We start from the raw sequence: 230,686 nt of genomic DNA, 5'->3' as shown, positions 1-230,686 counted from the left end.
AACGGCAGACGGAAGTGTTCGTGTGTATTCCGGTTTAATGGATATTATGGATGATAATGAATTGCTTGCAGTAATCGGTCATGAAATTGGTCACGTTGCCAATAATGATTCAAGAGACGCGATGAGAGCAGCGTATCAAAAAGAAGCGTTGATTGATGGAGCTGCATCGCAATCAGCGACTATTACGTCAGTTACAGACAGTCAGCTGGGTAAAATCGGAAGCGCTATGATTGATAGTAAACATAGTAGAAAACAAGAAGCAGAAGCAGATTTGTTTTCGTACAATTTCATGAAGAAAAATGGCTATAACGTGAATGCCGAAGAATCTGCATTCCGAATTCTGGCCAAAATGAGCGAAGGAGCTGAAGCTTCTTTTATCGATCAGATGATGAGTTCACATCCGGATTCTAAAAAGAGAGCGGATGATGCGAAAGCCAGAGCAGAAAAAGATGGTTTGTATAAAGCGTATGTACAACAGAAAATTGTAAACACAGCACCGTCTAAAAAAGCAACAACGACCAAAAAAACAACTAAAAAGAAGAAATAATTTCTGGCTGTTGTAAAAATAAACAACCCGACAGGTTTCAAAAACCTGTCGGGTTTTATTTTTTTATTAGATTAACCTAAAACGTGGTGTGCTAATACTTTTTGCACTTCGTATACGTTTACCGATTTGTTAAATTGTTTTACGATACTTGGTTGTAATTCGCTGGCCACCCAGATTTTTAATTCAGCGTCAAGGTCAAAAGTACCTGCTGTCTCGATACTGAATCTTGAAATGCTTTTGTAAGCAATTGATCTGTATTCGGTTTTGCTTCCTGTTATTCCTTGTTTGTCTACCAGAATTAATCTTTTGTTTGTAAAAATAAAAGTGTCTCTGATTAGTTTAAAACCCATTTCGATTTCCTCACGATCTGTTAGAAGCTGACCGTAATTTTTAACTAAATCCTCTTGACTAACGGTGCCTGCGTTACCAAGTAAAGCCGAAAATATTCCCATTTTTATTGTTTTTAATTTTTATACAATTCTTTTTATAAGCTGTAAATGTAGTGGATTTTGCTGATTTTATGAATTGGATTTTGACTTTGTGGAAATAGTTGTTATTGTGGAAGGAGGGGGGAGGTTTTTTTTGTTTCAAGTTTCAAGTTTCATGTTTCATGTTTCAACTGAGACTGAGACTGGGGCTGAGACTCTGCATGAGAGTTTAACCGCGAAGTTCGCAAGGTTTTACGCAAGGGGCGCTTTTTTGTTTGTTAAATGGTGGGGCTGTTAAGTTTTTGAGCTGTAAGTAGGATGAAAAATGTAAACTGTAGAATGTGAACTGAGACTGAGACTGAAAACTGAAACTAAAAACTGAGACAGCACTTTAGGAGAAGGAACAAAAAAAACGGCTGCCTTTTTAAGACAGCCGTTTTTCTCGTTTGGTTATTCAGCTTCCGTTTTGATTGTTATTGGAAGGTTATATGCGGTGCGGACTGCTTTTCCGTTTAGGATTCCGGGAGTCCATTTTGTTTTTAGTGATTTTAGAACGCGAACAGCTTCTCTTCCCATTCCGTAACCAGGATCATTTTTTACCATGATATCTGTTAAAGAACCGTCTTTTTCAACTACAAAAGATACATAAACTCTCAACGTTCTTTCGGCGTCTAATTCCGGTCTTTGGAAATTATTTCCAACGAACGTATAGAACTTGGCCATTCCTCCTGGGAATTCCGGCATTTTGTCTAATGCAGTTGCAAGCACTGGTTCATTAGTGTTGGGAACAGATGGAGTAACTCCTGTACCATTACCGGTTGACGGTAAAACGTTTGTAGTCGCAATTCCATTTCCTGTTGTATTTGTTACCACGGGAGCATTAACTGTATTTGGAGCTATTTCTTCAACAGCAGCCTGTGATGCCGCAACTACGACCGGATTTGTCAATTGAACTGCCTCTGTTACCTGTGTCGCGGCAGTTTGTTGTGTCGGAGGAGGTGGTGGCGGTGTTACTTCATGAGTCAGATCTACCTGTGTAACAATGAGCGGGTCGCTTATTGGAATGTCAGTTGGTATCGGAGTTACGTCTACTTTTTTGAATTTACTAATCAGCATAGAGGCAGTTCCTAACGAGGCTATAACCAATAATCCTCCGAATAAGGCTGTTATGGAGTTTTTAGCACTTTCTTGGCGCAATTGATACGCTCCGTATTCTTTGTTTTTGTTTTCGAAAACAAGATCGGTCCACTTGGTTTCATAGATGCTTAGTTTTGACATGTTTAATTGGATTTTAAGGTTAAGTAAAAATTACATCATAAGCAACGAAAATTTAATTTGGTTGTCATTAAAAACAAAAGAACTTTAGAGGGTTGATAATTCACTTTTTTAAGAAAAAATACATGGATATTTCATTCTTTACCGAAAGATAGTAAATTATCTTTTGCGTTCAATGATTTCGGCTAATAATTTTTTAGCGCGTAGTAATTTTACTTTTACGTTGCTTAAAGGCTCATCAATTTTGAGTGCAATCTCCTGATAACTCATTTCCTGAAAATAACGAAGCTGAATTACTTCCTGATAGTGGGGTTTTAATTCTTTGATGCATTGTAGTAAGCGGGACAGGTTTTGCTCTTTAATTAAAGCATCTTCGGCAGACGGAGTGGTGTCAGCGATATTGTAAGCCTGTTGGTCCTCAGCATCAGTGATTTCTATAAAAAGATTGGTTTTCTTTTTACGTAACAGATCAATATAAACATTTTTTGCAATTGCAATTAACCAGGTGTTGAATTGAAATTCCGGGTTGTAGGAAGCAATCTTGTCAAAAGCTTTTGAGAAGGTCTCAATGGTAATATCTTCGGCAGTGGTTTCGTTTTCTGTACGTTTTAACATAAATCCGTACACTTCATTCCAATAAAAATCTAACAAAAAAGTAAAGGCGATCTGATCGCCTTTTTTTGCTTTTTCTATTTTAGAATTTATTTCCAATGTACGGGTTTTGAAAAGATATTAGTTATAAAGATATTAATTTGCGTGAATATAAGCATGATTTCTACAACAGGAAACCAAGCTCTAAGATCTTTTTCTTTCAATTTTGATGCCGAAAATCCAATTACAATCCACGCAATAGTGTAACGTGTCGCCAGCAAAGCCAATACAGCAATCCATTGAAATTGGAAAGCCAATAAAAGGATAACTAATATAAAGAAAAATAATTGTGAGGTATAAAAAAGACCTAACTGAATTTTATCAAAAACTTTGTAATAATTTGCTGTAGCAACATGCCTTCTTTTTTGAGCAAACCATTCTCTGTAAGTTTCTTTTGGTTTTGAGTAAGTGAAACTGTCAGGTGTGTAAGCGATGACTGTGTTGTTTTTGTTTGCTGCCTGATTGACAAACAAATCATCATCACCGGAGCGAATCTGAATGTGTTCAATAAAACCATTTACATTAAAAAACTCTTCTTTTTTATAGGCAAGATTTCGCCCGACTCCCATATACGGAGCCCCGACTTTTGCCCACGATAAATATTGCATGGCAGTAAGAACAGTTTCGAAACGAATGACTTTATTTAACAGAGAACGCTCTATTTTATCATAACCTCCATATCCCAAAACAATAGTTCTGTTCATGGTAAATTGCGAGGTCATTGCTGTAATCCAGTCTTTAGATGCCGGATAACAATCCGCATCGGTAAAGAGTAAGTATTCTTTTTTTGATGCTTTGATTCCTAAGGTCAATGCATATTTTTTATTGCCCCAAAAGGCTTCATTGTTTTCTACTTTTACCAAACGAACGTTTGCGTATTGTTTCTCAAATTCTTCAAAAGCTTCGAGTGTTTCATCACTTGAGGCATCATCAATTAAAACAATTTCAAAATCCGGATAGTTTTGTTCCGCTAATAACGGAATGTATTTTTTTACGTTTTCTTCTTCGTTTTTAGCACAAACAATTACGGAAACCGGAATATTCTTTGGCGTGATACTTTGTGGTTTACCAAAAGCGAATTTTCCAAAAATACCCAGATAATAAGAAAGTTGGATGACAACAACAGCAATAAAAAAGTAAAAAATGAATGTAAGCATCTGATTTTAATGTCTTTTGATTTTTGAATCTTGCGAGTGCAAATGTACTTATGAATTCCTAATTTTCAATGGTTAAAACCAATTTACTTTCGGCATTTTGACATTTCGTTTGCAACAGCAATAGCCTGAGGGTTTTCGGTTTTTTTTAATTCCGAAATTATGTTTTTGTAATTGTGATCATCCCTGTTTTGAGATAGTTTTTTTGTCGCCTGAATTTCATCAATTTCTATTTCAAAACCAAAGATTCCTCTGGCTTCACGCATTGTTTTCGCAGATAAATCTTCCAGACGAATCGGATTCTCTGAGTTGGCTTCGTATTTATCTACTAATTTTTTAAGTCCTTCGAGTGTTACAGTTTCATCCGTGATTTTAATACGGCCATAAACATGTACGGCTATATAATTCCATGTTGGTACATTTTCGTGATCGTACCAGGAAGGCGAAATATAACTGTGAGGTCCTGAAAATACAGCCAAAACCTGGTCGTTTTCTGCAAAACCTTCTGCCTGTGGATTTAATTTTGAGATATGCCCCTGTAAAACCTCTTTTCCGTCAGCGTTAATTTCGAGTTCTATCGGAATATGCGTGGCACATAATTTTCCGTTGGTCTGATTGATCAGAATGCCAAAACTATTCTCTTTCAAAAAAGTTTTGATTGCTTCCGGATCTTCGTTTTTATAGAGCTGAGGTGTGTACATTTTAGTTGGTGTTATCGAGTTAAAAAAACGACCGAAGTAAATAGTTTCAGGTCAGTTTATGTATTTCGTGTAATTTACGATAATTCATTTAATACAGTTTTAGAAAAACAAGCCCTTTTTTTGTTCTTGACGACCGTTCTTAAGTTTCCGTTATGCCGTCACCTTCTTTGACTTTGTTCTCTAATATAAACGGTAAAACGTCGGTCTGACTTCCTTCTGTCATTAAAACAAATATAAGTGTTTTCTTATTGTTTATTCGCCGGTATTACTGTTTTTTATTATTTTGGACTTAAGAACGTAATGAGCGAATCTCTATCGTTGTTTTTAATTTTGAATTAGAGTTTCCTCAGAATTAAATAAACTTGGACTGATGCTTATATATAAAATAAGGACTCCAATTAAAGTAAAAGCTGCTCCTTCAATTAAACATTGTATGGCAAAGTCATTAGAAAACAAGGTTCTAAAGGGATTGAAAAAATGAGAGATTACCTCTCTTCTGAAAAATTTCAATCTCAAAAGAACGTACATTACGATTGCAACCAAAATGGTGTTTAGTGCCGAAAGTTTGTTTTTCCAGTTTAGATAAGAAATGATTAAGATTCCAAATGACAAACCATAAAAGATCCATATGTAAACGTTGGGCCAGAAATTAAAACTCTCTTCTTTTGTTGGGAAAAATCGAGTCCAGTGTTCTAGTTTTTGATAGTGAAAATGATTCTTTGCGAAGAAAATCTCATCGGCTACCGTATAAAATCGGAGTTGCATAATACCATTAACGAAGAAAATCATTCCTAATAATTGAATTAAAACAATTCGTATGTTAAGTTTTTTCATGTAGAAATTAAATTCTTAGACTATTTTTTAAATTACATTTACTTCAGCTTCGATATGAATACCGAATGTTTTGAAAACAGTATCCTGTACCGCTTTGGAAACTGCTAAAATTTCCTGTCCTGTTGCATTTCCGTAATTCACCAAAACCAAGGCCTGATTTTTATGTACTCCGGCATCTCCAAAACGTTTTCCTTTAAAACCCGCTTGCTCAATCAACCAGCCTGCCGGAACTTTTACCTCTGTTTCCGAAACTTCATAAAATTTCATTTCAGGGAATTTTTGATGGATCTTTTCGAAGTCCGATTTTAACAGAATCGGATTTTTAAAGAAACTTCCGCTGTTGCCCAATTCTTTAGGGTCCGGCAATTTGCTTTGTCGGATCGCAATTACAGCATTGCTCACATCCTTCAGGGTAGGTGTAGTAATGTTGTTTTTAGCTAATTCGGCCTGAATATCTCCGTACGAAGTATTAATTTTATGATTGCGTTTGGTTAGTTTATAAATCACAGCTGTGATGATATACTGATCTTTAATTTCATTTTTGAAAACACTTTCTCTGTAACCAAAATTACAATCAGCATTAGTGAAAGTTTTGATTTCCTGAGACTCAATGTTTATCGCTTCACAAGAAACAAAAGTATCTTTGATTTCCGTTCCGTAAGCGCCAATATTCTGAACTGGAGTTGTGCCAACATTTCCCGGAATCAGGGACATGTTTTCTAACCCGCCAAAATTATTTTCAATCGTCCAAAGAACAAAGTCATGCCATGTTTCGCCTGCCTGACTTTCAACCCAGACAAAATCATCATTTTCTTCAATGATTTTTTTTCCTTTTAAATCAATATGAATTACCAAAGCATCAATATCTTGAGTCAGAAGCATATTACTGCCGCCACCCAAAATGAATTTTTTCTGGTTTTTATTTTCTTGTAAAACGGTTTTCAGTTCGGCAATAGAGTGAACGGCAACAAATTGTTTTGCTTTAGCTTCAATACCAAATGTATTGTGTTTTTTTAAAGAAAAATTGGATTGAATTTCCATAAATAAAAAAGGCTTTTTTAGAGAATTAATTCTGAGGCCAAAAGTAAGGATTATAATTTATTTGAACTGCCTTTTTATTTGTTATCGAATTCTGATTTTTTCTTTACTATTGGAGATAAAACAAGGCCAATTATAAAACCGCTCAAAAGACCTCCAATATGGGCTGCATTGTCAATACCGCCGGTTAATCCCATTAATAGATTATAAGCGATAAATATTAAAGTACTGGTCATAAAAACAGTACTAAATTCTTTTGGAAATACCTCTTTTAATAGTAAAGCAAGAAATACCCCATAAAGCCCGAAAATAGCACCGGAAGCACCCACACTAACAGTTGCATCGAACCACCATATACTTGCTAAACTTGCAAGAAGACCAGTTAACAAATAGAGAAGTGAAAATTTGGTTTTCCCTAAAACAGGTTCTAATAAAGCCCCAATAAATAAAAGTCCAAACATGTTTGACGCTAGATGGATTATTCCACCATGAAGAAATGTAGCAGTTAGGAGTCTCCACCATTGCCCATTGATTGTAGAGGGTTTAAAGTTGGCTCCCCATTGCAGTAAATCTTTTCCTTCGAACTGCATAAAACCAAGACCTGAAATAACCATTATAAGAAAAACTATAATGTTAATGTTTACTAAGATTGGTGTTATATAATAGTCTTCTTTTGGAAGGAGAATATCAAAGGCTTCTTTTAGGCTTTTGTTTCTGGCTTTTCCTCTGTTTTTAAAATCGTAAATCGCTCCCGTTTTTAGTTTTGCAAATAGAAGGAAAATTAACGAGATGAAAAGTCCGCCGCTTAATAGGATAAAAAACCACTCTAATTTGTCGCCATTTCTTTTCTCAAAACGTTCCTTATGGGCTTTAAAAATAATTGGTTTTTTAAAATCGTATTGCGTGTTTTTGGTAACAGCATCGTCAAAATTGTCATGATCCTTAGTTTCGCCGATCGCCTCCAGATAAGTGAAATTACTAAAATCGGTATATTTAAATTCTTGGCTTACCGTTTGTGCAAATTCGTTGTGATAATATTTTTTATCATCAGATGAAAGACTGTTGCTTATACTGTGTGTATATTTCTGTCCCAGCCAATATTCACATTCCGTTTTTGAGGTGTCTTTGGCTGTTCTGAAAATGGGTATTGTAACATAAATCTCGATATTGAAAGTTGTATTGCCTTTTCCGCTAAGAGAGGTCATGTTTAGAACGCCAATATTCCTTTTGTCTATGTAACATCTTTTTAAAGTATAATATTTCGTTTTTTCTAATTTCTGTATTTGGTAAATATCTTTAAGGTCGGTTACTTTTCCTGTGGCGGTTGTTAAATACTCTTGGGCTGTAATGGTAGGTATGACAATTATAAGTGCTGCTAAAAAACAAATAAAAGAAGGTGTGTCGTCTTTTTTAAAACGGAGTAATTTTACTCTCGGGTATAAAAAAAAGTAAATCGAAAGGCAGGCTAATCCGATCGGAAGCCAGAATTTTAAAATATCTTCCTTAATAGAAAATAATTCTAGTTGGATAAAAAGGAGCCAGTGTAAAAAAGTATAACCTAGTATAGAACTTATTGTAATTAGTAAAAATGGAAGGTAGATTAATTTAAATTTTTTTGTAAAATCTGTCATTTGGTGTTTCTGAATGGGCAATTTTTGTAATGGTTTTGGGGTAACAGTAAGTTTTTTTAACTGCAGTATTTGTAAAGGCGGTGAGGCTTAGTTTTAAACCTTGCGGCCTTTGCGAAAAAATCCTTGCGAGCCTTGCGGTTAAGTAACGCTACATATCTCGTAAGCCAAGTAATTCATGGTATTTATCTGCAATCATTTTCATGTTGCTATTGTAATTCGCATTTTCCTCAACAAATTTTCTGTTCTGTAGTACAGCCTGATTTCGGGATTCCGGATTTTCAAAAGACCAAATAAGTTCTTCTGCCAGTTTTTCGATATCGTCAATTGTTATTAACTGTCCATTTTTTCGATGTGTGATCCAACTCTGATTTCCGGGAATATCAGAAACTACAGGATAACAATGGCAAGCCATGGCTTCAAATAAAGAAGCAGAAACCCCTTCGGTTATTGGCATGCTGATGTAGATATTCGATTGTTGTAGTAATTTAGGAAGTTCCGTATTCGGGATCCTTCCTGTAAAAACCACCTTGTTTTCTATCTGTAAGGTTGAAGCCAAATCTTTCAAATAAGTCAAACGGGTACCGTCACCAACGATAGTAATTGTAAAATCAATTCCTTTTTGTTGAACAATCGAAAAAGCTTTTAGGATGGAATCGTGTCGGTATTCCGGCTGCAAAGAACGGGTTACGATGGCTTCAATTTTGGTGGAATTTGAAGTTGAAGGAGTAAAAAGAGACAAATCAATACCTTTTGGCAGCACCAAAACTTTGCTCATGTCAACACCAATTTCCTTCATTGAAATGGTCATGACCGGTCCCCAGGCATGAATTAGATGTGCTTTTTTGAAAGCATATTTCTGAATAATTTTTTTTAAAGGCAATAAAACAGAACCCTCAGGCCATAAATCGGTTCTTCCTTGTTGTGCAATGGCGATGGTTTTGGCGCCTGATAAAGCGGCTAAAAAACCGTAACTGGTCGTTCTTTCAGCAATAACCATATCCGGTTTTTCCTGACGAATGATTTTGCGAATGGAAAGAGGAGCAAACAGGTATTCTGCAATACGTTTGAAACGGTTCAGTTTCGTATTGTTTGGAGTTTTAAGCTCCCAGGTGCAAATCTCAAAATCACCAAATTCCTTCAGGCCTTTCATCCAGGTGATAGCGTCGGCACGATAAGATTCGCCAAGAAAAAGTATTTTTCTTTTCATTCAATGCGTTTTAGCCGCGAATTTCACGAATTTTCACGAATTAATTGGTGTTAATTCCTGGAATTCGTGGTAAAAAAATATATGGGTTTAAAATTCATTGGTATTTTTTGCCACAGATTCACACAGATTAGAAAGATTAAAAGGATTTAATTCCTGTTTATGATCTAATCTGTGTGAATCTGTGGCGAAAAATTTATATAGATCTAAATCCGTTTCAAAAAATAATCTGTGTGAATCTGTGAAATTTGTGGCAAGTAAAACTTAAAATTCATCCGTATCTAAAGCACGGTTGATGAATTCGTTTAAAGGTTTTAACGCAATTAGTTTTTGACTCATTTTAGCAACGAAATCTTTTTGAGCCACTTCCTTTATGTCGTATTTTTGAGAAGCTGTAAAACTTTTCAATTTTAAGAATTCAATTGCAGGGTGGTCTTTCTCATAACCACGAGGTGGGTTTTTAAGCGAATTGCTTTCGTTGACATCAAAACTGCCAAACTCTTTTTTGAAGTTTTTGTCGGATAGAATTCCTTCTAAATCATCGTAAAAAAAGGCAATCTCTTTTCTGACTTTTTTTAAATCATCCGATTCAGGGGAATAAAATCCTCCGGCAATAAAACTGGCACCTTTTTCAATGTGCACATAATACCCGGCACGGTTTAAGCCTTTGGTTCCTCCCGATATCCAAACACCCAAATGGGCTTTGTATGGAGATTTGTCTTTAGAAAACCGAATGTCACGATTGATCCTGAAAGTACAATTTTTGACTTCAAGTAACTCTAATGAAGGGTCAAGTGGTTTCATTACATCCAGAAAATCACTTACCAATTGGTGGTAATCTTTTTTGAAAACTTCGTATCTCTTTTTGTTGTCCTGAAACCAATCTCTATTGTTGTTGGCTTTTAGATCGTCTAAAAATTGCAATGATTCTTTCGTTAGCATAGTCGGGAGTTTATTGCAGTTGTTTTTTTAAGTCCTGTTCGCTGATGAAACCTACGTTTCTCCATTTGACTTCTTTTTTCTCGTATAAAAACATAGTCGGAAGTTGGTCTATTTTCATCTCTGTAGTCAATGTTTTGTTTTTGTCCACATCGATTCGAATAATGGTTACCTGATCTCCCATTTCTTTTTGCATTTTCAATAAGTACGGTTCCATTTGTTTGCAAGGACCACACCATTCAGCGTAAAAGTCTACTAAAACTTTTTTATCTGTATTCAGTAATTTATTAAAATCATCCTGAGTCATTCCGATTTGGGCGGTTGATGGTTTAGATAATCCTTCTGCGTTCCAGCTCATGATTCCGCCTTCTAATTCGTAGACTGTTGTAAAACCTAATTCGTTTAGTTTTGCAGCCGCTTTTTTACTTCTTCCACCACTTAAACAATAGACAAAAACAGGTTTTGATTTGTCGTAAGTTGCCGCTTTTGTAGCGAAATCTTCGTCATTCCAGTTAACATTTATAGCATTGTCAATGTGTTCAGATGCAAATTCATCAGGGGTTCTAACGTCTAAGATTTGAGGGTTTTCGGTAGTTTTTATTTTTTCTGTAAATACTTTCGGGCTGATTTCCTCAAAAGAGTTTGTCTGTTTTTGGTTGCAAGATGTAATGGTAAATACAGTTAGTAGCAGTAATGTTGAAAAGAATTTCATGGGACTTGATTTTTAAAATAGTACCGCTAAAGTAATGATTTTTCATTTTTGTATTCTGAATGAAATCATAAATTAAAGATCTTGTAACTCTGATGTGTTGATTTTACAATCGCTTCAGTGCGTTCCGGATGCGTATCAGAAATGAAAAGTTGACCAAATGTTTCGCTGTTGACCATCTCGATGATTTTTGCAACACGACTTTCATCTAGTTTGTCAAAAATATCATCAAAAAGTAAAAGCGGTTTTACACCACTCTGTTTTTTCAGAAATTCAAACTGAGCCAATTTTAAAGCAATCAAAAAGGACTTTTGCTGCCCCTGTGAGCCAAATTTTTTGATCGGATAGGAGTCAATTTCAAATGACAAATCATCTTTATGCACACCGGCACTTGTATAATGTAAAGCACGATCCTTATTGATGGTTTCCTGTAGAAGAGTCAATAAGTCTTTTTCAAACAAATGACTTTCATAAACCAGCTGTACCGTTTCTTCAGAGCCGGTTATCGATTGATGGTGTTTGTTGAAGATAGGGATGAATTGTTCCAGGAAGTCTTTTCGTTTTTCAAAAATAGATTTTCCAAAAACATTTAATTGCTCATTATATATAGATAAGGTATCGTTGTCAAAAACGTGATTGAGTGCAAAATACTTTAATAGCGCATTTCGCTGTACAATTATTTTCTGATATTGTATAAGTTGCTGCAGGTAAGTGCTGTCTAATTGCGAGATCACACTGTCCATAAATTTACGACGTGTTTCGCTACCTTCCACAATTAAATCGCGATCGGCAGGCGAAATGATTACCAAAGGAATAAATCCGATGTGGTCCGAGAATTTATCGTAAGCCTTGCCGTTTCTTTTTAAGATTTTTTTCTGCCCTTTTTTTAAGCTGCAAACAATTTGTTCCGTTCTGTCGTTTTTCTCTAATTCCGCATCAATTACAAAAAACTCTTCCCCATGTTTGATGTTTTGCACGGCCAAGGGATTGAAATAACTTTTTCCGTACGCCAAATGATAAATAGCGTCGAGTACATTCGTTTTTCCAATTCCGTTTTTTCCAACAAAACAATTAATCTTAGTGTCGAAGTCAAAACTGACTTCGGAGAAATTTTTATAATTGAATAAAGAGATTTTGTTTAAATGCATTTTTAAGCTCTAAGGATAAAATTGGTTGTTCTGTAGCAGTACTTTTTCTTTCAGATTCGTTTTTTCTGCCTCCGATTTGAAAGAACTGGTTTGTTAAAACTTCTTTTTGGTCTTTTTAAATCAGTGATAATTGGTGAAATCTGTAGCAAAAACAATAGTTTGAGCAGAGATAAGCCAGGTTTGGAAACCATAAAATTTGAGGGTGCAAATTATCGAAAAATATCGATATAAAAGACTTTTAGTGCTTTTGAGGATGAATTATTTTGTTGCTGAAGTGGAAGGACTTAGGAGATTTGAAATTATTTTTTCTAAAATAGTGATAAAATTGATTTTTTTTACGTCGGTTTCAATAAAAATTTTATTTTTGCCGTTCACTAAATTAATTTTAAATGGCTACTTACAATAAAAGAGGATATAAAGCACCAAAAGAAAAGGAAGTTAAAGAAGTAAATGAGGAACAACAAGTAATCATTGACGAGAAAGACAGCACAACAGCTGGTGTTTTTTCTAAGTTAGATGAAACTGCTTCTAAAACTGAGGATTGGGTTGCTAAAAATCAAAAAATCATTATTGGTTTAGTTGCCGGTATTGCGGTTGCGACAATTGGATATTTGGCTTACCAAAAATTTATTGAAGCGCCTAAACAAGATGAGGCTGCAAACGAAATGTTTGTTGCTCAACAAAATTTTCAAAAAGCAACAGACGGTGTAGCTAGTGATTCTTTATACAAATTGGCATTAAACGGTTCTGAAGGGAAATTCGGATTTGTTAAAATTGCTGACGAATATTCTGGAACTGATGCCGGAAACTTAGCAAACTACTATGCAGGTATGGCTTATTTGAATACAGGTAAATTTGACGATGCTATTAAATATTTAGGGGACTTTAAATCAGAAGATTTGATTTTAAGTGCTTTGGCTAAAGGAGCAATCGGAGATGCTTACTCTCAAAAAAATCAACAAAAAGAAGCTTTAAGCTATTATGTAAAAGCGGCTGAATCTAATAAAAACGATTTTACAACACCTCGTTTCTTGCTAAAAGCCGGTAAAACTGCTTTGGCTTTAGGTCAAAAAGAAGATGCTTTAAAGTATTTTACAGACATCAAAGAAAACTTCGATGCAACTCCGGAAGCTGCTTCTGTTGATGTATTGATTGGATTAGCACAATAAAAATATTAGAATGTAGATTTTAGATTGTAGATTTGTATTTCAGAATCTGAAATCTAAAGTAAAATCTAAAATCTTAAATATAAAGATGGCTACCGAAAATAAAAATTTATCAGAATACGATAAAAACACAATCCCAAATGCGAAAGACTTTCGATTTGGGATTGTTGTTTCTGAGTGGAATGAAACGATAACAGAAGGACTTTACAATGGTGCATTTGATGCCCTGGTTGATTGTGATGTTCCGGCTCGACAAATTATCCGTTGGAATGTTCCGGGAAGTTTTGAGCTGATTTATGGCGCAAAAAAAATGCTTCAGACCCAAAATGTTGACGCCGTTATCGTAATTGGATGTGTAATCCAAGGAGAGACGAAACATTTTGATTTTGTGTGTGAAGGCGTAACACAAGGAATTAAAGATCTGAATGTTCAAACAGATATTCCGGTTATTTTTTGTGTTTTGACTGATAATACCATGCAACAATCTATTGACAGAAGTGGCGGAATTCACGGAAACAAAGGAACAGAAGCGGCAATTGCAGCTATAAAAATGGCCTATATCCGTCAACAAGCCTCTATGTCACATCCGTTCAATCAACCTTTGTTATCTTCAGGTGCACTTCAAATTGAAGAAACACAAAAAAAGATAGAGAAAAAATAAAACACAATCGTTTTAAAAATACTAAAACCTATACTGTGTAAAAATAGTATAGGTTTTTTGTTTTTTTTATGAGTTTAGATGCTCTGAATCACCATCAAAATTCATTAAATTTGTACACCTTGGTTTTTAAAACCAGATAAAATTAACAATATCAATCTGAGATTTTGCAGTTGGCTGAAATCGAGGACAGAACCTTAAACCCAAATTTCTTAATGTCGAGTATTATTCAATTACTTCCTGATCACGTTGCTAATCAAATTGCTGCTGGAGAGGTGGTTCAAAGACCCGCTTCTGTTGTAAAAGAGCTATTAGAAAATGCTGTTGATGCAAAAGCAACCGACATTAAGCTAATTATTAAAGAGGCCGGAAAGGCGCTGGTTCAGGTTATTGATAATGGTATGGGAATGAGTGTGACCGATGCACGTTTGTGTTTTGAACGTCATGCAACTTCTAAAATCCGTCAGGCCGAAGATTTATTTTCGCTGCATACCAAAGGTTTTCGTGGAGAAGCATTGGCTTCTATTGCCGCAATTGCGCACATGGAAATGAAAACCAAACAAGATCAGGAAGAACTGGGAACGCATATTGTTATTGAAGGCAGTAAGTTTGTTTCTCAGGAAGTGGCTGTTCTGCCAAAAGGAACTTCATTTGCTGTTAAAAATTTATTTTTTAATATTCCTGCCCGACGTAATTTCTTGAAATCAGATACGGTTGAATTTCGCCATGTTATGGATGAGTTTCAGCGTGTAGCCTTGGCGCATCCAAATATTCATTTTACTTTTTATCATAACGGCAGCGAATTGTATAATTTGCCGGCTGCGGGATACCGTCAGCGAATTGTAGGGATGATGTCCGGCAAAACCAATGAAAAATTAGTTCCGGTAAACGAAGATACAGAGATTATAAATGTTCAGGGATTTGTTTGTAAACCTGAATTTGCTAAGAAAAACAGGGGAGAGCAGTTCTTTTTTGTAAACGATCGTTTTATAAAAAGTGGTTATTTGCATCACGCTGTAATGGCGGCTTATGACGGACTTTTGAAAGACGGTTCGCAACCCAGTTATTTCTTGTACCTGCAAGTTCCGCCAAATACAATCGATATCAACATTCATCCGACCAAAACAGAAATCAAGTTTGACGATGAACAAGCTTTGTATGCTATTTTAAGAGCGTCAATCAAACATAGTTTAGGGCAATTTAATGTGGCTCCTGTGCTTGATTTTGATCGGGATTCTAATTTAGATACGCCTTATCATTATAAAGATTTAGAAGGCGAAACGCCAACCATTCAGGTAGATGGTACTTTTAATCCGTTTACAGACGACAAAACCAATCAGCATTACTCTAAATTCAGTTCAGGATCCGGTTCTTCCGGTAGTTCAGGTTCAGGATCGGGTTCGTATTCCTCCGGTTCAGGTTCTTATTCCGGATATTCTAAAAGAGTAGAGCCTACCGCAAGTTGGGAAAGTTTGTACGTTGGTTTAGAGACGGAAAGTATAGAAAGCTCTCCTTTTACTTTCGAAAATGAGGAAGTTACTTCGTCTTTGTTTAATGACGAAGATGTAGAGCAAGCCATTCAGAAGACTTATCAAATTCATAAAAAGTATATCGTTTCTCCTATAAAATCGGGAATGGTTATTGTCGATCAGCAACGCGCACATCAGCGTATTTTGTACGAGCAATTTTTGTTGAATATGACCGTAAATCAAGCTTCCAGTCAGCAATTGTTGTTTCCGTTGGATTTGTTTTATTCATCAGCAGAAATGGAATTGATCGAAGAATTGAAACCTTCCTTAGAAACAACCGGTTTTGTTTTTGACGCAGCAAAGGCGGATCATATTGTGATTTCCGGTATTCCCGTGAATATTACAGAAAGTGAAGTTTCTCTTGTAATCGAACAATTGTTAAGTGATTTGCAAGACGGAATTCCGGCAAGTAGTTACAGTCAGAATGATACCATTGCCAAATCAATGGCTAAAAGTTTAGCGGTTAAAACCGGGTCTTATTTAACCGAAAAAGAACAGGATAATCTGGTTAACGGATTGTTTGCCTGTAAAGATCCCAATATTTCACCTTTTCAGAAACCTACCTTCATCACGATGCGTGTTGAGGATATAGATAAAAAGTTTGCCTTATGATGAACATGACTCCCGTAGTAAAACAGTTATTGATAATAAATATTATCTTTTTTATAGGATCGCAAATTGTCCCGATTTCTTATGACTATCTGGCACTTTTTTATCCGGAGAGTACCAGTTTTAGGGTTTGGCAGCCGATTACACATATGTTTATGCATGCTAAGTATCCGAATTTGATGCATATTTTGTTTAATATGTTTGCATTATATAGCTTCGGTTCTGCATTAGAGCATTTTTGGGGTGGAAAGAAATTTCTATTTTTCTATATTTCATGTGGTTTAGGTGCGGCGCTGTTGCATACTGCTGTGAATTATGTACAATTGCATTCTCTTTTAGATTCAGTTGCTAATTTAAATTTATCAAAATCTGAGCTCCAATTGATTTTAAATACAGATTTTAAATTTTTATTTAATGCTGACGGACAAATGAATCCCGGTGCTGTTTCTACTATTTTGAATAAGGTACATTGTACACAAGAACAGTTTAATATTCTGGCTCAGGCTAATGGAATTACAGGATCAACTGTTTTAGGAGCGTCAGGAGCTATTTATGGTTTATTAACGGCTTTTGCTTTTATGTTTCCTAATGCAGAACTGGCATTGATGTTTATTCCAATTCCGATTAAAGCAAAGTATTTTGTTCCGGGAATTTTGGCTGTCGACTTGTTTTTAGGATTTAAAGGAAGTTCTATATTTGGCAGCGGAGGAACAGGAATTGCGCACTTTGCTCATATTGGTGGGGCAATAACCGGTTTTTTAATGATGTTGTATTGGAAAAAGAATCAATTTAATAAGAATCGTTGGAATTAATTTTTAATTTTAATATCGAAAAATAGAAACTTAAAAAGGCTTTTATGAATATTCTGGATGATTTAAAATTACAGTATAAATTAGGAGGCATCGCCATGCGTGTTATTTATTGGAACATTGCTTGTTTTATGATCTCCTTGGTGTTCTTTTATCAATTTTCAGTCGGACAATTTGCCTTTCCGGGTTGGTTGGCTTTGTCATCAGACCCACAGTTTTTTTTATTTAAGCCGTGGACCTTTTTAACGTATGCCTTTTTTCATGATGGATTTTTCCATTTGCTGTTTAACATGATGGTGCTTAATTTTGCCAGTAATTTGTTTTTGACCTTTTTTACGCAAAAGCAATACTTGGGATTATACCTTTTAAGTGCTGTTTTTGCCGGAGTTGTTTTTGCCTTAAGTTATTATTTCTTAAATAGTGCCGCATCTATTGTCGGGGCTTCGGCAGCAATTATGGCGATTTTAGTGGCTACAACAACCTATCAGCCTTTAATGAATATCCGTTTGTTATTGATTGGAAATGTGAAACTTTGGCACATTACGGCAGTCATTTTAATTTTGGATTTAATGCAATTCCGCCTTGGGAATATGGGTGGACATATTTCGCACTTAGCAGGTGCTGTTTTTGGTTTTATTTTTATTAAATTGCTTCAAAATGGTACTGACTTGAGTATCGTGGTTTCCAAAACAATAGATTTTTTCTCTAATTTGTTCCGAAAATCGCCTACAACCCCTTTCAAGACGGTGCATAAGAATTATAAGAAACCTACAGAAAAACCGATTTCGAAAATTGTTACGAAAGACAAAACGCAACAACAAATTGACGAAATTTTGGATAAAATCAGCCAATCCGGCTATGATTGTCTGACCAAAGAAGAAAAAGAATTTTTATTTAAAGCAGGAAAATAATCCTTGTAATAAAGAAAGCATGCAAAACCTGTCGTGGTTTAATAAATTGATGTTCTTTTTGAATATAGTACTTACTGTAGTGACATTCAGCATCTATATTTTACCTTTTTTGGCGCCCAAGAGTTTTCCGCTTTTATCGGTTTTAACGCTCTTTATGCCGGCCTTTTTTGTGTTGAATGGGTTCTTCTTTGTCTACTGGGCCATTCAGTTTAAGAAACGTCTTATTTTATCGGGTTTGGTATTGCTGACGGGAATTACCTTTATCAGTAAATTCTATAAATTCTCTGCGAAAGACTATGTGAAAACAGAAAAGGATTTCTCTGTAATGAGTTACAATGTTCGTCTGTTTAATGTTTTTAAGTGGCTGGATCGTGATGATGTTCCTTCGAATATTAAGGCTTTTATTGATGAGAAAGATCCTGATATTCTCTGCATTCAGGAGTATTCTAATTCGGCTCATATTGACTTAAAGGTTTATCCGCATCGTTATATTTTTATTGACGGCAATCAGATCAAAACAGGACAGGCTATATTTTCTAAATTTCCAATTCTGTATCAGGGGAATATCATATTTCCTAAATCGGACAATAATGTAATCTATGCCGATATAAAACGTGGTAAAGATGTGATTCGTGTCTACAATATGCACTTGCAGTCGATTAAGATTTCACCCGATGTTAGTGATATTTCAAATAATATCGATAATGTAAACCAGGAGAAATCTCAGTTGATTTATACCCGAATCAGCAAAGGATTCAGACAGCAACAAGAGCAGGCGGAGATTTTTAAGGAAAATATTAAACAATGTAAAAACCCGATTATTATTTGTGGCGACATGAATAACAGTCCTTTTTCGTATGTGTACAGAAGTATAAGAGGAAAATTGAAAGATACTTTTGAGGAAGCAGGCGAGGGATTTGGTGCTACCTATAAATTCCGCTATTATCCGGCGCGAATCGATTATATTTTTACAGACAGTAAAATAAAAGTAAAACAATTCGAAAGCTTCTCTGATTTCGAAAACTCCGATCACTATCCTATTATGACGAGACTTTCAATGGAGTAAGATTCTTCCTTGCTTTATCGGATGTTATTTAAAAGCCTTTTTTGGAAATTGTTATCATATTTTGAGTTTTATTCAAAAATATTTATAATGTATTGTATTTAAGTTGGTTATATTTATTTTGTACCTACTTATAATGAGTATAATTCAAAAAAATAAGTTATTTTTTACTTTTTTGTTTGGTTGCTATTATTATATGTGTATTTTCGCTAAAAAATGACATATTAATAATATTTATTCTACAATTAATGCCTCAAAAACCGCTTAAATTTCAGGAGATCACAGCTGAAATCATCTATTACTTTTTGATTTTTTTTCTTTGTTATACTGCATCGAATAAATTAATAAAATTAGATTCGTTTAAGACAAACTTAATTAAGACCACATTGTTTAGTCCTGATCAGGCTGATTTATTTTCTGTACTGATTATTCTTTTGGAAGTAGTTTTGATAGTTGTTTTGATTTTTATAAAAAATATCGGTTTGCTGTTTTGTTGTTTAACAATGTTAATTTTCACATTATACATTTCTTTTCTTCGATATAAAGGACTTTATGAAGTATGTGGATGCGGTGGGATTTTAAATGGATTAGAATATGTTTATCACTTTATAATAAATATAAGTTTGATTGCTGGCTCATTATTTTCATTTTTAACATTTTATTCGATTAATGATGAAAAATAAGCTATTTGTCGGTGTAATCACTTTTTTTGTTTCATTGGTGTTGTGTATTGGTTTGTTGAATTTTACAAATTCTGATTCTAAAAAAGATTATTATTTTGACAGAACTTTTGTTAGGAATAATATATTTAAGTTAGAGAAGACTGTTGATAAAATGATTTATGAAAGTGAGTATCTAATGGGGGTTCAGTCCGATGGATTGATAGTAGAGAAAGAGATTGTTAAAAATGAAATCGATAAAAAAGAACATAAATTTTACATATCGGATTATGACTTAAAAAAAATTAGTTATAAAACTATATGTTTTCCTCAAGTTTTAGATATAAGACTTTTTACTAAAAGGGATTTGTTTTATGTTAAAAATTTTGAACTTTTTGATTATCATTTTGATTCTAAGATAAATAGAAAAATTAAGCTGAAAGACTTTAAAGTTGTTTCATTAAAAACTTTAAAAAACTCTAATTCTAAGATGTTATGTTTGGGAGAATTATTTGATGGCAGTTTATACAAATCTGGTTTTTTTAGCATTGATATTTACTCGGGTGAAATTATTCTTTTGAAAGTATTGAAAGAAAGTGAAAAAAGTAACATAATATCTACTTCTTTGCAATATTCGGGCTCTTTTACTAGTAATTCAGATAATGATATGATTACTTATTGCTGTAATAAGTATTCCAGAATTTATTTCTTCGATAGTGTTGGTCAAAAACTGGTTAATGAAATGATAACAAATGAAGATGTTCCGTTGCCAAAGATTTTGAGTAATAAAAAAGGTGATAGTTTCTATGCTAGAGGAACAACCAGAAATACAAATATGGGAATGTTTATCAAAAAGAATAAGATTTTTGTTTTTTCAGCAAGATCTGCTTCTGAAACAGCTTTAATAGTTGATGAATATTCTTTGTATTCATTTAAATATGAAAAAAGCTACAGATTGAATTACGCGAATTTTGGTTCAAAAAATATAGATGTAGTTTTTTATAATGACAATAAAGTAATAATTGGTTTTAACACAGGTTATGCTTTTTTTAGTTTTGCGAAATCCATCGATAGAGTTTAGTGGGGGATTGTTTTTTTAATGAGATTGTTTTTGGGTTACTCCGTGAAGAAAAAAAACGGATTAATTTATTGTCAAAACTTAATATTATGATGACAATATTAAACGGTCTTTGTGCTTAATGTATTCTATTATTAATTATATAAATCTAACAAAATGAAAAATTATTTAAAATTTATTATTGCAGTTTTTGGCGTTACAATGGCTTTGTGCACTTCACTTAGCATGAGTGCCAATAGAAATGATAAAGATCAAGATGGTCCAGGTCCATCTGGAACATGTACTCTAAGCATGAATGTTTGTGGTACTACAGGAGATGGTAATGTTATTAGTGGGACTTATAATAACTAGATATTACCTTTGTAATCTCGAGATTATTTTAGTTAAAGATTATCGAAAAATATTTATGATTTGGCATTGTAGTTTTCGAAAAAGGTTTGCATTTTTTTTATAGCCGATCTGATTTAAAGACGTCATTGTCTACAGTGGTATTATAAATTAACCATATTATAGTTAAATGTTTGATAGGTTGGTTTTGATGACAGTTGTCGATGATAAGTATTATAATTATTATTTAAAACAAACAAAAAAATGAAGAAGTATATTAAGTTTATTATTGTTGTATGTGCTGTAACAGTTGCGGTTTTCGGTTCAATGGATGTTAAAGCAAATCGTAATGACAAAGATCAAGAGTATGGAGGTTGTTCTGGAGCTACAGGGGAATGTGGTAAGACAGATCAAGGTAAAATAATTGTAGGTGTTTATAATACCTAATAATTTTTAAAAATCAAAGACTTTCCTAGTGATTTTTTATCTAGGAAAGTTTTTGTTGTGGTATTGGTGATTAATATTTTATTTAAAATAAAAAATAAAAAGATGAAAAAGTATATTAAAATTATTGCTGTTGTATGTGGTGTAACATTTGCTACATTGGGGTCAATTAATGCTAATGCGGTTAATAGGGATAAAGATGAAGTATCTGGGGAGGGTGGTTGTGTTGGTTGTGTGGGGGTTTGTGGACTAACCAGTAATGGCCACACTATTTATGGGGAATTTATCCTTAATTAAATTTTGAAATATTAACCTCTCTTGTGATTTTTTGATTTAGATTTTTTTTTTTTTGGTTATTATAATATTTTCTGTTATTACTTTTTATGAAAACTCAAATTTTAGTTTTATTTTTTTTATTTTTTACTGTAGTTATTTATTCGCAAGAAAAACAAATTATTGAAGGGAGGATTTCGTCAGGGAAGTCTGTTTTATCTGATGTTATAGTGGAATTAAAAATAGGTCCACTTTCTAAATTTGCGGTAAGCAATAAAAGTGGTGATTATAAATTTGAGTATGTTTCAAAAGATTCAGTTTTGGTAAAAGTGAATAGTTCAGGGTACAAAGAATATTCTTTTCGTATGGAAGACACAAAGAAAATCATCCGTGTAGATATTAATCTTGTTGCTGTGGACCCGGAAATGTTAAATGAGGTAATTATTGAATCTGAAAGTAAAACTGTAAACAAGGCAAAAAAAACGGTTTATCAAATCGATCAAAAAGATTTTGTGAAGAACGCAAAGGCAGGTGAGGTTTTGCGTACTGTTCCAAATATTTATTATAATGAGTTTGAGGGAGGGATAATTGTCGATGGGAATCTAAAAGGTATGATTTTTATCGATGGATTAGAGGCTATGACGGGTGAGGTGAATAGTATTAAAGCTGAAGATATTAAAAGTATTGAGGTGATTAATAATCCTTCTGCAGCTTATTTTAAGTCTGATTTTTTAGGAGCTATAGTTAATGTCATCACTAAAAAAAGTGTGGAAGAGTTTATTAAAGGAAGTCTTGGGGGAACTTTAGGACTTAAGAATAATTTTTGGGCTTTAAGTCCAAGATTATCTTATAAGAAAGGCATATTTATTATTAAATCTAATTTTGATTATCTTAGTAATGATCAGCGGATAGATTTTGTTTCGAATAGGGTTGATGCAGATGGAAGTTTTTTTCAGAGTAATACCAATTATTCTAGAAACAAACAGTTGAATTCTAATACCAGAATTGGTTTGAATTTTAATGAAAAAACAAGTTTGGCAGTTACCGGTAGTTTATATCAATACAATTTTGACGGAAATGGGGATGGGTTTACAATTTTAGATGATAATGCTCCTGAGTATTTCTTTAAAAATGGAACTCAAGGTATGAAGACATGGGGTGTTTCGTCGGTTTTTAATTATAAAATTCGCGAGAATAATGCGTTTTATATTAAAAGTGCCTATTTTGTTTATGGAAACAAAGATATTAGTGAATTTACTTATGATGATGGGAATTCGGCATTTTATAATATTAGATCAAAGAATAAGGAATTGACTTTACAGGCAAATTACGAAGTAGAAAAAATCTCTTTTCTTGATAAGAAGATGGATTTTTATTCTGATTTAAAGTATATAAACAGGAGATTTGATTTTTCAAATCAAAGTTTTTTTATTAATCAAAATATTATAGATGCTTCGGCTGAGTTAGATACAGACTGGTCTGATAGGTTTTCTACTGAATTGTCACTAACATTTGAAAATACAAATAATTTTAATAATACTACAAATCAGAACTATAGTTTACTGTTGCCAACTTTTAATTCTGTGTATCATTTTAAAAATAAAATAGATTTAAAGTTTGGTTATTCCAGAAAGGTGTTGAGGCCAAGTGCCAGTGATTTAAATGATCAGATTTTAATTATTTACCCCGGTGTGGCCACACAAGGTAACGCTGAGCTTAATCCTCAATTAAGAAATTACTATTTTTTGACTTTTAATAAAATTTTTAAATCAGACAATTTTTCTTTTAAAGTTTACAATGAATCGATTAATAATGCAATTACCTCCGTTTATAGAAAAGAGGAAAATTTGTTGATTCAGACACTTGATAATGCTGCTAAATACAATTCGACGGGAGTTAATGTTGGATTCAGAACTAAATTATTGAAAAAGGTAATGGCAAATCTGAATTCGGGATTTGATTATAATGTTTACGAGGATAATAGTGAGAATGCTGTGATTGAAAAGAATGCTGGCTTCACATTTAGAGGTAGTGTAAATCTGAGCAGCAAGTTTTTTAAGGATAAAATGTCTGTGTCGTTTTCCGGGAGACAGGATGGTCCTACTTATTCTTTGTTAGCAAAAAGAACAACCAGGCCATATTTAGATCTTACTGTTGCAACCAATGTTTTAAAAGATAAATTAAATATTAGTTTGTACGTTCGTAATTTGTTGGGAGAGCCAGCAACTGCTTCTACGAGTGTAAGTAGTTATGATAATTTTTATCAAAGAATAGAGACCAGGAACAATACGACAAATTTATCGTTGACATTGACTTATAATTTTGGTAAAAAATTTAATGATAAGATAGATTCTCAAGACATCAATAACGATGATGTGCGTCGATAGTGATTACAATATCTTTTGAGTCTTCAAATAATCCACAGCAAATTTCCCTTCATTAAAAAGCAAGTCCAATACACTTAGGTTGTTGATGAAACCATGTTTGTCGTCAAACACCTGAGGGTATTTTTCGAAGGTATTAGCGTCTTTTTTTCCGTTTGCCAAGTATCTGAAGTCGGTTATGTTTTCTGCTTCGTGAAAGTACTCTGTTGTTTTGCCGAATTCAATTTTCATTCGAAGACATTTGGTAACAATCTCGAATACTTCAAGGTTTAAATCCATCAAAAAAGTATGTTTTTTTTCAAAAACAGGAAGGATATCATCTTCAAAAAACTCAAAAAAGGGAGAGCTTCTGTACGCTGCTTCCAGAGATTTAAAATGTTGTTTTTGCCAGTCAAATTCATTCTCAATCAAAACCTCTTTTGTTTTTTGATGTGCTGCTTTTGAATGTTTAACAGGGATGTTTAATAACTGTATCCCGTTTGGACTGTAGATATAAGTACGGTTACGGTTGGTTTGTTTCTGGAAATTATCTTCCATCTCAAAAGTAATATTTTCAGATTGAGCCATAACTGCAAAGTGGCTGATGGACGGAAAATAGGTAGGAAGTAATAAGGAATTCATTGTTTTGTGTTTTTGTTTAAAAGTTTCAGGTTTCAAGTTTCAGGTTTCATGTTCTTAAACAAAACCTGAAACTTGAAACCTGAAACTAAAAAAACTTCTATTTATGCTTTGTTTTCTTTTCTTTTTCTCCAGAAAAAATCTCCAACAAAATAAGCTGCCAGTAGAATTAAGAAGTATTTAAAGTAAGATTGTGGTTGTCCTTCGCCATCTACGGTTGTGAAAACGCGGTCCCAACGGACTTTATTAATCCCTTTTCCGTTGGTATCCCAGCTCATCCAGATGAAAACGGGTTTACCTACAATGTGATTTTCGGGAACGTAACCCCAATAACGGCTATCTTCAGAGTTGTGACGGTTGTCTCCCATCATCCAGTAATAGTTTTGTTTGAAGGTATAAGTTGTAGCCGGTTTTCCATTAATTAAGAACTGGGAACCTTTTATTTCTAAGGTGTTTCCTTCGTAATTAGTGATGATTTCTTTGTAAAAAGGCAACGATACATTGTTTAAAGCAACCGTTTTCCCTGCTTCCGGAATATAGATTGGACCAAAATTGTCCTGACTCCATTTGTCGATATGGGGAAAAATAGCATTGTCGTTTCCTCTGTCGATTTCTCTTTTTACTGCAGTTACTCCAGGTGTATTTTTTATTCTTTCAGCGCTGGCTTCGGTCAAAGCGGCAAAATAAAGCGTATCTCTTTTCTCGCTTTTAAAACCGGCACGGTCTGTAATATCTAATTCTCTTAGTAGTGATTCAAAGTCTATTGACGTTTTTCCATCCAACGCAACAGCGTAAGAATATTGAGGTTTAGCTCTTTCCGGTAAAACTAATTTTTTTCCGTTGATGAAAACCAAACCGTCTTTTATTGACAGACTGTCTCCGGGAATACCAACACATCTTTTTACGTAATTCGATTTTTTGTCGATTGGTTTGATGACTCCTGGTCTTCCTTTTGGTTCGTAGAAATAATGTACGGTATCAGCAGGCCAGTTAAAAACAACAATGTCACATCGTTTGATTTTTTCTAAGGCTGGTAGTCTGAAATAAGGTAATTGTGGCCATTTCAGATATGATTTTTGCTTAGTTAAAGGGATAGAATCATGAACCATTGGTAAAGCTACCGTTGTCATTGGAACTCTTGGGCCATAATTTACTTTACTTACAAATAGAAAGTCACCAATTAATAATGATTTTTCTAACGAAGAAGTTGGAATCGTGTAAGGTTGTACAATGTAAGTATGTACTAATGTCGCTACTATGATCGCAAAAAGCAAAGAGCTTACTGTGTCAGCTGCTTTATTTTCGGGAGTTAATTTTCTGTCTTTTGTGTATACTAACTTCTGAGTGTGGCTTACATAATAGATATAGAATCCTAAAGTAAATATCCCCAAAACCGTATCTAAAGTGGTTTTTTTACCAAATGTTCTTAAGGTTTCTACCCAAACAACCGGAAACATAATCAGGTTGATAATAGGAATAAAAAGCAATAAAGTCCACCAGGTTGGTCGGCCAATTATTTTCATTAAAACAATAGCATTGTATACCGGAATTGCAGCTTCCCAACTTTTTCTTCCGGCTGCCTGATACATTTTCCATGTTCCTAAAAAATGAATAACTTGTACGGCCAGGAAAAAAATAAACCAAAGATATAGTGTCATAATATTTTGTTTTAAGTTTAAGGTTTAAGAAAAATTAGGCCTTAAACGGTAAGTAGTTTATTTTAAATTTAATACGTCTTTCATACTGTAAATACCTTTTTTACCGGCTAGCCATTCCGCAGCTATAACGGCTCCAAGGGCAAAACCTTCACGGTTGTGGGCAGTATGTTTTAATTCGATGCTGTCAATAACTGAGTCATAAGTTACGGTGTGTGTGCCCGGAACCTCTCCAATTCTTTTTGCTTCAATAAAAATTTCATTTGCTTTTGCTTCCTCCATAGTCCAATTGGTATAGGTGCTGTTTTCAATAACCCCTTTGGCTAATGAAATGGCAGTTCCGCTTGGAGCATCCAGTTTATGAGTATGGTGAATTTCTTCCATCGTAACTTTATAAGAATCAAATTGAGCCATTATTTTGGCTAAGTATTCGTTCAGTTCGAAAAAGACATTTACACCTAAACTAAAGTTAGAGCTGGAGATAAAACCCCCTTGTTTTTCGTTGCAAAGGGCTTCCATTTTATCGTAATGTTCTAACCATCCTGTTGTTCCTGATACTACCGGAACATTAGAGTGAAAACAATTTGTAATATTGTCAACGGCGGCAGCGGGAACGCTAAAATCGATCGCAACATCTGCTGTTGAAAGTCCGTCGTAGGTATTGTTTTCATCTTTCTTTAAAACAATCTCATGACCTCTTTCTAAAGCAATTCGTTCGATTACTTTACCCATTTTTCCGTATCCTAAAAGAGCAATTTTCATTTGTGTATTTTTTGAATTTTAAATAGAGGTGAAGTCTATTAAAAGGTGTAATTAAAAGTTAGTCCTACATTTGGTCTGAACGTTACATCGTTGGGATAAATTTCGGGACGCATCGATAGTCTTTCATTCACATTAAATTGAATCAGAGCCGCATCGACATTAGCATCGATGATGTTCAAAACATAAAAGCCTACAATAAATAAGGCAGATAAGTCTCTGTTACGCTGATAGAATTTCTGTCCGGCGATAAGCCTGCTGTCATCCAGGTATCTATAGTCGTCATCGGTTTTACCTTCCAGACGACTTTTGTAAGCATCGCGGTAATCGTGGTATTTTTTATTGTTGTCGATATAGAAATATAAACTGGTACCAATTGCTCCGTAAACCAATGGTATTTTCCAGTATTTTTTATTGTAAGCCTGACCCAGACCCGGTACGATTGCAGAATAGAATGCTGCTTTTGCAGGGGTTAGCGGATCAATTTCTTGTAACTTGGTTGTGTCTTTAACGACCAAAACCGTGTCTTCTTTTGCCTGAGCAAAAAGAGATACGGTTCCTGTGAGAAAGAACAATAATCCTATGGGGACAATTTTATTCACTATCCGTTTATTAATTTTATAATTCTGTTAAAGTCGGCCTCGGAACTAAAAGGAATTGTGATTTTTCCTTTTCCGTTATTGGCAACTTTTATGTCAACTTTCGCGCCAAAATAATCGTTGAAAGTGCTTTTTTTAGTTTCTTCGACTTCAAAAGAAGATTCCGGTTTCGGTTTTCCTTCTGCCTGTGGCTTTAAACTTTCGTGGTAGTTTTTTACCAAACTCTCTGTTTCGCGAACAGATAAATTTTGACTTACTATTTTTTGATAGATATCGGTCTGAATGTCTAAATCTTCAATGTTAATGATTGCTCTACCGTGTCCCATACTGATAAAACCATCACGAATACCGGTCTGGATAATCGGATCTAATTTTAAAAGACGTAAATAGTTGGCAATTGTAGAACGTTTTTTTCCCACACGTTCGCTCATTTGTTCCTGAGTCAATTGAATTTCGTCAATTAAACGCTGGTAAGAAAGAGCGATCTCAATAGGATCTAAGTCATGACGTTGAATGTTTTCAACCAAAGCCATAACCAATGATTCGTTGTCATTCGCAATACGAATATAAGCAGGAACCGTATTTAAACCCACTAAAGTCGAAGCGCGCAAACGACGCTCTCCCGAAATTAACTGGTATTTGTTGAAATCTAATTTTCGAACAGTAATAGGTTGAATTACGCCTAGTTCTTTAATAGAAGTGGCTAATTCGCGTAATGATTCTTCGTTAAAATTACTTCTTGGTTGAAATGGATTTATTTCGATAGCACTTATTTCAAGCTCTATTATATTTCCAACAACTTTGTCAGCATTTTTGTCTTCTACTGAGGTAATGTCGTTTTCCGGATCTTTTAATAAGGCTGATAATCCTCTTCCTAAGGCTTGTTTTTTAATTGCTTTTGTCATAAAAACTATTTACTGTTTTTCTTTATAATTTCTTGAGCCAGATTGATGTAATTAACTGCTCCTTTACTGGTAGCGTCATAATTAATGATGCTTTCTCCAAAACTTGGTGCCTCACTTAATTTTACATTACGCTGAATAACGGTATCAAAAACCATATCGTTAAAGTGTTTTTGCACCTCTTCTACAACCTGATTGGATAAACGCAATCTCGAGTCATACATGGTTAATAATAATCCTTCAATGTCAAGATCCGGGTTGTGTATTTTTTGAATACTTTTTATAGTGTTCAGTAATTTTCCTAATCCTTCAAGTGCGAAATACTCACATTGAATCGGAATAACTACAGAATCAGCCGCTGTTAATGCATTTAAGGTTAGTAAACCTAATGAAGGTGCACAGTCGATAATGATATAATCGTATTCGTCTTTAACACTTTCTAATGCTTTTTTAAGCATATATTCTCTGTTTTCTTTATCAACCAATTCGATTTCGATGGCAACAAGGTCAATATGAGCAGGTATCACATCAACATTTGGAGCGGTACATTGAACTATAGTTTCTTTTGGGGTGTGACTATGTTCAAGTATTTGATAAGTACCAATTTCTACAGATTCTACATCAATCCCAAGGCCAGATGTAGCATTTGCCTGAGGATCAGCATCTATCAGTAATACTTTTTTTTCTAAAACACCTAATGAGGCTGCAAGATTTACAGATGTAGTAGTCTTTCCAACGCCTCCTTTTTGATTAGCAATCGCAATGATTTTGCCCATTTATTTTCTGAATTTTGAACCGTAAAAATACAATTATTTATGGTTTTTGAAAATCTATTTTGTTAACATTTAAGAAACTTCGATTAAGCGTTGTTTTGTGCGTGTTTGATTTAGGATTTTTTTTATTTTTAAGGGAAAAAAGCTGTAAAATTTAATTTTTTCAAATTCTTTAAAAAAAAGTTGAACAGGGTGTAAATGGGATTTGATTTTCATTCCCAGTAGTTTATAAGATCGTTTTTAGTTTTTGCAGACGGGACTGTAAAATAAATTGCTCTTATTTTTAAAATTCTTTTGGATAAGCCGAAAATAGTTCTATCTTTGCAGCCGCTTACGGGGTGTAGCGTAGCCCGGTTATCGCGCCTGCTTTGGGAGCAGGAGGCCGCAGGTTCGAATCCTGCCACCCCGACAAAAAAGCCGAACAGAAATGTTCGGCTTTTTTTTGTTCTATGCAAATTATAGTATTTTCTATTTATCCTTTTTTGTTTTGATCCTGATCTCCATCCTGAGGTACTGTGTTTTCTGAATTACTGGTGAACACATTAATACCAATAGAGATACCATAAAACAATTTTTTATTGTAAACCCATGCTGCGGCTTCCGGTGTTCCATCGCGATTGATCCAGTCAAAACCAGCGCCCAATCCAAAGGAGAAGTTTTTGTATGAAATCATAGCATTAATATTAGGTGTAATGGCAGGTTTTTCTATTGGAGTAGTGATTTCAAGATTTCGAACAGAATTTTTATCAATCGATATGCGGGTTATGGCTACACCGCCAAGACCTGTGATCGCCCAGTTTTCTGTAAGGTCATACCGCAGTCCTGCAGCAAGTCCAAGGCTAAGGTCAGTGGACCATTTACTCGGGATGTCGTGTGTGCGAGGTCGAATTCTTGCCAGATAGCTTATAGTCCCATATGCAAAATGATATTTTGATTGTGGAACATATACCGCTGCAAATTTTTCAAGATCTGAAACGGGTACTTTAAAATAGGCATCCGGAAGATCATCTAATTTTTCTTTGTTTAAGGTTTTGGCTGCTTTTTCGGTAAGTTTGTACTCTTTTGCAGTGGTAGCTTTTGCAGGTTTAAGTTGCTCTTCTTTTATGCTTTTTCGGGATTCTTTTTCATTTGTAGTTTCTGTAACATTATAGGTCAGATAAGAATTTGCTCTATTTGTGTTATTATAGTATAAAAACTTTATTATAAAATGGGTGATAACATTTCTGGAGTTTTTAATTTCATTGTAAACTTGAAATCTTGCCCCTATAGGTGCTCGAAGTGGGATATTTTCATCGTCAGTAATTTCGGTTCCGGCACCATCTACTTTTACTATTTTGGGAGCATCAGTAAAAATATAAGTTGTTTTCATATAACCAGGACTATCAGAGGTAAATCGCTTTACCTGAGTGTAGCCATTTAAAAAGAATAATAAAAAAATAGAAAGAAAAAGTAGTTTTGTTTTCATAGTACTTATTTTAAGTTGTTATCGATAAAAATACACAAAAGCGAAATGTACTCCTGCGAGCGATTCTAAAAACAGGTATAAATACTTGGTTATAAAGTATAGAAAAGTTAAAATGTTTAACACCCTTACAGCTTGATATGTATGGGTTTGATTAGTATTTGATACTTTTATTCTTAAAGTAATAAAGAAAAGACTACAGCAGTGTTGTCAGAATGTTTTTCTGTAGCCGTAGAACAGACTTTTTATTTTGGTTCTATTTGTAATGCTCTATTTCAGAATAACAAAAACTGATTATGTGGATTCCCATATCCCACAATAAAAACTTACTTTTGCACCATCAATTATTAATACAATCATAATTATGTCAAATCTTATTGAAAAAATTAAATGCCTTATTATAGGTTCTGGTCCTGCAGGTTATACCGCTGCTATTTACGCTGCCAGAGCTAACATGAATCCAGTTTTATATCAGGGAATGCAGCCGGGAGGCCAGTTGACTACAACAAATGAAGTAGAGAATTTTCCGGGTTATGTTGACGGTGTTACCGGTCCAGAAATGATGATTCAATTACAAGAACAAGCAAAACGTTTTGGTGCTGATATTCGCGATGGTTGGGCAACTAAAGTTGATTTTTCAGGAGACATTCATAAAGTTTGGATAAACGATACTATCGAATTACATTGTGAAACGGTAATTATTTCTACTGGTGCTTCGGCTAAATATTTAGGTTTACCATCAGAGCAGCATTACTTGCAAATGGGTGGTGGTGTTTCTGCTTGTGCGGTTTGTGACGGATTTTTCTACCGTAATCAGGAAGTAGTTATTGTTGGTGCTGGAGATTCTGCTTGTGAAGAAGCACACTATTTGTCTAAACTTTGTAAAAAAGTAACCATGTTGGTGAGAAGCGAAAAATTCAGAGCTTCAAAAATCATGGAAGATCGTGTTCGTAAAACAGAGAATATTGAGATTTTAATGAATCACGATACGGTTGAAGTTATTGGAGACGAACAGGTAGTTTCTGCTATTAGAGCTAAAAACAAAACAACAGGAGAGATTTTTGATATTCCTGCAACAGGATTTTTCGTTGCAATTGGTCATAAACCAAACACCGATATTTTTAAAGACTATCTTACTTTAGACGAAACCGGATATATTATTAATACTCCGGGTACTTCTAATACCAATATAGCCGGTGTTTTTGTAGCCGGTGACGCTGCAGATCACGTGTACCGTCAAGCAATTACGGCTGCAGGTACCGGATGTATGGCTGCTTTAGATGCTGAAAGATATTTGGCTGGGAAAGAATAATCTTAGTTTACAGTCTCAGTTTGCAGTCTCAGTTTGCAGTCTGAGTTTACAGTCACAGAGGTCTGTTTGCAATAAAGTAAAAAACCGTTTCATTTTTTTGAAACGGTTTTTTGTTTTTACTTAAATAATTCAAGTTGTGAGTTAACTATTTTTTTTAATCTGTTACTATTTGAATAGCCCCCTGCTTTAGCTGGGGGTAAATAATTAAGACGCGCACAGTTGGCTTTAGCCGAAAGAAGCACGATATATTTTGGCTGTAGCAATATTCCTCCAGCTTTAGGTCAATGTCATTAAGTTAAGGATTATCAAAATAAAGTCTCACGCAGATTTTAGCGGATTAAAATAAAAAAAATCCGCAGAATCTGCGTAAAAAAAGCTCCTAACTTAATGACATTGAGCTAAAGCAGGAGGCTATTCAAAATGATCCTTTTATAAATCTTTTAATTTACAGTATAACAATTCAGAAAATGAGATACAACTTGTTTCGTTTCAGCGATAAGATAACTAGCAATTTGAATTAAATAGTAGCAGTCCCGAAAAGAGTAAACCGTAACTGAGACCGAAAACCGAAAACTGAGACTGAAAACTAAACACCCCCTACTTAATCTTCTTAATAAGCTTAGCTTCTTCAGAAAAACGGGTTAGTTGTATCGTTGGGTTTCCAAGAAGAGAAAGTTCTGCATGGTCACCAACGGCTATTGCAATGGTGGTTTCTGCCAGAATACTTGCTGTAGCATAGTTCTCAACCGTAACATTAGAATCTTTTAAAGTGAATTTTGTTCCCGTGAAAATAGAATTATTGTCTAAACGAATGGTTGCTTTTTCGGCAATACCTTCAATAGCAGCAACGGCTTTCTGATATAAATCACATTTGAATTTTATGGCAGATACCAGTGTTTTAATTGAAGCGCTTTTGCTTAATTGTAAACTGGCGTCTTCTGATTTTAAGTTGAGTTCTGTTTTTGATTTGTCGTCGGCAATCAAAGTGAATTTTTTTGAATTCACATTCAGGAATAGTTTAGAATAATCGAGGCTGTTAAAGGTAATGTCGTCTAATTGAACTTCCTGAAGGGCATAAATAGCAGCTTCATTTTTTGCAATTACATTTTTAAAAGAGTTTGTATAGGTAACGCGAACAATCAGTTTTTTAAAAATGGTAGTTTCTTTAGAAGTATACAAACGAAGTGTTCGGTCTCTAAGGTCCATTCCAATGATGTCGTGAAGATTGTCATCGGCTTCGATTTTGATTTCGTTTTTCTCTCCTTTTTCCAGGTAAACCTCCAAATTATCATCGGCTTCAATACCATCAAATTCTCCTACTTCTTTTACCGAGGTGGTTACGATTTTAGATCCTTTTATTTTCTCTCTCTTTTGTGCGAAAGTTACCGTTGTAAGTAATAATAATAATAGGAGTAAGGCGGTGTTCTTTTTCATTAATTCTATAATTTGATTTTAGACAAATATAAAAAAATCATCCACTTTTGGTGAATGATTTCTTCTATATTTAACACATTAGTAAGGTTTAACTCTTGCTAATGTTGCCTCCCGAACTCGCTGTTTTTTCAATAATTTTAGGAGTAGTGTCATAATTTATGTTTCCTCCGCTGGAAGCTTCCGCTTTTAGACTTACTATAGGATGTACATTTATGGTTCCTCCGCTCGAAACATCAGCATGAACTTCGTTTGCTAATAATTTCTGTGCATCAATAGTGGCTCCGCTGGATGCTGAAGTGGTGATTTTTAATGCTTTTCCTTTGATATTGATATTACTTCCGCTTCCTGAATTGCAACTAATATTGTCAGATTCTACATCAACCATCATGTTAGCAGCACTAGAGCTTTCCAGACTTATATCTACTGCTCGAATGGTGTTTTTGCTTTGTACATTAGAAGCGCTTGAAGCTTCCAATTTATCAATAACCGGCATTTTTACCGTCACTGTTTTCATTGTAACATTTCGGAAAGAACTAAATTTACAGCTAATTCTCAATGTTCCGTTTTCTACTTTAGTAATGATGTTGTCCTGTAAATTGTCATCGGCTTCAACAACAACTTCCGTAGAGTCAGATTGTACGATAACCAGATCAATGGCATTGCTTACGGATACGTTTTTGAAATCTCCGTTAACGATTCTTTTTTCCTTAGTAACTTTTCCGCTTCCTTCAACACTGTTGATATTGCCACAAGAGGCAAACAACAATGCAGTGATAGTAGCAACTACAAATTTCGTAATATGAATGATTATTTTTATCATGGCTTAGTTAATTTTGATTATTACTCCGTTTTTGTCTGTGGTTAATTTTCCGGTAGTTTTTTTACCGTTTAAAACTTCTTTTCCATTAATTTTAATCGATACTTCTTTTACAGTGTCTGTAACAATATTGTTTTCTTCGTCTGCATCCTCATCAAAGTCATTTTCATCCGCTGGACAATTAAGACATTTAACTTTTGAACCTTCTACTTTATAGCTATAGTCGCCGCTAAAGTGTAAGTTGAAGAAATCATTTTCAGAATCATCGTAATCTTGTACAGAAGTGTCCGGTTTAAACAACTGTCCTTCCGGCAAGTACAAATATACATCAACTTCTTGTCCTCTGAATTTATTTTTAACCCCTGTTAAGAAATAATTGTCTAAAACTAATTGATTTCCATTTAGTTGAATTTTATAGTCAATTTTTTCGGCTCTTTGTTTAGCAGCTGTAAAAGAATTTCCTCTGGCGGTTTTTTCTATTTGTAAATAAGCCGTTGCATTATCGGTACGCAAAACATGTAAACGTACATCATTTGAGTAGATTAAGGCATTGTTTGCAGAATCCTGTACAAATTCGAAATCTCTGTGATGATTCAGGCCTTTAGCATAATAATCATTGTATCTGAATTTTACAAAAAGAGTATCCTGAGGGTTAATGTTGATTGTTTTTTTCTCCACTACTTTATTGTCGTATGAAAGTTCAGTAGCTTGTTTTATTCCAACACTTATTGCAATAGCAACCGCAATAATCCAAACGGCCAACAACGTATATTTAGTAATGTTTCCAATTGATTTCAGGTTTGGTGATAATAGTTTGAAACCTAAAAGTGTCAAAAAGAAAAACGGAATTCCAACAGCAAAGAACATTAGTAAACCAAACACCCAGATCGGATAGTCGGTAAAATTTCCTGCGTCAACAAAATTCTGCCATGGGAACTCAATAAAAATGTTTGATCCCAAAGTAAAAACGCCAATCAACAATAAAATTAAAGTTGATATTCCTGACATGATCAAAATAATTCCTAAAAACTTAGCAAAGATTTTAAAAACCGTCATGATAAAGTCTCCAAATGAACTACTTATTCTCTCAGCTCCCGACTTTACCTGGTTTCCCATTTGATCATAATCTGCATTTTTAAATTTGTCAGATAAAGATTCAATTTCTTCACGAACCTTTTTTTCAATGTTGCTAATGGTTACCGGTTCTCCTGTCATTTCCAGTTTCTCAGATGTTGTAACAGCTTCCGGAGTTACAACCCAAAGAACGAAATAAGCTAAAATTCCTGTTCCAAAACCTGCGAAGACAAATATTAAGAATAGAATTTTTATCCAAACTGCTTCAATTCCAAAATAATGACCTAAACCTGTTGCTACACCACCAAGCATACCTTTCTCTTTGTCACGGTACAATTTTTTGTGTTTTCTGGTACCGGAACCATTAAAGGACTGGTTTGATTTTTCTTCGTCTTCAATGATATAATCTTCCGGTTGCCCCATAACTGCAATCACCTCATCAACGTCTTTCAATGCCACAACATGTTTCTCGCTTTTTTGTTTTTCTGTTAGTAATTCAGAAACACGCATTTCGATGTCTTTAATAATTTCATCTTGTCCGGAAGAATTATTCAGGGATCGTTTTATAGCGTCAAAATAGCGCGTTAGTTTTACATATGCATCTTCATCGATGTGAAAAAACATACCTCCTAAGTTAATATTTACTGTTTTGTTCATGACTATTGTTTTTGATTGGTGATTAGTTTTACGGCGTCAGACAATTCTGTCCAGGTACCGCTAAGTTCGTTTAAAAATGTTTGTCCTATTTCAGTTAATCCATAATATTTTCGTGGTGGTCCTGAAGTTGATTCTTCCCAACGATAATTAAGTAAGCCGTCGTTTTTCAATCTAGTTAAAAGTGGATAAACAGTTCCTTCAACAACTAGTAATTTGGCGTTTTTTAAAGTGTCTAATATTTCTGATGTATATGCGTCTTTTTCTTTTAATACCGATAAGATGCAAAACTCAAGAACACCTTTGCGCATCTGTGCTTTTGTGTTTTCAATGTTCATAATTTCATTTTGTTTTTTTTAGATTGAACAATTCGTTTTTTGATTGATGATGGTTGATTGATGATTGATCTCGAATTTATTCTGTTAGAACTAGCTCGTATTGTCGTATAACTTTTAATCTTTTACAATTACTTTATAAAAGGAATTGTGAGTGGGTATTTGTAATATTCTCCGTTTGATGTTTTTATAGAAGCATAAATGATTAAAAAGAACTCTACTACTTTTAACATTCCAAAAAGTAAAACCGCCGTTGCTCCAACGCTTAATAATCCGATATGCCCGTCAAAGTTGAAATTTCTGATTACATAGTTGTCATTGTAAAGAAAAGCTTCGATCGGAATATTTTGCAATACGACACTGATGAAAATCGGAATTGCAATTAAAGCCAGAATCAAAGTGTAAAGCAATAAACTCAATTGAAAATTCAATACCTGTTTTCCGTGGTGGTTTACAAATTCTGATTTGTCTTTGTAACCCGTCCAGATCAGGATTGGAAAAATATAATTCCCAAATGGAATAATATATTGACTTAATGCACTAAGATGTGTGAACGTTGCAGTGTTCTTTTCTGATGTTGTTTCCATGATGAGTGGTGTTGATGTTTCCATGATTAAAAGTATATAGTAATTTCTTATGCAAATATATATCCAAAAGACAGTATCTTGTTTTGCATAGTACCAAATGTTAACAAAATTTTAACATGTATAAGGTTTTGAATGCACATTAGAAAGCTTGAAAATCAGTGCTAATCCCAGTGTTTACGGCTATTGTAGGAAAGTAAGAAGAATTTATTGTGCGTGCATAGTTTTTTTGTATTTTTACATAAAAAAATAAATAATATGGCAGTTTCAGTTTCCAAACTCAACAAATTTGTATTATTCAAGTTACCCTCAGCGTTCATTTGTGGCGTTCGGGTAAAAGCAATCGACAAAGACAGTTGTATCGTAAGTGTAAAGCACCGTTGGATTAATCAGAATCCGTTTAGTTCGATGTATTTTGCAGTTCAGGCAATGGCGGCTGAGCTAACAACAGGCGCTTTGGTGATTTCTCAAATTCAGGAAAGCGGAAGAAAGATTTCTATGTTAGTAGCCAACAACAAAGGGAACTTCACTAAAAAGGCAACAGGCCGAATTACATTTGCCTGTAACGACGGGCATTTAATAGCCGAAGCGATTCAGCAAACTATTGCAACCGGAGAAGGACAAACTTTCTGGATGAAATCTATAGGTACCAACGAAGAAGGCGTTCAGGTCTCAGAAATGGATTTTGAGTGGAGTGTTAGGTTAAAGTAGGTTTTTTTTTGAGTGGAGGTTCAAAGGTACAGAGGCACAAAGGTGAGGAGGTTTTTGAATAGCTTTGCCTGGAAGTAAAATATATAAAAAACGAAGCCGTTTCATGAATTATGAAACGGCTTTTCTTTTTGAAATTAACAAAGATTACTTCTTTTTAGAGCAACATTTTTTACTGTCTTTTTTAGACATGTCACAAGTTTTTGCGTCAGATTTAGATTTTTCTTTGCTTGTTGTTTTTGCTGCTGTTTCTTTTTTAGCTGCCGGTTTAGTTTCCTGAGCTGATATACCAACTGAAAATAAAGCAACGGTCAATACTGTAATTACTTTTGTCATTTTTTGTGTTTTTGAAAGTTGATGATTCTGTTTTTGAACGAATCAAATATAAAAGGATTTTCGGTTCGTAAGAATAAGTGTATTGTTAATGTTTTTGTAAATGTGAATTGTCAGATGTTAAAATGTAAAATGTGAACAGTCTTGAATCTGTTTTTTTATTCTTGTTCCTCAGAGTCATACGACCTTTTTATGAAAAATTGAATTAACATTGTTATGAATAAAACGATTATAAAAAAGAAGTTTAAAACTAATAATCCAACAAAAGGCATCCCACAATGAGATCGTCCCTCTAAATTAGAACTAAGGATTTCAGAGGCTAAGAAAAAAAATACAATTTGTGAAATAAAACTAATCAAACACACTTGAGATAAATTTAATTTTATGCTTTCTGCGATAGCTTTTCTTCCAAATAGTATTTGAAAAATTAGTGGTGAAGTGACTAATAAAAAGAGGATAATTCCGGACATGTAATTTGATTTGGGTTAATTGTTTATGTGCTTTGTCAAAATTAATGCCAATTCAAACCGAATGAATAAATAAAATTGTTGTTTTCTTTTTTTTGATTTAGAAGCCTTAACCCTTAATGTTCTAAGCAAACTTATTAACTTACATGGTTAAAAAAACTACTATTAATAATTCAAATTAACACCAAATCCAACACCCATATCACTGTCATAATGCGTCGTGATTCCTAAGTTTCGCGTTGCAATGTATTTCAATCCGGCCATATATTCCTTATCTGTATTCCACATTAAATTCATTCGCAAACGTCTGGATAACGGAATATCTTTTCGTTCCAATTGGAAACGAACATTTCCATCCGTATACACTTCAACTTGCGCTTTTACCAACATGGGTAGGGTGTATTCTAAACCGGCACTAAAAACAGAACGATTGTCTTTTGTGTTTTTTTGTCCGAAAAGGTTTTGTTCTTGTTCGTCCATTCCCATTTTTCTGTAGCGCCAGTCAAAACCAATGAAAGGCATCAACATTTGATTTTTTCCGATGTAGCGTCCAATATGGGTTTCGGTTTCGTAACCGTGACGATCGTTGTAACCCAATCTCCATTCGGTTCCAATGCTCCAGCGGGTGTTGCTGAACATGGCTTCCCCATCATTTCCGTTGCTAGCAAAGTCATTTTCTGCCATAAAATGAAACATTCTATCGTCCATTTTTAGCATTTTGTAGGCCATTTTCGGGTCTTTAATCAACGGGTTCGGTGCTGAATTTTCATAACTGAAAATACGTCCCATTCCAGCCATCATATGGTATAAAATATGACAGTGAAAAAACCAATCGCCATCTGCATTCGCTTGAAATTCGATTGTATCGGTTTCCATTGGCATGATGTCAATTACGTTTTTTAGGGGCGAATAGTCACCATGTTCGTTCAGGATTCTAAAATCATGCCCGTGTAAATGCATCGGATGGCGCATCATTGATCCGTTGTACAATACAATTCGAACGGTTTCGCCTTTTTTAATTAAGATTTTGTCGGTTTCAGAAATTACTTTATTGTCCAGACTCCATACATAACGGTTCATGTTTCCGGACAATTCAAAACGTAATTCTTTTACGGGTGCGTCTTTTGGAAGCGTTGTTTTAGTCGGTGATTTTAGCATTCCGTAATTCAACGTAACAATTTCGGCAGTTTCGGTGCTGTCAGTTGCCATTTGCATTCCTTCCCTATTATGTTGCGAATGGTCCATTGGCTTTGCTGTTTCCTCTTCGCCTGTAATTTCAGGATACATGACGGCATTCATATCCATTTTGTTCAATGTCATATTCATACCCATATCATTCATGTCACCATTCATTTTCATCATGTCGTTCATCATTTTCATACCTTCAAAATATTTCAATTTCGGAAGAGGAGCGATCGGTTGTTTAATTCCATTACCTAAATATAAAGAAGCTGCGCCTGTTCTATCTTCGGCTGTAGCCAAAAAAGCAAAGGATTTATTGTCTTCGGGAATGGTAACTACAATGTCATAGGTTTCAGAAACGGCAATAATCAGACGATCGACTTCTACGGGTTCAACATCGTTACCATCGCTGGCCACGACTGTTATTTTTCCACCTCCGTAAGTCAGCCAAAAATAGCTGGAGGCTCCTCCGTTTGCAATTCGAAGTCTTACTTTTTCTCCAGGTTTGAATTGTGAAAGCTGGTCTTCATTTTTTCCATTGATTAAAAACTTCTCATAATAGACATCACTTACATCCATCGCATTCATTCGTTTCCATTCGTTCGTGACTTTGGTCGAAAAGTGTCCTTGTTTGATGGCTTCGGCATAACTCTGTGTGGTTCCTTTTTTTATAGCAAACCAATCGTTGGCGTTGTGTAGCATTCGTTGTACATTCTCGGGTTTCAAATCGGTCCATTCACTCAAAATAACCGGAACCGTTGGTAAATCGTCAATACCTTTTCTGAAAGTTGGATCGTCTTTCTTTTTATTGATGATAAAAAGTCCGTACAACCCCACTTGTTCCTGAAGTCCGGAATGACTGTGGTACCAATACGTCCCGTTTTGTATAATAGGGAAACTGTACTTGTGCGTTGTTTTTGGTGCAATCGGCATTTGAGTTAAATACGGAACACCGTCTTCTTTATTGGGCAAAAATAAACCGTGCCAATGCAATGAAGTGTTTTCTTTTAATTCGTTATGCACATAAATTTCGGCAGTATCTCCTTCTGTAAAAGTTAGCGTTGGCATTGGAATCTGACCGTTTACGGCAAAAGCGTGTTTTTCCTTTCCGGAAAAGTTGACGATTGTATCGCGTACGTACAGATCATAGCGCACCACTTTTTGGGCTTTTACAGTTACAATAACAAAAAAGGCTAAAATAATATAGTAAGCTTTCATAAGAGTTTAAAGTTTTAAATTTCGCAATCGCAACGCATTTACGATTACAGATACGGAGCTCAGACTCATTGCTAAGGCCGCCAACATAGGCGAAAGCAGAATTCCAAAAAACGGATATAAAATTCCTGCTGCAATTGGCACCCCTAAGACATTGTATATAAAGGCAAAAAACAAGTTTTGTTTGATGTTTGACATTACACCGTGGCTGAGGTTTTTGGCCTTAACAATTCCGTTAAGATCTCCTTTCACCAAGGTTATTTTGGCACTTTCTATAGCAACATCGGTTCCGGTTCCCATGGCAATTCCGATATTGGATTGTGCTAAAGCCGGAGCATCGTTGATTCCGTCTCCCGCCATGGCCACAATTTTTCCTTCGGCTTGCAAACGTTGAATTTCTTTTAGTTTGTCTTCCGGTAAACAATCGGCTTTAAAGGAAGTCAAATGCAAATGATCTGCTACTGCTTTTGCGGTATTATGATTGTCACCGGTTAACATAATCACTTCAACACCTTGATCAATTAAGGCTTTGATTGCTTTGGCACTGTTTTCTTTGATGGCATCTGTAATGGTTACATAACCCAAAACAGTTTGGTCAATTGCGATATAAGAGACCGTTTTGCCTAAGTTTTGTTCTGCGATGATCTTGTTCTCAATAGCTTCAGAAATGGAAGCTTTAACCTGAAGCATCAGTTTTTTATTTCCCAGCGCTACTTTTTTAGCATTAACTGTTCCCAAAACTCCTTTTCCGGCAATAGTTTCAAAATCCGGAACTTCTACTGTGGTACTATTTTTAGCTTTTGCGAAATTTACAACGGCTTGTGCCAAAGGATGCTCACTGTATTGATTTAGCGAAGCGATACTTTGTAATAATAAATCAACATCGTTATCTACAGCATAAATTTTTTCAACTGACGGTTTTCCTTCTGTAATGGTTCCGGTTTTATCCGTAATCAGAACATCGATTTTGTTCATGTTCTCTAACGCTTCCGCATTTTTAATTAGAATACCCAATTGAGCTCCTTTACCCACACCCACCATAACCGACATTGGAGTGGCTAGTCCTAAAGCACATGGACAGGCAATAATTAAAACGGCAATTGCATTGATTAATCCGTACACATAAGCGGGTTCCGGACCAAATTTCGCCCAAGCGATAAAAGTTAGAATCGAAATTAATACGACAGTAGGTACAAAATATTTAGCGACTTTATCGGCTAATTTCTGAATTGGTGCTCTCGAACGGCTGGCATCATTTACCATTTGAATGATCTGTGAAAGCATGGTTTCTGAACCTACTTTTTCGGCAATCATAACAAATGATTTGGTTCCGTTTATCGTTCCATAAATGACAGCATCACCGATTTTTTTATCCACCGGAATTGGCTCTCCGGTGATCATCGATTCGTCGATATTGCTTTCACCTGAAGTGATTTTTCCGTCTACCGGAATTTTTTCTCCCGGTTTTACACGTAATAGATCTCCTTTTTTGATGTTGTGAATAGAGATTACTTTGTCTACTCCATTTTCTACCAGAGTGGCCTCGGTTGGTGCCAATTTTAATAATTCTTTGATCGCGCCGTTGGTTTGTCCGTGTGCTTTTGCTTCCAACAATTGTCCGAGTAGAACTAAAGTTATAATAACGGTTGCGGCTTCAAAATACAAATGAATCGTTCCGTGGTGTGATTTGAATTCTGCGGGAAAAATATCCGGAAAAAACATTCCGGCAATACTGAACAAAAAAGCAACGCTGGTTCCGATTCCGATCAGAGTAAACATGTTCAGATTCCAAGTAAGAATTGATTTCCAGGCACGAACGAAGAACATCCAGCCGGCATAAAAAAGCACCGGAATCGAAAAAAAGAATTGAACCCAATTCCAATTTTCAATAGACATTAATTTGTAAAGCGGATTGTTCGGAATCATTTCCGACATCGAAATAATAAAGAGGGGTAGCGTAAATAATACGGCAATCTTCATTTTTTTTAGTAAATCTAAATAGCTTTTGTTTTCATCATTTTCTGAAGCTTGCATCGGAACCAAATCCATTCCACAAATAGGACAGTCACCGGGTTCATCCGAAATAATTTCCGGATGCATCGGGCAGGTAAACTGCGTATGGGTGATGGCAATCTGTGGTACTAAGTCCATACCACAGACCGGACAATCTCCTGCTTTGTTGTAAGTTTTGTCTCCTTCGCAATGCATTGGACAATAAAAGACTCCTGTAGCGTTATGCGGGATAACAGTCGTTTTTTTTTGTTCGTGATTTTTATGCTCCTGTCCATTTTTAGAAGAACAGCAAGATTTAACGGTTGGTTCTTCAGTGTCTTTCGACGATTTCATTTCAATGGTATATTTTCCGGCTGCAGTTAAAACTTCTTGAAATTTTTCTGTCGCAACATGTTTGTCCATTGTGATCGTTGCCGTTTGTGGATTTAAAGTCACGACGGCCTGAACGCCTTCAATCGTGTTTAAAGTGTTTTCAACCTTGGTGCGGCAACCATTACAGGACATTCCTGAAATTATATATTGATGTGTCATTGCTTTGTTCTTTTAATATTACAATGCAAATTTCCGAAGTAACGGTTACTTCTTGTTGTATAATTTTGAGTATGATTTGTAAGATTTACAAAATTTTATTTAACCGCAAAGGGCGCAAGGTTTTTTTTTGATATGCTGGGCTTTGTAAAAACGCAAAGTCCGCAAAGCTTGGTCTGGAAAACTTTGTGCGTTCAAAATAAATAAACATGATATTTTTAAACCATATAAGTAATATAAGAAAATGTAAGTTTTAATTTGAATGAACTTATATTACTTATATGGTTTAGAATTTTTGCGTAAACCTTTGTGAACCTTGTGGTTGTATTAATGCTTACAAATTCTCAATCTGAATACGTTTCTTGTCTTTCAACTGCTTAAAATAGGTAGGCGTAAAACCTGTAATTTTTTTAAACTGATTGCTTAAATGTGCCACATTACTATAATTGAGTAAATCGGCGATTTCGCTTAACGAAAGTTCATTGTAAATCAGTAGTTCTTTTACTTTTTCTATTTTTTGGCTGATGAAATACTTTTCGATAGTGGTGTTTTCTATTTCCGAGAATAAATTACTGAGCGTACTGTAATCCTGGTTGAGGTTTTCGACCAGATAATCGGATAGGTTGATTTTGAGTTCATTGTTTTTATGATGGACCAGATCGATAATAAGGGTTTTGATCTTTTCGATCGTTTTGCTTTTTTTGTCATCAATCAAATCAAAACCTAAGGCGTTTAGCTTATGGAGTAAAGCTTCTTTTTGATTTTCTGTGATCGCGTCTTTTAATTCAACTTCACCTAATTCTACAGAAATAGTTGGAAGCCCGAGTTTTTCAAACTCAGACTTCACAACCATTTTACATCTGCTGCATACCATGTTTTTGATATAGAGCTTCATCTTTATTTGATCGTTTCTACCACATTTCCGCAAGTCAGCATCGATGAACCATAGTATGGATTCTTAACGGCTTTTTCTTTACTCAACCAATTGGCATCTGCCATAGGGCAATATTGGTAATAAACAGGCTGAGATGCACCGGATGCTTTGATTAGTTCGTAAGTGTTTTTAGACAACGATTTGAAAGTCTCACGTTGTTTTTTAAGATCCTGATTAGATGAAATTGCTTTAGCATCAGAGGTCATTTTTTTCATGACTTTCATCCAGACATTGTGCTCGTTGTTTTTTAGTTTGTCCATTTTTACAGCGCCAATTGAAGCTAATAAAGTGGTTGCTTTCGCTGAAGATGTTTTTGCATCACTTTTGATAAGGGCATCTTTCAAAGCAAAATAATTGTCAAAAACAGCTTGAAGCGAATTGGAGTCCTGCACGTCTGCTATCAATATTTGAGTTTTTACTTCGGTTGCTGTTGTGGTGTTTACAGACAAAGCTATTGTGATTGCTGCTAAAACAGCGTTTATTGTGTTTTTCATTTTGATATATTTTTAATAAGGATTTTAATTCCTTTAAATTAGTTTTTTTCTTTGAGAATTTGTGGGGTTGTGTGAAAGTTTAACTGCAAAGTTCGCGGGGGTTTGCGTGTAGGGGTGTGTTTCTTGCTCGCAAAGTCGCAAAGACGCTAAGTTTTTTGTTTCAAGTTTCAGGTTTCAGGTTGAGACTGTGACTGTGACTGTGACCGAGACTATAAACCGAGACTGTAAACTGAGACTGCTTTTCACCGACAAAACCCACTTATGGCTGTCACGAATGCAATCACTTTATTTTAGGAGGTAACCAAATAGAGGTGAAACCATCAGAAATGTTGGCTTCGTTGTAATAGGAGATCGTTTTTTTTGTTGAAAAATTGAAGCTACTGGTTTGAAGTTCAAAATCATTCGAAGCAGGGACGCTGAATTGTAAAGAAGAGGTTGTGCAATTGGTGTGACTGCATTTACCGTCACAATCGTGTTGCTCTTTTTCTGTCGGATTGGTGTTTTTGCAGCAGTCTTTTGTGCAGTTGCCTTTTTCTTTTTTATCTGAAGAAATTTCTTTTTTTGGAGTATTTTTTTCTGTTTTATTTCCACATGCAAAACCATGACTTGGAATCAGGAAGAAACCAATGGCCAGGAAAAGGAATAATATGCAGGTTTTTTTACTCAAGAAAATCTTATTTGCAATACAAATTTAGGCAAAAATAGTTATCGGAGGATTCTTTTAAGATTTCAATAACTAAAGTCTTTTATAATTTGTAGGGTTCATGTTTTTTCTTTTTCTGAAATAATGTGACAAATGACTTTCATCAGTAAATCCAAATTCATGAGCGACTTGTTTGATTGACAGTTGATTGTTTTGAAAACGTTTTTCGATCAAAGTGGTTCGTAAATTGTGAATATAATCCCGATAGCTAATGGAAAAAGTTCTTTTGAAATAAGAACTAAAATAGGTTTGCGCGATATTAAAATGAGTGGCAATTACTTTGATCTGAACCAATTTTGGCTGATAAATATTTTGATGAATATAAGAAGTGATTTGTTCGTTGTCGATGGCATTTCCTTTAACAACCAGATTCATTCCGCGTAGGGTTTCTTTTATCAAACCAAAGATGGAAAGGATTTGATAGAATACAATTGGTGAATTGGACACATCGGTTTCGCAGTTGTAAGCGGCAATGTTTTCGATTGTATTTCGCAGTATTGTTTTACACGGATCGTCTAATTTCAGAACTATTTCTTTTAGTGTTTTATCACGCATGAAACTTTCCGGAGTGTGGATTAAGAATTCATCGCAGGTTAGGTTTTGTTTCGAATTGAAATAATGATCTGTAAACTTGATATAAAAAAAACGAGTGCTTTTTTTAATATCAAAATAATGTTCGTCATCAGGCGAAATAACAAATAAGTCACCTGATTTATACGGTAATAAATTGTTGTTTAAATGATGAATACCACTTCCTTTTTTGATAAAAATGATTTCATAATAACTATGAGAGTGGGGCGGCAGATGAAATTTTTCATCTTCAAATTCATCTATTACAAGTGTTTTGAATTGATTTAATCTTGGCATAGCGTATATATACAAGTTTATGTCGTAAATATACAATTATTTTTATCAGTAACGGCTTTAAATTTGCAGTATAGAAAATCTATTCCTTTCTTGTAAAAATAAAATGAAAAAAAGTCTTATTGCGCTGTCATTAGGTGGTTTAACGATCGGTATTACAGAGTTTGTAATGATGGGGTTGTTGCCTGATATTGCTTCAGATATGAATGTTTCCATTCCTGTAGCCGGATATTTGATTTCGGCTTACGCACTTGGAGTTGTTATCGGAGCACCTTTATTAGTAATCCTTGGAAGAAATTATGCTCCCAAGAAAATGCTTTTAATTTTAGCTGTGATGCTGACCGTTTTTAACGCTCTTTCGATCATTGCACCGGATTACGAATTTTTATTCGCCTCCAGATTCTTATCGGGATTGCCCCATGGTGCTTTCTTTGGAGTAGGAGCGGTAGTAGCAAGTCGTTTGGCAGATAAAGGCAAAGAAGCTCAGGCGATTGCCATTATGTTTTCAGGTTTGACATTGGCTAATCTGATCGGAGTGCCAATTGGAACCTATATTGGACACCATTTTATCTGGCGTCATACTTTTATACTTATTGCAATTGTCGGTTTGCTTACTTTTTTGTTTCTCTATTTATGGATGCCAAATCTGGAGAAAAATCAAAATGTAAATATGAGAACGCAATTAAAATTTTTCCAACAGATCGATGCCTGGTTAATAATCGGAATTACGGCAGTTGGTTTTGGCGGATTGTTTGCCTGGATTAGTTATATCGCACCTTTATTGACCAACGTATCTAAATTTGCAGCAGAAGATGTTTCGTATATTTTGATTCTGGCAGGTTTGGGAATGGTTGTTGGGAATTTCTTAGGCGGTAAACTGGCCGATAAATTTTCACCGGCACCGACTACCTTAGCGTTATTGTTTGTAATGTCGGTCGATTTGATTTTGGTTTACTTTTTCTCTTTCAATCAGTATGCTTCTTTATTCTTTACTTTCTTAACGGGAGCAATTTCTTTCTCTGTTATTGCACCTATACAGATGTTGATGATTCGTACTGCGAAAGATGCAGAAATGATTGCTTCGGCTTCTTTGCAGGGAAGTTTTAATATAGGGAATGCATTGGGCGCTTTCCTTGGCGGATTACCTCTGGCTGCGGGTTACAGTTATGCTTCACCCAATCTTATCGGGGTTGGAATGTCTGTTGTTGGAATGTTTATCACTTTTGTTCTTATTCAAAGAAGAAGTACCGCGGTGGAAGTACAGGAAGTTAAAGTAGCGTAATTTTTTAAAGAAAAAATAACTTGAGGAGCGTATAAAAGTGTTTGGCTTTGTTCCGGGAAAATGGCACAGATTTCAAGAAAGTGCGTTTTGAACTTTGGCAAAGAGTTAATAATCTGGTTTACGAAAAAAAAGGCCACAGATTAAAAGATTAAAATGATTAAAGAATCTGTGCGAATCTTTTTAATCTGTGGCAAAAATAATTCGTGGCACTATTTTAAAGAGCAAATTAGTTGCTTTGATGTAGAATTTTATTCATAAAAAAAAGGCTGACAATATACGCGTCAGCCTTTTTTGTATTCGAAAAAAAATGATTTTTACCAGCCTTTTACAGCTCCGCCTTTAAATTCTTTTTCGGCCGCTTTTTCAACCTCAACCGATTGGAATGCTTTTAAGAATTTAAGAACTTTTGGATCATTTTTATTGTCTTCTCTTGAAACTACCAGATTTACATACGGTGAATCTTTATCTTCCACAAACAAAGCATCTCTTGATGGAACAAGTCCGGCTTGTGAGGAGAATGTGTTATTGATAATAGCAATTGTTACATTTTGATCGTCTAAGGTTCTTGGAATTTGTGGTGCTTCTAATTCTAAGATTTTTAAGTTCTTTGGATTTTCAGCAATGTCAATTACTTTTGGCAAAAGACCAACATTATCTTTCAATTTTATAAGACCATTTTTTTGAAGTAATAATAACGAACGCCCACCATTTGTCGGGTCATTTGGAATTACGATTGTACTTCCCGGTTTTAATTCAGCAAGTGTTTTTATTTTTCTGGAATAAGCGGCGATTGGATAAATAAAAGTTTTACCGATTATAGCCAATTTGTATCCTCTTTGTTTGGCTTGTGCATCAAGATAAGGTTTGTGCTGAAAAGCATTGGCGTCAATGTCGCCTTGATTTAAAGCTTCGTTTGGTACCACATAATCATTAAAAGAAATGAGTTCAACTTCTAAACCGTATTTGTCTTTTGCTACTTTTTGAGCGGCTTGAGCAACAGCAAATTCCGGCCCTGTAGCAACACCGATTTTTATGTGATTAGGGTCGTTTTTCTTTTCTTTTCCGCAGTTAGAAAGCGTTAAAGCTAAGAGTAGAATCCCTGTAAGTATTGAAAATTTATTTCTGGTATTCATATTTTTATTTTTTAAATTAAAAAGGAGTTTATCTGTGATCGAAATATTTTGAAAGTCTGTCTCCGGTAAATTGTATGATAAATACAAGGGCCACTAGCAAAACTAAAACGGTATTCATAATGGTTGCATCATAACCGATATAACCATATTGGTAACCAATTTGTCCCAGTCCGCCTGCACCAACGGCTCCGCCCATTGCAGAATAGCCAACAAGGGTGATCAGGGTAATGGAGGCCGCATTTATAAGAGATGGAAGTGCTTCCGGTAGTAACACTTTATATACAATTTGTAGTGGTGTGGCGCCTAAAGCTCTTGCTGCTTCGATTAATCCTGAAGGCAGACTCAGTAAACTGTTTTCGACCAATCTTGCAATAAAGGGAGCAGCTCCAATACTTAAAGGAACTAAGGCTGCACTAACTCCAATTGAAGTTCCAACCAAAGCTCTTGTAAAAGGAATCATCCAGACAATTAAAATAATAAACGGAATCGATCGGAAGATGTTTACGAGTATCGAAAGAATTCGGTTGAATACAACGTGTTCTAAAATCTGACCTTTTCGGGTTAGAAAGAGTAATATTCCCGAAGGAAGTCCCAATAAAAAACCGAAGAATCCGGCTAAAAATGTCATTACAATAGTTTCTAATGTACCTTGTAATAGTAGTGTTATAATAGATTCAGACATAGCCTAATAGTTCTGTTTTTACGTGTTTGTCATTAAAAAATTGAATGGCTTCTTTTTGCTGAGTTTCATTACCAGATAATTCAACGATAAGAATTCCGAAATTGGTTTCGCCGGCATAAGCGGTTTGTGCGGTAATAATATTGGCATTCACACCAAACTGAATGGCAGCCTGAGTTAGTATGGGTTCGTTTACCGATTTTCCATTGAGCTCCAATCGCAATAAAGGAAATAAGCCTTCTTTGTAAACCGATTGTAAGCGGTCCTGATACAGTTCGGGAATTTCAATATGTAAAGAGGAAGCTATAAACTCGCGTGTCAATTCGTTTTTTGGATTGGCAAATATCTCGCCCACAGTACCTTGTTCAATTAATTTTCCATTACTGATTACGGCAACCTCATCACAAATTGCTTTCACAACTTCCATTTGGTGTGTGATTAGTAAAATGGTAATGTTCAGACGTTTGTTGATGTCTTTTAATAAATTTAAAATCGATCTGGTCGTTCCGGGGTCTAATGCGCTTGTCGCCTCATCACATAAAAGGACTTTAGGATTATTGGCTAAAGTTCTTGCAATGGCTACACGTTGTTTTTGTCCGCCTGAAAGACTCGCTGGATAATCATTGATTTTTTCGGACAGTCCAACAAGGTCTAATAATTCCAGTACACGTTCTTTGATAGTGCTTTTGGAAGCTCCGGCTAATTCTAATGGAAAAGCCACATTCTCAAAAACGGTACGGGAGGATAAAAGATTAAAATGCTGAAAAATCATTCCGATTTGTCTTCTTTCCTGCGCCAACTGAGAATTACTTAATTGTAATAATGATTTTCCGTCTACAATTACGTCTCCCGAAGTTGGTTTTTCCAGTAAGTTGATACAACGGATCAGGGTGCTTTTTCCTGCTCCGGAGGTACCGATAACTCCAAAAACTTTACCCGCAGGTACGTGAAGTGATACATCCTGAAGAGCGATAATTTCTCTTCCTGTTTTATAAAACTTTTTAGTAATATTCTTTAATTCTATCATATTCTGGTATTTCTAGTCGATTTGAAGAGTAGAAAGAAAAACACAATCTCTCTAAATTTCGCTGCAAATGTAAGTCACATTTTTTTTATAACAAAATCTATCGGCTAAGTAGAATATTAATTAGATGTTAATTATTGCATTTAAAAGCTGCTTATTGTTTAATAATGCGTTGAATTAGAGGGGTGATTTTAGGAATGTTTTATTTTTTTAGGTCTTGCTCTCAGTTTCAGTCTCAGTCTCAGTCTCGGTCTCAGTCTCGGTCTCAGTCTCGGTCTCAGTTTGCAGTTTGTATTTTGCATTTCACAACTTCATAGTAATAAACTAATAATACAATCTAAAATCAAGTAGTTTACAAAGATTGTAATGTTTCTGATACAACTCTTCAACTACTTCGGTAAGATCGTCATTGTCTTGATACAAACTAAAAAAGGCCTTGTCAATAGTGCTGTAACTGGCAATTTTGTTGTAAGTAGATCCATAACCCGAAATAGCACGTGCTCCGGTTATATCCAGAAAGTATTGGGCTTCCTCTGCGGTTAAGTCTAAGATTTTTCTGTTGGCGAAGTGAATTACTTTTCCTTTCATTTTTCCTTCAAAGAGTTCGGCTATTTCTTCCAGACTATAGTAATAATCGTGTAGGCAAATATTGTTGGGCTCTCCGGGCATCACTAAATATATGATTTCATAATCTTTAAAATTATGATCTTCATAAAGTAAAATGTTCAGGCTTTCTTCTAATCCTTCAATAGTGTCGCAGGCTCTGTAGATACTGGCTATACCTTGGTCAATTGCGATTTCTTCTAAATTTTTGACAACCTCAGTTGCGCCAATGGTTTCTACATCGGGAACGCCTTCCAGACAGAAAATAAATTTTTCATAATCCATACCATTATATTTTCCGGGTTTCTATAAGCAACATAGGGGTTGCCTTTGTTCTTCCTGACAAATATATTTTTTATTGTATAAAAAGTAGTAAGCGAAGGGGATTTTTAACGATTTTTTTTAGTGTTTAGCTCTCGGTCTCAGTCTCGGTCTCGGTCTCAGTCTCAGTCTCAGTCTCAGTTTGCGAGTTCGGATTTGAGATGAGACTGTGACTGAAAACTGCAACTGCAAACTAAAAAAAAGACACCAGGTTTTTTGGAATAAAATTTGTGTTAGTCGAGGAGCGATTTAGATGACTATCAAAAAACTATACCAAACTAATCAAATAAAAAACCACTTATGAGAATTTTTAAATGGACGAAGGAACAAACTGTAATTGTATTGTGTCTTGTATTTCAAATTGGACTTTCGCAAAATAGGACACTGGTTGTTGTCGACAAAACAACAGGTTTTCCTATAGATAATGCCGCTATTTTTTCTATAGAGGAAAACGAAGGAACATTTACAAATTCAGAAGGTAAAGCGGCCATTGTATTGAAAAATGGTGCTTTTAAGATCTCAAAATTAGGTTTTGATGATGTTATTTTAGAAAAAGGATGGGAGACTCAATCAGATACAATTTTTATGATTGCCCAAGCAGTTCAACTTGACGAGATCGTTATAAAATCTTTTAATTTAAATAAAGCAATACAATATGTTTTAGATAATTATGCTCGTTTTTACGTTCATACTCCATTTGAAAAAGAGTGCAGTTTTAAAGAAACAGTATCGGTAGATAACCAACTAAAAAGATTAATTCTGAGCAAGATCAACTGGTGGGACAAAACGTATGAATTTCAAAAGAGGAGTAAAATAAAACTGCGATTGGGCGCGATTGATTATAATAAAAATATTCCGCTGGATATTTTTACAGATGTTCCGCGTGTCAATGAGAATAACAGTGGTTATATAAATCCCGGTTCTTTAATTAGTGCAATTTATTTGAATTCGTGTCTTTCGAATTTCGTTAAGTTCAATAAAGATGTAATTGGAGTAGTCGAAGAATCTCCTTCAGATCAGATTATAGTATCTTTTGAGTCGGATTGGGAAACGACTAAAGAAGTTTCTAAAAGAGTAAGAGGTAAAGTTATTTTTGATAAAAAATCTAAGGCCGTTTTAGAATTTAGAAACACGGTCGAATACCAAAACAATTTAACTAAGGGAATTGTAAAAGAGAGTAAAAAGGAATCTATAACAGAAAACAAAACAGCATCCTGGAGATTAACTTTTCATAAAATAGAAAATGATGTACTGGCATTAAAATCTTTTGAAGCCAGCGCGGAAGCATTAATCACCTATGACAATAAAATGCATCCGGTAGTTTTTGAAAATTCCATCTATGTTTTTAAAGAAACGGCAGTTGATAAAGTAAATAATGATGGTTTAATTAATCTTTCGAAACCCATTTATCAAAGTTTGCCTGTTGCAACGATTGCGAGCACAAACACGATACTTTTGAATAAGATTGAAAGTGATTTTATTAATGGTAAATAGTAAAATGTGGTTTGTAAATTGTAAACCTAGACCGTAGACTGAGACTGCACAGCGAGACTAAAGACTAAAGACTAACCACTAACTTCTGCACAGGCTTTTTATGTCCGCAGGCGGCACAGAAGGCAGCTTTTGAAGTTCGATAGGGTTTGTTGCAATTCTCGCAGGGAGAACCGTATAATACAATTCTGTGATGCATGATGACATTGGGGTCCTTTTCTTCATAACCGGAGAGTTCTTTATAATAATCGAGTAGTCCTTTAAAGCGTTCCTGTCTTGTCATAGTACACTTGCCGGTTTGAAAACCGTGACGATACAGTTTTGTTGCTATAAGATGTTCTTCTTCATTCAACATTGGGACTTCTTTTTTGCAACGCCAACACCAAAGATTTTTCATTGTATTATTTTTTATTAATCTAACTTTTGCAATGTTTTGTTGTGATATTCTGCTTTTTGTTTTTTTATCGGCAGCAGTTTTTTACATCTGATTACAAAAATCGTTTTTATTGTAAATAAAAAAACACGTATAAATACCTGTTTTTAGAGAAAAAGAATACTTTAACGAAAAGAAGTTTGTATAGGTTATAGGTGAAGATAATCAGTGGTTTACAGTTGTTGCTTTGTTTTTAGAATTTTTACTTCTATGTAAATCAATCCAAAGATTATTAAAATTTCACCAATAAAGTAGCTTATTCCTAAAGTAGTAAGTCGGTCCAGAAAAAAGAATACCAGTCCAAGTGTTGTAAGACAGTAGATGGAATTGGCCAGAATAATTGGTTTTAATAATTTTCGAATATTGGGTTTGGATATTGTAAAGCAAAAGAAGGAATAGAAGGCAAAAAGAAATGCTGTTAACGACAGCGCAGTGAGAATCGCTCTTGGCATACCAAAATAAATGTCAAAGGGACTGAGAACAAACAATAATAGAACAGCTGTCAAAAGAGCTCCCAAACCATCTAGGAGAAAAATAGTTTTGGGTTTAGATTGTATTTTTTCGATTTGCTTCGAGAACAGATTCATTTTTTATTGGATTAAAAAGAGTTATTTGATTTTGCCTATCGCCTTAAAATGATTGAAATTTATTGGTTTCAGATTTTGCAAATTACCGTTAACAGCAGCTTTTTTCTGTTCGGCATAAGATTATTTGGTTGTTATTTCTTGGATGATAAGGGTATCCAAACAGTTTCCAAAAAGCTATTATTTTATTCTGAATGATGTTATTTTCGCTTTCAAAAAGAAAATGCTCGGAAAGATTCAAATTTCGATCCATAGTTATTCCTTTTTTAAACTCAGAATGCTCTTTTTTAATAGAGTCTAAAAAAATGTGATAATCATCTCTATTTACATATTGGCGTTCTTTAATTCGGGTAATGATTTGATCAAGACTTTTAATCTCTATTTCTTCTTCTTCTTCAGTCTCATTTTGTAAATAATCTAAATAATCGCCAGTTATGTAATCGCCTGACCCCAGCAATTTGTATTCGCTTTTTTCTTTATCATAAATTACATCTCCAACCCCTACTAATGTTGCTCTATCATCATCTCTATCATAATAGCGGTGTTTGTAACCAATAAAAATATATTTTTCAGTATCAATAATATTGTTTATTACATAATTTGGGCTGATTTCTTCGTTGATTATTTTTTGAACTAAATCTTTATCGATTTCAAATTCCATAAATTTTGTCTAATTAGTTTAACTTCTTAAAATCTTCTCCATCGCTTTTCCCTTTGCCAGTTCATCGACCATTTTATCCAGATAACGAATCTTTTGCATGAGTTTATTTTCAATTTCTTCTACACGATAACCACAGATTACCCCCGTGATTTTTGAAACGTTTGCATTCAGTTGCGGCGCTTGTGCAAAAAAGGTTTCAAAATCAGTTTTGTTGTCTATTAATTGTTGTAATTCTTCAGGGCTATATCCGGTTAGCCAGTAAATTATAGTATCTACTTGCTCCTTAGTGCGGCCTTTTTTCTCCGCTTTATTGATGTAATGTGGATAGACACTTGCAAAGAAGGTGGTGAATATTCTATGTTTTTCCATGGGTTTTAATTTCCGGTTTTTCTATACTAACTAATCGTATGGCTCCCAAAGCTGAATTTTGTTGCCTTCCATATCAATAATATGAACAAATTTTCCGTACTCATACGTTTCTATGGTGTCTACGATAGTCACGCCTTCTTTTTTTAATTCTTCGACTAATGCCTCCAAATCGGCGACTCTGTAATTGATCATAAAGTCTTTTGCGGAAGGCTCAAAATATTTTGTGGTTTCGGGAAACGGACTCCATTGGGTAGAGCCATTTTTGGTTGAGTCGGAAGCTTCTTTCCATTCAAAAGTGGCTCCATATTCGTTTGTGTCCAAACCAAGGTGTGTTTTATACCATTCTTTCATTTTGTCAGGATCATTGCATTTAAAAAATATGCCTCCAATACCGGTTACTTTTTTCATTTTTGTTGTTTTTATGGCTAAGTTAAAATAGTTTTTTTTATGCTTTTATGTTTAGAATTAATCGGATGATCTTCCACTGTCACAGGTGATTTTACTTTTTTATTATTTCTTGAATAGCGATTCTGTTTCCTTCGCTGTCCTGGAATTCGGCAACGATAAATCCGTAATTTTCATTTATCGTTTTAGGATACAAAATGGTTCCGTTTTGCGCCAGTACTTTTTGCAAGGTTAGATCAATATTAGCTGTTCTGAAGTAAATTATAACACCCTCTTTTGAAGGTTTGTAAACATCTCCTTTTGCTAATGCTCCCGAAATTCCGCTACGAGTATCTTCAAATGGGAATAAGGTCATTTCGTAATGATCGATTATTTCTCTTTCAAAACTAAAACCAAATACAGTTTTATAGAAATTTTCGGCCCGATTCAGATCGTTCACGGGAATTTCAAAATAGATTACTGGATTTGTTTTGGCCATAGTGGTTTTGTTTAAATGGTTTTACGAAGATTTAGTAAGTCAAACTCCTTAATATTAAAGAAAGAATCCGCTAAATCTGCGTGAAAATTGCTTATCGCTTTGATGCCGAATAAGTAAAACTAAAGATAATACTATTTAGGTAAATTTTGATTTTGAATTACTGCCGTTTTTTTATTTAAGAAATCGCGGGGATTATTTTACGACTTGATAAGAAAGACAAGAGGTCAGTCAAACCTGTTCTTTCTCATTACTCCTGAAGCTAAGCGGACTCATTCCGGTTTGTTTTCTGAAGAATTTTCCAAAATTAGAAGTGTCAGAAAAGTTAAGTTGGAACGCAATTTCCGCGATGTTGAGGTCGGTGTGTTTGATCATCAGTTTGGCCTCTTTAGTAATTCGGTCATTAATTAAGGTAAGCACAGTTAAACCGGTTACGGTTTTAACAGATTTAGACAGGTGGCTGACGCTCACCGTGAGAAGATCGGCATATTCTTCGACTGTTCTTTTAGTGAGATAATGCAAGTTTATCAATTGTATAAACTTTTTGGTGAGTACTTGTTGTGCGTTGGACAGTTTTACTACCTTTTGTTGTTCAATAATCTCAAATTCTTTTAACTGATAAAGCAATGCGAAGAACTTATGAACGGCTATGTTGTAAATAGATTGAGAAGCTTCATAGGCCAGAAATACCTCTTCGAAACAGGGTGCTATGTCTGCGTAATGACTTTGAGTGAGTTGAAATAAATTAGTATTTAAGGTATCAAAGAAAGGAAATTCCTGTACGAAATCGGGTTTAAAAAAATGAAAACTATCCTCTTTAAAGTAGATTAAATAGCCCTCGGTATTTTTGTCTCTGAAAAAACTATAAACCTGCCTTGGAGACTGAAAAACCAAAAAGGATTCCTTTATATTCTCTTCAATATTATTGTAACCCACTTGCGTGTTTCCATTAGAAATTAAAAGTGCTACAAAATAGAAACCTCTGCGAAATGGTGATCGGTAAATATCTCCTTTGTGTTCTGCCAATCTCATACAATAAAACAGAGGATTCGAGGTACGGTGTTCAACACCGGTTGATTCTAAAAAAGAATTGATACTATCGTAAAAGGGAATGTTTTCTTTTTCTTCAGGCATACTGGTTTAAGGTGTTAGTCTAACAGAATAAAGGATTATAACTAATTTACTAAATGTATTTGGACGTATTGCAGGCTAACGATTTAGGGCGCGCTAACATAAAGTCTAATATCGAAAATCAAATCGAATTGTGCAATATTCAAAAGCTCCTTTGTAAGAATAAATTGAAAATGCCGGAATTGACCATTATTGTCCTTTTTTGAACCATTTAAAGCTTTAAAGATCAGGTATCTTTGATTCTTATCAGGAAATGATTATTAATCATGCTATCAAAAAACTTAAAACAAATGAAAATGTTTCTATTAAAAATTCTGGTAGTACTAGTTATTCTAATAGCTGTACTATGTATAATTGCCGCTTTTGCCCCAAAAAAGTATGTCATTACAAGAGAGATTACGATTAATAAACCTGCTGAAAATGTATACGAGTATCTTAGGTTTCTTAATCATCATAGAGAGTTTAATCAATGGTTAAAGTATGATCCGAATACTAAAATTGAATTAAAAGGAAATGCAGATGGACAGGAGGGAGCGATTCTCTCTTTTGAAAGTAAGCATGAAAAATGTGGAAAGGGCGAGTTTGAAAATGTCCGACTTATTAAAAACAAGCAAATAGATTTTAAAATCAGATTTATGGCACCTTATGTTTTTACTGCCGACGGAACTTTGTTCGTTAATGCGGCCAACGAGAATCAAACAAATCTGGTGTGGAAGTACCAAGGAGGGAAGGACTGGCCAATGAATATTATTTTGTTATTTGTAAACATGGATAAAATTATTGGTGCCGATATCGAGAGTACCATGAGAAATATAAAAACGAACACTGAAAAACTATAAACTATGTCATTTGCAACCTATCTAAAAAACATCGAAGAGAAAACAGGTAAAACGCCTCAGGATTTTCAACTTCTTGCCGAACAAAAAGGCTATACGGTAAATGGAGCGATGGGGCCAACTATTAAAGCCACCAATATCATCAACTGGTTAAAAGCCGATTATGATCTCGGACACGGACATGCCACTGCCATGTATGCTTATATTAACGGGAAACGAGAATGATCGTAATGATACTATGGTTCTCAGTACTTATTGTTAATGCCGTTTCGGGCTATTAGTCCCGATTGGTTTAATACTTTTAAAACAAAGCTGACAGGTTTTTAAAACCTGTCAGCTTTGACTTTTTAGTATTTAATTCTCTTTATAAAATTAGATTTGATACAAGGTTTTTTTTGCTTTACGGGTATATCTCATTTAAAATGATAAGATTGCAAAAAAACACATCGATAATTGAATTATTTTTCCTGTTCTAAATTATCAACATCAGAAATCTGATCCAGTATATTGGTTTGGTTGGGTGAGACGTAATTTTTCGTTTCATTAGCATTTTCTTTCTTAAAAAGAATATCTAATGCGTTGTACAATTTTAATAAAACATCTTTGTCTTCTTTTGCAATATCTAGAGCAGTATTAAAATTAAAAACATAATTGTTCGAATTGCGTACTTCTACTTTTATCGTTTTTGATGTGATTTTAAATTTTACTATATCCATTGTTTGTAAATTACTTAGTTTGCAAAACGTTGTTTTCAAGGGAGTTATTGTCCCTTTTTTTTGAAATAAAACACCAATAAAAAACCCCTAATCAATGGATGATTAGGGGGTTGTTTTTGTAGCGAGGACGGGAGTTGAACCCGTGACCTCAGGGTTATGAATCCTGCGCTCTAACCAACTGAGCTACCTCGCCAAGACTGCTATCAGGAATGATTCCTTCATTGCGGGTGCAAAGATAGAAATAATATTAAATGGTACAAGCAAAAAATGAAGAAAAAAAAATATTTTTAAAAATGCATTGTTTTCGGACATATATTCTTATATTTCCAAAAAAAATAAAAGTAGCTCATGGATACAAAAATACGTTACGAAATCGAGTTTCCTATAAATTCTTCGCCGCAATTATTATATCAATATATATCCACTCCGTCAGGTTTGTCTGAATGGTTTGCTGATAATGTAAATTCACGGGGAGAATTTTTTACTTTCATCTGGAATGATTCACAGGAAAAAGCACGCCTGGCTTCTAAAAAAACAGGTGAAAAAGTAAAGTTTAAATGGGTTGATGAAAGTAGTAAGGATACAGAGTACTTTTTTGAATTGCATATTTTAGTTGATGAATTGACTAAAGATGTATCATTAATGGTAGTCGATTTTGCTGAAAAAGAAGAAGTTAGCGAGGCTAAACAATTGTGGGAAAATCAAATCTCAGATTTGAAACATCTTATCGGATCTGTTTAGTAAAAGTCTATTTTAAGCGTTATATTTGCCCTGAACAAAATTCAGGGTTTTTTTATGATCAATTTTAACGGAAACATGGTAGCGCAGGACGAGAATATACTAACTCAAAATCGTGCTTTTTTGTATGGAGATGGTGTTTTTGAAACACTAAAAATAGTCAATAACAAGATATTGTTTCTTGAAGATCATTATTTCAGACTGATGGCTTCCATGCGAGTGGTGAGAATGGAAATCCCGATGAATTTTACCATGGAGTATTTTGAAGAGGAAGTTTTGAAAGTAATCCGTGAAAACCAATTTTCGGCAGCCGCAAGAGCTCGAATTACCGTTTTTAGAAACGATGGAGGTTTGTATTTACCAAAAACAAACGATGTTTCATTTTTAATTCACGCAACTACTCTCGAAAGCGCTTTGTATAGCCTAAATAAGGCTTATTATGAAGTTGATTTGTATAAAGATTTCTTTGTAACCAAACAATTGTTATCGTCCATTAAAACGACTAATAAGTTGATTAATGTCACGGGAAGTATATTTGCTCACGAAAATGGCTTAGACAATTGTATTTTGTTAAACGATACTAAAAATGTGGTTGAGGCATTACAAGGGAATCTGTTTATGGTTGTCGGTAAAAAACTGAGTACACCACCCGTTTCTGAGGGTTGTCTGAACGGTGTAATGCGCAAGCAAATTTTAGCATTGGCTAAAAAAGTGGAAGGAATAGAAGTGGTTGAAGAAATAATTTCGCCTTTTGATCTTCAAAAAGCAGACGAGTTATTTTTAACAAATGTAATCACAGGAATACAGCCGATAAGTAAATATCGAAAAAAAGAGTTTACAAGTAATCTGGCGCATTTATTGGTGCAAAAACTAAATGAATCCATATCTGAAAATTAATTCAGATATGGGTTTTCGGGTGCATTTGACCAAATAAGGTAATCTCCGCCCAGCTCTATTATTTGCTCTTTCCAAAAATGAGTGGTGGATTTTCCGATAATTTTGTTTTTGTAATTATTATCAGCAATTATCCAGGAGTTTCCTTGCATTTCACTTTCGAGTTGATTTTCATCCCAACCGGTGTAACCTAAGAAAAAACGAATATTATTTTTGTTAATAGATCCGTCGTTAATTAAGTCTTTCGTTGATTCAAAATCACCTCCCCAATAAATCCCATTAGAAATTTCAACACTATTCGGGATTAATTCTGGAATATTGTGAATGAAATAGAGGTTATCCTGCTCTACAGGTCCTCCATTATATATCTTGAAAGAAGCTTCAATCTCAGGTATCAGGTCATTAATAGTGTACTTTAAAGGTTTATTAATGATAAATCCTATTGATCCTTCTTTGTTATGGTCTGCTAATAAAATTACCGATCTGTTAAAAGATAAATCTCCAATTATTGAAGGCTCGGCAATAAGCAGGTGTCCTTTTTTTAATTTTTCTGAAATCATACGGTTACAATTTTTATTAAATTTAGTTATAAAATTTTAAAAATCCCAAATAAAATCGTTAAACCGCATAAAAAAACCCTCCACATGGAAGGGTTTTGATTATATTATAAGTTTAGAGAACTTTCTTACTTAGTTCACTGCACCTTCTAATTCAGCACCAGCTTTAAATTTTACTACATTTTTAGCAGCAATTTTGATAGTTTTTCCAGTTTGTGGATTTCTACCGTCTCTTGCAGCTCTAGCAGATACTGACCATGATCCGAACCCTACTAATGAAATTCTTCCTCCTTTTTTCAAAGTAGTCCCTACATTACCTAAAAAAGACTCTAAAGCTAATTTAGCCGCAGCTTTAGTAATTCCTGCATCAGCAGCGATAGCATCGATTAATTCTGATTTGTTCATAATAATTAGTTATTAATTGTTGGTTAAAAAATAAATTGTTAATACACAAATTTAGTAGGAAATCCGTTCCTTGCAAGTGTTTTCGGTAAATTTAGCAAAAATTGTTGATAACTTGTTTTTTTTGTTCATAAAGCATGTTATTTGTCGAGTAAAACAGGTAGAAACCCCTGTTTTATTGGTGCTGGTTGGGTCTTGATATATTTATAATGTCCTGTTTGTAAACTTAAATAGGGCTTTTCAAATAGTTTGATTTTTAGAACTATTAAAATTACAATGAGAGTTTTTTTGCCTTATATAATTACTAGTCTTTACTTAAAATTAGTTAAAGGCTAACGGATTAATTGTATGTTAGATAGTAGTGCAATCTGGATTTGTTAAATAATTTGGTTGTAGGTGTTTTATCAAGTTTTGACACGGATAAAGTTTATAAAATTTCTTGGGGGAATAATTAATAGGCTCTATGTTAAGTATGAAATCTACCAAACTTTCTTAGCGTAAAAGAAAAAAGGCAAATCATCTATAATTACCCGACTGCAAATAGTAAAAAAAAACGCCAGTGTTGTTACCTGGATGCTTAATGATGGTTTATTATAAATATGCTAAGTGAAAATATTTTTGTCCAGATATAGCTGCAATATTAATTTATAAACATAATAGATATTTCTGTAGTATATATGAGAAAAATATGACTATTAAAATTAATATTTGCAGCTAATTCGGGTTAATTATTTGTATTTTGATGCTTGCTATCGGCATGATAGGAAAATAGGAATGAAATTAAATTCTATATTTGTAGGAAATTATTTATGTTTGTAAAGAATATTTTATAAGTCTTTTCATGAATTCAGAAAAAAATGGTGGTAAACCACAGTTGCTATTTGAGCATTTCGAGATTATATTTAGATTGAAATAGTCTTAGTATAATCTCAACAAATTAAATAAACTAATAAATCTAAAAATTAAATAATTATAATGTATACAAATAGAAAACGAGATTTAAATTTACTAAAAAAAAGTTTTTTTTTTGATTTTGATTTTAACAGCGAGTTGTCAAAATGATATAGAAAATGAGAATAAAGAGGAGGCTTTAAGTCTTCATAACAATTATGAGATAGTAGATGGTATTATCAAAATTGAAAGCGTACAAAAGTTAAAAAACATTTTAAAAACCTATCAAAATGATGTCCAAGCTCAGAATGATTTTAATGATGAGATTAGGCAAATTCAAACTAAAGGATTTAAATCATTGACTCCAATGTTTGACGAAGATGATGTTAAAAAAATGGAAGACTTTATTGTTGCGAAAAAAGCAAAAAAACAAAAAATGAATTCTGAATATGGGATTAGTAATGATGTGTCTGGAGATGAGAATTTTGATGTTGAAGATGATCTAATACAAGATCCAAGTTTTGCAGCAATACTAAATGAGAATAGAGAATTAATTGTTGGGGATAGTTTATATAAATATACCGAGCAAGGATTATACTTTTGTCTGGAAAAAAACAGACAAAAATTGTATAATTACTTAAATGGTTTAAAATCTTCTTCCAAAAAGAATAATTTGACCAGAAAGATGGCAATGGTTGCTCCGGTTGATGAGGAAATTTCTTTTTTTATACCTGAAGATAGACCATTTTTAGAGGTTCCTCTTCCGGACATTCCAGTACAAGATCCTTTTCCTGTAAAGCCTACGCCAAGGTTGATGAAATCTTCTTTGCCAATTTCAAGAGTAGATAATGATGGTTTTTTTGAGAAAATATTTGGAGAAAGTGAAGTAGATACAGAAGAGTATGGTGATGGACGTAGAATTAAAATTAAGTTTTGGAATCAAAATTATTTTATTTTTTCATCATTGGGTTGTAGTGCAAGGTTTCAGAAAAGAGTTAAGATTTTAGGTGTTTCAGGCTGGCAAAAATCTTACGCAACTCAAATTGAATTAGGAGTTAATGATATTTCTTATGAATATAATTATAATGTTCCGGTTTATAATGTAGCTAAATATAATTATGAAAACTTTTTTATAGAAATTAACGGAGTTAAATATGCCGGTTCGGGTAAGCAGATTATTGAATTTCCGAGTGGAGCAACAAATTTTCCTTACTCGGGCTCATCACCTCAAGAAGTTACCGTTAGTATATTTAGGCAAGATTTATTCGAGATAAAATGCGATGCAAATAAAGTGTATAATCAAGTTGTTGATGTAGCAGTAAAACAAGCTTTTAAGGCTATTGTGGCTCAGAATCCTGCTCTAACTGAAGTTGGAAAGAAAGTAGAGAATGGAGATCTTACTTATAAAGTAGTAGCGGTAAATCCACTTTTAAATAAAGCGACTATATCTACACAAGGAATGAAGTGGACCAATAATAACGATAATGCAATTACTCATTATTTTGATTTTAATTTTGTTCTAACCTATAGCTCTGATTATAATAATCCTGAAGATTATCTGAAAGGATTGCAGGGATCTACAAAATATGCAAGAGTTAGAGCAGATATTTATGGAGCTGCTCTTCATGATAATGTATGGAAAGGTAGAAGGTTAATTTTAGGTCAATAAATAAAATAAAAACCAAGCCAATATTTTGGCTTGGTTTAAAAAATACTGACATGACAAAATACATAACAACGTTAATCTTACTGGCTTTTATTAATTTAAATGCTCAGGATAAAAGCAGTAGTTTAGAAAATAATCAGTTTAAAATTAATGTTCTTTCCCCGGGAATAACATATGAAAAAAGGTTAAGTAAAAATACAGCGCTAGCAACGGACTTAAATCTTAGCGCAGGTTTCGCTTATAATAGTAATTCTGGCGCCAAGTTGCTACTGTCTCCTTGTATAAGCGAACAGTACAGGTATTATTATAATTTAGAAAAAAGATACTCAAGAGACAGAAACACTAAAAACAATTCCGGAAACTTCATAGCGCTTAGCGGAAGTTACTATTTCAGACCAATTGGCAATTCGGAATATGTAAGTGTTTACGACGGATTAACAATTGCACCGGCATGGGGATTGCACCGGACTTACGGAAGTGGAATTAATATAAGTTTAATTGCAGGTGCAGGTTATAATTTTGGAACGGATGAACGAAAAGCTAACTTTGTTCCGGTAGTAAATTTCACATTAGGTTGGGTAATTGGTAAAAAATAAAGAATGAAACATATTGTAGGGTTGTTTTTTTTAATTTCATTTGGAGCTTTCGCTCAAAGGATTAGGCCTTTTGTTGGGGCTTCAGCTTATATTCATACAGATTTTAATAAATCAATTTTTGGAGATATTAAAATGGGAGCTGAGTATAAAGTTTTCTATTATTTTATGCCTGAAATGGAAATTAATTTTACTTATGGAGCTCTTGAAGAAGTTGTAAATCGGAATGAAACCGGGCTTGTAATGTCTGAATATTCAAAAAGAGCAGCTGCGGTAAATTACAGCTTTTGTCCTAAAGTTATTCTTGGGAATAAAAATGGAGATGGTTCCGGATACATTCAAATTCTTCCCAAACTTACCTATTCGAATATTCAGGCTACTGGTCATGCCTTTACCAGAAACCCAAATAATCTGTCACAACCCATTGAAAAAAAGCAAAAAACTTATGAAAATCAGTATTCTTTCGGATTTGGAGTAGGGTATGTTGTAGATTTATCAGATGACAGCGCACAATCATTGGCATTAAATATTTATTTAAATAATGTTGATTTGGGGAGAGCGTTAAATAAGTTGGATCAAGATAACCGATTTAATACACAGGGTGTAATAGGTCTGGGGGTAAATTATTATTTTTGTTTTAAAAAGAAAACGATCTAAATAGAAAATATGGAAAGCCTTGACGAGCAAGGCTTTTTAATTTAATGCATTTTTGCCGAGTCAGAAAATGTGATCCCATTTAATAATTCTGCCACCTGCATTCTCTTTTTTCCTGGTAATTGCAGACTTAAAAGCTGAATAAAGCCTTCTTTAATCGCAATTTTGATCTCTTTTTTGCTGCTAATCAAGCTTCCAGCTTCATAAGAGTGTGGCTCAGAAACTAGTTTTGCTTCATATATTTTGATGCTTAATTCTTCGTTTTTATCGTTCAGAAAACACCATGCTGCCGGATAAGGACTCAAGCCGCGAATCAGATTATTGATTTCTTCTCCCGATTTTGTCCAGTCGATTTTGCAATTTTCTTTGTTTAATTTGTAAGCTGTTTTTATTTCAGCGTTGTCTTCCTGAATTGTAGTAATGACATTTCCTTTTTCGATAACCTGTAAAGTGTCAACAACAGTTTGACTCCCTAAAAGCATTAATCGATCGTGTAAGTGACCTGCGTTTTCTGCTGGATCAATTGCGATTTCTGAATTCAGGATCATGGCTCCGGTATCTATTTTGTCATCGATAAAAAAGGTAGTAACACCTGTTTTAGTTTCTCCGTTGATAATAGCCCAGTTGATCGGTGCCGCACCACGATAATTAGGTAATAAAGAAGCATGTAGATTAAAAGTGCCCAAACTTGGCATCTCCCAAACTACTTTTGGTAGCATTCTAAAGGCAACAACAATTTGTAAATTGGCGTTTAGCGCTTTTAGTTCCGCTAAAAAACCTTCGTCTTTTAGATTTGTAGGTTGCAATAAAGTCAGGTTGTTTTCTAATGCATATTCTTTTACAGCAGAATATTTTATTTTTTGTCCACGTCCTGCCGGTTTATCAGCTGCGGTGATAACACCCACGACATCGTAGTTGTTTTTGATAATGGTGTCCAGGATGCCAACTGCAAACTCCGGAGTTCCCATAAATATGATTCTTAATTTTTCCATTAGGTTTTTAAAGTATAGGTGTTATCGGATTGTATGATAATGTGATTGTTTTCTAATAATTCCTGAAGTACCAAAATAACATCATTGGTATCCAGTTTTATTTGGGATTGGATTTCTCTGGAGGTCAAAGAAGCTGTTTTTAATAAAGACAGAATTTTATCCGCTATAGAATCGGCTTCGGTTATTTTACCTTTTTTGGTAATGCAATACGAACAAACGCCACAATTTGATTCTGCTTTTTCTCCAAAATAATCCAGAATTAATCTGTTCTTGCAAGTTTTGTCTTCTTTTATATAATGAAGAACAGACAAAAGCTGGTCTTTTTTAAGCTGATTTTGTTTTTCCAGATATTTCGATACGCGGTTTATCGTGCGATCGTCTTCGCGAACTTCATTGAATAATATAGTAGCGTCGTTGTTTTTAGATTTGTATTCAATGATTTCTTTGTCTCTTAATTTTTCTAAAACAATCGTAACCTGTTCTTCGGTATGATTTGATTTTTTTGCAATTAGGGAAAGATTAAACGGAACTTTCATTTCGTGTATTCCCGGATAGGTTCTTAAAATTGCCAAAATGATTTCTTCGTCATTTCGATTCAGACTCATGTAGCGTAACACTTCTTTCGATTCTATTAAAAATTGAAGGGTTATTTTTTCTGAAAATTCCTGAGACATTGTAATAATGCTTTGCTGATTTAGAAATTGCAAGGCATTGTATGTTTTTAAAGTAGGGAAGTCGTATTTCTGACAGAAATGATTCAGCTTGAAAGAGTAAGAGTCATCTAAACCTTCACCATAAGCAATCTGAAAATAATTGCAAAGCTTGACGTAAACGGTATTCAGGAATTTTTTATCAGGCAAAATACTCAAGAACTGCTGCTCTGTTTGATTGGTGTCTGATGGACTGGTGAGTAAAACAGCAAAAGATTTAGCTCCGTTTCTTCCTGCTCTTCCCGATTCCTGATAATAATTTTCTATGTTTTCAGGGAGCTGGGTGTGAATAACTGTTTTTACATTGTCTTTGTCGATTCCCATTCCAAATGCATTTGTTGCCACAATGACCTGTGCTTGTTCGGACATCCACAATTGCATGTTTTTATCTTTTTCTTTAGAGGAAAGACCACCGTGATAATAAGTTGCTCTAAAGCCCAACGATTGTAACTGTGTTGAAATGTTCAGGCATGATTTTCTATTACGGACATATATAATAGAAGGTTGTGGGTTTTTCTTTAAGATTTGTTCGACGCGGTAGAGTTTATCTTCTACCTCAAAAACCATGTAAGCAATATTCTCTCTTGCAAATGACTGCTGGAAAAATCGGGTATCTTTTAAACTCAGTTCTGTCTTAATATCTTCTATAACTCTGGGTGTTGCCGTAGCAGTCAAAGCTAAAAAAGGAATTTTTGGAAAGAATTTTTTAAGTTCAGAAATCTTCAAATAGGCTGGGCGAAAATCATGTCCCCATTGCGAAACACAGTGTGCTTCATCTATAGCAATTAGATTTATGGGAAGATTTTTAATGCGTTCGAGAATCCAATCTGATTGTAGTCTTTCGGGCGAAAGGTATAAAAACTTGTAATTTCCGTATTGACAATTGTCCAGAAGATCAATGATTTCTTCGGTGTGAATTCCACCGGTAAGCGCAATCGCTTTGATTTCTCTTTTCTGCAAATTAGCAACCTGATCTTTCATTAGCGCGACCAAAGGCGAAATCACCAGACAAATTCCCTCCTGCATCATAGCCGGAACCTGAAAACAAATCGATTTCCCTCCACCTGTTGGCAACAGGGCAAAGGTATCCTGACCGTCTAAAACCGAATCAATAATTTCTTTTTGCAGCGGTCTGAAACTGTCATGTTTCCAGTATTTTAATAGAATTTCCTGCGCTTCGGGCATTGGTCTTGTTTTAAAGTTAAAAAATTTAGAAATCAGTTTCTAGTTTTGCAACTTTAAAACAGGCCTAAATTTTATCTAAGATATAAAGAATTCTGTTCTCAACCGTGTCTTTAGGGACTTCGATTAAGTCGTAGCCATATTTCTTATAGGTGTCAACCAAATGATTTTGAATTTTTACAGCCTGATCAAAATTCTCGTAACGCTCAGTATCGCTTTCGTAAATTTCCTCCCAAGGTGGTAAAATAAAAATTTTAGAATATTTGATGTCCTCACACGCTTTTACAAAATGCTCCGGATATTCATCACCAATATAATCCATATAAGCGAGAACATCAGGAATTCCGCGATCTATAAAAACAACCTTGTCAGATTCTTGAACCGCATCTTCATATTGTTTTATACGTCCTTGAAGTAACATTTCGCTAAACAATAAAGGCTGATCTAAAAACAATTGATCGATACCTCGTTGTTGCGCTTCGAGTGTAACTTGTCTTGAAATTTCAGGATAACAGGAGTAGCCACGAGCTACCAATTCGTTAATAAGAGTAGATTTTCCCGTTCCCGGGCCACCAATGAGAACTATGATTTGTTTTTGCACTTTCTAAAAATAAAGCGCAAATTTACCTAAACTTATTCGTAATTAAAAAGATTATTTCTCAGAAACGAACGATTTCGCAATTTTAGGGAGAAAGGCTTCTGTTTTTGGCTTTGTTTTAGATGGCTAGTAATAATAATCAGAGGCTATGAAGCTAAGGTGTTTCAATTAATGTCAAGAGAGAAGAATGTCCTTTTCTTTAGGAATTTTTCTTCTGAAAGTACACCTGCAAGGTTTTTTTTAACCTTGTCGGTGTTCTTAGGATAATAGATATCTGGTAAATACCTACAAGGTTGAAGAAAATCTTGCAAGAGAGGTGAATTGTAGCTTGTTTTTTAAGGCCGTCCGGCGGCACTTAAGTTTGAGTAATTATGTTTAGTTAGGTTGATTCTTATGTTAGTACTGCAGTTTCCTCTGTCGTTCATTTGAATTAAAGAATATTTTTATTTTTATTTTTTCAAAGAGAAATTTAATTGTATCCGCCAATAAAGAGCGTAAATAAGCCGGATATCACAAAAAGAAAAATGTAAAGTAGCAGCAAAAAAATATTTACATTTTTTAATAACGTTTGTTTTTTGTTGGTAAATCGAGAAGTTTCTTTCGCTAAGAAAATAAGAAGTAGCAAAAGAAAAACTGTAGTAGTCCAAGCTAAGAATATTGCTTTTTCATCACGGGCATCAGTCATGCTTACGGCAATTAGAAAAATAATAAAAAAAGGAATGCCAAGTCGGATTGCTAAATGTGAAATTAAACTTGTTTTCTCTTCCTGCACAGGTTTTGGGTCAGTATTTTTAATTTCGGAAGAGTTGGTTGGTTTATCATTCATGTTTTTTATTTTTTAATTGCATAAATCTGTAAGATATTTCAAATGTAAAAGGTTGCCACGAATTACCCTAATTTCCACTAATTTTAGTTTTATGGAAGCGTTAACACAATTTTGATTTGGTGAAATTTGATTTCGCGCCAAAATAATTAGTGCCAATTTGTGAAATTCGTGTTGAACAAAGGAAGCAGCTTTGCGGTATTTTAAGTTCTGGAAAGCAAAAAGATTGAAAAGTCAACCAGATATCGAGATAGACACGAATTTCACGAATTTTCACGAATTTTAATTTTATGGAAGCGTTAAGGCAAATTTTGGATTGGTGAAATTTGATTTCGCGCCAAAATAATTAGTGCCAATTCGTGAAATTCGCGTTGAACAAAGGAAGCAGCTTTACGGTATTTTAAGTTCTGGAAAGCAAAAAGATTGAAAAGTCTATCAGATAGCGAGATAGACACGAATTACACTAATTTCAACTAATTTTAATTTTATGGAAGCGTTAACACAATTTTGGATTGGTGAAATTCGATTTTGCTCAAAAATAATTAGTGAAAATTCGTGAAATTCGTGTTGAACAAAGTAAACTTATTCGAGATATTTCCGGTTCAGAAAAATCTAAAACCTAAAATCTGAAATCTGAAATCAAAACCGTATATTTGCGTTTATTTTAATATAAGCATGGAGAACGATAAAGAAAAAAGCACCGCTGAATTTTACGAAAGATTAAAGACTGAGTTAGACAACAGTAACACTTGGCCGGCAGAATATTTGTATAAATTTATAATGCCTTCAGTTGCTGATAATGTTGAGAGAGTCGAAAGAGCTTTTGACAGTATGGGTGCGGTTATTAAAACAACAAAATCTAAAACAGGTAAATTTACCAGTGTTTCTGTAGATGTAACGATGAATAGTGCTGATGAAGTGATCGTTAAGTACAAAGAAGTTTCTACAATAGAAGGTATAGTTTCATTATAACTTATGGTCGAAAAATATAAAAAAGAAGTCGCAAATGACGTTGTTTTTAATTTAGAATACAATTCTGAAAGACAGCGTTTACTTATTCCGGAATATGGTCGTCATTTACAAAAATTGATTGATCAGGCAACCGTTATTGAAGATGCTGAAACGCGTAATAAAGCGGCAAAGTACATCATTCAGGTAATGGGAAGTTTGAATCCGCATTTACGTGATGTACCGGATTTTCAGCATAAATTATGGGATCAGCTTTTTATCATGTCTGATTTTAAATTAAATGTAGAATCTCCATACCCAATTCCGTCTCGTGATGTATTGCAACTGAAACCGGATGTTTTGCAATATCCGCAGAACTTTCCGAAATACAGATTTTATGGGAACAATATCAAATATATGATTGATGTTGCCAATAAATGGGACGATGGCGAAATGAAAAATGCATTGGTTCTGGTGATTGCCAACCACATGAAAAAATCATACTTAAGTTGGAATAAAGACACCGTAAAAGACGATGTTATTTTTGAACACTTATTTGAATTGTCAGGCGGAAAAATCAACTTACTGCAAAGTACAGAAGAACTTTTGAATACCACCGATTTATTGCGTACGAACAAACGTATCTCTAATAAAATCACACCGGCGGGACAACCAAAAATTCAAAGCAACAAAAACAATAATAAAGGCGGGAAGCCAAAACCTTTTCAGAAAAACAACAATCAAAAGAATGTTTAGGGAAAGTTGCTAAGAAGCTAAGCTACTAAGTTGCTGAGATTTTGTTTGGATGTAAACTCAGGACCTCAGAGCCTTATAATCTTAGAACCTTTAAAAGAAAACAATAAAAAAAGTGGCTAAGAAGCTAAGTTGCTGAGATTTTGTTTGAATGCAAACTCAGAACCTCAGAGCCTTAGAATCTTAGAACCTTTAAAAGAAAACAATAATAAAAAAAACGGCTAAGTTGCTAAGTGACTAAGATCCTGAATTTTTTCAGAAGCTTAGTGCCTCAGAACCTTAGAACCTCAGAACCTAAAAAAAGAATATGGGAATTTTTAAAATCGAAGGAGGAATACCTTTAAAAGGAGAAATCACTCCGCAAGGAGCAAAAAATGAGGCATTACAAATTTTATGTGCAGTGCTTCTAACAGGAGAAAAGGTAAGAATTAATAACATTCCGGATATTATCGATATCAATAAATTAATCACTTTGTTGGGGAATTTAGGGGTGAAAATTCAAAGAAACGAACCAGGTTCTATTACATTCCAGGCAGATGAGGTAAATGTTGGGTATTTAGAAACAGAAGCTTTTAAGAAAGAGGGTGGAGCACTTCGTGGTTCTATCATGATTGTTGGGCCGTTATTGGCTCGTTTCGGAAGAGGGTATATTCCAAAACCGGGAGGAGATAAAATTGGTCGTCGCAGATTAGATACACACTTTGAAGGTTTTATTAACCTTGGAGCAAAATTCAGATACAACAGAGAAGATCACTTTTATGGTGTAGAATCTCCGGAAGGAGGTCTTACAGGAACAGACATGTTACTTGATGAGGCTTCCGTAACAGGAACTGCAAACATTGTAATGGCAGCAGTTTTAGCAAAAGGAGTAACAACCGTTTATAATGCTGCTTGCGAGCCTTACTTGCAACAGTTATGTAAAATGTTGAATTCGATGGGAGCTAAAATCACCGGAGTTGGTTCTAATTTACTGACTATCGAAGGTGTTGAAAGCCTTGGTGGTTGTGAGCACAGAATTCTTCCGGATATGATTGAAATCGGTTCTTGGATTGGTCTTGCAGCTATGACAAAAAGCGAAATTACAATCAAAAATGTAAGCTGGGAAAATTTAGGTTTGATCCCGAACACATTCAGAAAATTAGGAATTACAATCGAAAAACGTGGCGATGATATTTACATTCCTGCTCATACAAATGGGTACGAAGTAAAAACTGACATTGACGGTTCTATCTTAACTATTGCTGATGCACCATGGCCAGGATTTACGCCTGACTTATTGAGTATCGTTTTAGTGGTGGCAACACAAGCTAAAGGCGATGTTTTGATTCACCAAAAAATGTTTGAAAGCCGTTTGTTTTTCGTTGATAAATTGATTGATATGGGAGCAAAAATTATGTTATGTGATCCGCACAGAGCGGTGGTGATGGGACATAATTTCGAATCTCAACTTAAAGCTACAACAATGTCATCTCCGGACATTCGTGCGGGAATCTCATTGTTAATTGCTGCTTTATCTGCAAAAGGGACAAGCACAATTCAAAATATAGAACAAATCGACCGTGGATACGAGCGTATCGACGAGCGTTTAAGAGCTATTGGAGCAAAAATCGTGAGAGCATAGTTAAAAAATCTCAAATGACGAATGAACAAAAAGCTATAAAAGCTACTTATTTTAGTATAGCTGGAAACACCTGCCTTGCCCTTGTAAAAGGATTGGCAGGTTTTTTTGGCAATTCTTATGCCTTGATTGCCGATGCGATCGAATCAACAACGGATATATTTTCGTCTTGTTTGGTGTTATTCGGAATCAAATATTCAAGTAAACCGGCTGATGAAAATCATCCTTACGGACATGGTCGTGCCGAACCTCTGATTACCTTTTTGGTAGTTGGATTTTTAATTACTTCCGCAACGATTATTGGGTACGAAAGCATTGCTAATATTCAAACCCCGCACGATTTACCAAAATCATGGACCTTGTATATTTTAGGCCTGATTATTATCTGGAAGGAATATTCATTCCGATTGGTAATGAAACGCAGTAAACAAACCAATAGTTCCTCTCTGGCGGCAGATGCCTGGCATCATCGCAGTGATGCTATAACTTCTATTGCGGCATTTGTCGGAATTTCAATTGCCTTGATTATGGGGAAAGGTTATGAATCTGCCGATGACTGGGCCGCACTTTTTGCTGCTTTCTTCATCTTGTACAATAGCTATAAAATTTTCAGACCTGCTCTTGGTGAAATCATGGACGAAAATCTAAACGCCGATTTGGTAGAAGAAATTCGCATCACTTCTTTGACAGTTGACGGCATTTTAGGAACAGAAAAATGTTTTATCAGAAAAGCAGGAATGCAATACCATGTTGATCTTCACGCTATAGTGTCGGCAAAAATTTCGGTAAAAGAAGGACACGAGTTATCACATAAATTACAGGATACCCTCAAAGAAGTAATCCCTCAATTAGGAAATGTTTTAATCCATATTGAGCCGGATGATTATCATTAGGGAGTTGCTAAGTGACTAAGATGCTGAGGTTCTGAGTATAAAAAAAATCCGCATATTCTTTAAAAGATTAAGCGGATTTTTTTATGTTATTACTTGTGGGATATCATTATTTTTTTGCGCTTTTAATGAAAGAAAATTTCTATTTCTAAAGTAATGAAAGGTAAAACCTTTCGATTGCTCAGTTCCCAATCCATTTTGTCAGTTCGAGCGAAGTCGAGAACCGTTAAGCAATTCAAAAACTTAGTTACTCAGAACCTCAGAGCCTTAGCCACTTCCTCCTAATCCAAGACATTTAGAATTTTCAGTCCAAAAACAACTCCGTTTTGTTGGATGCCGCCTTGATAAGAATGTACATAATCTACTCTGAATAGTTTGAATTTCCCAAATCCCAGATTATCTAAACCAACGGTAAATTCGGTATAAGGCTTTCTATCCGGAATCGCTAGGGAGTGAAAGCCTAAATTCAAGGTTGATTTTAATAGATTCAATAATGGAATTTTATTCATGATAAATCCGGTGTCATTGTATTCTAAATGACTTTCAAAATAACTGTCGTTAGTGCTGTTTGCGTAATAGGGCATTAAATTGAAAACATTTAGATAGCGATCAGCTGTTCCAATATGCGTCTGATTTCCGTTAAAATGTTTGTAATCTATAAAAGAAATATTTTCTGCATTAAAGAATTTCCCTGCTCTGAAACTCGTTCCCAGTAAACCTTTATTGGCTAATGCTAAATCGTATTGTACCAAAGCTGCGATTCGGTCAAATTCATACTTTTTCTCGCTTGCCGCAAAGGCTTTTTCATAAGTTAAATACAGTGTTGGGTATTTGTCGTTTTTAACATTGAATCTTGCGTTGGGTCTTGAAATGTATTTGTTTCCAAAATTAATTTGCGTGGTTAGGCTGGTTTTGAGTACATGATGCTGATTGAAAGCAGGAGTATCATAATCATTTGGTGCCAAAGGATTATTAGAAGAGTACATATCATCTCTTTTAAAGAAAGAATAGTCAGTAGTGTTAAAAAGTGGTTTTCGCTGTTCATAGGCCATTTTAGCATTCAAAGTGATACCGTTTGCAACATTTTGCGAATAGTTAATTTGGGCAAATTCTAGATTGTAGAGCTTCATATAATTGTCTTTGAAAAACAAGGAACTGACAGAATTTACAATTTTAGAGATAGGTTCCGCGCCATTAAATTGTACTGCTTTTGTTCCTCCCGAAGCACTGATTGTAGCAAAATTTGTGTTGTTGAATTTATGGTGAAATTGAGCTGTAGCGCGGAAACGTTCGTCTGAAAAACCATAATTAAAAGTAGTTTTTATCAGAGTGCTTTTTCCTTTTTCTTCATCCCATTTTTTAAAAGAAAAACCGGTATCGAAATTAAAACCCTGAACGGTATTAAAACTTAAGGAAGAAATGTCTAATAAACCATCGTAGGTAAAAGAATGTTGCTTGAAGGTATTCTTGTAATTGTAACCCGTTAATACATCTAAGACTTTAAATTTATTGTTTTTTGCATCAACAGAATCAGTGTATTTCTGTGATTTTCTGATGGTTTGAATGCTGTCTTTCTTGGTGTAATCGTTGCTTTCTTCAATTGTTAACGGAATAGGACGAATCTCATTCCAAAAAGCGTTGTCTTTTTTGTTGGCGTTGGCCTCAAAAGCTACAATTTCGTTCCCAAATGTTTTCTTTGCAAAAGAATCCGGAAAATCATAATTGGAGTAAATATAGTTGAAATGGGCAGAAAATTTGATGCCAAAGATACCGGCCTTAAACGATAAAGTTTGGGCATTTTTGGACCATATTTTATTTTTGGAATGATAACTAAAGCTTTGTTTTAAAGTCATAATTTCGGTAAGTTCATTTTTCATTCGATACCCTTTTATATCAAAATCTACTGCATACAAGGCAAAACTATCATCAACAATATAAATGTAGCCTTCAAAAACAGGTTCTTTATCCCGTTTTGGAATTACTTTTATTTTGTTTATTTCCTGGTTATTGGAATCAAAAAAAGTTCCTTCCAATTTGTATTTGTAATAATTGAAAGCATTATCGGCCAATGGAGAAATTAATTTTACATCAAAATCTAAAGTATTATCGTAAAAATCATAAGTAGATAAAGCAGCTGTATTGTAACTATAACCTCTGTTGTTTCCGGAGATTTTAGAAGCTATGATTTTCTCCTTCAATTTGTCCGGCTTTTCAAAAGTGATTTTGGAAACGGTTTCGGATAAGTACAAAATTCCGGTTCCGGTAGAGTCCAGATTGGAGGCCATATCTGCGCCAAGATCTATTTTTTGACCTAATATTTTTTTAGGTAAATCTTTGATTTTAAACATTCCCTTTGAGTAAAAATCGGCTGTATACCGTGCTGTTTTTTGGGAGTTTTCTTTTTTGTTTGCAATGGCACTTCGGATTATGGCATTGGCAGGATTGTTTTTAGGGTCGATGACAACCTCATTTAAAACAAAATTTTCTTCCTGCATTTTTACATCCAGAACAATCGTTTTGGTGTCAGGTGAAACAGTGATTTTTTGGGTTTTAAAACCTAAGTACTGAAAAGTAATTTTGTTTTTGCCAATGTCTTTTACAGTAAGTTGGTATTTTCCCTGCTCGTTTGAGGTGGTGCCGGTATACGTGTTTTCCTCAAAAACAGAAACAAAGGGTAGTGGGTTTCCTTTTTCATCGGTAATAGTTCCTTTGATTTGAGCAAAGTTGGAAAGAGAAAAAAGTAAAAAAGCTAATAAAGTATAGTTTCTCATAAAAAGTTGGTTATCCTGCAAAAATAGGAGAACTTAAAAGAGAGTCTATTAAAGATTTGTTAAATAGAGTATTACAAAAACGACTGAATTGCCAGCTCATAACTTTTTAAACCAAAGCCTAAAATTACACCCTTGGCGTTTCCGGATAAATACGATTGATGTCTGAAACTTTCACGAGCATAGGTGTTTGAGATGTGAACTTCAATAACAGGTGTGGTAACCGCTTTCATAGCATCACCTAAACCGATGGAGGTGTGGGTATAAGCTCCGGCATTTAAAATAATCCCGTCAAATGTGAAACCACATTCCTGGATTTTGCCAATCAGTTCCCCTTCAATGTTACTTTGATAATAGGAAAGTTCAATATTTGGATATTTTTCCTGCAGTGTTTCAAAATAAGCTTCAAAAGTTTGACTTCCGTAAACTTCCGGTTCTCTTTTTCCTAAAAGATTCAAATTGGGGCCGTTAACAATGCAGATTTTCATAAGCTGGTTTTAAATTAATTAAGGTGTTTTAGGGAAGTCATTTCACATTTCACAAAAAACATTTTACAAGAGTGGTAAAAATAAAAAAACCGCTCCAATTAATAGAGCGGTTTTGGTAAAAGTATGTGATATTATTTTTAGAACATAAATCCTGCTGATAATTGTACAGTTGAGTTTTTAATATCTGCATTTTTTGAAGCTTCAGTCAAACCAAGGCTGTAACGTCCTTGAACAAAAAGACTTTTAGTAATTTTAAATCCAAGTCCTGCATTAAGTGCGAAATCAAATGTTTCTGCATTTTTTACATCAAAATCATTTTTTTCGCTTAATAAAAATGATGCTTGCGGACCAGCTTCAATACTAAAAGATTTACCTACATAGAATTTAGCCATAACCGGTATAGATAAATAACCTAATTCGTTTTTAAACTCTGAAACAGCATTTTTGTAAGTTGCACCTTGCGTAGAATACAAAAGTTCGGGTTGAATAGAAAAGCTATCAAGGATTTTTAGCTCTGCAACAACACCTGCATGGTAGCTTGTAATTCCTTCTTTGTCAAATCCTCCTGCGTCAATAGAGGTACCTCCTGTTTGGTTTGCGAAATTAACCCCCGCTTTAACCCCAAGTTGTAAAAATTGTGCCTGAATTGTTGCTGTTGTAGCTAGGAACAATACCGCTGCTAAAAGTATCTTTTTCATAAAATTGTTTTTTAGAATTAAAGTTGTTTTATAGGTCAAAACTACAGAATTAGTATTTTATTGTATTATATTTTAGATTAAATAATTACTATAATTCGCATGTTTTTTTAAATTTTCATCTTTTTTTTGATTGAAATAATGATTCAATTGTCTAAAGGTTAAACATTTACTTTCGCTAAAAAAAACATTTTTTTTAAGGCCTGTTATTTGCTTGCTATCGCTTTTTTGTAATATAATTTTTAAGTTTTATTTATAGGGGACAGGATAGAATAGAGGTAAAAACTTACTAATTTATGATATAAGCTTGTAAGTGTCAAAATTACGGATGTGTCAAATATTGGCTTTTTTTAACAGGTTTTTTAGCCTTATTAAGCCTTTATTTGTTAAAAAACAAATCTTTGGAAATGTTTGATAATGATTATGAGGTTTTATATCAAATGATAAAAGATGAAAGATTGGAGGGTAATATTACAGTAAGAGAAATGATACTCAAAAATTTAGGAAATGAAGCTTTATTGAACTCGATTGAAATAAACAATCCTACTCTAACAATTTTAGTTCCTGAATTACCTGAGAATTCTTTTTCTGCTCAATTATGGAATACTGAAAATCAAATACCAAAAGTAGCAATTAGACTGTCTACCACTAATAACATTCCTGTAATTAATTTAGATGGATCAGAAGAGATTATCAAACAGGAGTATATTCCGGCTTATCCAATTATAGTAATTAAGGATAACGAAAGAATTGTAGTTAGCAACAATTCTGTAAATAAAGGTATTAAGACCAGATCTGTTGGTGTATTTAATGGTGTTAACTATAAATTTTTGGATAATTCTTTTGATGGTGTCAATAAATCTAAAGCGGAATTGGCAAGAACTGTCGAAGTTTCGGCAATAGATCCTAAAATTATCACGGCATATAACACCTATAATGCGGTAAATGTTGATGGTTGGCAAAGAGATTATATTTATTATGGTATAACACCTGATTCTCAAAAGGGGCCTTTTAAATATAATTTTCAAGAAGGTATTAAGTCTTTTATGTTGCAAGGTGATCTTAATAGCGCTTATGATAAAATTGCTGAACAAACAGGTGATCCATATATGCCAGGGCGTATTAGCGCCAATGATCTTTCCAATATTGGAGGATGGGCTGATGGTAGTTTTGAATTTAAAGTTCGGATTTTAGTAAATGCAAAGAATGGAGTCGGATCAGAAATAATAAAGTATTTTAGCGCGAGAGTTCGTGATTTGTTTTCTTTTAAATATCTTGGAGGGCCTTTTTATTTTTACAGAAGGTTTGAGGGCTTTAAAAAAATGGATTTAAATATTCCAATTTTTAATTGGGATTTAGATCAATATGCTTCTACAATTAAAATAGATGTTGAGGAAGTGGATTTGACAGTAACTACAGTTTTAACGGAATCTAGAAATGCTGAATTTGCTTCTAATTTTAGTGTTGATGTAAGTGGAGGGTATAAAGATTATGTTAAAGTTGGACTTAAATACGGGACTAGTCAAAAAATTACGAAAACTAGTACGGTTCAAAAAACATTTACTGAAGGAAACGATTTGTTGGGAGATGTAATTGTTAATTTTGCGGATAATGTGATTATTGGCGCCGATGGTGCAAATTATACTACAAGGGAGTATAGTTCGGGGTTATACTCTATCGGGATTGAGCCAATTCGAGTTCAGTAAAGTTTCTATTAATATTTGAATGCCTTCCCCTAACCGGGAAGGTTTTTTTATACCCAAAAATGTTTTACTTTGCACGTATGAATTGGAATACCTACATAAAAGATTATCAATCGTATTTGCGAATCGAAAGAGGATTGTCTAAAAATACAATTGAAAATTATGGTTTCGATATCGGACGATTGTGTCTTTTTTTAGAGACGAACGGTATTGAAGTTTCGCCATTGAAAATCACAGACGAAACCGTACAGCAGTTTATTTATGACGTTTCAAAAGAAGTGAATCCAAGGTCCCAGGCCAGAATTATTTCCGGATTGAAAAGTTTTTTCAATTATTTAGTATTTGAAGATTACAGAAAAGACAGCCCGTTAGAATTAATTGAGGCCCCAAAAACGGGACGGAAATTACCGGATACCTTGTCTGTTACGGAAATAGATGCCTTAATTGCGGCTATAGATCTGAGTTCAAATGAAGGAGAAAGAAACCGCGCTATTTTAGAGACTTTATACGGCTGTGGACTCCGGGTTTCGGAATTGGTGTCGCTTAAGATCTCTGATTTGTATTTTGAGGAGGGTTTTGTTAAAATCACCGGAAAAGGAAATAAAGAGCGTTTTGTTCCGATTGGTAAGTTTACTGAAAAGTACATCCGCATGTATCAAAGCAGCATTAGAAATACATTAAATATAAAAAAAGGTTATGAAGATACTTTGTTTTTAAACCGCAGAGGAAGTCAGCTTACACGCTCCATGATTTTTGCTATTATAAAAGATCTGGCCGTAAAAGTAAATCTGAATAAAAATATTAGTCCACATACTTTGCGTCATTCATTTGCAACCCATTTGCTCGAAAATGGAGCTGACTTAAGATCCATTCAGTTAATGCTTGGACATGAGTCAATTACAACTACTGAGATTTACGTTCATTTAGATAGAAGTTTTCTGAAAGAAGTCATACACTCTTTTCATCCCCGAAAATAATTTCGAATAATAATTGTGATCAACTGTCGTTTTTCTTTTTAAATTTTAATATATTGGGTATATATTTTACATATAGGAAAATATAGGGTTATTTTTCTTACTTTTTTATCTTGAATAGGGTGTAGGGAGTTCAAATTAAATAAAATAAGTAATATATGGTTTTTGATTTGTATGGAAGTGAGGATTGCTTAGAGGTAAATAATTTTTACAGAAAGCTGTTTGCAGAGATGCCGGATTTACTTTTTCAATTTATTATTGATCGCGATAATAAATATTCTTTTCCACTTGTCAGTAAGTCTGCGGATGCTATTTTTGAACTTACCGCTAGTGATTTTACTAATGATATTAAGTTAATTATTTACGATAGGATATTTGCTCAGGACAAAGAATTGTTTTTTACGTCTTTGGTAAAAGCAAGAAAAGAGATAAAGCCCTGGGAGATCGAATTTAGAGCGGTCTTGCCTAAAAAAGGATTGCGCTGGTTTAAGGTTTCTTCTAAAACCGAACTAGCTGCAGATGGTGGTGTTGCTTTCTTTGGTCATATTTCTGACATTACAGATCTAAAAGAGAAAGAAGAGAATCTTCGTATTTCTGAGGAGCGTTTTCAGTTTGCTTTGGAGGCTTCAACTGCAGGTATTTGGGATTGGGACATGGTGACCAACCGTGTTTTTTATTCTTCCTTGTCATTGAAAATTTTAGAGCTGGAGTCAACCGATATTTTTGATGATCCGGAACGTTGGGATAAAATCGTGCATCCCGATGATCTTCCTAAGTATTATTCAGATATTAAGGATCATTTTGAGAATAAAATTCCCTATTACGAAAATTACCATCGTGTCATGACGTCCAGCGGTAATTATAAATGGATACTTGACAGAGGAAAGGTAATCAAGCGCGATGAGAATGGAAAACCTTTGCGTGTGATCGGAACGCACACGGATGTCTCTTCACAAAAAGAAAAAGAGCTGGATCTTATAAAAACAATGAAATTATACAGTGATCAGAATAGCCGATTGCTGAATTTTTCTCATATTGTTTCGCATAATCTAAATACGCAGGCCGGGAATATAAAATCGATATTAGACTTTATCGATGCGGATGTTAATAAACAAACTGTTGACGAAATGTTAGAGCATTTAAGAACCGTTTCCAATGATCTGAATGAAACTATTTCTAATCTGACCCAGATTGTAAAAACACAAAGCAATATCAATATCATCGTGGTTCCTTTGAGGTTAAGTGAGTATATCGAAAAAACGATTTTTACCATTAGAGGGCATGACAGACAAAAAAATGTTTCGATTGTAAATAATGTTCCCAAATACGTAAGCATCAATTTTAATCCGGCTTATCTGGAAAGTGTGTTATTGAATTTCACAACAAACGCTATAAAGTACGCGCACCCTGATCGGGATCCTGTTATTATTTTTGATTTTGCAATTGAACCGGACGGTTTTAAATCACTTAAGATTACTGATAACGGTTTAGGGATTGATTTGAACGTTTATGGTGATCTCTTGTTCGGAATGTATAAAACCTTTCACAAACATCGCGAAGCACGCGGAATTGGATTGTATATTACCCGAAATCAAATTGAAGCGATGAAAGGCTCTATCTCTGTTGAAAGTGAAGTAGGAGTAGGGACAAGCTTTAAAATTGTATTTAATGATATATGAGGTTTAGGTGATTTGGGATAGCCGAGACCAAGTTGGGGTTTAAATTCCAATATTCCAAATTCCAATTTTAAACGGGAACTATGCGGGGGCTTGTGGGTGATAAATTGTTTAAATTAATAAAGAATTTAGAGATACTTTTTTTGTCATACTAAGGCACCGGTAATCACATAAGAAACTCCGCACAGTTTGTCATCCTGAGGAACGAAGGATCTCCGTTTGCTGAAACGATACAGTTGAGCTTCAATCCACGGATTATGTCGTGAAGATACTTTGTTCCTTAGTATGACAAGATTGCGGAAAGTCGAAACGGAGCAACTTGTGTTAATTCCATAGGAGAAATCACATACGTACTCACATCGAGCCGAATGCAATTTCTAGCCAAATGACAAGAGTATAGGAAATTGAGGTAAAATCAATACTAAAAACAGTTAAACTCATTTTATACAAGGTTTTAGGTATTACCTAAAAACAACAAAGGCTGTCTTTCTCAAGACAGCCTTTGTTGTTATATAAATCGGAGATTACTTAGCAATATTAACAGCTCTTGTTTCTCTAATTACAGTTACTTTTACCTGACCTGGATAAGTCATTTCTGTTTGAATTTTTTGAGAAATCTCAAAAGATAAGTTGGCAGCGTTATCGTCAGAAACTTTTTCGCTTTCTACGATTACACGAAGTTCTCTACCGGCTTGAATAGCGTAAGCATTTTTAACACCGCTGAATCCGTAAGCTACTTCTTCAAGATCTTTCAAACGTTGAATATAAGAATCCAATACCTGACGTCTTGCGCCTGGTCTTGCACCTGAAATAGCATCACAAACCTGAACGATTGGCGATAACAATGATTTCATTTCGATCTCGTCGTGGTGTGCTCCAATGGCGTTACAAACTTCTTCTTTCTCACCATATTTTTCTGCCCATTGCATTCCTAATAAGGCGTGAGGTAAATCGCTTTCTGTATCCGGTACTTTACCAATATCGTGAAGTAAACCGGCTCTTTTTGCCAGTTTTACGTTCAGACCCAATTCAGCTGCCATAATACCACAAAGTTTAGAAACCTCTCTCGAGTGTTGCAATAAGTTTTGTCCGTAAGAAGAACGGTATTTCATTCTACCAACTACTTTTATCAATTCAGGGTGTAAGCCGTGAATTCCTAAGTCAATAACAGTACGTTTACCTACTTCGATAATTTCGTCGTCAATTTGTTTGGCTGTTTTAGCTACAACTTCTTCAATTCTTGCTGGGTGAATACGTCCGTCAGTCACCAATTTGTGTAAAGCCAAACGGGCAATTTCTCTACGTACAGGATCAAAACAAGAAAGAATAATCGCCTCAGGTGTATCATCAACAATGATTTCAACTCCAGTAGCTGCTTCTAAAGCTCTAATGTTACGACCTTCACGACCGATGATTCTACCTTTTACATCGTCAGATTCAATGTTAAAAACAGAAACGCAATTTTCAACTGCTTCCTCTGTTCCAACTCTTTGAATGGTATTGATAATGATTTTTTTAGCTTCTTGCTGTGCAGTAAGTTTTGCCTCTTCAATAGTGTCCTGAATGTGAGACATTGCTTTACTCTTAGCTTCGGCTTTTAAACCTTCTACTAATTGTTCTTTAGCTTCTTCTGCAGAAAGTCCTGAAATTACTTCAAGCTGTTGTAATTGGCTTTTGTGTAATTTGTCAACTTCTGTTTGTTTCTTGTCTAAAACTTCAATTTTGTTGTTGTATTCTTGTGTTTTAGCTTCGAAATCGTCGTTTACTTTTTTGGCTTTAGAAAGCTCATTTGATATTTGTGATTCTTTGTCTCTAACTCTTTTTTCAACTTCAGCTACCTTTTTATCTCGGGCTAAGATTACTTGTTCGTGTTCCGATTTTAATTCGATAAAACGTTCTTTTGCCTGAAGAATTTTGTCTTTTTTAGTGTTTTCGGCTTCTAAATTGGCGTCTTTTAAAATTGAGGCTGCTTCTTTTTTAGCGTTTTTGATTAAATTAGAAATATTGCTTTTTTCGATAATTTTAGCGATTGCAAACCCTGCCGCAATTCCTATAATACCTGAAATAATGATCGTTATTATGTCCATGTTGTTAAAATTTATATATAAAAAAGCCTACATTAATTGCTTGAATAAACTCGTAAAGACAAGTTTTGAGCTAACTCACTGTTCAAGTTTCCTCGCAAAAAAGCGTGGCATGCTCTAGTAGTGATGATTCGCTCATTCTAAATTGTTAGTGTTGAGTTTACCAAAAATGAACTAATGTAGGCAGTATCTTAGTTTTTGTAAAGAACGTTTAATTTTCGAGATATTGATCTAAAAGTAAATTTAATCTTTTAATTCTTTCGATGGTTTCGTGACCATCAACATTATAATCAATTTGTTTTTGTTCTACTTGTGAAGCAAATTGTAAAGCACACATGGCTAATACATCCTGCTTATCGCGAACCGCATAACTTTCTTCGAATTGCTTGATCATAGCATCAATTTTTTTAGAAGCACTTCTTAGTCCCTCTTCCTGATTTGGTTCTACCGTTAATGGATAAACCCGATCTGCAATTGATATTTTAATTCTAAGCTTTTCGTCCATGTTTCCTAGTCTGATAGTTGTGCTATACAGTAATCAATTTCGCGAATTAATGAATTTATTTTAAGCTTTGTCTCTCTCTTATTATTGTCACTGCCCAGCAATGAATTGGCTATCTTAAGTGTTTCGTATTGCTTTCTCAAAGCGTCCATTTCTTCAGATTTTTTCTGAATGATTTGCGAAGCTTTGGCTAGTTCTAATCTTAATTCCTGATTGTTTTTCTCCAGTGCCTTTGATTTCTCAAAAAGCTTTTCGACTTTATATTCAAGAGTATCAATTATTTCGGCAATTACACTCATTATAAATCCTAATTCATTACTTAATCATACAAAGTTAGTATTCCTTTTTATTAATGCAATTTTTTATCGATTTTTTTACATTAAAAATAGGCAATTGAATGAAATTCAATTCATTGTATTATTGTAGCTTTTTACTCGGTTTTGGCCTCATATTTTTTTATCTTAGCAAAAATGTTGGTTATGAGATTTTCAATACTTGTTCTGTTTTTATCTAATTTTATTTGTGCTCAGACGCAATATCCTAAAGATTATTTTCGTCCGCCGCTGGATATTCCGATGCAACTTTCAGGTAATTTTGGGGAGTTGCGACCGAATCATTTTCATGCCGGTTTCGATTTGAAAACCAATCAAAGAGAGGGGCTAAATGTATACGCCGTTGCGGATGGTTATGTGTCCAGAATCAAAATTTCTACTTTTGGTAACGGTAAATGTATTTATATCACACACCCCAATGGATACACTTCTGTTTACGGACATTTGCAGACTACATTGGGTCCGATTCAGGATTATGTTCAAAAAACACATTATGCGGAACGTTCTTTTGAAATAGAAATGTTTCCAAAACCAAACGAGTTGCCGGTTACAAAAGGACAATTGATTGCGCTTTCAGGAAATACGGGGTCTTCAGAAGGTCCACATTTGCATTTTGAATTTCGCGATTCTAAAACGGAATTTGTTATTAATCCAATGTTTTTTGGCTTTGATCAAAATATTAAAGACACAAAGAAACCAACGATTTCAAGTTTGTTGGTTTATCCGATAAACGAAAATACCGTTGTAAATCTATCCAAACAGCCTTTATTATTAAGTCTGTCACTTCAGAAAGACGGAACCTATCTCGCAGGAAAAGTAAAAGCAAATGGTGCGATTGGTTTTGGGATTAATGCTGTTGATACCGATGATGTTTCTTTTAATAAAAATGGTGTTTTTAATGTCTCTACTTTTTTAAATGGAAATCAAAATTACAACTATCAGTTTAACACGTACTCCTTTGATGAGATGCGTTTTATCAACGCGTTTATCGATTACCCGAGATATAAAAAATCAGGACAGCGTATTCAGAAGCTTTTTATGAAAACGCCTTTTGCATTAAGTATTATAAAAACAGATTCGCTGCGCGGAATTATTCCGGTTGCTCCCAATTTGACATCGACTTACAAGATTGAGGTTTCGGATTATTATGGGAATTTAAATTCGGTGACGGTTCCAGTTGAATATGATGCCGCTACGCCAATAGTAACTGCAGAACCAATAGCGTCAAAGTATGTCGTTCGTTATAATAAAGATTCTAATTTCGAAAAAGACAATATGTCCGTGTTTTTTCCTGCGGGAACTTTCTATGAGGATTTTAATTTGAATTTTGATGTAAAGAACAACCGAATTTATATTCATGAAGATGTAGTTCCGGTGCATTCTAATTTTACCGTTACTATAAAAGACGCTACCTATCCGGAAGAGCTCAGAGATAAATTGTTTATAGCCAGATTTAGCGGAAACAGCAAGAGTTACAATGGAACGATTCGCAAAAATGATGTTTTTACGACTAAATCAAAAATTCTGGGACAATTCGGATTGGTGCTCGATACGATAGCACCGGTCATCAAAATTGCAAAACCAATTCAGGACAAATGGATCAGTGATATGAAAACAATTCAGTTTACGATCGGGGACAGTTTGTCTGGAGTTAAATCGTATAACGGTTATTTAAATGGAAATTGGATTTTATTTGAATATGATTATAAAACCAGAAAAATTACACACCGCTTTGAAGATGGGATTGTCGCAGAAGGCGCTAATGATTTAAAAATTGAAGTAGTTGATAATGTAGGAAATTCTACTACCTTTGAAACTCACTTTTTTAGAAGTCAACAAAAATAAAATCAGACATTTGAATCGTAGTAAGTTAATATTCGTCTTCTTTTTTTTGTGCATAGGTTATGTTTCGTTTGCGCAAAAAGCCCGTGTTAAAGGAATCATTTTAGATAGTGAAAAACGACCTGTATCCAGTGTGAATATTTCTTTTTTGGGAAATGCTTCACAAACAGATTCAAATGGTTTTTTTGAGGTTGAAGTTCCTTCCAATAGAAAAGTGGCTTTGATCTTTACTCATGTTTCATTAAAAATGATGAGTCTTACGGTAAATTTAAAAACCAATGAAGTTTTTGTCTTTAATCCTGTAATGAGTAATTCCGAAGAACAAATGGGAGAAGTTTTCGTGTCTTCCAGGAATAAAAAGAGGGTGCAGGGAATTACAGTTATTGATGCTGCAACAATTAAAAAGGTTCCCGGAGCAAATGCCGGGATCGAGAATATTCTAAAAACCTTACCCGGTGTAAATTCAAACAATGAACTGAGTACACAATATGCGGTGCGTGGTGGGAATTATGACGAAAATCTGGTTTATGTAAACGAAATAGAAGTATACCGTCCTTTTTTGATTCGTTCGGGACAACAGGAAGGTTTGAGTTTTACCAACACTGACTTAGTTCAGAATGTTGATTTTTCTGCAGGAGGATTTCAAGCTAAATTTGGTGATAAACTTTCTTCTGTTTTGGATATTACGTACAGAAAACCTACTGAGTTTGGTGCTTCCTTAGAAGCAAGTTTGTTAGGAGGGAGTGTATCGGTTGATGCGGTTTCCAAAAATAAAAAATGGTCCGCCGTTACCGGAGTCCGATATCGAAATAATAGCCTGCTTGTAAACAGTCAGGATACGCAAACGAATTACACCCCCACTTTTGTTGATGTTCAGACCAACATAAATTATGATATTTCCGAAAAATGGCAAATGAGTTTTTTGGGGAATATTTCTCAGAACAAATATTTATATCAGCCTTTAACACGCGAGACTAAATTTGGAACAATTGATCAGCCAATGGCGCTCGCCGTTTATTATGAGGGTCAGGAAAAAGACCAATATGATACTTATTTTGGCGCTTTGAAAACAACTTATAAAGTGTCGCCAGGTTTTACTTTAAAATTTATAGGTTCTTTATTTCATACCATAGAAAAAGAACATTTCGATATTTTGGCGCAATACCGATTAGGAAACGTTAATGCAGATGGGACAACTTCTATTGATGATGTTGATTTCACACGCGGAATAGGTTCTCAACTTAATCATGCCCGAAACGATCTCGATGCTCTGATTGCAAATGCAGAAATAAAGGGTTTTAAGGAATGGATAGATGGTCAGTTGGAATTTGGGATGAAGTATACCCGCGAGTCCATTCGGGATCGGATAGCAGAGTGGGAAATGATCGATTCGGCTGGGTTTTCTATACGACCGCCAATTATTGGTCTTCCGGAAAACAACCAGCCTTATGTGCCCTATGTGGGACTGTTGTTGCCGTACCAGGATGTTCGTGCGACGAACTTTAATACGATAAACAGATTTTCCGGATATGCACAATGGAATCAGAAAAAGACAATTGGTTCCAATCAGATTTGGTATAATATCGGAGCGCGTTTTCAGAGCTGGTCCGTGCAAGGAGCTACTGAGGAAGGGAAAAATCAGATTGTTTTCAGTCCGAGGGCTCAGTTTGCTATAAAACCGGATTGGGATATGGATATGGTTTTCAGACTTTCAGGTGGATTGTATTATCAGCCTCCTTTTTATAGAGAGCTGAGAGATTTAAATGGAGTAGTGAATCCAAATGTAAAAGCACAGCAGTCTATAAATATTGTTTTGAGTAACGATTACAGTTTTAAAATGTGGGATCGTCCTTTTAAATGGGTGACGGAGGTGTACTATAAATCACTTTCAGATGTAAATACGTACTCGGTAGATAATGTTCGTATTCGTTACGTGGCTAATAACAATGCAAAAGCATACGCGCAGGGTCTTGATTTCAGGTTGAACGGAGAGTTTGTTCCGGGAACAGAATCCTGGATAAGTTTTGGGTATTTGAGAACAGAAGAGAACTATGAGAACAAAGGATATATCGCACGACCGACAGATCAACGATTAAAATTTGCCATGTTGTTTCAGGATTATATGCCTAATATTCCTAGTATTAAAATGTATTTGAATTTAGTGTATAATACAGGCGTGCCGGGAGGTTCTCCCGCTTATTCTGACCCGTATTTGTATCAGAGCAGACTTAATGATTACCGCAGGGCAGATATTGGTTTTGCTAAAGTTTTTGTAGACAGCAGTACCAGAACAGCTAAAACAAGCTGGTTGAAAAACTTCAAAGAATTGTCTGTTGGTTTTGAAATCTTTAATCTTTTCAACAATCAAAATGCGATAACCAATACCTGGGTGCGTGATGTGTACTCTAAAACACAATACGCCATTCCGAATTATATGACTTCGAGAGTTTTTAATATTAAGTTGAATGCGAGGTTGTAATTGTGGAATTGTTAAGAAGGAAAGCAGTTCTGTCTGATTTCTTGATATGAAAAATCTTTGATTCTTTCTTTAGGCTTTTTTTGGGATTGTATTTCTAAATATCCTTACTTTAGTAAAATTCAATAAAAATAAATAATACAATCAAAAATACTATATTTGATAACCGAATATAATTAATGCAGATGAAAAATTATTTAAAATATATAGTATTAGTAATTATCGGAACTCTAGCGAGTTGCCGTGATGAAGTTCAGAAACCTAAAGTTATTTACGATAGAACGAATAAGACCAGTAGTGCCGTAAAAACAGATTCAACTCAGATTGAAGTAGCAGATTTGCCAATTCAGATGGAGGGGACAAACTATTTGATTCATCCGGTAGGTGATTTGAGAGTGTATGAAAAAGGAACAAAAGCACGATACGGCTCTTCAAGTGTCAATGATGTAAGTTTTACGATTTCTAATTTGGGCGAATTTGAAATCACAGGTTATTTGCAAAACCTGAAATTTCAAAAAACAGATTCAGATTCAATTCGTCCTTTGACCGATAAACCGGCTTTGATTCTAACCGCTACGTATTTAAAAACAATTGCCGATAAAACACAGAATCAGGTTATGGTTTATACATTGGCCGATTCGGATACCAATAAAGACGGTAAAATTGATACAAGTGATATTAAAACATTGTATTTAAGTCATATTAGCGGAGAAAATTTTACCAAAGTTTCAGAAGATTTTCAGGAATTGGTAGATTGGAATTTAATAGAATCTAAAAACCGCTTGTATTTCAGAACAATCGAAGACACCAATCAAAACGGTCAGTTTGATAAAAACGACGTTTTGCACTATAGCTATATTGATTTGGCGTCTAAAAAATGGGAAGTTAAAAGTTATAAGCCTATTTGATTTTTTTTTGCCACAGATTACACAGATTAGAATGATTTTTTTGATCATCTAGATTCTTTTGCCACGAATTACACCAATTGGCACGAATTAATTAGTGTAATTGGTGCAATTCGTGTCTAATTTTTTTACATCACAGATTAATAATCATTTTAATCCTTTTAATCTGTGGCCAAAAAAAAACTTAAATCAAAATATCGCTCTCTAAATCTGATTTTTCGATTTCAATCCCGAACCCTAAACGTTCTACCAATTCGATTACCAATTTTTTATACCAGTTTTCTGATTTTGGATGAATGTATATTTTTTCAATTAACTGATTGATATCAACATTAATTTTTATTCCGTCATTTAGCTTTATAGTGCTCTCAGAAGTATCTGTAATGATGCGTACTTCACGTTCGTATTGAAAGCTCTTTCTCTTAAATAAAAACGGAAAGAACGAATCGTCAAAAGGAATGTATTCTTTTTTATAATCGATGTAATTTACTTTGCCGATATATTGATCAAAATTGTTTTCGGGTTTTAACGCTTTTTGCAATCTCCCAATAGTGGATTGAATAGCTAACCCTTCACTGTTTTGAGTAAAAATCTGCCACATAGCAAACGATTCGTATTCATTGATATGCCAACTGCTTATCGCTACTTTTTCGCGATGTGTTTTGTAGTAATTTAAAAATTCAGGATTGTCAATCGCCAGTTTTTTAATCTCTTCGAAAGTAGGTTCGCTAAAAGTGCCTTCATATTGATCCTCAAATTTATCCGAACGGGACATAAATAACTTCTTAGAAAGCAGTATGTCAAGAAATTTAGACAAGTCCAAGTATTTCCAAACAACGGTGTCTGGATCTGCAGGCAGTTTTATGTTCGGATTGTTGATATACATTTATCTAATTTAATGATTTTTTTTGGGAAATCAAAAGGTAAGAATCAAATGTTAAATGTAAAATATCAAAAAAATAGTCTACAATCAATAATCTAAAGTCTGCAATCTAAACTCTGCAATCTAAAGTCTACAATCTAAAATCAGCAATTAAGATTCAAACGACTGCATCGTAACCAGTTTGTTATAAGTTCCGTTATGCGCGATTAATTCTTCGTGAGTTCCTTGTTCAACAATTTTTCCTTTTTGCATTACTACGATAAGATCCGCTTTTTGAATAGTTGAAAGACGGTGTGCAATTACAATCGAAGTTCTGTTTTGCATCATGTTTTCAAGGGCAATCTGAACAAATTTTTCGCTTTCCGTATCCAATGCAGAAGTAGCCTCATCAAGAATCATAATCGGAGGGTTTTTGAGTACTGCACGGGCAATAGATAAACGTTGTTTTTGTCCTCCGGAAAGTTTGTTTCCGCTATCTCCAATATTAGTGTAGATTCCTAATGGCAGGTCTTTTACAAATTCATAGGCATTAGCGATTTTTAGTGCTTCGATAATTTCTTCATCGGTTGCGTCTAATTTTCCTAATGAAATATTTGCTTTTATGGTGTCGTTGAATAAAATACTGTCCTGAGTAACCAATCCCATTAAACTACGAAGCGATTGCAGGTTCATGTCTTTGATGTTGATGCCGTCAATAGAAATTGTTCCGTCATTAACATCATAAAAACGGGTCAGTAAATTGGCGATGGTACTTTTTCCACTTCCCGACTGACCAACAAGTGCGACAGTTTGTCCTTTTTTAACCGTAAGAGAAAAGTTTTTCAGAACTGTTTCCTCTTCATATTTAAAGTTGATGTTTTGAACATCAATCGCATAATCAAAAGTTGTTTTTTTGATGGCATCCGGTTTTGAGGTAATGGTGTTGTCCTGATCTAAAATCTCTAAAACACGCTCTGCTGCCGCATTTCCTCTTTTTACTCCATAAGAAGCTTTAGAAATAGCTTTTGCGGGTGTCAGGATGTTGTAGGCTAGTCCCATGTAAGCGATAAAAGAAGCGCCGTCTAGTGTTTTGTCAATTAAAACCATCTGTCCACCGTACCAAAGTAATATCGCAATTACGGTAATTCCCATAAACTCACTGGCAGGAGAAGCTAAGTTTTGACGATTTCCAATAGTATTTGATAAATTGAAAAAACGGTCTGTTGAACTCTGAAAAACAGAATTAAAGTAATTTTCTGAATTGTAACCTTTTACGACCTTCAGGCCTCCAATGGTTTCCTCAATGGTTGAAAGAAATGTTCCTTGTTCCTGTTGAGCTTTTGTAGATTGTTTTTTAAGTTGTTTTCCAATCAATGAAATGATATATCCTGAAACCGGAATGAAAACAAAAACAAATAAAGTTAGCTTAGCGCTAATCACTAACATGGCACCTATAGTAAAAACGATTGTTAGGGGTTCTTTTACGATAAGTTCCAGAATGGCCAGAAAGGAGTTTTGAACCTCGTTAACGTCGGCAGAAATTCGGGAAATAACATCTCCTTTTCTTTTTTCAGAATAAAAAGCCAAAGGCAGTTCGAGCGTTTTTTTATACATGGCGTTTCGCATGTCTCTTAAAACACCATTTCTTAAAAAGGTGATAAAAAACATCGCTAAATAATCGACCAGGTTTTTTAGTAAAAATATCGAAATAATTACGGCTACCATGATAGATAAGGTATAACCAATATCATGTTTCTCAGTAGTTGTCGTGATATAATAACTCAGGTATTGCTCTCCATATTCTTTTATATGTACAAGTCCTTCGTATTTAGGCAGAACGGTGTTTCTTTTTGTTTGGTCAAATAATACCTGAATCATAGGGATTAATGCCATAAAGGAAAGGGTGCTGAAAAGTGCGTACAAAACATTGAAAAAGATGTTTAGAATCGCATATTTTTTATATGGGTATATAAAAGGAACTATTTTTTTGAAATTACTCATTTATTTTTGATGTTATTTTCTGCTATGGCAATGGCTCTTTCAAGCTTCTCCAGCAATAATTTTTTTTCAGGTAATTGGGTTAAGTAAGCTGAGACTTTGATTTGTTCGTCATTGTCGAGCATTAAATAATTAATTTGTTCAGGTGATTTTTCACTGCACAAAATTAATCCAATTGGTTTGTTTTCGCCTTCTTTTTGTTCATTTTTCTCTAACCATCGAAGATATAACTCCATCTGACCTTTGTAGGCGGCTTTAAATTTTCCTAATTTTAGATCTATGACAACCAGGCGACGCAGGCCTCGGTGGTAAAAAAGCAGGTCAATGTAAAAATCCTCGTCGTCAATTGTTATTCTTTTTTGTCGCGCGAGAAAGGCAAATTCGCTACCCATTTCAGTAATGAAATTTTGCAATTGCGCCAGGATCGAACTTTCTAAATCTTTTTCAGAATAACTGTCGTGTAAACCTAAGAAATCCAGAAAATAAGGATCCCGAAAAGTTAAATCAGGACTGATCTGCTTGTCATTTTTTAATAATGCCAAGTCATTAATAATGGTTTCTTCGGGCTTTTTACTAATGGCCGTTCTTTCAAAAAGCATGCTGTCTATTCGTTCCTGAAGCGTTCTCACACTCCATCTTTCATGTATGCTCATCTGTATGTAGAACTCACGTTTTATATCACTTTCAATATAAATCAGCGTTCTAATATGAGACCAACTCAATTGTGCACACACTGTGTGCACAATTGTAAAGTCTTCAAAAACAGTGTTTAGTTTGATGAAACTATGTAGATTTCTTTTGTTAAATCCTGTCCCAAATCGGTTTAATAATTCTTTGCTTAATTCTAAAATAAGTTTTTTCCCATAATCGGCGCGATCATTTTTCAGAATCTCATCATTAATCGATTTCCCGATTTTCCAATAGAGCAAAGTGAGTTCCTGATTGACCGTTTTGGCAACATAATGACGAGTCTGGTCTATTAATCCAATAATAGAATCTAATAGTTTTGGATTGTCATTTATGTCAGGTTTGTCACTCATTCTACTATTTCAATTGCATTCCTGCAATGATATTTTGTATTTTTTGGTCTAAGAAACTTTCTGCAGCATCAAATTCTTCCACAGATTCTAATTCGGCATTTACACTGATGTAGAACTTGATTTTTGGTTCAGTACCACTTGGTCTGGCGCAAATTTTAGATCCGTCTTCTGTATAATAAATCAAAACATTAGATTTTGGCAGGTCGATTATAGACTCTTCACCTGTAAAAAGATTCAGGGCTGTAGATGCTTGGTAATCTTCCACCATAATCACACGTTGTCCACTGATTTCTTTCAAAGGATTTTGACGTAAATTAATCATCATCTGATTAATTTCTTCTAAACCTTCCATACCTTTTTTGGTCAATGAAACCAAATGTTCTTTATAAAAACCATTTTCAACATAAAGTTGTAAAAGTTCTTTGTAAACAGAGCTTCCGGCTGCTTTTGCCTGTGCGGCTACTTCACATATTAATAAGGTAGCGGCAACAGCATCTTTATCTCTTACAGCATCACCAACCATAAAACCAAAGCTTTCTTCACCGCCTCCAATAAATTGAAGTTCAGGGAAATCTTTGATCATTTTGGCGATCCATTTAAAACCGGTAAGACCCACTTTACATTCTACGCCATAGCTTGTCGCCAGTTCCATCATCATCGGAGTAGAAACTATGGTAGAACCTACGAATTGTTTGCCATTAATTTTTCCGGCTTTTTTCCATTGTTTCAATAAGAAAGCAGTCATCAGAACCATGGTCTGATTTCCGTTAAGAAGAATCATTTTGCCTTCGTTATTTCTAACAGCAACGCCTAAACGATCGCAGTCCGGATCTGTTCCTACTACAATGTCAGAATTGGTTTTTTCTGCCAAAGCCAAAGCCATTGTCAATGCTTCAGGCTCTTCCGGGTTTGGAGATTTTACCGTTGGAAAATTTCCATCAGGAATTGCTTGTTCGGGAACAATATGCACATTGGTGTATCCGGCCTGAGACAAAGTCTCCGGGATAGATTTTATCGAAGTTCCGTGCAAAGAGGTAAAAACGATTTGCAGGTTTTCTTTTGCTTCAGCCGGTGTATTAAAACTGGCATTGTCAATAGAAGATTTTATAAAAGCTTTGTCGATTTCAGTGTCAATGTACTGAATCAGTTTTTCGTTAGCCTGATATTTGATTTTATCGTAGCTTAAATTTTCAATAATAGTAATGATTTCAGTATCCTGAGGAGGTACTATTTGTCCTCCGTCTTCCCAATATACTTTATAACCATTGTATTCGGGCGGATTATGTGAAGCCGTAAGTACAATTCCGCATTGGCATCCTAAATATTTAAGAGCAAAAGACAGTTCAGGAGTCGGTCGCAAATCTGAAAATAAATAAACCTGAATTCCATTGGCAGAGAAAACATCGGCTACAAGTTTGGCCAAGGTATTGCTGTTATGACGACAGTCGTAGGCAATAACCACTTTTAAAGGCTGATTTGGAAATACCTGATGCATATAATCCGAAAGGCCTTGTGTGTTTTTACCCAGCGTGTATTTGTTGATTCTGTTGCTTCCAACACCCATGACACCACGCATTCCACCAGTTCCAAACTCCAGGTTTTTATAAAAACTTTCCTCAAGCTCTTTTGGCGATGTGGTCATTAATTCTTTAACAGCTGCTTGTGTTTCGCTGTCAAATGTTGGTGTCAGCCATTCGTTTACAGCATTTAAAATGTTAGGTGCTATATTCATCTTTCGTATTCTTTTATTTTAGATCAAAATAATTGTTGTTTTCAGGAGCGGTTGTTTATTTCATCAATTCGCTCTACTCTCAGTCCGCTTGTTTTTTAATGAACAAGGGACTACGTTAAAAATTAACTTCTCGTGCTACTTTATAACGTCCTTCGTTGCTTTTGGTTCTCAAAATAATTTCACCAAGGAAACCTGCTAAAAATAACTGAGTTCCTAAAATCATTGTAGTTAAGGCAATAAAAAACCAAGGGTTGTTTGTAACCAGGCTGTATCTCATGCCATTGTACATATGGTATAGTTTTGAAATACCAATATAACCGGCCAGAAAAAATCCGATAATAAACATTACCGAACCCAGTGCGCCAAACAAGTGCATCGGTCTTTTTCCGAATCTTGACAGGAACCAAATCGTAATCAAATCAAGAAAACCGTTTATAAAACGTTCCATTCCAAATTTGGTTTCGCCATATTTACGGGCCTGATGCTGTACTACTTTTTCACCAATTTTATTAAAACCGGCATTCTTTGCCAAAACCGGAATGTAACGGTGCATTTCGCCCGAAACTTCTATGTTTTTTACAACCGTATTTTTGTATGCTTTTAATCCGCAGTTAAAATCGTTTAATTCTACTCCGGATGTTTTTCTTGCCGCCCAGTTGAATAATTTCGAAGGAAGATTTTTGGCTACAACAGAGTCATAACGTTTCTTTTTCCATCCCGAAACCAAATCAAATTTCTCGGCTGTAATCATTTCGTATAATCCGGGAATTTCATCCGGACTATCCTGCAAATCGGCATCCATTGTAACGATTACATCTCCTTTTGCTTTTGCAAAACCGGCATGTAAAGCCTGTGATTTTCCAAAATTCTTCATGAAACGAATTCCTTTTACATTCGGATTTTCGGTAGAAAAATTTTCAATAATTGCCCAGGAATCATCTGTACTACCATCATCTACAAAAATGATTTCATAAGAGTAATTGTTAGATTGCATCACTTTAATAATCCACGTATAGAGTTCTTGTAGTGATTCCTCCTCGTTTAGAAGCGGTATAAGTATAGATAAATTCATTTATTTTTTTATTCTTGTATTGTAGTTTTGCTTTTGAAAATTGCGGCGAAAATTAATCCTAAAATAGAACTGACCACGATAGTGAAAACAGATCCTTTTAATAACTCTAAAGTAGAATACGGATTGCTTAGTTTCATTTTGGCAACAGCTTCGTTAATAGCAGCTGCAGGTGTTCCGAATTTTTGCAGCATCGATACTGTATATTTAATCATTAATTCACTCACAGTATCTTTCGCCTCAGGATCAATTACATTAAAAAGGATAACATTAAAAAAAGTAGAGATCAATATTCCAATTACAGCCGCAATAAAATAAGTGGTAAAAGCTTCCTTAAAAGGAAAAACGCCTTTTAGCTCTCTTTTCGTTTTAGTTAGTAGAATAATCGACAGTGTAAAACTTATAAGGAGACCTGTAGCTCCAATCCACCAAGAGGTGAACAAGTTTAAATCAACGGCATATATTGTAGCAGTAACTAATGCAGATGCAATTCCAATCATTACACCGTAGGTAATCCCATTTTTCTTTATAACTTCATTGATCATATTTTCTATATGTTTTAAAATTAATCCACAAATATAGCAATTACCCTATATACAAAAGTGAGATATATATTAAAAATATTGACACAGATAAAGAGGAGGTTAAAAATATTGGTTAAAAGATTTGTTTATTGAAAAATAAATGTAAATTTGCACACTCAAAAATAATTAAATTTTTAAACAAAAAAGAGTATCGTTTGTTTACACCTTTTTCTAACCATGGAAAAGCTTCAAAATGAAAATGCTCTAAACAATAAATAAAAGAAAAGATGAAAAAAGGAATTCACCCAGAAAATTACAGATTAGTTGCATTTAAAGACATGTCAAATGACGAAGTTTTTATCACTAAATCTACTGCAGATACAAAAGAAACAATTGAAGTTGACGGAGTTGAGTATCCAGTTGTAAAAATGGAGATTTCTAGAACATCTCACCCTTTTTATACTGGTAAATCTAAACTTATCGATACTGCAGGACGTATTGATAAATTCAAAACTAAATATGCAAAACACGCTAAAAAATAATAGCTGTTTTTTATTTTCATATAAAAGCCTTCCAATTTGGGAGGCTTTTTTTATGCGGTAATGTTTTTTTTTGAACCATATAAGTGATGTAAGTTCATTTTAAGCTTTGTGTTTATTTTAATCTTTGCGTGCTTTGCATTTCAAATAGATTCCATAAAACACCCATTCCCTATTTAATACTATTTGTCACCCTGAGCGGAGTCGAAGGCTGTTTAAGTAAAAAAGGGCTTCGACTTCGCTCAGCCTGACACATGGGTAAAAGAAACTTCTTGAAAAATTCTTCTTAGCGACCTTTGCGTAAAACCTTGCGCACTTGCGACTTTGCGAGATTTTTTAAACCATATAAGTGATGTAAGTTCATTTTTAGCTTTGCGTTTATTGCGTAAACCTTTGTGCACTTTGCATTTCAAATAGATTCCACAAAATACCCATTGCTTATTTAATACTATTTGTCACCCTGAGCGGAGTCGAAGGCTGTTTAAGTAAAAAAGGGCTTCGACTTCGCTCAGCCTGACACATGGGTAGAAAAAAATTTCTTGAAAAATTCTTCTTAGCGGCCTTTGCGTAAACCCTTGCGTACTTACGATTTTGCGAGATTTTTTAAACCATATAAGTGATGTAAGTTCATTTTAAGCTTTGTGTTTATTTTAATCTTTGTGTGCTTTGAAGTGAAAAAGTTGCGGAGAAACAATTATCTCGCGAAGTCGCAAAGTCACGAAGTTTAAAAAAAACAAAACAAAAACTTGGCGACTTTGCGACTTCGCGAGATTTTTACGCGCGGTTAAAGAAAATAATTAGACGAGTATTCTGTGTATAAGAACCGTTGCAAACTTTGGATTCCCTCCACATGTACTAAATCCATTTTTTTAAATGAACTTATATGACTTATATGGTTTAACCCCGCGTACAAAAAGGCATAGTTTCTATAAAACCCCAAAATAATTCCCGAATTCAAGTCGATATAACTTTGGCTGTATTTCCTTTCTTTAAAATATTTGTAACTTTGAACCTGATAACCAAATCAAGATTTTAACAAATATTAAATTTATCTATGAACTACATTCTTTTTGACGGTCCCGTCCGGAATGCTTTATTGCCTTTTACTTTTACCAGACCGGTGGCTGATATTCTAATCGGAATTATGACGATTCGCCAAAAATGGGAAATGCGCTTAGGTTCAACTATAACAACCATTACAGAGGAATATTTGTCGGAGAAATTTCCGATGGTGGAATTAGAAGAAAATGTAATGATTAATGCTGCGTTTTTACCAAATGAAACGTTAGTCGAAATGGTTTCTAATTTAACCGTAAATCAGGCGATTTTTAGAGGTGATGATGTAATTGCTTTTTTTACGACGGAGAACCAGGAAGAAGTTGACTTTGATTCGTATGAAATCATTTCGTATGATGACGATTGTTTGACTGTTGAACATACCTGGGATATTTTTTCTAAAAATGATGCCGCAATTCGCGAAGATTTTAAATATCTGACGGAAGACAGGAAATCCATGCCGATTCCGAAAAGCGTAAATGCCATTGCACCCGAAAATATATTTATAGAAGAAGGCGCTAAATTGGAGTTTGTTACTTTAAACGCTTCAACAGGTCCGATATATATAGGTAAGAACAGCGAAATTATGGAAGGCTCTGCCATTCGTGGACCTTTTGCTTTGTGCGAAAATGCGCAGGTAAAATTAAACGCTAAAGTTTATGGCGCAACTACCGTTGGCGTTGGCTCGAGAATAGGTGGAGAGGTTAAAAATTCGGTTCTTTTTGCCAATTCAAATAAAGGACACGACGGATTTTTAGGAGATTCTGTTTTAGGAGAATGGTGTAATATTGGTGCCGATTCTAATAATTCAAATCTAAAAAACAATTACGAAGAAGTAAAATTATGGAGCTACGAGACAGAAGGTTTTGCAAAAACCGGACTTCAGTTTTGTGGTTTGATGATGGGAGATCACAGTAAATGCGGAATCAATACCATGTTTAATACCGGAACTGTAATCGGTGTCAGTGCTAATATTTTCGGTAGCGGATTTCCACGCAACTTTGTTCCGAGTTTTTCTTGGGGCGGTGCGGCAGGTTTTACAACCTATGTGACTAAAAAAGCTTTCGAAACCGCTAAACTGGTTATGGGACGCAGAAATATTGACTTTGATGCAACCGAATCAGCAATCTTAGAACATATTTTTGAAGAAACCAAAAAGTGGAGAAAGGACTAAATGTCAAAGAAGCCGAATTCAGAACCCGAATAAGTCCGAATGGACTGCACCCAAAAGTTTAGACAGATTTAGAAATAAAAAAAAAGTGAGTATGATAACAATCGGACTCACTTTTTTTATACTTTTTGTGGTCTTGCAAAAAAGGACTGTAATTAATACGCTGAGTCGTTCAGTTTAACTTCTTTAATGATTTTGTTTCCATCTCGATACAGTTCTAATTTTACAACTTTCCCTTTGTTTATTCTAAGTAATTCACCAATCTGACTTGTGGTAATGATGGTATTTTTATTAATACTGATCAAGATGTCTCCACGATAAATGGCAGCAAAAAGTGCCGGCGAATTTTTCATTACTGCGGTAACAAGTACTCCGCCGTTAAGGTTTAATTTTTTCTTTATTTCATCAGAAAGATCAATTACATCAATGCCCAGCGCAGGTGGTCGGGTCGTTTTACCCCAAAAAGTAGCATCATAGGTATAAATGTCTACTTCTCTGTTTTCAGTAGGAAGTGTCGTGGCGTAGGCAGGAGAAAGTACCGGTTCAACAATAGTAGAAGATGCATTAGGATTGTGTGCGGTCCATATTTGCTGATTTATGGCTTGCTTCGTTTGTTTATCCGATGATTTCCCATTTGTAATTATGCTTTGATTATAGACAGTCGCATTTGGAGCAATTGTGGTTATAGTTTCTTTTTTTGTTTTGCTTTTGCTGTCGAAACTATAATTATAACTGACACTTGGTAATCCCATAGCATAAACAGGATTGTTTGTCACAATATTATTTTGTTGTTCTGGTACCGGATAATAGGGATAGATCGGATCTGTTATTTTCTTGGTACGCTCATATGTTGCCCCTAATAAAACAATGCTTGCGCCAATTTCTTTGGCAAATTTTAAAGCTTCATTTCTCGAATTAATTTCCATACTTGTAAATTGAGATTTACCAAGATAAATATATCCATCTTCAAGCAATCCAATTCGGTCTGTTTGTGGATTGTTGGTGGTATAAATGGAAGGAGTTTCGGTTTTCTCAATTAAGTTAGGATCATAATTCTTGAAATAGTTTTCTTCACTTTTGTAATTTTCTTTAAACTGATTTGAACCACAACCTTGTAAAAACAATAGGTAGGGTACTAGGGTAAGGTAGTTTACGAAGTTATTTTTCTTTTTCATTTTTTCTGGTTATTTGAACTTTTCAGTGGTTGTATATACAAACAGGCGATTTGTATGTTTATAAATTTGTTTTTTGAAAACACAGCTGTATCTTATTGCCAACCCGGTGGATGTAATTGAGGTATTTGTTGTTTATTATGCCACAGAGATCTGGAATGGATAGTGTAGAAAACTTCAGGAAAGTCATGATTTTCCTACTTAAAAATAGATTTAATAGTCTATTCTCGTAAAATTTCCCTGTAAGTCAAAGGTTAATGCCAGATCATTAGAAAGTTCTGTTATGACATGTGTTTTTTCCTTATCAATGTAAGTAATGAATGCGTTTGGATAATTTTCAGCCATATAAGAGTTGATTTTTTCCGGAATTAGTTCAACGGGTATGGTTTGGTGATTTCCGTCAATATCCATCCAGTTCCCATTGCTGTCAAAATTCAGTTTAAAATTAATGGCTAGTTTAACTTCGTATACAAAATCGTCAGAATCAGTAGTTTTTCGTTTTTTTATTTGTTGATAAGTGGTATCAGGAAAATAAGTCGAAATAAAAGTAGTGGCAGCAACGGGTAATTCAGCAGAATTAATTATCAACACTTGGTTATGGTCTTTGCGACATGCTGTTGTACATAACAAAAGAGCTAAAATGATAATGGGTAATAAGAGTGTTGTTTTCATACTTGCATTCTTAAAAAGGATTCTGATTGGTTATTTAATCTTTGGCTCTAGTATGTTTGAATAGTTGTTTTTTGTATCTCTCAAAGTTGCTTTAATTGGGGTAAATAAACGTTTAGAAGTCAATTGAAGAATTCCGTTTTTTAAAATACAGAATTGAAATTAACTATAATTTAAAAGAGCGATTGTGAATTGTTTATCGCTGTCATAATTAAGTTTATAAGTGCTGCTTAAGCCAATTGGTTTTACTACAGCCGTTACGCTACTGCTGTTTTTTGCAAAATTGTTATATTTTCTAATTAACACATTCCCAAATTGACAAATTCTCTAATTAACACATTCTCTAATTGGCACATTCCCAAATTGACACATTATCTAATTGGCACATTTTTCAATTGCCACATTTCCTCATTTTCTAATTGCCTAATTATCTAATTAATCTATCTTTGCGCTTTCAAAATCAGATAATTTAATTATCTAAAAATCTTAGAATCTAAAAATGATTACAGTTAACGATATTTCAGTTCAGTTTGGTGGAACTACTCTTTTTAGTGATGTTTCTTTTGCTATAAACGAAAATGATAAAATTGCCCTTATGGGTAAGAATGGTGCGGGGAAATCGACACTTTTGAAAATAATCGCAGGGCAGAGCAAACCTTCTACCGGAAATATTTCGGCTCCAAAAGAGGCTGTTATTGCGTATCTGCCGCAACATCTGTTAACTTCAGATGGCGCAACTGTAATGGAAGAGGCATCAAAAGCTTTTGGCGAAATTTTTAGCATGAAAGCCGATATCGATGAAATCAACGAACAATTAACCGTTCGTACCGATTACGAAAGTGATGCCTACATGAAACTTATTGAAAGAGTTTCAGACTTAAGCGAGAAATTTTACGCCATCGAAGAGGTGAATTACGAGGCCGAAGTAGAGAAAATTCTGGTTGGATTAGGTTTCGAGCGTGAAGATTTTACACGTCAGACTTCTGAATTTTCAGGAGGTTGGAGAATGCGTATTGAATTGGCTAAAATCCTTTTGAAAAAACCGGATTTAATTTTACTCGATGAGCCAACCAACCACATGGATATTGAAAGTATTCAGTGGTTAGAAGAGTTTTTGCTGAATCAGGCAAAAGCAGTAGTGGTGATTTCGCACGATAGAGCCTTCGTAGATAATATTACCAATCGTACTATTGAAGTTACGATGGGAAGAATTTACGATTACAAAGCTAAATATTCGCATTATTTAGAATTGAGAAAAGACCGTCGTATTCACCAGCAGAAAGCATATGACGAACAACAAAGAATGATTGCTGATAACAGAGCTTTTATTGATCGTTTTAAAGGCACGTTCTCTAAAACCGATGCCGTACAGTCTCGTGTTAAGATGTTGGAGAAATTGGTGATTGTTCAGGTGGATGAAGTAGATACTTCGGCATTAAAATTAAAATTTCCGCCTGCGGCACGTTCCGGACAATATCCGGTTGTGGTCAAAGAATTGTCCAAATCATACGGTGATCATGTTGTTTTTAAGGATGCTAACATCGTAATCGAAAGAGGACAGAAAGTAGCTTTCGTAGGTAAAAACGGAGAAGGAAAATCGACTATGATCAAAGCCATTATGAAAGAAATTGGCATTGATGAAGGAAGTGTTGATATTGGACATAATTCACAAATTGGTTATTTCGCACAGAATCAGGCTGCATTGTTAGATGAGAATGCGACTATTTTTGAAACTATAGATGGTATTGCAGTTGGTGATGTAAGAACACAAATTAAAAATATATTAGGTGCCTTTATGTTTCATGGTGATGATATTACCAAAAAAGTAAAAGTGCTTTCGGGTGGAGAGAAAACACGTCTGGCGATGATTAAATTGTTGTTAGAGCCAGTTAACTTGTTGATTCTCGATGAGCCTTCGAATCACCTGGATATGAAAACCAAAGATATTATCAAGGATGCATTACGTGATTTTGATGGTACTTTGATCTTGGTTTCTCACGACCGTGATTTCCTTGATGGTTTAGCTACAAAAGTTTTTGAATTTGGAAATAAACGCGTGAAAGAACATTTTGAAGATGTTGCCGGTTTCCTGGCACATAAAAAAATGGATTCTATGAGAGAAATCGAAAAGTAGTTTTTTGATTCCTAATAATAGAAAATTCTTGGTCTCACGACTTAAAAAGAAAAAAAAGCGTTATTTATAACGATATTCTGTTAAATAAAAAAAAGAAGGAGGCAATCTCAATGTTATGAGACTGCTTCCTTCTTTTTTTTAGGTTCTGTATATATATTGTGCTTCAAATAATTAGGACGGGGTAATCTATACTTGTGTTAGGAAAACTTTTTCTTAAATCTGTATTTAGACAAAATTAGAGATATGATTTTGGTGCAATAAAGTAGTTACTGCCATAAAAGAAAAGTTTAGAATCTTCGTTAACTGAGCCAATAAACAGTACAAAACGTGCTTAGTTTTATTTGCTCTGCTTTGCAAGCATCACATACAATATGTTCATTGATTGTTTTTGTAAAATAGAACGGCCTAGGGTAAGATTAGTCATTGAAAAGCCATACTCCAGTGAAGAGTGAATTAGGATTAAATTTTTTAAAGTCAACATAGGTAACTTTAACAAATTGGTTAATGTTTAGGACAAAATCATCAGTGACTAAATCTTTACCTCTCAACGACATAAAAAGCACATAATCCTCAGTAGGATGTTTAAAAACAACCGTACCTGTACCTTTATTAAGCATGGTATGTTCTAATCCATCAGTAGCATCACGCGGTAATACTACTGTTTCTCTGCAATTAGCAGAAGGGCAAGATGGAAAATGAAAAATTTGAGACTGTGTTCCGGAAGCCGTTATAGTTCCGTTGATCGGGACCACGACGACTTCTCTTCGCGGATTACAATCTAACCAAGCGGTCCCGTTGTATATTTGCAGTGTATTTGTTGTGATGTTGTACACCGTTAGACCAGCGGGAGGGGGAGTAATAGCATCCCTTTGCACAGTGGTCATTCTGGGAGGTAAAAAACCTTTGGTGGTAGACTCTACTTCTAAAACAGCAGAGGGGTTTAGGGTCGTGGGATTATTCCCTATTTTTTGAATAATTTGAGAATGACCGGCAAAACCGATCAAAAAAATCAATGCGATTGTAGGTAAACTTTGTTTCATTAGTAATTATATTTTATAATTTTGACTACAAACAAAAATAAATTTGGAGTATTTGAGCGGTATTAATTTATTATAGGTTACTTATAATTTGTAAATGACAAGAAAAATACTACAAAGAGGAGTGTGTTTGGAAAACCAATCAATAAAAAGGATTCAAAATTGCAGTAAATCGTGAAATTGAAATTCACCACTGACAATTTAGCTATAGGACACTTATGGCAAGTGAGGAGGTTTTTTTATTCCAAATAACAGGAAGCATTGCTAAAATTAGTCTTCTCTATTGCCGGTAATTTATCCGGATTTGAATAGATGTTGATTTTAACCAACGGTAAGGTAGTTTTGCGTTAAGAGACTTAGCCTAATGTCATTAAGTTCAGATACTTTTTTACGCAGATTTTGCGGATTATGCAGGTTTTTTTATTCCAATCCGCTAAAATCTGCGTGAGACTTTTTTAACAAAAGAAAACAGTCTCAGAACTCTGAAAACAAAAAAATCGCCAATAACGATGCAATTAATTGAAGTCAAAACATTTTTCTATCACTTTTAAAAATCGTTATTTCTGATGTTATCCTGTTAAAAATAAAAGAAAGAAGGAGAGAATCTCAACATTATGAGACTGCTTCCTTCTTTTTATTAAGTACGGGCTATATTTTTTGTGCTTCAAACAATTAGGACGGGGTAATCTATACTTGTGTTAGGAAAACTTTTTCTTAAATCTGTATTTAGACAAAATTAGAGATATGATTTTGGTGCAATAAAGCAGTTACTGCCATAAAAGAAAAGTTTAGAATCTTCGTTAGCTGAACCAATTAATAGTACAAAACGGGTTTAATTTTATTTGCTTTCCTTTGTAAGCATGAGATTGACTCTCTACATGAAGTGCTGACGTAAAATGCAATTGTGTGGGGTAGGATTAATCATATATAAGCCACACTCCTTTTAAGTATTTAGCACTATTAATGCCAAAGTTTGCAAATTCAACTTTAACAAAACGGTTGGGTTGTATAGTGAACTGAGGAGTAGTAATTAAATCTTTACCACTACGTGCACTCAAACCAACGTTAGGATCGCCAGTTTTCTGAGTAGGCATTTTAATAGTAATTGTACCATCACCATAATTATATATGGTATGTTCTAACCCGTTAGCAGCATTATATGGTAATAGTACAGTTGCATTGCAATTATTGCAATAGACATTAGAAAAAGTTTGAGATTTTGTTCCCGAAGCCGTTATGGTTCCGTTTGTCGGTATTTCGAGGTATTCTTTTGGGAGATTACAATCTAACCAAGCGGCCCCGTTGTATATTTGCAGTGTATTTGTTGTGGTGTTGTACACCGTTAGACCAGCGGGAGGGGGAGTAATAGCATCCCTTTGCAAAGTGGTCATTCTGGGAGGTAAAAAACCTTTAGTGGTAGACTCTACTTCTAAAACAGCATAGGGGTTTAGGGTTGTGGGATTATTTCCTATTTTTTGAGTAATTTGAGAATGACCGGCAAAACCGATCAAAAAAATCAATGCGATTGTAGGTAAACTTTGTTTCATTGTAATTGTCAAGTTTTATAATTTTGACTGCAAACAAAAATAAATTTGGAGTATTTGAACGGTATTAATTTATTATAGGTTACTTATAATTTATAAATGATAAAAAAAAAAATACGACAACGCGCAGTGTATTTGGAAAACCAATCAATAAAAAGGATTCAAAATTGCAGTAAATCGTGAAATTGAAATTCACTACTGACAATTTAGCTATAAGACACTTATGGCAAATGAGGAGCGTTTTTTATTCCAAATAACAGGAAGCATTGCTAAAATTAGTCTTCTCTATTGCCGGTAATCCATCCGAATTTGAATAGATGTTGATTTTAACCAACGATAAGGTAGTTTTGCTTTAAGAGGCTTTAGCCTAATGTCATTAAGTTCGGATACTTTTTTACACAGATTTTGCGGATTATGCAGGTTTTTTTATTCCAATCCGCTAAAATCTGCGTGAGACTTTTTTAACAAAAGAAGACAGTCCCAGAACTCTGAAAACAAAAAAATTGCCAATAACGATGCAATTAATTGAGGTCAAAATATTTTTCTATCACTTTTAAAAATCGTTATTTCTGATGCTTTCTGTTAAAAATAAAAGAAAGAAGGAGAGAATCTCAACATTATGAGACTGCTTCCTTCTTTTTATTAAGTACGGGCTATATTTTTTGTGCTTCAAACAATTAGGACGGATTAGTCAAAGAAATACCAGGTTCCACTGAAGGAGTCATTCGCATCATAATCAAAAAATACAATTGTTATAGTTTTGTAAGCTGCCAAAATGAAGCTAGTAGCTTCTACTGCACTGTTGCTATTGGCAATAAAACTAACAGGTTTATTACCAGACACGCTGGGTGGTTTCATAAAAGTAATAGTACTAGTGGTTCTGTTGCGTATGATGTGTTCTAAGCCATTAGTAGCTTCAGTTGGTAATAGTATAGTTGGATTACAAGTATCGCAATTGCTCATAATGAAAATTTGTGATTGTGTATTGGAAGCATTTATAGTTCCGCTTGGCGGTATGGCGACATATTCTTTTGGTATATTGTGACCTCCTGACCAAATTGTTCCATTATATATCTCCAATAGGTTTGTAGTTGTGTTGTATACGACTAAACCAGCAGGGGGAGAAGCAATGGCGTTTCTTTGTATTGTGGTCATTCGGGGAGGTAACAGACCTTTAGTTACAGACTCTGTTTCAAAAATAGCAGAGGGGTTTAGAGTCATGGGATTGTCTCCTATTTTTTGAGCCATTTGGGCATGGGTTGCAAAAACAACCCCAAAAACAAATGCGATTATGATTAAATTTTGTTTCATTTTTTTAATATTTATAATGTTTAGTTTAAAGGGAAATAAATTTTTAATATTTGGATTGTTTTAATTTATTAGTGGTTATTTATAGTTTATAAATGAGAGTAAAAAGAATTCAATAGAGAGAGTGAAAAGTAGTTTTTCGATTTCAGATAAAGCTTGAGAAAAAGTTTGTTTTACGGTATTATGAAACGAATTTGAAGTGAGGTTAAATCATATAAATGATGTAAGTTCTTTAATTCAATACTTACATTTTCTTGAATCAGGCAATCGGCTTTGAAATCTTCATCGGTTTAAAATAGAGCGGTGCGGGTTATTTATAGAAACACCAGACTCCATTGTAGATATCATTTGGATCGTACTCAAAAAACACAATTTTTGTGGCTTTTTGAGCTGTCAGACTCATGCTAGGGGTTGTTAATAATGCAGCGGTAGCTATATTATCAACAAAAGGAGTAGGTTTATTCCCAGATGCTACTGACGGTTGTGTAACAGTAATAGTACCACCAGAGTTTCTGTTGTATATGATATGTTCTAATCCATTGGAAGCTTTCAATGGTAATACAACAGTTGCATTACAATTATTGCAATTGTTCAAAACAAAAATTTGTGATTCTGTATTGGAAGCCGTTACAGTTCCGTTTGGTGGTATGCTGACCATTCCTTTTGGCAGATTGTAGATTCCTGACCAAATTGTTCCATTATAGACTTCCAGTAGGTTTGTTGTGGTATTGTATACCAATAAACCAGATGCGGGAGTAGCAATAGCATTCCTTTGCGCAGTGGTCATTCTGGGAGGTAAAAGACCTTTAGTAGTAGACTCTGTTTCAAAAGCAGCAGTACTATTTAGAGTCATGGGATTGTTTCCTATTTTTTGAGCAATTTGAGAATAACCGGCAAAACCGGTCAAAAAAACCAGTGCTATTGTAAGAGAACTTTGTTTCATTAGTTTCATCTTTTTGTTTAATTATGACAACAAAAAGAGTAATTAATTTATTAATTGGCCTGATGTATTTTATAAATGTATTTGTGTGTTTTATATGCGTTTGAAAATAGATTCTTTTTTGTGCATCAGATTATTGAAAATGAAAGAGAGAAGAGTCCGATTATCTCTGTCTTTTCAGATTCTTTCCGAAATAGTGCTTTCTGTGTTTCTTCCTGAATCACCTTGGTTCTCTTGGAAATTTGCGAGAAAATGAATAGTATGGTTTTGTAGCGTGCATTTCTGTTTCAAATAGTGTTGTAATTTTGGTTTGAACGCATGATAAATCGCAAACAAATTTTATAAGATATTATAAATTCAGTCTGGGCTTTGCGTTGGACAACTGTTTAGAAAGTTTAACCTGTTAGTCTTATATGCTGTGTCTCCTGGCAGCTGATTTTTTTAAATGGCAAGAATTATTTTTGCAGTTTTTTCTGCAAAACAGAAAGTTACCGAGCAATGTTATACATGGAATGTTTTTTTATATCTTAGTGGGGCATTTCGAATTTAACGATTTATTAATACGAAAAAAGCGATGGTGTTTGTGCTTATTATGTAGGTTTAGTTGCGTAGAACTTCAGTGTTTTTGCAATCCGTTACGGTATGGATGGCTTTGGTTTTGTCGGGTGTTATTTTAATTAAGCTGCGGTTTCAACTTTTTTTTAAAGTCAAAAACAAGGGTGTTTTGGAGAAGCATAAATAATCGAAAGTTTTAAAGAGTACATTTTTTTAGTTGAAAGTCTAATTTTTAGTATGTTACTTTATGAGGAAATTTTTAAGAATCAGAATTGCTTTTATTTTTTTACTACTCCCTTTTTTTACAAATGCCCAGACCGATGTAAATCAGGCAACGACCAATTCTGATGCCGTTGTTAAATATCCACAGTTTCAATTTAAAGGACTTTTTCAGGCCCGGTTTCTCGGAGCACTTTCGGATAATGTGGATGTGCTTGGGCTTCATCATTCTACAGGAGAGGTTACACAATCGTCTTTTGATATTAAAAGAATGCGTGTTGGACTTAATACCAAACTAAGCGAAAATACAGAAGTGGCAATTTTAGTAAATCTTGCTGATTTTAAATCAGACCCCAAAACTAAAGTACTCGAAAATGCCTACGCAAAATATACTTTCAATAAATATTTTGCGATAACGGGAGGACAGTTTCGTCCCGCTTTTGGAATTGAAGAATTGGTTCCTGTAGACATCATCAAGTCTTTTGATTTTTCTAATCAATATTATGAATTTGGAAAAAACGGCTGGACGAGTTTTCAAATCGGAGCTTCGGCAACGGGTTCTTTTGATCTTGGGAAAGTTCCTGTAAGTTATGCGGTTTCTGTTTTAAACGGAAACGGAAAGAATCAGGAAAAAGACAAAGACAACGGAAAACTCTATTCGACACGATTGGTTTTTGGATTGTCTAAGCTCCATAAAATTAACTTAGGCTTAAACGGCGGAAGCGGAAAAGTATTCGATCAGGATGTTTTTGCTCTGGGAGCCGATATTACCAGTGATTTTGTACTTAATGATGCGTTTACTTTTGATCTTCAAATAGAGTACAAACAGGGAACCAATCATAATTTGTATTTCTCCTTACCCGCTGAGGCCAGAACCAAAAATGCGAATGATTATCAGATGCGTGGCTATTATATAATGCCGAATTTGAGGTATCGCATTAATTATAAAAAATTGAGTTCCTTAGAATTATCCTGCCGTTATGAGTCTTTCGATACCAGTTTTAAATTGAATTCTAATGTTCGTCAAACCTATACACCAATGATCAGTCTGGAGTTTGGAAAAGCCTATACGGGCAGAATTGAAATGGGGTTTGAAATAGACCGCTTTGATAAAAATATTCCGGATACGACGATGTATAATGATAACTTGTTTATTATACAGTTTCAATGCAGACTTTAATACAATCTAATTTTCACCTTATGAAAGAAGTAAAAATCCCTCAGATCTTAATTACGCTGGCAGTTGGAATAGCAATTTGGTTGATTCCGGCTCCGGAAGGTGTTGTGATAGAAGCCTGGCATTTGTTTGCCATTTTTGTGGCAACGATTCTCGGTATTATTTTAAAAGCAGCGCCAATGGGAACGATGTGTATGATCGCCATTGCATTGACGGCTTTCTCACAGGTTTTAGCACCCGGAGATGCCGGTAAGTCAATCACATTGGCCTTGAAGGGTTTTGGTGATAAAGTAATCTGGCTGATTGGAATTTCGTTTTTTATCGCCAGAGGATTTATTAAAACCGGTCTGGGAAACAGAATTGCCTTTTTGTTTATCAAAATATTCGGTAAAAGTTCGCTTGGGTTGGCGTATGGTTTAGGTCTGGCAGATTTGGTTCTTGCGCCGGCAGTACCAAGCAATACGGCAAGAGGAGGTGGAATCATTTATCCGATTATGAAATCAATGTCAATGAGTTTTGGTTCAATGCCTGATCAACCGGATACACACCGAAAATTAGGCGCATTTTTGACATTAAACAGTTATAATATGAATCTGATTGCTTCGTCTATGTTTTTGACAGGAACAGCGAGTAATCCGATGTGTCAAAAATTTGCACTCAATTTAGGCATAAAAATCACTTGGATTTCGTGGGCCGTAGCCGCTATTGTTCCGGGTTTGGTGGCCTTTTTTGTAATTCCTTTTGTATTGTATAAAATTTATCCGCCCGAACTCAAAAAGACAGGCGATGCACCGCAAATTGCAAGTCAAAAACTGAAAGAAATGGGTCCAATTTCACGCAATGAATGGATGATGTTGCTGACCTTTTTTATTCTTTTATTTCTTTGGATGACCGGCGATTTGTTTTCTATCGATGCCACAACAACTGCGTTTATCGGTTTGGTGATTTTACTTTTAACCTCCGTTCTAAGCTGGGATGATGTAAAAGCCGAAAAAGGAGCTTGGGATACTATCGTTTGGTTTTCGGTGCTGGTGATGATGGCCAGTTCGCTTAACGAATTAGGCTTTATTGGCTGGTTTAGTAATCTGGTAAAAGCAGAAATTGGCGGATTAAGCTGGCAGATGGCTTTTCCGATTATTGTATTGGTGTATTTCTTTAGTCATTATCTTTTCGCGAGTGCCACAGCGCATGTGGCAGCAATGTATGCGGCACTGCTGGGCGTAGGTGTTTCGCTCGGAATTCCCGGGTTACTCTTGGCCTTTATGCTTGGTTTTATAGGATCGCTATACGGAACACTAACCCATTATGGTCACGGACCTGCACCGGTTTTCTTTGGGAGCGGTTATGTCGATCTGAAAGATTGGTGGGTAAAAGGTTTGGTGACCGGACTGGTTATGCTTTTTATTTATATGACGATCGGTGGGGCATGGCTTCGGGTGATCGGTTATTTCTAAAAAGATTAAATCCTGATTCCCGGAGGAAGCAGTTCTTTGTATTTTGGATTTTTTTTAATGAATTGAGCAATTTTTGGAGAAATAGGCATTAATCTGAATTTCTTTTCAATGATAATTTCCATGATACTTTTCAGTAAGCCATCAATTACAGCTTGATTTTCGTAGCCGTCGGGTGTATTGATTTTAGTTAAGAAGATTTTTTTTTCCTGAAAAGAATATTCAACTGTAAGCATTCCTTCTGGGACTATGGTTTCAAATTGTCTTGCAAAAGTGTTGTCTTTGATTTCCATAGTTTCAATAGGTAGTTCCATAGTAGTAATGTGTTTTAGTCATGTTTAAAAGCAAATAATCGTGGGGCGAAATAGTTGTGAAAGAAAAATCTGTATAAGATCTTTAATTGTGAATTATTTTATATGTAAAGGTAATCAATTGATTTTCAATAATGAATTATTTTTTAAAGGAGCAGTTCTAAAGCCTGGTGCTTTGCTGTAGCAGATTTTATTTCAGTCGTAAGATTGCGGTCTGAAATTTGCTTGAAGTTTATAAAAAAAAGTAACTTTAACTTTTATAAGTGAAGAGTCGTAATTGTAATTTCTGTTTATCTAATGAGTAAAATTCCGGTTTATTTTATGCCAGGTCTGGCGGCAAGTTCATCTATTTTTGAAAGAATTCAATTGGATGATTCTGTTTTTGAAGTGTGTTTGTTGGAGTGGGAGATCCCGCTTCCAAAAGAATCTTTATCGGAGTATGCTCTTCGCATCACTAAAAAGATAACACATCCGAACCCTGTTTTAATTGGTGTTTCGTTTGGAGGTATTTTAGTTCAGGAAATGGCCAGACATATTAATGCCCGTAAAATAATTATCATTTCAAGTGTTAGAAGCAATCTCGAATTTCCGAAAAGAATGAAGATAGGCAAAACGACAAAAGCCTATAAATTAATTCCAATGCAGTTGTTGCTGAATGTTGAAAAGTTGGCTAAATTTTCTTTCGGAGAAAAAATAAACAAACGGATTAAACTGTACGAGAAGTTTTTATCGGTACGTGATCTCCATTATCTGCAATGGGCCGTAGAGTCCGTAATCCTTTGGGACAGAAATCAAATCGATGAAAAGGTAATCCATATTCACGGCGATCAGGATGATGTTTTTCCTATAAAATACATCAAAAGCTGCATCATAGTAAAAGGAGGAACCCATGTTATGATTCTGAATAAGTACAAATGGCTTAATGAGAATTTGCCATTGATTATACAGGAACCTCTGAAGGGGTAAATTCCAATTTTTTTAAATTCCAAATTCCAAAATGGCTTCGACTTCGCTCAGCCTGACACTTTGGGGCTTAGTGTTTCATGTTTCACGTTTTTAAAAATTCCAAATTCCAATCTCAAGAGGTGTAAGATCCAGTCTGTCACGCTGAGCGAAGTCGAAGCGCGCTCGTTAGGTAAAAATGGCTTCGACTTCGCTCAGCCTGACACTTTGGGGCTTAGTGTTTTGGGTTTCATGTTTCATGTTTCATGTTTCACGTTTTTTATCTGAGATCACACATTTCAGATTAGCCAAAAAAAAAATCCCAAACTCATTGGAATTTGGGATTTTAAAAATTTGGAATTTAAGAAAATCGTTAGATTTTCTTCATTTGATCTTTCATCATAGAGATTTGCTCTTTTAGCATCCCTTGTTTGTCTAATTTCTTAGCTTCGTTTAATAAGTTGGTTGCTTCCAGTTTTCTTCTGCGTGACATGGCAACTCCGGCAAGGTTTAATTTAGCTACAGCCAAATCCATATCCATAGATAATCCTAGTTCGATTGCTTTTTTGAAATGTTTCTCTGCTTGGTTGATATTGGTTTGAGACAACATGATTCCGTGTAAGTAGTTAAAATACCCTTGTTGTTTTCTTACCAGTGCAGCTTCAGGGTTTTTAATATAGGATAGCCATTTTTTAGCGCCTTCAAAATCTTGTTTTCTTAATTTTAGGAAAGCTAAAAGGATAAATTCGTTTTTAAAGTAAAGAAAGATTGGGATTGCAGTCAGTAAAATAAGAAAAATACCATTTCCGATATTGTTCTCTGTAAATTGCCAAACGCCTGCGACTACTAGAAGTCCGGCCAAAATAAGTTTAATATTTCTGTGAAACATAATAGATGTATATTTGTGATTGCAAAGATAGTAAAAGGAATTAAAAATATTTTTATAAAACTACTTGCCAGAAAAAAAAGTCTTTGTATATTTGCACTCGGTTTTGGGATAACGAAATTCTAAAACAGAAAACAGATATTAGATACCATTTTAAAGATACAAAGCAATGAGCAAAAGAACATTTCAACCATCGAAAAGAAAAAGAAGAAATAAGCACGGATTTATGGACAGAATGGCTTCTGCGAATGGAAGAAAAGTTCTGGCGCGTAGAAGAGCTAAAGGAAGACATAAATTGACTGTTTCTAGCGAACCTAGACACAAGAAATAATGTTTCTATAAACATAAATAAGGCGTTACTTTTTTAGTATCGCCTTTTTTTATACCTTGTCGGTAAAAAACATTGCAACATTCTAGTTTCTAAAGCACTACGGATGTTTTTGAATACAATATAATAACTACACAATACAAATAAAATGCCTAAAGACACATCAATAAAATCAGTTTTAATAATAGGTTCAGGCCCTATTGTTATTGGTCAAGCTTGCGAATTTGATTATGCAGGATCTCAATCTGCACGTTCTATTCGTGAAGAAGGGATTGAAGTTATCTTGATAAATTCAAATCCAGCGACTATTATGACCGACCCAACAATGGCCGATCATATTTATTTGAAACCATTAACTACAAAATCGATTATTGAAATTCTAAAGGAGCATCCACAAATCGATGCTGTTTTGCCTACTATGGGTGGACAAACGGCTTTGAATTTATGTTTGGAAGCCGACGAAAAAGGAATCTGGCAGGATTTCGGAGTAAAATTAATCGGAGTTGATGTAAATGCAATTAACATTACGGAAGACAGAGAGCAGTTTAAACAGCTTTTAGAAAAAATTAATGTGCCTACTGCACCTGCAAAAACAGCTACTTCTTACTTAGAAGGTAAAGAAATTGCACAGGAATTTGGTTTCCCGTTAGTAATTCGCCCTTCTTTTACACTAGGAGGAACAGGAGCAGCGATTGTTTACAAAAAAGAAGATTTTGATGAGCTTTTGACTCGCGGTTTAGAAGCTTCTCCTATACATGAGGTTTTAATTGATAAAGCTTTAATGGGATGGAAAGAATACGAATTGGAACTTTTGAGAGATAAAAATGATAACGTAGTAATCATTTGTTCGATCGAAAACATGGATCCAATGGGAATTCACACCGGAGATTCGATTACAGTAGCACCGGCAATGACTTTATCCGATACCACATTCCAGAAATTACGTGACTATGCGATCTTGATGATGCGTAGTATCGGAAACTTCGCAGGAGGTTGTAACGTACAATTCGCAGTTTCACCGGACGAAAAAGAAGATATCGTGGCGATCGAAATCAACCCTCGTGTATCGCGTTCTTCTGCATTAGCTTCAAAAGCAACCGGTTATCCGATTGCGAAAATTGCTTCTAAATTAGCTTTAGGATATAATTTAGATGAATTAGAAAACCAGATTACAAAATCGACTTCGGCTCTTTTTGAACCGACTTTGGATTATGTAATCGTAAAAATTCCACGTTGGAACTTTGATAAATTCGAAGGTGCTGACAGAACTCTTGGACTTCAGATGAAATCTGTTGGTGAGGTGATGGGAATCGGACGCTCTTTCCAGGAAGCGTTACACAAAGCAACTCAATCTTTAGAAATAAAACGTAACGGTTTAGGTGCCGACGGAAAAGGATATAAAAACTACGAACAGATTATCGAGAAACTGACTTTTGCAAGTTGGGATCGTGTTTTTGTAATTTATGATGCGATTGCAATGGGAATTCCGTTGAGCCGTATTCATGAGATTACTAAAATCGACATGTGGTTCTTGAAACAATACGAGGAGCTTTATACTTTAGAAAAAGAAATTTCTAACTATAAGGTTTCTAATTTACCAAAAGAGTTATTACTGGAAGCCAAACAAAAAGGTTTTGCCGACAGACAAATCGCGCACATGGTAAATTGTCTGGAAAGTGAAGTGCATACGTTGCGTATGAATATGAAGGTGAACCGTGTGTTTAAATTGGTAGACACTTGTGCTGCCGAATTTAAAGCAAAAACACCTTATTACTATTCTACTTTTGAGGCTGAAATCGAAAAAACAAACGGAGAGCGTTATGTAGATAACGAAAGTGTAGTAACAGAGAAAAAGAAAATCATCGTTTTAGGTTCGGGACCAAACAGAATCGGACAAGGAATTGAGTTTGATTATTCTTGTGTACACGGAGTTTTGGCAGCAAAAGAATGTGGTTACGAAACGATCATGATCAACTGTAATCCGGAAACTGTTTCGACTGATTTTGATACAGCAGATAAATTATACTTCGAGCCTGTTTTCTGGGAACATATCTACGATATTATTCAACACGAAAAACCGGAAGGTGTAATTGTGCAATTAGGAGGTCAGACTGCTTTAAAATTAGCGGAAAAATTATCTAAATACGGAGTAAAAATCATCGGAACGAGTTTTGATGCCCTTGATTTAGCCGAAGACAGAGGACGTTTCTCTGACTTATTGAGAGATTTACACATTCCTTTCCCACAATTCGGAATTGCGGAAACAGCAGACGAAGCTTCAGCTTTGGCAGATACTTTGGACTTCCCGTTATTGATTCGTCCTTCTTATGTATTAGGAGGTCAGGGAATGAAAATTGTAATCAACAAAAAAGAACTGGAAGAGCATGTCATCAATTTATTGAAAACGATTCCGGGGAACAAATTGCTTTTAGATCATTACTTAGCCGGAGCAATCGAAGCAGAAGCAGATGCGATTTGTGATGCTGACGGAAATGTATACATCATCGGAATTATGGAGCATATCGAGCCTTGTGGAGTTCACTCGGGAGATAGTAATGCGACATTGCCTCCTTTTAACTTAGGAGAATTCGTGATGCAACAGATCAAAGACCATACAATTAAAATTGCGAGAGCTTTAAAAACGGTAGGTTTAATCAATATTCAGTTTGCGATAAAAGACGATACGGTTTATATCATCGAAGCCAATCCAAGAGCTTCCAGAACAGTACCGTTTATTGCAAAAGCATACGGAGAGCCTTATGTAAATTATGCTACCAAAGTAATGTTAGGACATAATAAAGTAACGGATTTTGATTTCAATCCACAGTTAAAAGGATATGCGATCAAACAACCGGTTTTCTCTTTCAGCAAGTTCCATAATGTAAACAAAGCATTAGGACCGGAAATGAAATCAACAGGAGAAAGCATCTTGTTTATTGACGATCTTAAAGACGATCAGTTCTACGAATTGTACTCCAGAAGAAAAATGTATTTGAGTAAATAAACTCAAATCGTGATTATAAAAAAAGGCTCCAAGTAATTGGAGCTTTTTTTATGGTAATTGGATTGTCAACACTAATTGGTTTTTCATAATTTTCGACGCAATTAAACGGAAATTATAAGTAATAGAAGGCATAAAAAAAACTCCTAAATGGAGTTTTTTCTTTTGTTTTGGCTAGTTGTATGTGTTATTCACTTTGGCTAAAAGACATATTGTCTCGGGTGTTTTTCTGAACCGAAATGGCGCCAAAAAGAGCTAGTAAAAAAGCAAATGCATAAAAACCTTTTTCACTTGGGAGAATTGTAGCGTTCCAAAGACCAACGACAAGTAATACAATTGATAAAAGAGTTCCGAACCAGCAAATTCCGTAATAGATATCCGTTACAGGAAGGTTTTCCAGTTTGTCTCTGACACTTTTTTGCAGGGAGACTACAGCGAAAAGACCAAACATTAAAACAGTGAAATAATATCCTTTTTCGTTAAGTAACATTTCGGCTCTTGCAAGTCCTACTATAAATCCGATTGTTCCAGCTCCAAGAGCTACCCATGATGCCGCGATAAAGGCATTCGATGTTTTTTGTACCATGTTTTATATTTAATTTAGTTGTATTTCGAAAAAATTGGGGTGTCCATTGGCGTCCAGAAACAGCATTTCTGACCGGATGCTTTCAGAGCGTTATTGGCCCAGGTATTACAGGTGTGTGTCAAACTATAACTTCCGTTGGCTTCATAGAAAGCATCTGTTCTGCTATAATTGGCGTCTGTTTTAATGGGAATGAAATTACCCGAGCTGTCTTTTTGAAAGCTGGCTGTAACGTAGGCAATCAAACGGCTGTATTGTTCTTTGCTAATCATCATTGATTTGCAATCATCGCCCAATTTCATTTGTCTGTAATAAGTGGTATGAATGGCAGTTTTACCTAATCCGGTTGCTGCTTTTAGAGCAACAGAAGCTCTTAAATCAGACCAATCCGGGGTTTCCAGATAAAATCCTTTGTCTCCCCAGCCCATAGCGATATAGTTATAGGTAGAATCTGCTGCTTTTGTGTTTTTAAATTGAACTTGCTGACTCCAGTCTATCTGGTCGTTTTTGACTGGCATTACGATATCAGTGTGAACACCATTTGTCAGGATGAATATCTGAACTTCGGGTTTTGTGTCGGGTTCTTTATCTACAGTTATTTTTGAAAGTACGAAGGCGGTTGCGATATAGAGTAGAACAAATCCTAAAAAGAATAAGATTGATTTTAAAAGGATTTTAAGTGCTTTTTTCAAGGTGATTATGTTAATTTCTTTTTTTTCAAATGTAACTAATTTAAGTTTATATCAAAATGATAATGCGGTGAATTGTCAAGAAAAATCTTTTTAATTTTTATAACAAAAAACCGCAAAAGCAGCGGTTTTTTATGAGCGGAAGGATGCTTTTTTTTAATCAGAATTAATTTTTCGTAGTCTGTAGGTATGCAGTAACACCGCTATAGAGGAGCCAATTACAATAGGTATAGCGCCAATAAGCATTCCATAAGTGATGTATATAGAATTGGCAATCAGAGAAAATAGTCTTAGTTTTCTTTCTCCTTTAAGAGACATAGAAAACAGATTGATCGTTATTCCTAAATAACCAATTAGGTCCGTGATTAGTGATAGCATAGTTTTGAGCTTAGGTTATAATTTTATTTCGAAGAGACAGACCGGAACATTATGGTAGTGTGCGGGTAGTTTTTCAGGATTTTTTATTTTGGTGATTTCAATAAATTTGAAACCATTTTTGACATACATGGTAATCAATCCCGGATTTATACCGGCAGTGTCTAATCGTACATATTTTTTGTTGTTTTGAATGGCAAAATTTTTCGTCCACTCCAAAACTTTTGAAATAATGTTTAATCCTCTGAAATTTGGGTTAGTGGCTATTCGATGGAGATATACACTTGGGTCTGCATTTTTTTCGTTCCAAATTTCAGGATCGTCAAAAGTGGTAACCCAAACGCATGCAATTTCATCGTTTAGGACTAATTTCCATTGTCTGTTTTCTGCAATCTCCGTTGCTATACTTTTTTTTGGCAAATCCGGCCAAGGTGTTCCTTTTTTTTCTTTTTGATAAACTATTGCTTCATCATAAAGTGTTTTGATGTTTGGTATGTCATCGATTGTGCTGTTTACTATTTTCATCGCTTTTCGTTTAAATTGAGAAACAAAATTAGAAGCAAAATGTTGACTATTTTATGCTGTGTAGTCTCTTTTGTGGGATAAAACTTTTAATTTTAGGGCTTAAATAGTTTAATTATGCGTCAACTTGATGAGTATGATAAAAGGATATTACATTTTCTTCAAAAGAATAACAGGATAACCACAGAAGAATTAAGTCATAAAGTAAATTTAAGTCAGAGTGCAGTCCAGAGAAGAATTGCTAAAATGAGGGAGGAAAATATAATTGAAGCAGATATTTCTATTGTATCTCCTGAGGCAATTGGTATTGGGATAACATGTGTCGTAGATGTTGTTCTGCTTGATGGTAGTTCGAAAGCAATTGATGAATTTAAAACCGGAATGCAAAACTGCGAAGAAGTGTCACAATGTTATTATGTGACGGGGAGCTATGATTTTGTATTAATTGTACAAGTAAAAGACATGCATCATTTTGAAGTGTTTCAAAAGAAGTATCTTTTGGATAATAAAAATCTGAAACATTTTTATACACACGTTGTAATGGATCGAGTGAAAGTGAATTATAGTATTAGTATTTAAAAAGGAATTAAAAGCAGAAAAAGCCCCAAATTAGGAGCTTTTTCTGTTTTAATAAAGTAAGATTATTTTTTAATTAGCTGTTCCAAGGGTTTCAACTGCTCCATGTCAATTTTAGATTTTTGTAAAACCGACATTAACGTCATGATGTTATTCGGATTCATGTTTTTTCCTAAAACGCGTACTACTGCAAATCCGCTTTCTTTTCTGTTGGCAAAAACTATAAATTCTTCGATGTTCTCATCAGTACCTACATAACTTATAGAAGCGCCTTCTTTACCGGAGCCAAACTTCATCAGTTCCTGATATTTTGGATCTTTTAAAATAGCTTTTACTTTAGTTCTTTCTGTTTCAAATTCGGCCTTGTTTGTTGCATTTGCTTTAAAGGCAAGAATATTCATTTTGTCAAAAGAGTTTAAAGCTTCGGATTGTTCTGTAGATAGTTTTGCTTTGTCTAAGTTTAGAATACTAGGCGAGATATCAAGAGCAATGAAGTTTTTGTTATCTGTGTTTTCAACAAAATATTTTTGCAAGGAAGGCTCAGATTTACAACTTAGTAAAGTAAGTAAAGCTAAAAGGGCTGAGGTAAAGACGCTGACTTTCATGTTATTTTTTGTTTTTAGAAGCTTTTTTTAAGTCAGAACCACCAGGAAGTTGCATTTTGTCTGTTAGCACTGAAATTTCGTTTAAGTCAAAATTACCCGTAAGAGATAATAAAACAGTTTCGTCGTTTTTAGCACCGTCAATATACATTAGTAATTCTCTTACCTGTGTATCGCTGGCACCTGATTTAATTAATATTCTAACGTTTTTACCACTGTCATTTATGCGCATTAATTCTTCTAAACCGGCAGTTTTAATGTATTTGTCGGCAGAAGCTTTCATGTCGGCCTCGATTTTTGGGTTTTTGGTAGTGAATACTTTTAGATAGTCTAATTTTTTAATCAGGTTAACGTACTGTTGCGTTTCCTTGTCTTTGGCATCGACTTTTACTTTGCTCATTAAGTCGAACATTTTTTTGTTTACAATTACAGAGGTCACATCGTCCTGACCGTCAAATTTGTCAAAAGCACCCTGTGCATAAAAAACAGTGGTAGCGAATGTGAAAACTAGTGTTATGATGAAATTTTTCATTTTTATAAATTTTAAATTATTGTTTGAAGATTTTGTTTTTTGATTGTTCGTATTCGTGAATGTACTGTACACTTTCTAGACCTACATTCACATTGTTTGACACTAAGGCTAAGGCTTTTTGCGTTGCTGCTAAGGCCTCTTCCGGATTGTCGTAGGTTCCTAATTCTGATTGCGCTACAACCGGAGTTGCGTTTTTATCGCTTACATAATAGGTCCCGATTCCCAGTAAAATAACAGCAGAGGCTGCAATTGATAACCACGTAACATTTCGTTTTTTAGTTTGTAGTGGAATCTCCTGCGTCGATTTTTGTTCTTTTACCTGAGAGAAATAACCAAACATTGGTTGGTATTGCTCCAAATGCTGCGCAACATTTGGTGAAGAAAAATAGTCTTTTAATTCGTTTTCTTCAGCAATAGTAGTTTCTCCCTGAAAGTATTTTTCTAATATATATTCTATTCTATTTAATTCCATAACGGTGTGTATTAAGCATTGATTCTCTAATTTTTTTTCTCGCTCTCGAAAGGGCTACCCGGATAGCCGTTTCATTCATGTTGACAATTTTTGCTATTTCATCAAATTCATATTGTTCAACATCGCGTAACTGTATTAATATTTGTAATTGCTCCGGTAATTGACCGATTATTTTTTCTACCCATTCTAAACTGTCCGCATCTTCGAGTTTTTTGTCTAATTGCGGCTGTCGGTCTGTAAAATTGTTGTGTACAATTTGAAGATTTCCGGCTCTTTTAGATTTTAGCTGATCGAGACAATAATTTTTGGTCATGGTCATCGCTAGAGCTTCAACACTGGAATAGGTTTCTAAATTTTCTTTCTTATTCCATAATTTAACCATTACTTCCTGAGTAGCATCCTCGGCTTCTTCAGTGCTGGTCAGCAACCTTTTGGCCAGACGAAATACTTTGTCTTTAAAAGGATTTATTAACTCTATGAAAACAATTTGATTCATAAATCAGGGTTATTGGTTAGCTTATATAAAGGAAGACGAGGTACAATTAATTTTGTTACAACAGAACTGAAAAAAAATAGTATAAAAAAAAAGATAATTAAACTACCTATTGTTAAAACTAAAGATAGTATTTTTACGTTATTACTTTTATATAGATACCAGTTTATGAAAACAATATTAAGAAGTTTACTATTATTAGGCTTACTTCTCTTCTCTTTACAATCTTGTGAAGACCAGGATGACATTGCTGCTCCGGCAAATTTGCAGATAAACGATTTTATCTGGAAAGGACTAAATCAGTACTATCTTTGGCAGGCTGATGTTCCTAATTTATCTGATGAGCGCTTCGGAAATAAGCAAAGTGCCTTAAATTCTTTTTTGAGTGGCTATGCCGAGCCGGAGAATTTGTTTCAGGATTTATTGAATAAACCGGCGAGTAAATTTCCTAAAGGAGAAGCAATTGACCGATTCAGTTGGATTGTTAAGGATTATAGCGTTTTAGAACAAGAACTTCAAGGAACCAGTAAAAGTACCGGAATTGATTTTAAGTTGAGTTATAAAGGAGGAAGCAATTCAGATCTGGTAGGTTTTGTACGTTATGTTGTTCCGGGTTCAGACGCTTCGGGCAAAAGTATCAAACGTGGTGATCTATTTACGGCTGTAAACGGAACTCCGCTTACCGCTTCTAATTACAGACAATTGCTTTTGGATTCGGAGAGTTATACTTTGAATTTAGCGCAGTATAACGGAAATGTTATAGAATCAAATGGAAAATCGGTTACGTTGGTAAAGACAACGCTGAATGAAAATCCAATTCTGATCAATAAAGTTATTACGTCCGGAAGTCATAAAATTGGTTATTTGATGTATAATGGTTTTTATAGCACTTATGATTCGCAGTTAAATGATGCTTTTGAGGAATTAGCAACGCAGGGGGTAACTGACTTAGTTCTTGATTTGAGATACAATGGAGGAGGATCGGTTCAGACCGCTACACGTTTGGCCAGTATGATTACGGGGCAGTTTAAAGACCAGATTTTTGCTAAAGAAAAATGGAACGCTAAGCTTACCGCTTATCTTGAGACGGAAGATTCGGAATCTTTAAACAATAGGTTTGTAGACAATATTAACGGAAGAGCCATTAATAGTTTGCGTTTAAGTAAAGTATATGTGCTGACTTCTAATGGAACTGCTTCTGCAAGTGAATTAATTATAAATGGATTAGTTCCTTATATTACTGTAGTACAAATTGGAGATTATACAGTTGGAAAAAATGTAGGATCCGTAACACTATATGATTCCGAAACATTTACAAAAAACAAAGTCAATACAAGTCATAAATACGCCATGCAACCTTTGGTTCTTAAAATTGTTAATGCAACAGGTTTTGGTGAATATACAGATGGTCTTAAACCTGCTTATGAGCAACTTGAGTATTTATCTAATTTAGGTGTTTTAGGAGATCCTTCAGAGCCTTTATTAAATACTGCCATTGCTAAAATTACCGGTGCTTCGGCTAAAAAAGTACAACAGGACAGAGGGAAGGCACTTCGATCTTTCATCGATTCCAAAGCAATGAATGGTATCGGAAATCAAATGTATGTTGAGAAAGCTCCGGAAGGGCTTTTGAGAACATTAAATTAATGATGATCGTATTGTAAGACATACATTATTAGACAAAAATAGTTTAATTAAACACCCATAAAATCAGTTTTATGGGTGTTTTTTTGTTCTTACGGTAAATAGTTCCAAATAAAAAGAGGCTGCCTAATTTTTAATTAGACAACCTCTTTGTTCCAAAAAAATAAAATAATAATAAAGGATGAATTGATTACGTTGAAAAATAATTACAGAATTATTTTATCAGACGTTTTTCTTAGTTATTAAAGTAAAAACCGTTTGGTGTTACTTCTACTTTAAATACGTTAGTTTCTGTCCCTGTCAATGTATAGGTGTAGATGTCTCCATTATCCAGAAAGTTAATAGCATCGGCAACATATATTTTACTGTTTTTAACTGCAAAACCGTAAAGAGTGGTAACTTTAGTTGCTTTGAATGTTGCTGCAGCGGGTAAAGTTGTAGTGCTTGTAGCAGCAGAATAAATGTCTTTTCCAACTGTGTAATAAAGCTTGTTGTTTTCAATGTCTAAAAATCCAGGATGTGTTTTAGCTGAAAAGTCAATTGTAGATGCTACAGTATTAGTGCTTAAGTTAACTTTTACTAATTTTCCGGCTGTTTCAGGAGCTGCATAACTTGGTCTTCCATTACATAAAACATATAAAGTTCCATTATCTTTTACAAGTGAACTCGGAACGTCACCCACTACAAAATTAGTAGTGACCTTATTAGTTGCACTGCTGATAACAGTTAAAGAATTTCCTTGACTGAATCCACCTTTGTGTGCTACATAAAGACTTCCGTTATTTTCGATAATCTTTTCCGGACCTTCAACAACAGGGATTTTAGATGTGATTTTATTTGCAGTAAGGTCAAATATAGCTACATAGTCATCTGTCGCGCTTGCTCCGTCTCCCCAGTTTGTTACGTATCCTTTTCCATTTGCAAAAGCAATATATCTAGGATTGCTTAAGTCTGCGGTAACAGTTGCTATACTTTTAAAAGTATATCGGTTAACGACTTCAATTTTATTGGAACCGTTTACCACGATGTAAGCAAAATTACCATTAAAGCCAATGCTTTGTGGTGCATCACCAATTTTTTTTCCGGTATTTACTAATGAAAATACATTGTTTTCGATTTTTAAATCTTCCGATAAATAAGAGATTGATCCATTGCCTTTTTCAAAATTTCCTTCATTAGCAATAAACAATCCACCATCATAATTACCACGTGGTTCTTGTACCGGATCTGTAGTGTCGTCGTCACTGCTACAAGAGGCGAAAAAGGCCGAGCTTACAAGGAGTGCTAAAAATAGTTTGTTTAATTTCTTCATGTTTTTTAAAAGTTAAGGTTAATGTATATTGTGTAATTTCTCCCCGGCATTTGTCTGTTAGTCACTGGCTGATAATTTTCATTCCAGATATTTAGCATTTGAAATCCAAGTTTGTAACTGTTTTTTTTGCCAAAATCATAATCAACACCCAAATTGCCAATACTGTATGCTTTTACTTTTGTATTTGGGTTATTAAAAGGTGTGGTATAAGCATCTCCTGTATATAAATATTGAAAATAAGAAGATACCTTTTTCCAATTATAAGAAGCTGATCCTGTTAGTTTATGGTAAGGAACATATATTAATTGCTTGTAAATTGATTCTCCACGAATCACTTGTTTACTTTCTGAAATGGTATACGCATAAGTCCCATTGAGTGTGAAGTTGTGGTTTTCTATTTTTGTTTTCCATTCCAAGAGCACTTCTGCACCATACGCTCTAACTTTGTCTGTGTTTTCCGGAGACCAAACATCACCGCTGCCTTCTTTAGGAACCCAGCGTAACAAGTCCCGAATTGCATTGTAATATGCAGTTACAGAAAGAGTGAAATTTTTTGTAAAAAACTCATTGCCAATTTCACCTTGATAAGAAGTTTCAGGTTTCAAGTCAGGATTACCGCTTCCTTGCCAAAATAAGTCATTGTAAGTGGGCATTCTGAAATTCTTTGATGCGTTTAATTTTATACGATAAAAGTCTGTGAATTGGTATCTTGTTCCAAAAGAAAAAAGAAATGGATTTCCGTAATTGTCGGTTACTTCTTGACGAATACTGGCGGTATAATCCCATCTGTCCGTTACTAAATGACGCAATAACAAACTGGCAGAACCGATTTCTCTTTTTACATTATTAATACTTGAACCATATCCTTTATTTCGAGTGTAATCGATAATAGCATTTAATTTGATTTTATCATTTACATCAAAGGCTAAATCATATTTTAGAATAGAAGTCTCAACTTTTCCATAGGTAAAGAGTTCCGAATTAATGTTTCCAAAATACTTATAAGATTCTCCAATATGAGCAGCTCTTAACTTAGAAGTAAAACGATCAAAAACACTTTCCCATTCTAAAAGATTACGGGTGTTAAAATCATTGTATTTTGCTTTAGTATCACTTGGAGAAGTGAGTGAGAAGTGACGTTCTGAATCGTAAAACTGACTGTATAATTTTAAGGTGTTTTTCGGATCAATTTTATATCCAAATGAGGTATTCATACTAGTATTATAGTACGCACCATTTAGATTTTTTTGATCGATTGTTCCCGGATATTTAAAATCATTTTGAGAACTGTTTCTGGAAATACTGACTTGAAGACTGTACTTTTCTGATGCTATGGCAGCACGGTAATTTGCGCTGTAGGTGTCAAAACTTCCACCGCTAAAAAACAAATGATTAGAGAATTGTTTTTTGAAACTCAAATCATTATTAAGGTGAATACTTCCGCCGATAGCGCCACTTCCGTATAAAATACTTCCCCCTCCGGCTTTTACGGCTATGGAATTAAAATCACGTGTCCCGATCGTATTAAAGTCAGTTTGACCTAAAAATTGGGAATTAATATTGATTCCGTTCCAAATGACTGCGGTTTGTGCGCTGGTTGTCCCTCTAAAGGAAGGTCCGGAAGTCATTCCGAGTCCGTTTTCTTTAAAATAGATAACCGTATTGTAATTTAAAAGAGAGGTTAAGGATGATTGATTTCTGTTAATTACAGAATCATTCAAGGTTTGAACAGATTGTGTGCCCGAGTATTTTTTAAGATTGGTGTCCGAAACAATCACTTCTTTCAATTTTGTTATAGAATCATTCTGTGCCAAAAGGATCTGACACAATAAGAGCAAACAAAAAGACAACCGTTTTTTTAAAGTCATAATTTCTAAACTCTTGTTCCCGAGAGTTCGATATTAGTTACAAAGGCAGGTCTCCTGGCTCGCGTCTTGTTGTTTACCTTCCCATTCGCCAAAGCGAGCAGTGGTTTTGTAGTTAACAACAAGCATTCATTTCTGAACTAAGCTTACAGTTGCGGGTACAGCTCAAGTTTTTACTTGATTCCCTTTTTAATGTGCTAAATAAATCAGTAACACAACCTTAAATTTTTTGCAAAGATAAAGTTAAAATTATTGAATTTTCAAATTTGGTCTGTTTTTTATGTGAATTCCTAAAACAAATTTACAGCTGTAGGTTTATTTTGACGACTTGTCCAAAATCGACTTTATTCTGAAAAGCATCTTTCAGCGGGAGTGAAGTATGGTGGCAAAGCAGGCTTCTGATGACTCCTGCATGGGTAACAATAATTATCGGTTGGTCTGCTTTTTTTGAAATTTGCTCTGATAAAAAAGCACCGGTTCTGTCATGTAATTCAATAAAAGATTCTCCGTTTGTAGCGTGAACAGTCACAAAATCTTCCATCCACGGATTAAGTTGTTCGGGTAGAATGTCATTCCAGTTTTTCATTTCCCAATCTCCAAAATTCATTTCCATTAGTCTTTTGTCTTCCTGGTAAGAAATGGTTTTGATTTCGTTTTGAATGTGTTTTGCTAAAATTACACAGCGTTGTAAAGGGCTTGAGAAGAGAATCGCTTCTTGTGGCAATTGTGAAATGATATTTTCAAAAATAAGTTCAAAAGGTTCTGCTAGAGCGACATCAGATTGTCCGTAGCAAATGCCCTTTTCGCAGATCGTTTCGGTATGACGTACTAAATAAATTTCCATATCAAAAGAAGCGCTAAATAATAAACAACTTCACACACCTGTTGCGTAGCTCCCAAGCAGTCGCCCGTATAACCGTCAATCCATTTCTGAAAGTAACGCGCTAAAAAATAACGGGTCAAAAAAACAGGAATTAAAACCAAAAGAATCTGGTATTTGAAATAGGAAAGCACAAGTAGAGGGACTAATCCAAAGAAAAAGGAACCCAAAATTTCTTTCCAGGTATTGCTTTTAGCAATGGGTTTGCTTTTACTTGAAGCATCATCACGCGAATACTCATGAGTGAAAATGATACTAATCGCTGCCAAACGACTCAAAGCATGAGCTGAAACAAATAATAAGAAAATTTGAAAAAGTGCTGTTGAATCCTGAACTTGAAAAGGTGCTATAGATTCTGAAAGCAGTTTGAACTTTAATAAAAAAAGCAAAACCAAACCAATGGCACCATAGGCACCAATAGCGCTGTCTTTCATAATGAGTAGTATTTTTTCCTTGGTCCAGCCTCCGCCAAAACCATCACAAACATCTGCAAAGCCATCTTCATGAAAAGCTCCTGTAGTTAATATAGAAGCAATAAAAGCGAGTATCACAGCTGTTTCTACCGACAGAAAAAGAGAAAAAAAATAAAATGCCAAAAAGGAAATACTTCCAACAATCCAGCCTATCAAAGGGAAATAGCGTGTTGCTTTATTTAGATAATCGGGATTATGATCAATGTTTTTTGGACATGGAATCCGGGTGTAAAACATGAGCGCAGTGAAGAATATATGGAGTTCTTTTTTCATTGGTAAGAGTATGTAGTTATTTGGCTAAAGCCAGTTTGATTGCTTTCATGAAACCAACATCTAAAGATGTTGGCAATTGAATCTGTACAAAGGCTTTCTTTTTTTGAAATTAATGTTTTTCTGAATTTTTAGTGGATTTCTATTTGGTGTTTTTTGTAAAATTATAGTAAAAGAAAAGGTTATTTGTGATTTGAAATGTTTTTATTGAATTGCCTCCAGATTTATCTGGAGGTTATCAAGTTTAAATTAAAAAGGGTTTTAGTCAAATTTTATGCATATAACTATTTGAGATTCTATTTGTCTTTACAGTGCTATAAATTTCATAGATTATGTTAGGGACTATTTTTTTATTGAATTGCCTCCAGATTTATCTGGAGGTTACCAAGTTTAAATTAAAAAGGGCTTTAGCCAAATTTTATGCGCATAACTCTTTGCGATTCAATTTGTTTTTGCTGTATTATAAATTTATAGATTGTGTCAGAGCTGTTTTTTTATTGAATTACCTCCAGATAAATCTGGAGGATTATAAAATTTAAATTAGAAAAAACTTTAGCCAAATTTTATTTAGGATTTATTTTTTGAAACCCAAATTTTCTAATAATCTCATCATATTCTTCTTGAAATGTTTTATTCTTATGGTGTAATTCTTGATTTTTTATATAATACCTTACCTTATCAACTATTGATTCAGAAACGGAGATATCAAAATACTCATCTTGCCATTCAAATTTTTCTTTAGTTAACTTATTTTTATTAATCCAAAAAGAAGATTCGCCTTTTATTAAGTGCATAATTTTTTGAATACTTTGATCGGCACCTAATGAAATTAAACAATGACAATGATCTGAGTACCCATTTATGTGATCAATGTAAATTCCTTTTTCTTGGGCATTCACTTTGATATGTTTCCATACTTTTTCTCGTAATTCGAAAGAACTTAAGTGAGGAACCCTGTTTTTTGTACTCCAAACAAAATGAATATAAATTTTAAGAAAAGGCATATTCTACATATTAAAAGTTACTTTTTGCTAACCCCCGCATTTTCAAAAGTAGCCATTTCATTCAGAAAAGCTTCTGCCGATTTTAAAATTGGAAGAGCAATCGCGCAGCCTGTTCCTTCTCCCAAGCGTAAATCTAAATTTAGAATAGGTTTCGCTTCTAAATAGTTTAATAATTTCTGATGGGCCTGCTCGGCTGAAACGTGGCAAAAAACGGCATTTCTTTTAATATTCGGATTTATTTTCGAAGCTATTAAATATGCTACACTACAAATAAAGCCATCGACCAAAATCAACATTTTACGATCATAAGCAGCTAGCATACCACCCGCCATTTGTATAATTTCAAAACCTCCAAAATAAGCCAATTGCTGTTGCATTTCCGTTTGACCTGCATAATTTTCAATCGCTTTTTTCAGTATGTTTTGTTTTTGGATCAGTTTTTCGTCTTCAACACCAGTTCCTCTTCCAACACATTCTTCGATCGGAAAACCCGTTAGAAGACTCATTAATACTGCTGCTGTAGAGGTGTTTCCAATTCCCATTTCACCAAAACCAATGCAATTAGAATCCGTTTCTGCGATAGCATTTACAATGGATTTTCCTTTTTCAAAGCACAATTGCAGCTCCGTTTCGCTCATAGCGGGAGCGTGTAAAAACGATTGTGTTCCTTTTGCAATTTTGGCATTTATTAATTTGGCATTTGTTGGAAAATCATAGTTCACACCCGCATCTACAATAGATAATGTAATGTCATTTTGTTTGCAGAAAACATTTATTGCCGCGCCCTCTTCGAGAAAATTAGCAACCATTTGGCGGGTAACATCTTGTGGATAGGCACTGACACCATGATTTGAAATTCCATGATCGGCTGCAAAAACAACGATATTTGGACTTTTTATTTTAGGATTTAAAGTTTCAAAAACATGTCCCATTTGCAAAGCCAAGGTTTCTAAAATGCCCAAAGCACCGATAGGTTTGGTTTTAGAATCTATTTTTTCCTGCAAAAGGGTATTGAAATCCGATTGGTCCTTAGATGCTGATTGTGGATTTATTTGAAGATTCGAAACCACACTTTCAAGCACATTAGTAATTTCGGTCACATCAGGGACTTCCGATTTTTGTTTCCAGTTGAGTTGTTGCAACATCGGCTGGTTATCGTAATTGGTAGCCGGTTTTCCGATACAGAAATAACCAAGGGGTTCGATGTTCTCCGGTAGATCGAGTATTTTTTTGAATTGATAATAGTTTAGAATAGAAACCCATCCCATCCCAAAACCTTGTTCAGTAAGCGAAAGCCAAATGTTTTGTGCGGCACAAACGGAACTAAATTTAACCGCTTCATTACTTCCAACCGTTCCAATAGTGAATTGATTTAAAACCGCTCGGTCATAAGCGATAATAAGTCCAATTGGAGCTTCTTCAATCGCTTCTAATTTCAGCGATTTATAATGCTCTTTTTGCTCTGGATTGTCTGTAAGAGCTTCGGCTTTTTTATTATACTCTAAAAATAAATTTTTGATGGCACTTTTAACTTCAGTCGATCTGATGATGTAGTATTTTGTAGCATCAGTTAAACCAACAGAAGGAGCCCAATGTCCTGCCTGTAAAGCTTTGTTGATTACTTCATCAGGTATTTCCTCTGCGGTGAAATGTCGGGTGTCCCGACGTGATTTTAAAATATCGTCTAAATAACTCATAAGCTTGTAAAATTACAATATTAAAAATTCCAAATTCCAAAAAGCGAATAAATGCGTTGGAATTTGGAATTTGAGATTTGGAATTTACTACAACTAGCCTTTTATTTTAACCGGAATTCCAGAGACCATCAAAACAACCTCATCTGCTTTTGAAGCCAAAAATTGATTCATCCAGCCTTGCAACTCGGTAAATTTCCTTCCGATATGAGTTTCTGCGTGAACGCCCATTCCAATTTCATTAGTAACAATGATCAAGATCGCGTCTTTTTGATTGGCTATTTTTTCAAATTCAGCTTTGGCTTCTTCTAAAGATAAAGACACGTCATTTTTAGTATCAACGAAAAAATTCGTAAGCCATAGGGTGACACAATCGATGAGTGCTACGCTTCCGGTGAAGTCAATTTCGCTTAAATGTTTTTCTTTTTCAATATTCGTCCAACGCTCGTCACGTTCCTGTTGGTGTCGGTCGATTCTATTCTGAAAATCGGCATCCCATTTTCTTGCCGTTGCGACATATATGGGCGTACTAGAAAGTTGCAAAGCCAAATTTTGAGCATAACTGCTTTTCCCGGATCGCTCGCCGCCTGTAATTAGATAGATCATTTTTTTATGAGATGTTATTTATGAGATGTTGATTGTAAAATGTAAAATGTTATTTGTGAGATGTAAATGGAAAGAGATACTAAACCGTAATTGGTAATTTGCAATTCACTTTTTGCAAAAAACATTTTACATTTCACAGTATTAATAAGGACAATGTCTGCATCCGTTTCCGCAACAGTTGCCTCTTTTTAGGTGAAACCAGGCTTTAAAAACATATTTGTTGTCTTCGAGATAATAATCAATTCCCTCAATTAACTGTTCTGATTTGGGTAAGGCTGCGGCTTTATTGTGAAGCGCTTTTTCCGGAGTTAAAGTTTCTACATAAGCTTCAATTTTATCTTCACAGGCTTCTTTAAAGCAAGCCGGACAAAGACAATCGCCGCCTTCGGAGAGATTAAAAATAGGAGGGTAATTATTGCACCAACATTTGTTCTCAACAGAAATATCTCCGCAGCTAAAAGTAGATTCACAGCTTGAGCAAACTTTTGTTTTTGTGGTATTCATGTAGGTAAAGATAATATTTATTTAATTTTGTCAGATTAAAGAGGGGTAAAAAAAATAGAAATTGATTTACCTTTGCTGTTAATTGAAACCGGCATTATGAAATTGTAATGATTCAAAATGACCTATATTTATCACGAATTACAAATACTATACCTATAACCTACTTATGAAACATTTAGTATCTAAATTTATTTTTGTTTTTTCTTTTTTTCTTCTGGTTGGATGCAAAAAGAATGAGAATACAGAAAGCGTAAAATCTGAAATTGCAAAAAACAGTATAGAATATGCTTCGGGGCTTTCTATTGTAAAACACGAAGGTTATTCGGTGGTAACGGTTTCAAATCCGTGGCCAAATGCCAATAAAAACTACACGTATATTTTAAAAGAAAAAACAGCGGAAGTTCCGGATAGTTTACAATCTTATCCTGCTATAAAAGTTCCTTTGGAGTCTGTTGTAGTGACCTCAACAACCAATATTCCGTTTCTGGAAATGCTCGAAGTAGAGAACAAACTGGTAGGTTTTCCACATACCGATTATGTTTCTTCTGAGAAAACAAGAGCATTAATCGATAAAGGAGCTGTTAAAAATGTGGGGCAGAACGAGAAACTGAATATCGAACAATTAATCGAATTGACACCGGATTTAATTGTAACGTTTGGTGTAGACAACAACAATCCAATGTTGGATAATTTGAAAAAAAGCGGACTAAATGTATTCATTCAGGCCGATTGGATGGAGCAGTCTCCACTTGGAAAAGCAGAATGGATCAAACTTTACGGCGCCCTGTTTGGCAAAGAAGAAAAAGCAAAAGAATTGTTTGATAAAATTGTTTTGAGTTACAATCAGGCTAAGAAATTAGTAGCGGGTAAAAAAGCCGCTTCTACCGTTTTATATGGCTCAATGTACGAAGACACCTGGTATGTAGCAAAAGGAAACAGTTGGGTAGCTGAATTTATGAAAGATGCACAAGCCAATTATTTATGGGCCGATCTTAAAGGAACCGGAAGCGAAGGTTTGTCTTTCGAAAAAGTACTCGTAAAAGCCAAAACAGCTAATTTTTGGATTGCTACGGGAGCTGTTAAAAACCTCGAAGAACTAGGGAAGAACAATCCGCACTATACAGAATTTGATGCTTTTAAAAATAAAAATGTTTATAATTTTGAAAGCAAGTTAGGGGCAACCGGAGGTACTATCTATTACGAATTATCACCAAGCCGACCTGATTTGGTTTTAAAAGATTATATCAAGATTTTTCATCCGGATTTACTTCCCGGTTATGAGTTTACTTTTGCTGCTAAATTGAACTAAATTGGCAGATAAAAAACGAAATACTATTTTATTTTTGATGCTGGGTTTAGGCTTGGTTTTTATGTTTCTGGCCAGCATTAGTCTGGGCTCCGTCACCATTCCGTTAAAAGAAGTGTATACGAGTCTGACGGGTGGACATGCGAGTAAACCGGCATGGGAATACATCATTATAAATTACAGATTACCAAAGGCGATTACAGCTGTTTTGGTAGGAACGGGTTTGTCAATTAGTGGTTTACTGATGCAGACTTTGTTTCGGAATCCGCTTGCGGGACCCTATGTTTTAGGATTGAGTTCCGGGGCCAGTTTAGGTGTGGCTTTCGTGATTTTGGGAGCCGGATTTTTACCGTCCTTTTTAAGTGCAATTGCGTTGTCTTCTTACGGAATTGTATTAGCCTCTACTTTAGGAAGTACTTTAGTTTTATTATTGGTTTTGGTGGTCTCACAGAAATTGCGGGACACTATGGCGATCCTAATTGTGGGCCTTATGTTTGGAAGTTTTACCACTGCCATTGTAAGTGTTTTAACGTATTTTAGTACCGCAGAACAGCTTCAGAAATTTACTTTTTGGTCGATGGGGAGTTTAGGAAATCTTTCCTGGTCTACCATTGGTATTTTTACGATTTGCGTGAGTATTGGGCTGCTTTTAAGCGCGAGTAGTATAAAACCTTTAAATGCCTTGCTTCTAGGAGAGAATTATGCCAAAAGTGTGGGCTTGAATTTCAAGAAAGCGCGATTGATTATCATATTCGCAACAAGTATTTTGGCAGGAAGTATTACCGCTTTTGCAGGTCCGATTGCCTTTATTGGTTTGGCAGTACCGCATATCGCAAAACTTACTTTTCAGACCAGTAATCATACTATTTTGTTTTGGAGTACTTTGTTTTTTGGTGCTACAATTATGTTGTTTTGTGATATCGTTTCAGAAATGCCGGGATTTGAAGTCACGCTTCCGATAAACGCAATTACATCTATTATCGGTGCGCCGGTAGTAATCTGGCTTTTGGTAAGAAAGAAAAGTTTTAACTAAAAACTTAGATCCTTAGTCACTCAGAACCTTAGCAACTTTAAAAAATGAAAAACATCTTATCAACTATAAATCTAAGTATAGGTTATCGAAATAAAAACGCGAAGGTCACAATCGCTGAAAACCTGAATTTAAATTTGGTTTCAGGAAAACTCATTTCGCTAATAGGGGCAAACGGAATTGGGAAATCGACTTTGCTGCGCACTATTACAGGAATTCAAAAGCCATTATCCGGAAAAGTTTTACTTAGTGAAAAAGACATCACCACATTTAAACCTTTAGAATTAGCACAAAACCTAAGCGTTGTTTTAACAGAAAAGCTACCGCCAAGCAATTTGTCGGTTTTTGAACTAGTAGCCTTGGGACGCCAACCCTATACCAATTGGATAGGAACCCTGACGCCCGAAGATGTAACAAAAGTAAACGAGGCTTTAGAGCTTACTCAAATCACACATTTGTCCCGAAAAAAACATTTCGAAATAAGTGACGGACAATTGCAAAAAGTATTAATTGCAAGAGCACTAGCGCAAGATACGCCGCTAATTATTTTAGATGAACCCACAACACATCTTGATTTACTACACAAAGTTTCCCTCTTTAAATTGCTAAAAAAGCTAACTCAGGAAACGCAAAAGTGTATTTTATTTTCAACACACGATATCGATTTGGCGATACAATTAAGCGATGAAATGATCATCATGACACCTGATTTATTTGTGCAGGACGAACCTTGTAATTTGATTTCAAAAGGAAGTTTTGCGACCTTATTCAAAGACGAACATATTGTTTTTGATGCTGAAAAAGGGAAGTTTGTAATTACTTAAAAGTATAATTATTCTCAGGAGCTAATCCTTCTGTTCCTTCCAATCTTTTGCTTTTTAAAGAAAAAAGCAAAAGGATTTTCCCTCCCATAAGGGCTAGGGCACTTGTATCCAAAAGAATTTCACCAGTCCTGCAAGGTTTTCAAAACCTTGTGCTTTACTCAGAAAAAAAACAAAACAACCAAAATAATTCATGCCAATTAGTGAAATTCGTGTCAAATATTTTCCTTGATAAATCAATACTTCTGTAGAATATTGGATGTGATTTCTCCTTCGTCGAAAGGACAAGCTTTACGCAGAAAAAAACACAACAACCAAAATAATTCGTGCCAATTAGTGAAATTCGTGTCGAATGTTTTCCTTTAAGAATCAATACTTCTATAGAATATTGGATGTGATTTCTCCTTCGCCGAAAGAACAAGCTTTACGCAGAAAAAAACACAACAACCAAAATAATTCGTGTCAATTAGTGAAATTCGTGTTCAATATTTTCCTTGATAAATCAGTATTTCTTCTTCATGTCAAATGATGAAAAAAGTGTCAGGTCGCTATTTGTGTTCCTGTGAGATCATGATATATGGAGTGCATTTACGTTTCAAAGGAGATACCTACAAGGTTTTGGAAATCTTGCAGGAAGAAAGCGCGGGAAGATTAAATTTTTAAACCAATCTGTCTTTTTGCCTCGCCAACGACAAAGGCAACAGAATTAGCAATATTAAAACTTCGAATCAATTTGGACATCGGAATTGTCAAATGATTTTCAAAACGAGCCAGGACTTCTTTGCTTAAACCAACGCTTTCTTTGCCAAAAACCAACCAGTCTCCGTCTTGAAAATCGGTTTCCAGATACGATTTCTCAGCATGAGAACTCATCAAAAAAACACGAGATTGATCCGGAATTTGTTGGATCCATTCTTCTACATCCGCATATTCGGTAACATCAAGATGTACCCAGTAATCCAAACCCGAACGCTTCAGGTTTTTGTCATTAATTACAAACCCAAACGGATGCACCAAATGCAAGCGACTTTCGGTACCCACACACAATCGTCCTATATTTCCGGTATTATTTGGTATTTCAGGTTCTACAAGAACAATATTCAGCATTGATTTTTTTGTTAAAAGTTAAATGTAAAAAAGTAAAAGTTTAAAGGTTTCTAGTAATTATCTAATTGACACATTATCAAATTACCACATTATCTAATTTAAAATCAGAAACCTCCAGTACCTCTCCGGCTTTTAGGTTTTGCAAATATACATTTCCTACCCGAACGCGAACCAATCTTAAAGTTGGAAAACCAACCGCAGCCGTCATTTTTCGGACCTGACGAAATTTACCTTCATTTACCGTAATCGAGGCCCATGTAGTTGGTCCGTGGCGCTCATCTCTGATTTTTTTGGCTCTCAGTCCAAAATCAGGAATTTCGGTAACGATAAAAGCTTTGCAGGGTTTGGTAATGTATTTGCCACCGTCGAAACCAATTTCCACGCCTTTTTGCAATTGCTCAATGGCTTCGGGAGTAATAACACCATCAACTTGTACATAGTATTCTTTGTCTACTTTTTTGCTTCTTATTTGTTCGCTTACCTTTCCGTCTGTGGTTAGTAAAAGTAAACCTTCAGAATCTTCATCTAATCGGCCGATAGCCATTGTACCTGCAGGGAAATCGTGTAATTCTCCCAAAAGTTTTTTCTTTCTTTTTAACTCATAGATAAACTGGCTCAGATAGCCATAAGGTTTAAAAAGAATAAAGTGTCGATGCATGTTGTTTTTTGTGGCAAAGATAGCTTTGTTTTAGGAGTACCAAAAGAAGAATTACTTTCTCTTCGTTAAAAAGTAGTTCAACTCAGATTTGATTATTTTTCTGTCACGATCCAATAAGTATATTTTTTCGGGATTTGCGCTATAATATCCGTAGTAAATTTGCTTCTCTAAGGGCTGATCCCAATTCAGAACATAAATGGTACCGTCAGGATCATTGTCCAATCCTCTTTCGATATTAAAATTTCCCTTTTCGCTAAATTCCTTTTCAGGTTCTTTTCCCTGATACACTGTAATCAATTCAAATCTATTGTTTTGCGCTACGCCATAATCGGCATCTATTTTTAAAGTAGTTTTAATTCCACTGCAATCCGCACAAGGCAATACTCCTTCAAACACGGATGTTTTGTTGAAGCGTTCATTCGTTTTGGTTACCGTTTTTTCGTTTTCAGGTGCCGTAGTTTGTTCTTCTTTTTTAGAATTACAAGCAAGTACTAAAGAAGCAACTGTGGCAATACAGATTAATTTTTTCATAGCGTTAGGGGATTTTAAAGATGATAATAAAAACGAAATTAATATACAAAAAATATACCATAAACCAAAGAGGAGATTATGAAGATGTTTATTTCATATTCGGATAATTAGTACGAAAGATACTGTATGATTACGATTAGAATAAAAACAGTATTTAGAGGTGTATTCGTACATTAAATTGGCGTTTTTTTGTTTTTTTGGACTCTTTTTTTGCTTCATCTGTAAAGAAAAAATACTATTTTCGTGTGGTATTGCTTACTAAAAATAATGTTGTAAGTAAATTTTTCTAAAAATATATAATGCTATTAAAGCTTGTTTTTATTGATGATAATTAACTTTTTTGTTGAATAAATTAGTTAATAGTAGTGAATATTTATAAAATAGGAAGCATTAAATTTAAGATTTTACAATATTCTCTTAACTTTAAAGACTATAAATTTGGTTTCTAAAAACTCTATTATTTAAACATATGAAAAACATTTACACGATGCGCCACTTGGTGGCTTTTTTAAGTTTTTTTTGTTGCTGTTCGGGAAGTCTCGTTGCACAGGTTACGATGCCGGGCGCACAACCCTTGCCGTATACACAGAATTTTGACGGTTTAGCAGCTAATGGTACTACATATCCAGCAGGATTGCAGGGTTGGAGTGCGGCCACGGCACCCGGAAGTGCTTATGTTACAGCAGCTACTTTGGTTGCAGATAAGGCGTTGACGGCCGGAAGCACAAATAGCAGCACAGCAGCGACTACAAGCGGTAACATTCATAATTATAATGGTAAAATAGGTTTTCTTAATACCGGATCAGTTGATCTTACAATTGCCTTGGCTTTCTCCAGCACCGGACAAACAGGTATTCAGGTGCAGTATGACGCGATGACCATTCGTAATCCGTATGGGCTAGTGTCGGGTACAACAACATCGGAGCGAATAAATGAGATGGTTTTGCAGTACCGTGTGGGTACAACCACTGCTTTTACAACTTTATTGGAAACCGCTTATACAAATAACACAACGCAACAGACAGGAGCAGTTACCGATCCTCAAAATACAAGAACGATAAAAATAACATTGCCTGCGGAATGCGATAATCAAAGTATTGTTCAGATCAGATGGATTTCTAAGCAAAATTCAGGAGGCGGTTCTCGTCCTTCTTTTGCAATTGATAATATCGACGTGAGAAGTGATATTGCAGCTCCGGTAAATGCTGCAGGTTATCCAAAAGCGGATAATGTTTTATCACAAAGCTTTGATTTTTCTAATAAATTAGATGAAAAAGGAAAAACCTATTATGTTTTACTAAACGGCGGAAGTGCAGAACCTACCGTAGCGCAACTTAAGTCCGGTCTTGATGCAAATGGAACGGCAGCTTTACAATCCGGTTTTTTGGATATTGTTGATGCCTCACAGGCATATGTGAAAAATTTTGATGGTTTAGCTCTTAACACAGCCTATACTGTTTACTCGATTTCTGAAGATCCATACCATAATATTCAGGCTTCAGTTCATAAATTAGAAGTTACAACTTCAAGTGTTGCGATTCCTTCTTTAGTAACGACAAGTACTTCGCTTGATTTAGGATTCTCTGAAGCGGGTTATGATTCAGAAATAGCAAGTTATCAGATTCAAGGTAGTAGTCTTACTCATAATGTTATAGTGACCGCTTCAGGTAATTTTACGATCTCTAAGGACAATACTGTTTTTCAATCAGCAGTAACCTACAATGTGTCTGACTTTGATTCAAACGCAACGCCAACCGTTTATGTTAAGTTTACTCCAAGTGCTACCGGTACTTTTTCGGGAGAAATAAAGCATGAGTCAACTGGAGCAACGACCAAAACAGTCGCTCTTGCAGGAACAGGAATCAATCCGTATGTACAAGGTTTTAATGATGTAAATGTTTTAACAAATAGTGGCTGGACACAATACAATGTCGCCGGAACTAAAAATAAGTGGGGATCAACGACCGTCGCTCGAAATGTAAATTCCGGAACCGGTGCTGTTCTTATGAATGGGTATTCTGATAATGGTCCAAGCGAAGATTGGTTGATTTCACCAAAATTACACTTAGATAATTTCAATCAATTTCCTTTATTGTCTTTCTACTCTCGTAAATTTTATGCCGGAACAGGTTTAAAATTGATGGTTTCAGTAAATTATGACGGTAAAAGCAGTCCTGAAACGGCTACTTGGACAGAGTTAAATGGTAATTTTCCAACAGCAACGGGAACTTACGCGCAATCCTTATACATTAATTTAGGAGCGTATAAAACCAGTCATACCTATTTGGCATGGGTTTATGAAACCACAGCCGGAGGAACTAATAATGCGGCAGAATGGTCATTTGATGATTTTGCAGTTACAAACGAGGTGGGATATGTGGCTTCAAATCCTATTTTAAATTTTGGAGATGTTAGTCCCAACACTATATCGGCAAGTCAGTCTTTTGACTTCAAAGCTGATGGATATGGCGATATCACCCTTACAGCGCCTACAGATTATCAATTGTCTTTAGATAATGTTTTATTTCAATCCAGTATTGTGGTTACTAATGCTGATGCAGCGGCTGGTAAAACACTTTATGCAAGATTTGTACCTTCTGTAAAAGCGTTAGCTATTTCCGGACCTTTAACGGTGACTGGAGCAGGATTAAACAAACAAATCGGAGCACTGACAGGTTCTTCTTTGCCTAAAGCAGAAACTTTTGATATCGTGACTTACAATTTAGAGTTTTTTGGAAGTGATGTAAAAGGGACTGACGGAGCGGAGTTTGGCCCAATTGACGATGCATTACAAATCGATAATGTAGCCAAAGTAATGAATAAGTTAAATGCTGATGTTTACGTAGTGCAAGAAGTTTCAGATGATCCTTCTATAGATGCTTTGATTCAAAAAATAAGTATTAACGGAAAGACATTCGATAAAACAATTTCGACATCATGGTCGTATTCGTTTAATGTACCGGATCCAAATTTTCCTCCTCAAAAATTAGTGGTACTTTATAATACCCAAACAACTACTGTAAAAAGTACGCGTGTAATGTTTAAGGATTTGTATGATAATGTACGTTCGGGAGCCGTGACCTTGCCAAATTACCCAGGTGGTAACGGAGCTAGTTTTTTCTCTTCAGGTCGTTTGCCTTATATGGTTAAAATTGAAACTAATATTGGTGGAATCCAAAAAGAAATTAACCTGATCGATCTTCATGCTCGTGCCAATAGTGGAACTGACATCTCAAGATACAATATGCGTAAATATGATGTTGAATTACTAAAAGACAGTTTAGATGTGCACTACCCAAATTCAAACTTTATGATATTGGGCGATTTTAATGATGATGTAAAAATATCGGTTGTGGGTACAAATACTCCTTCTTCTTACCAGAAAATGGTGGAAGATACGGATCGTTACAATGCTTTAACTTTAGGGATTAGCCAGGCTGGAGCCTATAGCTTTTTAAGTTCAGGTGGATTCTTAGATCATATTATTATTTCTAATGAACTGACAGATCAGTATATTCCAAATTCTATTGCCGTGTACGATCCGCGTACAGACATTACAAATTACGTAAATACAACTTCAGACCATGGACCGGTAATTGCCCGTTTTGAATTGAAAAAGGATAATTTATCGACGGTTGATTTCCAAACTAAAAACGGATATTTTGTGCAAGCTTACCCTAATCCTGCATCAGATGTTGTAAATATTGCCGTGAAAACAAATGATGATAAAAATCTGAAGTTAAGACTTTATGATATGTCTGGGCGTTTGGTTGCAAGCCCGGTTGAAATAAAAGGGACTTCTGAAAAAAGTGATTCCGTAATTCAGATTAGCAATCTTAAAACAGGAATCTATATGTATACTTTAACAGAAAACAATAAGGTTATATATAGTAGCAAGATTATTAAAAAGTAAGTAGAGATACAACGGTAAATGAAACAGGCAGCTTATTCAGCTGCCTGTTTTTTTTTGCCACAGATTAAAGGATTAAAAGGATTAATAATTTGTGACGCACAAAAAAACAGACACGAATTGCACAAATTACACAAATTAATTCGTGTCAATTAGTGAAATTCGTGTCAAAATTACGCGCTCCTCTAAGGATAAATCTTTCTAGTTTTCGTTGAATAAACGTTTAAACCGATCTAAATCGACAGCTTCATGAAGAGGTATTTCGATAAAGTAATTCAATTGCCACTGTTGCGTTTTTTGGGCTTGTTTGTTGGTGGTTTCATCCCAAGGCGGATAAACTCTTGTGGCTCTTTTTCCTTCTTTGGTATCAGTCGAAAAGATTCCGCGTTCTAATAAGACAGATTTAGGAAATATAAATTGCCCTAATAAATCCTCTTTTCGGACACTGATAATCACATAATCAATCGCATCTGTAGCATCAAAAGGAGCAATGATTTTCGACGGATTGCGTTTCCATAAAGTTACAAACTGACCCGTTTTTGTTGGCGTTATTTTGGCTTCCCGATAACAAATGAGTTTGGTGTTTAATTGCAATCGATACGCACTATATTCCATGCTTTCAGATTCAGGCTCCGGTTGAGTACCTTCAAAATTAAGGAGATCATAAACCCGTTTTTTGGCGATCAGTAGGTCGTTCGGAATGGAGTTCGAAGTATTCCAATTGTTTTTAATGTTCATTATGAAGGAGTTGCTTTTGTTGTCTTTTTTTTGAAAATTACAACAAAAACGGCTTTAAAACGAAACATTCAATCCAAAGTTTAGCCCCCATTGGAACTGATTAAAAGACTGGTTGTTTAAGGGGTTTATGTAGTAATTCATTGCCGGTTCAACAAAAACATTTGTTTTTTTGTAGATACGGTATTGTAAAGTACTACTTAATACAGAGCCATAAACAAAGTCATTGGCATCAAGATTTTTTCCAATAGTAGTACCATCCAAAGCCACATTGTTTGAAATTAGCTTACCAACAAAACCCCCCGTATTTAAATTGACAGTAGTTCTGTTTTTACTAAAAACGGCGTAGGAAACTTCCAATGGCATTTCGATATATTTAAGAGTCTGATTTAAAGTACCGCTTTGAATGCTCTCACTGCTTACTACCTCTTTAGTACTGTTTGAAACAAATACATAATCGTTAGTTGCTGCAATCTGAGGAGTAGGCGACTCCTGAACATAAAAATCAGCAATGCCTAAAGCCATATTTTTTTGTCCTCTCACATCCATATACGAAATATTGGCAATACTTTGACCTAATTCGTTGATCTTGAAACCTGAACCAACTGCCCATTTATTATTGATTTTGTATTTTGTTTTTACTCCGTAACTATTACTTTGTTTAGAATCATTGTTATATCCTAAAGTCTTGTCATTTTTATAGTTTTCAGAATTAGCAATACCGGCAAAAACTTCAACAGCCCATTTTTCTGCGGCAGAAAGAGGTTTTGTTTCCTTTTCAATTTTAGATTCAGGAGTGATTATTCCTTTCTCTAAATTCTGAAGTACGGCCAATTGTACAGAATCCTCTTTACTCAATACATTATTGAATTTGGAGTTGTTTTTTTGATGTTCAACAACTGCTTTTTCAGTATAAATCGTTCCGTTTCTAAGCTCTTTTTCGTTTTTGCTCTCTTTATTCTGTTGCTGGCTTAAAATTGAATTGGAGGAATTGTAAGCAAAACTGTTCGTGTTTTTTGACTGCAATTTCTCTTTAAAAAGTGAATTCGAAATCTGATTTTTTGAAGTAGCATTAAACGGGTTCTGTTTACCAGCACTAAAGGTCTTTTCGGCTAAAATTTGATTCGCTTTTCTTGTTTCAGGATCTGCCGTTTGATTTTTTGAAACTGAAGCAAACGCATTTTCTCTCTCCGGACTATAGTTTTTCTGCGCTATAGTTTGATTCTGCGCTCTTTTTTCAGTGTTAAACAATTGATTTGTCGAAGCAGAATTGAATGCATTTTGTTTTTCCGAAACAAAAGATTTTTGAGCTACAGCCTGATTGCTGTTTTTCTTTTCTGCGTTTAATTCCTCAGAAGGTAGATTTGGGTTGTTTTTAGAAGCAGTGCGAGCCAAAGCTGTTTTGTCTGTTTCTTCTTTTTGTTGTGAGGTAGCTAATTGATTGTCGGTAGCTCCTGAAACCGGATTTTTACTGTTGATCGTTTTTTGATTGATGATGGTTGGTTTATCAGAGACTGTTTTGTCCTGAGTAGATGTCGCGTTGTTTTTATTTACAACAACACTGTTATTTTCTATAGTAGTCGTTCCGGTATTTTTGATTCCGGCATCTGAATTAAGATGAAGAACAGAAGGAATTGCAAGGCCTAATAATAAGCATGCAGCAGCCGACCACCAAAGAATAACTCTCTTTTTCTTTTTAGGTTTGTTTAATTTTTCCTCAATCTGACCCCATAATTCGGGTGGCGGAACACTTGTGAAGTTTTCCATTGATGAAAAAATAGTCTCTATTTTCTGCTTCTTCATGCTATTTTAAAATTTTTTATGCTCAAAATTCTCTTTTGCAATATTCCTTTAGCTCTGTTTAAATTTGATTTTGATGTTCCTTCTGAGATTTTCAATAACTCGGCTATTTCTTTGTGTTTCATTTTTTCAAAAACATATAAGTTAAAAACGGTCCGGTATTGATCCGGTAAATCCCGAATGTATTCTAATAGTTTTTCCTGTTGTATCGGAATAATGTCCAATTCTTCTTCGTCTACAAAATCGGTGTCCGGATCGAAAACATCTAAAAAGAAATTCTCCTTTTTCTTCTTATTTAAAGTTTCAATAAGTTTATTGATAAAAATACGTTTCAGCCAGCCTTCAAAACTTCCTTCAAATTTGTATTGGCTTATCTTTTGAAAAACAATGATAAAGGCTTCCTGAAAAACATCTTTAGCATCGTCCTCGTTTTTCATATACTTTAGGCAAATTCCATATAAAACAGGAGAAAACAGCTGATAAATTTTCAGTTGTCCTTCTCTGTTGTTTTGCATGCATTGCTTAATATATATATCTAAATCGTCTTTCAAAAAGTGGTTGAATTAATTTTGGTAAAATTAGTTTTTTTTAACTCGCAAAGTCGTCTTTAGCAAATCATTTGGTCGGTATTCAGGTTGTCTCTAGTTGTTTGTGCGGTAGTGCTTTTTTGAAACTCGTTTCCGGTTAGCAATATAGGAGAAGGTGTTTCTCCTATATTTTCTACCCGGTCCTATAATTAGTAATTAAGTAAGCATTTGAATTTTTGTTCTAATTTTTAAGAATAAGTATTTGTCAAAAAGCAATATTTGACTACTGTTTTAGAGCTGTTATTTTGTCCTGAATGGTTTTCTTGAAAGCTTTTATAGCGGCACTTTGATCTTCGGTGTCATTATTATCGATATAAATTTTAGTAACAGTTGTACCTTGACGCAATTCAAAATAAGTTCCGCCTTTTGTTGAGGTATCCGGCGTACCATACGTTTTGGTTTGTCCTCTTATGGCTAAAATTTCAGCAGGGATATTTTTTGTAAAAAGACTATATTCTCCTCTTTTAGAGGTTGCAAGATATTTGTATTGGCCAAATTCATAGCTTCCTGCTACTACGTTTAGGAATTTTAAAACATTAAACTCATTCAACTGGTAGAACTTCTGGCAATCATCTCCGGTACATGGTTTGGCATAACTTCCAATTATTACATTGTCTGTAGTTTCATTAGTAACCTTATTAAAGAAGATTTTTTTTGATGTTCGGGGAATCAAAATGTAATCAGAAGGGTAGGTTACGGTTGGCGCTGTAGATTCTCCGGTTTGAGGTGCTTTTTCATATAAATTGATGATAATCTCACAGTTGTTCTCTACAATTGAAGCTACTTTTATGCTATAACCGGTTGTAGGTTTCTGACCTGCAAAAAGACCTACTAAGTAATTTTTTGTAAAATCGATTGTAGGATCACTTGGATTTGGACAGCTGTTTGGATGCTTGGTGAAAAAAGAAAGTAATTTCTCTTCTGTAGTAACCACTAATGCACCAGACTTTTCAGGTTCAATTTTTACACTGTAATTGCATAAAAGTGGGATTCCGGTAAAAGTGGTGTTTACATTTGATCCACAGCTGGTATCAATATCGTCATTACCCAATGAACAGGCACTAATTCCGAAAACTACAAATAAGCCTAGTATTAATTTTTTCATAATGTGTTTGTAATAAATTATATTTAATAGATGTAGCTTTTTTAAAAAGGTTGCGTGATAAAAACTTTTTTTTTCTTTACTTCATAAGGAAGCACTACAGATTATTGCATACTTTTACTTAAAAATAATTTTAGTTATGTTTGATTTTTTTCCGCTTTTACTGGTTTTTCCGCTTGCTTTGTTCTTAGGGATATACTTGGGGAAATTATTGTTTTCGGCCAGAGCCCAATCAGAAAAAGTGAGTTTGAATGAAAGATTAAATGCAGCAGTAAATCAATTGCAAGCACAAAAAGAACAGTTTGAAAAAGAGCGAAACCATCTTGAAAAACAGTTTCATTTAAACAATTCCGAAAAAGAAAATATCAGAACCGAAAAAGACAGTCTGGCCATTCAGCTTTCAAAAAAAGAAGTGGATTTTGAGAATTTATGGGAACGTCATAAAGAACAAAAAAACGAGATAACGGAATTACAGGAAAAATTTACCAAAGAGTTCGAGAATCTGGCCAACAAAATTCTCGAAGAAAAGTCCGCTAAATTTACCGAACAGAATAGCGAAAATATGAAAAGTATTCTGCTGCCTTTACAGGATAAAATTCAGGTTTTTGAAAAAAAGGTCGAGCAGACTCACAAAGAAAGTATTGATTATCATGCCGCTTTACGCCAGCAAATTATAGGGTTAAGCGAGTTGAATGCGCAAATGAGCAAAGAAACCTTAAACTTGACCAAAGCACTGAAAGGCGATAGTAAAATGCAGGGAAATTGGGGAGAGTTAGTCTTAGAGCGTGTTTTAGAAAAGTCAGGCTTGGAAAAAGGACGTGAATATGAGGTACAGCAAAGTTTTACAACTGCCGAAGGAGCAAGAGTGTATCCCGATGTTGTCATTAACTTGCCCGATGGAAAGAAAATGATTGTGGATTCTAAAGTTTCATTAGTTGCTTACGAAAGATGGATCAACGAAGAATCGGAAATTTTAAAAATCGAATTTCTTAAGGAGCATATCAATTCAATTAGAAGACATGTTGATCAGCTTGGAGGTAAAAATTACCATGAGTTGTATCAGATCGAGAGCCCCGATTTTGTATTGCTTTTTATTCCGATAGAGCCCGCTTTCGCGATTGCTTTAAACGAAGATCCAACCCTGTACAATAAAGCATTCGACAGGAATATTGTAATCGTAACACCAAGTACCTTGTTGGCTACTTTACGCACTATTGACAGTATGTGGACGAACCAGAAGCAACAGGAAAATGCATTCGAAATTGCCAGACAAGCCGGTGCGTTATACGATAAATTTGAAGGATTTGTTTCTGATTTGGTGAGAATCGGCAACAAAATCAAGGATACTAAAACCGAGTACGACAGCGCGATGAATAAATTGGTTGACGGAAAAGGAAATTTAATTACCAGTGTTGAGAAATTAAAGAAAATGGGAGCGAAGGCCAAGAAAGCGCTTCCGGAGAATATTATTGCAAGAGCATCAAATTCAGAAGAAAACCAATCTTTAAATTAAAGTCATATGAAGAGAATTTTAATTATTATTGCTGTAAGTTGCCTATTGATTCTAGCAAGCTATTTTGCTTTTGTATATTATGTTCCTTATAGCAACGGGTATCGTTCAGGAGAATTAATCAGGATGAGCCATAAAGGTGTAATCATGAAAACCTGGGAAGGAGAAATCAGTCAGGGCGTTTCCGGTTCGCAGATTTTTAGATTCTCCGTTTTAGACAGTGACCAAAAAGTAATTGATGATTTGAACAAACTGGAGGGACAGTATGTAAAATTAACCTATGTTGAACGCTATAAAACCTTTAGCTGGTGGGGTGATACACATTTTTTCGTTACCGCTGTTAAAAAAGAAAATTCCCCATTTAAATTTAAATAAAATACAATGATACCAGATTTTAAGCCCGTTTCCTCCTCTAAAATAAGCATTTCAGAGCTCATGTTGCCGTCTCACACTAACTTTAGCGGAAAAATTCACGGAGGATATATTTTAGGATTACTCGATCAGATCGCTTTTGCCAGTGCGTCCAAATTCTCAGGGAATTATTGTGTTACCGCTTCGGTAGACACAGTGAATTTTTTGAAACCAATTGAAGTTGGCGAATTGGTAACCATGAAAGCCTGTGTAAATTATGTAGGCCGAAGTTCTATGATTGTAGGGATTCGTGTAGAAGCCGAAAATATTCAGACCGGAGTAATAAAACATTGTAATTCGTCTTATTTTACAATGGTTGCCAAAGACAAAGAAGGCAATAGTGTGAAGGTTCCCGGACTTATTTTGTCTAGTCTGGATGAAGTGCGTCGTTTTAGACAAGCGATCAAACAGATTGAATCAAAAAGAGAGGTAGAAGAACACGCTAAGGTTACCAATGTAAGTTCTATTGAAGATTTAGCCAGTTTAGAGCAGTACAACGTCTTGCTGGAAATTGGATAGGTTTTTTGCGAAATGTAAAGTGTGAAATGTAAAATGATTTTACATTAATTTAAATTTAAGGAAAATGATAAAATTTGGTTATACGATTTTGTATGTGGATAATGTTGAAACTTCGATTGTGTTTTATGAAAATGCATTCGGGTTTTCAAGGAAATTTATAACTCCGGAGAAGGATTATGGGGAGTTAAGTACCGGAGAGACGACCATTTCATTTGCTTCCAAAAAACTGGCAGCTCAAAATTTAAAAGACGGTTTTATTGAAAGTACTTTAGAAGAAAAACCTTTTGCAATCGAATTAGGCTTCCTGACAGATGATGTGGCCGGAACAGTTCAAAAAGCAACTTCTTTTGGGGCAGTACTGGTAAAAGAGCCCGTACAAAAACCTTGGGGACAAATTGTGGCTTACGTAAGGGATTTAGAAGGCTTTCTAATTGAGATTTGTACCGAAGTACAAGGGTAAATTTACTGGTGTTACCTTTCTGATAATGTTTAAAGAATAAGGAGTATTAATTAATTCAAGTTGTTAGTTAATTATTCTTTTTGAATTTGTTACTATTTGAGTAGCCTCCTGCTTTAGCTCAATGTCATTAAATTACGCTATTTTTTCACGCAGATTCTGCAGATTTTGCGGATTTTTTTTATTTCATTCTAATAAAATCTGCGTGAGACTTTTTTTGACAATCCTAATAACTTGTTTCATTTTAGAGATAAGAGTACTACTAACTTGAATTAATTATAATAATTTTTCCTCATTGATGGAGTACATACAAAAGAACCCCTATTTTATTTTTTTGACCTTAATCGTAATTTTTTTAGCAATCGGTTTTTTAAATGCTGAAGAAACTTTAGATATTAATATTCACGATACTTACTATGTTATTTCTTATTTGCATTTTGCGGTGTTGTTGTCTGTTATTTATACCTTCCTGGCAATCCTTTACTTTGCTCTGATAAAATTAAAATTTCCCCTTATAAAATGGCAGATTAGTACACATGTTATTGTTTCGGTAGGCGGTTTACTTTTGATCTGGATTTTTTCTCAACTCAAACGTGAAATGGCACCCGGAGATATTGAATCTTATACGGCAGGTATGACTTTTAACGATAAAATGTTGTTAGGAATTTTTATAACTGTTTTGACTATGGTTGCCACACAGCTCGTCTTTGTTATCAATGTGATTCAAGCCTTAGTTAAAGGTAGATCGTAATTTCAAAAGCCATCTCAGATCTTACAATTTCACACTTCACAACAGTAAAACATTTCACAAATATTTAGCAGTAAATCAAGAACTAAATAGCAGATAATTTCGTAATTTTAAGTATAAGGTTGCAGCTACCAGATTTTCACGGAGTATTGCCATTTGATTTTTTTCAGACTTACTTAAGTTCAGTTTTTTTTCTCCTCTTAAATTAAAAAGAATCGAATGACATAATTGTTTAAATAATAACGATTATGAAAAAAACTACTTTACTTATTTTACTTTTTACTGCATTTTCTATACTCGCACAGGATAAATTCAAAACCAGTTCGGCCGTTGTAAATTTTCAAGCTTCCGTTCCGTTTTTTGAAGAAGTGAAAGCAGTAAATAAGCTTGCAATCATTGTGTTGGAATCCCATTCTAGTACACTGGTTTGCACGGTTGTTATCAAAGATTTTCAGTTTAAAATGGATTTAATGCAGGAACATTTTAATGAAAATTATATCGAGAGTCACCGCTACCCCAAAGCAGTTTTTAAAGGCAAAATCCAAAATTTTGATTTGAAAGAGGTTACTGAAAACGAAAAAGAATACGATGTTGTAGGCAAACTGTACCTGCATGGAAAATCCAGAGCAATTGCAGTAAAAGCATTGATCAAGAAAGTTCCTGACGGCATACAGATTATTTCAAATTTCCCGATTTCGGTTGCTGATTTTAATATCGAAATCCCGTATATAGTAGCCAATAAAATTTCAAAAACGGTGCAAACCGATTTGAGTGGTATTATGAAATGATTTGTTTTATTTTAAACAGTCATAAAGAGCGGTCTCCAACGTTGCAAATTGAAACTCAAAACCTGTATGTTGTATTTTTTCAGAAGAAACCCTTTGACCCTTTAAAATAGCGTCGCTCATTTCGCCTAAAACAATTTTAAGCAATGATTGAGGGATTTTTGGAAGCCATATCGAATATCCATATAAGTTGGCGAGTGTTTTTGAAAATTTTAATTGGGTAGTGTCGTCTGTAAGCACTGCATTATAGGGGCCTTCTATTTTGGTATCGAGAATTGATTTTAAGTAGATTTGTGATAAGTCTTCTATATGTATCCAGGGTAAATACTGTGAACCACTTCCTAAAATGGTTCCGAAGCCGGCTTTGAAACCCGGAGTTATCTTTTTTAGAAAACCTCCCGCTCTCCCAAAAACAATTCCGGTTCTGATTTTTACCGTCCGAATTCCTAATGCTCCGATGGTGTCTGCTGTTTTCTCCCATTCCTGACAGGTTAAACCTAAAAAGTCGTTGGCAGCCGGAGTATCTTCTGTGCAAATTTGTTCACTGGTATTAGCTCCGTAAATTCCAATTCCGGAGGCTGAGATAAAGGCATTTAATGATTTATTATGTTTTTTTAGAAGAGAATGAATGAGGGTTATTGGTTTTGTACGACTTTCTAAAATGCTTTTTTTGCGTTTTGCGGTCCATCTTTTTTCTACAATTCCTTCACCGGCCAGATGAATGATGTAATCGGCATTGAGAATTGCATCCTCTTCAATGTAATCACGTTCGGGATTCCATTGGTAATAGGTAATCAAGCCACTGCTTTTTCTTGGAGTACGGCTTAAAATAGACACTGTAAAATTATTGGCAAGCAGTACTTGAGTCAGGTATTTGCCAATAAACCCTGTTCCGCCGGTAATGAGTACATTTTGAGACATCTGATTTATCATTTATTTAACATAGTGTTGTGTTTCCGCATAAATAAAGGTACTTAAACATTGTTTACCTTTAAGGCAAAATCTAAATTTAATAAAATGGCAACAAAGAAAAAAATAATTACCAGAGATGATATTGTTTCAATCTATATGAATGATGTTTTAGAAGCAGGAAAAAGACCAGCATCCGTATTTCATTTTGTAAAAGGGAAAGATTTTACTGAGGCTGAATTTTATGCCTTTTTCGGAACACTCGAGAGTTTAGAAAAAGAAATATTTAGATTGTTTTTTGTGAACACCATAGATTTGTTAAACAAAAACACAGACTATTTGGAGTATGACATGAAAAATAAAATGTTGAGTTTTTACTTTACTTTTTTCGAAATTCTGACGGCAAACAGAAGTTATGTTTTGCAAACCTTAAAAGCAGATCTTAATCCGATCAAAAATTTGGTGCAGCTGACTTCGCTTCGGGAAGCTTTTAAAGAATACGTTGCTGAAATTTTGACGGATGATTATAGATTAGAACAAGAGAGATTTCAGAAATTTCAAGAGAAAACAATTCAGGAATCGGCTTGGTTGCAATTGATGTTAACGCTGAAATTCTGGATGAGTGATGCTTCTGCAGGTTTTGAGAAAACAGATATTTTTATCGAAAAATCGGTTAATGCGTCATTTGAGTTAATGAATGTAGCTCCAATGAATCACCTTTTGGATTTTGGAAAATTTTTATTCAAAGAAAAAATTTACAGCAGATAATGAAAACAATCGATTATATCCCAACCTCAAAAATAGAAAGAGCCGGTAAATTGGTTCAGACCGGTGCAAAAATAGGAGTTAACTACATTAAGCACTATGCCGAAAAAATGGTGAATTCCGATCTGACTCGTGACAAACTAAACGAAAATAATGCCGAAGATATTTACGATGGACTTAAAAGTCTAAAAGGTAGTGCGCTGAAAGTAGCGCAAATGCTGAGTATGGACAAGAATTTCCTGCCTCAGGCTTATGTAGAGAAATTTTCGTTGTCTCAGTTTTCTGTACCGCCGCTTTCTGCGCCCTTGGTACTGAAAACATTTAAAACGAATTTTGGAAAAACACCATATGAAATCTTTGATGAGTTTAATGCTAATTCTGTAAATGCCGCAAGTATTGGTCAGGTGCATTTAGCGGTGAAAAATAATAAAAAACTTGCCGTTAAAATTCAATATCCGGGAGTGGCCAATAGTATCTCTTCTGATTTGGCTTTGGTAAAACCCATTGCAATCAGAATGTTTAATCTGCAAGGGAAAGACTCTGATAAGTATTTTAAAGAAGTAGAAGATAAACTGATCGAAGAAACGAATTATTTACTGGAATTAAAACAAAGCCAGGAAGTAGTAGAAGCCTGCAGTAAAATCGAAAACATACTTTTTCCAAACTATTATCCTGAATTTTCGTCAGAGAAAATCATCACAATGGATTGGATGACCGGAATACACCTTTCTGAATTTACCGCCAAAAATACGGACCAAGTAGTTGGTGACGCAATTGGACAGGCACTTTGGGATTTTTATATGTATCAAATTCATGTTTTAAGAAAGGTTCATGCAGATCCGCATCCCGGGAACTTTTTGGTAGACGATCAAAATCATTTGATTGCACTTGATTTTGGATGTATGAAACAAATTCCAGAAGAGTTTTATGTGCCTTATTTTGAGTTGATCAATAAAAATGTCATTACAGACGAGACGCTTTTTAATCAGAAATTATTCGAATTAGAAATTCTTCGCCCGGACGATTCTCCTTCAGAAATTGAATATTTTACCGAGATGTTTCATGATTTACTATCTCTTTTCACCAGACCTTTTCAAAATGAAACGTTTGATTTCGCCGATGAAACTTTTTTCGATAGCATCGCCAAACTGGGAGAGCGCTTCACAAACGATACGAATCTCAAAAAAATGAACGGAAACAGAGGTTCTAAGCACTTTATTTACATGAATAGAACTTTCTTTGGACTGTATAATTTAATGTTTGATCTGAAGGCGAAAATTACGGTGGAGAATTATTTGAAGTATTAGGAGGTTTTTTTTGTTTCAGGTTTCAAGTTTCAGGTTTCAGGTTTTTGCTTCATGGAGATTGAGCAGATTTCTTTTTATGTTACACGCGCAACCTTGCGATTTCAAGGCATGACTAATAACACCAGAAACTTCATATAGTTTGTCATCCTGAGGAACTAAGGAATTTACGTTTGCTGAATTCATACCGTTGATCCTTCGTTCCTCAGGATGACAATATTGCGGAAAATTGAAACGGAGCAGCTTGTGTGATTTCTCCTTCGTCGAAAGGACAAAAAACAAGAATAAATCTGCTCAATCTGCCAAATCTGCGTGAAGCAAAAACCTGAAACCTAAAACCTGAAACCTAAAACCTGAAACTTGAAACCTGAAACCTGAAACTTGAAACAAAAAAAACTCCCCAATCCCCCAAATCTAAGAGAAATTACCCCTCCACCAAAATTGGAATTTGGAATTTAAAAACTTTGGAATTTCATTTAACAATCCCAGCCTTATAAGTAGCAATAGCGCGATCTCTTGCAAAAGCATGATCGATCATAGGTTCATTATAACCCAAATCAAATTCGGGAATCCATTTACGGATGTAGATTCCTTTGTCATCAAATTTCTTTAGTTGAATTTCGGGATTAAAGACTCTGAAATAGGGTGCTGCATCACAACCTGTTCCTGCGGCCCATTGCCAGTTGCCTACATTTGATGCCAGTTCAAAATCTAATAGTTTTTCGGCAAAATAGGCCTCTCCCCATTGCCAGTTGATGAGTAAATGTTTACATAGAAAACTCGCCACCACCATACGTACCCGATTGTGCATGTATCCTGTTTCGTTAAGCTGACGCATTCCGGCATCAACCATAGGATATCCGGTTGTGCCCGAACACCAACGTTTAAAGTCTTCTTCGTTATTGCGCCATTGAATGCCATCATAAGCCGATTTGAAATTATGATTGACAACATTAGGAAAACTAAAGAGGATTTGAATAAAAAATTCACGCCAGATTAATTCGCTCAAAAAAGTCTGATTTGTTTTGTTGGCCCAGTTCACTAATTTCCGAATACTAACCGTTCCAAAACGCAAATGAGGAGAAAGATATGAGGTGCTGTCCAGAGCCGGAAAGTCTCTGGTTTCTTTATAGCTTTTAATTTGGGTTAAGTTATGCGGAAGTACTTTTATCGTGCTTTTTTCAAAGCCTATTTGGGATAATTCCGGGAATTGAAATTGATTTTTAGCAAAATTAGCAAACAAAGGTTTTGTGTCACATTCCGTCACAGTTCCGTTCAAGTGGTATTTCTCCAGCCATTTGTTTTTGTATGGAGTGTAAATCGTGTAAGGAAGCCCGTCTGACTTGGTGATTTCTTTCTCTTCAAAAATCACGTGATCTTTATACGATGAAAAAGCAATGCTGTTTTGTTGTAATAAATTACAAATCTCTAAATCCCGTTTTATCGCATAAGGCTCGTAATCCTTATTGAATGTTACATTTTGGATATCATATTCCGTTAAAAGAGAGTGCCAGACTTCAGTAGTTTTTCCTTTTTTAATTAAAAGAGAAGACCCTGTTAATTGAAGCTCTTCGTTTATTTTTTGAAGTGAATCGTATATAAAACTTACCCTTGCATCACTTTTTGGAAGACTCTCCAGGATATCTTCGTCAAAAATAAATATTGGAACTACCGGGAACGAAGAATGTAATGCATGGAATAAACCAACATTATCATCTAGTCGTAAATCACGTCGGAACCAGAAAATAGTCACTTTTTGTTTCATTGTACTTTTGTGTTAAAGTGCTCTTCGATTTTGCTATAGCGATAATTAAAAATGGCTTTTAGTTTGTTTGCTACAACCAGTTTATTCATAATGCGTCCTAAATAGCCAAATGGCAAGGCATAATGCACAATATCGGTCATTTTTACGCCCGTTTCCGTGGTTTCAAAAAAGTGTTTGTGATGCCACAATTTGTAAGGACCAGAAAGTTGTATGTCTACAAAATAGTGATTTTCTACTGAAACGGTAATTTCGGTTGCCCATGAGATTTTAATTCCCAGAAGCGGTTTCAGGGTATAAGTAATGATTTGACCGGGATACATGCGTTTGTTGTCGAAATCTAAAATTTCAAAACGCATAGTGTCTGGAGTAATAGTTTGAAGATTTTTTGGGCTGGAAAAGAAATCCCAACATTCTTCTATACTTGCATTTATATGTTGCGTGGTTTCTATTTTGTATAATTTCATAATGTGTCGTATTGCTATAATTCTGAGTATTCGCAACGTCTGTGTCAGGAGTTCAAACAAAAATTATTTATGCAGGATGTTTTAAGTGGTAAAAGAAGTAAATGATAGAAACAAACACACTTATTCTGAGACTGGTATCAAAACAATTACATTTTATAATATTTAAAAGGAACGAACAACATTCCAAAACACTCTCCGTCTTCTTTGCCTAAATGTTTGTGGTGCATTTTATGTGCCTTTCGTAGTCCGATGAGGTATTTGTTTTTGGTGTTTTTAAACCATTTAAAACGCTGATGAATGAGTACGTCGTGTATTAAAAAATAACAAACGCCATAAAGGGTAATGCCGCAAGCAATAAAAAACAAATAATTAAAACCGCCTTCAACACCAAAATAAAAAAGAACAATACTCGGAGTAGCAAAAATGACAAAGAAAATGTCATTACGTTCAAAAGTATGTTCGTATTTGGGTTGGTGATGATCTGCGTGAAAGTACCACATTAAGCCGTGCATAATGTATTTGTGCGTAAGCCACGTTACACATTCCATAAACAGAAAAACACTTAGAAAAATTAAAAAAGAAATCATTTTATGTTTTTGTATAGTTGTCAGTAAAAAGGCTGAAAAATAACCCTGAAAAATAAAAATAAGATCAGACCAGTTTCAATTTATAAGTTACAAAAGACTGCGCCAAAAGCCCGGCTTTTGTATAATTTGAAACTCGGATTCTCGAATTTCCAATTTCATAATAAGGCGTATTTTTGAGTTTCTGTAATAGTTTTTTATAATAAATAAAGGCGGTGTACACTCCGAATTTAGCTTCAATTGGTAGTTTTACGATGCCTTGATAGGCGATTTTGAAATCTTCTTCAATTTCGTTGATAATGGCATTTTTTGCATTTTCATCAAAAGAATTTAAGTTGATTCCGGGGAAATAATTGCGGTTTAAAATCAGATTGTCCTCTTTTAGATCGCGTAGAAAATTTACTTTTTGAAAAGCAGAGCCCAGTCGCATGGCCTCCCCTTTGAGTTGTTCGTATTTCTGATCTTTCCCGGCCACAAAAACTTTGAGACACATTAATCCGACAGCATCGGCAGAACCATAAATGTAATCTTCATATTCCGTTTGTGTGTTGTAAGTCGATTTTACGAGATCAAGTTTCATGCTTTTTAAAAAGGCCTGAATCAGATCGTCTGTAATATTGTATTGTTTTACCGTATGCTGGAATGCATTTAAAATAGGATTTAAGCTAATGCCCATTTCCATTGCCTTGTAGTATTCTTTTTCAAAATCATTTATTAGATATTCTTTATTGTAATCCTGAAAAGAATCGACAATTTCATCTGCAAAACGAACAAAACCATAGATGCTGTAAATGGCTTCTCTAATGCTTGGTGCCAACATGCGTACGGCGAGGGAGAAAGAAGTGCTGTAGTTTTTGGTAACCAATTTGCTGCAGCTGTAAGAGACAGTGTCAAATAGTGATTTCATTTTTTACGATCTAATAGATTTATGAATTAACTCAGCTACTAATTTTCCTGATATTAAGGCGGGCGGTACACCCGGACCCGGAACAGTTAATTGCCCCGTGAAAAATAAATTTTTGACTTTTTTGCTTTTCAGCTTGGGTCTTAAAAAGGCGGTTTGCAATAGGGTATTTGCCATTCCGTAAGCATTTCCTTTGTAGGCATTGTAATCTGCTACAAAATCATTTTTGCAAAATGACTTCTTAAATATAATATTATTTTTGATTTTTTGCTGCGTGATCTGTTCAAATCGAGTGATTATTTTTTCAAAGTATTCTTCTCGAAGTGCTTCAGTATCTTTAATTCCGGGAGCTAATGGAATCAGGAAAAATGCACTTTCCATTCCCTTTGGTGCTGCAGTTTCATCTGTTTTTGATGGAAAATTAGCATAGAATAAGGGAGCTTCAGGCCATTTCGGCTGATCGTAAATATCAATTGCATGCTGATTAAAATCGACATCAAAAAACAGATTGTGATGTGTTGTATTTTCTATTTTTTTGTCGAAGCCCACAAAGAAGAGCAGGGAAGAGGGAGCAAAAGTTCGACTTTCCCAATAAGCTTCAGAATAAGAACGATGAGGTTTGTCAAGCAAAGTCTCGGTATGATGATAATCGGCACCGCTTAAAACAATATCGGCTTGAATATGTTTTCCGTCGATGAGTACTCCGGTTGTGATTTTATTGGTTACAACTATTTTTTCAATAACAGAATTGGTTTTAATAGTAACTCCAAGTTCAAGAGCCAGTTTCTCAATTCCACGTACAACATCAAACATGCCGGTTTTCGGATGCCAGGTTCCTAAGCCAAAATCGGCATAGTTCATGAAGTTATAAAAGGATGGCGTTTTAGTTGGTTTTGCTCCAAGAAATAAAACCGGGAATTCTAGAATTTGAATCAAACGTTCGTTTTTAAAATTCTTTCTGACATCACGGCTGACGGTGCTGAAGAACTGATTTAGTTTTAAAGCGGTCTGAGGGGTGATTAATTCTAAAGGCGAAACTCCGGGGCGATAAACCAAATCTTTAATGGCAATGTCGTAATTGCTTTTTGCTTCTTTGATGAAAGCGGCTAATTTTTTACTGCTTCCGGTTTCGATGGTTTCAAAAGTAGTCTGTATGGCTTCAAGGTTGTCGCAAATACTTATAAAATCTTCCACTCCAAAATAAACCCTGTAGGCCGGATTGAGTTTAATAAGCTCGTAATAGTCGGAAGGTTTTTTGTTGAAATCGTTAAAGAAACGTTCAAAAACATCGGGCATCCAATACCAACTTGGTCCCATATCAAAAGTAAAACCGTCTTTTTTAAACTGTCTGGCTCTACCACCAATCGTTTCATTTTTTTCATAAATGGTAACACTGTTCCCTTGCTGGGCAAGGTAACAAGAGGCTGCTAATGCAGAGAAGCCAGACCCTATTATGATGATGGTTTTCTTCATTTGTTTAACAAATGTACAAAAACTTTAAACAAAACTTTATATTCTTTCTATTGTTTCGTCCATAGAATCGAAAATACGGATTCTGTCCGGTAAATTTCTCTGGTCAATGTGTTCGACCATTTTGCCCATAAGCCAGATTTCGTTGTTTTTTAGAAGTAATTTTTGCCCCATTGATTTTACGTATTGATTGATAACACTACGATCCGGCTGAACAGTCATGAAGGATATAAAAGTGATATTGTCAAAATGTTTTGTGAGATCCTGCAGGTTTTCGACCGGCATGCTTTCTCCTAAATAAATGGTTTTGTAGCCTTTAGACAGAATTTCATATTGAAGATAAAGCAATCCGATTTGGTGAATTTCGTTTAAGGGTAAGGAAAGAACAAAAATGCGATCGGTTTTGGTTGGCTTTTGTATTTGAAGGCTTTCGGTGTAAATGAGTATTTTCTGCTTGATTAAATGACTCATGAAATGCTCATTTGCAGGAGTTATGGTTTCCGATTGCCATAATAAGCCTAATTCTTTTAATAAGGGAAGAAAATGTTCTTTGAAAACTTCTTTGAATGTTTTTTCAGAAATCAACCAGTCAAAAGTATTGAAGAATATTTCCTGATCGAAATTCATCATGGCCATTTTAAATGAGGTAATGGCGAAGTTCTGCGAGTTCTTTTTTGAAATGATTTCACGAACCAATTGTGGGATCTTTTCGTCAGGATAAGTAGCGATTTTAGAAATCTTATAACCGTACTCGTGTAATAATGTTATGTTTAAAAGTTTCTGGAGATTTTGCAGATTATAAAGTCTGATATTGGTGTCCGTTCTCATAGGTTCAAGAATGTTATATCTTTTTTCCCAGATACGAATGGTATGTGCTTTTATTCCGGATAAGTTCTCAAGGTCTTTAATGCTGAAAACAGTTTTTATGTTGTTTACCATTTTTGGTGATTAAGTAAACAAAAATAAAATAAAATCCGAGATACCGTCTTAAAACAATCCTAAAATGATAGTTTAGGCAAGGTTTACGGGATCAAAACGGTTTAATTTGTCTAAATGTAGAATGGTTTTAGAGCCGTCATCACTTCTGTCGTACATAGTTTCGAATTTGGCGCCGTAAACAACTTCATCAAAAGTATACGAGGTGCTTGCTGCTACGGTATTGCTGAACATATCATCAAAAGTGGTAATGAAGACCAGGATTTCACCATGTATTTTCTTAAAATCGTCTTCAGTGAAATTATATAACGGACTGTCTTCGGTTATAGGGTGTACGAGTGTCCAGCTTAGCGAGAGTGCGTTTATATGACTTAGTTCTAATGCTAAGGAATAAAACTTGTTGGTCATTTTGCCATCTTCTTCAATGCTCATTCCTAAGGTAACTTTTGCTGTTGCGTCTGTGAAATTGGTATTTTTAAAAGGAACGAGACGGATCATTAAAGCTTTGTTTTGTCCGTAAGGTGAAATTAGTGCATTATGTGAAAATTTTAAAAAAGCGGTCGGTTTACTGAATCTTCCAAAGAATAAACCCGTTGCAATCGCAAAACTCAGTAGTCCAATTAAAGCTTCTGCTGCAGATAAGGCACTTGTTAGAAAACCGGTTGGACTAATATGCCCATAACCTACAGTGGTAAAGGTTTGCGCACTAAAAAAATAAGCTTGCCCAAATTGGTCCAAAAGACCACCAGATGTTGTAATTCCGTCCAGGTGTTCTATGCCGATTGCGTAATAAAGAACGGCAAAAACAAAATTGATTGCGATATAAAAACTAAACAAAATAGACAGGAATCTCCAGTTAGGCATGTCGATCATGGTATGGTACCAGCTGATGCGACGCAATAAATGCATGCCTCTTTTTTCTATATTGGCAGTTCCGTTTTTGTTTACGAATCTTCCGCCATAACTGTTTGCATTGGTTCCAAAACCGGAGTTTTGATCTGTTTTAGCTTTGTTGTTTATTTTTTTAAGAAGTACCATTGCTGTTTTGTTTGAGGACAAATGTAAGGATAACTTTTAGATGAAATTAAGAGCCCTGTAAAATGAAAAAGCAATCTGCGGTACTTGATGACCACAGATTGCTTAATGTATTGTTAGAGTGCTGTTAGATACTATTTACAAAAAGTAGCTTTGTTTTTTATAGCGCTTTGGCTGCCTAGCTCAATTGCTTTTGAGAAATCTTTGCAGCAGTTCTTTTTATCTCCAATTTTATTATACGCCAAACCTCTTAGGTTGTAGGCAATATAATCTTTAGGGTTTAAACCAAGAGAAGCAGTGCAGTCCTCTATAGTGCCTTGATAATTTTGTAATTTGTAATTTACATTGGCTCTGCCTGTAAAGGCATCTGCATTCATGCTGTCTAAATCAATTGTTTTACTGAAATCGGCTGAAGCTCCTTTTAAGTCATTCAACTTTAGTTTCGCAACACCTCTGTTTTGGTAAGCTTCAACAAATTTGGAGTTCATACTAATTGCTTTGGTGTAATCTGCAATGGCACCTTTTGTGTTTCCGGCTTCTGCTTTCTTTAGGGCTTTGTCAAAATAACCGGTTGCAGATTGTGCAAAACTCGAAAACGTAATCATCATAAATGATAGAAAAAATAAATGTTTCATAAACTAATTTGGGATTAGTAGGTTAATTAATTAGAAACGAATTTAGGAAAGATTTATTTGTAACAGAAGTGCTTTTGTAAAATTATGGTTAGCAAATGAAAATTTTTTGTGCGTGTAGTTTGTGTGATCTGTTTTACAGTCTGTTCTGTTTCTCTGCCGTTTGTTTTAGAGTGGTGTTTTTTATGATTTGGTTTCTAAAATGGTATTTGCGAGTATAAAAAGTTAGGCTTATGGGCAAGCTTGGGCAGTATTTGTTGTGAAAGTTTACTATATAGTATTGATGTAGCCGTAAAAGTGTATTTAAATCATATAAGTGATATAAGTTCATTTTAGACTACTTGCCGAAAAAAGATCAAATCCAAAAGTTGTGGGGAAGTAAAAATCTCGCGAAGACGCAAAATCGCAAAGTTTTAATGAAAAAGTAGAAAAAACTTGGCGGCTTGGCGTCTTTGCGAGATCATCAAAGCGAGAAGTTGGGAAATTAGAGACTTGAAAAGCTGTGGTAAAAAAGTATAAGATCTGCTATTTCTAACAAAAGGAAATTTCTAAAAATTATTCCACAACTTCTGAACTTGATTCCTGTCGTCGCAAAGTTGTTCTTTATGGTTTGGGATTTTGATAGTAAGAGTGTCTCTCCAAAATGCCAGAAATAAAAAAAAGGTCAAGTAAAATAAATTACTTGACCTTTTGTGACCCGACTGGGGCTCGAACCCAGGACCCCATCATTAAAAGTGATGTGCTCTACCAACTGAGCTATCGAGTCATTCATTTGCTTTCTGAACGCGGGTGCAAATATAAGGACTTTTTATTGAAGTTTCCAAGTGTTTGCGGGTACTTAATTTGATATTATTTTATATCTGTTTTTATTTTTCTGAAAACGTGTGGTTTGGGGGTTTATTTTTTTTGCTTTTTTATTTTAAGATAGGTTCAGATGTAGTTTAATTCTTATTGTTTGCTAGGGTTAAGGAGAATTAGCTTTGTAAGCTCGGGAGTTTATGAGCGAAGATTTCAATCTTAAAGTTTAAAAATGAAATTCCAGAGATAAGTTCAGAACTTATTTTTTGAAATCATTTAGCTTTAAAATGAGTCATACTTAGAAAAAGGAATAAAAAAGATTAAACCATATAAGTAATATAAGTTCATGTCATTTTAAGCGCTTACACTTTAAAGAGCTTATATTGCTTATATGGTTTAAAAACGATAAGTGTGGAATTGTATTTGGAAAGTAAGAAATTATATCACATAAGAGATGTAAAATTATCTTTGGTTTTTCCTTTGCATCCGTTACAGTTAAAAACGGTAGTGAAGCCAAAGCTGACAGGTTTCAAAAACCTGTCAGCTTTAAATTCGCAAAAGCGAAGGGAAATAATTTTGGAGTATAATGTTGTTTTCTGTCTAAAAGCAATTATAAGTGTCTGGCCTTTTTTTAAACTTTGCGGCTTTGCGACTTTGCGAGATTTTTCATCTCGACACAACTTTTACATCTTATTCGTTTTTTAATAGTACAAAAAAAAGCTAAACACCAAAAATATTGTTAGTGTTTAGCTTTTTCTAATTTAATGAAGTGACCACGGTGGGATTTGAACCCACACGCCCTTACGAGCACCACCCCCTCAAGATGGCAAGTCTACCGTTTCTCCACGTGGCCAAAAAAAAAGGTCAAGTAATTGAATTACTCGACCTTTGTGACCCGACTGGGGCTCGAACCCAGGACCCCATCATTAAAAGTGATGTGCTCTACCAACTGAGCTATCGAGTCATTGCTTTCAAGGAATTTAATTTGTTAATCACAAAATTTGTGACCCGACTGGGGCTCGAACCCAGGACCCCATCATTAAAAGTGATGTGCTCTACCAACTGAGCTATCGAGTCATTTAATTCCTTGAATGCGGGTGCAAATATAAGGAGTTATTTTCGAAGTTTCCAAGCATTTTTATTATAAATTTGTCTTTTTTTAAGAAAAATTCTCAACGTCTTAGTTTATAAGGTTTTATTAGTATGAAAAAAATTGTGTTATTAGGTTATATGGGGTGCGGAAAGTCAACAATTGCCCAAAATTTGTCGAAAATTACAAATATTCCGTTTTTGGATTTGGATAAATGTATCGAAAATAGAGTCAATTTATCAATAAATGAAATTTTTGAACAACATGGGGAGATCTATTTTAGAAAATTAGAGCACGAAATTTTTGTCGAATTGCTTCAATCTTCAGAAAATAGTATAATTGGTTTGGGTGGAGGAACGCCATGTTATGCAAATAACCATGAATTATTGAAGAACGATGGTGTTACTTCAATTTATTTAAAAGCCTCCATAGAGACATTATATAATAGGTTAGTTCATAATAAGAGCAAGCGTCCCTTGATTGCTGATATGAATGAAGAAGAAATGAGAGAGTTTATTGCGAAACATTTATTCGACCGAAGCTTTTATTACAACCAGGCACAACATAAAGTCACGGTTGATGGCAAATCAGTCGAAGAAACGGTTCAGGATATTATAGCGATACTAGCTTAAGAAGGCATAATCACCGCCATTTTCGTCGAAAACAACCTGAACATGCTCTAATAAAGAGGTGGAAAGAGAGATTCCTTTGAAATCAGCTTTCACGGGGTATTTTTTATGATTTCGGTCTACAAGTACTGCAGTTTTGAATTTCTTAAGCGGAACGTCTAAGAAATGACGAACTGCGTATATTAAAGTAGTACCGGAATTTAAGACATCATCAACAAGGACTAATCCTTTGTTAGCGTATTCGCTGGCCGGTAAAGAAGTTTGTATGGGTGACTGCGGATTTTGTTTGTCAACTTTAACTTCGCAAAGAGAGACTTTCAGATTTGAGATGTTGCCTAAAGCTACTGCCAGTTTTTGAGCAAAAACAGATCCATTAGAGGCGATTCCGGCTATCACAACTTCGTCTTCGTCAACAAAAGTCTCGTAAATTTGATAAGCGATACGTTTTATTTTATGTTCGATTTCCTGATTCGTTAAGATGATGTTCTTGTTCATGATTTATTTTTTTGCTAAAATACATATTTAGGGTGTTAAATTCCAAGTTTTAAAAATTCCAAATTCCAACTGTTTGGGCTCGGATTTGTGTTTACTTGGAACTCTTTTTGAAACAATTTATAGTTCCTAGTAATAGAGTTTGTTTGAATGGTTGGAATTTGGAATTTCAAGTTTTGGAATTTCAATCTCCTTCCTCCTCATCAAATATCTCATTACCATACTCATCAATATCTCTACGGTCCTTTTTGGTGGGTCTTCCGGTTCCACTTTTGCGATAGTGTTCTTTAGAAAGTTTTAGCAACTCCAGGTGAGCATAAGCTTCGGCTGGTGTTTCGTTTTTGCGATAGATGTCAACAAGTTTTGCTCCAACACGACTTTCCGGTATGTCAAGTACGGTTATGATTTGCGTAATCTGATCTTTTCTAAAGGTAATCCTGTCGGTCGGGAAAACCTCTTTTGATGGTTTCGCAACCTGCCCATTTACAGTGATGTGGTTCTTTTTACAGGCTTCGGTAACCATATTTCGGGTCTTGTAATAGCGTACGCACCACAGGTATTTATCTATTCTCATAATTTTTCTAAAATAGAAGTTAAAATCTTTACAAAAATAAATCAATATTGTATCTTGCGCACCTAAAAATATAAGAATAATGAATAAATTTAAATATTATTTTATTTTATTACTTGCCGGTATTGCTATCGTTTCGTGTAATAAAAATGATGACGATGATGTAGAAACGGTTCCTTTAAGAGATTACAAGGAGCAGTACAAGGCTGACAGTGATTCGATTATGAAATATTTAAAGAGCAATTATATTAAAAGCGTCAGCGCTAATTTTGATATTGAAATAGAAAAAATTCCGGTAGGAGGAGCGCAAGTTTCTATTTGGGATCAGACCGTATATCCTTTACAAAATAGAGTGGTTTACAGTAATGATGTTTATTATACCGTTTATTATTTGTCTTTAAGAAAAGGTACAGGTGCTGCTCCTTGTAATTATGATAAAATTTCTGCGGCATATTCGGGGAATACATTAAATAATAAAGTTTTTGATACCTCTTATGGTTTACCTAGAGATTTTAGTTTAGAACCTTATATAGCGCAGCCTGTAATAGAAGGTTGGCCGGAGATTTTGCCTCAGTTTAAGGTGGGGACAGCTACAATGGCAACAGACGGTAGTGGCGTGATAACTTATGATAATTTCGGGGCAGGTGTGATGTTTTTGCCTTCCGGATTAGGGTTTTATGGTTCGGGTCAGACCGATATTCCTGCTTACTCTTGTGTAGTTTTTAGCTTTAAATTATTAGGTCTTCAAAGATTGGACCATGATTTTGATGGTGTTTTTGATTATCAAGAGGATTTAAATGGAGACGGTTATCTGTATGATTTCAGAAACACAACAAAATATCCGAAGCCTCCTGCTAATTTGATTGATGATACTGACGGTGATGGTTTGGCTGATTTTATTGACGTTGATGATGACGGGGATGGTTATACTACATTTCTGGAAATTACAAAGCCTGCGGGTAAGGTGGGTAAAGTTGTAGAGAACGGTGTTGAGGTTAACTATGGAGTAAGTAAGTATTATCCTTTCGATCCGGTTGCAGATAATCCTAATACACTAAATGTAGATGAAACGGAACTTTGGGCTATTCCTAGAAAGCCAACTGGAGCGCTTACTGATCCTAGTAAGCCGGAGTCTGCCGCAAATCCAAAAAAATTTGTTGATGAGGACTATAAAGCAATAGGAAGAAAAAGGATTCATTTAGATAATACGTATCCTTACAAAAATTAATAAAGTTTTTAAATACTAGTAAAACCCCGAAAGTGATTTCGGGGTTTTTTGTTTGTGAAATATTGGCTGTTGCTTCTGCTTGATTTTAATGATAGGTGATTTGATATGTTAAAATTGATTTAATTTTAAATTTCAACCAATTGACTATTAGGGTTGTTTGGTTTTTGATTAAAAGGTATTTGGCTTGTTTACGGGTTTACGTAAGTAATGACTTTCATTATTGTTTATTTTTGTAAGATAAATAATTAAAATATATAAATTATGAAAAAGTTAATTGTATTATTTTTGGCAGCTACAGTTTTATCGTGTAGTAGTGAGGATCGTGGGAATCAGGAAGTTGTCTCGTCGGTAGAGACTTCGGCGCCGATTTTAGAGGGTAAAGTGTTATCGTTTAAGAATGAAAAGTCTTTTGTCAAAGAGTATTCTGAGTTGTCAACGTTAAATAAAGAGCAACTTCAAAATTGGATTTCTGATAAAAAAGTGATAGCATTATTGAATACTTCAAGTGATTCACTAGCGATGCAGGAAGATGTGATACCTCAAGCAAGATTGATTTATTCAGACGCGTTAAAATCGATTTTAAATGCAGAATCGAAAGTGAAAATTGGAGGTAAAACATTATGGCTTAATGAGCGTAGCTTTTATTTACTGCAGGAAAGTGAAGTTAATAAAAGTTCAAGAGAGCTTATCGGTGTTAAGGATAAGTTAGAAGTTTACGGGCAGTTATTAGGGATGTCTGATCCGGGTAAAAAAATAACAGGTAAAGGTCTTATTCCAAATGAAAATATGTCAAAAACATTTATCAGCGCGGAAATGGGGGTTTATGGTACCAGACATAGACATGTTGTTGATATATTTAATGAAACTATTTATTTTAATGGCGGTGTGCAAACGAGTAAGATGTATTTAAGATCTACGATGCAGTACAGGTCATGCTCTAGTTTAAGATGTACGTGGAAAGAGAATTTTAATGCACGAACTTTGACCACTAATTTTCATTGTGCGGCTTGTGAACAAGTATCTGGACGTTATGTTTGGTCTTTAAAGTCAAATATTCCTACCACAGAGGTGACGGGTTCGCAAACTTATCTATTAGCAGAGTGGCAGTTTGTAGTTCCTTTAGCTAATCCACATTGGAATTTTGCTATTTCTGGTTCAATTACTTGTACAGTAGTAGAGCACCCAATGCCTGTTGATGTTTCATGGTATTAATCTTTATTAAATAGATACAAAAAACCTCGAAATCACTTTCGAGGTTTTTTTTGTATAAAGAAGAAAATCTAAAATTATTTTCTTTTGATAACTCTTTCTACAGCTTCAACAATCGCTTGATTGTTTAGTTTGTATTTCTCCATCAATTGTTCCGGAGTTCCGGATTCACCAAAACTATCGTTTACAGCTACAAATTCTTGTGGAGCTGGATTGTTTAAAGCAAGTACTCTGGAAACACTTTCTCCTAATCCTCCAAGGATGTTGTGCTCTTCTGCAGTTACCACACATTTTGTTTTGGCCAATGATTTTAGAATAGCTTCTTCGTCAAGTGGTTTAATTGTGTGAATGTTGATTACTTCAGCAGAAATTCCTTTTGCTTCTAAAGCTTCAGCAGCGATAAGAGCTTCCCAAACTAAATGTCCGGTAGCTACAATGGTAACATCAGAACCTTCGTTTAATAAAATAGCTTTTCCAATTACGAAAGGCTCATCAGCAGGAGTAAAGTTAGCTACTACAGGACGTCCAAAACGTAAATAAGCGGGACCATGGTGGTCTGCTAATGCAAGAGTGGCAGCTTTAGTCTGATTGTAATCACAAGTGTTAATTACAGTCATTCCCGGTAACATTTTCATTAAACCGATATCTTCAAGGATTTGGTGTGTTGCTCCATCTTCACCAAGTGTTAAACCAGCGTGAGAAGCACAGATTTTTACATTTTTATCAGAGTAAGCAACAGATTGACGAATTTGATCGTAAACTCTTCCTGTTGAGAAATTGGCGAAAGTTCCTGTGAATGGAATTTTTCCTCCAATGGTTAAACCAGCTGCGATTCCAATCATATTCGCTTCTGCGATACCAATTTGGAAAAAACGCTCCGGGTGATTTTTCTTGAAATCATCAAATTTTAATGATCCAATTAAATCGGCACATAATGCCACAACATTTTCGTTTTTCTGACCTAATTCTGTCATTCCCGCTCCAAAACCCGAACGAGTATCTTTACTTCCTGTATTTGTATATTTTTTCATTTCTGTTTTTTCATTTTGAGGTTCTAAGAATTCAGTGACTAAGTTTCTGAGTTTTTTTTAACTGAAAACTAATTACTGAGACTGAACACTTTTTAATAGTCTGCTAAAGTTGATGTGTTTTGAGCTAAAGCACTTGCCAATTGATCATTGTTTGGTGCTTTTCCATGCCAAGCGTGCGTGTGCATCATAAAGTCAACTCCGTTACCCATTTCAGTGTGTAACAAAATACAAACCGGTTTTCCTTTTCCTGTTCTTGATTTTGCATCATTTAAACCGGCAAGGATAGCATCGATATTGTTTCCTTCTTTGATTTCAAGAACGTCCCAGTCAAAAGCTTCAAATTTAGCGCGGATACTTCCCATTGCCAGAACTTCATCTGTTGTTCCGTCAATTTGTTTTCCGTTAAGGTCGATAGTAGCAATAACGTTATCTACTTTTTTAGCAGAAGCATACATGATGGCTTCCCAGTTCTGACCCTCTTGTAATTCACCATCACCGTGTAGGCTGTAAATGATATGATTGTCGCCATTTAATTTTTTAGCCTGAGCTGCTCCAAGAGCTACAGATAAACCTTGTCCTAATGAACCGGAAGCGATACGAACACCAGGTAATCCTTCGTGTGTCGTAGGATGTCCTTGTAAGCGAGAATTTAAAAGTCTAAACGTAGCCAATTCCGAAACAGGGAAATAACCACTACGGGCTAAAACGCTATAAAAAACTGGAGAAATATGCCCGTTTGAAAGGAAGAAAAGATCTTCTCCAATTCCGTCCATATCAAAACCTTCTTTACGGTCCATAATATTTTGGTATAAAGTAACCAAAAATTCAGTACAACCTAGTGATCCGCCTGGATGACCAGAGTTGACAGCATGTACCATTCGAAGAATATCTCTTCTTACTTGGATAGTTAAATCGCTTAATTGTTGTGTGTTAGGCTTCATTTTATATGTAAAAGTTAAACTGTTGCAAAAGTAATTGTTATTTTGCGGGGAGACAAATCATTTTTAAGGAAATGTGTTATATATATCGAGATGTTGAGTTATAAAGTTTCGTAGTTCTCCAATACGAAGATTTAAACCAATCAGAAGTTAAAAGTTTTCTTTAGAAGTAGTTAAAGTCAGGAAGTTTGATTCCCGAAAAAGATACAATCTAAGAAGTTATGATAACTCTATTTTAATGTCTCCTGAATAGCTTCCTCTACTAAAGGCTCCATAATTTTATATCCGGCCAATGTAGGATGTACACCATCTAAAGTGTATTTCCTATCCAAGCCTTTCTGATCGTCGCTCATTTTTGAAAAATAGTCTGTATAAATAATCTGGTTTTCTTTGCAATAGTTTTGAATCATTTCATTGAGTTTGATTATTTTTTCGGCAGGTTCCAATCCTTTTCTCCATTTAAAATCTAAAGCGGGCAGTACGGATGAAAGGATCACTTTAATGTTGTTTTGTTTGGCTAATTCTGCCATCGAAATAATGTTTCCGAGAATATCTTCGAGTTCAATCGGACCGTTATTTTGTGCAATATCATTGACTCCGGCAAGAATAATCACCAATTTTGGTTTTAAAGAAATTACATCTGCTCGAAATCGTACCAACATTTGCGAGGAGGTTTGGCCGCTGATGCCTCGATTGATATAATTTTTATTCGAAAAAAAATCAGGATCATAGGTTTTCCATCCTTCAGTGATAGAGTTTCCCATAAAAACAATTCGGTTTTTGTTTTCCGGTTCTAGTTTTAAAGCTTGATTTTCTTTTGAATATTTAGAGATATTGGCCCAATCTGTTTTCATGTCTTGACTGAAAGTTTTTGTAGTGATAAAAAGCAATAGTATAATGAAAGTCTTTTTCATAACAAAAAATAGTTTTGATGTTTAGAATTGTTTCATTCTCTAATTGTTTAATCCTTTGATTTCTTTCCAGGTAATCAGCTGAATGTTATTCGCTTCAAGTTTTAATTTGCATTCCGGACTGGTGAAAAATTCTAAGTCTATTTGTCTCCATTTTGAACCAAAATTGGGATGGTTTATAGTGACAGCTTTCATTTCGTCGTCATCAAAGGCCGGATGTATCAAAATGGCATTCAATCCAGGAACCATATTGTCCAGTACACTGCTGTAGTATTTTTTTTGTTCGTCTTTTACAAAATAATCGTAATGACCAATATGAAGGTGTTCGACCACAATATCATTTTCGAAGTCGAAACTTTCGCTCGTTAAATTAACAGATTCAATAAAAGCTTTATTCAGAAAAACAGCTAAGTTGTATTCTTTGCCTAAGGCTTTGTAGATCTCTAAAAATTCGGGAGATACTCCTACGCTATACATATGTGAGTCTATATGAGTGGGCTGTAAACCGAAATGTAAGGCTCTTTCGATTTGAGCGCGAAGTTCCTTTTTTACTTCTGTAGCTTTTGCATTACTGAAGAAATCAGCTCTACTTTTGTAAAAGTGCCCGTTTTTATCTACTAATGAAGAAACTTCTGAAATTGGTGCAACCGGACCAAATTTATAGTTTTCCCATTCACAGGTTAGGGTTAGGTGAACCCCATGTTCGAATTGGGGATTGTTTTTTGCGTAATTGACCATTTCAAAAGACCATGGGCAAGGCATCATTATGCTGTAAGAATTTACGAATCCTGCCTCAAGTGCTTGTATGGTAGCTCTGTTTTCAGAATGCGATAATCCGGCATCATCAGCGTGTATGAGTAATAATTTAGTCTCTTCCGGATATCCTAGTTTTTGTGATAAATTCATTTTGTGTGTTGTGTTTAATTTTGTGATTCAAATTTAGTGGATTTTTCTCGCAGGATTGTTAATGAGAAAATTATAGTGAATTCCTGATTTTTTTAAGATGATTTGCTTTTGAAATTTAATTTCTTCTTCATGATTTTTGATTTTTTTCTCAATAAAATAATTATGTGATGCTGTTAGTTTCAATCTTGGGGATATTTATTGTCAGTATTTGCAGTGATTTTAAAGGTTTATACCTTTTGAAGCAATAGAAAAAGGATATTCTATTTTGTCATTAAATTTTCCTCAAATTAGCCTATCTTTGCCGACTGAAAAACGCGTATATGAAGTTTGATTTATTACAAAAAGATCCGCAGTCGAAAGCAAGAGCGGGGAGTATTACTACAGATCACGGAGTTATTGAAACTCCTATTTTTATGCCTGTTGGGACTGTTGCATCGGTAAAAGGTGTGCACCAAAGAGAGCTGAAAGAAGATATTAATCCGGATATTATTCTCGGAAACACTTACCATTTATATTTACGTCCACAGACTGAAATTCTTGAAAAAGCTGGTGGATTGCATAAATTTATGAACTGGGATCGCAATATTTTGACTGATTCCGGAGGGTATCAAGTGTATTCGCTTTCTAATAACAGAAAAATCAAAGAAGAAGGAGTAAAGTTTAAATCGCATATTGACGGTTCATATCATTTTTTTACACCGGAAAATGTAATGGAAATTCAACGTACCATTGGAGCCGATATCATTATGGCTTTTGATGAATGTACACCTTATCCTTGCGATTACAGATACGCACAACGTTCGATGCACATGACTCACCGTTGGTTGGATCGTTGTATCAATCATTTAGATAAAGTTCCTTATAAATATGGATACGAGCAAACTTTTTTCCCGATTGTTCAGGGAAGTACGTATAAAGATTTGCGTCGTCAATCTGCGGAGTATATTGCAAATGCAGGTCAGCAAGGAAATGCTATTGGCGGATTGTCAGTAGGAGAACCTGCTGAAGAAATGTATGCCATGACAGAAGTAGTATGTGAAATCCTGCCGGAAGATAAACCTCGTTATTTAATGGGGGTAGGAACTCCAATTAATATTTTGGAAAATATTGCGTTAGGAATTGATATGTTCGATTGTGTGATGCCAACGCGTAATGCAAGAAACGGAATGTTGTTTACAGCAAACGGAACGATCAATATCAAGAATAAAAAATGGGAAGCTGATTTCTCTCCAATCGATGAGATGGGACATACTTTCGTAGATACAGAATATACAAAAGCTTATTTACGTCACTTGTTTGCTGCGAACGAATATTTAGGAAAACAAATTGCAACGATTCATAATCTTGGTTTCTATATGTGGTTGGTTCGTGAAGCCAGAAAACATATCTTAGCTGGCGATTTCAGACCTTGGAAAGAAATGATGGTTAAAAATATGAGTCAAAGACTATAAGAAGTTTTAAGTTTCAGGTTTCAGGTTTATGGTTATTACAAGAAAACCTGAAACCTGAAACTTGAAACCTGAAACCTTTTCAAACTAAAAAAAATATATGCTGACGATAATAGACAAGTATATTTTAAAAAGATATTTAGCCACTTTTTCGGTGATGATACTCTTATTTATCCCAATCGGAATCGTAATTGACGTTTCGGAGAAGGTAAATAAAATGTTAGAGAACAAAGTCCCATTTACGGATATTGCGATCTATTATTACAACTTTACAGTCTATTTTGCAAACTCATTATTCCCGATATTTTTGTTTTTATCGGTGATTTGGTTTACCTCAAAATTGGCAAACAATACCGAAATTATTGCCATTTTAAGTTCGGGAATTTCCTTTACCCGATTTCTGAGACCTTATATTATCGGTGCCAGTATTGTATCTGTTTTTGTGTTGTTAATGGGATTTTTTATTGTTCCTGCAGCCAGTGAGGGTTTTAATAATTTTAGATACACCTATCTGAAAGGAAACGGAAAACAGCTCATGCGGGGTGAAAACACCAACGTATTCAGACAAATTAATGATAATGATTTTATCTATGTCAATAGTTTTAATGAAGAGTCTAAAACAGCCTTTAATTTTACGTTAGAGCATTTTGACAAGGACATGCTGACGTATAAAATCACAGCAAGTCGTATCAAATGGGATCCGAAAAAGAAAATTTACACGCTGTACGATTACACCAAAAGAACAGTTGGTGAATTGAATGATGTCATTGAAAAAGTTCCTGAAAAAAATGTAGCCTTTAAATTTGAGCTCGAGGATTTAACACCTGTAGTTTATATTGCCGAAACTTTAAGTTTAGGGAAACTGTATAAATTTATTGATAAAGAAAAAAAACGGGGTTCAGGAAATATAAATACTTATTTGGTAGTACTTTATAAAAAATACAGTGTTCCGGTATCCGCCTTTATTTTAACAATTATTGCCGTGGCAGTTTCTTCAATGAAACGTCGTGGAGGAATGGGGACCAATCTGGCGATTGGAATTGCAATTGCGTTTTCTTTTGTGTTTTTTGATAAAATATTCGGAACCCTTGCCGAAAAATCTACTTTCTCACCTTTATTTGCTGTTTGGTTTCCGAACATGGTTTTCGGAATTTTAGCAGTTTACCTATTACGTAATGCGAAACGATAATTTAAAAAGTTACTTAAATTTACACTTAATTGTTTTTATTTGGGGGTTTACAGCCGTCTTGGGCGCTTTAATTACTATTGATGCTGAGAATCTGGTTTGGTACAGAATGCTTCTTGCCGGTATTTTTTTAGGATGTTTTATTGTTTATAAAAAGCAATCTTTTCGGGTTCCGGTTAAAGAATTTTTCAAACTCATTTTTGTCGGGCTTTTGATTGCCTTACATTGGGTTTTCTTCTTTAAAGCGATCCATATTTCCAATGTTTCCATTACGCTTTCGATCTTTTCACTCGGCGCTTTTTTTGCTTCTTTATTGGAACCCATCTTTTTCGGGCGTAAGATATTGTGGTATGAAGTTTTTTTCGGGCTTATAATTATCGGCGGATTAGCTTTGATTTTACAGGTAGAAATTAAATATTTACAGGGCGTTTATTTTGCGTTGGCGTCTATAATTCTGGGTGTATTGTTTACGCTTATGAACGGAAAATTAATTAGCAATCATGAGCCTTCCGTAATTACTTTTTATGAGTTTGGAGCCGGTGTTTTTTTTATTTCCGTTTATTTTTTATTTAAGGGGAAATTTAATGCTGATTTCTTTACAATGTCAACAAACAACTGGATACTGTTATTTGTTTTGGCCTCCGTATTTACAGCCTATGCTTTTACCGCTTCTGTAAAGGTGATGCAGCGATTAACACCTTATACGGTGATGTTAACCACTAATTTGGAGCCTGTTTATGGAATTGTTCTGGCCTATTTTATTCTTGGAGGAAAAGAAAAAATGAGCACGGAATTTTATATTGGAGCGATAATAATTGTGATTACAGTTATCCTAAACGGCGTTTTTAAACATTATCAAAACAAGGAAAAAGTATAGTATTTTACTTATTTTAAAATTGCATTTTTACACATTAAACAATATTTAATTCTCCCAATGATATAATATTTTTATATTTGCGGTTCGATTTACAAACAAAATTCAAAAATCCATGGAATATTTAGATTTTGAGCTTCCAATAAAAGAACTTGAAGAACAGTTAGAAAAGTGCGTTATAATTGGAAAAGAATCTGACGTTGATGTTACACCTACTTGTAAAGAAATCAACAAGAAACTAGAAGAAACCAAGAAAGAAATATATAAAAACCTTACGGCTTGGCAGCGTGTACAATTGTCAAGACACCCGAACAGGCCTTATACACTTGATTATATCAGAGCAATCTGCGGTGATACTTTTTTAGAACTTCATGGAGACAGAAGTTTCAAAGATGACAAAGCGATGGTTGGTGGTTTAGGAAAAGTTAACGGACAGTCTTTTATGATTGTGGGTCAACAAAAAGGATACAACACCAAAACTCGTCAATACCGTAATTTTGGTATGGCAAACCCTGAAGGATACCGTAAAGCTTTGCGTTTGATGAAAATGGCAGAGAAATTTGGTATTCCGGTTTTAACTTTAGTAGATACTCCCGGAGCTTATCCTGGTTTAGAAGCAGAAGAAAGAGGTCAAGGAGAAGCTATTGCCAGAAATATTTTCGAAATGGTTCGCTTAAAAGTGCCGATTATCACTATTATTGTAGGTGAAGGTGCTTCCGGTGGAGCTTTAGGAATAGGGGTTGGAGATAAAGTTTACATGTTAGAAAACACTTGGTATTCTGTAATTTCTCCGGAATCTTGTTCTTCTATTTTATGGAAAAGCTGGGAATACAAAGAACGTGCAGCTGATGCTTTAAAATTGACTTCATCTGACATGAAAAGACAAAAATTAGTTGACGATGTGATTCCGGAACCATTAGGAGGAGCACACTACGATCGTGAAACTACTTTTAAAACAGTAGCAGAATATATTACTAAAGGATATAATGAATTGAAAGACTTATCAACAGCCGACTTAATTGCCCAAAGAATGGACAAATATAGTCAGATGGGGGAATACAAGGAGTAAATTCTTACAAAATTATTTAAAATCCGAAGCCTTGTCGTTTCGGATTTTTTTTTGGTTATCAACAAAAAAAACTTATTTATAAACAATTAATAGTTATAACTCGATAGCATTGTTTTTTTTAATTTTGCTACTTTCGCTATATGGAAAATTTCAAAAATGTATACCCTGCAAAGGCAGATAAATCCGCAGTCATTAATTTAGAGAAAGGAAAACTTCCTCCTCAAGTACTTGATTTAGAGGAAGCTGTTCTTGGTGCGATGATGATTGACAAAAAAGGGGTGGATGATGTAATTGATATTTTACAGGCTGATGCTTTTTATAAAGATGCACATAAATTTATTTTTGAAGCAATTGTGCAACTCTTTACTGAAACGCAACCAATTGACTTGTTAACCGTTTCGACTCAGCTGAAAAAGAATGGAAAATTAGATTTAGCAGGAGGAGATTTTTATTTAATTCAACTTACACAAAAAATTGCCTCTTCGGCGCATATTGAATTTCACTCTCGTATCATACTTCAAAAGTATATTCAGAGAAGTTTGATCCGAATTTCTTCTGAAATTATTGAAGAATCGTATGATGAAACAACCGATGTATTTGACTTACTGGATAAAGCAGAATCCAAATTATACGAAGTAACTCAGGGAAATATTAAACGAAGTTCAGAAACGGCTCAGAGTTTAGTTTTACAGGCAAAGAAACGTATTGAGGAAATTGCAGGTAAAGAAGGTTTGAGTGGTGTTGCAACAGGATTTGAAAAATTAGACCAGATCACCTCAGGATGGCAACCGAGTGATTTAATTATTATAGCCGCCCGTCCTGGTATGGGTAAAACCGCATTTGTACTTTCGATGGCACGTAACGTAGCTATTGATTATGGACATGCGGTGGCCGTTTTCTCTCTGGAGATGGCCTCTGTACAGTTGATTACCAGGCTTATTTCGTCAGAAACAGGATTGTCTTCTGAGAAATTAAGAACAGGAAAACTGGAGAAACACGAATGGGAACAACTAAGTACTAAAGTAAAAGATTTAGAGAAAGCGCCGCTGTTTATTGATGATTCACCTTCGCTTTCTATTTTCGATTTACGTGCAAAATGCCGTCGTTTGGCATCACAACACGGAATTAAATTAATCATTGTCGACTACTTGCAGTTGATGACAGCTGGAGGAAACGGAAAAGGAGGAGGAAGCCGTGAACAGGAGATTTCGACTATTTCCCGAAACTTAAAAGCATTAGCAAAAGAGTTAAACGTTCCGGTAATCGCACTTTCACAGTTGTCCCGTGCGGTTGAAACCCGTGGATCCAGTAAAAGACCTTTACTATCGGATCTTCGTGAATCCGGAGCAATTGAGCAGGATGCTGATATCGTTTCGTTTATCTACCGTCCTGAATATTATAAAATTGAAGAATGGGATGATGACGAACAATCACCTACAGCAGGTCAGGCTGAGTTTATTATAGCCAAACACCGTAACGGTAGTCTTGAGAATGTACGATTGAAATTCCTTGGACATTTAGGTAAGTTTGATAACCTCGAAGACTTTACAGGTGGTTATGACGATTTGCCTTCTAAGATGAATCACGACGATAATCCATTCGCGACTAAAAGTTTACCATCGCCTAATGAAGCGTTCGGAAGCAATCTGAATGAGGACGATGATGATAGCGATGTTCCTTTTTAAATCGTTTAAAATCAATAAATTGTAAATAAAAATCCTTATAAGTTTAGTGACTTGTAAGGATTTTTTTTGAATTGATAATTAGCCAGTTCTCAGTAGTAATTTTACACGATTATATTTCTTATATAAAAATTAATTCGGTAGTTTAGCATAACCATTTAACAAATCTAATACTATTAACTAATTCTAATTTGTAAACTATGAATGAAGAAACTTTTCCGAATCCTATTCAAGTTCCATTAGCTACAGCCGAAGCATGGGAGAAAAGATACGAGGAGGACAAAACCATCGAAGAGAATGACAAAAAAGTAAAATCTTTTTTGATTCCAAGAGAAAGTTTAGAGCTAGTTTTGCAACTTGATACTGAAGCCGTTCGTGCTTATATCGGGATCAATGATCAAAAAGAGAAAACTTTACTTTTTGTGGGAGCAAAACTAGATGAAAAAACAGGAAAATACATAGACGTTTACGGGCCACCACCTACAGCAAATAAAGGTCTGGACTCAGCTGGAGATGTTGTCTATGACGGTGTGCGTCCTAGTCCACCTTATTGATTTTAAATAGGATATGTAAAATTATGGATGATTTTTTAATATACTTAGTTTACGTACTTCTATTTTTAAATCTCATTTTTTACAGCATTAGCTTTTTTCGAAAGGAAAAAGCTAATGTTTTTTTTGTATGGTATATAGTATCTAGCTGCATTATGCAATTTTCAATGGAAGTCTTATACAGGCTGGCGATTCATAATCTAATAGTAGTAAATACCTTTTTTATAATACAATTTATTTTACTGGGATTGTTTTTTAAATCACTTTTTACAAACAAAAAACAAATAATGTACGTGCAGTATAGTATGTACTTGGGTTTGTTTTTAATAGCTTGTCAATATGTGTATGACTACAATTTGTTGTTTGACTTTAACTTATTTGCAATTTCGCTGACCTCACTTTTATTGGTTTGTTATGCGTTGATGCATTTGTACAATCAACTGGCGACTGAAAAAGTATATTATTTTATAACAATAGGTATTATAATTTACATGCTACCAAGTACTGTTCTGTACTTAATAGGAAATTTGACTGAGAATTTAAGTAAGGATTTTAAATACATTTCGTGGCAATTGAATGCTTGCTTGGTTATAGTACAGCAAGTATTGTACTTATACGAATGTAAAGTGAGCTTTTTGAAAAAAGAAGCAACTCTGAAAATTTAAAAATTTCTGTTATTCATTAAATAACAAAAGAAAATAATAAAAAAAACATTTTATGCGCTACCATGGTAGCGCTGTTTTTTATATCTACATGCCAGAAGTAAAAAGAATCAAGTCCAAAAGTTGTGAAGAAATAAAAATCTCGCGAAGTCGCAAAGTCGCGGAGTTAAAAAATCAATACAAAAACTTGACGGCTCAGTGTCTTTGCGAGAAATAAAGTCTGGAAAATCAACAACAAAACAAACATCAATAGCTGTTAATGCTAATACCATGGAGGTGATTTACACAAATTACTCCACAACTTTTTGACTTGATGCAATAATAGAGATTGAAGGGATCACGTTTTCGCTACTTTAGTTTAAATCCATTATAGTTGATAAAGGATGTACAACACCCATTGATGTGTTTTTTAGGATTGAATTCAAAAACTAAAGTGACTACTGTTTTAACAGGTTTAGATAGTAACAATACCGTAAAAGAATGAACCGCAACGTCAAATAAATTGTCTGTGTTTAGGATACCCCCGCCTATATCCTCCTTGAATAGTGATCCTGAAAATGAATAGTAAGATTGTCTAGTTGCTTTTAAATTAATGATATTTTAATAGAAAGTAAATGTTCTGTTAAATCGATTTTAACCCAATTTAAACTAAATCAACCATGAAAAAAATTACTTTATGCGCTACTTTGATAGCGCTGTTTTTTATGACATCATGTCAAAAAGAAAACACTCAGGAAGAAAGCAAGGCTATGTCTAAAGAAGAAAAAGAAAATTGGCAGACTGCAAATCTGGATGCTAAGTTTGCAACTTCTCAAAAGAAAGTTACGGCTTATTTGTTCTCGACCAATGAAATGGCAACACTGGTTAAAACCCCCAATATTAAAGAAGTTCGTTTTCTTCTGGGGTATGCGGACAATACGATTCAGATTAGTATAATCGGTGTCGATAAGTCTGGAAAGGAATTAGGAATCGTCAATCCTACCGTACTGAAAGAATCCAATTATCAAGAGAAACTAAGCAGGCTTAGTGCGTTGTCTATTAGCGAAACAGAGATGAGATCACCGGTAGTAGAAGAACATTTGTTGCTCCCAAAAGATGCTCTTGCAGGTATTGAAGCCTGGCAGGAAAAGCTAAAATCGGTTTCTGATCTGAACGCAATAACTTCTTATGAGGGATCACGTTTTTGTTATTTTAGTTTAGAAGCAGATGTAGTAGCCGCTATGGTGGATCATGAGGATATAGTAAACATTGGCTTGTTTTTAGGATTAAATCCAAAAGGCAAGGTTACTACGATCTTAATTGGATTGGACAAAAACAATGCAGTAAAAGAGTTTGCTCAGGGGATAACTGGGGGAATTAATATTGCTGTTAGTATTTTTGATGGTGTCCGTCCGTGTCCGCCCTACGGAAGTTGTAAATCGCATTAATAATTTTGAGATTCAGAGGGAGTTTTAAAGACAAACAAACTCTGGATTTTTTTTAATTTAACCCTAACAAAGAATAAACTATGAAAAAAGCAATTTTAAGCGTTGCATTAGTGGCGCTGTTTTTTATGTCTTCCTGTCAAAAGGAAAGTGCTCAGGAAGAGAGCAAGGTTGTGACAACAGAACAAAAGGAAAACTGGCTTACGGCTACTTTGGATTCGAAATTTGCAAGTTCGCAAAAACAGGTTACGGCCTATTTGTTTCCGGCAGATAAAATGGAGGCATTAGTCAAAACACCAAATGTTACAACTGTACGTTTTGTGTTAGGTTATGATGATCATACGATTCAAATTAGTGTGACAGGTGTTGACAAATCCGGCAAAAAACTAGGAACCGTAAGCGCAACAGTATTAAAAGAATCAAATTATAACGGTAAGCTGAGTAAACTTAACCAGTTGACTGTTAGCAAAACCAACAAAAGAACAGCGTTATTAAATGCACATTCATTGTTGCCCAAAGACGCTTTCGCCGGTATTGAAGCCTGGCAACAGAAATTGAGTGCTGTTGCTGACTTAGAAGAAGTAACTTCTTATGAGGGAGTGCGTTTTCGTTATTTTAGTTTAGAGTCAGAGGTGATTCTAGCGATGGTAGACAGTGGAAATACAGCAAACATTGGTTTGTTTTTAGGTCTGAATACAAAAGGAAAAGTAACTACTGTTCTGATCGGTCTAGACAAAAATAATGATATTAAAAAAACAACACCGACATCAAAAGAGGCGGCTGCTGTTTATGATTTTTCGCTACCATGCCCGCCTACAGGAGATCCGGCCGATTTCGGGGGTTTATAAGCCATAAAAAGGAGTGAACTGGAATAAATCTCTGTCAAGGGTAATATTCTGACAGAGATTTTTATTTTAAGTTTTTTGTATGTTACCTTTAAAATTAAGTAAAATACAATACATTTGGTTTTTAGAGTAATAACTGATAAAAAAAAATGGAATGTTAACGGTAGTTTCCACAAGTTTAATTTCAATTCCGGAAAAAGAGATTGTGGTAATCATATTGTACACCTCTCTTTTTTTAATGTTGATGGCAATCGCTTTGGTTGTATTTTTCTATTTTTCAAGGAAAAAAATTATTGAAGAAGAAGTAGAAAAGAAAAATTTAGAAATTCATTATCAGAAAGAACAGCTGCTGGCTGTAATACTTACTCAGGAAGAAGAGCGTAAAAGAATTGCTCAGGATTTGCATGATGACATTAGTTCTAAACTGAATATAGTATCTTTAAACAGTCATTTATTAAGTGCTCCCAACTTAACGGAAAAAGAAACGTTAGAAATTACGGAGAATATTATCAATCTAACTGCAAAAGCGTTAGAGAATTCAAGAAAGATTGCCCATAATTTATTACCCCCTGTTTTCGAAAAATTTGGACTTCATGCAGCAGTTGAAGAATTATGTGATGAGTTTGAAAGCTGTAAAGTTATCAAGGTGTCTTACAAAAATGAAATTGAGTTTGATCCTTTAGAAATGGACCGCCATTTGCATGTTTTTAGAATTTTACAGGAATTGATGAATAATTCCCTGCGACACGGAAAAGCCAATGCAATCAAAATTGGTTTTAAAAGTGAAAATCAGATGAATGTTTGCCATTATGAAGATAACGGAGTCGGTTTTGATGCCGGGAAATTAGAAAATCAGAAAGGACTTGGCATGAAAAATATTGACAGTCGGGTATCATTTCTGAACGGAACAATTAAAATAGACTCTCAAATTGGTAGTGGTATTGCGGTAATGTTTACTTTTTAAAGTCCATTTTGAAATAAAAAGCATTTTTTTTTCCAATAAATACAGGCATTTCGCTGTTTTTCAATGCATATTTTGTAATTTCGGTATACTAAAAACGACCAAAACCTAGTAAAAAAATGAGTAACGCTATTAAAATTGCTTTAGTCGATGATGAAGTTTTATTCCGGAAAGGAATTTCTTTTTTACTGCAAAAAGAGGATAATATTGAAATTATTTTCGAAGCTTCAAATGGGGAAGACCTTATTTTTTGCTTAGAAGACTATGAAATAAAGCCGGACATTATAGTCATGGATTTAAAGATGCCTATTTTAAATGGGGTTGAAGCCACTAAAATTATTCGTAAATCCTATCCGGATATTAAAATAATTGCTTTAACCAGTTACGATACAAAATCGTTTATCGCTAATATGATACAGGTTGGTGCTGTTGCGTATTTAATAAAAAATACAACTCCAAAAGATCTAATCCATACCATTAATGAGGTATCACGAAAGGGGTTTTACTACAGTCAGACTGTTTTAAGAACCATTCAGGATACCATTATTTCTTCAAAAAATAATAAGTCAAACTTAGAAACCGGTTTTCTGTCCCCTAGAGAAATAGAAATTCTTCAACTTATTTGCCTGCAAAAAACAACTTCTGAAATTGCAGATCAACTTTTTTTAAGTCCAAGAACTGTAGAAGGACATCGTAATAATTTATTGCTTAAAACAGAATCCAGAAATATTGCCGGATTAGTAGTATATGCAATTCAAAACGAAATTGCGGTTTTAAATATTTAAGTTTAACTGGCTAAAAATTGAATCGATAAAACATAATACAGGATTATAGTCAGAACAAGTGCACAAACACCTATTCTTCGAATTATATTTATTTTTTTTTGTTTATTGTTGCCTTCATTGGATCTCATAGTTAAATTCTTCATCGATATAGTAAAAAATGGTTATTTTGGTCAACAAATTTAATTAGAAAGAGTTGTTAAAATACAGGTGTTTTTACGTGATTTTGTTATTCTTGTAGCAGTTTACTGATTTTATTGGAAAGCGGAATAAATTGGCGATGCAATTGTGTTTTTTACAGCTTCCTTTATATCTTTACTAAAATAATTTTCTGATGAATAAAAGCCTAGTTTATATTGCTGTACTTCTGTTTTCATTAACCGCTAAGGCTTCGTTTATTCTATTGCCGATGGATGAAATGACACAGCAAAATCATCTGAAAGCATATGGAATTACCTATTGGTGTTTGAGTAAAGATTACAAAGCCAGTTGGTTGCTGAATTATCGGGGAGGCTCCTTTTTATTGCCCGATGTAGAGGAAATCCGTAAAGAATGTAAAATCAGAGGCGTTAGTTTTGAGATAATTTCAGATGCAGAAGAAGCTTCTATTCTAAATGAAATTTCCAGCCCTTCTCAAAATATGGAATCGGTTGTTTTGGAGAAAGCACCAAAGATTGCAGTATATACACCAAAAGGAAAACAACCTTGGGACGATGCCGTAACCTTAGTTTTAACGTATGCCGAAATCCCTTTTACCCCAATTTATGATGAAGAAGTTTTGAGTGATCAATTGCTTCTTTACGATTGGTTGCATTTACATCACGAAGATTTTACAGGTCAGTATGGTAAATTTTATGCTGCTTACAAAAATACTCCTTGGTATATTGATCAAAAAAGCGATGCAGAAGCACTGGCGGTTAAATTAGGTTATCCAAAAGTCTCTCAGGAAAAAGGAGCAGTGGCAAAAAAAATACGTGATTTTGTTATCGGTGGAGGATTTATGTTTGCCATGTGTTCTGCAACGGATAGTTTTGATATCGCACTTGCCGCAGACGGAGTTGATATTTGTGAAGCGATGTTTGACGGAGATGCCAGTGAACCTAATTATCAATCAAAACTGAATTATTCGAATTCATTTGCTTTTAAAAATTTTACACTAGAAAGAAAACCGGAAGTATATGAGTTTTCAGATATTGACATGACTTCCAAACGTAGAATCCCGATGGAAAAAGATTACTTCTCACTGATGGAGTTTTCTGCAAAATGGGATCCGATTCCGAGTATGTTATGCCAGAATCATACACAATTGGTAAAGGGTTTTATGGGACAAACCACCTCTTTTGATTCCTCTTTTATTAAATCCAATGTTTTAGTAATGGGAGTTTGTGAACTAAATGGAGAGTCCAGATACATTCATGGTGAAAAAGGAAAAGGGATGTTTACCTTTTTTGGCGGACATGATCCCGAAGATTTTCAGCATCAGGTAGGTGATCCGCCGACCGTTTTAGACTTACATCCTAATTCTCCGGGGTATCGATTAATTTTAAATAATGTATTGTTCCCTGCAGCAAGAAAGAAAAAATTGAAAACCTAATTTTATTTAATTGAAAATTCCAGCCAAACAGGAATGTGATCCGATATTTTTCGGGCTTCTTTTAAGGAATTAAATTTTTTATAAAACAAAATTACTCCCGAATTGAGGTGAGATAAGGAATTGGTGCTGTAAAAGATATTATCAAATTCTGATGCCAGGCAGGTTTCTCCTTTGCACTTTTGTTTTAAAGTGGTTTTTTGGTTTTGAAAAACGGGAGAGTACCCCATTTTTTTTAAGGGATTAAAAACAGTATGCGACTGTGGACAATTATAATCGCCGGCAAAAATTAAGTTTAAATTGGGGTATTGTTGTGGTAGAAATTTAAAGTACTTTATTTCTGTTTCCGGTTGCTTGCTTTTGGTAATCGCATGAAAATTAACTACTGTAATCGTTTTTTTACCAATTTCGAAACTAGCAAAATAAGGCTCACGATCAATTTGAAGACCGTATTTTTTTTCAAGCCAGGTATTTCCTTTCAGTTGGACTTTATTGATTTTCCAAATAAAAGCATAACGCTCTTTTTTATAGCTGCTGCCACTGGTAGGATCACTGATGCGATAATCCCATTTTGAACCCTTTTTATTCAGGACACCGGCCAATTTTGCTACTGCCTGAGCGCCACCATAACCCGCCACAACTTCCTGAACAGCAATAATATCATAGTCGTGAACCGTATTGGCGATAAAATCTAATTGAGATTCTGTTTTTGATTTTCCAAAGTTCTCGATATTCCAGGATAGAATTTTTACCTGAGAAAAGGACTGAAAAGTTACAAGTAGAACAAAAAGGCAGAGAATGTTTTTCATGAAAAGGGGAAGGATCAAATGTAGCGTTCTAAAAGGGCTACTTTGTTAAAAAAGAGGAAAAACTTTAAAGACAAATTCTTTTAAATTCTCTTGTATCTGTTTTTTAATGCAGTTGTTATAATTAGTATTTGCAAAACTAAAAGAACAGGGATAAAAATGATATTCCAATTTACTTTTAGCCATCCAGCTTTCTCTGATAGAAAGGCAAAACAAATTACAAATACAAAGCCAAGTATCATAGCTTTTAAAGCAGTTTCATTTTTGGATGTACTAGTGTTTGAGATTAATTTTTGAATTTGATTTTTCTCTAAATTAGTAATACTGTATTTCGACTTCATTCGTAGTTTAATAGATTCTGCTGCAAATTTAAAATTATAAAAGCAGAATTCCTTACGTAAACCCGTAAAAATAATGCAACTATATCAAGCCAAGATCTTTTGCAATAGCGATCAAATGTACATTATTGTTCGCTTTAAAGAAGGTCTTTAATTTATTGATTCTTTTTTCAATACTGCTGGTGCCGTTTGGTGTTATGGATACGTTTTTAAATTCACTTGAAATATTTTCTAAAGTATAACCCTTCGCCAGCAGTTTCAAAATTGAAATATCATACGACTCAATTTCAATTACAGCTTTGTCACTAAAAGTGGAAGAAAGATTAGAGGATACTATTTTTTCTTCATTTCTGAAAGTTCTTTCAATAGCCTTTTTTAGTTCATCGATACTATTTCTTCCTTTTGAAATATAAGCATTAATGGCTAAGTCATTAAAAAGAGATTGTATGCGATAGGACTTATCTTCTATGGAGAATATAATTTTTTTTATGGAAGGCTGTACTTTATTTATTGCAGCTATAAGTTCCTCTCCCGAAGATAATTTTACTTTCCTGTGATCAGATTTAAATGATAAGTCGCTAATTATTAAGTCATAGGGGTCTTTTTCGGCTATTCCCTTTTTTATTTTTAGCAGAGCATCATCACAATATTTTACATGATCAATTATTGGAATATTTAAATCTTCCAAAACCTGAATAACAGTTATGCTTATGCTGTCTAAATCTTCTGCAACTAAAACTTTTTTAAACATATTTATATTTTTTATAAATGAAAAGTAAAACTTAATTTGAACCCACTTTGAGAGTAGGTGTCAAAAATAAGAGTTCCATTGATAGTTTTTATACGGCTTTCCACATTTTGTAGTCTATTTTTTAAGGCAGTGTTGTTTTTTGTAGTCCCAACGCTGTTATTTGCGTAAGTTACGATTATTTTTTTGTCTTTTATTTTAAAAGTTATACTTGCCAAAGTTGCTTTACTATGTGTTTTCATGTTGGTAAATAACTCTTGAAGTGCTCTGTAGAGAATTATTTTTTTGTTTTTATCGATTTGTTTCCACGGAATCGTATCTAAACCACTTGAAAAAATATTGATGTCCTGGGTTTTAAATTCAGAAATCATTTCTTTTAAAATCAAAGTGTAATTTTCGTCGGTTAGTATACTGCTGTTTTCCTTTGAGATATTTCGGGTACGGGAATAGATGACCTCTAGATTATTTAGTAACCGCTCTTTGTTTTCCTCACTTTCCAGATTTTCGGTGCTTGCAAACAGAATCAGGTTGTAAATGTTGTTAGAAAGCTCACTTTTTAGTTTTGCAGAGATGCGCATTTCGCTCTCATAGATGGCGTCGTTTTTTTCTCTTCTTCCTTTTAATATTAAATAAGAGGAGAGAAATAGTAAAATAACCAGAATGAATAAGATTAGGATATACGAAATGATGTTCCGGTTTTTCTCTCGTTCGAGTTGTAATTTATTTTCTGCCTTTTGAGTTTTGAGTTGTAAATTTTCGGCTTTATCTAGTTTTGAATCGTATTTAATTTGAGAAAATTGATTTTTCGTTCGCAGTCTCACCTCTTTAATGCTATCAGACAGCTGTATATAAGCAAGCGCATATTTTTTTTGTTCAGGCCCGGTACTGCATTTTACAAGCGCACTTAAATATTGGATTCTTTTGGTTGTGTAATTATGGCGACAAGAGATGTCATAAGCCAATTTAACATGTTTCGATGCATATTTTGGATTGCTTTTTAAATAATAAAGAGAGATAAACCAGTGATTGAACATGATTCCTTCCTGATTTTTAATTTGTTGGTTGATTTTCAAACTCTCATTAAAACATTCCAATGCTTTTGGATTGTGCGTTTTGTAATAACAATGTCCCAGATCGTTTAGTACCATGGCATAATTGGTCTCGTCGATATTTAAATTTTCGGGGTCCGTAGTATGTTTCGCGAGAAGCGGTAAATAGATTTCTATTGCATCAATGTATTTTTCCTGATCACAATATACTAGTGCTATATTATGCAGTGTCTGATTTCTTTGTAAGGTAGTGGATGTATAGTTTAATGCTTTTTGATGGTGCAAAAGAGCATTTTTCAGATCGTACGAAGTATGGTAATTATTGGCCATAATCGTGTAAACCGTCCATTTGTACCCACGATTTTTTATTTTTTCCAGATAAGGCATAGTCTTGGTCAGATAAGACTCGCTTTTAATAGGGTTGCCCTTAAAATGCTGTATTTCTGCCATACACATCAAAGTGTAAACAAATTCTTCAGGATTTCTTTTCGGGTCAATTAAGGGTAGCACCTTATTAAAGTAATAGTAAGCACTATCTCTTTTTTTAAGATCGAGTAAAACATCTGCAGTATCAATAATTTTCTTGATCTGAGTAGTAGTTTTTTCCTTTTTGCGATTGATCCAATTCTCTTTTTTACAGGAATGCAGAGATAAGATAATCAATAGTACAGTAATTATTTTAAATAGAAGAGGCAGTAGCGATTGCCCTTTTGTAGAAATATCCATGTTTTTATTAGTGGTATAAAGGGAGTTTAATAAAAACTTTAAAGCCTTCTTTTGGATTGGAGTCGAAAGTAACGCCTCCTTTTATAGTAGCAATTCTATTTTCTATATTTTGTAGTCCATTTTTAAAACCTATTTTTTTAAGATCAATACCCTGTCCATTATCAGCGTAATTAATAAGGATAACATCTGTTGTCTTTTTTATTGTAATCCCGATTAAGGTTGCTTTACTGTGTTTTTTCATGTTTACAAGCAATTCTTGCAGGATTCTGTAGATGTTTATTTTTTTTGTTTTTTCAATTTCATCCCACAATATGGTATCTAAACCACTTAGTACAATAGTGACATTTGAGGTGTTAAATCCGGAAATCATCTCCTTTAAAGAGATGATGTAATTGATATCTGTTATGATTGGGCAGTTTTCTTTTGAAATATCTGTTGTTCGGGAATAAATATCAGTAAGACTATTTATTAAATTGTTTTTGTTTTCGATTATTGAAAGATCTCTGTTTTCAGCAAAAGCCATAGCATGATAAACATCATTGGCAAGTTCGTCGTGTAGTTTTTTTGAAATGCGGGTTTCGCTGTGATAAGTCGCTTTTAGTTTTTCTCGATTGGCTCTTGAATTTAGATAAAAATATAGGATCAGAATCAGAACAAGAGTCAGTAAAATAATGATGTAAGAGATGTTATTTCTCGTTTCCTGTCCTTCTAGCTGTAGTTCATTTTTTATTTTTTGTGCTTTAAGTTTTAAGTTTTCGTCCTTTTCTTTTTTTGAATCGTATTTTATTCTAGCAAATAAATTTTTTGCTTTCTGTTTGACTTCAGAAATACTGTCTGTCAATTTTACATAGGTAATAGAATTTTTCTCTAATTCTTTACCGGAATCATTTTTTATAAGAAAAGCAAGAACTTTTAATGTCTGATCTATGCAATCTGAATTACGATGTTTTTCGTAGCTCAGTTTGGCGTATTTTATTGATAAAGGCAGATTGTTTTTTTGATAGTATTCGGCAAGATGGTAATAGGTTTTACCTAATTGATAAGCGTCTTTTAGCTCAGATTTAATTTCCAGACTTTTGGTATAGTACAAAAGAGCTTCTTTTTTTTCAAGTTTAAAATAGCAAAAACCGATATTGTCCAGTAATCTGGAGTATTGCTCACGACTTTCCTGCACACTTGTAGAACTGCTTAAAGGAAGTAAAAGTTGTAAGCAGGCATTGTATTTTTTTTGTTTTATAAAAACAGCTCCAATATTATTTTTTGTAGTTAACTTTTTAACGACGCCAGTGTTTAAATATAATGCTTTATAAAAGTAGGATAGTGCAGTGTCGTAATTGTAAATGTTACTATAGTTAGTGCCTAGAATAGTATATATTTTCCATAAAGAATCAGGGTTTTTCAGGCTGCTTAAAAGTGGTAGGGCTTTGACTAGGGTAGTTTCGCTGCCAAGGAAATCGTCCAAAGTTTGCTGTATGTCGGCCATATTCGTTACGCAATACGCATAATCACTAATGGGGTTAGTAGGAGTACAGTTAATTTTAGCTTTGTTATAATAATAGAAAGCACTGTCAAGTTGTTTGCTTGCTCTGAATTTATCAGCTGTCGCAATCAGCTGTCGAATTTCAGGATTAGGTTTCGTTTTTTGTGTGATAGCAACAGGCTTCTTTTGACAAGAAGAGAAAACAACGAGAGTAAGGAATATAGAGAGGTAAGTGTGTATTCTTTGTGGTATCATTGCGCCAAAAGTAGAAAAATCTGTCAAATGACAATACGTATAAATACGGTATTTTAGATTTTTTTTTTTAATGTATAATATCTATTTCTCATATACAGTTATATACAAACAAACCCTCACAGGTGAGGGTTCGCATTAGTATTTTTTTTGTAAAAATTATCTTTAAAATTATACGGCTCTTAAGCCTGTAGTAATTCCAATTCTATTCCAGGCATTGATGGTGATGATCATCATTATAATTTCGGCAAGGTATTTTTCGTCAAAAAAGCGAGCAGCATTTTGGTAAACTTCTTCAGAAACATGATTGCTTATCAAGGTGACTTCTTCTGTTAATGCTAAGATGGCTTGTTCTTCTTCGGTATAAACATCAGCCTCACGCCATGCGCTTAGTAAATAAATGCGCTGTTCGCTTAAACCCAATTTGCGGGCGTCTGCTGTATGCATATTGATGCAATACGCACAACCATTAACTTGGGAGGCTCTAATTTTGATTAATTCCTTATGAATAGGACTTAATGATGTTGAAGCGATGTATTTTTCTAAGCCTAACATTGCCTGGTATGCTTCCGGAGCTACTTTTGGAATAACTATTCTTGGTTTCATTGTACTTGTCTTTTAAAGTTTGATACAAAGTTCAACAAAATCAGCTTTAGAAAACTTGAAGTAGTTCAAGAAATGAAGATTAAATTTTACCGGATCTGATTTTACTCATAAATTCAGCTGAAAAATCTAAGTAGGAGGCAAGCATATACTGAGGGATACGTTGTACGAATTCCGGAAACTGATTGTTAAAATGATGATAGCGTTCTTCTGCCGACATCGTAAATAAAAATTTGATGCGCATTTGAGCTGCTCCAAAAGACTTCTGAGATACAATTCTAAAGTAACGTTCCAGTTTAGGAATCTGAAGTAATAGTGATTCAAGTACGGTTTTTTCAATAGCAATGACTTCACAATTCTCAACCGCCTGAATATAAAAATGCGAAGGAACATGATTGTGATAGCTTAAATAATCGGTAATCCACCAGTTTTCAATTCCAAATTGCAACGTTTGCTCAGTTCCTTTGGCGTTAATAATGTATTGTCTAATGCAGCCTTTTAGTATAAAGTACATTGTATTGCAAACTTGTCCTTCCTGTAATAGACACTCTTTCTTTTTTATTTTAGACAAACGTAAGCAAGACTCCAAAGTATTGATCTCAGAAGGTTCTAATGTGATATATTTTGCGATATGAGTAAGAAGAGGTTGATACATGCTGCGTTTTACTTTTGTGTAAATATACTTTTTAAATTTAGTTTGTAAAAAGAGATTTATTGAGGAAGGTATAAAAGCAAAAACCCAGTCAATTGACTGGGTTTTCTATGATAAGTAAGTAATCTTAAATTGAGTTTATAAAACGTTTATTTTACTTTATTAAGAATAGCTTTGAAAGCTTCAGGGTGGTTCATAGCTAAATCTGCAAGAACTTTACGGTTCAATTCGATTCCGTTAGCTTTAACTTTCCCCATGAATTGAGAATAAGAGATTCCTTCTAATCTAGCTCCAGCGTTAATACGTTGAATCCATAAAGCACGGAAATTTCTTTTGTTCTGTTTTCTGTCACGGTAAGCGTAGCACATTGCTTTCTCTACCGCATTCTTAGCAACTGTCCAAACGTTTTTACGTCTACCAAAGAAACCTTTGGCTTGCTTCATTATTTTTTTTCTTCTTGCTCTTTTAGCAACTGAATTTACCGATCTTGGCATAATTTTAATGTGTTTTTGTAGCAGGCGTCCTGAATTAAATCAAAGGAACTTAATGGCCATACTCCAAGGTTATATAAATAATTTTTAACCGAAAGAATTATTAGATAATTCTTAATTGTTGTTTAATGCTTTTCATATCTGTTGAGTGAACTAGCGCAGAGTGTGTCAAAGCTAATTTACGTTTTTTAGATTTTTTTGTCAAGATGTGACTTTTAAAAGCATGCTTTCTTTTAATCTTTCCAGAACCAGTAACTTTGAAACGTTTCTTGGCGCTAGATTTTGTTTTCATTTTAGGCATTTTTCCTAGTGTTTTAATTTATTCTTACTTACTTATATCTTTGTTTCATGTTTAAAGTTTCAGGTTGTAAAACTGAATACTGAAACTGTAAACTGAACACTATTTCTTTTTCTTCGGAGCAATGAACATAATCATTCTCTTTCCTTCTAACACAGGCATTGCTTCTACTTTACCGTGCTCTTCTAAATCGGTTGCCAAACGTAATAATAAAATCTGACCTTGATCTTTATAGATGATAGAACGACCTTTAAAGAAAACGAATGCTTTTAGTTTTGCTCCTTCTTTAAGGAATTTCTCAGCATTCTTTCTTTTAAATTCGTAATCATGCTCATCTGTCTGAGGACCAAATCTAATTTCTTTTACTACAACTTGCGTTGACTTAGCTTTTAAAACCTTGTCACGTTTCTTTTGTTCGTAAACAAATTTCTTGTAATCCATGATTTTACAAACCGGCGGCTCAGCGTTTGGTGAAATTTCAACCAAATCCAATTCGAATTGATCCGCTAAACGTAAAGCTTCAGCAAGCTTAAATACACCTGGTTCGATGTTCTCGCCTACTAGTCTTACTTCTTGTACACCACGAATATGATTATTTATTCTGTGTGCATCTTTTTTTTCTACTCGAGGTTGGTAACCTCTGTTGCTTCTTATTGCTATGACTTTATAATTTAAGTTAAACTGTAAAAACTTTTAATGTCTTTTTTATTTCTTCGTTTACAATAGCGACAAATTCATCAATTGTAACTGTAATATTCCCTTTTCCTTCTTGACCATGGCGACGAATAGAAATTGTTCCGTTTTTCTCCTCTTCCTCACCTACAATAAGCATAAACGGTATTTTCTGCATTTCGGCATCTCTAATTTTCTTACCAATAGTCTCACTTCGGTTGTCAATTAGGGCGCGAATTTCGTGATTTTCTAGCAAATCTAAAACTTTTTTAGCATATATTTCGTATTTCTCGCTCAAAGACAAGATAATAGCCTGCTCAGGCATTAACCATAGTGGGAAATTTCCTGCAGTGTGCTCTAGCAAAATAGCGATAAAACGTTCCATAGATCCAAAAGGAGCTCTGTGAATCATTACAGGTCTATGTAATTCGTTATCAGCGCCTTTGTAAGTCAATTCGAAACGCTCTGGTAGGTTATAATCAACCTGAATTGTTCCTAATTGCCATTGTCTGCCTAAAGCATCTTTTACCATAAAGTCAAGCTTCGGACCGTAAAAAGCAGCCTCACCATATTCTATTACAGTGTTTAGCCCTTTGTCAGCTGCAGCGTTGATAATGGCATTTTCAGCTTTCTCCCAGTTTTCATCAGAACCAATGTATTTCTCTCTGTTTTCCTGGTCTCTTAAAGAAATTTGAGCTGTAAAGTTTTCAAAGCCTAATGAACCAAATACATATAATACTAGGTCAATTACTTTTTTAAACTCTTCATCCAGTTGCTCTGGAGTACAGAAAATGTGTGCATCATCCTGAGTAAAACCTCTTACACGAGTCAATCCATGTAATTCACCGGATTGCTCATATCGGTATACAGTACCAAATTCTGCATAACGCTTCGGTAAATCTTTATATGACCAAGGTCTTACATTGTAAATTTCACAGTGATGAGGACAGTTCATTGGCTTCAATAAAAACTCTTCACCTTCGGCAGGAGTATTGATTGGCTGAAAACTATCTGCACCATATTTTGCGTAATGTCCAGAAGTAACATAAAGCTCTTTCTGTCCAATATGTGGAGTTACTACTTGTTCGTATCCGGCTTTCTTTTGAGCTTTCTTTAAAAATTGTTCTAAACGATCTCTAAGTGCCGCTCCTTTTGGTAACCATAAAGGTAAACCTTGTCCAACTTTCTGAGAGAAAGCAAACAATTCAAGTTCTTTACCAAGTTTACGGTGGTCACGACGTTTAGCCTCTTCAAGAAGTTCCAGATATTCAGTTAAATCTTTTTGTTTAGGGAAAGAAGTTCCGTAAACACGAGTCAGCTGTTTGTTTTTCTCGTCACCACGCCAGTAAGCACCTGCAACACTCATGATTTTCATGGCTTTGATGATACCGGTATTCGGTATATGTCCACCACGACATAAATCAGTAAAAGTGGAATGATCGCAAAATGTAATAGTTCCGTCTTCAAGGTTAGAAATCAATTCTGTCTTGTAAACGTTGTCTTTATACATTGCTAAAGCATCTGCTTTGCTAACCGGACGCATTTTGAATTCATGTTTCTCTCTTGAAATTTCAAGAACACGATCCTCAATCTTTTTGAAGTCAGCATCAGTTATCTTTTGATCTTCGAAATCTACATCATAATAGAACCCGTTTGAAATTGCTGGCCCAAGAGTCAGTTTAATTCCAGGATAAAGTTCCTCAAGAGCTTGCGCCATTACGTGAGAAGTCGAATGCCAGAAAGCTTTTTTTCCTTCCGCATCATTCCAGGTATATAAAATAAGACTACCGTCGGTCGTCAATGGAGTTTCGGTTTCTATTGTTGTACCATTAAAAGACGCAGAAATCACGTTTCTTGCAAATCCTTCACTAATGCTTTTAGCAACCTCCATCGGAGTTACGCCTGAGGCAAACTCTCTAATTGACCCGTCGGGTAAAGTAATCTTAATCATTGTTTATAATTTTGTGAATGCAAATATAGCGCATTACAAAAACACTTACAATATGTAAGTAGAAGTTTATATGCATATATAATTAGTAAGGCTTTTGTTGTTCTAATGTATTGCTGGATAATTTAAGTTTTGAATCTCTAGGCTTTTTAATAGCTGTAGGTTTTTTGTTTATGAATGGATCTGGTAGAGAAGGAGTGTTTGGTGGTAGGTTTGATTCTAATCTTTCTTTGCGTTTTTGATGTAGAATCAGATTGTTAGTAGATTTTCTTTCTGGTTATGTAGGTGGTAATGGTTTATATTCCCCAACCCGACAGGTTTTTAAAACCTGTCGGGTTTGTTGTTTAAAGATTCCAAATTAAAAGCACTCAGCGTACAAAAGAAGTTATAGATTCCTTAAATCAGATACTATAATATATAGGAGCAATCATATCCTTAATAATACGTCCTCAACCCGACAGGTTTTCAAAACCTGTCGGGTTTATTATTCTAAGTCCACAAGCCCCAACATCAAAAAAAGAAGAAACTTAGCGCTTTTGCGTCTTTGCGAGACTATCCAGAGTAAAGAGAGAGCCCGGGAAGCAAGAATAACTCCGAGGATCTAAACCCTCAAAAGAGTAAAACCCAGTAAAATCAGCCCTTCCAAAAGAGCAGCAACAAGATAATACCACAACATGAAAGAAAATTCCTAAAAACAACAAAAGGCTAAGTTTTGTAAAAACACCATTACCAGTGAGTTAAGAAAAAGATTGAAAAAAAGGCAAAAAAAGCAAAGTAAAAAGCTTGTAGAAACGAATAAAGGGACTACTTTTGCACCCGCAACGACGCAGACGTTCCCTGATAGACTGACAAGAAAAGAGGATTAATTTTTTAGAAAAGTTTGAGAAAACAAAATAAAAAAAAGATTCAAAAAAGCTTGTGAGATTTGAAAACGCTGCTTACCTTTGCACCCCGCAAAACACGCAAGTTCATTGAGAGATTGGTTAAGAAAAGAAGAAAATTGGAAACGAAAAGTTTCTAAAAAAAACTTCAAAAAAGTCTTGCCAGTTAAAAATAAAGATGTAGTTTTGCACCCGCTTTGCAACACAAGCGAAAATAAAAAGAAACACACGTTCGTAGACATATTGAATTGACAGCCGTTTTAACAGAGATGTTAAAACAAAAGAATAAGAGTAATAGAATCGAGAGATTCGAAAAGAACCGATAGAGAACGCATCGCAATATAATATAAAAAATATACGATGAAGAGTTTGATCCTGGCTCAGGATGAACGCTAGCGGCAGGCTTAACACATGCAAGTCGAGGGGTAGAGTTCTTCGGAGCTTGAGACCGGCGCACGGGTGCGTAACGCGTATGCAATCTACCTTTTACAGAGGGATAGCCCAGAGAAATTTGGATTAATACCTCATAGTATAATTGAATGGCATCATTTAATTATTAAAGTCACAACGGTAAAAGATGAGCATGCGTCCCATTAGCTAGTTGGTAAGGTAACGGCTTACCAAGGCTACGATGGGTAGGGGTCCTGAGAGGGAGATCCCCCACACTGGTACTGAGACACGGACCAGACTCCTACGGGAGGCAGCAGTGAGGAATATTGGACAATGGGCGCAAGCCTGATCCAGCCATGCCGCGTGCAGGATGACGGTCCTATGGATTGTAAACTGCTTTTGTACAGGAAGAAACACTGGTTCGTGAACCAGCTTGACGGTACTGTAAGAATAAGGATCGGCTAACTCCGTGCCAGCAGCCGCGGTAATACGGAGGATCCAAGCGTTATCCGGAATCATTGGGTTTAAAGGGTCCGTAGGCGGTTTGGTAAGTCAGTGGTGAAAGCCCATCGCTCAACGGTGGAACGGCCATTGATACTGCTAGACTTGAATTATTAGGAAGTAACTAGAATATGTAGTGTAGCGGTGAAATGCTTAGAGATTACATGGAATACCAATTGCGAAGGCAGGTTACTACTAATATATTGACGCTGATGGACGAAAGCGTGGGTAGCGAACAGGATTAGATACCCTGGTAGTCCACGCCGTAAACGATGGATACTAGCTGTTGGGCGCAAGTTCAGTGGCTAAGCGAAAGTGATAAGTATCCCACCTGGGGAGTACGTTCGCAAGAATGAAACTCAAAGGAATTGACGGGGGCCCGCACAAGCGGTGGAGCATGTGGTTTAATTCGATGATACGCGAGGAACCTTACCAAGGCTTAAATGTAGATTGACCGGTTTGGAAACAGACTTTTCGCAAGACAATTTACAAGGTGCTGCATGGTTGTCGTCAGCTCGTGCCGTGAGGTGTCAGGTTAAGTCCTATAACGAGCGCAACCCCTGTTGTTAGTTGCCAGCGAGTCATGTCGGGAACTCTAACAAGACTGCCAGTGCAAACTGTGAGGAAGGTGGGGATGACGTCAAATCATCACGGCCCTTACGCCTTGGGCTACACACGTGCTACAATGGCCGGTACAGAGAGCAGCCACTGGGCGACCAGGAGCGAATCTACAAAACCGGTCACAGTTCGGATCGGAGTCTGCAACTCGACTCCGTGAAGCTGGAATCGCTAGTAATCGGATATCAGCCATGATCCGGTGAATACGTTCCCGGGCCTTGTACACACCGCCCGTCAAGCCATGGAAGCTGGGGGTGCCTGAAGTCGGTGACCGCAAGGAGCTGCCTAGGGTAAAACTGGTAACTAGGGCTAAGTCGTAACAAGGTAGCCGTACCGGAAGGTGCGGCTGGAACACCTCCTTTCTAGAGCCTAAGTGTTAGCAAGCAATTGCACGGTTAGGAAAAAAGATGCAGATCTAAATGTTTCTGAATCATGAAATTTTATTACTCTTGCTGTTAGTTCAAATAATAAATTTAAGTAAAACAGAGTCTCGTAGCTCAGCTGGTTAGAGTACTACACTGATAATGTAGGGGTCGGCAGTTCGAGTCTGCCCGGGACTACTTTTTAAAGAGAATTAATTAAAAATCAAAAATTTATAATTAAAAGTAACTTAAAAAGACTGAAAAGCTTAAAAAAAGGAAATTCTAGAAGTTGGAATTCACCAAAGAAATTAGAGAAGAATTAAGAAATCTAAAATCTGAATTCTACAATCTAAGATTGCAAAATGGGGGATTAGCTCAGCTGGCTAGAGCGCCTGCCTTGCACGCAGGAGGTCAACGGTTCGACTCCGTTATTCTCCACTGATTTACTATAAAAGTAGTAAATAAAAGTTCATTGACATATTGAGATAAGAAATAATAAAAAGTAGAAAGCGTTTTTTGTTATTGGTAGTAATACGGATAATAAAAGACAAAAAAAAACGGTCATAATTGATTTTATGATTGGTACAATAAGCAAAATAAGGGCGTATGGGGGATGCCTTGGCTCTCAGAGGCGATGAAAGGCGTGATAAGCTGCGAAAAGCTACGGGGACGGGCACACACCGATTGATCCGTAGATACCTGAATGGGGCAACCCACTATGTTGAAGACATAGTACACCGATAGGTGGGCAAACCCGCTGAACTGAAACATCTAAGTAGGCGGAGGAGAAGAAAACAAAAGTGATTCCGTAAGTAGTGGCGAGCGAACGCGGATTAGCCCAAACCAATGTTGTTACGGCAAGATTGGGGTTGTAGGACCACGACATTTTATGCACAAGGAACTAGAAGTGACTGGAAAGTTATGCCATAGAGAGTGATAGCCTCGTATAGGTAACAAGTGTAATAGATAGTGGTATCCTGAGTAGGGCGGGGCACGTGAAACCCTGTCTGAATTTGGCGGGACCATCCGCTAAGGCTAAATACTCCTGAGAGACCGATAGTGAACCAGTACCGTGAGGGAAAGGTGAAAAGAACCGTGAATAACGGAGTGAAATAGATCCTGAAACCATACGCTTACAAGCGGTCGGAGCCCTTTCGTGGGGTGACGGCGTGCCTTTTGCATAATGAGCCTACGAGTTAACGTTGCTGGCAAGGATAAGTGGTTAAGCCACGGATCCGTAGCGAAAGCGAGTCTGAATAGGGCGCTTTAGTCAGTAGTGTTAGACGCGAAACCGTGTGATCTACCCATGGGCAGGATGAAGCGCTGGTAACACAGTGTGGAGGTCCGAACCGGTTGACGTTGAAAAGTCTTCGGATGACCTGTGGGTAGGGGTGAAAGGCCAATCAAACTCGGAAATAGCTCGTACTCCCCGAAATGCATTTAGGTGCAGCGTTATTTTAGTTATATAGAGGTAGAGCTACTGATTGGATGCGGGGGCTTCACCGCCTACCAATTCCTGACAAACTCCGAATGCTATATAATGATTGATAACAGTGAGGGCTTGGGTGCTAAGGTCCAAGTCCGAGAGGGAAAGAACCCAGACCATCAGCTAAGGTCCCCAAATATATGCTAAGTTGAAAGAACGAGGTTTGTCTGCCCAGACAGCTAGGATGTTGGCTTGGAAGCAGCCATTCATTTAAAGAGTGCGTAACAGCTCACTAGTCGAGCGGACGAGCATGGATAATAATCGGGCATAAGCATATTACCGAAGCTATGGATTTACAGTTTACTGTAAGTGGTAGGGGAGCATTCTAACAGGGTTGAAGGTGTATCGTAAGGTATGCTGGACTGGTTAGAAAAGAAAATGTAGGCATAAGTAACGATAATGCGGGCGAGAAACCCGCACACCGAAAAACTAAGGTTTCCACAGCTATGCTAATCAGCTGTGGGTTAGTCTGGTCCTAAGGCGAACCCGAAAGGGACAGTCGATGGCTAACGGGTTAATATTCCCGTACTACTAATTACTGTGATGGGGTGACGGAGTGATGAAAGCGCCGCGAACTGACGGAATAGTTCGTTGAAGTACCTACCTATAAGCTGCGCAGGCAAATCCACGCGGCTTGGGGAAATACGATAGTACTCGGAGTCTTCGGACAAAGAGATAGTGCGCCTAAGGGCTTCCAAGAAAAACCTCTAAACTTCAGGTAATTAGTACCAGTACCGTAAACCGACACAGGTAGTTGAGGAGAGAATCCTAAGGTGCTCGAGAGATTCATGGCTAAGGAATTAGGCAAAATAGACCTGTAACTTCGGGAGAAAGGTCGCCAGCGCAAGCTGGCCGCAGTGAAGAGGTCCAGGCGACTGTTTATCAAAAACACAGGGCTCTGCAAAATCGTAAGATGAAGTATAGGGCCTGACACCTGCCCGGTGCTGGAAGGTTAAGAGGAGATGTTATCTTCGGAGAAGCATTGAATTGAAGCCCCAGTAAACGGCGGCCGTAACTATAACGGTCCTAAGGTAGCGAAATTCCTTGTCGGGTAAGTTCCGACCTGCACGAATGGTGTAACGATCTGGACACTGTCTCAGCCATGAGCTCGGTGAAATTGTAGTAACGGTGAAGATGCCGTTTACCCGCAGTGGGACGAAAAGACCCTGTGCACCTTTACTATAGCTTAGTATTGACCTTGGATAAATGATGTGTAGGATAGGTTGGAGACTGTGAAGTGGCGTCGCTAGGCGTTGTGGAGTCATTGTTGAAATACAACCCTTTGTTTATCTGAGGCCTAACCCCGCGTTGTGGGGGACATTGCTTGGTGGGTAGTTTGACTGGGGTGGTCGCCTCCAAAAGAGTAACGGAGGCTTCTAAAGGTTCCCTCAGTACGCTTGGTAACCGTGCGTAGAGTGCAATGGCATAAGGGAGCTTGACTGAGAGACATACAGGTCGATCAGGTACGAAAGTAGAGCATAGTGATCCGGTGGTTCCGCATGGAAGGGCCATCGCTCAAAGGATAAAAGGTACGCCGGGGATAACAGGCTGATCTCCCCCAAGAGCTCATATCGACGGGGGGGTTTGGCACCTCGATGTCGGCTCGTCACATCCTGGGGCTGGAGAAGGTCCCAAGGGTTGGGCTGTTCGCCCATTAAAGTGGCACGCGAGCTGGGTTCAGAACGTCGTGAGACAGTTCGGTCTCTATCTACTGTGGGCGTTAGAAATTTGAGTGGATCTGATTCTAGTACGAGAGGACCGAATTGGACAAACCTCTAGTGTATCTGTTGTCCCGCCAGGGGCACCGCAGAGTAGCTACGTTTGGAAGGGATAAGCGCTGAAAGCATATAAGCGCGAAACCCACCACAAGATGAGATTTCTTTTAAGGATCGTGGAAGATGACCACGTTGATAGGCTATAGATGTAAAGGCAGTAATGTCATAGTCGAGTAGTACTAATAATCCGTAAGCTTATGTACACCCTTTTCCCCACACTTTGGTGTGGGGAAGAAACTTTCTCCCTTCGACTCATGTCAAGGACTTTTTTATATTCTTTATCTCAGTATGTTAAGATATTGTTGCAATTATTTAATTATTAATTATAAATTTTTAATTAATTGTACGTTACCTCAAGTAACAACGACCTTAAGGTGGTTATTGCGGCGGGGCTCACCTCTTCCCATCCCGAACAGAGTAGTTAAGCCCGCCTGCGCAGATGGTACTGCAGTTATGTGGGAGAGTATGTCGTCGCCTTTCTTTTAAGAACCCTATCCAAATCGGATAGGGTTTTTTGTTTTATATAACTTTTTGGTTGTTGTTTTTTTTAAACCATATAAGTGATGTAAGTTCAGTTAAGTTTTATCTTTGCGTCCTTTACGTAAACCCCTAACGAACTTTGCGGTTAAAAAAAAACAGTACAGATGAGAATTTTACAACTTTTGAATTTGATTTATTGTAAAATCCCTGGTTTTATTCTTATTTCTTTTACTTTACATTCTTTTACCATGTGTCATCCTGAGCGAAGTCGAAGGAAACTTGACAAGCTTAAACTTTGAGCCGAGTAAAAATCTAATTTCAATCTTTGAAAGAACCCCGGGGTCAAGTTCAAAACGAATGAAGTGTTAAAGAACGGGATGCGAAAATCTAGTTTATTTGCAAAATATGCATCACGTTTGTCCTTTCGGCCTAGGAAATCCGAGCGAAAGCGAATAGGCGAAGTAAATCTCAGCAAGAAACTCCATAAAACAAGATAAGAAAATGAAGATTTATCTTTTGTTGAAAAAAAAACAGAATTACAAGAAATAGACTTGATAAATTGATGTTGTGAAAAGGGAAGCTGCAAAGAGGTGTTAAACTATATATTGAGAAATAGTATTATTTAAAATAAGAACTATGTCAGTTTGAAAGAAAGAAATTAGAGTGCTAATTAGAGCAGTTTGAGTAAATTTTCGCAAGACCCCACTTCTTTTAGATTTGATCTAAAATCTTAATTTTTTAAATACAATATTTTTGTAAGAAAAACAAGCTTTAATTGGGTTTGATGACTTATTGTCTTTAATTGTGTCTTTTTATAAGATGTTGTCTAGATTGAAGACTAGGTAAGGGTGGGTAATTTTACAAATTTAAAGTTATAGGTAAAAAAAGCTGATTTGTATGAGCTTTTGCTTGAGTTTTGTAAAAAGAAGTTGGTTGTAGAAAAAAGAAATATTGAAAGGATAAAATTGCGAGGATGAAAATAGAATTCAGTGCTAAAAAAACTCTGTTTTAAATTAAGCTCTTAATTTTTGAAAATACCTTACTCATTTATTGAAGCTGTAGTATTGGAAAAAAGACGCAATAACTTAATTTTTTGTTTGGTCTTTGTTTTTATTTTTGCTTATTAAAGCCAAAACAGTTTGTGAAGGGATAGGATTGGAAGTTTTTTTTGAATGCTAAAATTCTATAGGAACTGAAAAAAAATCAAAAGACGGCAAAAATTAAGAAATACACCTGGTGAAGGAATCTTAAAAAAGCAGTAGAGAAGTAGAAAACTCTTTGAAAAAGATATATGATTAAGTTGTTGCAATATAAAAAATACAGCAAAAGAAGGTAATTTCCTAAAAACAACAAAAAAAGAAGTTTTGTAAAAACACCATTACCAGTAAGTTAAGAAAAAGATTCAAAAAAAGGCAAAAAAAGCAAAGTAAAAAGCTTGTAAAAGCGAATAAAGGGACTACTTTTGCACCCGCAACGACGCAGACGTTCCCTGATAGACTGACAAGAAAAGAGGATTAATTTTTTAGAAAAGTTTGAGAAAACAAAATAAAAAAAAGATTCAAAAAAGCTTGTGAGATTTGAAAACGCTGCTTACCTTTGCACCCCGCAAAACACGCAAGTTCATTGAGAGATTGGTTAAGAAAAGAAGAAAATTAGAAACGAAAAGTTTCTAAAAAAAACTTCAAAAAAGTCTTGCCAGTTAAAAATAAAGATGTAGTTTTGCACCCGCTTTGAGAAACAAGCGAAACACAGAAACATACGTTCGTAGACATATTGAATTGACAGCCGTTTTAACAGAGATGTTAAAACAAAAGAATAAGAGTAATGGAATCGAGAGATTCGAAAAGAACCGATAGAGAACGCATCGCAATATAATATAAAAAATATACGATGAAGAGTTTGATCCTGGCTCAGGATGAACGCTAGCGGCAGGCTTAACACATGCAAGTCGAGGGGTAGAGTTCTTCGGAGCTTGAGACCGGCGCACGGGTGCGTAACGCGTATGCAATCTACCTTTTACAGAGGGATAGCCCAGAGAAATTTGGATTAATACCTCATAGTATAATTGAATGGCATCATTTAATTATTAAAGTCACAACGGTAAAAGATGAGCATGCGTCCCATTAGCTAGTTGGTAAGGTAACGGCTTACCAAGGCTACGATGGGTAGGGGTCCTGAGAGGGAGATCCCCCACACTGGTACTGAGACACGGACCAGACTCCTACGGGAGGCAGCAGTGAGGAATATTGGACAATGGGCGCAAGCCTGATCCAGCCATGCCGCGTGCAGGATGACGGTCCTATGGATTGTAAACTGCTTTTGTACAGGAAGAAACACTGGTTCGTGAACCAGCTTGACGGTACTGTAAGAATAAGGATCGGCTAACTCCGTGCCAGCAGCCGCGGTAATACGGAGGATCCAAGCGTTATCCGGAATCATTGGGTTTAAAGGGTCCGTAGGCGGTTTGGTAAGTCAGTGGTGAAAGCCCATCGCTCAACGGTGGAACGGCCATTGATACTGCTAGACTTGAATTATTAGGAAGTAACTAGAATATGTAGTGTAGCGGTGAAATGCTTAGAGATTACATGGAATACCAATTGCGAAGGCAGGTTACTACTAATATATTGACGCTGATGGACGAAAGCGTGGGTAGCGAACAGGATTAGATACCCTGGTAGTCCACGCCGTAAACGATGGATACTAGCTGTTGGGCGCAAGTTCAGTGGCTAAGCGAAAGTGATAAGTATCCCACCTGGGGAGTACGTTCGCAAGAATGAAACTCAAAGGAATTGACGGGGGCCCGCACAAGCGGTGGAGCATGTGGTTTAATTCGATGATACGCGAGGAACCTTACCAAGGCTTAAATGTAGATTGACCGGTTTGGAAACAGACTTTTCGCAAGACAATTTACAAGGTGCTGCATGGTTGTCGTCAGCTCGTGCCGTGAGGTGTCAGGTTAAGTCCTATAACGAGCGCAACCCCTGTTGTTAGTTGCCAGCGAGTCATGTCGGGAACTCTAACAAGACTGCCAGTGCAAACTGTGAGGAAGGTGGGGATGACGTCAAATCATCACGGCCCTTACGCCTTGGGCTACACACGTGCTACAATGGCCGGTACAGAGAGCAGCCACTGGGCGACCAGGAGCGAATCTACAAAACCGGTCACAGTTCGGATCGGAGTCTGCAACTCGACTCCGTGAAGCTGGAATCGCTAGTAATCGGATATCAGCCATGATCCGGTGAATACGTTCCCGGGCCTTGTACACACCGCCCGTCAAGCCATGGAAGCTGGGGGTGCCTGAAGTCGGTGACCGCAAGGAGCTGCCTAGGGTAAAACTGGTAACTAGGGCTAAGTCGTAACAAGGTAGCCGTACCGGAAGGTGCGGCTGGAACACCTCCTTTCTAGAGCCTAAGTGTTAGCAAGCAATTGCACGGTTAGGAAAAAAGATGCAGATCTAAATGTTTCTGAATCATGAAATTTTATTACTCTTGCTGTTAGTTCAAATAATAAATTTAAGTAAAACAGAGTCTCGTAGCTCAGCTGGTTAGAGTACTACACTGATAATGTAGGGGTCGGCAGTTCGAGTCTGCCCGGGACTACTTTTTAAAGAGAATTAATTAAAAATCAAAAATTTATAATTAAAAGTAACTTAAAAAGACTGAAAAGCTTAAAAAAAGGAAATTCTAGAAGTTGGAATTCACCAAAGAAATTAGAGAAGAATTAAGAAATCTAAAATCTGAATTCTACAATCTAAGATTGCAAAATGGGGGATTAGCTCAGCTGGCTAGAGCGCCTGCCTTGCACGCAGGAGGTCAACGGTTCGACTCCGTTATTCTCCACTGATTTACTATAAAAGTAGTAAATAAAAGTTCATTGACATATTGAGATAAGAAATAATAAAAAGTAGAAAGCGTTTTTTGTTATTGGTAGTAATACGGATAATAAAAGACAAAAAAAAACGGTCATAATTGATTTTATGATTGGTACAATAAGCAAAATAAGGGCGTATGGGGGATGCCTTGGCTCTCAGAGGCGATGAAAGGCGTGATAAGCTGCGAAAAGCTACGGGGACGGGCACACACCGATTGATCCGTAGATACCTGAATGGGGCAACCCACTATGTTGAAGACATAGTACACCGATAGGTGGGCAAACCCGCTGAACTGAAACATCTAAGTAGGCGGAGGAGAAGAAAACAAAAGTGATTCCGTAAGTAGTGGCGAGCGAACGCGGATTAGCCCAAACCAATGTTGTTACGGCAAGATTGGGGTTGTAGGACCACGACATTTTATGCACAAGGAACTAGAAGTGACTGGAAAGTTATGCCATAGAGAGTGATAGCCTCGTATAGGTAACAAGTGTAATAGATAGTGGTATCCTGAGTAGGGCGGGGCACGTGAAACCCTGTCTGAATTTGGCGGGACCATCCGCTAAGGCTAAATACTCCTGAGAGACCGATAGTGAACCAGTACCGTGAGGGAAAGGTGAAAAGAACCGTGAATAACGGAGTGAAATAGATCCTGAAACCATACGCTTACAAGCGGTCGGAGCCCTTTCGTGGGGTGACGGCGTGCCTTTTGCATAATGAGCCTACGAGTTAACGTTGCTGGCAAGGATAAGTGGTTAAGCCACGGATCCGTAGCGAAAGCGAGTCTGAATAGGGCGCTTTAGTCAGTAGTGTTAGACGCGAAACCGTGTGATCTACCCATGGGCAGGATGAAGCGCTGGTAACACAGTGTGGAGGTCCGAACCGGTTGACGTTGAAAAGTCTTCGGATGACCTGTGGGTAGGGGTGAAAGGCCAATCAAACTCGGAAATAGCTCGTACTCCCCGAAATGCATTTAGGTGCAGCGTTATTTTAGTTATATAGAGGTAGAGCTACTGATTGGATGCGGGGGCTTCACCGCCTACCAATTCCTGACAAACTCCGAATGCTATATAATGATTGATAACAGTGAGGGCTTGGGTGCTAAGGTCCAAGTCCGAGAGGGAAAGAACCCAGACCATCAGCTAAGGTCCCCAAATATATGCTAAGTTGAAAGAACGAGGTTTGTCTGCCCAGACAGCTAGGATGTTGGCTTGGAAGCAGCCATTCATTTAAAGAGTGCGTAACAGCTCACTAGTCGAGCGGACGAGCATGGATAATAATCGGGCATAAGCATATTACCGAAGCTATGGATTTACAGTTTACTGTAAGTGGTAGGGGAGCATTCTAACAGGGTTGAAGGTGTATCGTAAGGTATGCTGGACTGGTTAGAAAAGAAAATGTAGGCATAAGTAACGATAATGCGGGCGAGAAACCCGCACACCGAAAAACTAAGGTTTCCACAGCTATGCTAATCAGCTGTGGGTTAGTCTGGTCCTAAGGCGAACCCGAAAGGGACAGTCGATGGCTAACGGGTTAATATTCCCGTACTACTAATTACTGTGATGGGGTGACGGAGTGATGAAAGCGCCGCGAACTGACGGAATAGTTCGTTGAAGTACCTACCTATAAGCTGCGCAGGCAAATCCACGCGGCTTGGGGAAATACGATAGTACTCGGAGTCTTCGGACAAAGAGATAGTGCGCCTAAGGGCTTCCAAGAAAAACCTCTAAACTTCAGGTAATTAGTACCAGTACCGTAAACCGACACAGGTAGTTGAGGAGAGAATCCTAAGGTGCTCGAGAGATTCATGGCTAAGGAATTAGGCAAAATAGACCTGTAACTTCGGGAGAAAGGTCGCCAGCGCAAGCTGGCCGCAGTGAAGAGGTCCAGGCGACTGTTTATCAAAAACACAGGGCTCTGCAAAATCGTAAGATGAAGTATAGGGCCTGACACCTGCCCGGTGCTGGAAGGTTAAGAGGAGATGTTATCTTCGGAGAAGCATTGAATTGAAGCCCCAGTAAACGGCGGCCGTAACTATAACGGTCCTAAGGTAGCGAAATTCCTTGTCGGGTAAGTTCCGACCTGCACGAATGGTGTAACGATCTGGACACTGTCTCAGCCATGAGCTCGGTGAAATTGTAGTAACGGTGAAGATGCCGTTTACCCGCAGTGGGACGAAAAGACCCTGTGCACCTTTACTATAGCTTAGTATTGACCTTGGATAAATGATGTGTAGGATAGGTTGGAGACTGTGAAGTGGCGTCGCTAGGCGTTGTGGAGTCATTGTTGAAATACAACCCTTTGTTTATCTGAGGCCTAACCCCGCGTTGTGGGGGACATTGCTTGGTGGGTAGTTTGACTGGGGTGGTCGCCTCCAAAAGAGTAACGGAGGCTTCTAAAGGTTCCCTCAGTACGCTTGGTAACCGTGCGTAGAGTGCAATGGCATAAGGGAGCTTGACTGAGAGACATACAGGTCGATCAGGTACGAAAGTAGAGCATAGTGATCCGGTGGTTCCGCATGGAAGGGCCATCGCTCAAAGGATAAAAGGTACGCCGGGGATAACAGGCTGATCTCCCCCAAGAGCTCATATCGACGGGGGGGTTTGGCACCTCGATGTCGGCTCGTCACATCCTGGGGCTGGAGAAGGTCCCAAGGGTTGGGCTGTTCGCCCATTAAAGTGGCACGCGAGCTGGGTTCAGAACGTCGTGAGACAGTTCGGTCTCTATCTACTGTGGGCGTTAGAAATTTGAGTGGATCTGATTCTAGTACGAGAGGACCGAATTGGACAAACCTCTAGTGTATCTGTTGTCCCGCCAGGGGCACCGCAGAGTAGCTACGTTTGGAAGGGATAAGCGCTGAAAGCATATAAGCGCGAAACCCACCACAAGATGAGATTTCTTTTAAGGATCGTGGAAGATGACCACGTTGATAGGCTATAGATGTAAAGGCAGTAATGTCATAGTCGAGTAGTACTAATAATCCGTAAGCTTATGTACACCCTTTTCCCCACACTTTGGTGTGGGGAAGAAACTTTCTCCCTTCGACTCATGTCAAGGACTTTTTTATATTCTTTATCTCAGTATGTTAAGATATTGTTGCAATTATTTAATTATTAATTATAAATTTTTAATTAATTGTACGTTACCTCAAGTAACAACGACCTTAAGGTGGTTATTGCGGCGGGGCTCACCTCTTCCCATCCCGAACAGAGTAGTTAAGCCCGCCTGCGCAGATGGTACTGCAGTTATGTGGGAGAGTATGTCGTCGCCTTTCTTTTAAGAACCCTATCCAAATCGGATAGGGTTTTTTGTTTTATATAACTTTTTGGTTGTTGGTTTTTTTAAACCATATAAGTGATGTAAGTTCATTTTAGATTTACTTTGCGACTCCTTGCGTAAATCCTTGCGTGCTTTGGGTTAAGCAGCACATATAAGAAACGCCATTATAACTGCAGTAATGATCAAATTTACAGATATAAATTGGGCAGTTTCATCCAAAATTTTTCTTTGTATTGTTTATGAAATCTTTGCGAACTTGGTGTTTAGAAGAGGTTAGAGGGTAATTTTGTGTTTGTTTAGTATTACAAATTAGAAATCTTCGCAAGTAACGGATTAACTTTAAAATTAAATGACTTGTTATTGTTATTAAACTTCTGAAAATCTGTTAAATTATAGTAAATAAAGGATTTTAGAGTAGGAGCGACTAGAGTTTTTAAATGCGAATCTGTATTTTTGTTTTTTAATTATAATCTAAATATGAAAAAAAGTATTTTATTGTTGGTATTATTTGCTATCACAAGTTTAAGTGCTCAAGAGCGCCCAAAATTAGTTGTAGGTATTGTAGTTGATCAAATGAAAATGGAATATCTCTATCGGTTTTCAGATGATTTTTCTCCAAATGGTTTTAATAGATTAATAAATAATGGATATACTTTTCAGAATATGCATTATAATTACATGCCAACTTATACTGCACCGGGACATGCTTCTATTTATACAGGGACTACACCGGCAACACATGGAATTGTAGGTAATGAATGGTTTAGCAGAACGCTTGGTAAAGAAATGTACTGTACAGATGATGCATCTGTTAAAACGGTTGGAGATGGTACTGTAGAAGAGGGTGCAATGTCACCAAAGAATCTGCAAAGTACTACTATAACTGACGAAGTTAGAATGGCAACAAATTTTACTGGAAAAGTAATCGGTCTTAGTTTGAAGGATCGTGGAGCAATTTTGCCTGCAGGACATTTTGCAAATTGGGCATTCTGGTACAGCAAAACAGGTTCTTTTATTTCAAGTACTTTTTATGGGGATAAATTACCTGATTGGGTTACCCAGTTCAATAATGAGAAGCGTTATTTGAAGTATATTAATAAAGGTTGGGATTTATATAAACCAGCTAGCACATACAATGAAAGCTTACCGGATAATAACCCGTATGAAGGGAAACTATATGGTAGTGCAGCGCCTGTTTTTCCATATGATTTGAAAACAATGTATGAGAAAAATGATGCAGGTGTCTTAAGAGCGACTCCATATGGGAATGATTTGTTAGCTGAGTTTGCTATGGAAGCTATTGCGAAGGAAGATCTGGGTAAAGACAACAGTACCGATTTCCTTACTGTTAGTTTTTCTTCGACTGATTATGTTGGTCATTTACTTGGGCCACGTTCTATGGAACTTCAGGATACTTATTTAAGATTGGATCAGACTATTGCTGACTTTTTAGCTTATCTTGATAAAACGGTTGGAAAAGACAATTATTTACTTTTTCTAACTGCTGATCATGCGGGGGCAGAAAATGTTATCTATTTAAAAGATCATAAATATAATGTAGATAATTATCCATCAAAAGACGTTAGGAAAAGCTTGCAGGATTTTTCTGTGAAAACTTTTGGCGTAGATTTAATTTTAAATTATTCTAACTTTAATATTTTCTTCAATAAGAAACTTATTAAGGATAAAAAGCTAGATTTGGTTAATGTAAAGAAGGCTTTTAAAAGTTTTTTAATTGCACAACCACAAGTTAAGAGAGTGTATACCGAAGAAGAAATTTTGGCTAATTCCGGAAATGACTACTATTTAAATTTTGTAGCAAAAGGATACGATGTAACTCAAAATGGAGATTTGATTATTGTAGACAAACCGGGTGATATTGAATATTCAACTACGGGAACTTCACACGGGACACCTTATAGCTATGATACACATGTTCCTGCGATTTTTTATGGCTGGCATATCAAAAAAGGAGAGTCGTATGATAAAAAAGGAATAACTGAAATTGCACCAACAATAGCACAAAAAATAAAAGTTACCTTTCCAAATGGAACTGAAGCGAAAGTACTTCAAGAAGTTTTGGATGAAAAGAAGTAATCTAGGATTGGTAGTTCTAAATAATTGAGGAAAAAACATCGTTATTTAAGTACTAGACACATATTAAATTTAAAAACCCTGTCTTAATTCGAGACAGGGTTTTTTGTAACAAAAAAGGCTTTTCAATTAAGAAAAGCCTTTTTTATTTAGTAAGCACTTATTATAATGCTAGTAACTATGCGTTTGCTAACACTACTTCTTCGTTAAAAGGAAGATTCCATGCTTCAGCAACTCCTTTGTAAAGGATTTTACCATTAGCAACGTTTAATCCTTTTTTCAATTCTTCATTTTCAGCGCAAGCTTTTTCCCATCCTTTGTTAGCCAACTGTACAGCATACGGTAAAGTAGCATTAGTTAAAGCTAATGTAGAAGTATAAGGAACAGCTCCCGGCATATTTGCTACACAGTAGTGAACAATATCATCAATAATAAAAGTTGGGTTCTCGTGAGTTGTTGGAGTACAAGTCTCGATACAACCACCTTGATCTACTGCTACGTCAACAACAACAGTTCCCGGACGCATTAATTTTAACATATCACGAGTGATTAAGTGAGGCGCTTTTGCTCCTGGGATCAAAACTGCACCAACAATTAAATCTGCATCAGCAATTGCTCTGGTAATGTTATAGTGATTTGACATTTCTGTATTTACGTTAGCTGGCATAATATCATCTAACTGACGTAAACGTGGTAAGCTTAAATCCATAATAGTAACTTGAGCTCCTAAACCTGCTGCCATTTTAGCTGCTTGAGTACCAACGATACCTCCACCTAAAACTAAAACTTTTGCCGGTGGAACACCTGGAACACCTCCTAAAAGAATTCCTCTTCCTTTTAATGGTTTTTCAAGGTATTTTGCTCCTTGTTGAATAGCCATACGACCTGCAACCTCAGACATTGGAACTAATAAAGGTAAACTACGATCTGCTTTTTCAACTGTTTCGTAAGCTAAACATACTGCTCCTCTTTCTAACATAGCGTGTGTTAATGGCTCAGATGATGCAAAGTGGAAATAAGTGAAAAGTAATTGATCTTTTTTAATTAATGGGTACTCAGAAGCAATAGGCTCTTTTACTTTGATAATCATTTCAGCGATAGCATATACTTCTTCAATAGTTGCTAAAACTGTTGCACCAGCTTTTGCATATTCTTCATCAGCAAAACCACTACCTACACCTGCAGTTGCCTGAACGTAAACTACATGACCGTGTTTTTTCATTTCAGAAACTCCTGCTGGAGTTAAAGCTACACGATTTTCGTTATTCTTGATTTCTTTTGGAACACCTATTATCATATTGTTATATTTTTTTGTTTTTTGAAATTGTTTTTTACAAATTTACAGTTAGAGAATATATTATTGATAATTGATTGATAAATAAGAAAATATTATTTTATTTGTTACTTTTACAGAAAAATATTCTTTTGGGAAGTGTTTTTCTTTCCTGAAAGAGAAAAAAAGACTTTTTTTAAATCAAAATTTATATCGTTTTCGTTATGGCTTTAGATGAAACTGACAAAAAAATCCTACGACTTTTACAGGAAGATGCGCATTACACGTTAAAAGACATTGCAAATAAGATTAATTTATCGTTAACGCCGGTTCATGATCGGGTCAAACGTCTTGAAAAAGAGGGTGTTATAGAAAAATATGTCACGATTTTAAACAAGAAAAAACTCGGAAATAATCTTACTGTGTATTGCCAAGTTACGTTGACCAAACAAACTTATGACACTTCGGAGGGGTTTAATCAATCTATTTTGAATTTACCGGAAGTGGTAGAGTGTAATTATGTTTCGGGGAATTTTGATTATATGCTCAAAATTATCATTCCGGACATGGAAAGCTACCATCGTTTTCACCAACAGAAATTATCAGTTTTACCAGAAGTCTCCTTATTAAATACCGTTTTTGTAATTTCTGAAGTAAAAAGTACCACGGTCTTGCCTATCTAAATAAAAAAACCACCAAGTAAACTTGATGGTTTTATTTAACACTGGTTTAGGTTTATATTAATAGTAAGTGAAACGTCTTACTTTTGCAATATATTTGGCTAAACGGATAACCTGATGGCTATAACCGTATTCATTGTCGTACCAGATGTATAATACAATATTTTTTCCGTCTTTAGATACAATTGTAGCATTACTGTCATAAATTGAAGGCGCAGATGTACCAACGATATCTGAAGAAACTAATTCATTATTTAATGAATATTTAATTTGCTCTACCAATTCTCCTTCTAAAGCATATTTTTTCATTATTTTATTGATCGCAGCAACTGTCGTTCCTTTCTTAACTTCTAAATTCAGCACTACCAATGAACCATTTGGAACTGGAACTCTAATTGCATTTGAAGTCAATTTACCCTCTAGCGAAGGCAAAGCTTTTGCTACAGCACTTCCGGCTCCTGTTTCAGTGATTACCATATTTAAAGCTGCAGCTCTACCACGACGGTATTTTTTGTGCATGTTATCTACTAAATTCTGGTCGTTTGTGTAGGCATGGATGGTTTCCAAGTGACCTTTTACAACTCCCAATGTATCTTCAATAGCTTTTAATACCGGTGTAATGGCATTTGTAGTACAAGAAGCTGCTGAGAAAATATTAATCTCATCAGGATTGTATTCGTTATGGTTTACCCCATGTACAATATTAGGAACTCCTTTTCCTGGCGCAGTCAATAAAACTTTACCGGCACCATTTGAAGTCAAGTGTCTTTGTAAAGCAACTTCTGTAGTGAAAACTCCGGTATTGTCAATGATCAAAGCGTCATTGATTCCGTATTGTGTATAATCTATTTCTTCCGGTGTATTGGCTGTGATCATATGAACTGTAGTTCCGTTGATGATCAAAGCATTATTTTTGGGGTCAGTAGTTACAGAACCTTGGAAATCTCCGTGAATTGAATCGTATCGTAATAAAGAAGCTCTTTTTTCTAAACTAGTGGCATCGTTTGCATCACGAGTTACAATTGCTCTTAAACGTAATTGATTTCCTTTTCCAGTTTTAGACATTAATTCTCTGGCCAATAAGCGACCAATTCTTCCAAAACCATATAAAACCACATCTTTTGGTTGAATTTCTTCTGATGATTTGGCTTCTTTTAATTTATCAAGTACAAAATATCTTGCGTCAGGATATTTCTCATCTTCCAGACGATATTCGTAAGTTAGTTTTCCTAAATCTAATTTTGAAGGCGGAAGATCTAACGACAGGATAACCTGAGCAATTTCAACTGAATCAAAAATGGTGATTGGCTTACCAACAAACTCACCTGCGTATTGATGTAAATTAATAATATCGCTTACATTTTTATCCAATAATTGATTCTTGAATAAAACCATTTCGATGGATTTGTCATACCATAAATCACTTATGATTTTGATTAATTCGACACCAGCTCTTCTTCGGTCGACTTGAAGTGATACTTCTTTTTGGTACAAAGATTTTTTGCTCATAATTGGAAATTTGGAAAAATAAATAGAGGACTATTTTAAAATTTTGCGCAAAAGTACCCATTTCAATCGATTTCGTAAACTATTTTAGCATTTTTTTTTGAAACTCACGAAAAAAATATTTTATTCCTGTTAAATTAAAATTGGGTTGCTGAAAACAAAAACGGAAATGGTTTTGGGAAGAAAAATAAAAAAGCCACCTTAAAAAATAAGATGGCCTTCCGTTTTAATTTGAGCAAGATGTTTAGATAATAATTCTTAGAATTTCTCCATTTTTATTGATCATTTCAAGACGCATACTTTGTCCCTCATCTTTTTTATTTAAGAGTTTTGAAACCGTTTCAATATTTGTTGCTTTAACATTATCTATACTTAAAATGATATTGCCTTGTAATTCATTTTGGTACTGCATTAAATTTTCATTAGAAATACTTCTGATTTTTACACCATAATTTATGTTGAATTTCTTTTTATCGGCAGCATCAATATTTTCCAATTCTATACCTTTAAATTCGGTGCTGTAAAATTCATTTTTGCTTAAAGTTACCGGAACAGTTTTTGTTTTTCCGTCTTTAATATAAGTCACTTTAACAACATCATTTGGGCGTTTGGCATTGATGTAGCTTGAAAGGTCTGCATAAGTTGAAATATTTTGTTCGTCCAGTTTTACAATAATATCACCTTTTGTCAGTCCGGCTTTTTCTGCACCGGAATTTTTGGAAACTTTACTAATATAAAAACCTTGCGTTTCAGTAATTCCCAATTCTTTTGAAGCGGTACTGTTTAATTCTCCTCCTTCAACACCTAGAATTCCCCTTTGAACATTCCCGAATTCCATAATGTCCTCGATAATTTTTCGGGCAATATTAGACGGAACGGCAAATGAGTATCCAACATAAGAACCCGTCATTGAAGAAATCATAGTATTAATTCCAATTAATTCTCCACGAGTATTCACCAAAGCGCCACCGCTGTTTCCGGGATTTACGGCAGCATCCGTTTGAATGAAGGACTGAATGCCCTTTGTATCTAAATTTCTGGCTTTTGCCGAAACAATTCCCGCAGTTACAGTCGAAGTTAAATTATACGGATTTCCAACGGCCAGAACCCATTCACCGATTTTTACAGAATCTGAATTCGCAAAAGTCGTGTAAGGAAGTTTTTCGTCGGCATTGATTTTTAGTAAAGCAATATCCATTTTAGAATCTGTACCAATAAGTTTGGCTGTATATGATTTTTTATTGTTCAACGTAATTTCAATTTCCGAAGCATCTTTAATTACGTGATTGTTGGTTACGATGTACCCGTCTTCAGAAATAATTACACCCGAACCGGTTCCTACTTGTTCCTGTTGTTGCTGTCCGCCATAACCATAGAAAAATTCCATCATGGGGTTACTGACAGTTCGTCGCGAGACGTTTTTTACGTGAACAACGGTGTGGATTGTTTTGTCTGCGGCTGCTGTGAAATCTACAGTTTCTGCTGCTAATGCAACATTTCTGCCAAACGAATTGGGAGCAAGAGTTACAACAGAATTTCCTTTTCCAAAAAAAGAAGTGTTGCTTTCAAATAATAACTTGTAAGCACCAAGGGTAATAGCGCCGCTAAATAATGACACTAAAAATAAGGCTGAAAATCTTTTCATAATTAGAATTTATATTTAAGTTATTTAACGTAAAATTACTTCAAAAAATTATTTAGAAAAATGGTTTAACGCTCTTTAACAATGATTAACATTTCATTAATTAATAGTTCGTACTTTTGTACTTCTTAAAGACTAAAAATGCAAGTAGAATTTTATAAATATCAAGGTACAGGGAATGATTTTGTAATGATTGACAATCGTTCTGAATTTTTCCCTAAAGACAATATAAAACTGATTGAACGCCTGTGTGACAGACGTTTCGGAATCGGAGCTGACGGACTTATTTTGCTGGAAAATGATTCCGAAACTGACTTTAGAATGGTGTATTATAATTCAGACGGAAATCAGAGTTCCATGTGTGGAAATGGTGGTCGTTGTCTGGTTGCTTTTGCCAATCAGTTGGGTGTAATTGAAAATAAAACAACTTTTATAGCGACAGATGGTCTACATCACGCGTCTGTTGGAGAGGATGCTATTATTTCACTGCAAATGATAGATGTTGATGAAATTCAAAAGAAAGATTCTTATACTTTTCTGAATACAGGTTCTCCGCATCACGTGCAAATTGTTGAAGATTTAGAGCATTATAATGTGAAAGAAAATGGAGCAGCAATTCGGTATGGTGCTTTATATGGAGAAAAAGGAAGCAATATTAATTTTGTTAAAAAAGTAGACGACAGCACTTTTTCGCTTCGTACGTACGAGCGTGGTGTTGAAGATGAAACTTTAGCCTGTGGAACCGGTGCAACAGCTGTTGCAATAGCGATGAATGCAATTGGTCAAACCGATAAAACTTCAATTAATTTGAATGTTGAAGGTGGAAAACTAATCGTTTCTTTTGATAAAACCGGAGATCATTTTTCGAATGTGTTTTTGACCGGACCTGCAAAATTTGTTTTTAAAGGAACTATTGAGGTTTAAAAGTTATAAGTGAAAGATCTGAAATCAGCAATCTAAAATCTACAGTCTAAAATCTAAAATCAACTATGATAACTCTAAAAGGAGAATCGGTTTACCTGCGGGCATTAGAACCTAATGATCTGGAATTTGTATATGCAATGGAGAACGATCAGAGTATTTGGGAGGTTAGTAATACCCAAACGCCTTATAGTAGGTTTTTAGTTCGGCAGTATCTCGAAAATGCGCATCAGGATATTTATGAAGCCAAACAATTGCGGTTGGCGATTTGTCAGGATGAAGATTTTCCGGCTGTTGGATTGATTGATTTATTTGAATTTGATCCTAAAAATAACAGAGCAGGAGTTGGAATTGTGATTCAAAGTAAAGAGAACAGAAAGCAAAATATTGGTTCTGAGGCTTTAGAGCTACTGATTAAATACTCTTTTCACAATTTAAATCTGCATCAATTATATGCAAATATTAATGTAGGGAATGTAGCTAGTATAGCACTTTTTACTAAATTTGGCTTCAAGGAAATAGGAATTAAAAAAGATTGGATTCTGGCAAACAACCAATATCAGGATGAAGCAATTTTTCAGTTAATTAACAAACAAATTTAAAATCTTAGCTTTGAGTATAAAAAAAATAATCACGTTAGCTGCCGTAGCCGTAATTTCAGTTTTAATGATTTACGGATTTATTTTAATCAGTAGAATTTTTAGTGCCAATACTAAATTCGAAGAAAAAGAAGTGTACGTATACGTTCCTACCGGAGCCAATTATACGGATGTGAAAAAAATAATACAACCGTATATCAAGAATTTCGATAATTTTGAAATGGTTGCCAATAAAAGAAGTTATCCTGAAAATGTAAAATCGGGTCGTTTTTTGCTTAAAAAAGATATGAATAATATCGATTTGGTTCGTGCGATGCGTTCTAATGTCCCTGTGAAATTATCTTTTAATAACCAGGAGCGTTTGGAGAATTTTGCCGGAAGAGTAGGAGCAGAAATCGAAGCGGATAGTTTGTCGTTAATGAAAGCGATTAAAGATTCGACTTTCTTAAAAGCAAACGGTTTTAATGAAGAGAATGTTTTTGCGATGTTTATTCCGAATACTTATGAAATTTATTGGAATACTTCTGCAGAAAAGTTTCGTGATAAAATGATCAAGGAATATCATAATTTCTGGACAGCTGATCGTATTGCAAAAGCAAAAGCTCAGGGATTAACTCCGGTTCAGGCTACAATTTTGGCCTCTATTGTTCATAAAGAATCCGTTAAAAAAGACGAAAGACCTCGAATTGCAGGTGTATATTTAAACCGTTTGCGTTTGGCGATGCCGTTACAGGCTGATCCGACCGTTATTTATGCTTTAAAATTAAAAGCGAATGATTTTGATCAGGTTATAAAAAGAGTTTTTTATAATGATCTGATTATGAAGTCACCTTACAATACTTATGTAAATGTAGGTCTTCCTCCAGGGCCAATTGCGATGCCTGACATTACGGCTCTTGATGCGGTTTTAAATCCGGAGAAGCATGATTATATTTATTTTTGTGCCAGCGTAGATCGTTTTGGATATCATGAATTTGCTTCTACTTATGAGCAACATACTGTAAATGCAAAAAAATATTCAGACTGGATCGCTAGTCAGGGCGTAACAAGATAGTTTTGAGTTTTAAAAAGATCCTTATTTTATCGGTTTTGTTTTTTTTGAATTTTCATTGGATGGAAGCTCAAAGTAAAATCGATGCTTTTTTGGCGCCCTCAGATACTTTAAATCTAAAAAGACAAAATACAGTTATAGTGACTGAAGCTGCTTTAGCTTCAGTCACTTTATTGGGTTTAAATCAGATTTGGTATTCTGATTATCCGAAGTCAAATTTTCATTTTATAAATGATAATAAAGAATGGCTGCAAATGGATAAAGTGGGTCATTTCTACTCTGCTTATCATTTGGGAAGATTTGGTGCAGAAGCACTTAATTGGAGCGGTGCTGATACTAAAAAGCAATTAATTTATGGTGCGGGTATGGGGTTTGTTTTTCTGGCAGCCGTTGAAGTGATGGATGGTTATTCTTCTGAATGGGGAGCTTCTTCGGGGGATATTATTGCTAATACTGCAGGAACCGCATTGTATGTTTCTCAGGAATTACTTTGGAAAGAGCAGCGTATTACACCTAAGTTTTCTTTTCATACAACTTCATATGCCAATCAAAGACCAAATGTTTTAGGAAAATCTCTTAATGAGCAAGTACTAAAAGATTATAATGGACAGACCTATTGGCTTTCTGTAAATCTTCATTCTTTTGCAAAAAAATCAAAAATTCCGAAGTGGTTTAATGTTGCTTTTGGATATGGAGCCGAAGGCATGTTATCGGGAAATGTGCAAAACGAAATTCCGATTTCGGTCGAAAATCCCGAAAGATATCGTCAGTTTTTTCTTAGTTTTGATGTTGATTTAGCTAAAATTAACACAAAATCGCATTTTTTGAAAACTATTTTCTCGGTTTTGAACACGATTAAAATTCCGGCGCCGACTTTGGAATACTCCGCCAATAAAGGGCTTAAAGCACATGCGTTTTATTTTTAAAAAAGTTAATTAATTGATTATCAGTATATTTGTAAATTGTTTTACCTTTGCACCGTAGAAATTTCAAAAAGGTGACAGCGTTTTGAAGAAAAACAATTTATGATAAAGAAATGGTACTTTTACTCGAGTTTGATCGTAGTTATTACATTTTTAAGCCTGGGTTTTAAACCCTTTAATCTAAAAACCAAACCTTGGTTTTTAATCGAAAAAACAGATGGATCCGAATACTTATTTCCATCGCAAGAAAAGGATGATTATCCTAATTTAAATTACAACTTTCCCTACACCGGAAATCATCTTATTGGTTTTAAAGAAGCAGTAGCTTTTAAAGAATCTCAAGGTAAATACCGATTAGTAAATTCCCTGGGATATATGGGGAAATACCAATTTGGTTCTCAAGCTTTACGAGCAATCGGTGTCCGTAATGAAAAAGCCTTTTTAAAAGATCCCGCTTTACAGGAAAAAGCATTCGTGGCGTTATTGTCTAAAAACAAATGGATTTTGCGTAACGAAATTGAAAAGTATGAAGGGAAAGTGATTAGTGGTATCGAAATTACAGAATCTGGAATTTTGGCTGCCGCACACCTTGGAGGAGCTGGTTCAGTAAAAAACTTCTTTAAAAACAAAGGAAACAGGCATTTCAGAGATGCTTTTGGTACTTCGTTGAGAAGTTATATGAAAGCTTTTGGAGGTTATGACCTTTCTTATATTGAAGCAGATAGTAATGCTACAATTAATGATTAATAGAGTGTGAGCTTTATAAGGAAACCTGCTTTTTAGAGCAGGTTTTTTTTATGTCTGTCTTTTTTTATGTGGGATTATGCACCAGCTTGTCATTTCGAGGTACGAGAAATCACACCAGAAATTCCGCATAGAAAATCGCCAATCTTTGTGGAGTTACGTGTGTGATTTCTCGTGCCTCGAAATGACATACTTTGTGGTGAAGGTAATAAAACAGATTATTGAAAATGATAATTAAGAAATTCAAATAGTGGATTTTGTTTTTTAATTAACGCTAGTTTTTTATCCCTGTTCCATTTTTTTAATTCTTTTTCTCTTAGAATTGCTTCTTGAATCCAAACGAATTTTTCATAATAAACTAAAAATTCAATATTGTATTTTGATGCAAATGTTTTCTTCTTGATTTCTATATTTTCTTTGTGTTGATACAATCTCAATTTTAAATTCTTGGTCACACCAATGTAAAACGTCGAACGATATTTATTTGTGATAATGTAAACATAATAAGTATGATAACCGTATTGAGGATTTAGCATATTGAGTACTATTTTAAAGTACGAATATACTTATTATTTGAGTAGCCCAAATATTTGTTTTAATCCATTTGTCATTTCGACAAAGGAGAAATCGCATTCAATATTCGACAAAGATTGGCGATTTTCTATGTGGAGTTTCTTGTGTGATTTCTCCTTTGTCGAAATGACAAAGAGGAAAAAAAAAGAGAGACAACTGTCTCTCTTAAAATTAATTTACCTGCTCAAAAAAAGCAGTTTTTATGATGTTTAATTTTCTAGTCAATTAAGATGTCTAGAATTTTTATAGCAGCTTCACTAATTTTAGTTCCGGGGCCAAAAACGGCAACGGCACCGGCATCGAATAAATATTGATAATCTTGTGCGGGAATTACGCCACCCACAATTACCATTATATCATCTCGACCGTGTTTTTTAAGTTCTTCAATTACCTGAGGGACCAATGTTTTATGTCCGGCGGCCAGTGATGAAACGCCTAATATATGCACGTCATTTTCTACCGCTTGTTTGGCTGCTTCGGCAGGAGTTTGAAAAAGCGGACCAATGTCTACGTCAAAACCAACATCGGCGTAGCCTGTTGCTACTACTTTTGCGCCACGATCATGTCCGTCTTGTCCCATTTTGGCAATCATGATTCTTGGGCGTCTTCCTTCTTGTTTTGCAAAGACATTTGCTAATTGTTTTGCCTTTTCAAAAGTCTCGTCGTTTTTTATTGCTGCACTATACACACCGCTAAAGGATTTAATTTGTGCTTTAAATCTTCCGAAGATACTTTCCAGAGCATCACTGATTTCGCCTAAAGTTGCTCTGTTTCTAGCAGCTTCAACAGCAATTTCGAGTAAGTTTCCCTGTCCGGTTTTAGCACAAAGAATTAATTTTTCCAGTGATTGATTTACTTTTTCAGTATCTCTTTTTGATTTTATTTCTTCCAGACGCTCTACTTGTTGTTTTCGAACCATTTGGTTGTCTACATCAAGGATATGTAAAGGATCTTCTTTTTCTAATCTAAATTGGTTTACACCTACGATAATATCTTGTCCGCTGTCAATTCTTGCCTGTTTTCTGGCTGCAGCTTCTTCGATTCTTAGTTTTGGAATTCCGGCTTCGATGGCTTTGGTCATTCCGCCTAATTCTTCTACTTCTTCAATCAGTTTCCAGGTGCTTTTTACAATTTCGTTTGTCAGGCTTTCAACATAATAACTACCGGCCCAAGGGTCGACTGTTTTGGTGATCTTTGTTTCTTCTTGTAAAAAGATTTGTGTATTACGGGCAATTCTTGCCGAGAAATCGGTTGGTAAAGCAATTGCTTCATCTAAGGCGTTGGTGTGCAAAGATTGGGTTCCTCCAAAAGCGGCTGCTGTTGCTTCGATACAAGTTCTGGCCACATTGTTAAAAGGATCTTGCTCAGTTAAACTCCAACCACTAGTTTGGCAGTGGGTTCTTAATGCCAGAGATTTATCGCTTTTTGGGTTAAATTGCTGGATTAATTTTGCCCAGATCATTCTTCCCGCTCTCATTTTGGCAATCTCCATAAAATGATTCATTCCAATGGCCCAGAAAAAAGAAAGGCGCGGAGCAAACTCATCAATGGTCATTCCCGTAGAAAGACCGGTTCTGATGTATTCTAAACCATCTGCCAGAGTGTATGCCAATTCAATATCGGCGGTTGCACCGGCTTCTTGCATATGATATCCTGAGATTGAGATCGAATTGAATTTGGGCATTTTCTTGCTCGTAAATTCAAAAATATCTGCAATTATTTTCATCGAAGGGGTGGGCGGATAAATATAGGTATTTCGAACCATGAATTCTTTCAGGATATCATTTTGTATAGTTCCTGAAAGTTTTTGTATGGCGACTCCTTGTTCTTCGGCTGCCACAATATAAAAGGCCATAATAGGCAATACTGCGCCATTCATGGTCATTGAAACCGACATTTCATCTAAAGGAATCTGGTCAAAGAGTACTTTCATATCTTCAACAGAATCTATGGCTACACCGGCTTTTCCGACATCGCCCACAACACGTTCATGGTCTGAATCATAGCCGCGGTGTGTAGGTAAGTCAAAGGCAATCGATAGCCCTTTTTGTCCTGCTGCAAGATTTCGTCTGTAAAATGCGTTGCTTTCTTCTGCTGTAGAAAATCCTGCGTACTGACGAATCGTCCACGGGCGTCTTACGTACATGGTCGCATAAGGGCCTCGTAAATTAGGGGCAAAGCCTGCTCCAAAGTCCAAAAATTCTAAGTTCTCTAGATCTTTTTCAGAATAGGTTTGTTTCAGCTCAATTCCTTCAGCAGTTAAAAAGCTGCTTGCCGGTTGTTGTTCAACAGTGGGCTTCTCGCTTTTAAAATCTAACTTTATATGTGTAAGGTCTTTTCTTATCATGGAAATACTCTTTTGAGTAGTTTGATTAATTACTATGGAAAACTGTTATTCTAATTCCAGACGTTCCTGTTCCAGTTTTTCAGCTAATCGTTTTTCTATAATTGGCGTAATTAACGTTTTTCTAGGTTTTACTTTTACAAATGGAAACAACTCTAAATCATGTTTCATTTTGTCGTCTTTATTAGGATATTTATTGGTTCCCAGTAAAACTTCTTTTTTAGAATCAAATAATTCCTGCTCTTTAGAGGCGCTTTCCTGAATTTTCTTTTTGATGGTTCCATCGTTTAAAAGTTTCAGAAAACCTCCATTGGCTTCAATATCTTTAAATAATGCTAGTCCTTTTTCTGCAAGTTGCATGGTCAGGCTTTCAATATAATAACTTCCATCGGCCGGATTGTCTACTTTGTCAAAGTAACTTTCGTGCTTTAAAACCAATAATTGATTTCGGGCAATTCGGTCTCCAAATTCATTGTCTTTGTGGTATAAGGAGTCGTAAGGCAAATTGGCAATTGCATCTGCTCCGCCAAGAATAGCCGACATACATTCGGTGGTGGTACGAAGCATATTTACATTATAATCGTAAATCGTTTTGTTGCGTTTTGTTGGTGTTACTAGTAAATGGCAGTCAATATCCGGATGGTATTCGTTGGCTATCAATTTGAAAAGCATTCGCAGGGCGCGAAGTTTAGCAATTTCAAAGAAATAATTAGTTCCCACCGAAACCTGAAATACAATCTGCTTTAGCGCGTTGGGTGTGCGGTTCAGGTACTCGTTGGCGTGCGCTAAACTATACCCGATTTGTTGTGTGATTGTGGCTCCTGCATTTTGATACAGACCTAAATCTACACTTAATAATGTTGTATTTGAAGTTGCTTTTGAAATGTTTTCAATAGTCTCAAAATTATTTTTATCAGAGGTAGTAAACCAGTTTCCTTCTCTTGCAAAATGACCAATTGGATCTAAATTACAGTAAAAAGTACTCTTTTTTTGAATGGCAATGGCGTCGAGTTGTTTTACGAAATCGATTGAAATGAAATTCAAATTAAAGTAAACAATTCTATTTTCTAAAGGAAGATTTTCTAATAATTGCTGAAGGTCTGTTTTTTCGTTTTCAATCGTGAAACGAAGGCTTTCAGCACCTCTTTCAATGGTGTTTAAAGCTCTTTGAATGGACTTGTCAATATCATAAACAAAGATGTTCTGACAAATTTTAAATTCAGTGACTTTTGTCTCTACGGTAGCAGCTTTTGAGAATTCATCTCTATGATAAAATGGTTTTACCTGAATGTCTTCAGGGGAATTCCAGATTACGGTTTCGTTATAATCAGCTCCATCCAATTCAAACTGAATTTTTTGTTTCCATTGTTTGGATGAAATAGGACTAAAATCGTCGAATAGGGTAGTAGCCATTTAGTGGTTTTTTTTCTGATTATTCTTTGGTTTCGGGAATAGTGTCTCCTTCAAATTGAATGATGTATATGTCTTCGCTGTCTTTTTTCATATAGTACTTCTCGCGGGCATATTTTTCTATTTGTTCGGGATTTTTCAATAGTTTGATTTGTTCCTGATCTTTTCTGATTTCCTCTTGATAATATTTTTTATTGTCTTCGAGTTCATCAATTTGGTGGTCCAGGAAACGGTGATCAAAATAGGAGTAATTATCTAAAAATAGCATCCAGACCACAAAAAATAATAATACCCAAACGTATTTATTGCCCAGAAGACTGAGCCAGGATTTTCCTTTGAAAGGGTTTGTTATTTTCATTTTAAACGGTTGTAATTTTAGTATTTGATTCCTCTTTTGACCCGGCTGCTCCTTTATCTTTTTATGGTTTGACGATCATAAAAGGATAAAGGGAAAGCGGGTTATGGCTTTTAGCTTTAATGCAATAAATTTACAATAAAAATTATAAAATTCGCTGATTTATTACGGCACGAACTACATCAATAGCTACAGTGTTGTATTTGTCATTTGGTATAATGATGTCTGCAAAAGCTTTTGATGGTTCGATAAATTGCTCATGCATAGGTTTTAAGGTGTTCTGATAACGTGTTAAAACTTCATCAATATCACGACCACGTTCTGAAATATCACGTTTTAAACGACGGATTAATCTTTCATCTGAATCGGCATGAACGTATATTTTAATATCAAAAAGATCACGAAGCTCCGGATTTGTTAAGATTAAGATTCCTTCAACGATCATTACTTTTCTCGGATGTGTTGAAACCGTATCGTCTGTTCTATTGTGTTGTATAAAAGAATATACAGGTTGATCAATCGTTTCTCCTGCTTTTAATGCTTTTAAATGTTTTACCAATAATTCAAAATCAATCGCACGCGGGTGATCAAAATTAATTAATGCTCTTTCGTCAAATGATAGATTAGTGGTTTCTTTGTAATATGAATCCTGAGAAATTACGCCAACTTCTGTGTCTGGTAATTCGTTCATGATTTGGTGTACTACTGTTGTTTTTCCACTTCCTGTTCCTCCTGCAAGTCCAATAATGAGCATAAATTTGTTGTTATATATTTGTATCGCAAAAATAATAATTTAAGTCAATATTATAATAAGAAGTTTAAAGAAGGTTTAGAATTGTTTGCCTTAATTGCGAATTGTTTAACGCTTTTTTTAAACCATATAAGTTATATAAGAAAATATAAGCAGTTGCGTAGATTCACATTGCATTTAAATGAACTTACATGACTTATATGGTGAAAAAAAATAAAAAAAAATCCCGACAGTTACTACCATCGGGATTTAGTGCAATCAGTATAGTCTTTTGAAAATATTCTGAATTTAGTAAGCACATTAATTATTTATTCTTTTTTGCTTTTATCATCATTTCAAGCTGATCCCAAAGTTCTTCCGGAATAGCTTCTAATAAGTTAAATTGTCCAGCACCTTTCAACCATTCACCACCATCAATTGTGATCACATCACCATTTACATAAGCAGAGAAATCTGAAACCAAATAAGCTGCCAAGTTGGCCAACTCCTGGTGATCACCTACACGCTTTAAAGGTACTTTTTTAGCCATGTCAAATTTTTCAGCTAAATCTCCTGGTAATAATCTATCCCAGGCACCTTTAGTTGGGAATGGTCCCGGAGCAATGGCGTTAGAACGGATTCCGTATTTGGCCCATTCTACAGCAAGACTGCGTGTCATTGCCAAAACTCCCGCTTTTGCTGTTGCACTAGGTACTACATAAGCAGAACCTGTCCAGGCATAAGTGGTCACGATATTTAAAATCGTTGCTGATTTTTGTTTGCTGTCGATCCAGTGTTTTCCAAAAGCCAGTGTACAGTTTTTAGAACCTTTAAGAACGATGTCTATAACAGTATCAAATGCATTTGCAGATAATCTTTCTGTTGGAGAAATGAAATTCCCGGCCGCATTGTTCAAAAGAACATCTACTTTTCCGAAAGCTTTCAGAACCTCCTGAAGCATGTTTTCTACTTCTTCATAGTGACGAACATCACATTGAAGAGGCAAACATTTTCCACCAGTTTCAGCTTCCAGCTCGGTAGCCGTGTTTTTTAGTTTTTCTAAATCTCTTGAAGTAATCGCCACCTGAGCTCCTAATTCTAAGAAGTATTTGGTCATGGCTTTTCCTAAACCACTTCCGCCGCCTGTAACTACGATAACTTTGCCTTTTAAAGCATCATCTCGTAACATTTTATCTGTATAGCTCATATTTTCTTTTTTTTACAATATTAATCAAATATATAGTATGCGTGCATAATATTGTTATAAAATTTTGATAAACTTTATATATTACATAATTTTTTTGCAGCCGATTCTAAAGTAAAATCATCTTTGGCAAAACAAAAGCGTATTAATTTCTGGTCTTTATGATCGGAGTAGAAAGTTGATATCGGAATTGCTGCGACACCATGATCTGTAATTAGTTTCTTGCAGAAAGTAACATCATCTTCCTCTGAAATTGCGGCATAAGAAGCAACCTGAAAGTAAGTTCCTTCACAGGGTTTTAATTCAAATCGGCTATTCTGCAACAGTTTTTGAAAATAATCTCTTTTTTCCTGATAGAATTTCCCTAAAAGATTGACGTCAACAACTTCTAAATATTGACTTATGGCGGCTTGTGAAATGCTATTGACGCTGAAAACCAAAAACTGATGTACTTTTTTGATTTCCTTCATTAAATATTCAGGTGCTACGGTGTAACCAATTTTCCAACCTGTGATATGAAATGATTTTCCGAAAGAAGAAATCATTATACAGCGCTCTAGTAAAGCTTGTCGGGTATGTGCCGAAAGGTGTTTTTCTTCGAAAGTGATGTATTCGTACACTTCGTCAGATAAGACAAGGAGATCGGGATATTTTGAAAGTATTTTTTCGAGTTCAAGAAAATCAGCTTCCTTCAGGATTTTTCCTGTTGGATTGTGCGGATTGTTGATGATGATCATCTTGCTTTTTGAAGAGCAGGATTTTTCTATTCTTTCCCAGTTTGGGGTGTAATCATCATTTAGAGCAACTCTGATGGGTTTTGCGTTGCAAAGTAAAACAGGAGATTCATAAGAATCGTAACTAGGGTCCAGAATTAGTACTTCATCGCCGGTTTTTACCAAAGCCAAAATAGTGGTAAAAATTCCCTGAGTTGCACCAGCCGTAACCAAAATTTCGGTTTCAGGATCGATCGTTCTGTTGTAAGAACTCTTAACCAATTTAGCAATCTGACTCATTAACGGCGGATAACCTGCCATTGGAGTATATTGGTGTACATTTTCTTTGGTTAACTTCGCTAAAATGGCTGTTAATCTTTCGTCGACAGGGAAATTTGGGAATCCCTGCGAGAGATTAATGGCATTGTATTCTGCGGCCATTTTTGACATTACCGTAAAAATACTGGTGGTGATATTAGGTAATTTACTCATGAAAAAGTTTTGAGGTTAGAAACTTGTGAGTTAAATGTACGATAAGTAATAGTTTTTTGCTAAAATTATTTTGCAGGAATATTTATAGGAATTGGGAGTGAATAAAGCACTCTGACCAACTTATTGTTTTGTTTTCCGGGAATCCATTTTGGAGCATTTTTTAGAACACGAATAGCTTCGCGACCCGTTTCATGGCCCAAATCTCTTAGTACTTTAATGTCGCTTAAAGATCCGTCTTTTTCTATTATGAAGGTGACATAAATTCTTCCTTTAAGTGCCGGAGTTACATTTGGAATTTGGAAGTTTTGCTCCATGTAGGTATTAAAAACGGCTATTCCGCCAGGGAATTCCGGCTTTACCTCTATTCCTGCTGTACTGTAAATACTATTATCGTCATTTGGAACAGCTCCTTGTGGCGGTATTTTATTTGTAGGCTCGTCTATGGTAATAATTTCCGTTTGAGAAAAAACACTTTGAACAGTGCAAATCAGAATCAAAATTAGAAATTTCTTCATTTTATGGTGGTTTTACATTTTATGAATGATAAAAATAGTCGGTCGATTGTGAAGGTCAACTTTAAGTTTCTTCCAATCTGAAATGCGCATTGTTTTAATGAATTCTGTTGGTAAGGTAATATCAGTTGCAATACAAAGATGCGTTGCAGGGTTTAAGATTTGCAAAATATCCTCGACCAATTTGTTATTTCGGTAAGGTGTTTCGATAAAAAGCTGCGATTGATTTTTATCCTGAGATAATTTTTCAAAGTACTTTAATGCCGATTTTTTTTCGTCTTTATCAATAGGTAAATAACCGTTGAAAGTAAAACTCTGTCCGTTCATTCCCGAAGCCATCATAGCCAATAAAATAGAAGAAGGCCCTACTAAAGGAACAACCTGTATTCCTTTTTCATGTGCTAATTTTACAATTACAGCACCGGGATCAGCTACACCGGGACATCCGGCTTCGCTCATTAAACCCATGTTTTTTCCTTCTAACAAAGGTTTTATAAAGTCTAAATGTTCGCTTGGCTCCGTACGTTTGTTTAAGGTAAAAAGAACCAATTCGGATTGTTTCTTTTCGGGATAAACCGCTTTTATGGATTTTCGGGCTGTTTTGTCGTTTTCGACAATGTAGTGGTCTATAAGCTCGATACTTCTTTTTACTGTTTGCGGTAAAACGTCCATCGGATCGCTTTCGCCCATAGTGGTTGGAATTAAATATAGTTTTCCTAGAAGTTTCATGTGCGTTTTTTTAAATTTATAAAACGAATTAGCTCTCAATTGTCATTTTTACAAACGAATTGAAAGGAGGTAAGTTATGAATATTTTTCGATAAGTTTTTGGGCAATGATGTCCGTAACTTCATCCAGCATTTCGTAAACATTGTCAAAACCATTAGAGACGCCAAAGTAAGGATCAGGGACATCTACATTTTCGTCAGGAAATAACTCGTTCAGAATAAGTTGTACTTTGTTTTTGTGTTCGGCTGTTTTTGCAAGAAGTAGTACATCGTCGTAATTGGAAATATCCATTACATAAATATAGTCAAATTCATCAAAGTCGGAAGTTTTAAATTGTCTTCCTTTTTGATGATTGATATCGATGCCATTTTTTTTGGCAACGGCAATCGAACGTTTATCGGGTGAATGACCTACATGCCAGGAACCGGTTCCTGCAGAATCTACCAGAAATGTATTTTGGGGTAATTTGGAAGCTAAAATTCCTTCAGCTAAAGGAGATCTGCAAATATTTCCCAAACAAACCATTAGAATCTTTACTGGCATGATGCGCGTTTATAGCGTTAGTTTTTTGTTGATATCTTCGACAAATTTCTTGAATTGTTTGTCTGTAGAAACTAAATTGTCAACCGTTTTACAGGCGTGCAATACTGTAGCGTGATCGCGATCTCCAATTTGTGAACCAATGTTTGCTAAAGAAGCTTTGGTAAATTTCTTTGCAAAAAACATGGCCAATTGTCTTGCTTGCACGACATGCCTCTTTCTGGTTTTAGATTGAAGTGTTTCAATGTCTAATTGGAAATAATCAGAGACAATTTTTTGAATATAATCAATTGAAATTTCTCTTTTTACGTTCTTAACAAATTTCTCTACTACACTTTTAGCCAACTCAATTGTTACTTCTTTTTTGTTGAAAGAAGATTGAGCGATTAACGAAATAATAGCACCTTCTAATTCTCTAACGTTAGATTTGATATTGCGGGCAACATATTCAATAATGTCTTCCGGCATTTCAACACCGTCACGGTATAAGATATTTTTTAAGATCGAAATACGGGTTTCGTAGTCCGGTTGGTGCAATTCGGCAGATAGTCCCCATTTAAAACGGGATAATAAACGCTGCTCAATATCCTGCATATCAACAGGTGCTTTGTCAGAGGTTAAAATTACCTGTTTTCCGTTTTGATGTAAGTAGTTAAAAATATGGAAGAAAACGTCCTGAGTTCCCGATTTTCCGGATAAAAACTGAACATCATCAATAATTAAAACATCGATCAATTGGTAAAAGTGAATAAAATCGTTACGATTGTTCTTTTTTACCGAATCAATATATTGTTGTGTGAAAATTTCGGCAGAAATATATAAAACCGTTTTTTCTGGATATTTGTCTTTTACTTCTACACCTATCGCATGCGCTAAGTGTGTTTTTCCTAAACCAACACCACCAAAGATTAATAGCGGGTTAAAGGAAGTTCCCCCAGGTTTGTTGGCAACAGCCATACCTGCGGAACGAGCCAAACGATTCGAATCCCCTTCAAGAAAATTGTCAAAACTGTAGTTGGCATTTAATTGCGATTCAATTTTTAAATTTCTGATTCCGGGAATTACAAATGGATTTTTAAGCTCTGGATTTAAGTTTTTAAACGGAGCATCAACCTCTTGCGGTTTCATGGGCACTCTGTTGGCACTTGGCAGCTGTTCAGTAAACGGCTGTTTATTACCATAAGTGTTTTCCATTTTAATTTTATACAGTAACTTTGCGTTTTTCCCTAGTTCTTTGGTAAGCGCAACTTTCAATAATTTAACGTAATGTTCTTCTAGCCATTCGTAGAAAAATTTACTCGGTACTTGAATGTATAATGCATTGTCGGTTAGCTCAACTGATTTGATTGGCTCAAACCAAGTTTTGTACGCCTGGTCTTGAATATTGTCTTTTATAAAAGACAAACAGTTTTCCCATACCGATTGAGCAGTTTTAGTCAT

At 35.3% G+C, this 230,686-nt stretch carries 208 protein-coding genes, 10 tRNA genes, 6 rRNA genes and 1 riboswitch (1 of these 225 cut by a window edge); of the genes, 89 read left to right on the top strand and 135 right to left on the bottom strand.

The window, feature by feature from the left end; genetic code table 11:
* Positions 1 to 547, top strand: partial view of a M48 family metalloprotease gene (locus tag LNP23_RS01115; protein ID WP_047774093.1) — the 3' portion only. The gene continues 314 nt to the left of window position 1, outside the view; only the last 547 of its 861 coding nucleotides appear in the window; its start codon lies beyond the left edge, outside the window; it ends in the stop codon at positions 545 to 547.
* 71 nt (positions 548 to 618) lie between these two features.
* Here LNP23_RS01115 and LNP23_RS01110 read toward each other — a convergent pair whose 3' ends face one another.
* From LNP23_RS01110 to recF, 12 genes are all read right to left on the bottom strand, one after another.
* Positions 619 to 999 (bottom strand): PH domain-containing protein, encoded by a 381-nt coding sequence (locus tag LNP23_RS01110; protein WP_047774091.1) that lies wholly within the window; start codon positions 997 to 999, stop codon positions 619 to 621.
* A gap of 426 nt (positions 1,000 to 1,425) precedes the next feature.
* Positions 1,426 to 2,253 (bottom strand): energy transducer TonB, encoded by an 828-nt coding sequence (locus tag LNP23_RS01105; protein WP_047774089.1) that lies wholly within the window; start codon positions 2,251 to 2,253, stop codon positions 1,426 to 1,428.
* A 156-nt stretch (positions 2,254 to 2,409) separates the two neighbouring features.
* A complete protein-coding gene (locus LNP23_RS01100; RefSeq protein WP_047774088.1) occupies positions 2,410 to 2,961 on the bottom strand; it encodes an RNA polymerase sigma factor in 552 nt (183 codons plus the stop codon).
* Positions 2,952 to 4,058, bottom strand: coding sequence for a glycosyltransferase (locus LNP23_RS01095; RefSeq protein WP_230003177.1), 1,107 nt, complete (start codon positions 4,056 to 4,058; stop codon positions 2,952 to 2,954). Before LNP23_RS01095 ends, LNP23_RS01100 begins: the two co-directional genes overlap by 10 nt.
* Positions 4,059 to 4,141: 83 nt before the next feature.
* A complete protein-coding gene (locus LNP23_RS01090) occupies positions 4,142 to 4,756 on the bottom strand; it encodes an FMN-binding negative transcriptional regulator (RefSeq protein WP_047774083.1) in 615 nt (204 codons plus the stop codon).
* A 324-nt stretch (positions 4,757 to 5,080) separates the two neighbouring features.
* The gene (locus tag LNP23_RS01085) at positions 5,081 to 5,590 is read right to left on the bottom strand and encodes a hypothetical protein (RefSeq protein ID WP_047774081.1); all 510 of its coding nucleotides are present in this window, start codon (positions 5,588 to 5,590) and stop codon (positions 5,081 to 5,083) included.
* A gap of 27 nt (positions 5,591 to 5,617) precedes the next feature.
* Positions 5,618 to 6,631: a UDP-N-acetylmuramate dehydrogenase gene (gene murB, locus LNP23_RS01080; RefSeq protein ID WP_047774079.1), complete on the bottom strand. Its 1,014-nt coding sequence runs from the start codon at positions 6,629 to 6,631 to the stop codon at positions 5,618 to 5,620.
* Between the two features lie 74 nt (positions 6,632 to 6,705).
* The gene (locus LNP23_RS01075; RefSeq protein ID WP_230003175.1) at positions 6,706 to 8,259 is read right to left on the bottom strand and encodes a rhomboid family intramembrane serine protease; all 1,554 of its coding nucleotides are present in this window, start codon (positions 8,257 to 8,259) and stop codon (positions 6,706 to 6,708) included.
* A 148-nt stretch (positions 8,260 to 8,407) separates the two neighbouring features.
* On the bottom strand, positions 8,408 to 9,466 hold the full coding sequence (locus LNP23_RS01070; protein WP_230003173.1) for a glycosyltransferase family 4 protein: 1,059 nt from the start codon (positions 9,464 to 9,466) through the stop codon (positions 8,408 to 8,410).
* Positions 9,467 to 9,727: 261 nt separating this feature from the next.
* Positions 9,728 to 10,405 carry a DUF2461 domain-containing protein gene (locus tag LNP23_RS01065; RefSeq protein WP_230003171.1) on the bottom strand — a complete coding sequence of 226 codons (678 nt, stop codon included), beginning with the start codon at positions 10,403 to 10,405 and terminating at the stop codon, positions 9,728 to 9,730.
* 10 nt (positions 10,406 to 10,415) lie between these two features.
* Positions 10,416 to 11,114, bottom strand: a complete 699-nt coding sequence (locus LNP23_RS01060; protein ID WP_230003169.1) for a thioredoxin domain-containing protein — start codon at positions 11,112 to 11,114, stop codon at positions 10,416 to 10,418.
* A gap of 65 nt (positions 11,115 to 11,179) precedes the next feature.
* Positions 11,180 to 12,259 carry a DNA replication/repair protein RecF gene (recF, locus tag LNP23_RS01055; RefSeq protein WP_230003167.1) on the bottom strand — a complete coding sequence of 360 codons (1,080 nt, stop codon included), beginning with the start codon at positions 12,257 to 12,259 and terminating at the stop codon, positions 11,180 to 11,182.
* 389 nt (positions 12,260 to 12,648) lie between these two features.
* Here recF and LNP23_RS01050 point away from each other — a divergent pair, with 389 nt between their 5' ends.
* The 12 genes from LNP23_RS01050 to LNP23_RS01000 all read left to right on the top strand — a co-directional run bounded on the left by LNP23_RS01050 (position 12,649) and on the right by LNP23_RS01000 (position 24,172).
* On the top strand, positions 12,649 to 13,428 hold the full coding sequence (locus LNP23_RS01050) for a tetratricopeptide repeat protein (protein ID WP_047774067.1): 780 nt from the start codon (positions 12,649 to 12,651) through the stop codon (positions 13,426 to 13,428).
* Positions 13,429 to 13,513: 85 nt separating this feature from the next.
* Positions 13,514 to 14,086 (top strand): 6,7-dimethyl-8-ribityllumazine synthase, encoded by a 573-nt coding sequence (gene ribH / locus LNP23_RS01045; protein ID WP_047774065.1) that lies wholly within the window; start codon positions 13,514 to 13,516, stop codon positions 14,084 to 14,086.
* 212 nt (positions 14,087 to 14,298) lie between these two features.
* Positions 14,299 to 16,224: a DNA mismatch repair endonuclease MutL gene (gene mutL, locus LNP23_RS01040; protein ID WP_230003165.1), complete on the top strand. Its 1,926-nt coding sequence runs from the start codon at positions 14,299 to 14,301 to the stop codon at positions 16,222 to 16,224.
* A complete protein-coding gene (locus LNP23_RS01035) occupies positions 16,221 to 17,033 on the top strand; it encodes a rhomboid family intramembrane serine protease (protein WP_230003164.1) in 813 nt (270 codons plus the stop codon). Before mutL ends, LNP23_RS01035 begins: the two co-directional genes overlap by 4 nt.
* Positions 17,034 to 17,077: 44 nt before the next feature.
* Positions 17,078 to 17,941, top strand: coding sequence for a rhomboid family intramembrane serine protease (locus tag LNP23_RS01030; protein WP_230003162.1), 864 nt, complete (start codon positions 17,078 to 17,080; stop codon positions 17,939 to 17,941).
* 19 nt (positions 17,942 to 17,960) lie between these two features.
* On the top strand, positions 17,961 to 19,007 hold the full coding sequence (locus tag LNP23_RS01025; protein WP_047774059.1) for an endonuclease/exonuclease/phosphatase family protein: 1,047 nt from the start codon (positions 17,961 to 17,963) through the stop codon (positions 19,005 to 19,007).
* Between the two features lie 245 nt (positions 19,008 to 19,252).
* Positions 19,253 to 19,687, top strand: coding sequence for a MauE/DoxX family redox-associated membrane protein (locus tag LNP23_RS22915; RefSeq protein ID WP_428979169.1), 435 nt, complete (start codon positions 19,253 to 19,255; stop codon positions 19,685 to 19,687).
* Complete coding sequence (locus LNP23_RS01020; RefSeq protein WP_230003160.1) at positions 19,674 to 20,744, top strand: hypothetical protein; 1,071 nt, start codon at positions 19,674 to 19,676, stop codon at positions 20,742 to 20,744. The genes LNP23_RS22915 and LNP23_RS01020 overlap by 14 nt, the downstream gene beginning before the upstream one ends.
* Before the next feature lie 153 nt (positions 20,745 to 20,897).
* Positions 20,898 to 21,092, top strand: coding sequence for a hypothetical protein (locus tag LNP23_RS01015; RefSeq protein WP_230003158.1), 195 nt, complete (start codon positions 20,898 to 20,900; stop codon positions 21,090 to 21,092).
* Between the two features lie 240 nt (positions 21,093 to 21,332).
* Entirely contained in the window at positions 21,333 to 21,515 is a 183-nt protein-coding gene (locus LNP23_RS01010) for a hypothetical protein (RefSeq protein WP_230003157.1), read from the top strand.
* A gap of 102 nt (positions 21,516 to 21,617) precedes the next feature.
* The gene (locus LNP23_RS01005; protein WP_230003155.1) at positions 21,618 to 21,809 is read left to right on the top strand and encodes a hypothetical protein; all 192 of its coding nucleotides are present in this window, start codon (positions 21,618 to 21,620) and stop codon (positions 21,807 to 21,809) included.
* 86 nt (positions 21,810 to 21,895) lie between these two features.
* Positions 21,896 to 24,172 carry a TonB-dependent receptor plug domain-containing protein gene (locus LNP23_RS01000; protein WP_230003154.1) on the top strand — a complete coding sequence of 759 codons (2,277 nt, stop codon included), beginning with the start codon at positions 21,896 to 21,898 and terminating at the stop codon, positions 24,170 to 24,172.
* Positions 24,173 to 24,175: 3 nt separating this feature from the next.
* Here the strand turns inward: LNP23_RS01000 and LNP23_RS00995 are convergent, their stop codons facing one another.
* The 6 genes from LNP23_RS00995 to LNP23_RS00970 all read right to left on the bottom strand — a co-directional run bounded on the left by LNP23_RS00995 (position 24,176) and on the right by LNP23_RS00970 (position 29,478).
* Positions 24,176 to 24,790, bottom strand: a complete 615-nt coding sequence (locus LNP23_RS00995; protein WP_230003152.1) for a WbqC family protein — start codon at positions 24,788 to 24,790, stop codon at positions 24,176 to 24,178.
* A 101-nt stretch (positions 24,791 to 24,891) separates the two neighbouring features.
* Complete coding sequence (gene lepB, locus LNP23_RS00990) at positions 24,892 to 26,445, bottom strand: signal peptidase I (protein WP_230003150.1); 1,554 nt, start codon at positions 26,443 to 26,445, stop codon at positions 24,892 to 24,894.
* Positions 26,446 to 26,502: 57 nt separating this feature from the next.
* Positions 26,503 to 27,204 carry a 4-hydroxy-tetrahydrodipicolinate reductase gene (gene dapB / locus LNP23_RS00985; RefSeq protein ID WP_047774053.1) on the bottom strand — a complete coding sequence of 234 codons (702 nt, stop codon included), beginning with the start codon at positions 27,202 to 27,204 and terminating at the stop codon, positions 26,503 to 26,505.
* Between the two features lie 38 nt (positions 27,205 to 27,242).
* Entirely contained in the window at positions 27,243 to 27,803 is a 561-nt protein-coding gene (locus LNP23_RS00980; protein ID WP_047774051.1) for a DUF5683 domain-containing protein, read from the bottom strand.
* The gene (locus tag LNP23_RS00975) at positions 27,803 to 28,705 is read right to left on the bottom strand and encodes a ParB/RepB/Spo0J family partition protein (RefSeq protein ID WP_047774049.1); all 903 of its coding nucleotides are present in this window, start codon (positions 28,703 to 28,705) and stop codon (positions 27,803 to 27,805) included. The genes LNP23_RS00980 and LNP23_RS00975 overlap by 1 nt, the downstream gene beginning before the upstream one ends.
* Before the next feature lie 5 nt (positions 28,706 to 28,710).
* Positions 28,711 to 29,478 (bottom strand): ParA family protein, encoded by a 768-nt coding sequence (locus tag LNP23_RS00970; protein WP_047774047.1) that lies wholly within the window; start codon positions 29,476 to 29,478, stop codon positions 28,711 to 28,713.
* Between the two features lie 331 nt (positions 29,479 to 29,809).
* Between LNP23_RS00970 and LNP23_RS00965 the strand changes: the two genes are divergently transcribed.
* A tRNA-Pro gene (locus tag LNP23_RS00965) sits at positions 29,810 to 29,884 on the top strand.
* A gap of 63 nt (positions 29,885 to 29,947) precedes the next feature.
* Here LNP23_RS00965 and LNP23_RS00960 read toward each other — a convergent pair.
* Positions 29,948 to 30,940, bottom strand: a complete 993-nt coding sequence (locus LNP23_RS00960) for a hypothetical protein (protein ID WP_230003148.1) — start codon at positions 30,938 to 30,940, stop codon at positions 29,948 to 29,950.
* A gap of 361 nt (positions 30,941 to 31,301) precedes the next feature.
* Here LNP23_RS00960 and trxB point away from each other — a divergent pair, with 361 nt between their 5' ends.
* Positions 31,302 to 32,249, top strand: a complete 948-nt coding sequence (gene trxB, locus LNP23_RS00955; RefSeq protein WP_047774043.1) for a thioredoxin-disulfide reductase — start codon at positions 31,302 to 31,304, stop codon at positions 32,247 to 32,249.
* A 597-nt stretch (positions 32,250 to 32,846) separates the two neighbouring features.
* On the opposite strand, the gene LNP23_RS00950 is transcribed toward trxB, so the two are convergent.
* From LNP23_RS00950 to LNP23_RS00930, 5 genes are all read right to left on the bottom strand, one after another.
* Positions 32,847 to 33,683, bottom strand: a complete 837-nt coding sequence (locus tag LNP23_RS00950) for a GIN domain-containing protein (RefSeq protein ID WP_230003146.1) — start codon at positions 33,681 to 33,683, stop codon at positions 32,847 to 32,849.
* A gap of 88 nt (positions 33,684 to 33,771) precedes the next feature.
* Positions 33,772 to 34,503 (bottom strand): head GIN domain-containing protein, encoded by a 732-nt coding sequence (locus LNP23_RS00945; protein WP_230003144.1) that lies wholly within the window; start codon positions 34,501 to 34,503, stop codon positions 33,772 to 33,774.
* Between the two features lie 3 nt (positions 34,504 to 34,506).
* Entirely contained in the window at positions 34,507 to 36,231 is a 1,725-nt protein-coding gene (locus LNP23_RS00940; protein ID WP_047774038.1) for a PspC domain-containing protein, read from the bottom strand.
* A gap of 2 nt (positions 36,232 to 36,233) precedes the next feature.
* On the bottom strand, positions 36,234 to 36,566 hold the full coding sequence (locus tag LNP23_RS00935) for a PadR family transcriptional regulator (RefSeq protein ID WP_047774036.1): 333 nt from the start codon (positions 36,564 to 36,566) through the stop codon (positions 36,234 to 36,236).
* 128 nt (positions 36,567 to 36,694) lie between these two features.
* On the bottom strand, positions 36,695 to 37,150 hold the full coding sequence (locus tag LNP23_RS00930) for a DUF4870 domain-containing protein (protein WP_047774455.1): 456 nt from the start codon (positions 37,148 to 37,150) through the stop codon (positions 36,695 to 36,697).
* Positions 37,151 to 37,405: 255 nt separating this feature from the next.
* Between LNP23_RS00930 and LNP23_RS00925 the strand changes: the two genes are divergently transcribed.
* Entirely contained in the window at positions 37,406 to 37,858 is a 453-nt protein-coding gene (locus LNP23_RS00925; RefSeq protein ID WP_047774035.1) for a DUF4442 domain-containing protein, read from the top strand.
* Positions 37,859 to 38,002: 144 nt separating this feature from the next.
* On the opposite strand, the gene LNP23_RS00920 is transcribed toward LNP23_RS00925, so the two are convergent.
* The 7 genes from LNP23_RS00920 to LNP23_RS00890 all read right to left on the bottom strand — a co-directional run bounded on the left by LNP23_RS00920 (position 38,003) and on the right by LNP23_RS00890 (position 46,591).
* Positions 38,003 to 38,191, bottom strand: a complete 189-nt coding sequence (locus LNP23_RS00920; RefSeq protein ID WP_131701513.1) for a hypothetical protein — start codon at positions 38,189 to 38,191, stop codon at positions 38,003 to 38,005.
* Positions 38,192 to 38,820: 629 nt separating this feature from the next.
* The gene (locus tag LNP23_RS00915; protein ID WP_230003143.1) at positions 38,821 to 41,055 is read right to left on the bottom strand and encodes a multicopper oxidase domain-containing protein; all 2,235 of its coding nucleotides are present in this window, start codon (positions 41,053 to 41,055) and stop codon (positions 38,821 to 38,823) included.
* Positions 41,056 to 41,061: 6 nt separating this feature from the next.
* Positions 41,062 to 43,596 carry a heavy metal translocating P-type ATPase gene (locus tag LNP23_RS00910; RefSeq protein ID WP_230003141.1) on the bottom strand — a complete coding sequence of 845 codons (2,535 nt, stop codon included), beginning with the start codon at positions 43,594 to 43,596 and terminating at the stop codon, positions 41,062 to 41,064.
* A gap of 331 nt (positions 43,597 to 43,927) precedes the next feature.
* Positions 43,928 to 44,488 (bottom strand): helix-turn-helix domain-containing protein, encoded by a 561-nt coding sequence (locus LNP23_RS00905; RefSeq protein WP_047774029.1) that lies wholly within the window; start codon positions 44,486 to 44,488, stop codon positions 43,928 to 43,930.
* A gap of 2 nt (positions 44,489 to 44,490) precedes the next feature.
* A complete protein-coding gene (locus tag LNP23_RS00900; protein WP_230003139.1) occupies positions 44,491 to 45,021 on the bottom strand; it encodes a DUF3347 domain-containing protein in 531 nt (176 codons plus the stop codon).
* A gap of 280 nt (positions 45,022 to 45,301) precedes the next feature.
* On the bottom strand, positions 45,302 to 45,688 hold the full coding sequence (locus tag LNP23_RS00895; protein WP_230003138.1) for a hypothetical protein: 387 nt from the start codon (positions 45,686 to 45,688) through the stop codon (positions 45,302 to 45,304).
* Positions 45,689 to 45,757: 69 nt separating this feature from the next.
* Positions 45,758 to 46,591 (bottom strand): AraC family transcriptional regulator, encoded by an 834-nt coding sequence (locus LNP23_RS00890; RefSeq protein WP_230003136.1) that lies wholly within the window; start codon positions 46,589 to 46,591, stop codon positions 45,758 to 45,760.
* A gap of 103 nt (positions 46,592 to 46,694) precedes the next feature.
* Here LNP23_RS00890 and LNP23_RS00885 point away from each other — a divergent pair, with 103 nt between their 5' ends.
* Positions 46,695 to 47,870, top strand: coding sequence for an MFS transporter (locus tag LNP23_RS00885; protein ID WP_230003134.1), 1,176 nt, complete (start codon positions 46,695 to 46,697; stop codon positions 47,868 to 47,870).
* A gap of 314 nt (positions 47,871 to 48,184) precedes the next feature.
* Here LNP23_RS00885 and metQ read toward each other — a convergent pair whose 3' ends face one another.
* The 4 genes from metQ to LNP23_RS00865 all read right to left on the bottom strand — a co-directional run bounded on the left by metQ (position 48,185) and on the right by LNP23_RS00865 (position 51,594).
* Positions 48,185 to 49,003 (bottom strand): methionine ABC transporter substrate-binding lipoprotein MetQ, encoded by an 819-nt coding sequence (metQ, locus tag LNP23_RS00880; RefSeq protein WP_047774021.1) that lies wholly within the window; start codon positions 49,001 to 49,003, stop codon positions 48,185 to 48,187.
* Positions 49,004 to 49,031: 28 nt separating this feature from the next.
* Positions 49,032 to 49,685: a methionine ABC transporter permease MetI gene (gene metI / locus LNP23_RS00875; protein WP_047774019.1), complete on the bottom strand. Its 654-nt coding sequence runs from the start codon at positions 49,683 to 49,685 to the stop codon at positions 49,032 to 49,034.
* Positions 49,678 to 50,709 (bottom strand): methionine ABC transporter ATP-binding protein MetN, encoded by a 1,032-nt coding sequence (metN, locus tag LNP23_RS00870; protein ID WP_230003133.1) that lies wholly within the window; start codon positions 50,707 to 50,709, stop codon positions 49,678 to 49,680. The genes metI and metN overlap by 8 nt, the downstream gene beginning before the upstream one ends.
* 321 nt (positions 50,710 to 51,030) lie before the next feature.
* Positions 51,031 to 51,594: a DUF6642 family protein gene (locus LNP23_RS00865; protein WP_047774015.1), complete on the bottom strand. Its 564-nt coding sequence runs from the start codon at positions 51,592 to 51,594 to the stop codon at positions 51,031 to 51,033.
* A gap of 336 nt (positions 51,595 to 51,930) precedes the next feature.
* Here LNP23_RS00865 and LNP23_RS00860 point away from each other — a divergent pair, with 336 nt between their 5' ends.
* Positions 51,931 to 53,124 (top strand): peptidase associated/transthyretin-like domain-containing protein, encoded by a 1,194-nt coding sequence (locus tag LNP23_RS00860; RefSeq protein WP_230003131.1) that lies wholly within the window; start codon positions 51,931 to 51,933, stop codon positions 53,122 to 53,124.
* Positions 53,125 to 53,188: 64 nt separating this feature from the next.
* Here the strand turns inward: LNP23_RS00860 and LNP23_RS00855 are convergent, their stop codons facing one another.
* The 6 genes from LNP23_RS00855 to LNP23_RS00830 all read right to left on the bottom strand — a co-directional run bounded on the left by LNP23_RS00855 (position 53,189) and on the right by LNP23_RS00830 (position 57,182).
* Positions 53,189 to 53,518 carry a hypothetical protein gene (locus tag LNP23_RS00855; RefSeq protein WP_047774009.1) on the bottom strand — a complete coding sequence of 110 codons (330 nt, stop codon included), beginning with the start codon at positions 53,516 to 53,518 and terminating at the stop codon, positions 53,189 to 53,191.
* Positions 53,519 to 54,229: 711 nt separating this feature from the next.
* Positions 54,230 to 54,799, bottom strand: coding sequence for a hypothetical protein (locus tag LNP23_RS00850; RefSeq protein ID WP_230003129.1), 570 nt, complete (start codon positions 54,797 to 54,799; stop codon positions 54,230 to 54,232).
* Between the two features lie 18 nt (positions 54,800 to 54,817).
* Positions 54,818 to 55,168: a DUF2200 domain-containing protein gene (locus LNP23_RS00845; RefSeq protein ID WP_230003128.1), complete on the bottom strand. Its 351-nt coding sequence runs from the start codon at positions 55,166 to 55,168 to the stop codon at positions 54,818 to 54,820.
* Positions 55,169 to 55,198: 30 nt separating this feature from the next.
* Positions 55,199 to 55,576: a VOC family protein gene (locus LNP23_RS00840; protein ID WP_230003126.1), complete on the bottom strand. Its 378-nt coding sequence runs from the start codon at positions 55,574 to 55,576 to the stop codon at positions 55,199 to 55,201.
* Positions 55,577 to 55,667: 91 nt separating this feature from the next.
* Positions 55,668 to 56,051: a VOC family protein gene (locus tag LNP23_RS00835; protein ID WP_230003124.1), complete on the bottom strand. Its 384-nt coding sequence runs from the start codon at positions 56,049 to 56,051 to the stop codon at positions 55,668 to 55,670.
* Positions 56,052 to 56,279: 228 nt separating this feature from the next.
* Positions 56,280 to 57,182: a helix-turn-helix domain-containing protein gene (locus tag LNP23_RS00830; RefSeq protein ID WP_230003122.1), complete on the bottom strand. Its 903-nt coding sequence runs from the start codon at positions 57,180 to 57,182 to the stop codon at positions 56,280 to 56,282.
* A gap of 293 nt (positions 57,183 to 57,475) precedes the next feature.
* Between LNP23_RS00830 and LNP23_RS00825 the strand changes: the two genes are divergently transcribed.
* Positions 57,476 to 58,018 (top strand): SRPBCC family protein, encoded by a 543-nt coding sequence (locus tag LNP23_RS00825; RefSeq protein ID WP_230003121.1) that lies wholly within the window; start codon positions 57,476 to 57,478, stop codon positions 58,016 to 58,018.
* A gap of 3 nt (positions 58,019 to 58,021) precedes the next feature.
* Complete coding sequence (locus LNP23_RS00820; protein WP_230003119.1) at positions 58,022 to 58,240, top strand: DUF4287 domain-containing protein; 219 nt, start codon at positions 58,022 to 58,024, stop codon at positions 58,238 to 58,240.
* Positions 58,241 to 58,473: 233 nt separating this feature from the next.
* Here the strand turns inward: LNP23_RS00820 and LNP23_RS00815 are convergent, their stop codons facing one another.
* Together LNP23_RS00815 and LNP23_RS00810 are read right to left on the bottom strand one after the other, a co-directional pair.
* Positions 58,474 to 58,731: a hypothetical protein gene (locus tag LNP23_RS00815; protein ID WP_047773996.1), complete on the bottom strand. Its 258-nt coding sequence runs from the start codon at positions 58,729 to 58,731 to the stop codon at positions 58,474 to 58,476.
* Between the two features lie 119 nt (positions 58,732 to 58,850).
* Positions 58,851 to 58,924: transfer RNA gene (locus LNP23_RS00810), tRNA-Met, on the bottom strand.
* 155 nt (positions 58,925 to 59,079) lie between these two features.
* On the opposite strand from LNP23_RS00810, the gene LNP23_RS00805 reads away from it, so the two are divergent.
* Positions 59,080 to 59,472: an START-like domain-containing protein gene (locus tag LNP23_RS00805; RefSeq protein ID WP_047773995.1), complete on the top strand. Its 393-nt coding sequence runs from the start codon at positions 59,080 to 59,082 to the stop codon at positions 59,470 to 59,472.
* Between the two features lie 54 nt (positions 59,473 to 59,526).
* Positions 59,527 to 60,366, top strand: coding sequence for an aminotransferase class IV (locus tag LNP23_RS00800; protein ID WP_230003117.1), 840 nt, complete (start codon positions 59,527 to 59,529; stop codon positions 60,364 to 60,366).
* Here the strand turns inward: LNP23_RS00800 and LNP23_RS00795 are convergent.
* Complete coding sequence (locus tag LNP23_RS00795) at positions 60,363 to 60,923, bottom strand: YqgE/AlgH family protein (protein ID WP_047773992.1); 561 nt, start codon at positions 60,921 to 60,923, stop codon at positions 60,363 to 60,365. The genes LNP23_RS00800 and LNP23_RS00795 overlap by 4 nt on opposite strands.
* A 129-nt stretch (positions 60,924 to 61,052) precedes the next feature.
* Positions 61,053 to 61,325: an HU family DNA-binding protein gene (locus LNP23_RS00790; protein ID WP_012022249.1), complete on the bottom strand. Its 273-nt coding sequence runs from the start codon at positions 61,323 to 61,325 to the stop codon at positions 61,053 to 61,055.
* 1,024 nt (positions 61,326 to 62,349) lie between these two features.
* On the opposite strand from LNP23_RS00790, the gene LNP23_RS00785 reads away from it, so the two are divergent.
* From LNP23_RS00785 to LNP23_RS00775, 3 genes are read left to right on the top strand one after another with little or no spacing between them, the layout of a single operon-like run.
* Positions 62,350 to 63,882: a hypothetical protein gene (locus tag LNP23_RS00785; protein ID WP_230003116.1), complete on the top strand. Its 1,533-nt coding sequence runs from the start codon at positions 62,350 to 62,352 to the stop codon at positions 63,880 to 63,882.
* 50 nt (positions 63,883 to 63,932) lie between these two features.
* Positions 63,933 to 64,475, top strand: coding sequence for a hypothetical protein (locus LNP23_RS00780; RefSeq protein ID WP_230003114.1), 543 nt, complete (start codon positions 63,933 to 63,935; stop codon positions 64,473 to 64,475).
* A 3-nt stretch (positions 64,476 to 64,478) separates the two neighbouring features.
* Complete coding sequence (locus LNP23_RS00775) at positions 64,479 to 65,129, top strand: hypothetical protein (RefSeq protein WP_230003112.1); 651 nt, start codon at positions 64,479 to 64,481, stop codon at positions 65,127 to 65,129.
* A 41-nt stretch (positions 65,130 to 65,170) separates the two neighbouring features.
* Here the strand turns inward: LNP23_RS00775 and fmt are convergent, their stop codons facing one another.
* From fmt to LNP23_RS00755, 4 genes are all read right to left on the bottom strand, one after another.
* Positions 65,171 to 66,118 carry a methionyl-tRNA formyltransferase gene (gene fmt / locus LNP23_RS00770; RefSeq protein ID WP_230003110.1) on the bottom strand — a complete coding sequence of 316 codons (948 nt, stop codon included), beginning with the start codon at positions 66,116 to 66,118 and terminating at the stop codon, positions 65,171 to 65,173.
* Positions 66,118 to 68,013 (bottom strand): RecQ family ATP-dependent DNA helicase, encoded by a 1,896-nt coding sequence (locus LNP23_RS00765; RefSeq protein WP_230003108.1) that lies wholly within the window; start codon positions 68,011 to 68,013, stop codon positions 66,118 to 66,120. The genes fmt and LNP23_RS00765 overlap by 1 nt, the downstream gene beginning before the upstream one ends.
* Before the next feature lie 64 nt (positions 68,014 to 68,077).
* Entirely contained in the window at positions 68,078 to 68,611 is a 534-nt protein-coding gene (locus tag LNP23_RS00760; protein ID WP_047773981.1) for an AAA family ATPase, read from the bottom strand.
* Between the two features lie 466 nt (positions 68,612 to 69,077).
* Complete coding sequence (locus LNP23_RS00755) at positions 69,078 to 69,434, bottom strand: hypothetical protein (protein WP_230003107.1); 357 nt, start codon at positions 69,432 to 69,434, stop codon at positions 69,078 to 69,080.
* Positions 69,435 to 70,106: 672 nt separating this feature from the next.
* Between LNP23_RS00755 and LNP23_RS00750 the strand changes: the two genes are divergently transcribed.
* The 4 genes from LNP23_RS00750 to LNP23_RS00735 all read left to right on the top strand — a co-directional run bounded on the left by LNP23_RS00750 (position 70,107) and on the right by LNP23_RS00735 (position 73,643).
* Positions 70,107 to 70,403: a DUF493 family protein gene (locus tag LNP23_RS00750; protein ID WP_047773978.1), complete on the top strand. Its 297-nt coding sequence runs from the start codon at positions 70,107 to 70,109 to the stop codon at positions 70,401 to 70,403.
* 3 nt (positions 70,404 to 70,406) lie between these two features.
* The gene (locus LNP23_RS00745) at positions 70,407 to 71,135 is read left to right on the top strand and encodes a DUF4290 domain-containing protein (protein ID WP_047773976.1); all 729 of its coding nucleotides are present in this window, start codon (positions 70,407 to 70,409) and stop codon (positions 71,133 to 71,135) included.
* 304 nt (positions 71,136 to 71,439) lie between these two features.
* Positions 71,440 to 72,753: a UDP-N-acetylglucosamine 1-carboxyvinyltransferase gene (gene murA / locus LNP23_RS00740; RefSeq protein ID WP_047773975.1), complete on the top strand. Its 1,314-nt coding sequence runs from the start codon at positions 71,440 to 71,442 to the stop codon at positions 72,751 to 72,753.
* Positions 72,754 to 72,767: 14 nt separating this feature from the next.
* On the top strand, positions 72,768 to 73,643 hold the full coding sequence (locus tag LNP23_RS00735; protein ID WP_047773973.1) for a cation diffusion facilitator family transporter: 876 nt from the start codon (positions 72,768 to 72,770) through the stop codon (positions 73,641 to 73,643).
* A gap of 278 nt (positions 73,644 to 73,921) precedes the next feature.
* On the opposite strand, the gene LNP23_RS00730 is transcribed toward LNP23_RS00735, so the two are convergent.
* The 3 genes from LNP23_RS00730 to LNP23_RS00720 form a co-directional block, all read right to left on the bottom strand.
* On the bottom strand, positions 73,922 to 76,411 hold the full coding sequence (locus LNP23_RS00730; protein ID WP_230003105.1) for a DUF5686 and carboxypeptidase regulatory-like domain-containing protein: 2,490 nt from the start codon (positions 76,409 to 76,411) through the stop codon (positions 73,922 to 73,924).
* Positions 76,412 to 76,482: 71 nt separating this feature from the next.
* Positions 76,483 to 76,896: a type II 3-dehydroquinate dehydratase gene (gene aroQ, locus LNP23_RS00725; protein ID WP_047773970.1), complete on the bottom strand. Its 414-nt coding sequence runs from the start codon at positions 76,894 to 76,896 to the stop codon at positions 76,483 to 76,485.
* A gap of 137 nt (positions 76,897 to 77,033) precedes the next feature.
* On the bottom strand, positions 77,034 to 77,594 hold the full coding sequence (locus LNP23_RS00720) for a porin family protein (RefSeq protein WP_047773968.1): 561 nt from the start codon (positions 77,592 to 77,594) through the stop codon (positions 77,034 to 77,036).
* 404 nt (positions 77,595 to 77,998) lie between these two features.
* Here LNP23_RS00720 and LNP23_RS00715 point away from each other — a divergent pair, with 404 nt between their 5' ends.
* From LNP23_RS00715 to LNP23_RS00705, 3 genes are all read left to right on the top strand, one after another.
* On the top strand, positions 77,999 to 79,297 hold the full coding sequence (locus tag LNP23_RS00715; RefSeq protein ID WP_230003103.1) for a hypothetical protein: 1,299 nt from the start codon (positions 77,999 to 78,001) through the stop codon (positions 79,295 to 79,297).
* A 77-nt stretch (positions 79,298 to 79,374) separates the two neighbouring features.
* Complete coding sequence (gene xerD, locus LNP23_RS00710; protein WP_047773959.1) at positions 79,375 to 80,271, top strand: site-specific tyrosine recombinase XerD; 897 nt, start codon at positions 79,375 to 79,377, stop codon at positions 80,269 to 80,271.
* Between the two features lie 155 nt (positions 80,272 to 80,426).
* Entirely contained in the window at positions 80,427 to 81,947 is a 1,521-nt protein-coding gene (locus LNP23_RS00705) for a sensor histidine kinase (RefSeq protein WP_230003101.1), read from the top strand.
* Between the two features lie 521 nt (positions 81,948 to 82,468).
* On the opposite strand, the gene rny is transcribed toward LNP23_RS00705, so the two are convergent.
* The 3 genes from rny to LNP23_RS00690 form a co-directional block, all read right to left on the bottom strand.
* Positions 82,469 to 84,031 (bottom strand): ribonuclease Y, encoded by a 1,563-nt coding sequence (rny, locus tag LNP23_RS00700; protein WP_047773955.1) that lies wholly within the window; start codon positions 84,029 to 84,031, stop codon positions 82,469 to 82,471.
* Positions 84,032 to 84,239: 208 nt separating this feature from the next.
* Positions 84,240 to 84,533 (bottom strand): cell division protein ZapA, encoded by a 294-nt coding sequence (locus LNP23_RS00695; protein WP_047773953.1) that lies wholly within the window; start codon positions 84,531 to 84,533, stop codon positions 84,240 to 84,242.
* 5 nt (positions 84,534 to 84,538) lie between these two features.
* Entirely contained in the window at positions 84,539 to 84,829 is a 291-nt protein-coding gene (locus LNP23_RS00690; RefSeq protein ID WP_047773949.1) for a hypothetical protein, read from the bottom strand.
* Positions 84,830 to 85,009: 180 nt separating this feature from the next.
* Here LNP23_RS00690 and LNP23_RS00685 point away from each other — a divergent pair, with 180 nt between their 5' ends.
* From LNP23_RS00685 to LNP23_RS00675, 3 genes are all read left to right on the top strand, one after another.
* Positions 85,010 to 86,707 (top strand): M23 family metallopeptidase, encoded by a 1,698-nt coding sequence (locus tag LNP23_RS00685; RefSeq protein ID WP_230003100.1) that lies wholly within the window; start codon positions 85,010 to 85,012, stop codon positions 86,705 to 86,707.
* A 10-nt stretch (positions 86,708 to 86,717) separates the two neighbouring features.
* Entirely contained in the window at positions 86,718 to 89,183 is a 2,466-nt protein-coding gene (locus tag LNP23_RS00680) for a TonB-dependent receptor (RefSeq protein WP_230003098.1), read from the top strand.
* 182 nt (positions 89,184 to 89,365) lie between these two features.
* Entirely contained in the window at positions 89,366 to 90,088 is a 723-nt protein-coding gene (locus LNP23_RS00675) for a hypothetical protein (protein ID WP_230003096.1), read from the top strand.
* A gap of 181 nt (positions 90,089 to 90,269) precedes the next feature.
* On the opposite strand, the gene LNP23_RS00670 is transcribed toward LNP23_RS00675, so the two are convergent.
* From LNP23_RS00670 to LNP23_RS00645, 6 genes are all read right to left on the bottom strand, one after another.
* On the bottom strand, positions 90,270 to 90,971 hold the full coding sequence (locus LNP23_RS00670; protein ID WP_047773946.1) for a DUF2971 domain-containing protein: 702 nt from the start codon (positions 90,969 to 90,971) through the stop codon (positions 90,270 to 90,272).
* A gap of 147 nt (positions 90,972 to 91,118) precedes the next feature.
* On the bottom strand, positions 91,119 to 92,948 hold the full coding sequence (locus LNP23_RS00665; RefSeq protein ID WP_230003094.1) for an ABC transporter ATP-binding protein: 1,830 nt from the start codon (positions 92,946 to 92,948) through the stop codon (positions 91,119 to 91,121).
* The gene (locus LNP23_RS00660) at positions 92,945 to 93,985 is read right to left on the bottom strand and encodes a PDDEXK nuclease domain-containing protein (protein ID WP_230003092.1); all 1,041 of its coding nucleotides are present in this window, start codon (positions 93,983 to 93,985) and stop codon (positions 92,945 to 92,947) included. The genes LNP23_RS00665 and LNP23_RS00660 overlap by 4 nt, the downstream gene beginning before the upstream one ends.
* Before the next feature lie 4 nt (positions 93,986 to 93,989).
* Positions 93,990 to 95,717, bottom strand: a complete 1,728-nt coding sequence (locus LNP23_RS00655) for a phospho-sugar mutase (RefSeq protein WP_230003090.1) — start codon at positions 95,715 to 95,717, stop codon at positions 93,990 to 93,992.
* A 115-nt stretch (positions 95,718 to 95,832) separates the two neighbouring features.
* Positions 95,833 to 96,789, bottom strand: a complete 957-nt coding sequence (locus LNP23_RS00650) for a glycosyltransferase family 2 protein (RefSeq protein WP_230003089.1) — start codon at positions 96,787 to 96,789, stop codon at positions 95,833 to 95,835.
* 8 nt (positions 96,790 to 96,797) lie between these two features.
* Entirely contained in the window at positions 96,798 to 97,331 is a 534-nt protein-coding gene (locus LNP23_RS00645; RefSeq protein ID WP_230003087.1) for a DUF4199 domain-containing protein, read from the bottom strand.
* A gap of 266 nt (positions 97,332 to 97,597) precedes the next feature.
* Here LNP23_RS00645 and LNP23_RS00640 point away from each other — a divergent pair, with 266 nt between their 5' ends.
* Both LNP23_RS00640 and LNP23_RS00635 read left to right on the top strand, forming a co-directional pair.
* Positions 97,598 to 97,852, top strand: a complete 255-nt coding sequence (locus LNP23_RS00640) for a type B 50S ribosomal protein L31 (RefSeq protein ID WP_008464817.1) — start codon at positions 97,598 to 97,600, stop codon at positions 97,850 to 97,852.
* A gap of 1,051 nt (positions 97,853 to 98,903) precedes the next feature.
* Positions 98,904 to 100,079, top strand: a complete 1,176-nt coding sequence (locus LNP23_RS00635; protein ID WP_230003085.1) for a GlmU family protein — start codon at positions 98,904 to 98,906, stop codon at positions 100,077 to 100,079.
* Positions 100,080 to 100,231: 152 nt separating this feature from the next.
* On the opposite strand, the gene LNP23_RS00630 is transcribed toward LNP23_RS00635, so the two are convergent.
* Positions 100,232 to 101,251 carry a PDZ domain-containing protein gene (locus LNP23_RS00630; protein ID WP_230003083.1) on the bottom strand — a complete coding sequence of 340 codons (1,020 nt, stop codon included), beginning with the start codon at positions 101,249 to 101,251 and terminating at the stop codon, positions 100,232 to 100,234.
* 210 nt (positions 101,252 to 101,461) lie between these two features.
* Entirely contained in the window at positions 101,462 to 101,920 is a 459-nt protein-coding gene (locus LNP23_RS00625) for a PepSY-like domain-containing protein (protein ID WP_230003082.1), read from the bottom strand.
* A gap of 496 nt (positions 101,921 to 102,416) precedes the next feature.
* On the opposite strand from LNP23_RS00625, the gene LNP23_RS00620 reads away from it, so the two are divergent.
* Positions 102,417 to 104,051 carry an ABC-F family ATP-binding cassette domain-containing protein gene (locus LNP23_RS00620; RefSeq protein ID WP_230003080.1) on the top strand — a complete coding sequence of 545 codons (1,635 nt, stop codon included), beginning with the start codon at positions 102,417 to 102,419 and terminating at the stop codon, positions 104,049 to 104,051.
* 416 nt (positions 104,052 to 104,467) lie between these two features.
* Here LNP23_RS00620 and LNP23_RS00615 read toward each other — a convergent pair whose 3' ends face one another.
* The 4 genes from LNP23_RS00615 to LNP23_RS00600 all read right to left on the bottom strand — a co-directional run bounded on the left by LNP23_RS00615 (position 104,468) and on the right by LNP23_RS00600 (position 108,883).
* Complete coding sequence (locus tag LNP23_RS00615) at positions 104,468 to 105,091, bottom strand: hypothetical protein (RefSeq protein WP_230003078.1); 624 nt, start codon at positions 105,089 to 105,091, stop codon at positions 104,468 to 104,470.
* Between the two features lie 914 nt (positions 105,092 to 106,005).
* Entirely contained in the window at positions 106,006 to 106,635 is a 630-nt protein-coding gene (locus LNP23_RS00610) for a hypothetical protein (RefSeq protein WP_230003077.1), read from the bottom strand.
* 684 nt (positions 106,636 to 107,319) lie between these two features.
* Positions 107,320 to 107,943 carry a hypothetical protein gene (locus tag LNP23_RS00605; RefSeq protein ID WP_230003075.1) on the bottom strand — a complete coding sequence of 208 codons (624 nt, stop codon included), beginning with the start codon at positions 107,941 to 107,943 and terminating at the stop codon, positions 107,320 to 107,322.
* A 307-nt stretch (positions 107,944 to 108,250) separates the two neighbouring features.
* The gene (locus tag LNP23_RS00600) at positions 108,251 to 108,883 is read right to left on the bottom strand and encodes a hypothetical protein (RefSeq protein ID WP_230003073.1); all 633 of its coding nucleotides are present in this window, start codon (positions 108,881 to 108,883) and stop codon (positions 108,251 to 108,253) included.
* A 799-nt stretch (positions 108,884 to 109,682) separates the two neighbouring features.
* On the opposite strand from LNP23_RS00600, the gene LNP23_RS00595 reads away from it, so the two are divergent.
* Positions 109,683 to 110,834: a porin gene (locus LNP23_RS00595; protein ID WP_230003072.1), complete on the top strand. Its 1,152-nt coding sequence runs from the start codon at positions 109,683 to 109,685 to the stop codon at positions 110,832 to 110,834.
* 20 nt (positions 110,835 to 110,854) lie between these two features.
* Positions 110,855 to 112,285, top strand: a complete 1,431-nt coding sequence (locus tag LNP23_RS00590) for an anion permease (protein WP_230003070.1) — start codon at positions 110,855 to 110,857, stop codon at positions 112,283 to 112,285.
* Positions 112,286 to 112,290: 5 nt separating this feature from the next.
* Here LNP23_RS00590 and LNP23_RS00585 read toward each other — a convergent pair whose 3' ends face one another.
* Entirely contained in the window at positions 112,291 to 112,575 is a 285-nt protein-coding gene (locus LNP23_RS00585) for a GNAT family N-acetyltransferase (protein ID WP_047774447.1), read from the bottom strand.
* Between the two features lie 315 nt (positions 112,576 to 112,890).
* Between LNP23_RS00585 and LNP23_RS00580 the strand changes: the two genes are divergently transcribed.
* Complete coding sequence (locus LNP23_RS00580; protein ID WP_047773915.1) at positions 112,891 to 113,559, top strand: alpha/beta hydrolase family protein; 669 nt, start codon at positions 112,891 to 112,893, stop codon at positions 113,557 to 113,559.
* A gap of 349 nt (positions 113,560 to 113,908) precedes the next feature.
* Here the strand turns inward: LNP23_RS00580 and LNP23_RS00575 are convergent, their stop codons facing one another.
* Entirely contained in the window at positions 113,909 to 114,424 is a 516-nt protein-coding gene (locus tag LNP23_RS00575) for a hypothetical protein (RefSeq protein WP_047773913.1), read from the bottom strand.
* Positions 114,425 to 114,590: 166 nt separating this feature from the next.
* Here LNP23_RS00575 and rpmH point away from each other — a divergent pair, with 166 nt between their 5' ends.
* Both rpmH and carB read left to right on the top strand, forming a co-directional pair.
* Entirely contained in the window at positions 114,591 to 114,752 is a 162-nt protein-coding gene (rpmH, locus tag LNP23_RS00570; RefSeq protein WP_008464848.1) for a 50S ribosomal protein L34, read from the top strand.
* 145 nt (positions 114,753 to 114,897) lie between these two features.
* Complete coding sequence (gene carB, locus LNP23_RS00565) at positions 114,898 to 117,753, top strand: carbamoyl-phosphate synthase large subunit (protein WP_230003066.1); 2,856 nt, start codon at positions 114,898 to 114,900, stop codon at positions 117,751 to 117,753.
* A 184-nt stretch (positions 117,754 to 117,937) separates the two neighbouring features.
* Here the strand turns inward: carB and yiaA are convergent, their stop codons facing one another.
* From yiaA to LNP23_RS00545, 4 genes are all read right to left on the bottom strand, one after another.
* Positions 117,938 to 118,336 (bottom strand): inner membrane protein YiaA, encoded by a 399-nt coding sequence (gene yiaA, locus LNP23_RS00560; protein ID WP_047773908.1) that lies wholly within the window; start codon positions 118,334 to 118,336, stop codon positions 117,938 to 117,940.
* A 14-nt stretch (positions 118,337 to 118,350) separates the two neighbouring features.
* Complete coding sequence (locus LNP23_RS00555) at positions 118,351 to 119,025, bottom strand: TIGR02117 family protein (protein WP_230003065.1); 675 nt, start codon at positions 119,023 to 119,025, stop codon at positions 118,351 to 118,353.
* A gap of 153 nt (positions 119,026 to 119,178) precedes the next feature.
* Complete coding sequence (locus LNP23_RS00550; protein ID WP_117610259.1) at positions 119,179 to 119,400, bottom strand: YgjV family protein; 222 nt, start codon at positions 119,398 to 119,400, stop codon at positions 119,179 to 119,181.
* 15 nt (positions 119,401 to 119,415) lie between these two features.
* Positions 119,416 to 119,922 (bottom strand): GNAT family N-acetyltransferase, encoded by a 507-nt coding sequence (locus LNP23_RS00545; protein WP_230003063.1) that lies wholly within the window; start codon positions 119,920 to 119,922, stop codon positions 119,416 to 119,418.
* Between the two features lie 114 nt (positions 119,923 to 120,036).
* On the opposite strand from LNP23_RS00545, the gene LNP23_RS00540 reads away from it, so the two are divergent.
* Positions 120,037 to 120,498, top strand: coding sequence for an Lrp/AsnC family transcriptional regulator (locus LNP23_RS00540; RefSeq protein ID WP_230003062.1), 462 nt, complete (start codon positions 120,037 to 120,039; stop codon positions 120,496 to 120,498).
* 62 nt (positions 120,499 to 120,560) lie between these two features.
* Here LNP23_RS00540 and LNP23_RS00535 read toward each other — a convergent pair whose 3' ends face one another.
* Genes LNP23_RS00535 through LNP23_RS00520 form a run of 4 tightly spaced genes read right to left on the bottom strand, consistent with a single transcriptional unit; the run spans position 120,561 to position 122,597 of the window.
* The gene (locus tag LNP23_RS00535) at positions 120,561 to 121,100 is read right to left on the bottom strand and encodes a DUF4252 domain-containing protein (protein ID WP_047773901.1); all 540 of its coding nucleotides are present in this window, start codon (positions 121,098 to 121,100) and stop codon (positions 120,561 to 120,563) included.
* Position 121,101: 1 nt separating this feature from the next.
* Positions 121,102 to 121,629 (bottom strand): DUF4252 domain-containing protein, encoded by a 528-nt coding sequence (locus tag LNP23_RS00530; protein WP_047773900.1) that lies wholly within the window; start codon positions 121,627 to 121,629, stop codon positions 121,102 to 121,104.
* A 16-nt stretch (positions 121,630 to 121,645) separates the two neighbouring features.
* On the bottom strand, positions 121,646 to 122,101 hold the full coding sequence (locus LNP23_RS00525) for a hypothetical protein (protein WP_230003061.1): 456 nt from the start codon (positions 122,099 to 122,101) through the stop codon (positions 121,646 to 121,648).
* Positions 122,088 to 122,597 carry an RNA polymerase sigma factor gene (locus tag LNP23_RS00520; protein WP_047773898.1) on the bottom strand — a complete coding sequence of 170 codons (510 nt, stop codon included), beginning with the start codon at positions 122,595 to 122,597 and terminating at the stop codon, positions 122,088 to 122,090. The genes LNP23_RS00525 and LNP23_RS00520 overlap by 14 nt, the downstream gene beginning before the upstream one ends.
* Before the next feature lie 165 nt (positions 122,598 to 122,762).
* Between LNP23_RS00520 and LNP23_RS00515 the strand changes: the two genes are divergently transcribed.
* Positions 122,763 to 124,241: a S41 family peptidase gene (locus LNP23_RS00515; RefSeq protein WP_230003060.1), complete on the top strand. Its 1,479-nt coding sequence runs from the start codon at positions 122,763 to 122,765 to the stop codon at positions 124,239 to 124,241.
* Positions 124,242 to 124,473: 232 nt separating this feature from the next.
* On the opposite strand, the gene LNP23_RS00510 is transcribed toward LNP23_RS00515, so the two are convergent.
* The 8 genes from LNP23_RS00510 to LNP23_RS00475 form a co-directional block, all read right to left on the bottom strand.
* Complete coding sequence (locus tag LNP23_RS00510; RefSeq protein ID WP_230003059.1) at positions 124,474 to 125,550, bottom strand: YncE family protein; 1,077 nt, start codon at positions 125,548 to 125,550, stop codon at positions 124,474 to 124,476.
* A 5-nt stretch (positions 125,551 to 125,555) separates the two neighbouring features.
* The gene (locus LNP23_RS00505; RefSeq protein ID WP_230003058.1) at positions 125,556 to 127,418 is read right to left on the bottom strand and encodes a TonB-dependent receptor plug domain-containing protein; all 1,863 of its coding nucleotides are present in this window, start codon (positions 127,416 to 127,418) and stop codon (positions 125,556 to 125,558) included.
* A 27-nt stretch (positions 127,419 to 127,445) separates the two neighbouring features.
* A riboswitch (cobalamin riboswitch) is annotated at positions 127,446 to 127,653 on the bottom strand.
* A gap of 63 nt (positions 127,654 to 127,716) precedes the next feature.
* Positions 127,717 to 128,259 (bottom strand): alpha-ribazole phosphatase, encoded by a 543-nt coding sequence (gene cobC / locus LNP23_RS00500; RefSeq protein ID WP_230003057.1) that lies wholly within the window; start codon positions 128,257 to 128,259, stop codon positions 127,717 to 127,719.
* Positions 128,244 to 129,041 (bottom strand): adenosylcobinamide-GDP ribazoletransferase, encoded by a 798-nt coding sequence (locus LNP23_RS00495; protein ID WP_230003056.1) that lies wholly within the window; start codon positions 129,039 to 129,041, stop codon positions 128,244 to 128,246. The genes cobC and LNP23_RS00495 overlap by 16 nt, the downstream gene beginning before the upstream one ends.
* A 560-nt stretch (positions 129,042 to 129,601) precedes the next feature.
* Positions 129,602 to 130,042, bottom strand: a complete 441-nt coding sequence (tnpA, locus tag LNP23_RS00490; RefSeq protein ID WP_230003055.1) for an IS200/IS605 family transposase — start codon at positions 130,040 to 130,042, stop codon at positions 129,602 to 129,604.
* 17 nt (positions 130,043 to 130,059) lie between these two features.
* On the bottom strand, positions 130,060 to 131,739 hold the full coding sequence (cobT, locus tag LNP23_RS00485; RefSeq protein ID WP_230003054.1) for a nicotinate-nucleotide--dimethylbenzimidazole phosphoribosyltransferase: 1,680 nt from the start codon (positions 131,737 to 131,739) through the stop codon (positions 130,060 to 130,062).
* Positions 131,740 to 131,832: 93 nt separating this feature from the next.
* Entirely contained in the window at positions 131,833 to 132,342 is a 510-nt protein-coding gene (gene cobU, locus LNP23_RS00480) for a bifunctional adenosylcobinamide kinase/adenosylcobinamide-phosphate guanylyltransferase (RefSeq protein WP_230003053.1), read from the bottom strand.
* Positions 132,343 to 132,483: 141 nt separating this feature from the next.
* Positions 132,484 to 132,846 (bottom strand): C1orf53 family protein, encoded by a 363-nt coding sequence (locus tag LNP23_RS00475; RefSeq protein WP_047773888.1) that lies wholly within the window; start codon positions 132,844 to 132,846, stop codon positions 132,484 to 132,486.
* A 166-nt stretch (positions 132,847 to 133,012) separates the two neighbouring features.
* Between LNP23_RS00475 and LNP23_RS00470 the strand changes: the two genes are divergently transcribed.
* From LNP23_RS00470 to LNP23_RS00460, 3 genes are read left to right on the top strand one after another with little or no spacing between them, the layout of a single operon-like run.
* Positions 133,013 to 134,155 carry an ABC transporter substrate-binding protein gene (locus LNP23_RS00470; RefSeq protein WP_230003052.1) on the top strand — a complete coding sequence of 381 codons (1,143 nt, stop codon included), beginning with the start codon at positions 133,013 to 133,015 and terminating at the stop codon, positions 134,153 to 134,155.
* Between the two features lies 1 nt (position 134,156).
* Complete coding sequence (locus LNP23_RS00465; RefSeq protein WP_428979168.1) at positions 134,157 to 135,185, top strand: iron chelate uptake ABC transporter family permease subunit; 1,029 nt, start codon at positions 134,157 to 134,159, stop codon at positions 135,183 to 135,185.
* A 44-nt stretch (positions 135,186 to 135,229) separates the two neighbouring features.
* Positions 135,230 to 136,006, top strand: a complete 777-nt coding sequence (locus LNP23_RS00460) for an ABC transporter ATP-binding protein (protein WP_230003051.1) — start codon at positions 135,230 to 135,232, stop codon at positions 136,004 to 136,006.
* 648 nt (positions 136,007 to 136,654) lie between these two features.
* Here LNP23_RS00460 and LNP23_RS00455 read toward each other — a convergent pair.
* The 3 genes from LNP23_RS00455 to LNP23_RS00445 form a co-directional block, all read right to left on the bottom strand.
* Positions 136,655 to 137,110, bottom strand: a complete 456-nt coding sequence (locus tag LNP23_RS00455; RefSeq protein ID WP_230003050.1) for a tRNA (cytidine(34)-2'-O)-methyltransferase — start codon at positions 137,108 to 137,110, stop codon at positions 136,655 to 136,657.
* A gap of 76 nt (positions 137,111 to 137,186) precedes the next feature.
* Complete coding sequence (locus LNP23_RS00450) at positions 137,187 to 137,768, bottom strand: pseudouridine synthase (RefSeq protein ID WP_047773883.1); 582 nt, start codon at positions 137,766 to 137,768, stop codon at positions 137,187 to 137,189.
* A gap of 51 nt (positions 137,769 to 137,819) precedes the next feature.
* Positions 137,820 to 138,299 carry a copper resistance protein NlpE gene (locus LNP23_RS00445; protein ID WP_047773882.1) on the bottom strand — a complete coding sequence of 160 codons (480 nt, stop codon included), beginning with the start codon at positions 138,297 to 138,299 and terminating at the stop codon, positions 137,820 to 137,822.
* Between the two features lie 469 nt (positions 138,300 to 138,768).
* Between LNP23_RS00445 and LNP23_RS00440 the strand changes: the two genes are divergently transcribed.
* Positions 138,769 to 142,212 (top strand): T9SS-dependent choice-of-anchor J family protein, encoded by a 3,444-nt coding sequence (locus LNP23_RS00440; protein WP_230003049.1) that lies wholly within the window; start codon positions 138,769 to 138,771, stop codon positions 142,210 to 142,212.
* Between the two features lie 198 nt (positions 142,213 to 142,410).
* Here LNP23_RS00440 and LNP23_RS00435 read toward each other — a convergent pair whose 3' ends face one another.
* The 4 genes from LNP23_RS00435 to LNP23_RS00420 form a co-directional block, all read right to left on the bottom strand.
* On the bottom strand, positions 142,411 to 142,947 hold the full coding sequence (locus tag LNP23_RS00435) for a MepB family protein (protein WP_230003048.1): 537 nt from the start codon (positions 142,945 to 142,947) through the stop codon (positions 142,411 to 142,413).
* Between the two features lie 54 nt (positions 142,948 to 143,001).
* Positions 143,002 to 144,747: an outer membrane beta-barrel protein gene (locus LNP23_RS00430; RefSeq protein ID WP_230003047.1), complete on the bottom strand. Its 1,746-nt coding sequence runs from the start codon at positions 144,745 to 144,747 to the stop codon at positions 143,002 to 143,004.
* The gene (locus LNP23_RS00425) at positions 144,744 to 145,295 is read right to left on the bottom strand and encodes an RNA polymerase sigma factor (protein ID WP_166921923.1); all 552 of its coding nucleotides are present in this window, start codon (positions 145,293 to 145,295) and stop codon (positions 144,744 to 144,746) included. The genes LNP23_RS00430 and LNP23_RS00425 overlap by 4 nt, the downstream gene beginning before the upstream one ends.
* Positions 145,296 to 145,554: 259 nt before the next feature.
* Positions 145,555 to 146,436 (bottom strand): protease complex subunit PrcB family protein, encoded by an 882-nt coding sequence (locus tag LNP23_RS00420; protein WP_047773875.1) that lies wholly within the window; start codon positions 146,434 to 146,436, stop codon positions 145,555 to 145,557.
* 136 nt (positions 146,437 to 146,572) lie between these two features.
* Here LNP23_RS00420 and LNP23_RS00415 point away from each other — a divergent pair, with 136 nt between their 5' ends.
* The 6 genes from LNP23_RS00415 (at position 146,573) to LNP23_RS00390 (ending at position 150,866) form a co-directional block, all read left to right on the top strand.
* A complete protein-coding gene (locus tag LNP23_RS00415) occupies positions 146,573 to 147,946 on the top strand; it encodes a DNA recombination protein RmuC (RefSeq protein ID WP_230003045.1) in 1,374 nt (457 codons plus the stop codon).
* 6 nt (positions 147,947 to 147,952) lie between these two features.
* Positions 147,953 to 148,318: a hypothetical protein gene (locus LNP23_RS00410; protein WP_047773869.1), complete on the top strand. Its 366-nt coding sequence runs from the start codon at positions 147,953 to 147,955 to the stop codon at positions 148,316 to 148,318.
* Between the two features lie 6 nt (positions 148,319 to 148,324).
* Entirely contained in the window at positions 148,325 to 148,873 is a 549-nt protein-coding gene (locus LNP23_RS00405) for an acyl-CoA thioesterase (protein WP_230003044.1), read from the top strand.
* A gap of 64 nt (positions 148,874 to 148,937) precedes the next feature.
* Positions 148,938 to 149,333: a VOC family protein gene (locus LNP23_RS00400; RefSeq protein ID WP_230003043.1), complete on the top strand. Its 396-nt coding sequence runs from the start codon at positions 148,938 to 148,940 to the stop codon at positions 149,331 to 149,333.
* Between the two features lie 295 nt (positions 149,334 to 149,628).
* Complete coding sequence (locus LNP23_RS00395; protein WP_230003042.1) at positions 149,629 to 150,081, top strand: cbb3-type cytochrome c oxidase subunit I; 453 nt, start codon at positions 149,629 to 149,631, stop codon at positions 150,079 to 150,081.
* A 245-nt stretch (positions 150,082 to 150,326) separates the two neighbouring features.
* A complete protein-coding gene (locus tag LNP23_RS00390; RefSeq protein WP_230003041.1) occupies positions 150,327 to 150,866 on the top strand; it encodes a YceI family protein in 540 nt (179 codons plus the stop codon).
* 6 nt (positions 150,867 to 150,872) lie between these two features.
* Here LNP23_RS00390 and LNP23_RS00385 read toward each other — a convergent pair whose 3' ends face one another.
* Positions 150,873 to 151,796, bottom strand: a complete 924-nt coding sequence (locus tag LNP23_RS00385; protein ID WP_230003040.1) for a TIGR01777 family oxidoreductase — start codon at positions 151,794 to 151,796, stop codon at positions 150,873 to 150,875.
* Between the two features lie 84 nt (positions 151,797 to 151,880).
* On the opposite strand from LNP23_RS00385, the gene LNP23_RS00380 reads away from it, so the two are divergent.
* Complete coding sequence (locus tag LNP23_RS00380; RefSeq protein WP_230003039.1) at positions 151,881 to 152,540, top strand: TetR family transcriptional regulator C-terminal domain-containing protein; 660 nt, start codon at positions 151,881 to 151,883, stop codon at positions 152,538 to 152,540.
* Positions 152,540 to 153,844, top strand: a complete 1,305-nt coding sequence (locus LNP23_RS00375; RefSeq protein ID WP_047773859.1) for an ABC1 kinase family protein — start codon at positions 152,540 to 152,542, stop codon at positions 153,842 to 153,844. Before LNP23_RS00380 ends, LNP23_RS00375 begins: the two co-directional genes overlap by 1 nt.
* Positions 153,845 to 154,313: 469 nt before the next feature.
* On the opposite strand, the gene LNP23_RS00370 is transcribed toward LNP23_RS00375, so the two are convergent.
* From LNP23_RS00370 to LNP23_RS00315, 12 genes are all read right to left on the bottom strand, one after another.
* A complete protein-coding gene (locus LNP23_RS00370) occupies positions 154,314 to 155,606 on the bottom strand; it encodes a cryptochrome/photolyase family protein (protein WP_230003038.1) in 1,293 nt (430 codons plus the stop codon).
* Positions 155,603 to 156,070, bottom strand: a complete 468-nt coding sequence (locus LNP23_RS00365; RefSeq protein ID WP_230003037.1) for an SRPBCC family protein — start codon at positions 156,068 to 156,070, stop codon at positions 155,603 to 155,605. Before LNP23_RS00365 ends, LNP23_RS00370 begins: the two co-directional genes overlap by 4 nt.
* 146 nt (positions 156,071 to 156,216) lie before the next feature.
* Entirely contained in the window at positions 156,217 to 156,657 is a 441-nt protein-coding gene (locus LNP23_RS00360; protein ID WP_230003036.1) for a sterol desaturase family protein, read from the bottom strand.
* A 64-nt stretch (positions 156,658 to 156,721) separates the two neighbouring features.
* Positions 156,722 to 157,561 (bottom strand): phytoene/squalene synthase family protein, encoded by an 840-nt coding sequence (locus tag LNP23_RS00355; RefSeq protein WP_230003035.1) that lies wholly within the window; start codon positions 157,559 to 157,561, stop codon positions 156,722 to 156,724.
* A gap of 3 nt (positions 157,562 to 157,564) precedes the next feature.
* Positions 157,565 to 159,031 (bottom strand): phytoene desaturase family protein, encoded by a 1,467-nt coding sequence (locus tag LNP23_RS00350; RefSeq protein ID WP_230003034.1) that lies wholly within the window; start codon positions 159,029 to 159,031, stop codon positions 157,565 to 157,567.
* 36 nt (positions 159,032 to 159,067) lie between these two features.
* Entirely contained in the window at positions 159,068 to 159,967 is a 900-nt protein-coding gene (locus LNP23_RS00345; protein ID WP_047773849.1) for a MerR family transcriptional regulator, read from the bottom strand.
* A 72-nt stretch (positions 159,968 to 160,039) separates the two neighbouring features.
* A complete protein-coding gene (locus LNP23_RS00340; RefSeq protein WP_230003033.1) occupies positions 160,040 to 161,002 on the bottom strand; it encodes an ion channel in 963 nt (320 codons plus the stop codon).
* A gap of 131 nt (positions 161,003 to 161,133) precedes the next feature.
* On the bottom strand, positions 161,134 to 161,634 hold the full coding sequence (locus LNP23_RS00335; RefSeq protein WP_230003032.1) for a tetratricopeptide repeat protein: 501 nt from the start codon (positions 161,632 to 161,634) through the stop codon (positions 161,134 to 161,136).
* A gap of 690 nt (positions 161,635 to 162,324) precedes the next feature.
* Positions 162,325 to 162,397: transfer RNA gene (locus tag LNP23_RS00330), tRNA-Lys, on the bottom strand.
* An 802-nt stretch (positions 162,398 to 163,199) separates the two neighbouring features.
* Positions 163,200 to 163,282 (bottom strand) — tRNA-Leu (locus LNP23_RS00325).
* Positions 163,283 to 163,320: 38 nt separating this feature from the next.
* Positions 163,321 to 163,393 (bottom strand) — tRNA-Lys (locus LNP23_RS00320).
* 40 nt (positions 163,394 to 163,433) lie between these two features.
* A tRNA-Lys gene (locus LNP23_RS00315) sits at positions 163,434 to 163,506 on the bottom strand.
* 126 nt (positions 163,507 to 163,632) lie between these two features.
* Between LNP23_RS00315 and LNP23_RS00310 the strand changes: the two genes are divergently transcribed.
* Positions 163,633 to 164,151 (top strand): shikimate kinase, encoded by a 519-nt coding sequence (locus LNP23_RS00310; RefSeq protein ID WP_230003031.1) that lies wholly within the window; start codon positions 163,633 to 163,635, stop codon positions 164,149 to 164,151.
* On the opposite strand, the gene LNP23_RS00305 is transcribed toward LNP23_RS00310, so the two are convergent.
* A complete protein-coding gene (locus LNP23_RS00305) occupies positions 164,143 to 164,643 on the bottom strand; it encodes a phosphoribosyltransferase family protein (RefSeq protein ID WP_047773840.1) in 501 nt (166 codons plus the stop codon). The two genes, LNP23_RS00310 and LNP23_RS00305, sit on opposite strands and share 9 nt — an antisense overlap.
* Before the next feature lie 181 nt (positions 164,644 to 164,824).
* The gene (locus LNP23_RS00300) at positions 164,825 to 165,214 is read right to left on the bottom strand and encodes an RNA-binding S4 domain-containing protein (RefSeq protein ID WP_230003030.1); all 390 of its coding nucleotides are present in this window, start codon (positions 165,212 to 165,214) and stop codon (positions 164,825 to 164,827) included.
* Between the two features lie 79 nt (positions 165,215 to 165,293).
* On the opposite strand from LNP23_RS00300, the gene bamM reads away from it, so the two are divergent.
* Both bamM and LNP23_RS00290 read left to right on the top strand, forming a co-directional pair.
* A complete protein-coding gene (gene bamM, locus LNP23_RS00295) occupies positions 165,294 to 166,439 on the top strand; it encodes a BamM family beta-barrel-assembly machinery protein (protein ID WP_230003029.1) in 1,146 nt (381 codons plus the stop codon).
* Between the two features lie 261 nt (positions 166,440 to 166,700).
* Positions 166,701 to 167,651, top strand: a complete 951-nt coding sequence (locus LNP23_RS00290) for a hypothetical protein (protein WP_230003028.1) — start codon at positions 166,701 to 166,703, stop codon at positions 167,649 to 167,651.
* A 74-nt stretch (positions 167,652 to 167,725) separates the two neighbouring features.
* Here LNP23_RS00290 and LNP23_RS00285 read toward each other — a convergent pair whose 3' ends face one another.
* The 4 genes from LNP23_RS00285 to LNP23_RS00270 form a co-directional block, all read right to left on the bottom strand.
* Complete coding sequence (locus LNP23_RS00285; protein WP_047773835.1) at positions 167,726 to 168,679, bottom strand: transketolase family protein; 954 nt, start codon at positions 168,677 to 168,679, stop codon at positions 167,726 to 167,728.
* 92 nt (positions 168,680 to 168,771) lie between these two features.
* Positions 168,772 to 169,620, bottom strand: coding sequence for a transketolase (locus tag LNP23_RS00280; protein WP_047773834.1), 849 nt, complete (start codon positions 169,618 to 169,620; stop codon positions 168,772 to 168,774).
* Between the two features lie 227 nt (positions 169,621 to 169,847).
* Positions 169,848 to 170,531: an SGNH/GDSL hydrolase family protein gene (locus LNP23_RS00275; protein WP_230003027.1), complete on the bottom strand. Its 684-nt coding sequence runs from the start codon at positions 170,529 to 170,531 to the stop codon at positions 169,848 to 169,850.
* 39 nt (positions 170,532 to 170,570) lie between these two features.
* Positions 170,571 to 171,434, bottom strand: a complete 864-nt coding sequence (locus tag LNP23_RS00270; RefSeq protein ID WP_230003026.1) for a polysaccharide deacetylase family protein — start codon at positions 171,432 to 171,434, stop codon at positions 170,571 to 170,573.
* A gap of 320 nt (positions 171,435 to 171,754) precedes the next feature.
* Between LNP23_RS00270 and tgt the strand changes: the two genes are divergently transcribed.
* From tgt to LNP23_RS00210, 12 genes are all read left to right on the top strand, one after another.
* Positions 171,755 to 172,885 (top strand): tRNA guanosine(34) transglycosylase Tgt, encoded by a 1,131-nt coding sequence (tgt, locus tag LNP23_RS00265; RefSeq protein WP_047773828.1) that lies wholly within the window; start codon positions 171,755 to 171,757, stop codon positions 172,883 to 172,885.
* Positions 172,886 to 172,982: 97 nt separating this feature from the next.
* A complete protein-coding gene (locus tag LNP23_RS00260) occupies positions 172,983 to 174,071 on the top strand; it encodes an LptF/LptG family permease (protein WP_047773826.1) in 1,089 nt (362 codons plus the stop codon).
* The gene (locus tag LNP23_RS00255) at positions 174,058 to 174,945 is read left to right on the top strand and encodes a DMT family transporter (protein ID WP_047773824.1); all 888 of its coding nucleotides are present in this window, start codon (positions 174,058 to 174,060) and stop codon (positions 174,943 to 174,945) included. Before LNP23_RS00260 ends, LNP23_RS00255 begins: the two co-directional genes overlap by 14 nt.
* Before the next feature lie 112 nt (positions 174,946 to 175,057).
* Entirely contained in the window at positions 175,058 to 176,011 is a 954-nt protein-coding gene (locus tag LNP23_RS00250) for an acetyl-CoA carboxylase carboxyltransferase subunit alpha (protein WP_047773822.1), read from the top strand.
* A 140-nt stretch (positions 176,012 to 176,151) separates the two neighbouring features.
* Positions 176,152 to 177,696, top strand: a complete 1,545-nt coding sequence (gene dnaB, locus LNP23_RS00245) for a replicative DNA helicase (RefSeq protein WP_047773821.1) — start codon at positions 176,152 to 176,154, stop codon at positions 177,694 to 177,696.
* A gap of 197 nt (positions 177,697 to 177,893) precedes the next feature.
* Entirely contained in the window at positions 177,894 to 178,247 is a 354-nt protein-coding gene (locus tag LNP23_RS00240; protein WP_047773819.1) for a hypothetical protein, read from the top strand.
* Positions 178,248 to 178,531: 284 nt separating this feature from the next.
* Complete coding sequence (locus LNP23_RS00235; protein ID WP_230003025.1) at positions 178,532 to 178,909, top strand: hypothetical protein; 378 nt, start codon at positions 178,532 to 178,534, stop codon at positions 178,907 to 178,909.
* 656 nt (positions 178,910 to 179,565) lie between these two features.
* Positions 179,566 to 180,333, top strand: a complete 768-nt coding sequence (locus LNP23_RS00230) for a hypothetical protein (RefSeq protein ID WP_230003024.1) — start codon at positions 179,566 to 179,568, stop codon at positions 180,331 to 180,333.
* Between the two features lie 80 nt (positions 180,334 to 180,413).
* A complete protein-coding gene (locus LNP23_RS00225; protein WP_230003023.1) occupies positions 180,414 to 181,178 on the top strand; it encodes a hypothetical protein in 765 nt (254 codons plus the stop codon).
* A 151-nt stretch (positions 181,179 to 181,329) separates the two neighbouring features.
* The gene (locus tag LNP23_RS00220; protein WP_230003022.1) at positions 181,330 to 182,139 is read left to right on the top strand and encodes a sensor histidine kinase; all 810 of its coding nucleotides are present in this window, start codon (positions 181,330 to 181,332) and stop codon (positions 182,137 to 182,139) included.
* A gap of 116 nt (positions 182,140 to 182,255) precedes the next feature.
* Entirely contained in the window at positions 182,256 to 182,921 is a 666-nt protein-coding gene (locus LNP23_RS00215; protein ID WP_047773813.1) for a response regulator transcription factor, read from the top strand.
* Positions 182,922 to 183,252: 331 nt separating this feature from the next.
* Positions 183,253 to 184,512, top strand: a complete 1,260-nt coding sequence (locus LNP23_RS00210; protein ID WP_230003021.1) for an asparagine synthetase B — start codon at positions 183,253 to 183,255, stop codon at positions 184,510 to 184,512.
* Positions 184,513 to 184,514: 2 nt separating this feature from the next.
* Here the strand turns inward: LNP23_RS00210 and LNP23_RS00205 are convergent, their stop codons facing one another.
* The 10 genes from LNP23_RS00205 to thrS all read right to left on the bottom strand — a co-directional run bounded on the left by LNP23_RS00205 (position 184,515) and on the right by thrS (position 194,575).
* Positions 184,515 to 185,318 (bottom strand): endonuclease/exonuclease/phosphatase family protein, encoded by an 804-nt coding sequence (locus LNP23_RS00205; protein ID WP_230003020.1) that lies wholly within the window; start codon positions 185,316 to 185,318, stop codon positions 184,515 to 184,517.
* A 417-nt stretch (positions 185,319 to 185,735) separates the two neighbouring features.
* Entirely contained in the window at positions 185,736 to 186,404 is a 669-nt protein-coding gene (locus LNP23_RS00200; RefSeq protein ID WP_230003019.1) for a DUF5932 domain-containing protein, read from the bottom strand.
* Positions 186,405 to 186,415: 11 nt separating this feature from the next.
* Entirely contained in the window at positions 186,416 to 188,176 is a 1,761-nt protein-coding gene (locus tag LNP23_RS00195; protein ID WP_230003018.1) for a tetratricopeptide repeat-containing sensor histidine kinase, read from the bottom strand.
* Between the two features lie 7 nt (positions 188,177 to 188,183).
* Complete coding sequence (locus LNP23_RS00190; protein ID WP_230003017.1) at positions 188,184 to 189,911, bottom strand: tetratricopeptide repeat-containing sensor histidine kinase; 1,728 nt, start codon at positions 189,909 to 189,911, stop codon at positions 188,184 to 188,186.
* A 168-nt stretch (positions 189,912 to 190,079) separates the two neighbouring features.
* Positions 190,080 to 190,514, bottom strand: coding sequence for a carboxymuconolactone decarboxylase family protein (locus LNP23_RS00185; protein WP_230003016.1), 435 nt, complete (start codon positions 190,512 to 190,514; stop codon positions 190,080 to 190,082).
* A 79-nt stretch (positions 190,515 to 190,593) separates the two neighbouring features.
* Positions 190,594 to 191,166 (bottom strand): Crp/Fnr family transcriptional regulator, encoded by a 573-nt coding sequence (locus tag LNP23_RS00180; RefSeq protein ID WP_230003015.1) that lies wholly within the window; start codon positions 191,164 to 191,166, stop codon positions 190,594 to 190,596.
* Positions 191,167 to 191,312: 146 nt separating this feature from the next.
* On the bottom strand, positions 191,313 to 191,657 hold the full coding sequence (gene rplT / locus LNP23_RS00175; protein ID WP_047773802.1) for a 50S ribosomal protein L20: 345 nt from the start codon (positions 191,655 to 191,657) through the stop codon (positions 191,313 to 191,315).
* 100 nt (positions 191,658 to 191,757) lie between these two features.
* Positions 191,758 to 191,955, bottom strand: coding sequence for a 50S ribosomal protein L35 (gene rpmI, locus LNP23_RS00170; protein ID WP_007810722.1), 198 nt, complete (start codon positions 191,953 to 191,955; stop codon positions 191,758 to 191,760).
* 99 nt (positions 191,956 to 192,054) lie between these two features.
* Positions 192,055 to 192,606, bottom strand: a complete 552-nt coding sequence (infC, locus tag LNP23_RS00165; protein ID WP_082210583.1) for a translation initiation factor IF-3 — start codon at positions 192,604 to 192,606, stop codon at positions 192,055 to 192,057.
* 22 nt (positions 192,607 to 192,628) lie between these two features.
* Positions 192,629 to 194,575, bottom strand: a complete 1,947-nt coding sequence (gene thrS / locus LNP23_RS00160; protein ID WP_047773799.1) for a threonine--tRNA ligase — start codon at positions 194,573 to 194,575, stop codon at positions 192,629 to 192,631.
* A gap of 1,235 nt (positions 194,576 to 195,810) precedes the next feature.
* Here thrS and LNP23_RS00155 point away from each other — a divergent pair.
* The 11 genes from LNP23_RS00155 (at position 195,811) to pafA (ending at position 210,309) form a co-directional block, all read left to right on the top strand.
* A 16S ribosomal RNA gene (locus LNP23_RS00155) occupies positions 195,811 to 197,324 on the top strand.
* A 124-nt stretch (positions 197,325 to 197,448) separates the two neighbouring features.
* A tRNA-Ile gene (locus LNP23_RS00150) sits at positions 197,449 to 197,522 on the top strand.
* A 166-nt stretch (positions 197,523 to 197,688) separates the two neighbouring features.
* Positions 197,689 to 197,762, top strand: a tRNA-Ala gene (locus tag LNP23_RS00145).
* Positions 197,763 to 197,909: 147 nt separating this feature from the next.
* Positions 197,910 to 200,788 (top strand): 23S ribosomal RNA (locus tag LNP23_RS00140).
* A 167-nt stretch (positions 200,789 to 200,955) separates the two neighbouring features.
* Positions 200,956 to 201,065 (top strand): 5S ribosomal RNA (gene rrf, locus LNP23_RS00135).
* 1,887 nt (positions 201,066 to 202,952) lie between these two features.
* Positions 202,953 to 204,466: ribosomal RNA gene (locus tag LNP23_RS00130) — 16S ribosomal RNA — on the top strand.
* Positions 204,467 to 204,590: 124 nt separating this feature from the next.
* A tRNA-Ile gene (locus LNP23_RS00125) sits at positions 204,591 to 204,664 on the top strand.
* 166 nt (positions 204,665 to 204,830) lie between these two features.
* Positions 204,831 to 204,904: transfer RNA gene (locus tag LNP23_RS00120), tRNA-Ala, on the top strand.
* Positions 204,905 to 205,051: 147 nt separating this feature from the next.
* Positions 205,052 to 207,930, top strand: a 23S ribosomal RNA gene (locus LNP23_RS00115).
* A 167-nt stretch (positions 207,931 to 208,097) separates the two neighbouring features.
* Positions 208,098 to 208,207: ribosomal RNA gene (gene rrf / locus LNP23_RS00110) — 5S ribosomal RNA — on the top strand.
* Together the 16S, 23S and 5S rRNA genes with 4 tRNA genes alongside form the textbook arrangement of a ribosomal RNA operon.
* 482 nt (positions 208,208 to 208,689) lie before the next feature.
* Positions 208,690 to 210,309, top strand: a complete 1,620-nt coding sequence (gene pafA, locus LNP23_RS00105) for an alkaline phosphatase PafA (RefSeq protein WP_230003014.1) — start codon at positions 208,690 to 208,692, stop codon at positions 210,307 to 210,309.
* A 175-nt stretch (positions 210,310 to 210,484) separates the two neighbouring features.
* On the opposite strand, the gene ald is transcribed toward pafA, so the two are convergent.
* Positions 210,485 to 211,603, bottom strand: coding sequence for an alanine dehydrogenase (gene ald, locus LNP23_RS00100; protein ID WP_230003013.1), 1,119 nt, complete (start codon positions 211,601 to 211,603; stop codon positions 210,485 to 210,487).
* Between the two features lie 200 nt (positions 211,604 to 211,803).
* Between ald and LNP23_RS00095 the strand changes: the two genes are divergently transcribed.
* The gene (locus tag LNP23_RS00095; RefSeq protein ID WP_047779213.1) at positions 211,804 to 212,262 is read left to right on the top strand and encodes an Lrp/AsnC family transcriptional regulator; all 459 of its coding nucleotides are present in this window, start codon (positions 211,804 to 211,806) and stop codon (positions 212,260 to 212,262) included.
* A 57-nt stretch (positions 212,263 to 212,319) separates the two neighbouring features.
* On the opposite strand, the gene LNP23_RS00090 is transcribed toward LNP23_RS00095, so the two are convergent.
* Both LNP23_RS00090 and LNP23_RS00085 read right to left on the bottom strand, forming a co-directional pair.
* Positions 212,320 to 213,768 carry a glyceraldehyde-3-phosphate dehydrogenase gene (locus LNP23_RS00090; protein WP_047779212.1) on the bottom strand — a complete coding sequence of 483 codons (1,449 nt, stop codon included), beginning with the start codon at positions 213,766 to 213,768 and terminating at the stop codon, positions 212,320 to 212,322.
* A gap of 241 nt (positions 213,769 to 214,009) precedes the next feature.
* The gene (locus LNP23_RS00085) at positions 214,010 to 215,410 is read right to left on the bottom strand and encodes a trypsin-like peptidase domain-containing protein (protein ID WP_047779211.1); all 1,401 of its coding nucleotides are present in this window, start codon (positions 215,408 to 215,410) and stop codon (positions 214,010 to 214,012) included.
* Positions 215,411 to 215,548: 138 nt separating this feature from the next.
* On the opposite strand from LNP23_RS00085, the gene dapF reads away from it, so the two are divergent.
* The 5 genes from dapF (at position 215,549) to LNP23_RS00060 (ending at position 219,648) form a co-directional block, all read left to right on the top strand.
* On the top strand, positions 215,549 to 216,331 hold the full coding sequence (gene dapF, locus LNP23_RS00080) for a diaminopimelate epimerase (protein ID WP_047779210.1): 783 nt from the start codon (positions 215,549 to 215,551) through the stop codon (positions 216,329 to 216,331).
* 65 nt (positions 216,332 to 216,396) lie between these two features.
* Entirely contained in the window at positions 216,397 to 216,930 is a 534-nt protein-coding gene (locus LNP23_RS00075) for a GNAT family N-acetyltransferase (protein WP_230003012.1), read from the top strand.
* A gap of 10 nt (positions 216,931 to 216,940) precedes the next feature.
* The gene (gene mltG / locus LNP23_RS00070; protein WP_230003011.1) at positions 216,941 to 217,981 is read left to right on the top strand and encodes an endolytic transglycosylase MltG; all 1,041 of its coding nucleotides are present in this window, start codon (positions 216,941 to 216,943) and stop codon (positions 217,979 to 217,981) included.
* Between the two features lie 59 nt (positions 217,982 to 218,040).
* Positions 218,041 to 218,904: a DUF2279 domain-containing protein gene (locus tag LNP23_RS00065; protein WP_230003010.1), complete on the top strand. Its 864-nt coding sequence runs from the start codon at positions 218,041 to 218,043 to the stop codon at positions 218,902 to 218,904.
* Between the two features lie 99 nt (positions 218,905 to 219,003).
* Entirely contained in the window at positions 219,004 to 219,648 is a 645-nt protein-coding gene (locus tag LNP23_RS00060; protein ID WP_047779206.1) for a hypothetical protein, read from the top strand.
* Positions 219,649 to 219,863: 215 nt separating this feature from the next.
* Here the strand turns inward: LNP23_RS00060 and LNP23_RS00055 are convergent, their stop codons facing one another.
* The 11 genes from LNP23_RS00055 to dnaA form a co-directional block, all read right to left on the bottom strand.
* Positions 219,864 to 220,181 carry a GIY-YIG nuclease family protein gene (locus LNP23_RS00055; RefSeq protein WP_230003009.1) on the bottom strand — a complete coding sequence of 106 codons (318 nt, stop codon included), beginning with the start codon at positions 220,179 to 220,181 and terminating at the stop codon, positions 219,864 to 219,866.
* Positions 220,182 to 220,435: 254 nt separating this feature from the next.
* Positions 220,436 to 222,565: a methylmalonyl-CoA mutase gene (gene scpA / locus LNP23_RS00050; protein WP_230003008.1), complete on the bottom strand. Its 2,130-nt coding sequence runs from the start codon at positions 222,563 to 222,565 to the stop codon at positions 220,436 to 220,438.
* 45 nt (positions 222,566 to 222,610) lie between these two features.
* Positions 222,611 to 223,975, bottom strand: a complete 1,365-nt coding sequence (locus LNP23_RS00045) for a methylmalonyl-CoA mutase subunit beta (protein ID WP_230003007.1) — start codon at positions 223,973 to 223,975, stop codon at positions 222,611 to 222,613.
* A 19-nt stretch (positions 223,976 to 223,994) separates the two neighbouring features.
* A complete protein-coding gene (locus LNP23_RS00040) occupies positions 223,995 to 224,330 on the bottom strand; it encodes an FtsB family cell division protein (protein WP_047779202.1) in 336 nt (111 codons plus the stop codon).
* A gap of 142 nt (positions 224,331 to 224,472) precedes the next feature.
* Entirely contained in the window at positions 224,473 to 225,081 is a 609-nt protein-coding gene (gene udk, locus LNP23_RS00035) for a uridine kinase (protein ID WP_047779201.1), read from the bottom strand.
* 301 nt (positions 225,082 to 225,382) lie between these two features.
* Complete coding sequence (locus tag LNP23_RS00030; RefSeq protein ID WP_047779200.1) at positions 225,383 to 226,264, bottom strand: SDR family oxidoreductase; 882 nt, start codon at positions 226,262 to 226,264, stop codon at positions 225,383 to 225,385.
* A 74-nt stretch (positions 226,265 to 226,338) separates the two neighbouring features.
* Positions 226,339 to 227,466: a methionine aminotransferase gene (locus tag LNP23_RS00025; protein ID WP_230003006.1), complete on the bottom strand. Its 1,128-nt coding sequence runs from the start codon at positions 227,464 to 227,466 to the stop codon at positions 226,339 to 226,341.
* 65 nt (positions 227,467 to 227,531) lie between these two features.
* Complete coding sequence (locus LNP23_RS00020; RefSeq protein ID WP_230003005.1) at positions 227,532 to 227,981, bottom strand: energy transducer TonB; 450 nt, start codon at positions 227,979 to 227,981, stop codon at positions 227,532 to 227,534.
* A 12-nt stretch (positions 227,982 to 227,993) separates the two neighbouring features.
* A complete protein-coding gene (locus LNP23_RS00015) occupies positions 227,994 to 228,707 on the bottom strand; it encodes an SAM-dependent methyltransferase (protein WP_047779198.1) in 714 nt (237 codons plus the stop codon).
* Between the two features lie 74 nt (positions 228,708 to 228,781).
* Positions 228,782 to 229,249 (bottom strand): low molecular weight protein-tyrosine-phosphatase, encoded by a 468-nt coding sequence (locus LNP23_RS00010; protein ID WP_047779197.1) that lies wholly within the window; start codon positions 229,247 to 229,249, stop codon positions 228,782 to 228,784.
* Between the two features lie 9 nt (positions 229,250 to 229,258).
* On the bottom strand, positions 229,259 to 230,686 hold the full coding sequence (dnaA, locus tag LNP23_RS00005; protein ID WP_041517015.1) for a chromosomal replication initiator protein DnaA: 1,428 nt from the start codon (positions 230,684 to 230,686) through the stop codon (positions 229,259 to 229,261).

Source organism: Flavobacterium cupriresistens, from assembly GCF_020911925.1.
Taxonomy (GTDB): domain Bacteria; phylum Bacteroidota; class Bacteroidia; order Flavobacteriales; family Flavobacteriaceae; genus Flavobacterium; species Flavobacterium cupriresistens.
This window is presented reverse-complemented; position numbering and strand designations above follow the sequence as displayed.

Coding starts and splice junctions, on each gene's coding strand:
- LNP23_RS01110 (WP_047774091.1), bottom strand. CDS start 999: ATGGGAATATTTTCGGCTTTACTTGGTAACGCAGGCACCGTTAGTCAA.
- LNP23_RS01105 (WP_047774089.1), bottom strand. CDS start 2,253: ATGTCAAAACTAAGCATCTATGAAACCAAGTGGACCGATCTTGTTTTC.
- LNP23_RS01095 (WP_230003177.1), bottom strand. CDS start 4,058: ATGCTTACATTCATTTTTTACTTTTTTATTGCTGTTGTTGTCATCCAA.
- LNP23_RS01090 (WP_047774083.1), bottom strand. CDS start 4,756: ATGTACACACCTCAGCTCTATAAAAACGAAGATCCGGAAGCAATCAAA.
- LNP23_RS01085 (WP_047774081.1), bottom strand. CDS start 5,590: ATGAAAAAACTTAACATACGAATTGTTTTAATTCAATTATTAGGAATG.
- murB (WP_047774079.1), bottom strand. CDS start 6,631: ATGGAAATTCAATCCAATTTTTCTTTAAAAAAACACAATACATTTGGT.
- LNP23_RS01075 (WP_230003175.1), bottom strand. CDS start 8,259: ATGACAGATTTTACAAAAAAATTTAAATTAATCTACCTTCCATTTTTA.
- LNP23_RS01070 (WP_230003173.1), bottom strand. CDS start 9,466: ATGAAAAGAAAAATACTTTTTCTTGGCGAATCTTATCGTGCCGACGCT.
- LNP23_RS01065 (WP_230003171.1), bottom strand. CDS start 10,405: ATGCTAACGAAAGAATCATTGCAATTTTTAGACGATCTAAAAGCCAAC.
- LNP23_RS01060 (WP_230003169.1), bottom strand. CDS start 11,114: ATGAAATTCTTTTCAACATTACTGCTACTAACTGTATTTACCATTACA.
- recF (WP_230003167.1), bottom strand. CDS start 12,259: ATGCATTTAAACAAAATCTCTTTATTCAATTATAAAAATTTCTCCGAA.
- LNP23_RS01050 (WP_047774067.1), top strand. CDS start 12,649: ATGGCTACTTACAATAAAAGAGGATATAAAGCACCAAAAGAAAAGGAA.
- ribH (WP_047774065.1), top strand. CDS start 13,514: ATGGCTACCGAAAATAAAAATTTATCAGAATACGATAAAAACACAATC.
- mutL (WP_230003165.1), top strand. CDS start 14,299: ATGTCGAGTATTATTCAATTACTTCCTGATCACGTTGCTAATCAAATT.
- LNP23_RS01035 (WP_230003164.1), top strand. CDS start 16,221: ATGATGAACATGACTCCCGTAGTAAAACAGTTATTGATAATAAATATT.
- LNP23_RS01030 (WP_230003162.1), top strand. CDS start 17,078: ATGAATATTCTGGATGATTTAAAATTACAGTATAAATTAGGAGGCATC.
- LNP23_RS01025 (WP_047774059.1), top strand. CDS start 17,961: ATGCAAAACCTGTCGTGGTTTAATAAATTGATGTTCTTTTTGAATATA.
- LNP23_RS22915 (WP_428979169.1), top strand. CDS start 19,253: ATGCCTCAAAAACCGCTTAAATTTCAGGAGATCACAGCTGAAATCATC.
- LNP23_RS01020 (WP_230003160.1), top strand. CDS start 19,674: ATGATGAAAAATAAGCTATTTGTCGGTGTAATCACTTTTTTTGTTTCA.
- LNP23_RS01015 (WP_230003158.1), top strand. CDS start 20,898: ATGAAAAATTATTTAAAATTTATTATTGCAGTTTTTGGCGTTACAATG.
- LNP23_RS01010 (WP_230003157.1), top strand. CDS start 21,333: ATGAAGAAGTATATTAAGTTTATTATTGTTGTATGTGCTGTAACAGTT.
- LNP23_RS01005 (WP_230003155.1), top strand. CDS start 21,618: ATGAAAAAGTATATTAAAATTATTGCTGTTGTATGTGGTGTAACATTT.
- LNP23_RS01000 (WP_230003154.1), top strand. CDS start 21,896: ATGAAAACTCAAATTTTAGTTTTATTTTTTTTATTTTTTACTGTAGTT.
- LNP23_RS00995 (WP_230003152.1), bottom strand. CDS start 24,790: ATGAATTCCTTATTACTTCCTACCTATTTTCCGTCCATCAGCCACTTT.
- lepB (WP_230003150.1), bottom strand. CDS start 26,445: ATGACACTATATCTTTGGTTTATTTTTTTCCTGGCCGTACAAGTTATT.
- dapB (WP_047774053.1), bottom strand. CDS start 27,204: ATGAAAATTGCTCTTTTAGGATACGGAAAAATGGGTAAAGTAATCGAA.
- LNP23_RS00975 (WP_047774049.1), bottom strand. CDS start 28,705: ATGACAAAAGCAATTAAAAAACAAGCCTTAGGAAGAGGATTATCAGCC.
- LNP23_RS00970 (WP_047774047.1), bottom strand. CDS start 29,478: ATGGGCAAAATCATTGCGATTGCTAATCAAAAAGGAGGCGTTGGAAAG.
- LNP23_RS00960 (WP_230003148.1), bottom strand. CDS start 30,940: ATGAAAACAAAACTACTTTTTCTTTCTATTTTTTTATTATTCTTTTTA.
- trxB (WP_047774043.1), top strand. CDS start 31,302: ATGTCAAATCTTATTGAAAAAATTAAATGCCTTATTATAGGTTCTGGT.
- LNP23_RS00950 (WP_230003146.1), bottom strand. CDS start 33,683: ATGAAAAAGAACACCGCCTTACTCCTATTATTATTATTACTTACAACG.
- LNP23_RS00945 (WP_230003144.1), bottom strand. CDS start 34,503: ATGATAAAAATAATCATTCATATTACGAAATTTGTAGTTGCTACTATC.
- LNP23_RS00940 (WP_047774038.1), bottom strand. CDS start 36,231: ATGAACAAAACAGTAAATATTAACTTAGGAGGTATGTTTTTTCACATC.
- LNP23_RS00935 (WP_047774036.1), bottom strand. CDS start 36,566: ATGAACATTGAAAACACAAAAGCACAGATGCGCAAAGGTGTTCTTGAG.
- LNP23_RS00930 (WP_047774455.1), bottom strand. CDS start 37,150: ATGGAAACAACATCAGAAAAGAACACTGCAACGTTCACACATCTTAGT.
- LNP23_RS00925 (WP_047774035.1), top strand. CDS start 37,406: ATGGCAGTTTCAGTTTCCAAACTCAACAAATTTGTATTATTCAAGTTA.
- LNP23_RS00920 (WP_131701513.1), bottom strand. CDS start 38,191: ATGACAAAAGTAATTACAGTATTGACCGTTGCTTTATTTTCAGTTGGT.
- LNP23_RS00915 (WP_230003143.1), bottom strand. CDS start 41,055: ATGAAAGCTTACTATATTATTTTAGCCTTTTTTGTTATTGTAACTGTA.
- LNP23_RS00910 (WP_230003141.1), bottom strand. CDS start 43,596: ATGACACATCAATATATAATTTCAGGAATGTCCTGTAATGGTTGCCGC.
- LNP23_RS00905 (WP_047774029.1), bottom strand. CDS start 44,488: ATGAAGCTCTATATCAAAAACATGGTATGCAGCAGATGTAAAATGGTT.
- LNP23_RS00900 (WP_230003139.1), bottom strand. CDS start 45,021: ATGAAAAACACAATAAACGCTGTTTTAGCAGCAATCACAATAGCTTTG.
- LNP23_RS00890 (WP_230003136.1), bottom strand. CDS start 46,591: ATGCCAAGATTAAATCAATTCAAAACACTTGTAATAGATGAATTTGAA.
- LNP23_RS00885 (WP_230003134.1), top strand. CDS start 46,695: ATGAAAAAAAGTCTTATTGCGCTGTCATTAGGTGGTTTAACGATCGGT.
- metQ (WP_047774021.1), bottom strand. CDS start 49,003: ATGAATACCAGAAATAAATTTTCAATACTTACAGGGATTCTACTCTTA.
- metI (WP_047774019.1), bottom strand. CDS start 49,685: ATGTCTGAATCTATTATAACACTACTATTACAAGGTACATTAGAAACT.
- metN (WP_230003133.1), bottom strand. CDS start 50,709: ATGATAGAATTAAAGAATATTACTAAAAAGTTTTATAAAACAGGAAGA.
- LNP23_RS00865 (WP_047774015.1), bottom strand. CDS start 51,594: ATGGATTATGAAAAATTTATTTTCTGTCTGGAAGGCGTTCCCGATGTA.
- LNP23_RS00860 (WP_230003131.1), top strand. CDS start 51,931: ATGAGAATTTTTAAATGGACGAAGGAACAAACTGTAATTGTATTGTGT.
- LNP23_RS00855 (WP_047774009.1), bottom strand. CDS start 53,518: ATGAAAAATCTTTGGTGTTGGCGTTGCAAAAAAGAAGTCCCAATGTTG.
- LNP23_RS00850 (WP_230003129.1), bottom strand. CDS start 54,799: ATGGAATTTGAAATCGATAAAGATTTAGTTCAAAAAATAATCAACGAA.
- LNP23_RS00845 (WP_230003128.1), bottom strand. CDS start 55,168: ATGGAAAAACATAGAATATTCACCACCTTCTTTGCAAGTGTCTATCCA.
- LNP23_RS00840 (WP_230003126.1), bottom strand. CDS start 55,576: ATGAAAAAAGTAACCGGTATTGGAGGCATATTTTTTAAATGCAATGAT.
- LNP23_RS00835 (WP_230003124.1), bottom strand. CDS start 56,051: ATGGCCAAAACAAATCCAGTAATCTATTTTGAAATTCCCGTGAACGAT.
- LNP23_RS00830 (WP_230003122.1), bottom strand. CDS start 57,182: ATGCCTGAAGAAAAAGAAAACATTCCCTTTTACGATAGTATCAATTCT.
- LNP23_RS00825 (WP_230003121.1), top strand. CDS start 57,476: ATGTTTCTATTAAAAATTCTGGTAGTACTAGTTATTCTAATAGCTGTA.
- LNP23_RS00820 (WP_230003119.1), top strand. CDS start 58,022: ATGTCATTTGCAACCTATCTAAAAAACATCGAAGAGAAAACAGGTAAA.
- LNP23_RS00815 (WP_047773996.1), bottom strand. CDS start 58,731: ATGGATATAGTAAAATTTAAAATCACATCAAAAACGATAAAAGTAGAA.
- LNP23_RS00805 (WP_047773995.1), top strand. CDS start 59,080: ATGGATACAAAAATACGTTACGAAATCGAGTTTCCTATAAATTCTTCG.
- LNP23_RS00800 (WP_230003117.1), top strand. CDS start 59,527: ATGATCAATTTTAACGGAAACATGGTAGCGCAGGACGAGAATATACTA.
- LNP23_RS00795 (WP_047773992.1), bottom strand. CDS start 60,923: ATGATTTCAGAAAAATTAAAAAAAGGACACCTGCTTATTGCCGAGCCT.
- LNP23_RS00790 (WP_012022249.1), bottom strand. CDS start 61,325: ATGAACAAATCAGAATTAATCGATGCTATCGCTGCTGATGCAGGAATT.
- LNP23_RS00780 (WP_230003114.1), top strand. CDS start 63,933: ATGACAAAATACATAACAACGTTAATCTTACTGGCTTTTATTAATTTA.
- LNP23_RS00775 (WP_230003112.1), top strand. CDS start 64,479: ATGAAACATATTGTAGGGTTGTTTTTTTTAATTTCATTTGGAGCTTTC.
- fmt (WP_230003110.1), bottom strand. CDS start 66,118: ATGGAAAAATTAAGAATCATATTTATGGGAACTCCGGAGTTTGCAGTT.
- LNP23_RS00765 (WP_230003108.1), bottom strand. CDS start 68,013: ATGCCCGAAGCGCAGGAAATTCTATTAAAATACTGGAAACATGACAGT.
- LNP23_RS00755 (WP_230003107.1), bottom strand. CDS start 69,434: ATGAATGATAAACCAACCAACTCTTCCGAAATTAAAAATACTGACCCA.
- LNP23_RS00750 (WP_047773978.1), top strand. CDS start 70,107: ATGGAGAACGATAAAGAAAAAAGCACCGCTGAATTTTACGAAAGATTA.
- LNP23_RS00745 (WP_047773976.1), top strand. CDS start 70,407: ATGGTCGAAAAATATAAAAAAGAAGTCGCAAATGACGTTGTTTTTAAT.
- murA (WP_047773975.1), top strand. CDS start 71,440: ATGGGAATTTTTAAAATCGAAGGAGGAATACCTTTAAAAGGAGAAATC.
- LNP23_RS00735 (WP_047773973.1), top strand. CDS start 72,768: ATGACGAATGAACAAAAAGCTATAAAAGCTACTTATTTTAGTATAGCT.
- LNP23_RS00730 (WP_230003105.1), bottom strand. CDS start 76,411: ATGAGAAACTATACTTTATTAGCTTTTTTACTTTTTTCTCTTTCCAAC.
- aroQ (WP_047773970.1), bottom strand. CDS start 76,896: ATGAAAATCTGCATTGTTAACGGCCCCAATTTGAATCTTTTAGGAAAA.
- LNP23_RS00720 (WP_047773968.1), bottom strand. CDS start 77,594: ATGAAAAAGATACTTTTAGCAGCGGTATTGTTCCTAGCTACAACAGCA.
- LNP23_RS00715 (WP_230003103.1), top strand. CDS start 77,999: ATGTTTGATAATGATTATGAGGTTTTATATCAAATGATAAAAGATGAA.
- xerD (WP_047773959.1), top strand. CDS start 79,375: ATGAATTGGAATACCTACATAAAAGATTATCAATCGTATTTGCGAATC.
- LNP23_RS00705 (WP_230003101.1), top strand. CDS start 80,427: ATGGTTTTTGATTTGTATGGAAGTGAGGATTGCTTAGAGGTAAATAAT.
- rny (WP_047773955.1), bottom strand. CDS start 84,031: ATGGACATAATAACGATCATTATTTCAGGTATTATAGGAATTGCGGCA.
- LNP23_RS00695 (WP_047773953.1), bottom strand. CDS start 84,533: ATGGACGAAAAGCTTAGAATTAAAATATCAATTGCAGATCGGGTTTAT.
- LNP23_RS00690 (WP_047773949.1), bottom strand. CDS start 84,829: ATGAGTGTAATTGCCGAAATAATTGATACTCTTGAATATAAAGTCGAA.
- LNP23_RS00685 (WP_230003100.1), top strand. CDS start 85,010: ATGAGATTTTCAATACTTGTTCTGTTTTTATCTAATTTTATTTGTGCT.
- LNP23_RS00675 (WP_230003096.1), top strand. CDS start 89,366: ATGAAAAATTATTTAAAATATATAGTATTAGTAATTATCGGAACTCTA.
- LNP23_RS00670 (WP_047773946.1), bottom strand. CDS start 90,971: ATGTATATCAACAATCCGAACATAAAACTGCCTGCAGATCCAGACACC.
- LNP23_RS00665 (WP_230003094.1), bottom strand. CDS start 92,948: ATGAGTAATTTCAAAAAAATAGTTCCTTTTATATACCCATATAAAAAA.
- LNP23_RS00660 (WP_230003092.1), bottom strand. CDS start 93,985: ATGAGTGACAAACCTGACATAAATGACAATCCAAAACTATTAGATTCT.
- LNP23_RS00655 (WP_230003090.1), bottom strand. CDS start 95,717: ATGAATATAGCACCTAACATTTTAAATGCTGTAAACGAATGGCTGACA.
- LNP23_RS00650 (WP_230003089.1), bottom strand. CDS start 96,789: ATGAATTTATCTATACTTATACCGCTTCTAAACGAGGAGGAATCACTA.
- LNP23_RS00645 (WP_230003087.1), bottom strand. CDS start 97,331: ATGATCAATGAAGTTATAAAGAAAAATGGGATTACCTACGGTGTAATG.
- LNP23_RS00640 (WP_008464817.1), top strand. CDS start 97,598: ATGAAAAAAGGAATTCACCCAGAAAATTACAGATTAGTTGCATTTAAA.
- LNP23_RS00635 (WP_230003085.1), top strand. CDS start 98,904: ATGAACTACATTCTTTTTGACGGTCCCGTCCGGAATGCTTTATTGCCT.
- LNP23_RS00630 (WP_230003083.1), bottom strand. CDS start 101,251: ATGAAAAAGAAAAATAACTTCGTAAACTACCTTACCCTAGTACCCTAC.
- LNP23_RS00625 (WP_230003082.1), bottom strand. CDS start 101,920: ATGAAAACAACACTCTTATTACCCATTATCATTTTAGCTCTTTTGTTA.
- LNP23_RS00620 (WP_230003080.1), top strand. CDS start 102,417: ATGATTACAGTTAACGATATTTCAGTTCAGTTTGGTGGAACTACTCTT.
- LNP23_RS00615 (WP_230003078.1), bottom strand. CDS start 105,091: ATGAAACAAAGTTTACCTACAATCGCATTGATTTTTTTGATCGGTTTT.
- LNP23_RS00610 (WP_230003077.1), bottom strand. CDS start 106,635: ATGAAACAAAGTTTACCTACAATCGCATTGATTTTTTTGATCGGTTTT.
- LNP23_RS00605 (WP_230003075.1), bottom strand. CDS start 107,943: ATGAAACAAAATTTAATCATAATCGCATTTGTTTTTGGGGTTGTTTTT.
- LNP23_RS00600 (WP_230003073.1), bottom strand. CDS start 108,883: ATGAAACAAAGTTCTCTTACAATAGCACTGGTTTTTTTGACCGGTTTT.
- LNP23_RS00595 (WP_230003072.1), top strand. CDS start 109,683: ATGAGGAAATTTTTAAGAATCAGAATTGCTTTTATTTTTTTACTACTC.
- LNP23_RS00590 (WP_230003070.1), top strand. CDS start 110,855: ATGAAAGAAGTAAAAATCCCTCAGATCTTAATTACGCTGGCAGTTGGA.
- LNP23_RS00585 (WP_047774447.1), bottom strand. CDS start 112,575: ATGGAAATCAAAGACAACACTTTTGCAAGACAATTTGAAACCATAGTC.
- LNP23_RS00580 (WP_047773915.1), top strand. CDS start 112,891: ATGAGTAAAATTCCGGTTTATTTTATGCCAGGTCTGGCGGCAAGTTCA.
- LNP23_RS00575 (WP_047773913.1), bottom strand. CDS start 114,424: ATGTTTCACAGAAATATTAAACTTATTTTGGCCGGACTTCTAGTAGTC.
- rpmH (WP_008464848.1), top strand. CDS start 114,591: ATGAGCAAAAGAACATTTCAACCATCGAAAAGAAAAAGAAGAAATAAG.
- carB (WP_230003066.1), top strand. CDS start 114,898: ATGCCTAAAGACACATCAATAAAATCAGTTTTAATAATAGGTTCAGGC.
- yiaA (WP_047773908.1), bottom strand. CDS start 118,336: ATGGTACAAAAAACATCGAATGCCTTTATCGCGGCATCATGGGTAGCT.
- LNP23_RS00550 (WP_117610259.1), bottom strand. CDS start 119,400: ATGCTATCACTAATCACGGACCTAATTGGTTATTTAGGAATAACGATC.
- LNP23_RS00545 (WP_230003063.1), bottom strand. CDS start 119,922: ATGAAAATAGTAAACAGCACAATCGATGACATACCAAACATCAAAACA.
- LNP23_RS00540 (WP_230003062.1), top strand. CDS start 120,037: ATGCGTCAACTTGATGAGTATGATAAAAGGATATTACATTTTCTTCAA.
- LNP23_RS00535 (WP_047773901.1), bottom strand. CDS start 121,100: ATGAAAGTCAGCGTCTTTACCTCAGCCCTTTTAGCTTTACTTACTTTA.
- LNP23_RS00530 (WP_047773900.1), bottom strand. CDS start 121,629: ATGAAAAATTTCATCATAACACTAGTTTTCACATTCGCTACCACTGTT.
- LNP23_RS00525 (WP_230003061.1), bottom strand. CDS start 122,101: ATGGAATTAAATAGAATAGAATATATATTAGAAAAATACTTTCAGGGA.
- LNP23_RS00520 (WP_047773898.1), bottom strand. CDS start 122,597: ATGAATCAAATTGTTTTCATAGAGTTAATAAATCCTTTTAAAGACAAA.
- LNP23_RS00515 (WP_230003060.1), top strand. CDS start 122,763: ATGAAAACAATATTAAGAAGTTTACTATTATTAGGCTTACTTCTCTTC.
- LNP23_RS00510 (WP_230003059.1), bottom strand. CDS start 125,550: ATGAAGAAATTAAACAAACTATTTTTAGCACTCCTTGTAAGCTCGGCC.
- LNP23_RS00505 (WP_230003058.1), bottom strand. CDS start 127,418: ATGACTTTAAAAAAACGGTTGTCTTTTTGTTTGCTCTTATTGTGTCAG.
- cobC (WP_230003057.1), bottom strand. CDS start 128,259: ATGGAAATTTATTTAGTACGTCATACCGAAACGATCTGCGAAAAGGGC.
- LNP23_RS00495 (WP_230003056.1), bottom strand. CDS start 129,041: ATGAAAAAAGAACTCCATATATTCTTCACTGCGCTCATGTTTTACACC.
- tnpA (WP_230003055.1), bottom strand. CDS start 130,042: ATGCCTTTTCTTAAAATTTATATTCATTTTGTTTGGAGTACAAAAAAC.
- cobT (WP_230003054.1), bottom strand. CDS start 131,739: ATGAGTTATTTAGACGATATTTTAAAATCACGTCGGGACACCCGACAT.
- cobU (WP_230003053.1), bottom strand. CDS start 132,342: ATGATCTATCTAATTACAGGCGGCGAGCGATCCGGGAAAAGCAGTTAT.
- LNP23_RS00475 (WP_047773888.1), bottom strand. CDS start 132,846: ATGAATACCACAAAAACAAAAGTTTGCTCAAGCTGTGAATCTACTTTT.
- LNP23_RS00470 (WP_230003052.1), top strand. CDS start 133,013: ATGAAACATTTAGTATCTAAATTTATTTTTGTTTTTTCTTTTTTTCTT.
- LNP23_RS00460 (WP_230003051.1), top strand. CDS start 135,230: ATGAAAAACATCTTATCAACTATAAATCTAAGTATAGGTTATCGAAAT.
- LNP23_RS00455 (WP_230003050.1), bottom strand. CDS start 137,110: ATGCTGAATATTGTTCTTGTAGAACCTGAAATACCAAATAATACCGGA.
- LNP23_RS00450 (WP_047773883.1), bottom strand. CDS start 137,768: ATGCATCGACACTTTATTCTTTTTAAACCTTATGGCTATCTGAGCCAG.
- LNP23_RS00445 (WP_047773882.1), bottom strand. CDS start 138,299: ATGAAAAAATTAATCTGTATTGCCACAGTTGCTTCTTTAGTACTTGCT.
- LNP23_RS00440 (WP_230003049.1), top strand. CDS start 138,769: ATGAAAAACATTTACACGATGCGCCACTTGGTGGCTTTTTTAAGTTTT.
- LNP23_RS00435 (WP_230003048.1), bottom strand. CDS start 142,947: ATGAACATTAAAAACAATTGGAATACTTCGAACTCCATTCCGAACGAC.
- LNP23_RS00430 (WP_230003047.1), bottom strand. CDS start 144,747: ATGAAGAAGCAGAAAATAGAGACTATTTTTTCATCAATGGAAAACTTC.
- LNP23_RS00420 (WP_047773875.1), bottom strand. CDS start 146,436: ATGAAAAAATTAATACTAGGCTTATTTGTAGTTTTCGGAATTAGTGCC.
- LNP23_RS00415 (WP_230003045.1), top strand. CDS start 146,573: ATGTTTGATTTTTTTCCGCTTTTACTGGTTTTTCCGCTTGCTTTGTTC.
- LNP23_RS00410 (WP_047773869.1), top strand. CDS start 147,953: ATGAAGAGAATTTTAATTATTATTGCTGTAAGTTGCCTATTGATTCTA.
- LNP23_RS00405 (WP_230003044.1), top strand. CDS start 148,325: ATGATACCAGATTTTAAGCCCGTTTCCTCCTCTAAAATAAGCATTTCA.
- LNP23_RS00400 (WP_230003043.1), top strand. CDS start 148,938: ATGATAAAATTTGGTTATACGATTTTGTATGTGGATAATGTTGAAACT.
- LNP23_RS00395 (WP_230003042.1), top strand. CDS start 149,629: ATGGAGTACATACAAAAGAACCCCTATTTTATTTTTTTGACCTTAATC.
- LNP23_RS00390 (WP_230003041.1), top strand. CDS start 150,327: ATGAAAAAAACTACTTTACTTATTTTACTTTTTACTGCATTTTCTATA.
- LNP23_RS00385 (WP_230003040.1), bottom strand. CDS start 151,796: ATGATAAATCAGATGTCTCAAAATGTACTCATTACCGGCGGAACAGGG.
- LNP23_RS00380 (WP_230003039.1), top strand. CDS start 151,881: ATGGCAACAAAGAAAAAAATAATTACCAGAGATGATATTGTTTCAATC.
- LNP23_RS00375 (WP_047773859.1), top strand. CDS start 152,540: ATGAAAACAATCGATTATATCCCAACCTCAAAAATAGAAAGAGCCGGT.
- LNP23_RS00370 (WP_230003038.1), bottom strand. CDS start 155,606: ATGAAACAAAAAGTGACTATTTTCTGGTTCCGACGTGATTTACGACTA.
- LNP23_RS00365 (WP_230003037.1), bottom strand. CDS start 156,070: ATGAAATTATACAAAATAGAAACCACGCAACATATAAATGCAAGTATA.
- LNP23_RS00360 (WP_230003036.1), bottom strand. CDS start 156,657: ATGATTTCTTTTTTAATTTTTCTAAGTGTTTTTCTGTTTATGGAATGT.
- LNP23_RS00355 (WP_230003035.1), bottom strand. CDS start 157,561: ATGAAATCACTATTTGACACTGTCTCTTACAGCTGCAGCAAATTGGTT.
- LNP23_RS00350 (WP_230003034.1), bottom strand. CDS start 159,031: ATGAAGAAAACCATCATCATAATAGGGTCTGGCTTCTCTGCATTAGCA.
- LNP23_RS00345 (WP_047773849.1), bottom strand. CDS start 159,967: ATGGTAAACAACATAAAAACTGTTTTCAGCATTAAAGACCTTGAGAAC.
- LNP23_RS00340 (WP_230003033.1), bottom strand. CDS start 161,002: ATGGTACTTCTTAAAAAAATAAACAACAAAGCTAAAACAGATCAAAAC.
- LNP23_RS00335 (WP_230003032.1), bottom strand. CDS start 161,634: ATGAAACATTTATTTTTTCTATCATTTATGATGATTACGTTTTCGAGT.
- LNP23_RS00310 (WP_230003031.1), top strand. CDS start 163,633: ATGAAAAAAATTGTGTTATTAGGTTATATGGGGTGCGGAAAGTCAACA.
- LNP23_RS00305 (WP_047773840.1), bottom strand. CDS start 164,643: ATGAACAAGAACATCATCTTAACGAATCAGGAAATCGAACATAAAATA.
- LNP23_RS00300 (WP_230003030.1), bottom strand. CDS start 165,214: ATGAGAATAGATAAATACCTGTGGTGCGTACGCTATTACAAGACCCGA.
- bamM (WP_230003029.1), top strand. CDS start 165,294: ATGAATAAATTTAAATATTATTTTATTTTATTACTTGCCGGTATTGCT.
- LNP23_RS00290 (WP_230003028.1), top strand. CDS start 166,701: ATGAAAAAGTTAATTGTATTATTTTTGGCAGCTACAGTTTTATCGTGT.
- LNP23_RS00285 (WP_047773835.1), bottom strand. CDS start 168,679: ATGAAAAAATATACAAATACAGGAAGTAAAGATACTCGTTCGGGTTTT.
- LNP23_RS00280 (WP_047773834.1), bottom strand. CDS start 169,620: ATGAAGCCTAACACACAACAATTAAGCGATTTAACTATCCAAGTAAGA.
- LNP23_RS00275 (WP_230003027.1), bottom strand. CDS start 170,531: ATGAAAAAGACTTTCATTATACTATTGCTTTTTATCACTACAAAAACT.
- LNP23_RS00270 (WP_230003026.1), bottom strand. CDS start 171,434: ATGAATTTATCACAAAAACTAGGATATCCGGAAGAGACTAAATTATTA.
- tgt (WP_047773828.1), top strand. CDS start 171,755: ATGAAGTTTGATTTATTACAAAAAGATCCGCAGTCGAAAGCAAGAGCG.
- LNP23_RS00260 (WP_047773826.1), top strand. CDS start 172,983: ATGCTGACGATAATAGACAAGTATATTTTAAAAAGATATTTAGCCACT.
- LNP23_RS00255 (WP_047773824.1), top strand. CDS start 174,058: ATGCGAAACGATAATTTAAAAAGTTACTTAAATTTACACTTAATTGTT.
- LNP23_RS00250 (WP_047773822.1), top strand. CDS start 175,058: ATGGAATATTTAGATTTTGAGCTTCCAATAAAAGAACTTGAAGAACAG.
- dnaB (WP_047773821.1), top strand. CDS start 176,152: ATGGAAAATTTCAAAAATGTATACCCTGCAAAGGCAGATAAATCCGCA.
- LNP23_RS00240 (WP_047773819.1), top strand. CDS start 177,894: ATGAATGAAGAAACTTTTCCGAATCCTATTCAAGTTCCATTAGCTACA.
- LNP23_RS00235 (WP_230003025.1), top strand. CDS start 178,532: ATGTACGTGCAGTATAGTATGTACTTGGGTTTGTTTTTAATAGCTTGT.
- LNP23_RS00230 (WP_230003024.1), top strand. CDS start 179,566: ATGAAAAAAATTACTTTATGCGCTACTTTGATAGCGCTGTTTTTTATG.
- LNP23_RS00225 (WP_230003023.1), top strand. CDS start 180,414: ATGAAAAAAGCAATTTTAAGCGTTGCATTAGTGGCGCTGTTTTTTATG.
- LNP23_RS00220 (WP_230003022.1), top strand. CDS start 181,330: ATGTTAACGGTAGTTTCCACAAGTTTAATTTCAATTCCGGAAAAAGAG.
- LNP23_RS00215 (WP_047773813.1), top strand. CDS start 182,256: ATGAGTAACGCTATTAAAATTGCTTTAGTCGATGATGAAGTTTTATTC.
- LNP23_RS00210 (WP_230003021.1), top strand. CDS start 183,253: ATGAATAAAAGCCTAGTTTATATTGCTGTACTTCTGTTTTCATTAACC.
- LNP23_RS00205 (WP_230003020.1), bottom strand. CDS start 185,318: ATGAAAAACATTCTCTGCCTTTTTGTTCTACTTGTAACTTTTCAGTCC.
- LNP23_RS00200 (WP_230003019.1), bottom strand. CDS start 186,404: ATGTTTAAAAAAGTTTTAGTTGCAGAAGATTTAGACAGCATAAGCATA.
- LNP23_RS00195 (WP_230003018.1), bottom strand. CDS start 188,176: ATGGATATTTCTACAAAAGGGCAATCGCTACTGCCTCTTCTATTTAAA.
- LNP23_RS00190 (WP_230003017.1), bottom strand. CDS start 189,911: ATGATACCACAAAGAATACACACTTACCTCTCTATATTCCTTACTCTC.
- LNP23_RS00185 (WP_230003016.1), bottom strand. CDS start 190,514: ATGAAACCAAGAATAGTTATTCCAAAAGTAGCTCCGGAAGCATACCAG.
- LNP23_RS00180 (WP_230003015.1), bottom strand. CDS start 191,166: ATGTATCAACCTCTTCTTACTCATATCGCAAAATATATCACATTAGAA.
- rplT (WP_047773802.1), bottom strand. CDS start 191,657: ATGCCAAGATCGGTAAATTCAGTTGCTAAAAGAGCAAGAAGAAAAAAA.
- rpmI (WP_007810722.1), bottom strand. CDS start 191,955: ATGCCTAAAATGAAAACAAAATCTAGCGCCAAGAAACGTTTCAAAGTT.
- thrS (WP_047773799.1), bottom strand. CDS start 194,575: ATGATTAAGATTACTTTACCCGACGGGTCAATTAGAGAGTTTGCCTCA.
- pafA (WP_230003014.1), top strand. CDS start 208,690: ATGAAAAAAAGTATTTTATTGTTGGTATTATTTGCTATCACAAGTTTA.
- ald (WP_230003013.1), bottom strand. CDS start 211,603: ATGATAATAGGTGTTCCAAAAGAAATCAAGAATAACGAAAATCGTGTA.
- LNP23_RS00095 (WP_047779213.1), top strand. CDS start 211,804: ATGGCTTTAGATGAAACTGACAAAAAAATCCTACGACTTTTACAGGAA.
- LNP23_RS00090 (WP_047779212.1), bottom strand. CDS start 213,768: ATGAGCAAAAAATCTTTGTACCAAAAAGAAGTATCACTTCAAGTCGAC.
- LNP23_RS00085 (WP_047779211.1), bottom strand. CDS start 215,410: ATGAAAAGATTTTCAGCCTTATTTTTAGTGTCATTATTTAGCGGCGCT.
- dapF (WP_047779210.1), top strand. CDS start 215,549: ATGCAAGTAGAATTTTATAAATATCAAGGTACAGGGAATGATTTTGTA.
- LNP23_RS00075 (WP_230003012.1), top strand. CDS start 216,397: ATGATAACTCTAAAAGGAGAATCGGTTTACCTGCGGGCATTAGAACCT.
- LNP23_RS00065 (WP_230003010.1), top strand. CDS start 218,041: ATGGAAGCTCAAAGTAAAATCGATGCTTTTTTGGCGCCCTCAGATACT.
- LNP23_RS00060 (WP_047779206.1), top strand. CDS start 219,004: ATGATAAAGAAATGGTACTTTTACTCGAGTTTGATCGTAGTTATTACA.
- LNP23_RS00055 (WP_230003009.1), bottom strand. CDS start 220,181: ATGCTAAATCCTCAATACGGTTATCATACTTATTATGTTTACATTATC.
- scpA (WP_230003008.1), bottom strand. CDS start 222,565: ATGATAAGAAAAGACCTTACACATATAAAGTTAGATTTTAAAAGCGAG.
- LNP23_RS00045 (WP_230003007.1), bottom strand. CDS start 223,975: ATGGCTACTACCCTATTCGACGATTTTAGTCCTATTTCATCCAAACAA.
- LNP23_RS00040 (WP_047779202.1), bottom strand. CDS start 224,330: ATGAAAATAACAAACCCTTTCAAAGGAAAATCCTGGCTCAGTCTTCTG.
- udk (WP_047779201.1), bottom strand. CDS start 225,081: ATGCTCATTATTGGACTTGCAGGAGGAACAGGAAGTGGAAAAACAACA.
- LNP23_RS00030 (WP_047779200.1), bottom strand. CDS start 226,264: ATGAGCTATACAGATAAAATGTTACGAGATGATGCTTTAAAAGGCAAA.
- LNP23_RS00025 (WP_230003006.1), bottom strand. CDS start 227,466: ATGAGTAAATTACCTAATATCACCACCAGTATTTTTACGGTAATGTCA.
- LNP23_RS00020 (WP_230003005.1), bottom strand. CDS start 227,981: ATGAAGAAATTTCTAATTTTGATTCTGATTTGCACTGTTCAAAGTGTT.
- LNP23_RS00015 (WP_047779198.1), bottom strand. CDS start 228,707: ATGAAACTTCTAGGAAAACTATATTTAATTCCAACCACTATGGGCGAA.
- LNP23_RS00010 (WP_047779197.1), bottom strand. CDS start 229,249: ATGCCAGTAAAGATTCTAATGGTTTGTTTGGGAAATATTTGCAGATCT.
- dnaA (WP_041517015.1), bottom strand. CDS start 230,686: ATGACTAAAACTGCTCAATCGGTATGGGAAAACTGTTTGTCTTTTATA.